Source organism: Granulicella pectinivorans (assembly GCF_900114625.1).
GTDB classification, from domain to species: Bacteria; Acidobacteriota; Terriglobia; order Terriglobales; family Acidobacteriaceae; genus Edaphobacter; species Edaphobacter pectinivorans.
In genome coordinates this window covers 3,106,415-3,337,100 of record NZ_FOZL01000001.1, presented here as the reverse complement: position 1 = coordinate 3,337,100, position 230,686 = coordinate 3,106,415, and the positions used below count along the sequence as shown (strand labels likewise).

The following is a 230,686-nucleotide window of genomic DNA, read 5'->3' as shown; positions in this document are numbered from 1 at the left end:
GCGGCTGCTGCCGTCTTTGCCGCCTGGTCGCGTTGATAAAGCGCGGCACCGCCACAGACGGTCAGTGCCGCAAGGATTGCAAGGAGAATCTTCGTGTTGATCGCGTTCAGCATTTGTTCTCCGAATCAGGGAAGGTAGGTCGTCCAGGTGCTGCCTTCATTGGCCGCGCTGGTGTCGTTGGTCGAGCGTTGCTGTTGGATAGCCGCAGCCGTGTTCAAATCCTGTGCTGCGGCGTTCCGCTGCTGCATGTTGGCGACGATCATCTGAGAGGCAAGACAGACGTGCATCGCGGCCTGTGATTGCATCTCGGTCAACTGCTGGGCTTGAGCGGCATTCAGGAGGTTCAACTGCTGGACCTCGCTGTTCGTCGCCGACGTGGTATCGAACTGCTGCTGGGTGAGAGAGTTGGTTGCGGTTCCGTTCTGGCTGCGACCGGCCCGGTACTGTCCAACTGCCGTGAGGCAGTCCGGCGACACCGAATCGGACATCTCGATCATGGCAAGCTGCGAGAGCTGCGCACTGTTGCCGACCGTCTGACCTTGCAGATATGTGGTCGTCCCGCTGGTGACCGGAAGGGTCGCCGTCTTCCAGGCAGTCAACGAAGCGCTGGGCGAATTGCTGTTGAGGGCGATGTTCACGCCCGCCGTCTCACCGAACATACTCGCCACGTTCGCGTTCTTGAGCTGGTTGAGGGTCGTCTGCCATTGCTGTTTGAACGAAAAGTGGGTGACGTTGTTCTTGAGCATGTTGTACTGCGACTCAAGGGTAGTGAGCTGGGAAACGAGACTCGCGTAGCTCGTCGGGTCGAAGACGATGTCTCCGATTCCGAAGAGAGCGAAGCTCGGCGTTGCGGTTGCCAGAAGCAGCCCGCCCGCGAGCAGGTACTTCCGGTGTTTCTTGAGGTTGAACTTCATAGAGGCTCCTGAAGGGTTGAGGGTTAGTTGCACTCAGAGCAGGTCGGGTTCATCCGCTCCGGAAGCATTTTGAAGTTGGTCACGGCATCGCTGAAGCGGTGCGGCAAGTCGCCGTAGAACAAGACCGTCTCCAGGACATCGCCCGCGCTCACTGTCCGCGCAATATGGGCGCTGGCGTACCCGACAGGCACAGCGAATGCTAGGCAGAGCGCGATTTTGGGAATACGGTACTTCACGGTGGCCTCCATTGACATAGCGATTACAGGGTCGGATCGACGCGATGCTCGGCGTAGGACGGGATGTAAATGTCCGTGCCGATGTACACGCGGGCGCGGGAGCCTTCTTTGAGCGTGATGATCGGTAGCCGGTTGAGGAAATGGTTGAGCACCTGTTCTCCCTCGGCTGCCGACTGCTCGGATATGCCGTCTCGGATCTGGGTCGAAGCCGATAGGACGCTGCCGCTGTTACCAATCTGAGCCAATCCGCCCAACCCGCCGACCGCCGCTGCCGCCGCAAACGCCTGCAAGTAGCCGTGGTCAACCTTGGTGGCGAGGCCGGTTGTGCCGAGCGGATCGAGACCAACGTACTTGTCTAGCTCCAGCGAGAAACCGTCTGGACAAATGGCGCGATGGAAGGTGACGAACATCTTCCGCTGCTGGGCATTGCCGACGCTCTGAACGGTCCCAATGAGCCTCGTACCCTGCGGCATGAGAAGCTGCTGGTGATCGTGCGAGTAGTAGTCCGTGGTAAGCATGATGAGGATCGGCCCGGTCAGTCCGCCGTCGATGTGGTTTGTGACGACGCCCTCCAGCACGGTTCCCTCAAACACCCGATAGAGCTGGCCTTGATACGAGTCGAAGTCGTAGGGTGCCATCGGATTGTTCTTCCCGCCCGCCTTTGGCTGCTGCGATGCCGCGTTGAGCAGACCGGCGGTGGCGGCGGGTTTGGCATCCTCGGTAGCCGACGCAGCTAGCGTTTCGGAAGAAGACTTCGGTGTCATCTCATCCCGTTCACCCAATACGGCTGTTTGCGGTGCCGACGAACCGGCGGGCGACGGAGCCGCTGGATGGGCGAAGTCGATGGCGACGGTGTCGCTGTTCACGGCGTCCTGATGCACCTTCTCTTTTTCCAAGGCTTTCTGCTTCGCGTCCGCTTGCACTTGCGAGACGTTGGAGGTCCTGTTCGGCGCATTCGGGCTGTCACCATACATCGCCGAACGCTGAGCGGCACTCATCGGCGGCGCACCCGCTGCCTCCGGTCCTGGAACATCCTGCGAAGCCTGAAGCTGCTGCATCTCGGCGGCAAGCTCCTGACGCCGCTGCTGGTCGTCGGCATCACGCTTCGCCTCCGTCGCTTGCTGCGTCTCGAAGCTATTTACCTGCTGCGGATTGGCCGTAGCAGGTCGCATAGGCAAGGCACTCTGCGGGGCGGCCTTCTTCTTGCCGCTGACTAAACTCGATATGTTCGCAAGCCCTATGAGGCCGACGATCACTACAAGCGCAACGATGACGGGCGTGCTCTTCTTCACCGGGCCGACAGCTTCACGCTGCGCGGGAACGGTTGCGGGCGGATTTGGATTCTGGTCGGTCATGGCTAGTTCTTCTCCTCACTGCGGTGGAAGTCCACGCGCTTCTTGCCGATCGTCAGATATCCGTTGTCCAGCTCCTTCGGCACGGTATAGAGGCCGGCGTTGAAATCGAAGTTGATGAGCGAGCCTTTACCGTCTTTCAGCTCGTAGAGTGCAGGCGTCTCCTGAAACTGGCCGCGCAAGTAGGTGAACTTGTCGTCGTGCCATATCTGCTGCAGGCCAAGCTCCTTGCCCTTCTTTTCATCCCAGGTGAAGTCGAAGTGGAGGCTGCCGGGATACTGGCTGCGATAGGTCTCGGCTTTGGCGGCTTCTGCTTTCAACTCCGCTGCCTGAGCAGCCTTGGCGGTAGTGGCTTCCTGCTTGGCCTTATCAAGCTCGGCGGCGGGAACGAAGACGGGCATATCGGTGAGCCTGTCCTTCGCAGCTTTATCGCCGGGGATGATGAATACCTTGGAATCGAAGTGCGCGTCCGCATCACCGGAGATTTCCTGGAGCTGCAAGGTGTACTCGTTGCCGTGGTCGGAGACGATGTGGATGTCGGTGGTCATGTTCGCCAACTTCGGCTTGACGCTGATAAAGCGGCTAGCGACATGCCCACCATCGAACACCCAGTCCACGGTGTCTCCACCGAAGACGGTAGCAATCTTTTCCTCGGCGGGAAGTAGGATGAGCGTCGATTGCAGCAGGCCCGCACGAATCACGGGAGGCGTCTCCGCCTCGGTGACGGTGACAGAACGGGGAGCGTTCGGCTGGAGATGGTGCGGCTCGGGCGTCGTGCTTGCGCTGGCGGAGGCGGTTGCGAGGGCGATTCCAATGGAAACGAAGACAAGGATGGGCGGCTTCACGGGATGATGTCCTTTCGGTTGGGAGGGTTTGGTTAGACAGTCTCGCCCTGGGCAAAGCGCGAGATGCCCTCGGAGAGTCCGTATTTCTCGATCAGCTTGGTGCGGCGTACCCGGTCTTTGGGCTTGGTCGAAAAGGTTGCGTAGCTGCGACTGTCGAGGTTCAGGGTGACCACCTTCGTCAACCCATCGCGCCGCATGTAAAGGCCTTCGCGGTCCTGCAAGCTCTCAAAGAGAGCGAGCTGCTGCTCGTTCATCTTGAACAGCTCGGCGTACCGCTTACGGTTGAAGGTGGCATCCTTCAAGAACAAAAAGGACGTGCAGGAGTTCACGATGCTGTCCGCGTTCGCGCCGAGGTCGTCGGCGGACTGGCCGATCATCGTGACTCCGCCAAGATTCTTGCGGACGGTTTTGATCGAAGCCAGCGCACCATCCAAGAGCTGCTTGTTCTTCATCGAAGAGAAGATCTCTTCGATGAGGATGTGCTTGGGCACTCCGAGATTAGCGGGGTTGTAGAGAACGTCATTGATCCGACGCAGCAGCCAAACCATCAACGGCTCGATTAAATCGGCGTACTGCTCGTTGTTCACACTTTGGAAGTCGAAGCATTGGAGGCGCGACAGCGACAGGCTGTCCTCGACGTTGTCAAAGACGGCGTTGTAGATGCCCTTCCCAACCCACTTCGACAGATACCGGTCGAGTTTCTTGGGCAAGAAAAGATTTGAGAGCCGGCGATTGGCGCCGTCAAGCAGGTACATATCCTGCACGGCCTTATGGATCACGTCGTCGTCTTCGGGTTCTAATTCTGCCCCGCCGTTTGTGAGGAGCAGCTTCACGAACGAATACAGGAACTTGATGTTGCTCTCCGTGGGCTCAAGCGCGAACGGGTTTACTCTAGGGCCGTCTTTGCCGACACGGTCAACGCGCCCTCCATACAGTTCGACAACGCTCTCGTAGCTGCCGCCGATGTCGAAGATGTAAGTGAAACCGCCGTATTTCTGCTCCAGCGCGATCAAGTTGTTGCCATGTACCGACTTCCCGGTCCCCGTAGGGCCGATGATGAGCATGACCCGAACGCCATCCACATACACGTCCTGGAAGAACGGCGTCCGTGTGCGTGTCTCGAAGATGTTGAGGTACTCCGAGTCGAGGTCTTCGGAGTGCGGATGCCCGATGTGCGGAGCGAACACAGAGGAAAGGCGGGCATGGTGGTCCTCGGCCAGCCACAGCGGGAAGACATTGAACTTTTGATTGCCGGGGAACATGGCATAGAAGGCGGAGAGATTGCCAAGCGTCTCCTCCATGACTTGTGCCCGCGCATCGACGAACACCCGATGCACAGTGGGAACGATGTCTCGAAGCTGCTCCGCACTGCGGGCAGCAAGAAGCAAGCGAAGCGAAAACTCGCCCTGGGCCTTCTTGTCGAGCGAACGGATGACTTCGCTGAGGTCATCGACGTTGTTGTTGGCAGCCTTCGCTCCGGCCCCAGTATCGAGCGAGGCGCTGTCGCGTCCGCTCATCACACGGGTCAAGACGCCCACCTTGAAGAAGGAGATGAACTTCTCCTGAGCGTCGATCTCACTGCGGGCTGCTGATGCGGACTTGACCCGCCACGTTGAGCACAGGACGCTATCGCAGTCTAGGGTCAGCAGGCCGGAGAATAGGCAGGGCCGTGACGCCTCTGGAGTGGTCTTAAGCGAGAACATCTGGACGTGCCGCTTACCGATCTGTACATGATCGCTATGCCATGCCACAGGACTGTTGACGATCTGGCGGTCTACGCCCGTATCACTGCGAAGTTCGTCGCGGCTCGCCCATTCCTCAAGATTGAAGAGATAGCTGAAGAACTGGAAGGCTTCAGCCTTCCCCAGCAGCTTGAGGCCGAGAGAGCTGCCGAGGTGCCCTTCCAGCAACGTCGCGGTCTTCTCCAGGTCCGACAGCATCCGGGACGTATCGACAGCGTTCTCCTGCGGCTTGCGCTCGAAGGCTTTGGCCTTCGACGGCTCCAATGTCAGGCACCAGTGGAGGTCGATACGGCGGAAGGCTGCCGTCTTGTCCAGATGGGCGAGACGGTCGCTGGCGAACGTCTCCGTCACCTCGTTCGTATATTGCTTCTGCCGTGGAAGGTCGAAGCCGGACATCACGCGGGTGTACTGGTAGAGGCACGATCCCTCCGGCAGTCCACGCAACGCGCCTTCGACCTGACGAACCCGAGACTCAAGCTCCAAGTCGGTCAACGCCTCTTCATCCAACCCGGTCAGAGAAAAGAGGCATTCGTATCCGCCGCCCTTCAAGGCGAAGGTGTTCGGCCCCACGAAGCGGGAGATCGGCACGATGCTGCAGGCCGCTCCCGCCTTCGCAAACCACGGGGTATGTTTTTGTTGTTCAGTGTTTGCGCGGGTCATAGTAGCTCTTCTGGTTGAGGCTCAAGCCCCAGAGTTGAAACATCTTTGGGTGGTTGCGGACGATCAGCCATGCGCCGCCCGCCAATGTTGGAAAACTAAGGATTGCCAGCATTCGGAACCCGACGAGGAAAACCGTCACGCAGACAAACACGATGGCCATCCATGCCGAGAGATCAAGTCCTAGCTTGGCTCTCGGTCTGTTCAATGCCTGATTGATCGGTAACGGTTCTCCCCGCTTGGTCGTATGCATGGCAGCTCCTACATCGACTGCCCGGTGAGAGACCCAATCCAGCCCGCGCCCCATCCGAGAACACCAGCGCCGAACAGCGCACCGAAGAGGCCGGGAATTGCGTCCTGGAAGCGACCGCTCATCATCCGAATGCCGGCGAAGATCAGACCGCCAAAGCAGATGACAGCGCCCGCATAGATGGCGAACGTTTTGAAGGTCCCCATGAGCGTCTGAGCGCCGGAGAAGTCCATCGTTCCTTGGGCATGGGCGGCGCTCGCGAACGTGAGCGCAACGAGGGTGGGAGCCATCACGCGGAATGCGTGGGCGAGGGATTGCTTTGAGAAAGGTGAGGCCTTGCGATTGACGAGGCGGTTTGGACGGCTTGCACGACTGCTTTGGCGGATCATTGGCTACCTCCAGCAACGGTGAATTCAGTTGCGATAGCCAAACCTTATGGGCCGCTCAAGCCCCGCGTCCAATGACTTTCCAGTGTTCTCTTATGCGCGTAGTGCATAAGGAATCGCTGCATTGCGGTGTATGTAGAGGGATCAGTGCGTCTGCTTTTGGATTGATCGGACGGGGCACGCGGCTGGGTGCGGAGAAACCGGAACTCTGGGCGATCCAAATTATCTTGTCTCTGCACGGATCGGGCCGGGCAATACTCGCGGACGCAATGTCGCTTTCATCGGACGACGATCAAATCCGACGTCAACCAGTCTCGGTGAGCGCATTGACCTGTTCTCGTCAGTTGAGAACGCCAAGGGAATTGCTTCCGAGAAGCCGCCTCATCGGTACAAACTCTCCTTCCAGCGTCCTTTTCTTGGATTATCCCTTACGAGCCTCACCATCTTTGAGGAGAAAGCCAACCTCAGATCCCAATAGCTTGTTAGTGTACCGACTGGACGGTATACTTTGATGATGAACAAACGGAATCTCATTCTCGATTGCGCTGAGCAGCTTATCCGGACAGATGGAGCCGCGCAGCTCACGCTGGAAAAAGTTGCCGAGCGGGCCAAGGTTAGCAAAGGCGGCCTTCTCTATCATTTTCCGACGAAAGAGCAACTTGTCGCTGGCATGATCGAGCGCACGATCGAGTCGTTCGAACGCGATGTCCAGTCAGCAAGAGCGTCACTACCTGAGGGACCGGGAAGAAATGCCCTTGCCTTCATGATGGCTGCACTCGACGGACAGTGGAAGTCAACAAGCGCGCGGCCGAATCCCGTCGATCTGCTCGTGTCGACTCTCACTGCATTTTCTACGGAGCCGAAAATGGTTCTGCCCATACGAAAGGCCTATGTCCGGTGGCAACAATTGCTTGAAGAAGACGGTCTCGATCCGGTGCAAGCGACCATTACTAGACTGGCCATCGACGGCTTGACCTACACGGAGATGTTCGGTTTCAACGCTTTCACCGAGAAACGTCGGCAGGAAGTTCTCGAGGCCCTCCGCAATATGTGTATGGGAACAAACTCTTCGCATCCACGTTCTCAGGGGCGCGGGCCCAAGCGCGAGAATAACGAATAATGAAAGAACATTTTCTACAGGACATTCCGGCAATCGTATGGACGCACGAAGACACACGGCAAAGCGTCACCTTAAGAACTCAGCAGAACGTTGGTTCGCACCTCACAGCTGCGACCCGAGCTCTAGCAGCTCTTCAATACAACGAAGGCTACTGGTGCGGAGATCTCACCGGGGACTCGACACTTGCCTCGGATTACATCTTGCTTCAGCTCTGGCTTCATCCGGTGGACGCGAACTCGGCGTGGAACCCTCCGCGAAAAGATCGCATTGAAAGACTGGTGAAGTATCTATGGGATTGCCAGATGCCGGACGGAGGTTGGAATCTCTACGCGAAGGGCCCGGCTGAGATCAATGCGTCCGTCAAGGCGTACACGGCCCTGCGCATTGCCGGTGCGGCACAATCGTCGCCGCGGATGCGTGCTGCTCGCGAACGGATACTGGCGTTAGGCGGCCTGCAAGCTTGCAACAGCTACACCAGGATCAACCTGAGTTTCTTCGGACTCTTTCCCAAGCAATTTGTCCCCACCGTGCCAGCGGAAATTCTGATTGTGCCCGGAAGCTTTCTCAACGAAATGTCCTCCTGGACTCGGACCATTATCGTTCCCCTTTCCATCATCCAGGGCTTGGGTGCACAGAGGCCAGTACCGTCGGGACTGACGCTTGCCGAATTGATGCTTCCCGGCACGCGCATTGCGATGCCGAGGAAAGACCTCACCTCAGAACTATTTCTGCGTGCCGACAAGCTTCTGAAGCAATGGGAGCAAAGGGGCATACAGCGGATACGTGACAAAGCAATCGCGGCAGCCGAACGCTGGATGATCGAGCATACCCATCATTCAGAAGGACTGGGAGCCATCTACCCAGCAATGATGTATGCCGTGATGGCGATGGATGCGCTCGGGTACGAGCGAGATCAGCCGGATCTCGTAAAAGCAATGCAGCATTTCGACGATCTGCTCATCGAACGCGATAATTTCTTCGACGTGCAACCATGCAAGTCCCCGGTATGGGATACGGCAATTGCGATCTTTTCCTTAGGGGAAGCGGGAGATGCTGACAAAGCAAGCATGACCCGCGCAGCAGATTGGCTGCTTTCGAAAGAGGTCCGACGTAAGGGCGACTGGTCTTCCAAGCGACCCAACCTGCGCCCAAGCGGATGGGCCTTCGAGTTCGCCAATGAGTTTTATCCGGATATCGATGATACCGCCATGGTGTTGCTCGCTCTGCAACATGCAAAGGCATCTGACCCAGAACGCCAGGCCCGCGTCGAAAGTCGTGCCGTGAACTGGCTCCTCGGAATGCAATCCGCAGATGGCGGGTGGGCTGCTTTCGATGTAGACAATGACTGGCAGCTTTTGAATAAGGTTCCTTTTGCCGACCACAACGCAATGCTCGATCCTACCTGCCCAGACATCACCGGACGCGTGATGGAAGCACTTTGCAGAAGGGGTTTGACTGCTCAACATCCTGCCATCTCACGCGGCATTGAATATTTGCTCTCGTCACAGGAAAGGAATGGAAGCTGGTATGGCCGTTGGGGCGTCAACTACGTTTACGGCACGTTTCTTTCACTGCGGGGCCTCGTAGCCACGAAGGACCGTCAAACAAGCTCGGCTATCCACCGTGGGTCGCAGTGGCTCCGAAGCGTACAGAACGACGATGGGGGATGGGGTGAAAGTTGTGCCGGATACGAGATCGACAAGTTCGTTCCGGCAGAAAGCACTCCTTCCCAAACTGCGTGGGCACTCCTGGGACTCCTGGCTACCGGCGATTTACACTCTCGTGCCGTGAAACAAGGAGTCAGCTGGCTCCTCCGAAATCAGAATGCCGACGGGAGCTGGGATGAAGAGCTAACCACGGGAACTGGGTTTCCAAACGTGTTCTATCTCAGCTATCACCTTTATCGTCTCTACTTCCCAGCGCTCGCACTCGCGTCCTACAAGCAAAGTAGCCGTAAATTAGCCACCGATTCACGACTTGAGATCGGTCTCAGCTGACACGGCTTCAGCCTAAAGATCAAGGGGTATCGAGGCGGAGTAATACGGCCACCTGCTTGGCTGAAAACCACTTGCCGACCGGAGGTTGTTAGGCCATGCCCGCCGGTGACGATCCCGATAAACGCCGTTCTCGTCTATTGTGATCTCGATAAGTGCTAAATTGCCAAATCACGTTTCGAGCCGTTCTGATCTGTAGACGTGCATCGCCTGTTCGCAACTGTTGATGTGGTAGAAAACGTTCCGAACGTGATTTCTCGAAGGCCGCGTCAATGGAACATGCATCGAAGCGGTGGAGATAAAACCGTTTCGGTTCCGGTTTGTTGGCTGCGGTCGTCGCTGCACGCAATCGCACGAGTTGCATAATCCCGATCACTAACGGGTGGATCTCTCACTCAGAGTTGCATTACGAGGAGTGTCATGTCATCGTGCTGCGGCGCGCCGTCAGCAAAGGTGTCGGCCGCATGAAACAAGCGCTGCAGGAGCTCCTCGGCGTTCAGGTGCGTGTGCGCTTGCGCCTCCGCGATCATTCGGTCTTCTCCCCACTCGTCTTCTGAGGCGTTCATGGCTTCGCTGATGCCGTCCGTAAAGGCCAGCAGAATATCGCCGGGGAGCAGCTGAAGCGTCTGCTCCCTGTAGACCGCGCCGGCAAGTAGCCCGACGACTGGGCCGCCGTCTGCCAGGCGAAATACCCGCCAGGCGCCGTCTTGCTTGCGCAGCACCGCGGGAGGATTGTGTCCCCCATTGACGTAGTGCAACATGCGCGAGGCGCATGCCAGTTCGGCGTAGAAGAATGTGGCATAGCGGTTAGATTCGGACGCGTTATAGAGGAGGCTGTTGACATTGGCCATCTTGGTGCCCAGATCGCCGGTGCCGCTCAGCACCTGACCGCGCAGGCTGGCGTGAAGGCTGGCCATCAACAGGGCGGCAGACAATCCCTTGCCGCTGATGTCGCCGATCGCGATGCCTAGGCGGTCGCAGGCGCGTGCCATAGCTCTGCCGGGGGAAGAGACGTTTTCGCCTGGCGCATGCGCTGTTTCGGCCCCCGAACCATCAAGGATATCGATGAGGTCATAGTAGTCGCCGCCGACGGCCTGGGCGGGCCTGCAGTGCGCCGCCATTTCTACGCCCCGAACTTTGGGAAGTGTCTGGGGGAATAAGCGCTCCTGCACCTCGCGGGCAATCTCGAATTCGCGTTCCAGCTTGGCGCGCGACACGGCCTCCTCGGCCAGCGTGGGAATCAACTTGTAAACGTTGGCGAGGAGGATTGGTTGATACCCCAATCGCATCGCACACTCAATTAGCCGGTGCAGAACTGCTTTGACGTTCTGCTTCGTCTTCTTCGAGCATGGGCGCGAAGGCTTTGTCTTCGTTGGCATCGTTTGAAGATCACTTAGCCAAGTCTCAATCGCAATTGGGTTCTTTAGCATCTTGGCAAGAGGTTCGTTACTCCACTTCGCCTCTAAATGCTTCAGCATGGATTTGTATGACGATGCGGTGTGTGGTTGGAAAGACGGCATCTCTTCAGCCTTATAGCGGGCTACAAGCTGGCCGAAGGTGATGACCTCGTGCGGATCGTCGTTCATGTTAGGCACGAGGTCTGCGGCCTTGCGTTGGGCAAGCTCCCTTGTAGGCACCTCGCGATCCGTGCCTAGCCTGAGAGCCTTGCGCTTCCCATCTTTGTAGTACCTAGCTATCCAGGTGAAACCCTTCGCATCTTGACGCTTGATGACTGTACAGTGGCTCATTGACAGAGACTCCCTTCCTGCTTGATGAGAGTTATAGGCGAAGATGTGGCGCATATGCGTTACGAGCCGTTCACCGAAAACCGATGTGTCGGCCAGAGTACAGAAACGCCTTGCTCTGTCGTATAGACAACATAATAAATTTCTCGAATCGATATGCAAGCTCAAGCACAATTCGCACTGAGGCAGAATCCCGATGGATCGCTCGACTCAATCTGTCTGAGTTGCGATGCGACTGCGGCGACCGCAACGACAGACGAAGCTCTGCGCGAACTTGAGAAGAAGCACGTCTGCTATGACTGGAATACGCCAGAGCGACTAGCGGAACGCATGAAGTTCTCCGCTTGACTTTGCTCAAATCCCGCTCGAACATGCGCTAATCGCAGAGTAAGCGTAGCGACCGACAAATCTCAGCAGTCGGCCTACTATGCTCGGATGAAAGCCGACAGCAGCGTACTTCGCATAGAGCAGGCGGATAGGCTGAACGACGGTGTAATCATCACGTTCAGTGATGGCAAATGCGCCGTCTACGATGCGGCTCTTCTGTACGCTAGTTTGTCGCAGGCGCAACTTATCGAGAGTGATGATGTGACGGCAATCGCGCGACCTGAAACTGTGGATCATACAGGTCGTTGATCCATTACCCGCGAGCCGGAAACCGTACGCTCGCAGGGGTCGTGTCAACACGGTGCCTTGATCCAATCGAGCGCAAAGAGGCGGAACAGACATGATCCTGTTCTTCTCTTTCCAGACCGGCTTCCAGTGGCAGTGATGAGATCGTCGAGAAGCACGCGTGACAGATCGAATCGTAAGAGCCGTCGTGTTGCCGCCTGTGCATGAACGTACATGAAGTTTGATTCGTCATTCGGCACCGCCGTAAAGCTGTGAGCCTAACGGGATCGTCGACCTGGAGTCTGTGCTCATTTGCTCACAGGGGCATACATGAAGTGGCTGACTGTCCTCCATCACCTAAACGTGTGGTGGAGGCGGTGGGGGCATGGGATCTGGCGGAGGAGGGGGCGGCGGCGGCGGACTGTCCCTATGATGACGATGATGAGGTGGAGGCGGCGGTGGAGGAGGCGGTGGCCCTTGCTGCGCTCGCGCCCGAACGGGCATAAGTGTCGCGATGCTCAGTGCGGCCACCGCCGCGAACAAAAAAACCACGAACTTACGAGCAGTTCTATTCGAACCAGAGTCAATCACTTGAACTCTCCTCATCTGACCTAAAGTTTTTAACTTGCTTCTCGCTGTATTGTTCCGTTTGCTTTGTTTCGACTAGATCATGCACAGTGCAATACAACGTGTGTGCTGACCATATCCCGCATGAGAGTAGGTCTGCTGTTTCTTTTAGCTCACTCCCAGAGTTGAGACGAGAGCACCAGATGTTCGTTCACTCCCTGGCCGCAAACCCCACGTGAGCGAAAGAGCACATCGGCGCTGCTCCAAGACGTACATACTAGACTTCCCGAAATATCGGGAAGGATGGGAAATGAACCAAGTTGAAGAATCCCCCAAAGCAACATTGGTTCTGGATGACCGGCCAAGTTCCTACCCGTCGAGTTGGAACGTCGTCTTTGCGCCAGCCGCCCCACTGCCCGCTGATTACGTCTTCGGACGTCAAACCACAATTCTCAAGCAGGGATCGGTCTTCCCGCCGGCGGCCATGCCCCTGCCCTGCGACATCCGCTGGGACCGCGATGTACCGGTCAAGTTACGCGACGGCGTTATTATCTACACGGACATCCTGCGTCCCGTTGGCGACGGCGAGGTGCCTGCGATCGTTGCCTGGAGCCCTTACGGCAAGACCATTCCGCAGGAGGACGTACAGTCTGGCGTAGACCCCAAAGAAGTGACGGGGCTGACGAAGAGTGAAGGCCCCGATGCCGGCTTCTGGGTCTCGCATGGCTATGCAGTAGTCAATCCCGATGCTCGCGGCGCTGGCAAGTCGGAGGGGGACATCTATGCCTGGGGCAGCGTCGATGGCCAGGATGGCCACGATGTTATTGAATGGATCGCGAAACAGTCGTGGAGCACCGGCAAGGTCGCTCTGCATGGGACTTCGTGGTTGGCCATAGCGCAATGGTTCATCGCAGAGACAAGCCCTCCTCATCTGTCCGCAATAGCGCCTTGGAACGGCATGAGCGATGTGTACCGGCAGAATGCGATGTTTGGCGGCATCCCAAATATGGGCTTCGACGCTCAAGTCTTCGCCCACCTTGCCGGTCCGGCCCGCGTGGAGCGAATGGACAGGATGGCAGCATCCCACCCGCTGATGGATGCCTATTGGCAAGATAAGGCGGCCAAGCTTGAGTCGATCACCGTTCCAGCCTACGTCGTCACCGACGTGGTAACCGACCTCCATCGAATGGGTACATTCGAAGGTTATCGACGCCTCGGATCAAAGGACAAATGGCTGCGAGTCGACAACCGGCAGGAGTGGACGGATCAGTACGATCCTGTGAACGAAGCGGACCTGCTCAAATTCTTCGACTACTTCCTGCGCGGCACCGACAACGGTTGGCAAAACACTCCTAAGGTTCGGATGGCCGTTCTCGACCCTGGCGGTGAAGATGGGCTAAATGTGCCCTATACGAGCTGGCCGCTGGAGCAGACGCAGTACGAGCGCCTTTACCTGAGTGCCGATCAGCATCTCCAATCAACACCGGTTGCCAAAGCCAATCAGGCGAGCTACTCCGCCATCACCGGACAGACCGTATTTACGTATCGCTTCCCAACAGACACCCAGCTAACGGGATATCTCAAGGCCCACCTCTGGGTAGAGGCAAAGGATGCTAACGAAGCGGACATCTTTGTGCTGGTGGAGAAGCTGGACAAGGACGGCAATCTTTTGGTGCCGGACGAGGTGAGCGCGCGCCAGTACATTCCCATTCCGCCTGCCGGTACTCATGGTCGCATAAGGGTCTCCTTGAGAAAACTCGATCCCGAGTTGTCCACAGCTTTCCTGCCGATCCAATCCTTCGACCAACCCCAGATGCTACATCCCGGCGAGATCGTTCCTATTGACATCGCGATCATGCCCGTTTCGGAGGTCTTCCATGCTGGCCAGCAATTGCGCCTGAAAATCGCGGGGCATGAGTTCCTCGCGCCGCCAGCCACAGAAGCTAATACGGGCGTGCTGTCGTTCATGGGTCCGATGCCGCCGCTGCCGACCAAAAACGCCGGTGTCCATATCATCCACGGAGGAGGCGATCACCAGTCCTTCCTGCAAATCCCAGTTATTCCTTTAGCTCAATAGATACGGCATTGGGATCGGTGCATGCAACAGTTGCCGGCTCTTCGTCTAGTTCTTCATCCGTCGCCTACTGCTGAGCTACATTGACCAGACCCAATCGCCCAAGCAATGGGACTCTTAAGCTGCGGCTCTATCGCTTGACCGCGAAGGGGCCCGATGCGAAGCGTCAAATGTCGAACCTGTCAGCTAATTACGGCGACTCTTTATCTCTTACTGATCGCCGGATGTCGCAAGGCTGCGCCACCCGCAACGCCTCCCTTAGCGGTCGATACGATAGCCGCAAGCGTTCAAACTGTGCCGGTGATCGGCAGTTGGGTGGCCACACTCGACGGTATGGTCAATGCCGACATCCAGCCCCAGGTGGGGGGCTATGTCATTCGCCAAGACTACAAAGAAGGCACCGTTGTCCGAAAAGGACAAGTGCTCTTTGAGATCGATCCACGTCCCTGGCAGGCTACTCAAGATCAGGCAAGCGGGTCGCTGGCTCAAGCGAAAGCGCAGTACAAGCTGGCGACTATCAACGTCCTTCGCGATACGCCTCTAGTGCAGGCGCAAGCCTACGCGCAGAGTTCCCTCGATACAGAACTTGGAACGCAGGAAGCTGATAAAGCCTCGGTAGAGAGTGCTGAGGCAACGCTGGAGTCTGCGAAGCTCAATGTGGGATTCACGAAAGTCAGGTCGCTCATTGATGGCGTAGCCGGTCAAGCCGCAATCCAGGTCGGCAATCTGGTATCCACGACTTCTCAGTTGGTAGAGGTCTCACAGCTCAATCCAATCAAGGTTTATTTCTTCATCAGCGAGCAGGAGTATATGTCGCTCTCAGCCCGCGCCCGTGGCATGGGAAAGACTGACCTCCTAAGCACAAGCGACACACTTCCACTGACATTGACTCTGGCAGACAACCAAACGTACTCGAAGACGGGTCACGTCATCTCCGTTGACCGTGCAGTGACCACGCAGACTGGGAGCATTCGTATTGCTGCAAGTTTTGCCAATCCTGGCAATGTGCTCCGGCCAAGTCAATTCGGGACGGTTTCGGCTCAAACGAACGTGCTGAAAGATGCCGTCATCATTCCGCAGCGGGCCGTGAACGAATTGCAAGGGTTGTACCAGGTCGTAGTGGTGGGAGCGGACAACATCGCCCATCTGCGGACCGTCACACTCGGCCCTTCGATTGGGACAGACTCGGTCATCTTGACGGGTTTACGGGGTGGAGATCAGGTTGTCACAGAGGGTGTGGACAAGATTAAAGAAGGCACGAAGGTGGCACCGCATCTTGCCGCTTCATCGGCTCCTCCCGCAGCGCAACCACATGCCCAGAAGCCTGAGGGGAAGTAACCATGTCCAAGTTTTTTATCGGACGGCCCATCGTTGCCATTGTTATCGCTGTCCTGATGCTGATTGGCGGCATTGTCTCTATTTTGAGCCTGCCGACGGCTCAGTTTCCCGATATTGTCCCGCCAGAAATTGTCGTCAAGGCTACCTATCCCGGGGCGGATGCTAAGACTCTGGAGCAGTCCGTCATCACGCCGATTGAGCAGCAAGTGAACGGCGTGGACAACATGAACTATATGTACTCCACGAGTGCAAGTAATGGCTCGGCACAGCTAACGGTCGACTTTGATGTGAAGACCAAGCCGGATGACGACCAGATTCTGACCCAACTACGCGTCTCGCAGGCACAAAGTCAGTTACCGTCCGAGGTTCAACTTGGCGGCGTCACTGTCCAGAAGTCGCTTTCGTCGCCGTTCATGCTGCTTTCCGTCGCTTCGCCAAAATCCACCTACGACTCCACGTTTCTGGCGAACTACGCTTATATCAACATGGTGGACCAACTCGGCCGAGTCAAAGGCGTCGCTCAGGTGCAGGTCTTTGGCGCTGGTCAGTACGCACTGCGAATCTGGCTCAAGCCGGATCAGATGGCGAAGCTCGGGATCACGGTGACACAGATAACCAATGCCCTGTCGGTGCAAAATAACGTCAACCCGGCGGGCCAGATTAATGGTGAGCCTGTCCCCGGAAATCAGGATTTTACTTATAACGTGTTGTCGCAAAGCCGTCTGGTCAGCGTCGAGGAGTTTGGCGACATCATTCTGGTCTCGAACACAACCGGTTCGGTGCTTCATTTGAGGGACGTTGCGCGCATTGAGTTGGGTTCGCAGACCTACAATCTTTCTGGTCGTTTCAATGGCAAGCCTTCAGCCGTCATGGCCATTTATCAGCTTCCGGGATCGAATGCGGTGCAATGCGCGAAGGATGTTCGTGCGGCGCTTGCACTGCTCTCGACGCAGTTTCCTGCGGACATGGAAGCCAATGTAGCATTGGACACGACTGCGGCTGTCAACGCCGGCATTCACGATATTCTGACGACTCTGGTGATCGCACTGGTGCTTGTGATCCTTGTGGTCTACATCTTTCTCCAAAGCTGGCGCGCAACTTTAATCCCGCTGCTGGCTGTTCCGGTTGCACTCATCGCTACGTTTATGGTGTTCCCCGTGTTGGGGTTCTCCATCAATACGCTCTCTTTGCTGGGTTTGGTTCTGGCGATTGGGCTTGTTGTGGATGACGCCATTATTGTCGTGGAGGTGGTTACTCGGCTGATTGAAGAGGGCATGACGCCACGCGACGCTGCCATCAAGGGCATGGAGGAGGTTTCCAGCCCCGTCATCGCAATCGCACTGATCTTGTCTGCGGTGTTTGTGCCGACAGCGTTCATTCCGGGGATCACCGGTCGCCTGTATCAGCAGTTTTCAATCACGATCGCGATTTCGGTCATCTTCTCGGCCTTCAACGCGCTTACGCTTAGCCCTGCCTTGTGTGCGATGCTGCTGAAGCCAAAGTCTGAGAGCAAGAAAAAGTCGCTTCGGACGCGTTTCTTTGACAGCTTCAATCGTGTCTTTGGGCGCGTGACGGACAAATACATCAGTACATCTGGCTGGCTGGTGAGGAAGTCTGGAGTTGCTTTCGTAGTGCTGCTCTGCATCTCCGCATTGGCGCTTTATCTTGGCATCCGGCTACCCGGAGGATTCTTGCCGACAGAAGATCAGGGTTATGTCTTTGTTGGGCTTTCGCTTCCGCAAAGCTCCTCGTTGAAGCGGACGTCAGACGCCGCAAAGGATGTCGAGACGGCACTGATGAAGGTTCCCGGTGTCGATAGCGTCACTTCGGTCATCGGTTTCAGTCTGTTGAGCGGTACGCAGAGCACCTATAACGCCTTCTTCTTCGTCAGCCTGAAGGACTGGAGCAAACGCGAGTCGCACGATGAGCAATTCGCCGCCGTACAGAGCAATCTTACGCATACTCTTGGAGGAATCAAGCAAGGGATTGCGTTCTCGTTTCCCCCGCCGGCCATTCCAGGCGTGGGGAGTTCGGGTGGTGTCACGATGGTGCTTGAAGACAGGACCGGGAAGAACGACGCCGCCTTCCTGACACAGAATGTGGACAAATTTCTGGCGGCGGCGGGCAAACGTTCAGAGATTGCGGCTGTGATCCCGACCTACTACCCAAGCGTTCCACAGATTCACGTCGAGGTGAACAAGGAGAAAGTATCGCAGCAACAGGTGGCCTTGAGCGATGTCTACACTACGCTTGGCGCGTTTCTGGGTGGAGACCTGGTGAATTACTTTAACCGCTTCGGGCGACAATGGCAGACTTACGTCGAAGCGGACGGAATATATCGACAGGACATCAAGAACATCGATCAGCTTTACGTTCAGTCCGCCAACGGTAGTCGTGTTCCACTGAGTGCGCTGGTCACCGTAAAACGCGTCACGGGGCCGGAGTTTACGACCCGCTTTAATGAATACGAGTCCGCCACGTTGACGATCAACGGCGCGCCCGGCTTCAGCTCAGGCCAGGTGATGACCGCACTCGAACAAGTGTTTAGGCAATCCATGCCGCAGGGTATGGGCTATGACTATGAGGGTCTGAGCTATCAGGAGCATCAAGCAGACCTGGGAACGCCAGCGTGGGTGGTCTATGCCATCTCGGTCTTCCTGTGCTTCCTGATACTGGCTGCTCAGTATGAGAGCTGGTCGCTGCCGTTCGGTGTTCTGCTCAGCACGCCAGTGGCTATCTTTGGAGGCTACCTCGCGCTAACCCTCCGGCATCTGGAGAACGACGTTTATGCCCAGATTGGCCTCGTGATGCTTATTGGGCTCGCCGCCAAGAACGCCATCTTGATCGTGGAGTTTGCAAAAGGAAAGTATGAAGAAGGTGAGAGCATCTATGACGCAACCCTCGCGGGTGCCAAGCTGCGCTTTCGCCCCATCCTCATGACGGCATTTGCGTTTATCTTCGGCTGCGTGCCGCTCTGGTTTGCGAGTGGGGCAGGAGGTGTTTCGCGTGAAATTCTGGGAACAATCGTCATCGGCGGGATGACTGCGGCGACACTGATCGCTGTCCTACTCGTTCCGGTCACATACTCCTTCTCAGAACGGATCTCACAGCGATTCGGCCCAACCCAGAGTGCGAGTCTCGATGAGAAGCACTCTCCTGCCGAACCCCCGCCCGTTGTGCCACCCACTGGCAATCCACCCGCAGCCGCTCCTTTGCCGGAGGCCGCATGAAACGGATTGCGCTTTCCCTTGCAGGCCTTGGCGCCATCGTTTTGGTCGTGGGGTGCAGGATGGGCCCGAATTACAAGCGCCCTGTCATTGCGAACAGTCCTGCCTCATTCCGTGGAATCACGGCCCCGGATATTCAGCAGGCACCGGGGGCTACGCCTCTGGGCGCACAGAAATGGAATACAGTCTTCACCGACCCCGTACTTCAGGAACTCATCGCCGAAGCGATCAAGAACAATTACGACGTGAAGATCGCGGCTGACCGTGTGCTTGAGCAGCAAGCTCAGTTAGGCATAACGAGAGCTGCGCAATTCCCGACGCTCAGCCTTGGGGGGACGTTCACCGCGAGCGGCGGGAACAACACGAGCGGCAGCAGCAGCACGACCAATAGCGGCACCAGCAGCAGTTCGACAACGGGCAACCATCAGTATGGAGGGATCACCGCCTCGGCGGCATGGAACCTCGACTTCTGGGGTTTGTACCGGCGACAGACAGAGGCCCAACGCGCCTACCTCCGGGCCACTGTATGGGCTCAACAAGCGACCTACAGCACTCTCGTAGAGGATGTGGCAACCGACTACTACGAACTGCGTACCCTGGATGCCGCGCTTGAAGTGACAAAGCAAACACGGGAAGCACGCCAGCGCACTCTTGACCTGACAAAGACGCTGCAACGAGGCGGGAACGATACCCTCGCCGATGTAAAGCAAGCGGAGGAATTGCTCTACGCAGCCGAGGCTAACATTCCCGACTACGAACGTCAGATTGAACAGCAGGAGAACCAGTTGGCACTCCTGCTCGGTCGCAATCCAGGAGCGGTAAAACGCGGCTGGGCCATCGCCGACACACCGCATCCGGTAGCTGTTCCCGTCGGATTGCCGTCAGAACTGCTGGAACGAAGACCGGATATTCGTCGCGCCGAGGAACTACTCGTACAGGCCAATGCGAATATCGGCGCCGCGAAAGCTCAGTTGTTCCCACAATTTTCACTCTCTGGAGAAGGCGGCACATCCAGCAGTCAGCTCAAAGCTCTCTTGGATTCGAAGAACTTTTACTATGAGGCCTACGGCAGCGTCAGCCAGCAGATCTTCGACGGCGGCAAGCTGCGAAATAATCTCCGCTACTATAGAGCGCAAGATCAGGAGTACATCGACACATATCAGCAAACCATCGCCGGCGCGCTTCGCGATGTCTCCAATGCCTTGATCGCCTATACCAAGACGAGGGAATATCGGGAAAAGCAGGAAGCCCAAGTCGCATCCGCAACCGTGGCGGTTCGACTTGCAGACGTACTTTACAGGGGTGGATCGACAAGCTACCTACAGGTACTTACCAGCGAACAGACACTCTACAGCGCGCAACTCTCGTTAGCTACAGCTCAGCAACAAGAAGCTCTCTCATTGGTGACGCTCTATAACGTCTTGGGCGGAGGGTGGTGAAATATCGCATCATTTCCCAGTTTACGAAAGCCGAGAACGAAAGAACCGAATTCGGAACACGGACATCTTGAGTAAGAGATGACTGGTCTATGAACAGCGCGACGCAACTGACATACCTAGCTATCGGGTTGGCAGTCTTTGGCCAACAGCTATGCCTTCCGCTCCCATCCATGTTGCTCTTGATGACTGCGGGCGCTTTGGCTGGTCGTGGCGGAGGGCATCTCACAATTCCACTCGTTCTCTTGACGAGTGTAGTCGCGTGCGTTGCCGCAGATAGCGTCTGGTTCTGGTTAGGAAGACGCTGGGGTAGCAGCGTAATCCGTTTGATTTGTAGCCTGACTTCCAATCCACAGGGCAGCCGTGAACGCTCAAGGCAAATATTTGATCGGTGGGGGTTGCGATTGCTGCTGGTGGCAAAGTTCGTTCCCGTGTTGGACGGCGTATCACCTCCACTGGCTGGTGCTCAGGGTGCGACAGTGCTGGGTTTCCTCGCATACGACTCCGTTGGGTCGCTCCTCTGGAGCGCGGCTTACGTCCTGGCTGGCTTTCTCTTTTCCAGTCAACTTGATCGCGTCATCCGCCTGCTTGATCGCTTCGGTACGGGACTAATCGTGCTGGTAGCCGTCCCTATGCTGCTGTGGACCGCATGGAGACTCTTTATGATCGTCACGATGATTCGTCACTTGCGGCTTCACCGCATCAGCCCAGCGATGCTACAGCGCAAGATCGACGACGGCGAAAGGATTGGGGTTGTCGATCTGTTGCGATATGAGGCCATGGACCAAGAGCTTGAGGGCATCCCGGGTTCGGTTCGGACGGACCCGGACCAGCTGAGGAAGGCCCATCACGTCGTTGTCCCCGAGGGGGTGAGCATGGTGCTCTATTGCTCCTCTAAAAACGAGTTTACCAGTGCGCGCGTTGCGGCGGCCATGAAGAAACTGGGGGTATCCAACGTGTGGATTCTGGAAGGCGGGCTCGATGCATGGGTTGCAGAGGGGCGACCGACCACAACCAATTTCAGCACTCGGGAAGAGTTGGCCGAGCGGCTTGGGGTCGTCATACTACCTCCGCGCCAAAAGCGGCGTTATGGAGGCTTCTGGTAGAAGTGTCAGGACAGCGAAGTTGATGTCGGCAGTTCAGCGGAGCCGGTTTCAATCCTTCGCGCCATATCCGTGCAGAAAGCAATCCATCGCTTCTTTCACCCTCTGCTTGATCTCGCCTGTCGTTGGCTTAGGCGCAAAGGGCACGTTCGCTTCCATCGTCATCTCCGCCGCGACGAGATCGAAGAATTGCCGCGCGGCTACGGTTGAGTTCATCTGGCGCAGCCTTCCCTTGCTGACTTGATCTTCAAGATAGTGTGCAAGCGCGGAGTTAACGCGTGCTGGCCCTCGGGCGTGGAGGGATTTTTGCAGTTCAGGAAACCGCACACTCTCCATCATCATCACCCGACGAAAGGCCATCGCTTCTGGCGCGAGCAATCGTTCTAAGACGACTTGACCGAATTTCGCTAAGGCTATTTCCGGCGGAGCTTGGGATAAAAGCACCGAACCAAACTCGGTTGCGATCTGTTCTGCTCGGCGATGCAGCGCCGCCTGAAAGAGTTCTTCCTTCGTTGGAAAGTGGCGATAAAAGGTCTCCTTCGAAGCATGAGCGTGTTTGGCGATCTCCCCCATGCTCGTTGCTTCGAAGCCCTTTTCCATAAAGAACTGAGTTGCAGCTTCCAGCAATCGGTCGATCAGGCGGTCCGTGCGTATTTGAGATTTCGACCGCTCGACAGGCTCTCTCGCTATAGCTTTCTTTGGCATCAGACTTTAAGTCACCTTTCTCTGAAACCTTCTTCCATTCATAGAGTCTACTCTACAGGCGAAACGAACGGTACGGTACGCTCTATGGACTGGGACCTCGCGCCGGGAGACCCTCTCAAATGGATGATCCGCAACGTATGCCGAATGCCACGCCACCAACAGCTACCATGCCAAGCGAAATCGCCGAGAACAGCCCGCGCCCAAAATCGCGCCGATGGCGATGGATCATCGCCATTCTGGTTGTCGCGGCTATTGCTTTAGCTGTCGTCAATGGAAGTCGCAAAAGTCAGGCAGATAAGGCCGCTCAAGTGGAACCCCCGCAAATTACCACGATCAAGGTAGCCACAGCCCACCTTGGGTCGATTGGCTACTACGTCGAAGCGCTAGGTACTGTCACACCGCAGGCGACAGTGAACCTTTACAGCCAGGTCAACGGTCGCGTTGTGGCCGTTCATTATGTAGAAGGTCAGATGGTGCATCGTGGCGACGCCCTGATCGACATCGATCCACGCCCCTACGAAGCCCAGTTGAAGCAAACCCAGGGAACGCTCCAGCATGACCGTGGGGTACTGGCACAAGCTGTAATGGATCTTGCGCGCTATAAGGATGCCTCCAGCCAACAGGCCATCATCCGGCAAACCTATGAGGATCAAGAGCAGGCTGTTGAACAGTACAAAGGGACGGTGCAGAACGATATCGGTCAAGTGGAATACGCAGAATCTCAGCTCAGTTACTGCCATCTGACCTCACCCATCAGCGGTCGTGTTGGCCTTCGGCTCATCGACCCAGGCAACACCGTCTTCTCCGGCAGCTCCAACTCCATTGTTGTCATCACCCAATTGCAGCCGATCACAATCGTCTTCAATGTGGCCGAGGATAACCTCGATCAAGTCCGGAGTGAAATCCTTCACCGTTCGTCCCTGCCGGTTGATGCCTTTGATCGGACGCGACAGACGAAGATTGCGACCGGCAAGCTGCTAACTCTCGACAACGAGATCGACTCATCTACAGGAACAGTGAGGTTCCGAGGTCAATTCGAAAATAGCGACCTCAAGCTGTATCCCAATCAGTTCGTCAATGCCCGCCTGCTCGTGAGGACGCTACAGAACGCCACTCTGATTCCGTCTGCAGCGGTGCAGCGCAATGGAACGAAGGCGTTCGTCTACGTCGTCTCTGGGGACACTGTCAAGATGCGGACCATTACGGAGTTGACGTCCGAGGCCGATCAGGCAGCGGTGGTCGGCTTGAATCCAGGCGAGGTCGTATCCCTTACTGGCTTTGACAAGTTGCAGGAAGGCTCAAAGATCACGATTCAGTCGAATCATAACACTGGCGCGCAATCCTCCATTCGGCAGGCAAACAAGAACCAGGCTGAGAGCCTTCTTTGAGCCCATCCCGTATCTTCATACTCAAGCCGATCGCCACCATACTCCTCATGGCGGCAATTCTGATCCTCGGCCTTATTGCGTACACCGAGCTTCCCATCTCTGCGCTTCCGGAAGCGGACTACCCAACCATTCAGGTGCTGACGTTCTATCCCGGTGCCAGCCCACAGGTGATGAGTTCAGCAGTGACCGCGCCGCTGGAACGTCAGTTCGGGCAGGTTGCGGGCCTGACGCAGATGACTTCGACGAGCTCGGATGGCAGCTCGGTCATTGTTCTACAGTTCTCGCTGAACCTCAATATCGACGTGGCCGAACAAGAGGTACAGGCTGCGATTAACGCGGCGAATGGATACCTGCCGACCGACCTGCCCGTGCCCCCGGTGTATAGCAAGTCCAATCCGGCGGATGCTCCTATCTTGACGCTGGCACTGACCTCCGACAGCATTCCTCTCTCGCAGGTGGAAGATCTGGTTGACTCGCGACTCGCGCCGAAGATCTCGCAGTTGAACGGTGTGGGTCTCGTAACCATCAGCGGAGGGCAGAAACCAGCAGTTCGCATTCAAGCGAACCCTGTTGCTCTTTCGTCCTATGGAATCGATATGGAGGACCTGCGTACTGCGCTGACAAACACGACGGTCAACTCGGCCAAGGGTAGCTTTGACGGGCCTGCCCAGAACTTCCAGATCAATGCCAACGACCAACTCCTTTCGAGTGCCGGGTATCGAGATGTATTGGTCGCTTACAAGAATGGCAATCCTGTGATGCTGAGCGATGTCGCCAGGATCACGGATGGCATCGAGAACAATAAGCTCGCTGCCTGGAAGAACCGAACGCCAGCAGTCATCGTAAATATCCAGCGCCAGCCAGGGGCCAATACGATTGAGGTCGTCGACTCAATCGAGAAACTTCTTCCCAAGCTGAAGAGCGGCTTGCCTGCTTCGGTGAAGCTCGAAGTCCTGACTGATCGCAGTAACACGATCCGCGCATCCGTGAAGGACGTTGAGTTCGAGTTGGCTCTCACCATTGGCCTCGTCATCCTCGTGATCTTCGTCTTTCTGAGAAGCTTCACCGCGACTATCATTCCCACGGTAGCGGTGCCACTATCGCTCATCGGTAGCTTCAGCGTCATGCACTTGCTGGGATACAGCCTCAACAATCTAACCCTCATGGCATTCACGATCTCGACTGGCTTTGTCGTCGATGATGCAATCGTGATGATTGAGAACATCTCACGCTATTTAGAAGAAGGGATGAATCCGCTGGAAGCCGCCCTCAAGGGGGCCGAACAGATCGGATTCACGATCATCTCGCTCACCGTATCTTTGATTGCGGTGCTCATTCCGCTTCTGTTTATGGGCGACATCGTGGGCCGTCTGTTCCGCGAGTTCGCGGTCACCCTCAGCATCACCATCCTGATCTCCGCAGTCGTATCGCTCACGCTTACCCCGATGATGAGTTCACGGCTGCTGCGCCATACTCCCGACTCCGAGCAAAACCGCTTCTATCGCTGGACAGAGGATCTCTTCAAGCGCATTATTGCCGCCTATGGAAGAAGCCTCAAGTGGGTTCTCCAATACGAGACCGCCACGTTGCTTGTTGCCGCCTCTCTTTTGCTGCTCACGGTCTTTCAATACATTGAAATCCCTAAGGGCTTCTTCCCAACGCAGGATACGGGGATTATCCAGGGCATTACGCAGGCTCCTGAATCGATCTCCTTTCCAGCGATGTCGCACAAGCAGCAGCAGCTCAGCGATGTCATTCTCAAGGACCCCGCCGTCGCCAGTCTGTCCTCGTTCATAGGTGCCGATGGCACGAATAGCACTCTGAACAGTGGGCGCATTCAGATCAATCTCAAGCCCCTTGCGGAACGCCACATCACGGCTTCGGAAGTGATCGCACGCCTTCAGAAGCATGTCGATCAAGTTCCCGGCATACACCTCTATCTCCAGCCGGTGCAGGACCTGACGGTGGATGATCGCGTCAGCCGCACCCAGTATCAGTACACCCTCGAAGACCCCGACAGCTCAGAGCTGAACGTGTGGACGGCGAAGATGGTAGCTGAAATTAGCAGGCTACCTCAGGTCAGGGATGTTGTCACCGACCAACAGAACAACGGCGTCAGCATGAATCTTGTCATAGACAGGGCTACAGCTTCGCGCCTGAATATCACGCCGGATCAGATCGACTCGACACTCTATGATGCGTTTGGGCAGCGGCAGATCAGCACTCTTTACACACAGTCAAATCAGTACCACGTCATCCTTGAGGCGTTACCCACCTTCCAGACAAGTCCAAACAGCCTTAGCGGCATCTATTTTCAGGGAAGCAACACTTCGAGCTCCGGCTCGTCATCGCAGAGTACCTCGGGTCGCACATCGGCCGCATCCAGCGGAACAGTCAGTACACTCAGCGCGTCTACTAGCACTGGTCTGTCTGCTTCCACTCCCAACTCGGTGCTGGCATCTTCTACCCAGAGTTCCTCCAGTACGCAAAGCGGAAGCAGCGGGTCTTCCAGTTCCTCCACTGCGTCGCCCACGCAAGCCACCCCGGTTCCACTCTCCGCCATCAGCAGCTTCACTACGGGCGCATCGCCACTGACGATCAGCCACCAAGGTCAGTTCCCCGTGGTCACGATCTCGTTCAACGTCGCACCCGGATACTCGTTGAGCCAAGCCGTTGCTGCGGTTAGCAAAACCAAAGAGGGGCTCAGTATGCCCACCAGTATCGACGGCAGCTTTCAAGGTACAGCCGCCGCGTACACAACCATTGGGCGCAACGAGGTCTTTCTCATCCTTGCCGCTCTCATGGCGGTATACATCGTGCTCGGCATCTTGTATGAGAGCTTCATCCACCCCATCACCATTCTCTCCACGTTGCCTTCGGCGGGCGTGGGCGCGCTGCTCGCATTGCGACTCTTTCATCAGGACCTCGATGTCATCGCTATCATCGGCATCATCCTTCTGATTGGCATCGTCAAGAAGAACGGCATCATGATCGTGGATTTCGCACTCGACGCAGAACGCAATCACGGCATGAACGCTGAAGAGGCAATCTTCCAGGCGTCGCTGTTGCGCTTTCGGCCCATCATGATGACGACGCTGTGCGCGCTCTTCGCCGGCCTTCCGCTGGCCTTCGGAACAGGAATCGGTTCTGAGCTTCGTCGGCCTCTTGGTATCGCGATGGTGGGTGGCCTCCTCGTGAGTCAGGTTCTAACGCTCTACACGACACCCGTCATCTATGTATTCTTCGACCGGCTCGCCCAGCGTTTCGCCCGCCAACCCAGAGTCATGCTGAGCAAGCCAGCCACGGCGGAGCAGCTATGAACATCACGGCGTTCTTCATCGAGAGACCTGTAGCTACGACGCTCATGGCCGTTGCGATTCTGATTGCCGGCGGCATGGCTTTCAGCGCTCTCCCGGTAGCTTCTCTGCCTCAGTTCGACCTGGCTACAATCACAGTCGCGAGCCAGTTACCGGGAGCAAGCCCCGAGGTGATGGCGTCCTCCGTGGCGACGCCACTGGAGCGTCAGTTTGGCCGTATTGCAGGCATCACCCAGATGACCTCTTCAAGCACGCTGGGTACGACCTCCATTACGCTCCAATTTGACTACTCCCGCGATGTGGACGGTGCGGCGCGCGATGTACAGGCCGCCATCAATGCCGCGCGCACGTATCTGCCTGCCAATCTTCCAACGAACCCGACGTACCGAAAGGTCAACTCAGCTGTGTTCCCCGTGCTGGTGCTCACCATGACCTCCGATGTCCATTCGGAGGGTGAGTTGACGGACATAGCCGAATCGGTGGTCCAGCAGAAGATCTCTCAGTTGGAAGGCGTTGGGCAGGTACAAGTGGTCGGTGGTGCCCTGCCGGCTGTGCGGGTAGACATCAATCCGCAACAACTCGCCAGCTATGGGCTAGGCGCACAAGATGTGGCACAGATACTGTCAACGCAAAACTCCAACCGCCCCAAGGGACAGATTAGCAACGACTTCACTACCGCCGACATAACAGCCAACGATCAGATCTCCAAGGCAAAGGACTACGCGCCCATCGTCCTGAAGGCAAGCGACGGCAAGGTGGTCCATCTCAGCGATGTGGCGCATGTGTTCGATTCCGTACAAACGACCCGGTCTGCCGGATATGCCAATGGAAAGCAGTGCGTTGTGCTGTTGGTATTTCGGCTTCCGAATGCGAACGTGATCGATATGGTGGACCGCATCAAGAAGACCCTACCGTCAATCAACGCTTCCATCTCTGCCGGTGACAAACTTCAGGTCGCCAGCGATTCCACCACGACGATTCGTGCGTCTGTCAGCGATGTAGAGCGCACAATGATGATTTCTATCCTTCTTGTGGTGGCCGTGGTCTTCGTCTTCCTTCGCAGTCCGCAGGCGACCTTGATTCCAGCCGTGGCGGTTTCCACTTCGCTGATCGGCACCTTCGCTTTGATGTACCTGCTCGGCTACACCGTCGATAACCTCTCGCTGATGGCGCTGACCGTTTCCACGGGCTTTGTCGTGGACGATGCCATCGTGGTCATGGAGAACATCACTCGCTATATCGAAGAAGGAATGACAGCTTGGGATGCTTCCTTGAAGGGCGCGAAAGAGGTCAGCTTTACCGTGCTTTCCATGAGCCTCTCACTCATCGCCGTCTTTGTTCCCCTGCTATTTATGGGGGGGCTGATAGGTCGCATCTTCCACGAATTTTCAGTGACGATCTGCCTCTCCATTGCTGTCTCAATGTTCGTCTCGCTCACCCTGACCCCAATGATGTGCGTCTATCTCCTGAAGCCCACGGCAAGCGAACACCATGGGCATATGTATCGCCTCAGCGAGCGCGCTTTCTCTCTGATTCATAATGCATACCGGAAGTCACTGACATGGGCTCTCAAACACCCTGTTTTGGTCATCCTCAGCATCCCAGGCACACTGGCTCTCAGTGTCCTGCTGGTCGTGCTGGTGCCCAAGGGCCTCTTCCCCACGCAAGACACCGGGCTCATCTTTGGCGGCCTGCAAGGCTCGCAGGACTCTTCCTTTCCTGCCATGAGAGATTCGCTGCTGGATGTACAGCGTGTGATTGGTCAGGACCCTGCTGTCCAAACGGTCGCTGGCTTCACCGGCGGAAACCAGGGTGCAAGCAACAGTGGCTTCATCTTTCTCTCGCTCAAGCCGTTGGCTGACCGCGACGCAAGCGCAGCTGAGGTAGTGAATCGACTCAGTACCAAGCTCGCCAAACTGCCCGGTGCCTCCACCTTCCTGCAAGCGTCGCAGGAGCTCGGTGTCGGAGGACGCCAAAGCAACGCACAGTATCAGTATCAACTCTCCGGAGATACTGTCACCGATCTGGGCACTTGGGGACCGCTGCTCTACCAGGAGATGCGCAATATGCCGCAGCTTCGGGATGTAACCACCGATCAGCAAAACGGCGGCCTGCAGATGTTGTTGAACTACGACCGTCGAACCGCCGCGCGGTTCGGAATCACACCGCAGTTGATCGACAACGCACTGAATGACCAGTTCGGCGAAGCACAGGTTTCCACCATCTACAGCTCGCTGAACCAATACTACGTGGTCATGGAAGCGGCACCTCAGTTTTATCGCGACCCCAGTACGCTCAAAGCCACCTACGTCCACGCCTCCGGAAACAAGTCCGTCCCGCTGCAAGCGTTTAGCTCGACGCAAGCAGCAACCGCGCCACTCAGTGTCAACCACTCATCCTTCTTTCCCTCGGTGACGATCGCCTTCAACCTTGCACCGGGTGTCTCTCTGGGACAAGCAACTACGGCAATCAACCAGATGCAGCAACGCATCGGCACGCCACCAACGGTACGTGGCGAGTTTGCCGGAACGGCCGCAGCCTTTCTTTCTGCTCTTTCCTCTGAGCCGATGCTCATAGCCGCTGCCCTGCTGTCGATCTACATCGTCCTGGGAGTCCTCTATGAGAGTTTCATCCATCCAATCACGATCCTTACGACGCTTCCTTCAGCGGGGGTGGGAGCCATACTGGCGCTCCTGATTTTTCACAGCGAACTCGATGTCATCTCCGTGATTGGAATCTTCCTGCTCATTGGCATCGTGAAGAAGAACGCGATCCTCATGATCGACTTCGCTCTGCTGGCGGAACGAGAGCACGGCAAGAGCACCGAGGACTCCATCTTTGAGGCTGCGATGCTCCGCTTTCGTCCGATCCTGATGACGACATTCGCTGCGCTCTTTGGAGCCCTCCCCCTGGCCCTTGGAACGGGGACTGGCTCAGAGCTGCGGCGTCCACTTGGCATCGCCATCTGCGGAGGCCTCATCTTCAGCCAGGTGCTCACTCTTTACACAACACCCGTGATCTACCTGTTTTTCGATCACCTCAGCCAACGATTGAGCCGTCATCGCGGAAACTCTTTTGCTGAAGTGAACCACATCCCTGCCGCCTAGGAACATACCCATGACGAGTCAAGATAACTTCACCAAGCCGCGCACGACGCACAGAGCCAAAGAAGCTCTCAGAATCGCGCTTGTCTTTGCCAATGGTTATTGCGTTTCACTGGCCGCCGGACAAAACACATTCGAAGCAGTCATCCGATCGGGCATACAGACCTTGGAGGCGGGTTCGCATGCTCTAGGCCGGCGCTCAAGGATGATGCATGTTGCACGCCTATTCGAAACACTCCTCCGAACGCTACGTCTGCGTTTGTATGGCTGCGGAACCGTTGTACAGATGTCATTTCGCTTCGCAGTCGTGGTCGTCCTGATTGCAGGTTTCATCTCGATTCAGGGATGTCAGGTTGGCCCTCGCTATGTCGCACCGTCGATGCCGGCTCCGCCCGCTTTCAAGGAGACCCAGCCGCAACGATCCGCCGATGGAACCGTCTGGACACCTGCGACGCCGCAAGATGCTGTCCTGAGGGGCAAGTGGTGGGAGCTCTATCAGGAGCCTGAGCTGAATGCCCTCGAAGAGAAGCTGAACGTCGCCAACCAGAACATTGCGCAGTCCTTTCAGAACTTCATGGCAGCGCGAGCTCAGGTGAAGCAGGCGCGCGCTGCCTATTACCCCACCGTCACGGTCGAGCCCTCCTATACAAGAGCACGCACTTCTGGAAACGCATCCGGCCAGTCCAGCGTATCCTCCGGCACCATCAATCAGAACAGCAATAGCTTCAGTCTGCCCTTTGATGTCTCCTGGGAGCCTGATGTCTGGGGGAAGATCCGCAACAGCGTCCGCGAGTATGCGAATGCTGCACAGGCCAGCGCGGCAGACCTTGCGAACGAACGCCTGAGTGAGCAAGCCAACCTGGCCCAATACTACTTCGAGCTTCGGGGCCAGGATGCACTGATTAATCTCTACCAGCAAAGTGTCGTGGCCTATCAGAAGAACCTCGACCTCACAAAGATACGCAGCAGCACTGGCGTCGATGACGAGCAGTCGGTCGCACAGGCGAAACTGAACCTCACCAATGCCATTGCCGCCACCACAAATCTTCGCATCGCGCGTGCTCAATATGAACATGCCATCGCGCTGCTCATTGGCGAGCCAGCGTCCTCCTTTTCCATGCCGAAGCGTGCGCTCGACACCAAAGTGCCTGCCATTCCCATCGGGGTGCCCTCTCAGATTCTGCAACGGCGCCCAGACATCGCCTCGGCGGAACGGAAGATGGCCGAGGCAAACGCCCTGATCGGTGTCGAAACGGCCGCGTACTATCCCAGTTTCAACATCGGTGGCGATCTAGGCCTACAGAGCAACAAGATCGGCAGCTTGTTCACGTGGCCAAGCCGCTTTTTCTCAGTCGGCCCTTCCGCGTCGGAGACACTCTTCGACGGCGGCCTACGTCGTGGCACTTTGAACCAATACAAGGCGCAGTACAAGGCAGATGAGGCTTCCTATCGTCAGACTGTCTTGACGGCCTTCCAGCAGGTTGAAGACTACCTCGCCTCCGATCGCTGGCTGGAGCAACAGAGAGGCGAGCAGCAAGAGTCGGTCGCAGCCGCCCGACGGTATTACGATCTGGCCAGCATTCGCTATAAGACCGGCGTCGATACGTACCTCAATGTCTTTGTCGCAGAGGCGTCCTTGCTCAGCGATCAGCAAACCGCAGTGAGCCTCCATGTTCAACAGATGACAAGCAGTGTTCAGTTGATCGAGGCTCTTGGCGGCGGTTGGGATACCACACAGCTTCCAACAGAAAAGGCCGTAGCAGCCAAGCAGTAGCAGCCAAGTATCAGCGACCAAATCGAGAGTCCCTGTGTATTGCAGCGGACACAGCATAACTGTTTTTTAACCGAGGAGTGAAGCATGAAAATTACCCTATTCGCAGTCCCATTTGCAGCATTTGCCTTGTCTTTCGTTTCGTTGGAGGCCCACTCTCAGGATGGCCCAACTCCACCCTCTGCCCAGGTCAGCTCATCATCATCATTGACGCAGGACGCCGAGCCCGTGAAGTCCGTCAAGCTGGACGATCTGCCGAATGCACCTTCCTTTCTTGAGGCCCATCTTGTGGCTCAGGCCACACCACCTCAAGAACAGGAATCCCATGCTCCGCCATCCGGTTCTCTTATGGGGCCATTGGGTCCGGTGCCTCCGCTGATGACCAATAAGCGGTTGTCATTCGACGATAAGCTCACAATCTATACGCACCAGGCGTTTGGACCGCCCGCGCTGGTGTTTCCAGCCCTCGGTGCCGGACTCAGGATGATAAATCCACCAAACCACTATCCTCATGAGTGGACGGACGGCGCGGGTGCCTTTGGAAGGCTCTACGGAAGCGCGCTCGCCACCCAGACATCCACGAGAACCGCAGAATTCCTCGCAGAGGCCGTTTTGCACGATGATCCGCGGTATCAGCCAGCCGCCCCCGGCTCCAATGTAGGTGTCAGGGTCTTCCATGCCATCTCGTACACCTTCGTCGATAAGACCGACTCGGGTCATCGCACTCTCGCGTTCTCCAACTTCGCCGGTGCGGCTGCCGGAGGCTTCGTAGGGATGAGCTATCTCCCAAATGGATTCAATGACGTTACGCACGCAGAACAACGGACTCTTACAGCGTTCATGGGGCTCGGCATCTCAAACATATTCGCAGAGTTTGCGCCTCAACTAGCTCCGATCATTCACAAGCTCCACCTACCGCAAATTCTGCCCGCTTGGTGGGTGCCGGAAAAGCCGAACCACCCGTAGTCGGCATCACATCGATAGCCTCGATTGCTATGGAATCGAGACTATCGATATAAAGCGGGTTTCACGGTCGAGCGTGCCGACGGCGGAGCTAGGGAGGAACTGACCCTGCAACGCACTCCATCGAAGTGAGCCGAAACAAGCGGGGTGTTGGTCAACTTTAAAATGTGTGCAATAGAAAGGCCTACTCATCCAACAAGAGAATGAGAAGATCCTTGATCAGCGAACGGATTTCGGAAACATCCTTCGCGATGATTTTGAAGCCACGAACAGCACCTGAAAGAACGTGCGCCGTCTTTTCAGCGGAGACTTTTGGTTTGGAGCTCTGGAATTTGGAGTGTGATTTGAGGACGGGGACGATAATCTTCTCAAACGATCGATAGCCCTGATCGACAGAATCTTGAGCGAATCCAAAGGTGCATTCCAGGAGTTCTGCCACTTCACTGGAGGTTCGCATCCGTTCAAATGGTAGAACCGTCCATAACTCAAAAGCGGCCCGAAGCTTTTCCTCGGGTGTCTTGAGTTGACCGATCCTAGCTTCAATCTCATTCAGGGTCCCCTTGACCCAATGCTCGTACACGCCCTTAAATATGTCTTCCTTACTCTCGAAGACCAGATAGAGCGCGGGCCTTGAGATACCGGCAGCTTCGGCGATGTCGTTCATCGTTACTCGCTTGTATCCGTAACGAACAAAAACATCGAGAGCGGCCGCGAGGATTTTGTCTCTCTTTGCAAGATCCATATCTTTACTATTGACAATATACGTCTCATTGTCAATAGTAGACACGTAGACTCTTTCCGTCAAGAGTCATCAGGAGGCAGGATTTGGCTAAAATCATTCTCATCACGGGCGCGTCATCGGGCATCGGCGAGGAAGCCGTCAAGCGCCTTATGACGGCGGGATACACGGTGTATGCGGGGGCGCGCCGACTTGACCGGATGAAATCCTTGGCCGATGCGGGTGCGCATGTATTGGCTTTGGATCTTACCGATGATGCCTCAATGGCCGCTGCTGTAGACACTGTCATGCAAGAAGCGGGATGCATTGATGTGTTGATTAACAACGCGGGCTACGGTTCCTATGGGGCGCTTGAAGATGTGCCGCTGGAGGAGGCCCGAAGGCAATTTGATGTCAATCTATTCGGCCTCGCCCGCCTCACCCAACTTGTACTGCCAGCGATGCGGGCGCAACGTTCCGGGCGGATCATCAATGTATCTTCCATCGGCGGGAAGTTCGGCGAACCCTTTGGCACCTGGTACCACGCTACCAAATTTGCGTTGGAAGGGCTGAGCGACTCTCTGCGGATGGAACTCTATCCGTTCGGTATCGATGTCGTCGTTATTCAGCCCGGAGCGACCCATAGCGAATGGTCCCAGATAGCACACGAGAGCCTCCTGAAGTATTCCAGTGACGGCCCCTATGCCAAGGGCGCCACCGCGCACGCGAACATGATGGAGGAAGGCCATAAAGGGTCAGTTCCTGCTCAGCCCAGTGTTGTCGCCAACACCATCGTTCAAGCGGTTCAGGCGAGCAAACCCAAGACCCGCTATGTGACCGGCGGGTTGGCACGGACAATGTTGTTCATGCGCCGCGTTCTTTCCGACCGCGGCTTCGACGCTTTGTTCCGGATGATTGGACGCCAAATGGCGAAATCCAAAGCGTAAATTTGCGATCCACACCATGAGGTGACACGGGTGCCCTTTTTCGGACAGCTCTGATGACCTTGTGGGTCAGCTCTATTTTGAAGAAAAGTCTGCGTAGCAGAGAGGATCGTCATGAAAAGATCGGTCGTTCTAAAGAGCGTGGCATTCGTAATCTCGGCCTTACTTGTGTTTCTGGTCGTTATTAAGTTCAAGTATGGAAGCGGGAAAAATTACCCAGATCTTGGAGCCAATCTACCAACAGAGTCGTTTGTCCTGGAAAAGCTGATTCAACTGGACTATCCGCCCGGAAACCTCGCCGTTGCGGCGAATGGCGATGTCTATTTCAACTACCATCCGAACGCAAAAGCAGATCGTTTTTCGCCGGCAACCGTCTTTAAGTGGTCCAACGGCAAAGCGGAGCCTTTCCCCTCGCTCGAGGCACAGAAGGACTTTCAAGGCACGTTTGGAATGACGATCGATAAGCAAAATCGAATCTGGTTTATCGAACCGGCGAGTCTTGACTTCAAACACACGCTCGTCTCGGCGTTCGCTTTGGACACCAAGAAGCGATTGGAGTTCTTTGAGTTTCCTGAAGGACAAGCGAAGTTTGCGGAAGACATCCGAGTCACGTCCGATGGCAAATACGTGGTTCTGCCCAATCCTGGGCTCTTCAGTTTCACCCCTTCAAGTCTCGTCGTCTACTCCGTCTTGAACCATACGTTTACTTCGATCCAATCGGATCATCCGTGCATGAGGCCCGAGGACTGGATCATTCAAACGCCCTATGGCCCCGACCGATTGCTTGGGGGACTTCTTAGCTTCGCCGTCGGGATCGACGGCATTGAGATCAGCGACGATCAGAAGTGGCTCTACATTGCTTCGATGACCAACTCCCGGCTTTGTCGCGTGCCGATGTCCGTCGTGTTGAACCCGGCAACGACAACCGCATCTTTCAATCAGAACATTGAAGATGTTGGGCAAAAGCCAATGAGTGATGGCATTACGATCGACCACGACGGGCGCGTCCTCATGACCGACGTGGAACACGGATCGATCATGGCGTTCAATCCGGCCACTCATGAGTTATCGAAGCTCGGAGGCTCAAAGGACATCGTTTGGCCAGACGGAATCGTCGTTGGTGCCAACGGGGATGTCTACTTCACCGATAGCTCAATCCCGTCTTACCTAGATGAGCTCGTAAGACCCCCGACTGAATCAAAGCTTGCTGAACACCGACCCTACTCTATCTATCGCTTGAAGAAGTCGGGAACTTGACCTACCCCCCGGAAATCTCTACCAATACGAAAACGCCGACTGAAGTAACCGTCAGCGGTGCTTGAGCTGCGCTTGGATTCCCGAACACCGTGTCATCAGATCGTCAAACGTCTCCGCATTGCCGGCCAATAGCCCGTCTTCGAGCATGTGCAGATAGTCCGTGCGAAGGGCATCGTATCCGCTTCCGCTGGGCACCAGTATCAGGCCTGCGTGGACGGCCTCCAGATAGTCGATCCGGTTCCCGTTGGCGTCCTTCTCAACGAAGAAAGCGTTTTTGTGAATGGCAACGGCTTCGGCGACATCTTGGGTCGCGAGAGCTTCGGCAAGATGTCCGGTCTCTTCGATACGAACCAGATCGTGGAAGTGCCGCGAAAACCGATTGCTAAGACCCTTTTCGCCCTGGACGCAATACACATGGGCGGCAGTCGCCTTCTCCCAGAAGATGCGGGTCAGATTCATGACGCGAGGGTCGGCGTTTGGAAACTCGACCCCGGATACCAGCCCCTCCATATCGCAGCGAACGGGAATGATCGTACTTGGCTCTCCGCTGCACCGCGCGCCAAACTCCAGTTTCACAGTCGGGAGTGCGTAGCCTGACGCCGGTGCCACCGGCTGGTAGTCGATGAAGATGCAATCCTCAGTGATGCGGCTGGATACATTCTCCAAACGTTCCAAGCCGGCCTGAATGATGGGGTGAGCCTGGTTCCGAATCCATGCGGGAAGGAGTTCGCGACGGATCTCGTCGGACCATTTCTTCTCCTGGCTGCGGCTCGGCGGAATCGCGTCGATGCCGCCCGCGGAACCGCGAACCAGCTCAGGGGCGAGAGCGCGGATGTCGTAGGTGAGGTCAACGTCTTCCGAAAAGCGGGTGATGACCTTGTGTGCCTTCGACAGAGCCGTGCCGCCTTTGAAGACGAGGTGCGCTCCCAAGTCGGATCGAAAGAGAGTCGCAAGCGCCCAGACGACCCAGATGTCCTTCTCCAACAAGTGAGGCGCACGACCGGAGAAATCCGAACCCGCAGCAAGGGCGCTGGCCTGGTTCTGCCTGCTCAGTTGGAAATAGCTATCAGGCATCGACGGCGCTCCGGCTGAGGGCGCTCGCCATCCAGCTCGGAAAACGGGAGACCTGCTGCGCGACCTTCCGAATCTCAGTCCGGGGAACCTTCCCCTCGATCTCCTTCAGAACCGCATGGACTCTCTCCGGGCCTGCCCACGCCAGCGCGCGGACGATCTCTCCGGCGCGTTCCTTGGCGAAGGCGAGTTGCCAGGACGGGACATGCACGAGTTCGATCGCCAGCTTTCCGAGATTCAGCTTGCGGCTCCGGCCCGATGTCCAATAGATCATCTGAGTGGGAACCTGGGTGGTGAGTCCAAGCGCGTTCGCGGACGCAGCGCCCGACGGCACAATGTCTTCGCCGCGTTGAGCGGACAGCTCCGCGATCAACCGATGGGCGGAAGGCGCATGAGTTCCGAACCGGCTCGTCACTGGAGAGATGTACATGCCCCGGCCGGCTCTCAGGAGCTTCCCGCGCCTCGCAAGGCGCGAGAGCGACTGGTCCACAGCGGGGCGTGTGCCGAGATGCAGCAGCATTTTGGCGCTCACCGGCGCTCCCTCGGGGAGTGCGCTTGTCCTCTCAAGAATGGCTTCTGTAAGGCGTTCCATAACGTCACCTTCTGTCAGGATCATACTCTAGTTTCTGACACTTTGCACAGTCGTTCGCCCGTCATGGTGCGGTGCTCCGGGGCGTCTTCACGACCTGTTGGCCCGGAACCCAAAGGTCGAAACGAACTCCCGACTGACTCCCAATAAGCTGTCCGATGCGTACTTTGCCGTACCTTTGAGTCGCCATTCGTACCGTAAAATCAACAACATACGTAAGTTAAGGGTCACTCATAACCCAAAGGTCGTAGGTTCAAATCCTACCCCCGCAACCAAACTAAAATCAGCGGTTTACGAGGAATCTTTCAAGTAGATTTATCCCGCTGCCTTTTGCCCTTCCAAGATAAAATTACTTATGAGTACTCTGAACGAAGCCGCAATTCGCGATGCGCTCCGCGACTGTTATGACCCTGAAGTTCCGTGCAACATTGTAGACCTTGGTTTGGTATACCAAGTGGCCGTTACGGACGATCCAAACGCACCTGGAGCCGGCATTCCGGGGGTTCCCCCGCGCCAGAGGGTCGATATTCAGCTCACCCTTACCTCAAAGGGCTGTCCCGCGCACACGCAGATCGTTGCCCAGATTGAGAATCGTTTGTTTGCTTTTCCTACGATTAGCAAGACGGAAGTGGAATTGGTCTGGCAACCGGCATGGACGCCCCAGCGGATCAGTCCGGAGGGCCGGACGCGGCTCGGGTTGGACTGACGTGGCGCGGAAGAGGTCGATTCCAGAGGCGGTCCATCCTTTCGACGAGGCGCATGGCGTTGAGACGAGTGGCCTCATCCCGGCGGAAAACCTGAAGACGGGGCATCCGCACGATGACGAGGTCACGGCCTACTACGGGGTTGCGCCTTCGATTCTGCGTTCGCTCATTGCGCGCTGGCTGGATTCGGGGCCGTCGCATTCAATTGAAAAGGTTACGTTTATCGACATCGGCGCAGGCAAGGGGCGAGGGCTCTTGATCGCGAGCGAATATCCTTTCAAAGAGGTGCTGGGGATTGAGCTGAATCCGGAGCTGGCGGCGCTGGCGCAGAAGAATATCTCGCATTGGGTGGCAACGCAGGAGTTTCTGGCTCCCATGACTCTGATCGAGCAGGACGCGACGGAGTTTTATTTTCCGGATGGCCCCTGTCTGCTGTTTCTCTTCCATCCCTTTGAATCGAAGGTACTTGCGAAGTTGATGCGGCGGATCGAGACGCAGTTCGCGCGGCGGCGCGGGACGGTGGATCTGTTGTATGTCAACTGCGAATGCAGGGCCCTGCTGGATGGGCATCCAGCGTTTGAACGGCTTTTTTTCGGGCCGGTCGCGATGACGCCGGAGGACCATGTTGCTGATTTGGCGGCGATTGCGCAGCAGGCGCAGTACGGATCGACGGGGGATGAAGAATGTGCCATCTACCGGTATGTGGGGCGGACCCAGGCGGCTTAGTGGTCAGACCTCCGGGTTTGAAAGTGGTATAAAGTACGCCAGTTTTGGTGCATTCTTTTGCTTGTCTGTATCGTGGCGTTCTCAAGGAGTTACGGCTCGACGATGCGAAAATCCCCATGTTTCACCAGAGGTTTTTTGGACGGTAAAACGTGGGCAAATGTATGGATTTTGTGGCCAAATGTGCGGAGAATTCGTTTTGAAGAAAGTGGTATGTCTTTGCTTCGATTACCGCACAGGCAGAGGCAACGACAAAATCAACGGCCCGGGGCGAAGCCCCTTCCTTGCCCCTGCCGTTGACGTGGGGCTGAAGCCCCACTCTCATCCCAACGGCAACAACAAAGCTACGGCGACGGCAACAGCCACGGCAAGGGGCTGTTGCGCCCTTTTTTTACTTGCCGCATATGCGCCAACCTCATCCCAACGGAAAAAGAAACAGGTTCAGGCGCGCCAGCGGATGTGGAGGAGGCGCTCGTTTTCGAGCTCTCCCTGGGTCAGGATGACCTCGGCGTCGGCGGCCTCCATCAGGCTGGGGAACTTTTCGCCCCACTCAACGATCACGAGTGCGTTGGGGTCTTCAACCATCTCCTCGATGCCGAGAGTGGCCAGTTCGCGCTCGGTTTCCAGTCGGTAGACGTCGAGGTGGTAGAGGGTAACCTTCCGGCCGGGAAAGGTATGGACGAGGGTGAAGGTCGGGCTGACGACGTCCTCCTCGGTCGCGGCTCCTAGAGCGGCGGCGATGCCTTTGACGAGGGTGGTCTTCCCTGCTCCGAGATCGCCGCGCAGGATGATGAGCTTGCCGGCACTGCGTAGAATCTCGGAGACCATTTCGCCGAGTCCGAGGGTGCCGTTGACGCTACGGGTTTTGAGGCGCTTTTCGCGCGTCCACTCTTTCATTTTTTATCTTTCCTGTTGAAGGCCTGCCAGCCAGGTGAAGGCTTGTTTGTCCTTCACGCGGTAGCGGAAGGCGGTGGTGAGGTGGGCGACGGTGTCGGTGGCCAGGACGGTGTGCTCGTCCATATCGCGGGCGGCGAAGTCTCCGGCGAGACCGTGGAGCAAGACGGCAGCCTCGACGGCTTCGGCGACATGGTTCGGGTACTGGGCGAGCATGGCGGCTACGATGCCGGTGAGGATGTCTCCGCTGCCGCCCTTGGCCATGGAGGGGTTTCCGGTGGTGTTGACGGCGATGCGCCCGTCGGGGTGAGCGATGAGGGTACGCCAGCCCTTGAGGACGAGGGTGATGTGGTGTTCGGTGGCGAAGCGGCGGGCAAGGCTGATGCGGTCGGCCTCGACCTGCTTGACGGTGAGGCCGGCCAAACGGGCCATCTCGCCGGGGTGCGGGGTGAGAACGAGGATGCGTTTGCCTCCGGCGGCGGCCTGCTTGATGAGGTCGGTCTTGCCGGCGAAGGCGTTAAGGGCGTCGGCGTCGATGACGGTGGGGACCGTGGTGCCGGCAATCAGGTCGCGGGCGAACTGGGAGGCTTCGCCCTGGGTGGAGAGGCCAGGGCCGATCGCAAGGACGGAGATCCCCTTCATGAGCGCTTCGAGGAGCTTGGGTTCGAGGTTTCCGAGGGAGGCTGCGCCGGATTCTTCCTCGAGGGCACGGACCATCAGCTCCGGCGTAATGAGGCCTACCTGATTCATGATGGTCTTGGGGACGGCGGCGGTGACGAGTCCGGCCCCGGTGCGGAGGGCGGCGAGGGAGCTCATGGACGGGGCACCGAAGGTGCCGTAGCTGCCCCCCACGAGGAGGATGTGGCCGTACTTGCCTTTGTTGGCGTTCACGTCGCGGGGGGCTTCTGCGATGGATTTCGCGGCTCCGGCCCAGGTGAGGTTGGCGGCGGACTGGACGGCTTCTTCGGGGGAGCCGATTTCGGTTACGACGACAGGGCCGAAGGAGGAGGTTTGCGTGGAGGCCAGGTGGCCGAAGACGTGAGCCAACTTGGGTGCGGTGAAGGTGACGACGGCGTCGGCGCGGAAGGCACCCTCGAAGGTCTGTTCGGTGGAATCGGCGTCCCAGCCAGAGGGCAGATCGACGGCTACGATGGGGGTTGTCATGTCCTGGAGGCGGTCGCGCAGGATGGTGGCGATACCGCGGAGGGGGGCTTTGAAGCCGGTGCCGACGATGGCGTCGAGGATGAGATCGGCACCTTCGAGCGCGGGTGCCTCTTCGAGAAGAGACTCTTCTTCCGGGGTGAAGGCAATGCGGACCGCGTGGGAGGAGTTACACTCGCGGAGCTGCCTGAGAACCTCAGTCGCTGGGCCGTTGAGGCTCTCTTCCGCTGCGAGGAGAAGGACGGAGACTATGCGGCCGGCTAGCGCCAGGTGCCGGGCTGCGACGAGGCCATCCCCGCCGTTGTTGCCCTTCCCGCACAGCACGGTGACGTGTGTGGCAGCGGGATAGTGGAGGAGGCAGAAGCGCGCTACAGCGGCTCCGGCGTTCTCCATGAGGGACGGCAACGGTATGCCATAGTCGGACTCGGTTCGTTTGTCGGTCGCGGCCATCTCGGCGGCGGTGAGCACCAGGTTCATGGGGGAAGGATACCTCTCACCCCTATGATGATCGAAGGATGGGACGGGGATGAGGAAAACGGGATGAAGGCTATTTTGATGTTTGGGATTTTGTTTGTGGTGGTGGCGGTGGCGGCGAGGAATTTTCGGCGGGGTGGGTAGCCGGGGCGGCACGTTCAAAACAAAGGTTATAGGGACCAAAGGGCTCAAAGACGGATCATTCCAGGCAACGGGAACGGATTCGCGTGCATGACGCATTCCGTTTGAATTCCTCGTCGATGAAGGAGGGTATACCCCAAGGGCTGATGCCCGATTTACTCGCGTCTTGTGAGGCCCGAGGTTAAAGCCCTGGGGTACCTCGATGTCGAGGCGAAACAAACTCTATCACTGGACGCCTGAGACTTGAGAGACTGCCGCGGGAGCAGGTTCGGCGGCTGGGGCGGCTGGCGAAGGATTGGTGAGCGGGTTGACGGTTCCGGGGGTGCGAGGGGTGAAGTACTCGCGCTCCGACAAGGCGCGGTAGAACTGTCCGGTGAGCTCGGCGGCCTTGGGGCCGAAGGTGGGGCGTCCGCCTTCGAGGAAGATGACGGTGACAATGCGGCCGGTAGGGGTGTCGGCGTAGGAGCCGAACCAGCCGTAGCGAGTACCGTTGTTGGAGCAGGTGCCGGTTTTGCCCATGACCGGGAAGGCACGGAAGTTGGCGCGGAGCGAGCGGGCGGTGCCGTACTGGACGACGGCCTGCATGCCTGGCTGCATCTCGGGGAGGATGGGCGCGATGTCGAGGATGCGCTTGACCTTGGGCTCGAACTTTACGACTTCGTCCCTGGAGGTGGGGTGCTGGAGGTAGTAAAGGGTGCCTCCGTTGGCGATGGCCGAGACGAGGGCTCCGAGCTGGAGGGGCGTCATGGAGACGCTTTCGCCGAAGGAACACATGCGGCCTACGCCGCCCATCTCCTTGGGGAGTTCGGTATCGGGGTAGCGGCCGAGTTGTTCGCCTTCGATCTTGTAACCGGCGAGTTCGCCGAGGCCGAACTGGTTGGCGTAGTGCTTGACGCGCTCGAAGCCGAGGGAACGGCCGAGGGTTTCGAAGTAGAGGTTGTTGGAGTGGGCGAGGGCCTCGGTGAGGTTGAGGTGGTAGCCACCGCCAAGGGAGACGGGGGTGTCGCGACGGACGATCCCCTCGGAGAGGGCGGCGAGGGCCACGGAGAGCTTGATGGTGGAGCAGGGCTCGGCGCCGGGGGAGAGAGCGAGCTTCTGGTTGACCATGGCAAGGATGCGGCCGCTGGAGGGATCGATGGCCACGGCGGTGCCGTTCATGTTGCCGAGCGCTTCGATGGCGGCCGCGCGGACGGTGGGGTCTTCGCCTTCGGTGATATCGCCCTGGGTGAGGCCTTCGGCGAAGGAGCTGGCGGTGAAGCGCTCACCGTAGTAACGGACGCGGCGCGCACGGACGGGAGCGGCGGCGCGGGCGCGGGTGGTGATGGTGACGCGACGGGAGCGGGTGGAGGTTCGGGCCACGGTGGTTCGGGTGGCGGATTTGGCGACGGGGTGGGCCTTGACGGCGCGGTGACGAGCTGCCTGAGCCGGCTGCGATACTGCGAGCAAAAGACCCAGGACCAAACCCAACGACCACTTCATGAGACGCACCATCAAAAAAACCTCCGCCAAACCGACCTGTACTGCAGATTAGAAGACAATTCCGGTGCCAAAGTTTCGTTCGTTTGTCCTAGAGCGATCTAAGAATTGCGATTGGCTTTAGAAGACAAGAACAACGGCAAAGCAGAACCGAGGGCGGTTTAGTTGCCGCGACGGAGGAAAGCGGGGATGTCCAGCTCGTCCGGCTCGGGTTGGGTGGTGACCGGTGGCTGAGCGCCGGCGAAGGACGGGACGCGCACGGTGGGTTCGGGAACGACGGCTCCGGGTGCGGACTCGCGGGCCTCTGCATATTGGATGCGCAGGGGCTTGGGGATGTCGTAGTCCTCGGGCGAACGAGGGGCCTGGTCGCGGTGGGTCTCGGGCCGGAAGCTCTCGACGGGACGGCCAAAGGTGGAGGAGCGGAAGAAGTCGTCGTCGAAGACGGAGGCTGGAACCGGCTTGAGCTCGGGCTCGCGCATCACGACGACCGGCTGCGTCGGGAAGGCGTCAACAAAAGGGGGCGCCACCTCGTCGTCATCGTCGGGCGCGTATTGGTGCTCGTCATCCCAATGAGCGGCCTGCTGTTCCAACTGCTCGACGGGGGCGACCTCGTAACGGTCCTGCCGGGAGTCGGGCTCCTGGCGCGGATGGAGCGGACGGGCCTCGATGACCGGCGTGGTGATGACCTCGGCCTCGCGGGGGGTCTGGCTGGCGAACGGCGGAGGCACGGGGCGGGAGGGCGGCGTGCGTGGGAGGATCGGGACGTGCGTGGGGAGGGTGGCCTCGGCGAGCATGCGCTCGCGGCGCTGCGGCTGCTGGTCCTGCTTGAAGCCGGTGGCGATGACGGTGATCTTGACCTCGTCGCCCATGCTTTCGTCGAGCACGGCACCGAAGATGATGTTGGCGTCTTCGTGGGCAGCGTTCTGGATCATGGAGGAGGCGGCGTTGACCTCGGAGAGCTTGAGGTTCGAGGAGCCGGTGATGTTGATGAGGATGCCCTTGGCCCCGTCGATGGCACCGGCTTCGAGGAGGGGTGAGGCCATGGCGGCGATGGCGGCGTCGACGGCGCGGTTTTCACCGTTGCGCTGGGCGGTGCCCATGACGGCGTACCCCATGCCGGCGATGGTGGTCTTGACGTCGGCGAAGTCGCGGTTGATGACGCCTGGGATGGTGATGATATCGGAGATGCCCTGGACGCCCTGACGGAGGACGTCGTCGGCGATGCGGAAGGACTCGAAAAAGCCTGCGTCCTTCGCGACGGCGAGGAGCTTTTCGTTGGGAATGACGATGAGGGTGTCTACGGACTCGAGGAGCTCCTTGAGGCCGCGCTCGGCCTGGAGCATGCGGCGCTTGCCTTCGAAGGCGAAGGGCTGGGTGACGACGGCTACGGTGAGGGCTCCCATTTCCGAGGCGAGGGAGGCGATGACGGGGGCGGCTCCGGTGCCGGTTCCGCCGCCGAGGCCGGTGGTGACGAAGACCATGTCGGCGCCTTCGAGGGCTTCGATGATCTTGTCGGAGTCTTCGAGGGCGGCACGGCGACCGATGTCGGGGTTGGAGCCGGCGCCGAGGCCGTTGGTGAGCTTGACACCGAGTTGGAGCTTGACGGGGGCGTTCGAGGTCTGCAGGGCCTGGACATCCGTGTTGGCGACGATGAACTCGACGCCTTCGACCTTGGCCGCGATCATGCGGTTTACGGCGTTGTTTCCACCGCCGCCGACGCCGATGACCTTGATTCGCGCGCCTTGCGAGATCTCGTCGTGGTAGTGGATACGGAGGTCATCCGGTGCATTCGACATATAAAAAGAGCCCCTCAATACAAGACTGTTGCGTGTTCTTGTATTGATTTTGTCATCTTCCGCGCGGAAACCAAACCCCGGAGCGCAAATGGGAATTGGCAATCTGGATTCCCGATGGGGATTTCGGAGGAAAACCGGACCGGAGAGGCTACGCGTTGCCGGCGAAGATGCCGCGGAGCTTCGCGCGGAGGCCCTGGGTCTCGTTGGCGCGGCGCATCTGGGTGCGGTGGGTGTAGAGGAGCATGCCGACGGCTACGGCGAACTCGGGGCCGTTGAGCTCCTCGGGCATGCGGGACATGTGGACGGGTGAGCCAATGCGGACGGGGACGCGGAGGAGGGATTCGGCGTTGTCCTGGAGGCCTACGAGGCGGGCCCCGCCGCCGGTCATGACGCATCCGGCACCGAGGGCCTCGAGGACGCCGCCCTGGCGGAGGTTGTCGCGGAGCATGGTGAAGAGCTCGCGGGCGCGGGGCTCGAGGATTTCGGCGAGGAAGCGCTGGCGGACCATGCGGGGCTGGGCACGGCCGATCTCAATCTCGTTGAGCTGGGGGACGGAGGTGACGACGCAGTTGCCGTAGACGCGTTTCAATTCCTCGGCCTCTTCGACGGTTACATGAAGACCTACCGCCAAGTCGTTGGTGAAGTGGTCTCCGCCGATGGGGAGGACGGCGGTGTGGGCGATGGAGCCCTCGAAGAAGACGGCGAGTTCGGTGGTGCTGGCGCCGATGTCGGCCACGCAGACACCCAGTTCGCGCTCGTCGGCCGAGAGGATGGACTCGGCGGCGGCGATGCCCTCGTAGATGGTGTCGGTTACCTCGAGGCCGGCGCGGTTGGCGCAGGTGATGACGGACTGGGCGACGCCGCCGGAGCAGGTGGAGAGGTGCAGGTTGACCTCAAGCTTGTTGCCGACCATGCCGACGGGATCGTGGATGCCGGCCTGGTCGTCGAGGATGAACTCCTGCGGGAGCAGATGGAGGACTTCGCGGTCGGGCGGGAGGGCGATGGAGCGGGCGCGATCGACGGCGGCGCGGACCTCTTCGCGGGTGATCTCGCGCATACGGCTGCCCATGCTGATGCCGCCACGGGAGTTGATGCCGCGGACGTGCACGCCACCGATGCCGACGACACAGGATTCAATACCAGCCTTGGCGACGCGCTCGGCGGTGAGGGCGGCGCGGTTGATGGCCTCGGCGGCAGGGCCGAGTTCCGCGATGAGGCCTTTGCGCATGCCTTTGGAGAGCTCGATGCCGTGTCCGCGATAGCGGAGGACGCCGTCGGTGACCTCCGCGACGAGTACGCACGTCTTGGCGCTCCCCGCGTCGAGCACCGTGATGAGGCTTTCAGGCTTTGGATTCATGGAGTCCCGGGGAGACAAATCGTTACCTTCGTTACCTTACTGCCTTGCTGGCTTTGAGGATATAACGTGTTTGCCAGTGGGTGCGGATTCATCCGGGAAGTGCGGCTGTCCCATTGCGGCCAGTTTTGTGTGCGGCCTTCCCCTTTCGGGGGCGGCTGTCTTCTTCGCGGCGGGCCTGGGAGCCGCGTGCTTGATGGGCGCAGGCGTGGGATCGGAGGCTTCGGCCGTCTGGGTGTTGTTGGTGGGGACGGAGGCTCCAGCCTGCATCTCGAGGACAACTTGGCGGTCGTAGCGCATGTCCGCTGAGGCGAGTTTCGGGTACTGCGTGTGCCACTGCGGAAGCTGGGCTTCGAACTTGCGGTAACGGTCCAGGTAGTCGGAGTCGCCGAAGTGGACGAGGATCTCCGTGCCATGGTCGGGGATGAGGGCTTTGACGTCCTCGGGGTTCGAGAGGTCGACCTCGGAGAGCTTCGAGGAGATGTTCTCCTTTGAGCTGTCGAGGTCGCTGGCGAATTTGAGGTAGATTTTCATCCGCGCGGAGCGAACGGAGGCGGGATCGTCCTCGGAGACGCCCGTGACGACGGGGAACGAGTATTGGACCGGCGCTCCCTTGCTGGCGGTCTCGGAGTCATCGTCCATATCGAGCAGGACGCCGGTGCGGTCGACGAGACCAATCTTGCTTCCCTGCCGGACGAAGGCTACGGGAGTGCGCTCGACGATGGAGACGCGCAGACGATCGGGCAGAAGGCGCATAACGGTGGCGTGCTCGACCCATGGGAGGCGCTCGAGTTCGGTGCGACGCTGGGCCAGCGAGACGGTGAAGATGTTGCGGTCGACATCTTCTCCGAAGACCGATAGAAGCTGGGCGCGGGTGAGGTGGCTGTTGCCCTCAATCTGAATGGCGGAGGAACCGGGGACGACGAAGCGCTCATCGTGCAGGAGGAAGTGCTGGCCTTCGTATCCGGCACCGGCGAGGAGGCCGAGGGAAGCGAAGAGAGCTACGGCTCCGGCGATGCGTCCCTTTTGGGTGCGTGGCATGACGGAGCGGCTGAAGCGCAGGCGAAACTGGGCGCCAAAGCCGGCACGACCGGTCTGGCGGTCGACGCGGCGGCTCGACGATACACCGCTGACGCGGCGTGCGCCCGAGGGCGTATCCGAGCCAAAGCCCTGCTCATCCATCTCCTGCATTGCCATTTCCGTATACCCGTACCCCACTATAGCGTTTGGAATGTAGGATTCGGACCGCTCGGCGCAGGGGGTATCCATACAGGAACCTGCGAGACAGAACCGGGTCGCATGGGCGACACTGAATGCCGAAGGAGTTTGCCCCCTATGTCTATCAGCGCCGTCCGTGAGTCTCAACTTCTCCAAGCCGTGAATCTACTGCTGGATGCACGCCGCACCTCGACCCCTATCGCCGACCTGCCGGTGGAGATTCGTCCGACGACGATCGAAGAGTCGTATTGGGTTCAGGACGCGATGGCCCAGGCTTTTGGTCCGGTGGGCGGGTACAAGATTGGCGCTCCCAACGCGGAGGCGACGCCGATGTTTGCGCCGATGCCGCTGGGCTGGATTGCGCCGGGGGGATCGCTGCTTTCGGGGGCGCAGTGGCGCTATCGCGGGCTTGAGGCCGAGATTGCGTTCCAGCTTGCGCACGACCTGCCAGCACGCGCCACGCCGTACAGCCGCGAAGAGGCTCTGGCCGCAGTTGGCAGTTGCCACCCGGTGATCGAGGTGCTGGAGGCGGGTTTGATCGATCCTACGGCGGCGGACAAGTTCTCGGGATGGGCGGACCTGCAGATGCACGGCGGCCTGATTTATGGGCCGGCCATCGAAGGATGGCAGACGATCGACTGGAATGCCGAGAAGGTCGCGCTGGCGGTCGACGGCACAATTCGGGTGGAGCGCACGGGATCGAATACTTCGGGCGATCTGCTGAAGCTGATTCCCTGGCTGGCAAATCACGGTACGGCCCGCACCGGTGGACTGAAGGCAGGACAGTGGATCACGACCGGATCGTGGACGGGGAATACGCAGGCCGAGGCTGGTTCGACGGTGGATGTCAGCTTCCAGAACGCGGGGCGGGTTACGCTGCGGTTTGCTCCGAGTGAGTTTTAGTGGGGTGGGTCAGAATGGTTCGAGCGTTGAGCCGGTGTCCTTGATCCTGGGGTTCCAAGCGTTGTTTGGCGCAAGATGGGAGCCAAACAACGTTTAGAATCACGGCTCGTCGCAGGTAACGAAGTTTAGATTTCAGGGCTCTCGCCCGCAATGCAAAAGAGGATGAATTCCATGACTGCACTTCCTGAAGGCGTGACCTTTACCGCCGCGATCACACACCCCGCTGTCCTTACGACTGACGCGATTGCGTTCCTGGCCAAGCTGCACCGCGCATTCAATGCCCGGCGGCTGGATCTGTTGAACGCACGGACGATGCGGCAGGCCCGGCTGGATGCGGGCGAAAGGCCGGACTTTCTGCCTGAGACGGCTGCGATTCGTGCTGGGGACTGGACGATCGCTTCCCTGCCCGCGGACCTGCAAGACCGGCGCGTGGAGATCACAGGGCCGGTGGATCGCAAGATGATCATCAACGCGCTGAACTCCGGCGCGAAGGTGTTCATGGCGGACTTCGAGGACTCCACCACGCCAACCTGGGCGAATGTTCTGGAGGGGCAGGCGAACCTTTACGACGCAGTGCGGCGGACGATCACGTTCGACGATCCGAAGACGGGTAAGGCCTACAAGCTAATCGAAAAGCCCGCGGTGTTGTTTGTGCGGGCGCGTGGCTGGCACCTGGAAGAGAGGCACATGCTGGTCGATGGGCAGCCGATGTCGGGCGGACTATTCGACTTTGGGCTGTATGTCTTCCACAACGCGAAGGAGCTGCTGAGCCGAGGTTCGGGGCCCTACTTCTATCTGCCGAAGATGGAGTCGCACCTTGAGGCGCGGCTGTGGAACGAGGCGTTCACACTGGCGGAGGAGACGCTGGGGATTCCGCATGGGACGATCAAGGGGACCGTGCTGATCGAGACGATTCTGGCGACGTTCGAGATGGACGAGATTCTGTATGAGCTGCGGGACCATTCAGCGGGGCTGAACTGCGGACGCTGGGACTATATTTTCTCGTTCATCAAGAAGTTTGCGGGCGACCAGACGATGCTGCTGCCGGATCGCGGACAGGTGACGATGACGACGCACTTCATGCGGAGCTACTCGAAGCTGGCGATCAAGACGTGTCATCGCAGAAACGCTCCGGCGATGGGCGGGATGAGTGCGTTTATCCCGATCAAGAGCGATCCGGTGGCGAACGAGAAGGCTCTCACCCAGGTGCGCGCCGACAAGGAGCGCGAGGCTACCGACGGGCACGACGGGACATGGGTGGCGCACCCGGGGCTGGTGCCGATTGCGCTCGAGGTCTTCGACCGCGTGATGCCGCAGCCGAACCAGATCGACAAGCAGCTTCCGGACTATCACTGCACCGCGGACGACCTGCTTCGGGTTCCCGAAGGGACGATCTCCGAGGCGGGCGTGCGGCAGAACGTGGCTGTCGGGCTGGGGTATGTGGAGGCCTGGCTGCGTGGGATCGGGTGCGTGCCGCTGTTCAACCTGATGGAGGATGCCGCCACCGCCGAGATCAGCCGGGCGCAGCTCTGGCAGTGGGTGCATCATCATGCGGTGATGGATGATGGGCTTCCAGTGACAGAGGGGCTGATCGAGCAGGTGATCCAGGATGAGCTTGCGATGACACGGCCCAAGGTGGACGACGATCGGTTCCAGGCGTATCTGCAGGCGGCGGATCTGATGCGGGACCTGGTGGCGAGCAAGAAGTTCACGACGTTCCTGACGTTGCCCGCGTATGAGCAGGTGTTTGCGGAAGGACTGTGACGACGGCCGGGGCTGCATCCGCTTGCAGCCCCGGATGATCTAATGAAAGAGCATGGTTACGACGGAACTCACTGCCGAGCAGTTTCAGCGCATCACGCGGGCTCTCTCCGACCCGACGCGCTATGAGATGCTGCGGCGGATTTACGCCTCGGAAGAGGTGATGAACTGCGGAGGATCGTGTGCCGGGCTGCCGATCTCGGCGGCGACGGCCTCGCACCACCTGCGGGAGTTGGAGATCGCGGACCTGATCCAGGTATCGAAGGATGGGCGGTTCAAGAATCTTGAGCCCCGGCGCGATGTTTGGCAGGCGTATCTGGCACAGTTGAATCAAATCTAAGATTCTGCGCGGGTGGCGGGTATCCACACGCCTCTTTCTAGCGTTTGTTGAATCCTTCTTATTTTTCGCCTCATCTATTCGATAGTTGTCGAAGTATAGAAATAAGGAGTAACACCATGAGCACTCTCGCAGACAAGATCGCACTCGTTACCGGCGCCTCGAAGGGCATCGGCGCTTCCATTGCACGCAAGCTCGCGGCGGCGGGAGCCACCGTGGTGGTGAACTACGCAAGCAGCAAGGCGGGCGCGGATAAGACGGTCGCCGACATTACGCACGCGGGTGGCAAGGCCATCGCGGTGCAGGGCGACTTCTCGAAGCCCGCAGAGATTGAGGCTACGTTTGCTGCGATCAAGAAGCAGTACGGCAGGCTGGATATCCTGGTCAACAACGCAGGCGTCTATGCCTTTGGGGCCATCGAAGCGGTTGAGCCCGAGGAGTTTCACCGGCAGTTCAACCTGAACGTGCTTGGGCTGCTGCTCTCGACGAAGGAGTTCGTGAAGCTGGCTGGGCCGGAGGGCGGATCGGTGATCAACATCGGATCGCTTGTGGCTACATCGGCGCCGGCTTACGGCTCGGTGTATTCGGCGACGAAGGGCGCGGTCGATTCGATCACCACCTCGTTGTCGAAGGAGCTTGGACCGCGCAAGATCCGCGTGAACAGCCTGAACCCGGGGCTGGTGGAGACGGAGGGCACGGCCAGCATGGGCGTTCTTGAAGGTGAGCTGAGCGAGGCCGCGAAGAAGGGTCCGCTGGGCCGCATCGGGCAGCCGGACGACATCGGCAAGGTTGCCGTCTTCCTGGCGTCCGACGATGCCGGCTGGGTGACGGGTCAGCACCTGATCGCGGCCGGCGGATTTACGATGTAAGGCACTCTCGTGCCGGACGGGTAGCCTGCGCGGGCCGTTGGCCGGCAAGGAACGATGCCCCGATCTTCGCGGAGACTTCGCGACGATTGGGGCATCTTGCTTTGGGCCCGGGGAATCACACTTGCAGCAACTTCGCGAGGGTATTGCCATGGCTTTGCGTCCTTACTGGACAGGTCAGATTCAGATTTCGCTGGTGCAGTTTGGCGTGAAGCTGTACGTCGCGACCGAGGCCAAGAGCGAGATTCACTTTCACCAGATCTCACGGGCGACCGGCGAGCGCGTTCGTCACCAGAAGGTGCTGGCTTCGGCTGCGGATACGCATGATGACCATGCGGGGCCGGATGCGGTGGTCGAGAAGGACGAGATCGTCAAGGGTTATGAGTACTCGAAGGGCGAGTATGTGACGATCGAGCCGAAGGAGCTGGAGCAGTTGCGCGTGCCTTCGAAACATACGATGGAGATCTCGCAGTTTGTGGATGCGAGCGAGATTGACCCGGAGTTTTATGAGAAGCCGTACTTCGTCGTGCCGGAGAACGATGCGCAGGCACAGGCGTTCGCCGTGGTGCGGCAGGCGCTGAAGGAGACGAAGAAGGTCGCGCTGACGAAGATTGCGTTCGCGGGTCGCGAGCATATCGTCGCGCTGACGCCGACGCAGGACGACACGCTCGGCGGCATGATGGCGTACACGATGCGGTATGCGCAGGAGCTACGGGATCCGAAGGAGTACTTTGCGGATGTGAAGAAGGCCTCGGTGGATGCGGATTCTCTGTCGCTGGCGAAGGAGCTGATCAAGCGCAAGGCGGGCCGGTTCGATCCGGAGAAGTTCGTCGATGGCTACGAGGTCGCGCTGAAGGAGCTGGTGGACGCGAAGGTGGCGCATGCACCAGTTCCCAAGGACGAGGCTCCGGCACCGGCGCGCGGCAAGGTGATCAACCTGATGGATGCACTGCGCAAGTCGGTCGCAGGGGATGAGAAGGCCACGCCGAAGAAGACTGCGACGAAGACCGCGGCCAAGGGGATTGCTTTGGTTAAGGCTTCGAAGCCTGCGGCGAAGACGGCGAAGCGTAAATCGGCATAGGGGGCTACGGCATGGCAACGAAAAAGGCTGCAAACTCCTCCGATGCTGTCGACGCGCAACTTGCGCGGTACCGCTCCATGCGCGACTTCGGCGTTACTGCCGAGCCTGCGGGCACGACGAAGGTGGGTACGAAGGCTTCTCTTCCCTTCTGCATCCAGAAGCACGCGGCGTCGCACCTGCACTATGACTTCCGGCTTGGGTGGAACGGGGTGCTGAAGTCATGGGCCTGCGCGAAGGGGCCAAGCTACCACGTCGGGGATAAGCGGCTGGCGGTGCAGGTAGAGGACCATCCGATTGAGTATGGGGGCTTTGAAGGGATCATCCCTGCAGGGCAGTACGGCGGCGGAACCGTGATGTTGTGGGACCAAGGGACGTGGGAGCCGCAGGAGGGACACACGGATGTCGACGCGGGGCTGCGGGACGGCAACCTGAAGTTTGTCATGCACGGCACCAAGATGAAGGGGAAGTGGGCGTTGATCCGGATGGGCGGAAAGGCTGCGCACGAGAAGAAGCCGAACTGGCTGCTTCTCAAGGAGCATGACGAGTTCGAGCAGCCAGCGGATGCTCCGGCGGTGACCGATGAGAAGAATCTTTCGGTGGTGACGGGACGGACGATGGAGCAGATCGCTAACTTGGAAGACCATGTGTGGAACTCAAAGGACACGCAGAAGGAGGGGCAGGCGTGGTATCGGCGGGATGCCTCAACGGGTACGCCGAAGGCGCTGGTGGAGGACGCAAAGCCGAGGGCGAAGAAGGCCGCAAAGGCTGCTGCGCCGAAGCTCGATCTGAAGGGCTTGCCGAAGGAGAAGCAGCCGGGGTTCATCCAGCCGCAGTTGGCCCAGCAGGCCGACACGGCTCCCGATGGAGAAGGCTGGCTGCATGAGTTGAAGCTCGATGGGTACAGGATGCAGGCGCGGAAGGCGGGCGGGAAGGTGCAGATGTTGACTCGCTCCGGGCTGGACTGGACGGCGCGTCTTCCATCGGTCGCCGCAGCGGTCGCCGCGTTGCCGACGGAGACCGTGACGCTCGATGGCGAGGTGGTCGTCCTTGCGGACGACGGGACGACGAACTTCGCGGATTTGCAGGCCTCGTTTCAGGATGGTGCGAAGCATCCACTGACGTATTTCGTCTTCGACCTGCTGCACCTCGATGGGCATAACCCGCGCGGGCTTGCGTTGCGCGATCGGAAGGCGATGCTGGCCGAAGTGTTGGCGACAGCCGATCCGGTGCATCTGCGTTTTTCCGAGCACCTGGAATCCGGGGGGCAGGCGATGTTTCATAAGGCCTGCGAGCTGCGGGCCGAGGGCATCCTCTCGAAGAAGGCTTCGGGCAAGTACATGGAAGGGCGCTCGGCTGACTGGCTGAAGATGAAGTGCCTGCATGAGCAGGAGTTCGTGGTGGGCGGATATACGTTGCCGTCGAATGGCTCGGCTGGGATTGGTGCCCTGCTGCTGGGCTATTACGCAGGCAAGAAGCTCATCTATGCGGGAAGAAGCGGCACGGGGTTCACGCAGAAGTCGAGCAAGACAATCCGTGTACAACTGGATGGGCTTGCGACGAAGGAGACGTCTTTCGAGAAGCCGCCGGTCGAGGCGCGGCGGGGAGCGATCTGGGTGAGGCCGGAGCTTGTGGCGCAGATTCGGTTTGCGACCTGGACGGCGGACAATCAGCTTCGTCAGGCAGCTTTTCTTGGGCTGCGCGAGGACAAGGCGGCGAGCGAGGTTGTTCGAGAGACCTCCGGGCCGAAGCCGAAACGGGCCAAGGGTTCTGCGTTGCCGAAGGCTTCGGCTTCGCATAAGGCTCCTGTCGCGAAGGCGGCGCTGGTGCTTGAAAAGGCGACCGTGCGGCTTACGCATCCGGAGAAGGTGCTCGATGCCTCGTCCGGCGTGACGAAACAGATGCTCGCGGATTATTTCTGGACGGCGGCTCCGCGGATTCTGCCGCATATCGCCAATCGGCCTCTTTCGCTGGTGCGGCTGCCGGATGGCGTGGGCGGGGAGCAGTTCTTCCAGAAGCATGTGACGAAGATGCTGCCTCAGGGCATTGGGTGCGTGGATGTGCCGAACAAGAAGACCGGAGTGATGGAACCGTACATCACAGTCGACAACCGCGAGGCGCTTGCTTCGCTGGCGCAGATGTCGACGCTAGAGATTCATCCGTGGGGGTCGAAGAACGACGACTTGGAGAGACCAGACCGATTCGTCATCGATCTCGACCCGGATGAATCGCTGGCTTGGACGACGGTTTGTGAGGCAGCCATCGAAGTGCGCGATTTCCTGTCCGGTCTTGGGCTCGCATCGTTCGTGAAGACGACTGGCGGGAAAGGATTGCATGTCGTCTTCGGAGTTGTGCCGGAGCTCGAGTGGCCCCAGGCCAAGGAGTTCGCGCATGCCCTGGTGAATAAGATCGAAGGCCAGAATCCGAAGCTCTATCTCACCAGGATGACCAAGTCGGCACGCGTGGGCAAGATCTACCTGGATTACCTGCGGAATGAGCGCGGCGCCACGGCGGTGGCACCATACAGCACGCGGGCCAGAGCGGGCGTTGGCGTGGCCGTGCCGCTCGACTGGTCCGAGCTTGCGGGTGGGGAGAGACCGGTATTCCAGCTTGCGCAGTTCGCTACGTGGAGCGTGCGTCTGGAGAGCGATCCGTGGGCTGAGCTTGGGAAGAAGAGACAGAGGATCACGGCCAAGGCTCTGGCTGCCGTGGGAGTCAGCAGGTAGAGAAGTAATCGGCCAGTGCCTGGGCGAGACTCGCGGTGGTCGCCGTTGCGGCCTCGATGGAAGGCGGTAGACCGAGGACGCGCAGGGTCTGGCTTGTGATCGGCCCGATCGAGGCTCGAACGATGGTGGGTGGGAGCGTCATTCCACCGGCTTCAAGAAGAGCCACGAGGTTCGTGGCGGTCGATGAACTGGTGAAGGTGACGGCATCGGGTGGATGCGTTGCAAACAGATGTCGCAGCGCCTCGACGGAGCCTGAGGGGATCACGGTCCGGTAGGCCTCGGCGATGGTTACCTCGGCACCCGCATGGGTGAGGGCGTTTGGCAGTTCATTGCGCGCGACCTCGGCTCGTACGAGAAGGACGCGGGTGCCAGTCTGAATGTGCGGCAACAGGGACTCCAGGAGGGACTCGGCTACCGCCTGCTTCGGAATGAGGTCCACGGGCAGTCCTGCGGCTTGGGCTACGCGAGCGGTGGACGGTCCGATGACGGCGATCCTGGGGGTGTCGCGGATGGTGGTTCGTTCACAGAAGACGTTGACCGCATTGGCGCTGGTGAAGATGAGCCAGTCGTAAAGGGAGAGTTGCAGGCTGGCTTCGTCCAAGGCGTCGTAGGAGGCGGGCGCCGCGATCTCGATGGTGGGAATGACAGAGGTGGTCGCTCCCAGAGCTTCGAGCTGAGCGGCGAGTTCGGAGGCCTGCTGACGGCTGCGGGTGACGAGGATGCGGCGTCCGGCGAGAGGGAGCATGCTTCGTTAGTTTAGTCTGATTGCCTTGGCTCTTCGGGGATTGCATCTCACGAAAGCGGGAGGTTTAGCAATGAAGCGAATCGCAATGATTGGAGTGCTGTTTGCGGGCGGTGTAGCGTGCTCCGCGCAGACGGGCGTGATGGGCAACTGGGCTACGCCGGATGGCTCGGTGGTGAAGGTCGCGTCGTGTGGGCCAGACGTTTGCCTTACGGTGGTGAAGGTGCGAGCGTCCGCCCCGGCGACGACCGACGTGCAGAATCCGGATACTGCTTTGCGTGCAAGGCCCCTTTGCGGGTTGCGGATCGGCTCCGGCTTCAAGCAGGAGGGGGCTGAGGCGGCTTCGGGCGGTAGGCTCTACGACCCGAAGAGCGGAAAGACGTACAGCGGGAAGTTCGAGGTGAAGGGGAACACGCTGCATCTGCGGGGTTATATCGGGGTGAGCCTGTTTGGCCGGTCGGAGACGTGGACACGGGCGGGTGAGGTGGAGGCTTGCCGGTAGAGGCATGTGGCGGGGTCAGGCCAGCGTGGGACCGCCCGCGCGTTTCTTCGTGCGTTTTGCCTCGTACATGACGGCGTCGGCGCGCTCGATCAGGCTGTCGAGGGTCTCGGTCGATGCAGGCGGAGAGACGACCAATCCGAGCGAGAAGCTGATGGGATAACGCTGGCCGGGGTCCGCGCGATTCAGAGCGGCGACTGTGTCCTCAAGGCGCGCCATAGCCACGTGGAGATCGAGCGCATCCGCACGGCCGGCTGCGATGAACTCATCGCCTCCGAGGCGGCCGACCACATCGGTCTCACGGAAGGTCTTCCCCAGGATCTGCGCGATCTGCTTCAGTCGCTCGGAGCCGACCTCATGGCCGAGGGCGTCGTTGATGAGCTTCAGATAGTCGAGGTCGACGAACAGGACGAAGAAGGGTGCGCCTGCCCGCTGGGCCAGGAGGTAGGCCTGTTCGGCGAGGAGATAGAAGCCGCGGCGGTTGTAGATGCCTGTGAGTTCATCGCGCAGGGAGAGCTCGCGGATGGCGTGTTCGAGGCGGTTGACCCTGCGAGACAGTACAAGGATGAGGCAGAGGCCGAAGATGGCCATGATGCTGGCCGTCAAAGCGAGGCTGTACTCCTCCGGCAGAGGCGTGTACGTCTGCAGAAGGCCACGGGCGCCGGAGAGCGTGAATGGGAGAACAAGTGCCCATGGAGCCGCGAGCCGGGCCGTTCTGCCGCCGATGCCACCGCCGACGAGGATGGAGAACACACCGTATTCCGCGCGGCGGTTGAAGATGGTGACGGCCAGCAGGAACATGCACAGGAGCGTGGGCGGGGCGACCCGGGTCTGCAGCGAGAGGCCATAGAGGCGGAGCGCTCCAAACATGAATCCGGAGAAGAAGGTGAGGACCAACAGGGACAGCAAAAGGGTGAGGCTGTCGATAAGGAGACTGAGGAGGCCTTTGCGCGCGCGGATGTTGGTCAGCACGATGCCCGCGACGACGAAGGTGATCGCGGTTTGCAGGGACGGGCGTCCGGGGATGGGGGAGAGCGCATCGGCGGCGAAGAGCGTGTCGATGTGCAGGTTGATGTGGAAGGCGAACTCCGCAAGCGTGGCAGCGGCGAGACAGACCACGACGATCGCAATGACCCGGGCGATGTGGAGCGACAGCGCCGAGCGGCGCGGCTGTGTGAGGAAGATGGCGATTGCGCTGCCCAGCACCATGAGGGTCGTATTGACCTTCATCAGGTTCCAGAAGTTGGGCATGAGGGGGGCGAACGGAGGAACGAGCCACGCGATCAGAACGAGTCCCGCGACGCCACCAGCGACCGCGAGAAAGATAGCCTGAACGACCCCTAAAAGAGACAGCACCCTCGGATCCGGTTGCTCGGACGAGAGAGGCTGTGCGGGTTGGCGCATACGATCGTTGCCTCGATTCGTTCTTAGACCACTCCAAGCGCCGGGGAGAGGTCATGGGACGTGATGTGGAGACTCCGTGGTCAGTGTACGTTGCGATCAGTCGGCTGGCAGACAGAATCGCAGAACTTTATCCGATCGTAGAAAATGTAATGCCCTGCGAACTTTCCGCCTTTTTCCCCCGAAAAGACTCGGTCCTAACGCTGTCTGCGCGGAGGAGCGAGCCCTCCGCGCACTTGCACGGCACCGATGAGGTTACGGGGTCAGTCAATGCCCAGCTTCTTCCACATCAAGTCGACGCGGGTTTTTACGTCTTCCGGCATGGTTAACATCGGTGGCCAGACTCGGTCGAAGCCTTCGGCGGCCCACTTGCGTGTGGCGTCGATGCCCATCTTGGAGCCGTAGTTGGGAAGACGCGAGGCGTGATCGAGCGAGTCGACGGGCCCCATGGTGAACTGGATATCGCGCTCCGGATCGATGTTATTCGCGGTGCGCAGCGTGACCTCGGCGACATCCTGCACGTCGCAGTCTTCGTCGACGACGATGATGCACTTGGTGAACATCGCCTGGCCCATGGCCCAGATGCCGCTCATGACCTTGCGTGCGTGTCCCGCGTACGACTTGCGGATGGCCACGATCATCAGGTTATGGAAGACACCCTCGGCGGGAAGATTGACATCGACGATCTCGGGCATGGTCAACTGCATGAGAGGCAGGAAGATGCGTTCGACCGCCTTGCCCATCCAGGCATCTTCCATGGGCGGCTTGCCCACCACTGTCGCCGCCCAGACTGGGTTTTTGCGATGGGTGATGCAGGTGACGTGGAAGACCGGGTAGTCGTCCTGCATGGTGTAGAAGCCGGTGTGATCGCCGAAGGGGCCCTCGGTGCGCAGTTCGCCGAGGTTCACGTAGCCTTCGAGGATAATCTCGGCGTGCGCGGGGACTTCGAGATCGACGGTTTCGGCCTTGACGAGTTCGACGGGCTTCTGCCGCAGGAACCCCGCGATGAGATACTCCTCGACCTCAGGGGGCGCGGGGACGATTGCGGAGAAGGTAATGGCGGGATCGGTCCCGATCGCCACGGCGACCTCCATGCGATCGCCTACGATCTTCGTGATGGTCTTGGTCGCGACGGTTCCCTGATGAGGTGCGGCGGCGGTGCCACCGGCGGTAAGCGCCATGAGATCGACGGCGGCGGCCTTATCGGTGGTCGAGGCACGGAGACGGTCACGCATATGCTCCGCGGCTACCTTCTGGCGCTGCCAGTGCATGCCTGTCGTCTGGCCATCGTAGACCTGCATGCGGTACATGCCGACGTTGCGCTTGCCGGACTTCGGATCGCGGGTGATGACGCATGGAAGGGTGATGAAGCGGCCTCCATCGTGGGGCCAGGTCTGGAGGATTGGAAACTGATTAAGGTCGACGTCCGCTCCCTTGTGAATGACCTGCTTGCAGGCGGCCTGACGCGCAGGAATCACCTTCGGGAAGAAGCTGCCGACCTCAGCGAGCTTGGGCAGCAGCTTGAGCTTGTCGATCATTGTCACGGGCGTTACGGGATGAAGGAGGACGCGAATGCGTTCGGCGATGGCATCCAGCGAATCGACGTTCAGGGCCAGCTTCATGCGGTCCAGCGAGCCGAACTGGTTCATCAGGACGGTGGCTCCGGGATATCCTACGACGTTCTCGAAAAGAAGCGCGGGACCGCCGGCTTTCGGCGTTCCCTTCCCCAGCTTGGCGGCCCGGTCGGCGATCTCGGCCATCTCCAGATGCGGCGAGACGGGTGCGGTGATGCGCTTGAGTTCGCCTGCTCGTTCGAGGGCCTGGATCCATTCGCGTAAGTCGGTGTAAGGCACGTTCGCTCCTTGATGCTGTGTAGCGTCTCTTCCAGTTTAGCGGTTTGCGCGGCAAGCAGCAGACGACGCACCCGCACCGTGAAGTGCGAGCAAAAGCCGGTCCCGTTCTGTGCGTAAGGGGATAGTTATTTCCCGATGCGATTGATATCCGCGGGCTCATAGACCGCCGTCGGCATCCCTGGTTGAACGGCAGCGAGCATCGCCCGCCCCAGCGTGCGGGTATCGGTAACCGCCCTGGGGAAGAGCTTCTTCAGCAACGGATAGAGCGGCGCAGCGACCATGTAGATCGCGTTGTACCAACCCACCTTCGACTTCACGCCACCGATGGGCTGAATGTATCCGGGGCGGAAGAGCGCGACGCCCGCGAAGCCGATCTTCGTCAACGCATTCTCGGTGGCGCCCTTGACGCGAGCCCACATGGTATTGCCCTTCTCAGTCGAGTCCGTTCCCACGCCGGAGACATAGAGGAAGTGCATCGCGGGATTCAGCCCGTAAAGCTCGCGAGCGACGGCAAGGGTCATCTCGTAGGTGTCGCGGCGGTATACCGCCTCTGTCATGCCCACGGATGAGACGCCGGCGCAGAAGAGACAGGCATCGGGCTTACCGATCTGATCGAGCACACGCACCAGCTTGAAGAGATTGAGGCATACGACCTCTTTCACCCTGGGGTGATCGATGCCGAGAGGCTTGCGAACGAGCGCGACCACCTCAGTCACAGCGGGGTCGGCGATGCAGGCTGCCAACGCTGCCTGCCCAACCATACCCGAGGCTCCAGTAAGCAGAATCTTCATACTGCGATCTTACGTGGGTGTAGCGCTCTGTTCACCAGGACTTTTCAATGTTCGGCTAGAGCTTGAGAAAGATATGTTTGCGATAGAGGATCCAGTTCGGGATAAAGCAGACCGCTACGAACACGATGGCAAAGGCGAGTGAGGTGTTGTCGGTGGAGCCGGTGCTGGCGAAGAGGTGGTGATAGATCCAACCTGAGACGGAGGTGAGTTTGTCGCCATCTTGAACCTTGAAGTAGGCCAGGGTTTTGACGATGATCGCTGACATCGCGTAGGCCGTGATGGCGTTCGATCCGAAGATCAAGGCGGGTTTCGTGAGCCAGTGGCCTATGCGGGTTTCGTGAAGGCGCTGCACGTCGATGAGCCAGAAGAAGACTCCGAGCCCGAACAGGGCCCAACCCGCAGCCATCAGTACGTAGGAGCTGGTCCAGAGATTCTTGTTGATCGGGAACCATGGATTCCAGGCGAGGCCGGCGGCGAAGCTTATGAACCCGCCAAGGATGAGTCCGTTGCGCGCCTTGCCGGGAGCGGCAAAGTGCTGCTTGAGCCAGAGGCCAGCCATCGCCCCGATCAACACCGTCGCGACCGCGGGAAGGGTGGAGAGCAGGCCTTCGGGGTCACGAGTGTGCTCATACAGGACGCCGGTATGGATGGTTCGCTGGCAGAGATCGTTGACCGCCCTGTCGAGCCAGGCTGCGAGGTTGTTGTTCATGTCGAGGAACGGGACATCGCGCATCGGACGGCCGATCCCGGGGATGGGAACGAAGCGCATCAGCGCCCAGTAGCCTGCGAGGATGGCCGCGCTGAGCGCGGCGAGGACGCGCATGTTCCGCGTCGCGAGGAGGATGAGCCCGCCGATCAGATAGCAGAGCGCAATGCGCGTGAGCACGCCATAGATGCGCAGGTGGGTCATGTGGAAGTAGGGCACGATGGTCAGGGCCATCTTGAGCGCGAAGATCTTCAACGCGCGCAGGAAGATGTGTCCGGCGAGCGTCTTGCGGCAGTTCCCTTTCGCGATGCGCGCATCGAGAGAGAAGACGGTGGATGCGCCCACCAGGAAGAGGAACGTCGGGAAGACGAGATCGGTCAGCGTCCACCCGTTCCACACAGCGTGGTCGAGTTGCGCGTACACATGCAACCAGTCGCCGGGGTCGTTGACGAGGATCATGAACGCGATGGTGACACCGCGCAGGACATCGATGGATAGGACACGTTTCATTCAGGCGCTCGGGAACACTGGAGTGGCTGCGGTGTCTAAGAGTATACGGACGCATTCTCGCTCGATGCGCACCGGAACCGGCTGATCGCTCAACCGGAACTGCGTGTTACGAGGAGATTGCCATGTTTGAAGATAGCCTTTTGGAGTCGCAGGGCCGACTTGTGTCCAAGAGCCGGCGGTGGATCACGGCAGGTTCTATCGGGCTTCAGTGCCTGATCGCGGCGGCAATCGTGATCGTCCCTATGGTGAAGCCGGAGGCGCTTCCGTTCACGACGGTCGCGCCGGCGGTGTTTGTGCCACTGAAAAAGCCTCCTGTTGTGGTGAAGGTTGCGGAGACGCACGCTGCGGCTTCTGCTGCTGCCGCGCCGATGCGGGAGATACTGCGTCCGCCCATCCTCCCTCGAGCCATGCCCAACCCCGGCCTCACCTATGGGCCGCCGCCACCGGATGGTCCTGTGATGATGACGTCCATGGTTGGTCCGGTAGGCGGAAGTCCGCTTGGCGTTCCGGGGGGAACCGGACCCAACGTTGTCGTCGCCAAGCCCGAACATACGGGTCCGGTCAAGGTGTCGTCCGGAGTCTCTTCGGGCATGCTGATCAGCCAGATTCAGCCGGTGTATCCGCGTATCGCGATTGCCAGCCGCACTGAGGGCGTCGTGGTGATCGAAGCCATCATCTCGAAGAGCGGCACCATCGAGAGCGCCCATGTCATCAGCGGTCCAGCCATGCTGGCCGGTGCGGCCATCGACGCGGTCCGCTCCTTCCGGTACAGACCATACAGGTTGAATGGAGAGGTGACGGAGGTGCAAACCACGGTGACGGTAAACTTCAAGCTGGGGAGCTAGTCCGGTGCCCCGCGTCTAGGTCGTCGGGACGACGTGGGGCATATCGGATTCCGTCTCGGGTGCATCATGCTGCGGCTCCGCGTAGTCATGCAGCGGGTAGCCAGCCTCTTTCCAGCCGTCGAACCCACCCCGCAGAGGACGCACGCGGCTGATGCCCAGTTTGTGCAGTTGCAGCGCCACCTTGCCGCTCGTCTCTTCCGACGGGCAGGTGCAATAGAGCACAACATCGCGGTCCCGGGGGATGGTGTCCGCATGGGCCTCAAGGTCGGAGGGGAGAATGCGCACCGCGCCGGGGAGAACGCGGGGATCGGGCAGATAGTCCAGAGGGTGACGTAGGTCGACGACAAACGGGAGCGGATGACCCGAGGCCTCGGCTTCCCGGTAAAGATTCATCAGTTCAGCGGGTTCAAGGCGCAGCGAACGGACGCCGGCGAGGAAGCGTCGCTGCTTCAGGACGCGGTACCCAAAGAAGCCGATGACCATGAGGAAAAAGGCGACCACGGCGAAGTGCCCGAGCATGCCGAGAAACATCTGGCTGCGTTTGGCGATGTCGCCGAAGAAGCGACCGGCGAGCAGGAAGGTGAGTGCCCAGATGGCGGATCCGCCCAGGTCGTAGGCCAGAAACTTCTGGAAGGGCATCCCGGTCTGCCCGGCGATGGGAGCCGCCACGGTCGAAAGACCGGGGACGAACTTCGAAAACAGCAGTGTTACCGGGCCACGACGCGTGAAGTAATTCTCCGTCTTGGAGACGCAGGTGGACGCTTCAAAGGAAAAACGACACAGGAGACGCAGCACTGCACCGCCGTACCGCAGGCCAAGGAAGTACCAAAGCGAATCAGAGATGGCACAGGAAAACAGCACAATCAGCAGCGAAACCCCTAATTGGAGATGCTGCGTGGCCGTTAGGGTTCCTACCGTCAGCAGGACGGGGATAGACGGAATGGGTATGCCAAGCTGCTCGATCAGAACCCACGTGAAGAGGATTAGATACGCATGCAGGATCACGAATTCGAGAGCGAATGGCATAGGGTTACTTCAGTGTAGATGCCCGGACGGTGGGTTTTGGTTCGGTTTTTCCAAAAAGGAACGGCCCGGACCGAAGCCCGGACCGTTCCTTGGGGTGACGGGAACGTTACTTCGTGTGGACGAGTGGCGCGTCGACCAGGTGCTGGCCGATAAACCAGCTCTGCAACTCGTTTGGGCGCAATACATCGGAGACGACCAAGTCGTTGGTGCCCTGATCGCCGGCGTCGTCGGCAGCTTCCGAGATCTTGGCGCACTCCTGCATCACGATCTTATGCGCCTGCAGCAGGCGCGAGATCATCACCGGAACCTCCTCGCGTCCGACGGGAGGAGCGGGAATCTTCGTCAGCTTCGAGACGTCGCCGCCCATGGCAATCGTCACACCGCCCAGCAACTGGATTCGCTCGGCGATCGTGTCCACCACCTCGAGCTGTTCGCCAAAGTGCTTATCGAACAGCAGGTGAAGCTGATAGAAAGTCGGCCCCGAAACCTGCCAGTGGCTTTTCTTATAGAGATCGCGCAGGACGATGGAGTCGGCCAGCAACTGGTTCAAATGCCCGACCATTTTGGCCCGCACCTTGGCATCGAGATAGTGCGGCATGTCCTCGATGACGGAGCCGTACGCCTGTGCTTCCTTGGCCTTGGCGTGCCAGTTCGGGGTGGGGTTTTCCTGCGACGTCTGCTTTTTCTGCTTTGCTGCCATGATTCACCTCTGGGGAGTTGGATGCGGATTCACGGAAGGAAGCTTCGCGCAGAGTGGGGCGCTACGCGAACAAAAGAGCCCCGGATCGCATGTTCCGATCCGGGGCTTCTCTAACGAGCAAGGTTACTTGACTTCGACGTCCGGTGTGACCGAGAAACCGGGACGCAGAGCAAAGTCCTTGTTTTCCTTGTCCAGATTGGTGAAGTTGATGCGAACCGGGATGCGCTGCACCACCTTGACGTAGTTGCCCGTCGCATTCTCAGGCGGGAAGAGCGACAGGCGAGAGCCCGTGGCACCGCCAACCTGTGCGACCGTACCGGTGAAGTGACGTCCGCCGAGAGCATCGACCTTGATATCGACCTTCTGCCCCGGACGGATCTTGTCGAGCTGCGTCTCCTTGAAGTTCGCCGTGACCCAGAGATCGGTGACCGGGATGATGGTGAGGAGATCCTGCCCGATGGCAAGGTTCGCGCCAACCTGCACGTTCTTCTTGTTCACGATGCCGGCCGTCGGAGCGGTGATCTTGGTGTAGCTCAGGTTCAGCTCGGCCTGCTGGACCTTCGCCTCAGCCTGCTTCACATCGGCGAGCGCGGCCTGTGCCCTGGCCTGCTGCGCCTTCACCTGCTGCGGGCCGTTCTTCGCGGACTCGTTGGCCTGCGAACGGGACTGCGCAAGCTTCTGCTGGGCTTGACGGGTCTGGTCCTGCTGCGCGATCAGGGCAGCCTGCGCTTCGAGGACCGCTGCTCTGGTCGCGGCGGCCGTGGCCAGAGCAGCGTCGTACTGCTGCTTGGAGATCACGTCCTTCTGCACGAGAGGGGTGTAACGGTCGACGTCGAGGGCAGCCTTGGCGGCGTTCGCCTTGGCCTGCTCGATGCGCTGCTGCGCCGCGGCGGCCTGGTTCTGGGACTGCGCAATCTGTGCTTCCACGGAACGGACATCCGAGGACGACGTGCTGACCTGCGTGCTGGTGGTCGTCGCGGTGATCGGCACATTGACCTGAGCCTGGATCGCGGCAGCCTGCGCGCTGGCGAGGTTCGCCTTCGCCTGGTTCAGCGCGACTTCATAGTCGGTGGGATCGACCTCGGCCAGCAACTGCCCGGCCTGCACGGTCTGGTTGTCTTCGACGTACACCTTGGTGACCTGGCCGGTCACGCGCGAGCTCACCTGATAAAGGTCGCCGTCGACCTGCGCATCGTCGGTATCTTCGGTAAAGGTCGAGCGCCAGTAGTAGAAGCCGGCTCCGAGGATCAGGAGAAGAATGACGCCGAAGATGATGGCCTTCTTCGCCGGGTTCGACTTCTCTGGCTCGGACGCGGGTGCGGTCTGGTCGCCGCTCTGGTTGTTCTTGACTTCTTCTTGTGTAGCCACGGTTACTTTCCTCCGAGATAGTTCTTATAGCTGGTCTGGGCTACGCCGAGAGCGCGGGCGAGCGAGAGCTTGGCGACGTTGTGTTGATACAGGGCGCTGATGTACTGGTCGTTCGCCTGTTCGGTCTGGGACTGGGCCTGCGAGACGGGCAACGAATCCGCCACGCCCGCATGGAAGCGCTGCTGTGCCTCCGAGAGAGCCTCGGCTGCGAGTTCCACATTCGAATGAGCCGCTTCGACCAGCTTGGCTGCGGACTGGACGTCGAGGATTGAGTTGCGGATATCGGCGTTTACCTGCTGCACCTGATCCGAAAGCTTGGCCTGCGCGTCGTCGTACTTGGCTGCGGCCACCTCCTCCGCACCACGCGTTTTGGCGATCTGCAGGATCGGAGCCTCCACCTTGCCGGTGGCCGAGTAGGTCGAGTGCGAATGACCCACCGTCGTGCCAAGGTCGCCGAAGTCGCCGGAGAACGATGCGACCGGATACTGTGTGGCCCGGGCAGACGCTTTTCCGTCCTTCGCGGCCTTCAACTGCTCTTCGGCCGCGGCCAGATCCTTGCGGGTCTTTACGGCCTGGGCGAAGGCTGCATCGGGATCGAGGTTGTCGAGGGCCTGGTAGGGTGCCGTATCGGTGAGGCTAAACGGCTGATCGAGCGGAAGACCGATCGTACGGGCGAGCGCCAGCTTGTCCTTCGCCAGTTGGTTGGTGGTCGAGATCAGCGACTGCTGTTCGTTCTGGTAGTCCACCTGGGCGCGCAGTACGTCGAGCTTGGGGCTCGTACCGGCGTCGTGCGCGGCCGTGGCCTGATCGAGCGAGACCTTGGACGTCGCCATCTCGGCCTTCACCGCGTCGATGCGAGCCTGATCCGCGATGCAGAGGAGATACGCGTTGCCGACCGTGAGCACGACCATGTCCCGAGCGTCCTCCGCGGTCAGCTTGGAGGCCGCAAAGTTGTGCTTGGACTGCATATAGTCGCGCAGCGCCTGAACATTCACAAGGTTCTGCGTGAGATAAGCGCGGAAATCTTCCGTCTGAAAGGGTCCGATGATGGGGGCAAGCCCAGGAAACTTCAGACCGAAGGCCGCCAGTGAAATCTGCTGCACCTCGATGGCCGCGGCGCCGGATACCGTGGGCAAGAGAGCCTGCAACTGTTCAAGACGCTGTCCATTGGCGTTCTTGATGGCAGACGACTGGAGGATGATGCCCAGGTTCTGCTTCAGGCCGCGCTGGATGGCGTCGTCCAGAGTGATGTCGATGTTTGCGCCGGTCGACTTGCCGGCGACGATGGATCCCTTGTAGGAGTCCTGCGTCGCGCCGGGGGATCCGGCTACGGACTGAACCTGCGCCTCGGCAGCCTGAACTGCGGACTGCGCGACGGCGGCTGGAGCCATCGACAAGGCAAACGCGGCGATGGCGATGGGCAATCGACCAGGAGTGACAGATTTGCTTTGATTCATTGTCTCTATGGTACCTGTACCTCTGCGGGCTATCGGCCTTGCGAATTCGGAACCCTCTGGGGCTTTACGGCGTGCAGTTGATGGAGTCAATTGGGTCTTCCTATACCGTTTCATCATCCAGATGCTTAAACCGGGTCGAGTTGTTCAAAAAAAGTGCAAAAAAACGTTGCTGAGGCGCGTCCCCGCCCTCAGCGGATACACTCGTGAGCAGCAGACCGCATGAATCGATCTAGTTCGTGATATCTGGAGGATGGATGTTTGTTGGCGTGGACGTAGGAACAGGCGGAACAAGAGCGATCGTGATCGATCGCGCGGGACGCGTGGTGGCGTCGGAGGCGGCTGAACATGCGCCGATCCACTCCGAACACATCGGCTGGGCCGAGCAGGACCCCGAAAACTGGTGGCAGGCCGCTTCAACCGCCATCGCCGGAGCCGTCAAGGCAGCGGGCGTGACGATCGAGGCCATCGGCCTTACCGGGCAGATGCATGGATGCGTCATGCTCGATGCGTCCGGCAACGTGTTGCGTCCGGCGCTCATCTGGGCGGACCAGCGCACCCAGCCGGAGTGCGACTGGTTGACCGAAACCATCGGGCGCGAGCGGCTGATCGAACTCACCTGCAACCCTGCGCTCCCCAACTTTACCCTGACCAAACTGCTCTGGGTCAAGACGCACCAGCCCGATATCTTTGCGAAGATTGCCCAAGTCCTCTGCCCCAAGGACTACGTCCGCTATCGTCTCACGGGTGAGTTCGCCATGGACATGCAGGAGGCGAGCGGTACCCTGCTGCTGGACGTCGCCAACCGCCGCTGGTCGGAGGAGGTCGCCGGCATCGCGGGGATTCCCCTGTCGTGGCTGCCGAATCTCTATGAGGGATCGGAGATCTGTGCCTACATCTCGGAGACAGGGGCTGCGGCGACCGGACTTCCCGTTGGTCTGCCCGTCGCGGCGGGAGCCGGCGATCAGGGTGCCGGGGCCGTTGGAATGGGCATCCTTGCGTCGGGGTCCGTTTCAGCGACCATCGGCACGAGCGGTGTGGTCTTCGCCGCTACCGACAAGCCGACGATGGACCGTCTTGGACGCCTGCACACCTTCTGCCACGCCGCGCCGGATACCTGGCACGTCATGGGCGTCACGAACGGCGCGGGCCTCTCGCTGCGCTACTTCCGCGACACCTTCGCACCCATCAACAGCTATGACGAGCTGGCGATCCTGGCCGCCGACGCTCCTGCCGGGAGCGCGGGTCTGCTCTGGGCACCGTATCTGTTCGGCGAGCGGACACCTCATCTCGATGCTGAGGCCCGCGCTGCGTTTGTTGGGATTACGGCTTCGCATACCCGCGCCCACTTCATCCGTTCGGTCATGGAGGGGGTCGCGTACAGCCTGAAGGACACGTTCACTTTGTTTGAAGAGCTTGGCATCCCCGTGCAATCGATCCGCCTGGGCGGCGGCGGAGCCCGTGGACCACTGTGGCGGCAGATCCAGGCCGACGTCTACGGCCAGCCCGTCGAGCGCCTCGAAGCCGAGGAGGGTGGTGCCTTCGGTGCCGCTCTGCTGGCCGGAACCGGGGTTGGAGCGTGGCCCAGCGTTGCTGCAGCCTGCGAAGCCACTGTGCGAGCCGCCGAGGTCATCGAGCCGAAGGACAAGGACGCGATGGCAAAGGGTTACACCATGTACCGCCGGGTGTATCCGGCGCTCAGAGAGATTGGGAGAGCGTAATGGCTGATATCGATGTCGTCGTGGTTGGATTTGGTTTGGCGGGCAAGGTCTTTCACTGCCCGTTTGTCAGTGCTGTTCCCGGTCTGCGTCTTGCCGGAATCGTCCAGCGTAAGGGTGATGAGGCCGCTGCAGCCTACCCGGATGCGAAGATCCTGCGGTCATTCGATGAGGCGCTCGCCTCGGATGCGAAGCTGATCGTCGTCGGAACACCCAACGCGACTCACTTCGCGCTGGCGAAACAGGCGCTCACCGCCGGGAAGCACGTCGTGATCGACAAGCCGTTTGCCGGGACCAGCGAAGAGGCGCGCGAGCTGATCGATTTGGCCGCGGCCAAAGGCGTCCTCGTCGCTCCGTTCCACAACCGCCGCTGGGACGGAGACTTTCTGACGCTCAAGAAGGTTCTCGACTCCGGTGAGATCGGCCGCCTCGTCACCCTCGAGTCGCACTTCGACCGCTTCCGTCCCCTGCCGCGCGAGGGTACCTGGAAGGAAGACTCGGCGCCGATGAATGGCCTGCTCTTCGACCTCGGCCCCCATCTCGTCGACCAGGGGCTGGCACTGTTCGGCAAGCCGAAGGCAGTGACCGCCAGCGTGCGTTCCGACCGTGACACCACCGCGATTGAAGATGCCTTCGACATTACGCTGCACTTCGACAAGCTGCTGATGCATTGCCGGTCCAGCATGGTCGCCGCCGATCCGGCTCCGCGCTATCTGGCGCATGGGACCAGGGGCAGCTTCCGGAAGATGGGCGTCGACCCCCAGGAGCCGGCACTGATCGGGGGAGCGAAGGTTCCACGCATCGGCACCCCAGGCGTGTGGCTACAGGAAGAGGAGTCGGCGTGGGGCACGCTGACGATCGCCCCCAATCCAGCCGATCCAGGCAATCTCCTCAAGCGCACCGTCAAGACGGAGCTCGGCGATTACCGTGGCTTCTACGCCAGCGTTCGGGACGCGATCCAAGGGGTCGCTCCGCTCGCGGTCAGCTCCGAGGACGGCTTCCGGGTGATCCGCCTCCTCGAACTGGCCCGAATCAGTTCGTCCGAAGGTCGCACGGTTCCCGTCGACTTCTAGAACGCTCGACTACTTCTAGAACGCTCGACTACGCCTCGGCCGACACACTGGCCGGGGCTCGCCGCTTCAGATAGCGATCCAGAAGACTGACGCTGTGCAGCAAAAGCACCGCATCGAGCGGCGAGCGAAACCGCGGATCCGAGTTCGTGATCAGGAACGGCACCACATACAGAGTCTCGACCAGGATCAAAAGCCAGTCGACAGGCAACAGCGCCCGGCGCCCCGTAAGCAGAAGCATGGCCAGAAAGATCGGCACGGGAAGTGCAAGGACAGCCTTCGCCATACCGCCGCCCGAATGAAGCGGCTGTACCTTGGTGTCCGGCCGCAGCAGGGTAAAGAGCTTGACTCCAAGCAGCTTGATCTCCGTCCCCGGGTTGTGGACGATGAAGTGCTCTGCCTGCTGCATGTAGAACGGCTCAAGGCTGTGCGCGTACATGTCGTCCGAGCTCAGTCCGGAATAAGTTGGTGTGATCGCCGGACGAATCGATGGCTCGCCATTTTCATACTGGATCATCTCTTCGATCGTGTAGGGATTGTGTCCGGCATAAAGGTTGTAGGGCCCATTGCGCGGGATAAAGACCGAGCCATGACTCGCAATCCCGACCATCGCAAATCCGGAAAATGCGACGACTAGGAATACTGCTGCACCGGTCGCCACGATCGACTTTGCAGCCGATCGGCCAATGACAAAAAAGAGTACGACAGCAACTGGCAGAAGGATAATGAGATTGGCCCGGCTGGCCATGGCAAAGCCGAAGGCAGCTCCCGATGCGATGGTTAGACCCCACCCCGCAAATCCCCTGCGGTTCGCGATCTTCAGGAAGCAGAGGACAAGCAAAAGCATCACAAAGGTGCTCAACGCAAAGTCCCACACCTTCGTGACGGCCAGGAGAAGGTCCGGCGACAGGGCAATGGGCAGCGATCCCAATGCGCTGCGGAGGGGAGAGACACGCAGTTCACGCAGGATCAGGTAGGCCATCAGGACCATAGCCAGATGGAGCAGAATTTGTGCCGCGAGGATACCGTGATTGTGCCCGAGGCGATATGCAGAGCCGGCAAACAAGGGGTAGGCAAGCGGGGTGAAGGTATCGGCGATCCTCCCGGTCCTGATCCACTCCTCGATATCCAACTGGTAGCCGGGCATGGCGCTGACCGGCACACGCGCAGCCACGCCGACGCACAACACCGTAGTGGCCACCAGGAGAGCGGCTAAGGGCTTGAAAGATCGCATACGGCCACCGTCGCACAGTCAGGATTGATCGTCAACTAGCTCTTCTGCCCATACGTCGCATTCGCGCCATGCTTGCGGAAGTAGTGCCGATCAAGCAGCGACTGCGAGACACCGGCGAGCGAGTTGAGCTGCACGGTGCGAATCGCCATGCGTGCCACCGCCTCCAACACGACGGCGTTGTGCGCCGCGTCATCCGGCGTCTTGCCCCAGACAAACGGAGCATGCCCCGCCACCAGGCAGGCAGGAACCGCCATCGGGTCGATCCCGGCGAAGCGCTTCACAATCGCCACGCCGGTCTCGTGAACGTAGCGGCCGCCAATGGCTTCGTCGGTCAGCGGCTCGGTGCATGGAATTGGACCGTAGAAGTAGTCCGCGTGCGTGGTGCCCAGCGCCGGAATATCGAGGCCTGCCTGGGCCCAACTTGTGGCGTACTCCGAGTGCGTGTGAACCACGGCGCCGATGGCAGGAAACTCGCGATACAGCAGCGTATGCGTGTCGAGATCGCTCGAAGGGTTGAGGTTGCCCTCGACGATCTTCCCGTTGAGATCGGTGACCACCATGTGCTCCGGACGCAGGTCGTCGTAATCGACGCCGGAGGGCTTGATGACTACCAACCCCTGTTCCCTGTCCACGCCGGAGGCATTCCCGAACGTATACAGAACCAGGCCGCGGCGGACCAGTTCCAGGTTGGCTTCAAGGACTTCGGCGCGGAGCTTCTCAAGCAGCATGTCTTCTCTCCAGAAAAGGCTTTCTCAAACAGGATACTTGGCCTCTGCGATAAAGTGTGAAGATGGCGTATAGCGGGCAGGATGGGCAGAGCGGTTTGCCACAGGGATTTCTCTGGGGCGCAGTCAAGGCTGGGATTAAGGCAAGCGGAAATCCCGATGTAGCAGTAGCGGTGGCACCGCGCGGAGCCTCCGCGGCGGCCATGTATACGAAGAATCGCGTGGTTGCGGCACCGGTTACCGTAGGGCGCAGGCACCTCGCCGCAACCGGAGGGCGGGTTTCGGCCGTGGTGGTCAACGCGGGCAATGCCAACTGCGCTACGGGCGAGGCAGGCATCCAGGGTTGCGTCGAGACGTGCGTTGCCGCCGCCGAGACCTTCGGTTGCATCTTCGATGAGGTCTTTCCGTCATCGACCGGCATCATCGGTGTTCCTTTTCCGGCAGGCAAGGTGGTAGCGGCCATGCCGGCGATCGCAGCCGTCCTCGGCGACGGAGCGGAGCAGGCGGAGGCATTCGCCACGGCCATCCTCACCACCGATACCAAGAAGAAGGTGGCGCGCGCCACCATTGATGTCGACGGCGTGGAAGTGCGCATCTTTGGCGTCTGCAAGGGTGCGGGCATGATTCATCCGCAGCTTGGGCCCCCGGTTCCCCCGCACGCCACGATGCTCGTCTATCTCTTCACCGACATTGCAGCGGATGCCGCGCAGCTTCGCGAGGTGATGCCGCGTGCCGTCGAGGACAGCTTCAACTCCATCTCGATCGACGGCGACACGTCGACCAACGATACGGTTCTCCTGCTCGCCAGCGGCGTGAGCGGCGTCAGGCTCGACGACCGAACCGCCGAGGCCTTCGAGAGCGCCCTGAAGCTGGTCTGCGGCTCACTGGCGCACCAGATCGTCGACGATGGCGAAGGCGTCGGCCATGTGGTCACCCTCGCGATCTCAGGCGCCGCCACCGAAGCGGATGCGAAGACCGTGGCGCGCTCGATCGCGCACTCTCCTCTCTGCAAGACCGCCTGGTCCAGCGCCGACCCGAACTGGGGACGCCTGATGGCCGCAACCGGTTACAGCGGCGTCTCCTTCGATCCGGCGAACGTCAGCATTCGGATTGGGGGGCTGCCTGTGTTTGAAGGCGGTATGCGCTCTCCGGCATTCGACGAGGCAGCGGCTCACGAGGCAATGACGGCCCGGGAGTACACCATCGAGATCGATCTCGGCGAGGGAGAGGCGAGTTGCCGCTTTCTGACCTGCGACCTCACCGAAGAGTATGTCAAGATCAACGCGGACTACTCCACCTAAGGGAGGGAACGATGGCCTTCTGGCGTGGCTTGGCAGTGCTTCTCATCATCGCATTCGGAACCGTCTACGTCATGGGACGACGGCTCCCCCGGGAGCACCACGCCGTCGCTCAGGGGATCGTTCAAGCCTCGCAGGACAGGGTATGGCAGTTGGTCGATGACACCTCGACGCAATCTCAGTGGCGGGCAACCCTGGATAAAGTCGTCCCTGTACAGGACACTGTCGATGGTCGCTGCTGGGTCGAGTTCCATAGTAAAACCGCCATCACGCTCTGCCAGGTGGAAGAGGCTCCAAAGAGCCGCCTTGTTGTGCGGAGCCTGGGCAACCCGTCCTTCGACGGAACGTGGACGTACACGTCCCGCCCCGCGGGTGAGAACGCCACCGAGGTAACCATGGTTGAAGACAGTTTGATCAAGAGTCCCTTCAACCGGTTTCTCGGCCACTACATTCTTGGCGAACACACGAACGTCAAGCAGTTCCTGGACGACCTCCAGGCCGAAGCGATCCGGAGGCGGTAGAGCGGTCAGGGCAACCGCGCTAGTCGAAGGGATGCTCCAGGCTGCTGCTGGTCGGCGTAAACATCACTCCGCCCTGCGCGGCCATGTGCCAATCGTCTTCCAGCCTGACCCCGAACTCGCCCGGTAGATAGATCCCGGGCTCGTCGGAGAAGCACATCCCCACTTCAAGCGGCTGGTTGTTTCCGCGGACCAGATACGGCCACTCATGGCCGTCCATGCCGATTCCATGGCCCAGCCGATGGGAAAACGTCTTGTAGTCCGGGCCGAATCCGGCATCCGTCACGATCTTCCGTGCGGCGTCATCGACCACATGGCAGGGTGCACCCACCTTTGCTGCCGACAGAGCCGCGGCCTGCGCCGCATGAACGACATCGAAAATCTTCTTCTGACGATCGCTGGCCTTGCCGTAGACGAAGGTGCGCGAGATATCCGAGACGTACCCTTCGAGCACGCAGCCATCGTCGATGAGTACGATCTGGTTCTCGCGAATGACCTGCGGCTTGATCGACCCATGCGGAAGCGCAGACCACTCGCCGGTCTGGCAGGAGATCGCACCGGAGACGCCACACTGAGCAAACCCCTTCGACACGAGCGCCGTGAACTCGGCCGTCGTCATCCCCGGATGGCCCGATTCGTAGGCTGCTTTATAGCAGGAGAGCGTGATGTTGTTGGCAAGCTGCATGATCGCCAGTTCGGCGGACGATTTGATGGCGCGGCAGCCGGCAGTGACCGGAATGCCAGACACAATCGTGCGGGATGGCGCTGCCTTGGCCAGGCGGTCCGCATAGACGAAGGGCACACGCTCATCGAGAGCGAGCGGGCCCGGGCCGGGAATGTGGGCGACGAGAAGCGCATACGGGTCTTCATCTTCGTTCCAGGTGTAGATGCGGGTGTGCGCGCCATCCGGCATCTGCGAGAGCTGCTCGGTCATTCGCGCCTCTTCAAACGCCGGGCAGACGATGTATGGTGCGCCCGAGGCGGGGAGGATCCATGCGAACATGCGCTCCGACACCCCGGAGCGGATGCCGGTGAAGTAGACGAGCGAGGTTCCGCCGGTGATCGCGATCGCTGCTATCTTCTGCTGCTTCATCAGCTCACGGGCCCGGTCTACGCGCCTTTGCCGCTCAGCGAGCGTGATGGGCACAGCTTCATGGCTGCGGTTGCTGAGCGCGGCGATGGGAGCGGGAAGCACCGGGGCGGACTGGGCAGCAAGAGGCAGAGCCGCAGTAGCGGCAGCGGACGAGAGCAGGAAAGAGCGTCGTGTGGGCATGGATGCGGTTAGTGTAGTACACGCCGCACGATGTGCCGAGATCCGGGAGTGCTAGAGTTTCGTTCTGCGTCGCCACACATGCCTGCGGGTTGCCCTTGAGCGGGCGAGATGGCGTTCGCTTATGCGGGAGGCCAAGACTCTTGGGCTAGGGTGGCGTAGGGTCGGTGACCGGTACAATCCGGGCGGTGCCGGCGAAGAGGCGGTACTTCGAATAGTGGTGGGTCTCGCTGTCGTCCTGCACGCCCTGCTTCCAACTGATGCTGACATCGGTGGGAAGCCAAAGCGAGAGAGCCCGCTCAGGGATCCTGACCTCGGAGTACTTGAGGATGGAGCGTATCTTCTCGATCTGGAGACCGGGGATCGGTGCCAAAAGGTCGGTTTGCATGCGGATGAGATGGAAGCTGGCCTGATCGATCCAGACGACACCCTGGATGAAGGTGTTGCAACGCGCGTTGACCGGTCCAACCACGGTACCGAGCCGCGCCTTGTCAGTCCGCTGAACGAAGGAGAGCACGAAGGTCTCGTGACCGGCGATCTTCTGCCGGCCGAGAGAGCGGAAGTGCGCTTCTTCGAGATTGGCCGGGGCGAAGAGGAGCCACAGTGCGCCGAATCCGACGTTCTGCGCATCGTCGGTGGCAGCGAGCGGGCGGTTCTTCGCGTCGGTACGAAGCTCTTCTACGTCCTGGGCGTCCATGTCCTGAGCGTCCAAGGGTTCATGCCGCCGGACGATGCGGTAGGTGTAGACGGTGGTCACTTCGTGCGACGAGGGCTCATTGCCCCCCTCATTCATATCGGCCCGACCAAGGCGTCCTCCCCGGCCTCCCCCTGAAGGGACCTGCACGGCCTTCGCTGCGGTCTCTGTCCGTACGTTGCGCCGGACCTCCTCGCGTGCAATGAGATTAGGAATCCTGGGGAGCATCGCCGCGATGGCCGCCGAGGTTTGCGCGATGATCGAGGCAGTTTGAGTGCTATCGGCGGGTTCAGGCCAGAGGCTGCGCAGCTCCGGGATGCTCTTGCGGAGATGATCGACGGCATCGTCAACGTACGACGGCTGGGCCTGCGGTGAGCTGCGGGGCAGAGCGACACAGACGGGGAGAGAAGGCTGAGGGCCTTCAGGCGGGGCCAGGAGCCCGGCACGTTGCGCGGTCCTCTTTCGTGCTTCGGCGACGCCAGGGAGCCCCGGGTGCAGGGCGAGCGCCCTCTCGTAGTCTTCGAGCGCACGGGCTAGGTCTCCGGAGCTGACGCGGGCGTTGGCTCGGTTGAAGAAAGCTTCCGCATCGGTGGGCCTGCGCTGGATGACCTGCGTGAAGTCCTCGATGGCGTGCTCGGAGTCACCCTGGAGGGCGTACACCGCGCCACGGCTGGCCAGGGTGCTGGCGGGATCGAAGCCGGGGGCGTGCGTGGTGTCGACGCGGAGTGCCTCGGTGAAGTCGGCGATCGCAAGATCATAGGCGTGGCGGTTTGCGTAGACAGTGCCCCGGTTGTTCAGGGCGACGGCATATCCGGGACGGAGGCGGATTGCCTGGAAGAGGTCGGCGAGCGCGAGATCGGACTCTCCTCGGGTAAAGTGCGCTACGCCCCGGCTGTTGAAGGCGACGGCGAGTTGCGCGGGCGGATCGATACGGGCATCGAGGATGGAGGTGCAGGCTTCGATGGCTGCGCGGACATCCGAATCGGTGCACTGCTCCCACTCCTGCAGGTGCCGCGTATCGTCGATCTGCGCGAGTGCAGGGCCACGCAGCACGAGGAAGACCGCGATGGCGGCCGCGCATAGACGACACCGAAAGGGCATGGCGGAACTATAACAAGCTTGTGCGTTTAGCGGGCAAGATGACGTTTTCGCGTAAGCCTTATATCGTTATAAGCGGTGACGTTGACCGGGGCAGGGTTGGCGCGATGTGTTCTCGAACAGAATTGGAGCCTCACACAGATATGGATAGCGCCGCGAAGCAGGATTTTGCCGCACAGGTTGCGGAGTGGATGGAAGCGTTTGACGATGTAGTCGCCGAAGGCCGGGAGCTTGGGACGGAGCTTCTGGAGGCTCTGAAGAAAAGGGCGCTTGAAAAGGGCGTAGCCACACCCGCAGGCGTTTCGACGCCGTACAAGAACACAATTCCGGTGGAAGACCAGGTTGCCTATCCGGGTGATCTCGCCATGGAAAAGAAGGTTGAGAGCCTGATTCGCTGGAACGCGATGTCGATGGTTCACCTGCAGAACAAGAAGGACGCGGGTATCGGCGGCCATATCTCGACGTACCAGTCGCAGGCCACGCTGCTGGAGGTGGGGTTCAACCACTTCTTCCATGCCTCCTACGGCGACCAGCCGGGCGACTTCATCTACTTCCAGGGGCACGCCTCGCCGGGTCTTTATGCGCGTGCGTTCCTCGAAGGGCGCCTCACCGAACAGCATCTGAAAAACTTCCGCCACGAACTGCGCGATACCCCTGGCCTTTCGAGCTATCCGCACCCGTGGCTGATGAAGGATTTCTGGAACTTCCCCACTGTTTCGATGGGCATCGGGCCCCTGAATGCGCTTTATCAGGCTCGGTTCATGAAGTACCTGGAGAACCGCGGCCTGATCGAGAAGACCGACCGCAAGGTCTGGGCGTTCCTGGGCGACGGCGAGACGGATGAGGTCGACACGCTGGGTGCAATCTCGCTGGGTACACGGGAGAAGCTCGACAACCTGATCTTCGTCGTGAACTGTAACCTGCAGAGGCTGGACGGACCAGTTCGCGGCAATAGCCGCATCATCGATGAACTGGAAGGGATGTTCCGCGGAGCAGGCTGGAACGTGATCAAGGTGATCTGGGGGTCGGACTGGGATGAGCTGTTCGCCAGGGACAAGTCCGGCCTGCTGCTGAAGCGCATGGAAGAGTGCGTGGATGGCGAGTACCAGGCGTTCAAGGCGAAGGACGGCGCGTATCTGCGCAAGGAGTTCTTCGGCAAGTATCCGGAGCTCATCGAGCTGGTGAAGGATAAGACGGATGCGGAGTTGCAGCTTCTGACGCGCGGCGGACATGATCCATTGAAGGTCTACAACGCCTACAAGCAGGCGACAGAGCATAAGGGCGGCCCGACCGTGGTGCTGGCCAAGACAGTGAAAGGCTACGGTATCGCGGCCGACCAGGCGAGAAACCCGACGCACTCTTCGAAGAAACTGACGGACGACGGTCTCGATGCGTTCCAGAAGTTCTTCAACATTCCCGTTCCCGAGCAGACGGTGAAGGATGCCAGCCCCTTCCGGCCGGCGGACGATACCCCCGAGATGCAGTACATGCATGCTCGCCGCAAGGAGATGGGCGGCTACCTGCCCTCTCGCACCGTGCCGAAGATCGAGTTCAAGGCACCCGAGCTGGACTTTTACAAGGACTGGCTGAGCGGATCGAAGGGTCGGGCCGTTTCGACGACGATGAGCTTTGTGAATTTGATGAACGGCCTGCTGAAGAATCCGGTCGTGGGCAAGCTCGTGGTTCCCATCATTCCGGACGAGGGCCGCACCTTCGGTTTTGAATCGGTGATGAAAGCAGTCTCGATCTACGCGCCGGAGGGGCAGAAGTATGTGCCGCACGACGCGGCGATGTTGCTCTCGTACAGCGAAAAGAAGACTGGGCAGATTTTGGAGGAAGGCATCACGGAAGCCGGGTCGATGGCCTCGTTTACCGCTGCGGGAACGGCGTATTCGAACTACGGCGTGCCGATGATTCCCTTCTACATGTACTACTCGATGTTCGGCTTCCAGCGCATTGGCGATATGGCCTGGGCGTTCGCGGACTCGCGGGGCAAGGGATTCATGATGGGTGGCACGGCTGGCCGTACGACGATGCTCGGCGAAGGGCTGCAACATCAGGACGGCCACAGCCATGTGCTTTCGGCGACGATTCCGACCTGCGTGTCGTACGATCCTGCCTACGCGTTTGAGCTTGCAGTCGTGGTGCAGGACGGCATCAAGCGCATGTACGAGAAGATGGAGGATGTCTTCTACTACGTGACCATGTACAACGAAGATTACCCCATGCCGGCGATGCCGGAGGGTGTTGCCGAGGGCATTCTCAAGGGTCTTTACAAGTTCCAGGCCGGCGAGGGCAAGGCCACGGTGCAGTTGTTTGGCTCCGGACCGATCCTGAACGAGGTGCTGAAGGCGCAGGCGATGCTGGCCGAGAAGTACAAGATCGTCGCCGATGTGTGGAGCGTTCCCAGCTACACCCAGGTACGTCGCGACGCGCTGGCGACCGAGCGCTGGAATCGTCTGCATCCGGCGGAGAAGGCGAAGAAGAACTATCTGGAGACAGTCCTCGAAGGTGCTGAAGGGCCGATCATTGCAGCCAGCGACTATATGAAGGTCATCCCGGATGCGCTGTCTCCCTGGCTTCCGGGCCGCCTGGTGACACTGGGCACGGATGGTTTCGGACGCAGCGACAACCGCGAGTACCTGCGAGCGCACTTCGAGGTGAATGCAGCGTCGATCGTGGGTGCCACGCTCTCGAAACTCGCTCGCGACGGGAAGTTCGACGCGAAGAAAGCCCAGAAGGCGCTCACGGACCTCGGGCTGAATGTGGATGCAAACGATCCGGCCAGGACTTAGGCAGGGCTTAGCAGGCAATTCTCAGGGGAGCGGATGTTCGTCCGCTTCCCTGTTTTGACTTTCGCAGGGTAGTGCGGGGTGGGGTGAGTATGGCGGATGTCAGGCCGGGGGAACATCCCCTGATGAGTCACAAATCGTTGCGCACGATGTTCACCTTCATGGTGAAGGCTCGTGTGTTGCTGGGGCGCATGAAAGCGGGGCGCGGGCAGAGGGCGGCGTTGGCGGACGTTGCCTGCTGGGCCAGCACCGTGGTAGGGCTCGAGGACGGCGACGTCGCTCTGGGATGCCGGGAAGACGGCGTTCTTGAAGGCATGCGAGGCGTTTCCGTCGTTGCGATCGCCGGAGGCGTCGAGAGGCTTTATGCCGGGATTGGCGCGGCACTTGGGCTGAAGAAGGGCCGCGTGGTCATGGTGTTTGTCGAACGCCATGAGGCTGGCGGCAGGGGCTGGGATGAGGCTCTCCGCGTTGCGGCCGAGTTGCCCATCATCATCGTGGTGCTGCCCCGCTGGAAGGGTGTGGAGACGGATGCCGACCTGTGCAAAGAGGCTCGTTTGGCGGGTGTTCCTGGGATTCCCGTCGATGGACAGGACGCCAAGGCGCTCTACCGTGTGGCGCAGGAGTCGCTGGGGCGTGCACGCGCCGATGGCGGATGCGCTCTGATCGAAACAGTCATGCTGCCGGATGCGAGCGACGCGATTGCGGGTCTGGCCGAGTACCTCCTGGCGCGCAAAGTGGCGAACAAGGCGTGGGTGGATGGGGTGGAGAAGAAGTTCGTTGCACTGTTGGGTCAACGGATCGGCTAACGAGTGCAAAGCACCTTGCAACGAGAGGTTACACTAGGTCTGGGCTCGCTAAGTCCTTCCAACGAGGTTTGAGTGCGCAAGGGATTTTTTCTAACATGGGCTGGGCTGGCCGTGTGCGGGTTTTACCCTGCGCTGGCGCAGACGACACCCGCGCAGGAGCCGGCAAAGACTCCGGCCCCGTCGGTTGCGGTGCCGTCGACGACACCTGCTTCGGATCTTCCTTCCCTGCCCGGCTACGAAATGCAAAAGGGGAAGCCAAACGACCCCATGCCGCAGGATCCTCCGGCCAAGACGGTTCCCCCACCTCAGCCGCCACCTAACCTCACGCCATCGGTCGAGCCAACGCCATTCAGTGCGTATGTACCCTACGGAGTTCCCGATGAGTATCTGCCCAAGGGCGATCCAGACCTGAGCGACACCAACGGATCCGCGTATATTCCGCTCGATAGCTGGGTGTATCCGGCGCTGGAGCGTTTGTACGGCATGGGGTTCATCGACACGATGTACCTGAGCCTGCGACCCTATACGCGCCGCAGCGTCATGCATATGCTCCGCTACTCGGGCGAGAGCATTATGCAGAGCGACAACGAGCAGGCGCAGGATATCCTCGCACAGTTGCTGGCTGAGCTGAGCGCGGAGAAACCGGCCAACCTCACGGATCGCGGCCTCGTCTTCGGCGTGCACCAGGTGTACGACAGGGCCATGTACATCAACGGCCAGACGCTGCGCGACAGCTACCACCTTGGTCAGACGATCTCCAACGACTACGGGCGCCCGTATGAACCAGGCTTCAACAACATCGCCGGAGCAAGCTACCTGGCGGAGCTGGGTCGTTTCTCGTTCTATGCCCGCGCGGAGTATCAGCATGCGCCCTCGTCGGCAAACGGCTATCAACAGCCGCTGGTCGATACGCTGAACTACATCGACCAGATGCCAACGCCCGTCCCGGGCCGGGCAAACGCGACTATTCCCGCCGGCACCATCGCGGCGGCCAATCCATTCCGCATCGTCGAGGCTGCCCTGTCGTTTCACCTGCTGTCTCATGAGTTCTCGATCGGCAAGTCGGACGCGTGGCTCGGGCCCGCCCACGGAGCCGCTTTCGCATGGACAAACAACGCGGAGAATATCTACTCCTTCCGCATCAATCGAGTCGAGCCACTGCGGATTCCCCTTCTCTCGCGTGTCCTCGGTCCAGTGCGGTACGACTTCTTTTACGGGAGTCTGAAGGGACACACCGCCCCGAATAGCCCATACGTCCACTCGGAGCAGTTCTCCTTCAGCCCAACGGTCAACTTCCAGTTTGGCTTTCAGAGAACCATCATCTTCGGCGGTGCGGGTCACTCCCCGGTAACCGTCTCAAAGTTCTTCAAGAGCTTCTTCGACTTCGCAGATACCACCGCCGAGGAGAAATACTCGCGCGACGACCCCGGAGCCCGGTTCACCACGTTCACCGCATCGTACCGTCTGCCGTTTGTGCGGAAGTATGCGACCTTCTACGTCGACTCGATGTCGCATGATGACGTAACGCCGATCAGCGCACCGCGCCGCGCCGACATTCGAACGGGACTCTACCTCTCGCAGATCCCCGGTCTTCGCAGGCTGGATATCCGGGCGGAAGGCGTGCTGACCGATCCTCGCGTCAGCCGCAGCCAGGGAGGACAGTTCGCCTACTTCGAGACAATCCAGAAGCAGGGCTACACGAACAAGGGATACATTATGGGCGACTGGATTGGGCGCGAGGCCAAAGGCGGTCAGGCATGGTTCACGTATCATCTCGCCCCGAACGAGTACGTCGAGCTGCAGTATCTAAGGAAGAAAAACGCGAAGGACTTTATCTACCAGGGAACGACCCAGGACCAGGTGAAGATCACTGCCGTAAAGCGCTTTGCCCGGAAGTACGAGCTGAATGCCTGGGTGCAGTACGAGAAGTGGGAGGCGCCAATCTACATGCCCGGCAAACAGAGCGATACAACGGCAGCGGTGCAATTCAGCTACTATCCGAGACTGCACACGAACGACCGCTAGATCACGAGAAACCAACGAAGAGGCCGCCCCGATCGGGGCGGCCTCTTCACGCATTAGCGATGCGGTTATTGCGCGTCAATGCACGCCTTGAAATGAGCGAGCGAACGCTCGAGGCCTTCGCGCAACTTGATCTTCGGCTCCCAGCCAAGGAGGTTTTGGGCCTTGGTGATGTCTGGCCGGCGGCGTGTGGGATCATCCTGCGGAAGAGGCTTGAAGATGATCTCGGAGCTCGATCCGGTGACGGCGAGAATCTCCTGGGCGCACTCAAGAATCGTCCACTCAATGGGATTGCCGATGTTGACCGGAGTATGTTCATCAGACCGCGAAAGCAGAACGATGCCCTCAATGAGATCGGTGCAGAAGCAGAAGCTGCGGGTCTGCGAGCCGTCACCGTAGATGGTCAACGGAAGGTTCTGCAGCGCCTGCATCATGAGATTCGAGATGACCCGACCATCGTTGGCCTGCAAACGAGGCCCATAGGTATTGAAGATGCGAACGAGGTGAGTGTTCACGCCATGATAGCGGTTATACGCCGTGACGACGGCCTCCGAGAAGCGCTTGGCCTCGTCGTACACGGAGCGCGGGCCTACTGGATTCACATTGCCCCAGTAGGTCTCCACCTGAGGATGCACCTCGGGATCGCCGTAGCACTCCGACGTTGAAGCATGGAGATACCCAGCGGAGTACTTCTTCGCAATATCAAGAGTATTTACCGTACCGACTGAGCCGACCAGCAGGGTCTCGATGCCGATGCGGTGGTAGTCCTCGGGGCTGGCCGGGCTGGCGAAGTTGAAGACATAATCAACTGGTCCCACATCAAAGGGCTGGCAGATATCGAGCTCGGTGAAACGGAAGCGCGGCTCCTCGGCTAAATGTGCCAGGTTCGCAAGGCTTCCGGTGCAGAGGTTATCGACGCCGATAACGCTGTGGCCCTCATTCAGCAGATGATCGCAGAGATGCGAGCCGAGAAAGCCGGCAGCTCCGGTGACGAGAATCGTTTGCGAGCTCAATTTTTTTCCTTGGCGGCTAAGGGGGTAGGGGCCTGTCCGGCGGGTGACGAGCCGGACAGGCAGGAAGAGGGCTAGTGCTCGCGTGGAGGAATCGCCGAAGGACGACCGACGCTGATATAGGTCAGACCATTTTCCAGCATGACGTGGGGATCGTACAAGTTGCGTCCGTCGATCACGATGGGGTAACGAAGGGTGGTGTTGAGGCGCTTGAGGTCGAGCGTGGCAAATTCCGCCCAGTCGGTGAGGATGAGGAGAGCGTCGGCATCATCCGCAGCAGCGTAGGCAGACTCGACATAGCTCAGCTTCGGACCGGCGGGCAGGCGCTCCGCGGTCCTCTCCATCGCGGCGGGATCGAACGCCTTGATGGAGCAACCCTCGGCGAGGAACATCTCGACGAGGTCGATGGCCGGAGACTCGCGGATATCATCGGTTTCACCCTTGAATGCGAGCCCGAGAACGCCGAGTTTCTTGCCGCGCAACGTCCAGAGGGCGGTGCGGACCTTGCTGAGGAAGCGCTTCTTTTGGTTCTCGTTGATCTTTTCGACTTCGGAGAGCATGGAGAAGTCGAGACCAAGCTGCTCCGCCACGGAGCGGAAGGCGGCGACGTCCTTGGGGAAGCAGGATCCGCCGTACCCGATCCCGGGACGGAGGAACTTAGGTCCGATACGAGCATCCATCCCCATGCCGATGGCAACCTGCTCCACGTTGGCGTCGGTTGCTTCGCAGAGATTGGCGACTGCGTTGATGAATGAGATCTTGACGGCAAGGAAGGCGTTCGAGGCGTGCTTGATGATCTCGGCGCTCTTGGTGGACGTGTTGAGCAGAGGTGGTTTCGCGGTGGGGCCGCAGGAACCGGGGATTGCGTCCGCACGCTGGTAGTACGTGCCTTCCGTCAGAGGGGCGTAGATCCCGCCAAGGACGGCAGCGGCACGCTCAGAGTCGGCACCGACCACGATGCGATCCGGATGCAGGAAGTCGGCGACAGCCGTTCCTTCGCGGAGAAACTCGGGGTTCGAAACCACGTCGAAGAGATCGCGGGCGACACCGTTGCGCTCAATGGCGCGACGGATCCACTCGTTGGTATAGACGGGAACGGTGCTCTTTTCCACGATCACCTTATAACTGGTGATGGAGCGGGCAATCTCGCATGCAACCGCCTCGACGTAGGAAAGATCGGCGTCGCCGGTCTCCGATTGAGGTGTTCCGACGGCAATGAAGATAGCCTCGCACTCCCGTGTGGCCTCGGCGAGGTCCGACATAAAGCGAACTTTGGTATTCCTGTATCGCTGGAGAAGTTCGGGGAGGTAGTTCTCATGGATAAGGGTGTCGCCACCCTGAAGGGCCTTGACCTTCCGCTCGTCATTGTCGACGCAAATCACATCGTGACCCATCTCAGCGAAACAGACAGCAGCGACGAGACCGACGTATCCTGATCCCACTACGGCGATTTGAATATTCTTTGGCATGGGTGATTGAACGCTCTATCCTTTTAGGCTTTCGTTGTTTGAGAGGCTTTCGTTATGGGCGCTTTGATTGAGTCTAAAGTATTTTCCATAATCGCGGCGAAAATGACGCCGCGGTTTGAGGTGACTTCCTGCGATTGGCTCGCGCAGGGTAGACTATGACAAATGGACCGACAGACGACAGAAACCACCTCCCCAACAGGTGTCCCTCATACACCGGGCGGGGGATTCGCCGCTGCCACTGCCGCAACCGAGACAACTCTGTCCGATGCCTTGATGACGCTGCGCAAGCGCAAATGGGTTCTCGTCGCATGCGTGCTTCTCGGAATGGTATACGGGTCCTACGACGCGATTACGCAGCCACGCCTCTACGAGTCACACTCGCGCATTCAGGTTCGAAGTGGCGCGTCCAATGAATATCGTGTGAGCGCGGTACCTGGCATGGGTCAGGACACGCAGACAAAGATGAACACCGAGATCGCGATCATGCAGAGCGATACGCTTCTGCTGACCGTCGCTCGTGAGCTGAATCTTCCCAATAATTCGGATTTTCTGGAGATCAAGGGCAAGGCACCGCACGCGTCCTTGGACAGCCCGGCTGTCCAGGCGGGTACGATCCGCAGGTTGAACGGCCACTTGAAGGTCAGCCTGATCCCCAAAACTGAAATCATCGCCATCAGCTACACCAGTCTGAACGCCAAGCTTTCGGCGGACATCGCGAACAAGGTGGTCTCGGACTACATCCAGAGGAGCTTTGAGACGAGGTTTCAGTCCCAACAGCGAGTGTCTGCATGGCTACAGAATCAATTGGATGGCTTGAAGCAGGAAGTCGAAACGTCTCAGGAGCAGATGATGGATCTGCAGAAGCGTCTTGGCACTCTGGGATTTGACCCCAAGGATAACCAGACGACTTCCACACTTGAGGATCTTTCGAAGGCATCCGGCGCGGCCCACATTGCGCGTATCCTCGCTGAGTCGAGATACAGGATGCTGAGCGGCATGGATCCAGGAACGATCGACGGGACGATCGACATGAATCCCGGCACAATGCCTGTCCAGTTCGCCCAGTTGCGCAGCCAGATTGCGTTGGCAAAAGCGAACTATGCGCAACTGATGACCACGCTCGGTCCCAACAATCCAAAGGCTTTGGAGCTCTCCAACGAGATTAAAGAGCTGGACGCACAGCTTGCCGCAGAGCAAAAGCGACTTCTCATCCAGACACGTGAGGCGTATCTCGCGACCAAGGCCAACGAACAACAGACGAGCGCAGCTCTGGAACAACAGAAGACTGACGCCTACAAGTTGCGCGACGACCTGGTGGAATACACCCTGAAGGCTCGCGAATACGAAACAACCCGCACGTTGTATGACGGACTGGTGAGTCGGCTGCGGACAGCCAGCGTCCAGGCCGGACTGGAGTCCACCGAGATCGACGTCGTCGATCTTGCGATGATTCCTGCCAGCCCCCGCCTTCAACCGTATTCTTCCGTCGTTTTGACCGCATGTATCTTCGCCCTTCTCGTGGGCATCATTCTCGCTTTCACCCTCGAGAGCCTGGACACAGGGTTACGCAGCATCGCCGAGATCGAAAGCGTTATCGAGCTTCCTTCACTCGCAATCATCCCGAAGGCACGTCGGACGGCAGCGGAACAGGTTGGCAGCCTGACCACCGCCCAGCGAAATATCAACGTGCTGACTCAGCCAAAGTCGCAGTTCTCCGAATCATTCCGTGCGCTGCGCACCTCTCTGCTGCTTTCGTCCACGGGCCATCCTCCTAAGTTTGTTCTGTTTACCTCCGCGACGCCTTCTGAAGGCAAAACGACGACCGCCTGCAATCTGGCCTGCATTCTGGCACAGCGCGATACGCGCGTGCTGCTGATCGACGCCGATCTTCGTCGTCCAAACGTTCACCATCGCTTCGGTCTATCTGGCAAGGTTGGCTTGTCCACCCTGCTGACAGGTACCACGGGCCTGGAAGAATCTCTGCAACGCGTGCCCGAGGTTCCGAACCTCGATATCATGGCCAGCGGCCCGGTCCCTCCCTTCCCGACCGAGATGCTAAGCTCCGCGGCGATGACTTCCCTGCTGGAACGCTGCGCAACGCTCTACACCCACGTTGTGATCGACTCGCCACCCATCCTGTCCGTGACAGATGGCGTCATTCTGGCACGTCAGGCCGATGCTGTTGTCCTTGTCGTCCGGCATGGTAAGTCGAGCAAGCAGATCGTTCGTCGCGCTCGCGATCTTCTCATCCGTTCCGGCGCACCGATTACCGGTCTGGTGCTGAACGCGGTCGACCTCAATTCGCCCGAGTATTACGGCTACTACGGTTACTCCGGGTACTCGTATACAAGCATCGATTCCGATAGCTGGGAGTCTCAGAAACGGGCCGGCGAGAACCCGGTCGAAGGGAAGAACGGACAATGAGAACGAGCATGGAGAAGAACGCGATGGCGGCAGCCAGGGCAATTCTGCTCGCCGGTATGATTTCGTGCACCTTCGCCGCGGCTTGGGCGCAGGGAGGCCAGTCGTCCTCTTCGGGGCAAGGTCCTGGTCAGGGGTCGAGCCAGGGCTCCGGCCAGGGAGTCATGTCGGCGCCCAATCCCTATATTCAAAGCGCCCCCATGGTGTCGGCTGGACAGGCGACCGCTCTTCCCAGCACGATTCAGTCATCGGCTGATCAGGGGACAGGAGGCATGAGTGTCTTCTATCCCGATATCAAGACCTACACGCTGGGTCCTGAAGACCTGATCAATGTCCGTCTCTTCGAATCGCCTGACTTCACTACGACTCTGCGATTGAGCAGTGACGGCACCGCGCGGCTTCCCTTGATCGGGAGCGTTCTTCTGGGTGGGCTCACCGTCGAAACAGCTCAGCATACGATTGAAGAGCGTCTGAAATCCGCGGGCATGTACCGCGATCCACACATTTCTCTGACCCTCGGCGAATTCGACACGACGCAGTCTTCGGTCACGCTGGCCGGCGAGTTGCACGGTCCAGTGTCGATCCGGCGGTTGCATACTTTGGGTGAGGTTCTGGCGGCGGCGGGGGGGTTGCCGGCGACGGCGAGCTCCATCGTGTCGATCATTCGTCCGGGAGTGGCCGAACCAATTCTTGTCGACCTGGGGACAAACGCGAAGGATCTGGCGAAGGCCGATGTGCCGGTGATGGCGCATGACACCATTTTCATTCAGCGGCTCGGTGTGGTGTATGCCGTAGGCGCCTTCAAAACCACCGGCTTGGTTCCCATGCAGCCTGGCCGGACCACCCTGCTTGAGGTTGCGGCACTGACCGGAGGGCCGCTCTACGCGGCCAAGTACTCCGACATGCGCATCATCCGGACGGTTGGTACCGAACGTACTGAGGTCAAAGTCGACATCGACAAGGTTCTGCACGGGAAGGCTCCGGATCCGATCATGCAGGCTGGCGATATCGTTTTCCTCCCATCCTCAACGGTTAAGACTGCGATCTCATCGGGTGGGTTGAACCTTCTGCTGACGCTTGCGAACCTTGCCGTCATTGTTGCGACCCGCAACTAGGTCTTTCGCTTGGGTCTACGTCTTGCGCATTGAGTGAGGGTCATGGAAGCGACGAGTCCGAAGGCTGTCCGGCTGGCTTATCTGGTCAGTATTCCGATCCAGTACCAGGCCCCGCTGCTGCGCCGGATCGCGCAGGAACCGGGTATCGAGTTGACGGTCTTTTACGGATCCGACTACTCGGTGAGGAAGTTCCAGGATGAAGGGTTCGGGGTGGACGTGACGTGGGACGTCCCCTTGCTCGATGGGTACCGGTACGAGTTTCTGCCCGCGCTGTATGACAACGGGACCTGGAGTGTGATGAGCCCGTTGAGCCGTGGGCTGTTTCGCCGGCTGCAGGGGCGGAATGGCGAACCGGGATTCGACCTTCTCTGGGTTCACGGGTACGCTACGGCAAACTCGCTGGTGGCGATGGTGGCCGCGAAGGCACTGGGAATTCCGGTGCTGGTGCGCGCGGAGTCCTGGCTTCGGGACCGGCAGCGGTCGGGGCTGAAACTGGCTGCCAAGCGGGTGTTTTTCGGCATCCTTCGCGAGATGGTGGACGTTGTGTTGCCGATCGGCACGCTGAACGAGCAGTATTGGCGGCGCTATCTCGGGGACGATATGCCCATGGCGAGGATGCCGTATGCCGTCGACAACCAGTACTTCCAGGACCGGAGCACGGCCGCGGCTGCGGGACGGAGCGCTCTGCAGGCAGAGCTCGGGCTTGATCCGGCGCGGCCGGTAATCCTGTTCGCCTCGAAGCTGACGGAGAGAAAACGTTGCGAAGACCTGGTGGCGGCCTATGCAATGTTGTCCCCTGCTCCTGGAATCGAGCCGCACCCTTACCTGGTGATTGTGGGGGATGGGGAGTTGCGTAGGGCGCTCGAATCGCAAGCGGAGCAGACGGGGCTCAGCGATTCAATTCGTTTCTGTGGATTCAAGAACCAGTCCGAACTGCCCCGTTATTTCGAGCTTTCGACGGTGTTCGTGCTCCCTTCCCGGCATGAGCCGTGGGGTCTGATTGTGAATGAGGCCATGAACGCGGGGCGGCCCTGCATTGTTTCGGACGAGGTCGGTTGCCAGCCGGACCTGATTACGGATGGGGTGGAAGGTTGCGTCTTTCCGGCGGGCGACATCCCTGCGTTAGCGCTTGCCTTGCGAAAAGTTCTCCAGAACGAAGAAAGCGCGGCAAGAATGGGCAGGAATGCGCTGACGCGCATCGTAGGATGGAGTTTTGAGCAGGATGTTCAGGGTCTGCGGAGCGCGATTGCGCAGGCGACCGGCAGGTTCGTTGCGTAACGGGCGTTTTTTCAATGCGCCTTATCATGTTTAGATTGAGGAAGTTGCTGGTGGAGCCAGCCTGAGTCTTTATGCGGATTTTGCACATTATCAGCACGTTGAACCCAGAATCGGGCGGACCGACCGAGTCCGTGCGCATTCTGCTGAGCTTTGGCCCGATCGGGTACACGGGCGAGGTTGTGACGCTCGATAGCCCCGATGCACCCTATCTGAAGGACCTGAAGTACCCGGTTCATGCGCTGGGCCCGCAGACCTCGACCTACGGATACAACGCGAAGCTGGTGCCGTGGCTGCGTGCGAACCGCGACCGTTTTGACGGAATCGTCGTCAATGGTCTCTGGCAGTATTGCGGGCTGTCGGCGTGGCGGGCGATCCGCGGGCATAAGCCGTATGTTGTGTTTACGCATGGCATGCTGGACCCGTATTTCAAACACGCGTTCCCGATCAAGCACCTGAAGAAGTGGTTCTACTGGCTGCCCGCGGAGTATTGGGTGCTGCGCGGCGCCTATCGCGTGCTGTTTACGTGCCAGGCTGAGAAGGAGCTTGCGGAGAAGAGCTTCTGGCTGCACCGCTGGAGGCCGCATGTGGTTCCGTACGGAGCGCAGTCGCCTCTGGGTGATCCCGAAGGGATGAAGGAAGCGTTCTTTACCAAGTGTCCCGCGGTGCGGGGCAAGCGCTATCTGTTGTATCTGGGACGGATCCACCGGAAGAAGGGATGCGATCTTTTGATCGATGCCTTCGTGAAGTTCGCCGCGAAGGACCCGGATCTTTCCCTGGTGATGGCGGGTCCGGACCAGCAGGGGTGGGCGGATGAGTTGAAGAGGCCTTTGATTGCAGCAGGTTTGACCGACCGGGTGCTTTGGCCGGGTCTGATCCGCGGAGACGACAAGTGGGGTGCTTTCTATGGATGCGAGGCGTTCATCCTGCCGTCGCACCAGGAGAACTTCGGCATTGCCGTCGCGGAAGCGTTGGCCTGCGGCAAGCCGGCGCTGCTGGCGGATAAGGTGAATATCGCTCCGGAGATCCAGTCGGACGGGGCGGGCTATATGGAGTCCGATACTCTGGCCGGCACCGAGGCGCTGCTGCAACGCTGGCTGGAGACCACGCCCGAGAAGCGGGCCGCGATGAGCAAACAGGCCCTCGTGAGCTTCAAGACACGGTACGACATGCGCGAGAATGCCAAGACGATTATCCGGCTGTTTGAGCAGTTTTCGAAGGAAAACCCCGAAGAGAAGACTCTCCAGGGAGCGAGGTAGATCGTGGCGAGACAGGTGGCCTACAACGCAGCGGATCACATCTCGGCGGATACGGCGGAAGATCCGTATCTGCGTCCGGCGTTCAACTCGAAGGAACGGGTCAAGAGGCTGGTCTGGAACGTCGTCCATGCCTTGTTGTACCGGACCTCGCCGCGCCCCTTTCATGCCTGGCGTGCGATGCTGCTGCGTCTGTTTGGCGCGCAGATGGGGCCGAACTGCCACTTCTACCCGAAGTCGAAGGTGTGGGCTCCGTGGAATCTGATCTGCGCCGACCAGGTGACGGCGGGCGACGGGGCAGAGATCTATAACGCTGCATCGATGCGGTTTGGATCGCACTTCATCCTCTCGCAGGACGGTTATCTGTGCGGAGCGACGCATGATTACGACGATCCGGCGTTTCCGCTGATGGCGTATGAGATGGAGTTCGGGGCGTATGCGTGGGTGTGCGCGAAGGCCTCTGTCGCGCCGGGCGTGTCGATGGGCGAGGGCGCCGTGCTCGGACTGGGGTCGGTGGCTACCCAGAAGATGGAGCCCTGGACGATCTACGCGGGAGCACCGGCTGTGAGGATCAAGGGGCGGAAACAAAACGGTCTCCAGGCGGGGTCTCAAGACCTAAGATGACAAGGATCACGGACGGATCAGAACCGGCAACGGCCTGATCTTCGTTGTGGCTCTCGATCCTTTGAGTCGGGCATGGCTGGGATGGGTTCGTTTCGGGGCTGCAGGAACGACCACTTCCCCTGATGCTTATTTTTTGGTCTGACCAATAGTGTTTACTTATTAGTAATATGTGTCGATCTCACCACACTTTTTCTGACTTTAGACACACCTCTAAGCGATTGAAAAGAATCAACTTTTGGTTTTGTGGGACTTTGTGGGGCTTTTTCGGGTTTTTGTAGGGTTTTCTTCGGGTTTCTCTGGGTTTTACCTGCGATTTTCGGGATGGTAAAACGTGGTGTTTTGTATGGATATTGTGGCCCGTTGAGTGGGGGAAATCGGTTTCGGTTTTGCGAAGGTGGATCTCTCAGAAGCAAGAGCGAAAAACAAGACAAAGGAAGAAAGAAGCAAATCCCCTTCGGGGATGACAAGCAAAAGGGCAACGGCAAGGGCGGAGGCAACAGCAACAGCAACGGCAACGACAACGACAAAAGGACCCTCGGTGATGAGGATCCTATTGGCGATGTGGCTACTTGCGGGTTTAGGAGCGGAGCTTGGCCAACAGGTCGGTGGGGTGCACGGGTTTGGCGAGAATCTCGAACTCGTGGCCCAGGGCGCGGGCCTTCTCGAGGAGATCCGCGGTGGCGGCCTGTCCGGAGAAGAGGAGAATCTTGCAGTTGGGCATCTTGGCGCGGGTCGCGATGGCGGCCTCGATGCCGGTCATTCCGGTCATGATGACGTCGGAGATGAGCATGTTGGGCTGGAAGCTGTCGAGGCACTCGATGGCCTTCTCGCCACTGTAGACGGCGCGGGCTTCGAAGCCGGCCTGGTTGAGAATGATGGCGAGAGTGTTGGCGATCACCTGTTCATCGTCGGCGACGAGTACGCGTGGCTTGGACGGTGCGGTGGCTGCGATTTCTGACATGCTATTAGGTCCCCAATTACTGTGTACGATGCTGTTTCGGTTGTCGTTGTTGTCTCGGCGGAGGCGCTGCCTTTTACTGCAACTTCTGGCGTTACTCGACGTTCATCAGACACCCGCTCAGTAATGATACGCTGACCGCATAGCCGTAGTCAGGCGGTGGATAAAAATTCGCCTCCGGCACTGCTTTTATCTCTTTTGGAATGAGAACGTGATGCCGTCCCAGATCATACGCGCCGAGCGCGTCGAGAAGTATTATGCGCAGCCGAGCGAGAACCGGATTCAGGTTATTTCGCCGACGGACCTTGCGATTGAAGCAGGTGAGATTGTTGCGCTTTTGGGACCTTCGGGCTCGGGGAAGTCGACGCTGATGCGGATGCTGACGGGTTTGTCGGTTCCGTCGGCGGGTGAAGTGTATTGGCACGAGAAGCCGATTGCGACGGCCGAGGTGAATGTCTCGATCGTGTTCCAGAGTTTTGCGCTATTTCCGTGGCTGACGGTGCTGGAGAATGTGGAGGCTCCGCTGAAGGCGCGGGGGATGGAGGCCGGCGAGCGGCGCAAGAGGAGCATGAAGATTCTGGATACGGTGGGTCTGGACGGGTTCCAGGCGGCGTATCCGAAGGAGCTGTCGGGTGGGATGCGGCAGAGGGTCGGGTTTGCGCGTGCGCTGGTGGTGGAGCCCGAGGTGCTGTTCATGGACGAGCCGTTCTCGGCGCTGGATGTGCTGACGGCGGAGAACCTGAGGAGCGAGTTGCTGGAGCTTTGGCAGAAGAAGACCATTCCGACGCAGTCGATCTTCATCGTGACGCACAACATTGAAGAGGCCGTGCTGCTGGCGGACCGGATTATCGTGCTGGGGAGGAATCCTGGACATATCCGGACGGACTTCAAGGTGACGCTGTCGCATCCGCGGGACAGGAAGACGGCGGCGTTCACGCAGTTGGTCGATTACATCTACAAGGTGCTGACGCAGCCGGACGCGAAGCCCCCTGCCCTGCCCACCACGCCCTCGGGCAAGGCCGCCAGCGGTTCGAGGACGCCGCACTACCAGATGCTGCCGCATGCGCGTCCTGGAGGCATTGCAGGGCTTCTGGAGCTGCTGCTGGACCACAATGGCAAGGACGATATCTACCGGCTGGCAGATGACCTAGCGTTCGAGATCGACGACCTGCTGCCGATTGTGGATGCGGCGCAGTTGCTGGGGTTCCTGACGGTGACCGAAGGCGACGCGGCAATTACGGCGACGGGCGCGGAGTATGCGAACAGCGAGATTCTGCGGCAGAAGGAGCTTTTCCGGACGGCTGCGGTGGAGCATGTGCTGCTGTTGCGGCAGATTGTGAGAGCGATCGAGGCGAAGAGCGATCGGACGGTTTCGGAGGAGTTCTTCCACGACATGCTGGATGAGCAGTTCAGCGAGGAAGAGACGATTCGGCAGTTGGAGACGGCCATCAACTGGGGACGGTATGCGGAGCTGTTCGACTTCGATGCTTCGCGGCGGCGTTTTATCCGGTCGGCGAAGATGCGGGCCGAAGAAGACGAAGCGTTCCAGGAGGCGGAGTAAGTGATTCATCTGCCGGGAAACTTCAGCTATGGACGTGGACGGGAGACGCTGGCGCGGGCACAGGTGCTCAGGCGGAGCTGGCCGTTCTTTCTGGATTTGTGCGTCGCGGGGATGGGGCTCGCGTGTTTTTACGGCGTGGTGAAGATTGCGACGTACTGGTTTGGGGGGGCGCAGCCGGAGATTACGATCTCGCAGAGTCCGCGGGCACTGCCGCTGTATGCGTTTTATTCGATTGTGCGGATTGGGCTGGCGTATGTGCTGAGCCTGGTGTTCGCGATCGGATATGGGTATATCGCGGCGTATAACCGGCGGGTGGAGGCGCTGATGCTGGCGGCGCTGGATATTCTGCAGTCGATTCCGGTACTGAGCTTTTTGCCAGGCGTGATGCTGGCGATGGTGGCGCTGTTTCCGCACCGGCAGATTGGCGTGGAGATGGGGGCGATCCTGCTGATCTTTACGGGGCAGGTTTGGAATATGGCGTTCAGCTTCTACTCGTCGATCAAGAGCATTCCGCGGGAACTGAGCGAGGCGGCAAATGTGTACCGGTTTTCGCGGTGGCAGAAGCTGGTTCAGTTGGAGCTGCCGTATGCGGCGATCGGGCTGGTTTGGAACTCGATGGTGTCGGTGGCGGGCGGGTGGTTCTTTTTGATGGCATGCGAGATGTTCGTGCTGGGGCCGAGGGACTTTCGGCTGCCGGGGCTGGGGTCGTTTCTGCAGACGGCGGCGGGGACCGGGAATGGGGTGGCGATTGCGTGGGGACTGGCGGTGATGATCGCGATCATCATTGCGACGGACCAGCTTGTGTGGCGGCCGGTGATCGCGTGGTGCGACAAGTTCAAGTTCGAGCAGGTGGAGGGCAAGGCGCGGGTGAAGTCTCCGCTGCTGATGCTGCTGCAGCACTCGGCGGCGGTGAAGGGGATTTCGGAGCATGTGTTTGGACCGCTGAATGAGGCGGTTTACAAGCGGCTGGCGGAGCGGCGCAAGGAGAGGTTTGCCAAGGGGCTGTCAGAGGGCGTTGTTCCGGAGGAGAAGGAGAGGACGCTGCGGACTGAGTTCACGCTGGTGCGGTCGGTAGCGGTGCTGGTGGTGGGGTCGGCGGTGCTTTACTCGGCATGGCGGGCCCTGATGCTGCTGCGGACGGTCGAGGGTGGGCAGGCGTTACTGATCTTCGAGGGTGCGGGCGCTACGTTTTTGCGGGTGAATGTTTCGCTGCTGCTGGCGGCGGCGTGGACGATTCCGGCGGGGGTGGCGATTGGGTTCAACCCGCGGCTGGCGCGAATTGCGCAGCCGGTGGCGCAGGTGGTGGCTTCGGTTCCGGCTACGGCGCTGTTTCCGGTTCTGCTGCTGGCCCTGGTGCGGATGGGCGGCGGGCTGGGGATCGGGTCGATTGCGCTGATGATGCTGGGGACCCAGTGGTACATTCTGTTCAACGTGATCGCGGGGGCAATGGCGATTCCCTCGGACCTGCGTGAGGTCGCTACGCTGTTCCGGTTTACGCGGGTGCAGCGATGGAAGACGGTGATTCTGCCGGGGATCTTTCCCTATCTGATTACGGGGATGGTGACGGCTTCGGGTGGGGCCTGGAACGCGAGTATCGTGGCGGAGTACTTCCGGTTGAAGAACCAGACGTTGCAGACGCTAGGGCTGGGGGCGCAGATCAGCGCGGCTACGGATGCGGGGCAGTTTCAGCTCTTGTTGCTGGCGACGATGGTAATGGCGTTGATGGTGGTGACGATCAATCGGCTGGTATGGCGGCCTTTGTATCGGCTGGGGGAGACTCGGTACAAGCTGGAAGGGTAGGCGGGAGCTGGAACGATTCTCTTCGGGAGTGGTTTTTGTGGCCTGGCTGAAGCCAGGCCCTTCCGTTTTTTGGGGCTCGCTTTAGCGTCCGGGGGGATATGTCAAAGACAAAGGCAAAAGCAGATCCCCTTCGGGGATGAGAACCAAAAGGACAACGACAACGGCAGAACCGCAACGACAAGAGCGCAACGGCGAAAGCGATCTCGGTGTTGGCTTATGGAGTCGGTGCGGGGCGGCGGAAGGCGTAGATGATGGCCAGGAGCGGGGGGGCCAGCAGGACTCCCCAGAACGGGATGACGATGCCCAAGACGATGGGGCCCAAGAAGGCGGCCCACCAAGGGACGCGGGTGGTGCGGTGCAGGACATAGGGGCCAATGACGAGGCCTTCGAGGACGGCGATGACGCCGTAGAGGCCGAGGACGAACCATAGCGTGGACATGTCGCCGGACTCCCGAAAGAGAACGGAGAGCGCTGGGCCGATGAGGGCGAGCATGGGGCCGAAGTTGGGGATGAACTGGAAGAGCGCGCCGAGGATGGCCCAGAGGGGAGCGAGGGGGACGTGCAGGATCTCCAGGCCTACGAACCAAAGTATGCCAACGATGAGTGCGTCCAGAGTCGCGGCGCGCCACCAGTTGAGGAGTGCACTGCCGGCCGTGCGTAAGGGATTGTCCAGCGGATGCGGCCTTGCGGAGGAGAAGACATCCGTACGCGGCGGGGGCGGCGCTGCGGTCGTTCGTAGATTCGTTTGGTCCATACCAACTCGCCTTTCGTCTCCGGCATCAGACGCCAAAGAAGTTCATCCGTAAAAAGATGCACACGCTGTAGGATGCAGAAACTCTGCCTCTGGCTACGGTGATGCAAAGGGGTAAAGACGATGGCTGTCATGATGCAGGCGTTTTATTGGGATTGTCCGCGAGAGGACCAGCAGGAGCATAACTGGTGGAACTTTGTGAGCGAGCATGTGGAGGCGTTGGGTGCGTCGGGGTTCAATGCGCTTTGGCTGCCTCCGGTTTCAAAGGGCGCGAGCAACACTTCGATGGGGTATGACCCGTACGACTACTTCGACCTGGGGGACTTCGACCAGAAGGGTGGGACGAAGACGTGGTTTGGCAACAAGGCGGAGTTGAAGGCGTTGATCGACAAGGCGCATGAGCATGGGATCGGATGCTATGCGGATATGGTGCTTAACCATAACTCGGGTGCGGATGAGGAAGAGAAGAATCCGCTGGACGGGCAGATGCGGTGGACGAAGTTCAATCCGAAGAGCGGTGAGTTCCCGCGGGACTGGAACCACTTTCATCCGAGCCGGTATGAGCAGGTGATGATGGAGGGCGAGCACTTCGCGGGGTTTCCGCACCTGTGCCATCGCAACCCCGAGGTGTATGCGGCGATGTACAAGTATGCGCGCCTGCTGATTGAAGAGCTCGGCTTCGAGGGCTTTCGATTCGATTTCGTGAAGGGCTTTGGCGCCTTTATGATCGGGCAGCTTGCGAAGTACCGGTATGTGAAGGATGGCAACGAGTTTCAGCCGTATGTGGTGGGAGAGTACTGGTCGGGGTCGGAGGATATCGATGGCTGGCTGGATCGCGTGAATGCGGTGACGGACAACCAGATTGCGGCGTTCGACTTTCCGCTGCGGTACAAGCTGAAGGACCTTTGCGACCAGCCGCACTACGATATGCGCAACCTGACCGATGGCGGATGCGTATTGACGAAGAGGCCACAGCATGCGGCTACGTTCGTCGAGAACCATGACATGGGCGATAACGCCATTGTGAACGACAAGCTGATGGCTTACTCGTACATCATGGTGCATGAAGGGTATCCGTGCGTGTTCTGGCACGATTACTTCAACTACGGGCTGGGCCGTCCGAACTCGCCGAATGGGATTGACGCCTTGATCGCGGCGCACCAGAAGTATGCCGGAGGAGCTTCGGATGTGCTGCATGTGGACCCTGACCTTTACATCATGCAGAGGGTGGGTTGGCATGACGACAACACGGATCAGCCGGGGCTGGTGTACGTGCTGAACAACCTGGGAAACCAGTGGTCGGGCACCATGGTGAAGACGAAGTGGGCGAACCAGCGGTTCGTTCCGATTGCGTGGGATGGGCACGACGAAGCGCATCCGGATGAGAGGACGACGGATGCAGAAGGCAGGGCTGAGTTCCCTGCTCCTCCGCGTGGGTACTGCATTTATGTGCCTGCGTAACAAGGGGGTGCGTTGTGTTTGACGGCGAGTCGGGGTCCCAACGCAACGCCTCACCGGGACAAGAGGGATGAGGGCGGAGAGTAACCAACCAAGGCGCCGGCGACGCGTGCCGCGTTGGTTTCTTCGTCCTCATCCCTTTCTTCTGTGCAGTCCTTAGAGGGACATCTCCATGAAGACGTCGGCGCGGGAGTATGCGGAGGGTGGCCGACGCTCCGGTGGGATGTGCTGAAAGCCGAGCGACTCGTATAAATGGACTGCGTTCCTGAGCCGGGTGCTGCTCCCCAGGAAGAGTTCTTTGATTCCCTGCCTGCGGGCTTCCGCGATCGTGTGCTCGAGCAGACGACGGCCTAGGCCATGGCCGCGCAGGGTGGGTGAGACGGCCATCTTGGAGAGTTCGTAGACGCCGTTCTCCATGGGGATGAGGGCTACGCAGCCTACGGGGATGTTGTCCGCTTCGACGAAGAAGATGCTGCCGCCTTTGCGGAGGATCGCTTCTTCGGGATTGTTGAGGGTCTTGCGATCGGTCTCTTCGAGCTGGAAGAAGTGCGTGATCCACTCCTCGTTCAGGGTTCGGAAGGGCGTGAGGTCGTCGCCGATGTGCATGGTGCGGATCTCGATGCGGGTTGCAGTCCTGGAATCATCGGTCAGGGTAGGCATGTCTTGCTCCTTGAGGATGATTTTCGCGTGGCGCGGGCGATACGTCCAATATCTTGTTTAACTGGATTATGATCTCAAGGATATGGATCAGGATATCGAGCTTCGGCATCTTCGGTACTTCGTCGCGGTGGCGGAGGAGCTTCACTTCGGGCGCGCGGCGGAGAGGCTGCATGTGTCGCAGCCGCCTTTGTCGCAGCAGATTATGAAGCTGGAAGAGATGCTGGGGTATCCGCTGTTTGTGAGGACGTCGCGTTCGGTGAGTTTGACGGCGGCGGGTGAGGCGTTTCTGGAGAGGGCGCAGAGGACGCTGCGGATCATGCAGCGGGATATCGATGAGACGCGCAGCATTGGGCGGGGCGAGGTGGGGTCGCTGCACCTGGGATTTATCGGGTCGGGGATGCTGACGACGCTGCCGCGGATCTTTCGGGCGTATGGCGAGGCGTATCCGAAGGTGAGTCTGCATCTTTATGAGTCGTTCACGTCGCGGGTGGTGGAGGGGATGGAGAATGGGACGCTGGACGCGGGGGTTCTGCGGGATGGGGATCCCTCGGACAAGCTGGAGGTGACGACGATCTATTCGGAGCCGTTTATGGCGGTGCTGCCGGCGACGCATGGGCGGGCCGGGCAGAAGACGATCTCGCTGGGGTCGCTGCGGGATGAGCCTTTCGTGTATTACCCGCGGAGCGCTGGGTTGCGGGCGTTCGAGAAGCCGCTGGCGCTGTGCGAGGAGTATGGGTTTCGGCCGCAGATTGTGCAGGAGGCTTCGCACTGGCTGACGATTCTGCGGCTGATCGGCGCGGGGATGGGGGTGTCGCTGGCACCGGCCTGCGTGCGGCAGATCGCTTCGCCGGACGTGGTCTGTCTGCCGCTACGGGATGTGACGCTGAAGAGCCATATCGAGCTGGCTTGCCTGAAGGGGGAGACGAGGCCGATTGTGGCGCAGTTCCGGAATATTGCTTTGGGGGCGGCGACAGGGTGAGGTTGTCCCGGGCCTGGAGCAAACGGTGGCACACGCAGACACGATTCCCTTCGGGAATCTGACTACAGGATTGGAAAGGCGGGTTTTCTGGCATCGCTGACGCCATGCCCTTCCGTTCGTAGCCGCTCCTTCTCTACGGTTTGTCGCTCTCCGCGGATGATATTCTGGAGGCATGAAATTCGGCGTCTTGGTGTTCCCTGGATCGAACTGCGATCACGATACTTATCACGTTGTCGAGACGCTGGTGGGCGCTCCGGTGACCTATCTGTGGCATGCCTCGGAAGATCTGCAGGGGTGCGATGCGATCCTGGTGCCGGGTGGGTTTGCCTATGGCGACTACCTGCGGACGGGCGCAATCGCGAAGTTTGCGCCGGTAATGCAGTCGGTGGCGAAGTTTGCCAAGGGCGGCGGGCTGGTGATGGGAATTTGTAACGGATTCCAGATCCTGTGCGAGGCGGGGCTGCTGCCGGGCGTGCTGATGCGGAACAAGGGACAGCAGTACATCTGCAAGCAGGTGCATCTGCGGACCGAGACGACCGACTCTCCGTTTACGCGGGGGCTGGGCGCGGAGCAGGTGCTGAAGATGCCGATTGGGCATATGGAAGGCAACTACTTCTGCGATGAGGCCACGCTGGCCGAGCTGAATGGGCAGAATCGTGTGGCGTTCCGGTACGCAGATGCGAGCGGCGCGGTGACGGCAGGGGCGAATCCGAATGGGTCGCTGGAGAACATTGCCGGCGTGCTGAGCGAGGGACGCAATGTGCTGGGGTTGATGCCGCATCCGGACCGGTCGAGCGAGGCTCTGCTGGGGTCGAGCGACGGGCTGGTGCTGTTCAAGGCGATGGCTGAGGCGCTCTCGGTCGGGGTCTAAGACCTGTCCTGCCGAACGGGCCCGCTCCGCGCGGGGCGGTCACTTCGTGACTCATCCTGGGGCTTCGCCGTTCCGGCAATGGGATTTGTGTCAAGACGTGCAGTTGCCTCAAAGTGATAGTCTTGCGTTGCCATGATTGATATTCATCACCACCTGCTTCCGGGCGTCGACGACGGATCCAAAGACTTTGAAACCTCTGTCGCGATGGCGAGGATGGCAGTTGAAGACGGCATCACGCATGTCTCCTGCTCTCCGCACGCCAACAGCCAGTACAACTTCGACCGCGAGCGCTACGAAGGGATCGCGCAGGAGCTGCGGGAGAGGCTGGCCAAGGAAGGCGTGCCGCTGACGGTTGGTCTGGGATGCGACTTTCACATGTCGTACGACAATGTGCAGGCGGCGCTGGCGGACCATGTGCCGTTTACGATCAACGGCAAGGGGTATCTGCTGGTGGAGCTGCCGGACTACGGCGTGCCGCGCGGGCTGACGGAGACCTTCTACAACATGCAGGTGGCGGGCATTACGCCGATTCTGACGCATCCGGAGAGAAATCCTACGCTGCAGGCAGATCCATCGAGGCTAGTGAGCTGGCTGCGGGGTGGGCTGCTGATCCAGGTGACGGCGGGCTCGGTGATAGGCAAGATGGGCAAGTCGGCGGAGAAGATGGCGCACCAACTGCTGGCGAACCGCTGGGTTCATTTTCTGGCGACGGATGCGCACAATACCTCGTCGCGGCCTCCGCGGATGAGCGATGCGCGTAAGGTGGTTGAGAAGAAGTATGGGCGGGAGTATGCGCATGCGTTGTGCGTGGACAATCCGCTGGCAGCTTACACGGGTGCGGCGCTCCCTCCGCAGATGGAACCGCTGAAGCTGTACGAGAACCTGGAAGAAGAGAATTGGCTGAAGCGGCTGTGGGGGACGTTGACGCGCGCGAATTAGGGTCTGGTGCCCTGCTCCCACAGCGAGTCTTCGCAAGGAAGAAAGGCGAATACGTCCCGGCAAAAGCCTTTCCGTATCCGCCTTTCTTCGTGTGTTGCGTTCAAGGCGGTGTCGCCAGGACGGCTAGAGGCCGAGGCCGCCATCTACGCCGAGCATCTGGCCGGTGATGAAGTGGGGGCCGGTGGCGAAGAAGAGGGCGGCGGCGGCGATGTCGGCGGAGGTGCCGTTGCGCTGCATGGGGGTCTTGTGGGCGAAGTGCTCGTAGGCGGGGCCTACTTCGCCCTGCACGATCATGCCGGGAGCGATGCAGTTGACGCTGACCTCGGGAGCCCAGGCCTTGGCCATGGTCTGCGAGAGCATGTGCAGAGCGGCCTTGGAGGTGCAGTAATGGCCGTGGGTGGGCCAGGGGTGGGTTCCGCCGAGAGAGCCGATGTTCAGGATGCGGCCGCGGGTAGCGCGGAGGTGCGGCAGGGCGGCTTTCGCCATCAGAAAGGGGCCGCGGGTGTTGGCGGCGAACATGCCGTCCCAGTCGGCGGCGGTGATGTCCTCGAGGGGCGCGGAGGCGAAGAGACCGGCGTTGTTGACCAGGAGATCCAGGCCGCCGAGATGCGCCACGGACTCCGCGACCGCAGCGGTTACGCTGGCCTCTGCGGTGAGATCGCAGAAGATCGCGGCTGCCTTGACGCCGTGGGCTTCGAGGTCGCGGACGGTCTGAGCCGCGTCATCTTTGGAGCCGCGGTAGGTGATGGCTACGGCGGCGCCCTGCTCGGCGTAGGCGAGAGCGATGGCGCGACCGATGCGGCGGGCCGCGCCGGTGACGAGTGCGGTCCGGCCTTCGAGGAGTCGAGTCAATCGGGGCTCTTGCATCACTGGTTCGGTGGGGTCGCGGGTGGGGTTGTCGATGCGGGAGCAGGGGCGGGTGCGGGTGCCGCAGCTGGCGCGGGGGCCGGCGGGGCAACGGTCGGTCCGGCGGGCCGGGGTGCCTGCACCGCGGGCTTCATGAGCTTCGAGGTGTGATCGACGGCGGTGGGGCGGATGGGCTCCTGGACGCCGGCCTTGCGGCTGGAGGCCTTGCCGTCGTTGTCGACGTAGGTGGAGATCTGCTCCTTGGGACGGAGCATGGTGACGGGAATCTGGCGGCTGGACTCGGTGACGAGGTAGTCCTCGGCGTAGGTCGCGAAGCCGTTGGCGAGTACCTGCACGCGGACGTTGGATCCGGTGGGGATGACGTCGATGACGGCCTTGCCGTCGGGATCGGTCTTGACCTCGAGGTTGCCCTCGTCGCCGCCGTCGGCGCGCAGCTCATGGAAGATGACCGCGGCGTTCTCGATGGGCTTGTGGTTGTAGCCCTTGGTCACGATCACCTCGATGTGCGAGGTCTCCGGTGGCGGTTTGTACTTGCGGCCACGGCTGTGATTGTCTTGCGCCGGGAGAGCGGGCACGACGGCGAGGAGGAGACCAGAGGCGATAGCGAGAGTGCGGGTCCTGTGATGCATGGATTGACCTTTATTTGCTGCGGAGAATCGTTAGGGTTCATTCTACGGGTTTTGTGTCGGGCGTGTGAAGGAACGGATGCTGGATAGACGGATGGAGGGCTGCTTGGGGTATCTGAGGGGCTTCAAATTGTTTGTGCCATTGGGGTTAGGGGTGCCTGTTGTCTCTGACGCGTCCGGAAGGAAGCGAAGCGCCAAGGCGCATTTGATCGACGGGTCACGGGAAACCCAAGGCTGAATCGCTGGGGTATCTGGATGGCGAGACGACAACTTTTCGCCCGGAGGCCGGAAGAGGAATGAAAGGTTGCGTGAAGTTCACTCAGATTTCACGCGAGGTGGGTTGACAGGGTGCGGTGGGAGCGCCTATTGTTAGCAATCGAAGGGTGCGACTGCTAACCGCAGGCATACCCATGCAGCCGGTTCCATCCTGCCGGTCTATATCTTGAAGCGATAAACCAAACTGTTCCAAGGAGATGCAAGACAATGTCAAAGTCATTCACACCGCTGCACGACCGTATCCTCGTTCGTCGTATTGAAGAGGGCGAGAGCATCCGCGGCGGAATCATCATCCCGGATTCGGCCAAAGAGAAGCCCCAGCAGGGCGAAGTGATCTCCGTGGGCAAGGGCAAGTCCAACGACGAAGGCAAGGTCTTCCCTCTCGATGTGAAGGCTGGCGACAGCATCCTGTTCGGCAAGTACTCGGGCACCGAGATCAAGCTGGATGGCGAAGAGTTGCTGATCATGCGTGAGGAAGAAGTCCTCGGAATTCTGAGCAAGTAACTGTTGTCTGCGAACAACAACCGCAGATCCCTTCGGGGATGACAACCAAAGAGACACATTAGGAGATACACCGTGGCAAAGCAGATTCTGCATGGAGAAGATTCGCGTCAGGCTATCCTGCGCGGCGTCAACATTTTGGCCGATGCTGTTAAAGTAACGCTCGGACCCAAGGGACGTAACGTTGTCATTGAAAAGAAGTTCGGTTCGCCGACGATTACCAAGGACGGTGTGACCGTTGCCAAGGAGATCGAGCTCCCGAACGCGCTGGAGAACATGGGCGCGCAGATGGTGCGCGAAGTGGCCTCGAAGACTTCGGACATCGCCGGCGACGGTACGACGACCGCGACGGTTCTGGCCCAGGCCATCTACCGCGAGGGTGTGAAGACGGTTGCGGCCGGCGCGAACCCGATGGCGCTGAAGCGCGGTATCGACAAGGCTGTCACCGCGATCATCGGCAAGCGCGATGAGAACGGCGTCATCCAGGGCGGCGCTCTCTCCGACTTCTCGAAGCCGGTTTCGGGCGACATGATTGCCCAGGTCGGAACGATCTCGGCGAACTCGGATTCGCAGATCGGCTTCATCATTGCGGAAGCGATGAAGAAGGTTGGCAAGGACGGCGTCATCACCGTTGAAGAGTCTCGCACGATGGAGACGCAGCTTGAGGTTGTGGAGGGCATGCAGTTCGATCGCGGCTATCTCTCGCCTTACTTCGTGACCGATGCCGAGCGCATGGAAGTTGCCGTTGAGAATCCTTACATCCTGATCTACGAGAAGAAGATCTCGTCGATGAAGGACCTGCTTCCCCTGCTGGAGCAGATTGCCCGCACCGCCAAGCCCCTCATCATCATTGCCGAGGATGTGGACGGCGAGGCGCTTGCGACGCTGGTGGTCAACAAGCTGCGTGGCACGCTGAACGTGGCTGCCGTGAAGGCTCCTGGCTTCGGCGATCGTCGCAAGGCGATGCTGCAGGATATCGCTATCCTGACCGGCGGCAAGGCGATCACGGAAGACCTTGGCATCAAGCTCGAGGGTGTGAAGATCGAAGATCTCGGAACTGCGAAGCGCGTGACGATCGACAAGGACAACACCACCATCGTCGACGGCGGCGGAGCGGATGACGATATCGCAGGCCGCGTGAAGGAGATCCGTGCGCAGGTCGAGAAGACCACGTCGGACTACGATCGTGAGAAGCTGCAGGAGCGTTTGGCCAAGCTGGTTGGCGGCGTGGCAGTGATCAAGGTCGGTGCGGCTACTGAGACCGAGATGAAGGAAAAGAAGGCCCGCGTGGAAGATGCGATGCATGCAACGCGCGCGGCTGTCGAGGAAGGGATCGTCCCGGGCGGCGGCGTTGCGCTGGTTCGTTGCACTCCCGTGGTCGATGCTCTGATCAAGACGCTGGAAGGCGATGAAAAGATCGGTGCTTCGATCATCCGTCGCGCGATCGAAGAGCCGCTTCGCATGATCGTCTCGAACGCCGGCGAAGAGGGTGCAGTTGTGATCGGCAAGATCCACGACTCCAAGGAAGCGAACTTCGGCTACAACGCCGGAACGGGCGCTTACGAGGATCTGGTTGCTGCCGGTGTCATCGATCCGACGAAGGTGACGCGCACTGCCCTGCAGAACGCGGCTTCCATCGCAGGCCTGATGCTGACCACCGAAGCCATGATCTCCGAGATTCCGGAGAAGAAGGAAGCAGCCGGCGGTGGACACAACCACGGCGGCGGCGGCATGGACGGCATGTACTAAAGTTCCGGGTAAGACTGGAAAAGCGAAAGGCCCCGAAATACTCGGGGCCTTTCGCTTTTGCATGCCCTGCGCGGGCGGCGGTCACGGTGCCTGCGGCAGAGCCTTCGTGACTTTTATACCGGTGTTGCTGACTCAACCTGTGCTGGGCGTCGCGTTGAGCCGCGAGGACGTTTGTCCTCGACCAAGCCGAGAGCCACGCGCAGCAGTCACATGTCGCGAAGTGACCAGCCGCGCGTAGAGGGCTCGTTCGGCAGAACTACGCCTTAGTCGGCGAGTTGGGTTCCGGGACGGACGAGCTGGGCGGTGCGGAGTTTGGTTTTCGGCAGGTCGGTGGAGGCCTTGATCCGGACGAGATCGCGACCGGCAGCGTCGAAGGTCGCGACGTAGGTCTCGGAGATCGACTTCTCAAACTGCTCGAAGAAGGGGATAAGCGAGACGGGGTTGGATGTGCCCTGGAAGTAAGCGGTGCCGCCGGTTCCCTCGGCGACCTCTGCGAGGTAGCTCTGTCCGCTGAAGTTGGCGCGCCCGCCGCGGAAGCCGGCGTCGGAGAAGAAGATGGAGTAGACGGCGACGCCGGCGCGCTGGGCGTCACGCACGGCCGTGTCGACGTAGGGGCTGTTCTGGTTCATGAGGCTGGTCGAGCCGTTGTAGGGGTCGACGCCGTTGGTGATCATGAGGACGAAGCGGGCTTTGCGGGCACCGGCGGAGGCGGGTCCGAGGGGGGCGAGCGCTTCGGGATTGCGGGGACCTTCGGGCGCTGCTCCGGGCCAGCGTTTGGCGAATTCGGAGAGGCAGAAGTAAGGGCTGGCGCTCATGCCGGCCTGGCCGAAGGGGATGCGGAGCTTCGCGGCGGCGGCGGCGTGATCGGTGGTGAAGGGCTGCGCGACGACGACGCCTCCGTTCTGCATGTAGCCGATGAGGACCTCGATGCCGGCGGGCAGACCGTTGACGAAGGTGGTGAGGTCTTCGAGGTTCCGCCCGAAGGAGGTGCGGAGTCCGTCGTCGATGAGGAGCGCGACCTGGGCGCGGGCGGGGAGGACCTGGACGACAGCCTGGACCTGCGTGGGATGGTTGTCGATCTTGAGGGTCATGTTGCTGACGCCGAGGGGCTGGGGATTCTTGGAGTCGAGCTGGACGAGTGCCTGGGTAGGCACACTGCCCTCCTGCGCCCGAAGAACCGGGGCGGCGGTGAGGGCGAAGAGAGCGATGGGGAGAACGATATTCTTCATGGCAGTCTGTTAGACACCGTTTCTTCGTGGAAGATTCGCTCCGCATGAAAAGCCCCGGCTTGTGGGCCGGGGCTTTGGGTTTCAAAACAGGACAAGACTAACCGCGGTAGAGTTCCGAAGGAACATGATACTGCTCGGGCATGTAGAGCGACGCGCCCATGGTGGTGTGGGTCTGGTCCATGCACTTGACGAAGGCGGTCTGGAACTTCTTCATCTCGTCAGGGGTACCGACGGTGACGCGGACGTAGTTGGGCATGGCCGGCCAGGAACGACCGATGGCGACGTTCTCCTTGAGCATGCTGTTCTTGAAGTCCGTGCCGGGGCGCTGCACGTCCACCATGAACATGTTGGCCTGCGAACCGGGGACGATCTTGTAGCCCTTCTTGGTGAGGAACTCCAAGGTGTCGTTGCGGGTGTCGGTGTTGATCTTGCGACGGAGGGCGACGAGATCCTTGTCCTGGAGGCTGGCGCGGGCGCCGGCGGACGAGGTGATGGAGATGCTGGCGAGCGAACGGGCCGGAGCGGCGACGCTCGAGAACTTCATGAGCAGGTCGGGACGAGCGACGGCGAAGCCAGCGCGGATGCCTGCCATGCCGTAGATCTTCGAGAACGTGCGGAGGACGATGACATCCTGATCCGCGGCGACCTGGTCGATGACCGACTCGTCGTTCGAGAAGTGGTGATAGGCCTCGTCGACGATGACCACCGAACCCTTGGGCTTGTTCTTGATGAGCCAGAGGATGTCGGCCTTGGGGGTCATGGTGCCGGTGGGATTGTTGGGGTTGACGATGTAGTAGGCGCCGGGCGACGGGTGCGCCGCAAGCATGGCCTTGACGTCATGCTTGTAGTCCGCGGTGAGCTTGACGGGGAACTTGGGGGCGTTCATGGTGTCGGCAGCGCGGGGGCCCTGCTCGTAGCTGGGGTCAGCATAGACGAGGGGCTTGTCGGGGCCGATGTTGGACATGAGGGCGAGATCGAGGGGACCGCCGGAGCCGGGGAAGAGTGCCGAGTAGCCGCGCTTGAGGCCGAACTGCTCGTTGAAGACGGCGATGGTCTTCATCGTCTCTTCCTGGTGGTAACGGCCGCCCAGGGCCGCAGTCGTACAGATGGCGGAGAGTGCCGACTGCGCGGGTCCGAGGGGATTCTCGTTGGAGCTGATGATGACGGCATCCGAGGGGAGGGGCTGACGCTCACCCATGTCCGCGCCGCCGCCGAAACCACGGCGACCGGCAGGACGGGCCGCAGGAGTCGCGGTCTGCTGGGTGGCGGCGAGAGCTGCCGCGGGAAGCGATGCCACAGCCACGCCGGCTGCACTGAGGTTGCGCAGGAACAAGCGGCGCGATACCCCATCAAGGTTATGCTGCGAGTCAAATCTCATGGTGGTTCTCCTTCGGATACACGACGACGGTCGACGGGCTTTCGCACATCAATTCCGTCCGGGGGATACGGTGGTGCCAACGTCTCTTAAGGGCCGATGGACCAGAACGGGAACGGGTGGAGATATATCAACAGCGTGTGACGGATGTCTCCCCAACTGTAATCTGAAACCGCACAAAATGTCGAGAATTTATGGGATTTTTCATGACCCTGTGGGAAATGTGTGGCAGGGACGCGGGATTCACACGGCGGAAGAGCTTTGCTTTTGCGGATTTAGGCCGTTTGTGCGGGATTGTTCGCCGGTTCGGAGAAAAGCCGGATTCGCGACGGAATGCGATGGCGTCCTGGGTTGGCGCAGGTTTCGCCGGGGTCCTTCGAGTCCGGTGGGCGCAAGGTGCGCCAACCGGAGTTCGGAATGACGGTGCTTTTTCTCGCAAGAACGTACCTGAGGCTATTCACCGCCGATGCGAAATTTGAATCCGGCGCGGATGGTGAACGGGAGGCCGGGGTATCCGATGGGGCCGATGTGCTGCTGGGAGAGCAGATTGTCGAGCTGGGTGAAGGCCGCGAGGTGCTGGGTCCACTGGTATCCGAGGCCGAGGTCAAGCTTCGCGTAGCCGTGGTCGAGGTTGCGGTTGGGCAAGAGGAGCGGCGTGGCGAGGAAGGTGGAGTCGTCGGACTTGCCGCTCATCGCGCCCTTGAAGGCGGTGGTCCAGCGCTTGCCGGTGTACTGGACGGCGAAGAAGCCGGTGTTGGGCGGGCGGCGGAAGGGGCGCTGGCCGACGAGGGGGCTGGAGCCACCGATGGTGATGCTGGGGAAGAGCGGGTTGGTGGTTGCGCCGTGGACCTGGAGGGCGTCGGTGGAGAAGGAGCGCTCGACCAGAGGGGCGAGATAGGTGTAGCCGAAGTGGAGGAAGAGGCGGGAGCGAGGCTGGTACTGGAGCTCTGTTTCGGCACCCTGGGCGCGGAAGGTGAGCGAGTTGGTGTAGGCACCGTAGAGGCCGGGGATGGTGGAAGCGGTGGTAATGCCGAAGTACTGCTGGAGCGCGCTGGAGTCGACGTACTCGTACTGGTGATCGAATTGATTGTGGAAGTAGCCGGCTTTGAGGATGAGGGCGGTGGAGAAGATGTTCTGGTCGATGCCGACGTCGTAGGTGCGGGACTCCTCGGCGTTGGGGGGCCTGACATGGTAGGCGGCGATGTCGGCGGTGTCGTTGGCCGCGAGGAGGGTGCCGTAGAGGGAGCTGAACTGAACGGCGAGGGATGGCTCCTGCACGCCACGGGAGAAGTTGGCGCGGAGGCGGGTGCCGTGGAAGGGGCGCGGGCCGGGCCGGACGGGGACGAAGGCGAGGCCCAGCCGGGGGGTTCCGCGCAGGCCGTAGAGGTGATTCTTCTCGATGGCTCCGCCAAGGGAGAAGAAGAGGCGGGCGAGGAGGTCGCCCTGGATCTGGCCGGTGAACTGAAAATTAGTGCGCTGGAGGCTCTGGTCGGTGGCGTAGAGAGGATAGCGGTAGGCCCCGCGCTCGTTCTCGTAGCGGAAACCGAAGAGGGTTGAGACGTGCCGGCCAAAGCTGTAGTCGGACTGGTAGTAGAGCTCGTCGCGGTTGGAGACCTGGTCGTAACGCGATGGGGCCGAACCAGCGTAAGTGATGGGCGAGGAGCCGGTGACTTTGTAGCCATTGGCTCCGGTGATAGTGAGCGAGGGGCCGACGTAGGCGAATTGCGTGGGATCGTAGGTGCCGGCGTTCGAGAAGATGTTGAACTGCTCGCGTTTGCGGGCGATGCCATAGCGGACGAGGTTGTGCCAGTTCCCTGCGGTGCGATTCTCGAGGGTCGCCCCGGAGTAGAGGTTCTGGTCGGCCTGCTTCTGGTCGGCGGACAGGCCGAGGAAGTCGTGCGCGCCGGGGACGCCCTGGACGGAGGTGGTGTTGCGGATGGTGAAGCGGGCCTGCGTGCTCGCGGTGAGGGATGCCCCGAGGTTGGCGGCTTCGGTAACGGCGTGGAAGCGGTCGAGCGGAAGGGCGTTGGAGGAGTCCAGGCGCGAGAGGGCCGTGAAGTAGTCGTAACGGCTGCGGGTGCCGCTGAGCGTGACCTCGTTGCGGTAGGTGTGGAAGTTGCCGCCGTCGCCGGAGTAGGTGAAGACGGGGCTGGTAGCAGTGCCGCGGGGCGTGGAGAGATTGAGGACGGAGGCGAGGGCGTCGGAGCCGAAGAGGGCCGAGTTGGGGCCGCGATAGAGCTCGGCGGAAGGACCATTGTTGCCTACGTTGGAGAGGCCGGTGGAAGAGACGAGGCCGAGGTCGAAACGACCGCCTACGTCCTCGGCGGGGATGCCGTCGATCAGGACCTTGTTGGAGTCGGAGTTGCCGCCGCGCACGAAGAGCGAGGCTACGCCACCCATCTGGCCGGACTGGACGATGGCGACGCCTGGGGACTGGCGGAGTTCGTCGAGAAGGCCGGTACGGTAGGCGAGGTCGTCGCGGGAGACGAAGGAGACGGGCGCGGTAAGTTGCTGGATGGGCGTCGGAAGTCCAGTGGCGGTGACGGTGACGGTCTCGTTGAGGGTAGTGGCCTCGAGGGTGACGTCGCGGAGGACGACGTCGGTGGCTCCGCCGTAGAAGTCGTGGGAGATGTTGGGCTGGAGCTGGGTCTTCGAGACTCCGCCAGCGGTGAAGAGGACGAATCGGCCGCTTTGCGCGCTGCGGATCTCGAACGAGCCATCCGGGCGAGTGATGCCGACGGCCATGGTCTGATGGTTCTGGATGAGTTGGATGCGGGCCCCGGGGATAGGGGTACCGAGTGGACTACGGACGGTACCGCGAACGACGACGGCGTGGGCGGTTGCGGCGACGGTGGCGAGCGTCGCGACAGAGAGAAGCTTCTGGATTGCGGTGGACAGAGTGTTGCTCCTGAAATGTGCTGCTCTGGATGAGACGGGCGTGAGCCGGCGAGGGGGGTACGGACGACCTCCTTCATTCTAATTTGACGCCTCTGAAAAAATGTTTGGACAGAGGTTGCAGCGGTGGTCTATAGTCCTTCAAAGCATGAAGGCTGCACACCGCGTTAGGGGTAACCGGGGGGTAGCTGACACAAAAAGAAAGGGCACCCTCTCGACAGGGTGCCCTTCTTTCATTTGGTGCAGAGAAGCAATGGATCGCGCCGCGTTTAGCGAACGGGGCGAACGGTAATCTCGAGGTTGACGGGAACCGCAACGGGCTGGTGGGAGAGCATTCCAGGCTGGAAGCGGTACTGGGCGACCGCGGCGAGGACGTTCTGGTTGCTGGAGGGGTCCTGAGCCTGGACGATCTTGAGATCGGTGGGGGTACCGTTCTCATCGACGATCATGGAGACGACTACCTTGCGCTCGAGTCCGGAGATGGCATAGATGCTGCGCTCGTCGGTCTGGATATCGACGGTGTGGATGAGCTTGGGGGCGACGACACCGGTGGAGACGCGCACCGGAGCGGTGGGCTTGGCATCGTTGGTTGCGGCGGCGAGAGCGGGCGTAGCCAGACGGGCTTCGAGCTTGTTGGTCTGGGCGGCGAGGGCGAGGGGGGAGAGGAGAAGGGCGGCGGCAATCAGATTACGCATCGTTGTAGCTCCTATGGTTAGGGGTAACCATCACCACCATATCTCTCACGATGTACGATTGTCAACGTATTTCGCGAATGAAATATTTCTGGGCGATTTTCGATGTATTTCTGGCGCGGGGAGGGATGCGCCTGGAATTTCTTTCTGGGATGGGCGGATTGATCAAGCAAAGCGTAACTAGGAATCGAAAGGATGAAAGACGGATCGGGACAGACAACGGCAAGAGCAACCGCGGATTTCCTTCGGGGATGACAACCAACGAAGGCAACTGCATACCCCAGGGGCTAAAGCCCGGATGATTGGCGGTCCTGTGAGACCCAAGGCTGAAGCCTTGGGGTACCTAGAAGCAACGGTTAGGCTTGGCGGCCTGCACCCCAGACGGCGGCTCCGGCCTCGAGGACGGGCATGACGAGGCGGACCATCGTGCCTCGGCCCGGACGGCTTACGATCTCGACTTCGGCCTCTATGCCGTAGAGAACAGCCATGCGCTCGCGGACGTTCTTCATGCCGATGCCGGTACCCGGGCGGACCAGGGGGCTGCCGGCGGAGGGTTGCTGGTTGCGCTCGGGAGCCATGCCTACGCCGTCGTCTTCGACCTCGAGGACGAGGCGTTGGCCATCGAGTCGGCTGCGCAGCGTAACGGTCCCCCCGTTGATGCGCGGCTCGAGGCCGTGCTTGATGCTGTTTTCGATGAGCGGCTGGAGGATCATGCTCGGCACGACGATATGGAGGGTCTCGTCGGCGATCTCCTTGACGACGCGAAGCTTCTCGCCGAAGCGGACGACTTCAATGTCGAGGTAGTCGTCGGTGAAGGAGAGTTCTTCGGAGAACGGCACGAAGGCTTCGCGGTCTTTGAGGAGGGCGCGGAGGATGTTGGCGAGTTTGACGATCATCTCGCGGGCAAGCTCGGGTTTGACGCGGACAAGCGAGGTAATGCTGTTCAGGGTGTTGAAGAGGAAGTGGGGGTTGATCTGGCGGGTGAGGGCGTCGAGGCGGGCTTCGAGGAGGAGTCTTCCCTGCTCTTCGAGGGCGCGTTCGATGCGGATGGCGTTCCAGATTTTGAGGGGGATGCCGACGACGATCGGTGCGCAGAAGCAGATGGATGCCTCCACGAGCCAATTGCCGGAGTAGAGCTCGAAGAAGCGTTTCGGGAAGGCGTGGCTTAGCACGCTGGAGACGAACTGCACCGCGGTGATGAGCATGAGGAAGAGGATCTGCCGGTCGAGGTGCGGACGGCGCAGGTTGCGCGTAACCCAGCGGTAGATGCTGAGGTCGATCATCGGCGAGAAGGACCAGATGTCTTCCATGTTGGCGAACTTGCCGCTGACGCCGAAGAGGGTAGCGACGAGCAGGTTGACGGGGAGGGAGAGGTACTCGTGGTGGAGGACGGCAGGGATGGAGAGAATGGCTCCGCCGATGATGGCGGCGGCGGGGCCGAGGAGGACGGCCATGAGAATGGTGGCCTCGTAGCTGATGTCGGCGGCGAGGAAGTTCTGGACGGAGACACGGATCCAGACGCCAAGGGTGAGCGGGATGGAGATCATCGCAACCAGCTTGAGGGAGTCGCGGAAGCTGCGATGGGGATTGAGGAGGATGTTCTTGAAGGCCCTGGAGCGTGCGAGCGAACTGGAGAAGGCAGCGGCGACGCCGAGTTCGACGAGGAGGGTGATGAGGATCAGTTTGGGATCTTCGTGCACGTTCCTACTCTACCCTTGTCGTGAGACCATACGGTGGGACAGGAGTTGGCGATGAATTTAGAGGGTTTTGCGATTGCGATTATGGCGGCGGGCAAAGGCACGAGGCTGAAGAGCCGCAGGCCGAAGGTGTTGCATGAGATCGGCGGGCAGTCCCTGCTTCTGCATGTGATCGCGGCGGCCAGAACAGTAGTGCCGGCGGAGCGGATCTACTGCATCATCGGCCATGAGGCGGAGCGGGTGCAGAAGGCGGTCGAGCACTCGGGCGTGGGATTTGTGATGCAGGCCGAGCAGCGCGGTACGGGGCATGCGCTGCAGATGGTGAAGGCCTGGTTCGCACTGAAGGGCGGACCGGTGCCGGAGCATCTGCTGGTGCTGAGCGGGGATGTTCCACTGATTCGTCCGGAGACGATTCGTATGTTGTGCGAGGCTCATCTTGCGGACCGCGCGGCGATGACGATTCTGACGGCTGTGCCGGCGAATCCGCATGGGTATGGGCGGGTGATGCGGAGCGATGGATCGCGGGTGGCGGGGATCGTGGAGCAGAAGGACCTGAAGCCGGAACAGATGACGGTCGCTGAGATCAACTCGGGGATCTATTGTTTCGAGACGGCGAAGCTGTTTGAGAAGCTGGATCTGCTTTCGGATGGGAACGCGAATGGGGAGTACTACCTGACGGATGTGGCGCACATGCTGGTCGCGGCCGGAGAGCGCGTGGCGGCGGTCCAGGCGGAGAGCGTGGACGAGGTGCTGGGCGCGAATACGATCGCAGAGATGATGCATCTGGATGCGGCGATGCGGATGGCTACGGCCAAGAAGCTGATGGCGCAGGGCGTGACGATCTTTCGGCCGGAGACATGCGTGATCGACGCCCAGGTGGAGGTGGGGGCGGATACGGTGATCGAACCGTATGTGCAGTTGCTGGGCGCGACGAAGATTGGAGTGGAGAGCCGGGTGAGATCGTACTCGGTGGTGCAGCACTCGTTGATTGGAGATAGTGTGCTGATTCGGAATGGCTGCATTCTGGATGGGGCTGAGGTGGGGGATGGCGCGATTCTGGGGCCGTACGCGCATCTGCGGCCGGAGAGCCGGATCGGCGAGCAGGCGCATGTCGGAAACTTCTGCGAGACGAAGAAGGTGACGATGGGCAAGGGCTCGAAGGCCAACCATCTGACGTATCTCGGCGATGCCGTCATCGGCGCGGGCGTGAACGTGGGCGCGGGCGTGATTACGTGCAACTACGACGGCGTGAAGAAGCACACAACGGTGATTGGCGATGGGGTATTTGTGGGGTCGGATTCGACGCTGGTGGCTCCGATCTCGGTGGGCAATGGGGCTTATATTGCGGCGGGGTCTTCGATTACCGAGGATGTTCCGGATGGGGCGCTGGCGTTTGGAAGGGCGCGACAGGTGACCAAGACGGGCTGGGTCGCGGCGCGGAAGGCGAAGGCAGCGGAGAAGACTCCCTAGCCCGCTGTTCATGGCATCGCTCCGGGTGCCGATAGAGCGGAGTATGGCGCAGGTGAGCATACTGGTGGTGGATGACGAGGAGCCGGTACGGCGCGTCGTGGCTAGCCTGCTGGATCGGGCGGGGTATCAGGTTACGACGGCGGGTTCGGCGGCGCAGGCGCTGGAGGCTCTGCGCGAGGCGGGCGGATTCGACCTGTTGCTCTCGGACGTGATGATGCCGGGGACGGATGGGCTGAGCCTGCTGGATCGCGTGGCCGAGGACTTCCCTACCACTCCGGTGGTGATGTTTACGGCGGTGCATGATATTCATGTGGCCACGAATGCATTTCGGCGAGGCGCTATCGATTATCTGCTGAAGCCTTTTGTGCGGGCGCAGTTGGAGGCGGTGGTCGAGCGGGGGCTGGAACATGGGCGGCTGCGGCGGCAGACGGCGCTCTATCGGCAGAATCTGGAGGAGGCGGTCCAGGAGAGGACGGCCCGGTTGCGGCAGACGATGGTGGAGCTGGAACGCAGCTATGACATCACGATCGAGGCGATGGGCGGGGCGCTCGATCTGCGCGACGAGGAGACCGAAGGGCACTCGCGGAGGGTGACGGCATACACCGTGGCCATGGCGCGGGAGGTTGGGATGCAGGCCGAGGAGCTGAAGACGATCTCGCGTGGCGCGTTTCTGCATGACATCGGCAAGATTGCGACGCCGGACGCGATTCTGCTGAAGCCGGGACGTCTCGATGCCGATGAGACGGTGATTATGCGCCAGCATTGCGCGCAGGGGTATGAGATGGTGCGGAAGATTCCGTTCCTGGAGGAGGCGGCGGAGATTGTGCTGGCGCACCAGGAGTGCTATGACGGTTCGGGCTATCCGCGCGGGCTGAAAGGCGAGGAGATTCCGCTGGGAGCGCGCATCTTTGCGATTGCAGATACGCTGGATGCGATTACGTCCGACCGGCCGTATCGCAAGGGTGCCAGCTTCGAGGCCGCGCGGGAGGAGATTGCGCGGTGGTCGGGGCGGCAGTTCGATCCGGCGCTGGTCACGGTGTTTCTCGCCATGCCGCTGAAGAGATGGGCCGACCTGCGGGCTTCGATTGAAAAGCGAGCCGATGCGCCGCTCTCGCTGGCTGCGCTGCACCTTGACTTCGGACCGATGGCATCCAATGGTTAGGAGATACCCATGAAGACGATGACACCGGACGAGATTGCTGCGCTGACCGAGACCCATCCGAGCTGGAAGATGGTGGGAGGCAAGTTGGTGCGGGACTGGGCGTTTGCCGACTTTGCCGAAGCGATGGGTTTTGTGAATCGCGTTGCCTTTATGGCAGAGGAGGCCGACCATCATCCGGATATTGATATCCGCTACAACAAGGTAAGGCTTGGTTTGGTCAGCCACGACGCCGGAGGGGTTACGCATCGCGACGCGGCGATGGTGGCGAAGCTGGATGAGGCATTTCCGCTTCTCTAAGGTCGACCGAAACGTGGTGGCGGCGTAATCGACGGCGGGTTGCGTCGGTGGTACCAGGCCGCGACCTGATCGGAGAGGGCCACGATAAGGGCGAAGAGGACTGCGTAAAGGCCGAGGTGGACGAGCACGCCCGGAATGGGCGATCCCTTGTCGAACGAGCCTTCATCGGAGATGCGGAGCCAGAGGTAAAGACTGGCGAGAGCGTCGATAACGAGGCCCAGAACTCCGATGCGTGCCAGGAGGGAGAGTTTGCTGGTGCGATTCTGCCGGCGGCGCCAGAGCTTGGGGGCAAGGACGAGCGTAAGCACTATCAGGATCGCCCAGACGCTGAGCGCCGGGAGAGCATGGGCGAACGCGTAGACGAGCGTGTCCTGAAAGCCGCCTGTGAGCAGCAACTGGGGAAGCAGAAGGAAGAAGACTGCGGACGCACCAAACTCGGCCAGAGAGATAGACAACAGAAAGACAAGACGTTCATTCACGATAGGGATCCCTGCACAACTCGGAGATCACTATAGAACAGACATCTGTGTGTGGGAGATGACCGCGTTCGCTCGATGTTGGTGGCACGCAAGTGGCGTTTTGTGACGGTACACGCGGCTCGTCACCTGCCGTTTTGTAGTGGAAATGGAAATTCTGATATTGGAATCAAGCGGCGTTCCAGTTTCTGTAAATAATATTTACGAATAAAACGATTGATTCTAAATGGCTTAATTGCATCTTGAAGCTTTTCGCAACTTTTTCGGCAGGCTGTGTTCTATGAGATAGAGGATATGTGCTATTCTCTTTCTACAGGAACACATAGAGTGTGTTCCGAAAGTTTCTCGATCTGGCACTTGAGTCTGGCAGTCCCGATCGAAGCGAGTTGCGTCACTGGCCTCCCGGCATGAACAAAACACCGTTCATGCCGCCTTTTTTTTGTGTCGGAGACGGTCCGCTTTGCTGTTGAGCGTGTGGGCTCGACAACATTTATGATGGAGAGCATGATGGCGACGACCTCGACCCCCTCTCCGCGTAAGAACTCTTTCTGGAAGAATCCTCTGTTGAAGCGCATTGCGGGCTGCCTGGTGGTGGGTCTGGTGACGCTGGCCGCTGCGGCACAGTGGTCGAATCCGCAGGACGATATTCCGGCTTACAACGCGCTGTCTCCGTCGAAGCCGCTGCCTCCAGTGATGAGTGGGAACCAGTTGACGGGTCCGTACTTCTCGCATCCGTACCAGGTGATCGCATACAAGATGGCGGCGAAGATTCCGAATGTGCTGCATCAGCAGCCGTGCTACTGCCGCTGCGACCGTGAGATGGGCCACAACAGTCTGCATAGCTGCTTTGAGGGCACGCATGGGGCGGCGTGCTCGACCTGCATGAAAGAGGCTGTCTACAGCTACCAGCAGACGAAGCTGCATAAGACTCCGGCGCAGATTCGCGCTGGGATCGAGAAGGGCTTGTGGATGAATGTCGATCTGGAAAAGGCTGCTCTGTAACGAGGTGCGACTATGGCTACGACGACCGCGGTCGGAACAGCAGAAGGGTTGGCTATCACACCGGATGGGATGGAACGCTTTGCATTGCGGCCCGGTGACACAGTGACAGTGGCGATCGACTCGCTTGCTGTTCGTCCGCATCTTGCGGAGATCGAGCGTCTTATCAGAGAGACTCCGGGCATGCTGGGCGGCCCGTATGAACCGGCGGAAGCGCTGATGCAGGAACGCCGCGAAGAAGACGAGAACTCTCCATGGTGATCTACGTGCGCGATGCGAGCCCGGTTCTCCGGTATCTGGACAATAAACCGGTAAGGGTCCGCATCGAAAAGATCCTCCACGAGACGATCAAGCCGTACGTGCTGGCGTCTTGAAGGGGAATTTGAAGATTCCATATGCGGACGCCTTTGGAGTCGCCTTGGCCGAAGAACATCCGCAGAGCACCTTGATTACCGCCAACTTCGATTTCAAACCCGCCGGACATCTAGTCTCGATCGAGTTTCTGCCACAAAAAACATCAAAGCCCTGAGCATCCATGACCCAGCCCAATCCCCTCATCGTTCTGGTGGAAGACGAAGAACACCTGGCACACGGCCTGCTGTTCAACCTGCGCGCGGAGGGATATCGCACGCATCATGAGGCGGACGGCGATGCTGCGCTGACGTATCTGCTTGGCTGTCCATCGAACGGTCCGGAGAGCCCGGCCGCAGTGGTGCTGGATTGCATGCTGCCCGGGGCCGATGGATTTACGATCGTACGTGCACTGCGGGAGGCGGGACGGTACTTCCCTGTCCTCATGCTGACGGCGCGATCGCGGCCGGAAGATGTGCTGGAGGGCCTGGAGGCGGGTGCGGACGACTATCTGCCGAAGCCGTTCGACCTGAACATCATGCTGGTGCGGGTAAAGAGCCTTTTGCGGCGTACGGCGTGGCAGTCCAATGCATCCCGACCGAGCGCGCAGGAGGCTCCGGATGCATACAGCTTCAGTGACCGGACGATTCGCTTCGATGCGCTTGAGATTGTGGCTCCCGGCAAGACGACGCATTTGACGGTGATGGAGGCGGATCTTCTGCGGTATCTGACCGACCGCGAAGGACAAGTCGTGCCGCGGAAGGACATTCTCGAGCAGGTTTGGCGGGTGCATGAGGACACGGATACGCGTGCCATCGACAACTTTATCGTTCGCCTGCGCCGTTATCTGGAGGACGACCCGGCCAACCCCGTTCATCTGTTGACGGTGCGTGGGGTTGGATATCGTTTTCTGGCCAAGCCGGCCTAGACAGGGCTAATCCCGGGCGACGAAGAAGGGCTTACGGCAGAAGACGCACTCCCAGGGCACATAGCCCAGCTTGTACATCACAACCCTTTGAAAGAATCCCTGGCGATTGATGCGTCGCGTCTCCGAACGTCCACACTGCTTGCATAGAGGCTTGCCTGTCATGAGTCTCACACCCTTTTCTGTACCCAACGGATGAGAACGTATCTTCCGCATCGGCGGATGGTCGCGAAAGTTGACCTATTTGTTAAAAATTCATAAAACCCACAAATTTTCGGGGATGGATGCCTGGCATCACAATCGTCTTCCGGTGCGCTAACCTAGGGTTCAGACATGAAAGCAAACGCTATCGTTGCAACCGGCGATCTTCGCATCGCCAACTCCCTTCCCCTCACTATCATTGCCGGACCCTGTGTGCTGGAGTCGCGTGCGCAGGCACTGGAAGTGGCTGGTTTTCTGAAGGAGATCGCTACCCGGCTGGGCTTCGGGCTGGTGTACAAGTCGTCGTTCGACAAGGCCAACCGCACCAGCACGCAGTCCGAGCGGGGCTTGGGGCTCCACGAAGCGCTGCCGATTCTGGCGGAGGTGCGCGAGGTGCATGGCGTGCCTGTGACCACAGACGTTCACCTCCCGGAGCAGTGCGCGTTGTTAGCGGAGTCGGTGGACATTTTGCAGATTCCCGCGTTTCTCTGCCGTCAGACTGACCTGCTGGTGGCAGCGGCGGAGACGGGGCGCATCGTCAATGTGAAGAAGGGTCAGTTTCTCGCGCCATGGGACATGCGGAATGTCGTGGCGAAGATTACGTCGGTGGGCAATCCGAACGTGATGGTGACGGAACGGGGCACGAGCTTCGGGTACAACACGCTGGTGTCGGACCTGCGGGGACTGCCGATCATGGTCCGCGAGACGGGCGCGCCCGTGGTGTTCGATGCCACGCACTCGGTGCAGCAGCCCGGCGGGCAGGGGACGACCTCCGGCGGGCAGCGGGAGTTCGTTCCGACGCTGGCGCGGGCCGCGGTGACTACGGGGATTGCGGCGGTTTTTATCGAGACGCATCCCGATCCCGATCATGCACCATCGGACGGTCCCAATATGGTCCCGCTCGCGGAGTTCGAAAAGCTGATCAAGTCGTTGCTTGCACTGGACCGGCTGGTAAAATCCGAAGGCTTCGGTCAATAACCATGACGACCCACATCAAGCCCGTAAACCGCACTCCCGCAGTCAGGCCGTACAGTCATAACCCGGGAGGGCCGGTTCCCTATCCTGTTCCGCTCGCGCCGTCGTTTGCGCCAATCGGCGAATCGGGATTGGTCGATCCTGAGATGGACGAACGTCCCCTGCTCTCGCGCTCGCCGCTGCGCACCCTGGATATCGAGATTGCCGGGCTGCAGTCGCTGCGGCGTGCTCTGGAAGGAGTTCTGGGGGAGCGCCTGGCCCAGGCGGTTGAGATGACGGTGCTTCTGAGCGGACGCCTGCATGTGACGGGGATCGGCAAATCGGGCCATATCGCGCGCAAGCTGGCCGCGATGCTGACGAGCACAGGGACGCCGGCTCACTTTCTGCACCCGACGGAGGCCAGCCATGGCGATCTGGGTGCGTTGCGCACCGGCGACATGCTGCTCGCGCTCTCGTGGTCGGGGGACACACCTGAGCTTGCCGCGCTGACCGAGTATGCGCGCAAGCGGCAGATTCCGATTGTGGCGATGACGGCGTTTCCGCGGTCTCCGCTGGCGCTGGCTGCGAACGTGATTCTGAAGCTACCACTGGCGATTGAGGCATGTCCGGACAACCTGACTCCCAGCACCTCCACGACGATGCAGCTTGCGCTGAGCGACGCCTTTGCGCTGGCTGTGCTGGAGGCGCGAGGGTTGGAGGAGGGGGAATATCCGGCCAGCTTCCGTGCGCTGCATCCGGGGGGAAATCTCGGCGCCCGACTGACTCCGGCACATGCTCTGATGCATACGGGCGAGCGACTTCCTCTGGTGCGTCCGGATACGTCGCTCTCGGCAGCGATCGTCGAGATGACGAGCAAGGGTTTCGGGGTGACGGGTGTGCTTTCGCGGACAGGTTCGCTGGTGGGGGTGGTGACCGACGGCGATCTGCGACGGGCCTTTGCAAAGACGACGTTGCGGAGCCTGGATACGATGAGCCAGCCGGTGGAGCAGATCATGACGCCGGAGCCATGGACGATCGATGCGGATGCACTGGCGCCGGATATTCTGCATGCGATGAACAAGCGGCGCGTGACGAGCGTGTTTGTGCTGCCAATGCAGGAAAGGGACACGACCCCGATCGGGATCGTGCATATTCACGATCTACTGCGGATCGGGCTTTAGGGGGACCATCGGTTTTTCAGCGATGGGTGAGGTCTAAGTGGGCGTCCGCAGCAGCAGATAGGCGCCGGCGAAGCCGAAGAGGATGTCCGGCGTCCATGCGGCCAGCATCGGCGGCAGGGTGTTGACGTTGCCCATGGCTTCGAAGGTGCTCGATATGACCCAGTAGCCGATAGCGATACCGATGGCGGCACCCATGCCGGCCAAGCCACCGCGTTTACCCATGGAGAGCGCGAACGGAATGGCCAGCACCGCCATGATGAAGGTGATGAGCGGGTAGGCCAGCTTGCGGTTGAGCTGCACGCGAAGCCGCATGGTGTCGAAGCCGGAGAGCTTGAGGTCTCCGATGTAGTGCTCCAGCTCACCGTAGCTCATCTCCTGCGATTGCAGGTCTTCCTTTTTGAAGTAGTAGGGCTGTTCCTTGATCTCGGGGAAGGTGGCGACGGTGAAGGGCTGATAGCTTCCGATGGTGTCCCCGGCGAAGGTGCGCTGCCAACCGTTATCGAAGACCCAGCGGCCCACCTGCGGATCCCAGCGTACCGACGCCGCGAAGATGCGACGCTGGAGGTTGAAGGTGGACGGGTTGAACTCGAAGATGGTTAGGTTGGCGAAGACGTTCTTGTCGGGATCGAAGAACTGGTAGTAGAAGATACGCGCGGGATCGGGGCTGAGCTTGACGGAGGCGGGCAGCGCGAGGGCGTTGGGCGAGGTTTGCGAACTTTCCGCCGACTGGGGCAGAGTCTGCATCACCTCACTGGTGGTAATGGGAAGGTCCTGCCCGGTCATCCCGGAGATCCACTTGCGCTCCGGGCGCAGGAAGGTCTGGGCCGGCTTTCCCTTGATGACGGAGCGAAGAGCCTCCTGACGGCGATTGGCGGCGGGCAGAAGGTTCTCGTCGAAGGCGAAGAGGCCAGCCGCGATGACCAGGGTGAGCACAAGCACAGGCGCGACGATGCGATAGATGCTGATGCCGGTCGCCTTCATGGCGGTGAGTTCGGAGGTGCGGCTGAGGGAGCCGAAGGTGAGCAGCGCGGCAACCAGCGAGCAGATAGGCACGACGCTGTTGAAGATGAAGGGGAGAAGGTTCAGGAGATAGCCGCCGACCGTGACCACCGCGGTCTTGTTGCGGATGATATCGCCGACGAGGTCGAAGAAGGTGAAGATGACCAGGATGGCCGAGAAGCCGAAGAGGCCGATGATGAAGTTCTTGCCGAACTCCCGCATGACGTACTCATCGAGCAGAAGCGGGAAGCGGATGTGCAGCATGCTGCGCAGGCGGCGCGCGCGGGTGACGATGATCTTTTCGAGCGAGGGAACGTCGCTCTCCTGCTCCTCCCGGACGGGATGGCCGCCGAGCTTGCTGGGCAGCATGCCGGCGATGCGCGCCCCAAAGCTCGAGAGAGCGGCGATGATGGCGCCGCCGCGGGTGAGCTCCTGCAGGAGCACGAGGCCAACGATGGAGAAGAGGAGGTTCGCGCCCCATACGCCCAGGAACGGGGAGATCTTCTGCTGTTTGGCCAGCGCCACGCCGACCGACGACAGGAAGTAGTAGATCAGGACCACGATAATGGCGACGACGAAGCCCGTCGATTTGCCACCGCGCTTCGACGACAGGCCAAGAGGCACGCCAACCAGCATGAGGACCAGGCAGGCGAAGGGGTAGGAGAGCCGGCGATTCAGTTCGATGCGATAGAGCCTGGCCGGAACGCCACCGGGGACGTTGTCCTGCGCTCGCCGGTAGAGCTCGCGAAATGGCAGGGCCAGCAAGGGAGCATCCATGCGCGAGACGTGCGTGTCGTCCTGCGCGCCGGGCTGCAGGGGCATGTCGGAGTCGGAGAAGGTCGAGATGTCGTACTGGTCAGGATTGGTTGGGGAGAGCTTGTGCTCGCCACCGTTCATCAAGTGCATCCGCACCGAGGAGGATGTATCGCCGGGTGCTGCGGCGCCGCTGACGACGATAGCAGAGTCCGCCGTCACGATGTTCGGATTGGCAGGCTGCGTGAGGTCGGCGACGAAGACATGCTTCCACAACGCCGCGCCGGCCGCAGGCTTCACATCCTGCACGTAAAGGACGATGTTCTTGAAGTCCTCGTAGAAGACGCGCGGCTGCACCTCGAAGGAGGCCTGTGTCGTCTTCAACTCGTTCTCGAGCGCGAGCAAGGCTGTCGCGGCCCGGGGCGCGAGATACATGGAGTTCACGAGGCCGATGCTGAGCGCCACGACCGAGACGATGGAGACGATGCGCACGAAGTCCATGGCCGACATGCCGCAGGCGCGCATGGCCGTGATCTCGCTGTCGGAGGCAAGCCGCGAAAGGCCGAGGAGGATACCGACCAGGACCGCCATGGGGATTGCCACGGTCATCGCATCCGGCAGGAGATAGGCCACGATGCGGACGACCTCACGCACGGAGGCGGAGTCACGCACGACCAGATCCACGATCTTCCCCAGCCTGCCCACGAAGAGCACAAACGTAAACAGTGCCCCGCCCAGCATGGCATGGGAGACGACTTCGCGAAGAATGTAACGGGTAAAGATGCGCATGACAGAATCTGCTTCTGTCAGTGTATCGCGGCGACGGGGCGCCTATGCGATTGGGCGTTTGCGGGGCACCTGCGAGGCACGCTGCGGAAGACGCTTGCGATCTGCGGGCGGCGTGGATGTGGCCGCTCTGACCTGGTTACGGCCGGCCTGTTTGGCGGCATACATGGCCTCGTCAGTGCTGCGGAGCATCGTGTCGAGCAGGTCGTCCTGCTCCGGAATCCAGCTTGTGACGCCAGCGCTGATGGTGGCGCAACCGAGCGGGCTGGCGTCATGGACGATCTTCGCGTTGAGAATTCCCTGCCGAATTCCCTCCGCGATGGCCACCGCCCCCGGCAAGGCACAGCCAGGGAGAAGCACGACAAACTCCTCACCGCCGAAGCGCGCGACGAGATCCTCCCCGCGGGCCGACTGCTCGGTGAGGACACGGGCGACCTCGCGCAGACACTCATCGCCATACTGGTGTCCGTGGCGATCGTTGAGGAGTTTGAAGCGGTCGACGTCGAGCATGATGAGCGCGATGGGCTGATGGTTGCGGACGGCGCGGCTCCACTCGACCTGGAAGCGCTCGTCGAAGTGACGTCGGTTGTAGAGGCCGGTGAGCCCGTCTCGGACGGAGAGTTCACGCAGCATGGCATTCGCATCCTTGAGCGCACGCTGGCTGAGCACCAGGGCGCTTTGCGATTTGGCGAGTTCGGCATGGGCCTTGCGCAGGCGATAGTACAGCCGCCTATCCAGGTTCGCCGAGAAGAGAGCGACAAACAGCACGAGCGCAGCCGTGACGGAGACGCCGATCTGTCCCAGTTCGTCGATATGAACCGTGTGCGCCGGCGAATATCCCAGAGAGCCCGGCATGAAGTGGACCGCCGACATCGCGATGTAGTGCATGGACGCGATGGCGAGGCCCATGAGCGCACCCGCACCGACACGTACGGTTTCCACCCGCTCCCCCGCGCCACGGACGAGGGTTGCCATGTGGAGGGCAAGCGCGGAGAACACAACGGCCACTCCGATCGAGAGGACGACGACGGGCGTGGAATACATCGGCATGGCGCTCGAGCGCATCGCGGCCATGCCGATGTAGTGCATGCCGCCGATGCCGGCGCCCATGAGGAGACCACCGATCCCCTGCTGCTTCCAGCCCACGTCTTCCGCGCTGACCACGGTGAGCGTTACGGCCGAGGCGGCGATCGCAAGGACAAGAGACAGAACCACCGTGGGGATGTAGTAATCGACCTGGACGGGAAGTTTGACGGCGAGCATGCCGAGGTAGTGCATGGACCAGATGCCGATGCCCATCGCCATGGACCCACCGGAGAGCCAGAAAAACCGGTGCATCCGCGTCTTCGCGACGCGCATCCTGTCGGCAAGGCCAAACGCAGCATAAGACGCCGTCATCGAGAGGACGACGGAGATAGCCACCAGGCGGTACGAATAGGAGAGGGGTAAAGCGTTCACCGGATCATCTCAGGCAAAGCAGTGGATGAAATCGTTTGCAATCAGTTGTCTATACAATGAGCGTACGCTACGTCAGTCCTCCGGGCAAACCCCACGCGAAAAGCCGCATCGTATTTGGTGAGGTATTGTCATGAGCACAGTCGATATCAGCACGAATCCGCAGATTACGCAGGACGACGAAATCAACCCCAAGCAGACCGAGCAGCAGAAGATCGATGAGGTTGCCGGCCAGATGGCACAGAAGGCAGGCAAGGTGGAACATCACTCCGAGACATCGGACAATGTCGGCGGCGTTCGGTCCACAAGCGGCGGCATCTTCACGAAGTAAGCGTCTCTCCCAGGCTGTACCTGAAAAAGCCCTGCCACGCTGGCAGGGCTTTTTCGTGGGCGAAGGGTTAGCTGACGAAGAAGTCTTTGACCTGCTGGATCATCACATCGCGGCCCACATCGGAGATGGCCTCGGTGAGCGGAAGCTGCTTGGGGCAGGCGGCGACACAGTTCATGGCGTAGCCGCACTCCTGGATACCGCCGTCACCGGCGAGGGCGCGGAGACGCTCCTCCTTGAGCACAGAGCCGGCGGGGTCCATGTTGAAGAGGCGGACCTGCGCGATGGTCGCTGCACCGACGAAGCCGGTGGCGTCGTTGAACTGCGGGCAGACCTCCATGCAGATGGTGCAGGAGATGCAGTTCGAGAGAGGGTAACGCTCTTCCTGAATCTGCGGGAACTGGCGCGGTGCGGGGCCGAGGTCGTAGGTTCCGTCGATGGGAACCCAAGCCTTCACCGTCTTCAGGTTCTCGAAGAGCACGGAGCGGTCGACGGAGAGATCGCGGACCACGGGGAACTTCGAAAGCGGTGCGAGGGTGATGGGCTGCTCGAGTTTGTCGACCAGCGCGGAGCAGGCCATGCGGGCCTTGCCGTTGATCAGCATCGCGCAGGAGCCGCAGATCTCTTCGAGGCAGTTCGAATCGTAGGTCACGGGTGAGGTTGCCTGCCCGGTGATGGTGGTCGGATTCAGCGCGATCTCGCCGAGCAGCGAGGTGATGTTCATGTTCGGGCGGTAGGGGATCTCGAACTTCTCGGTTACCGCTGGGCCGTCGGGGGTCGACTGGCGCTTGATCTCGACTTGAATGGTGGTCTGGGTTGCGGCCATGATGATTGCCCTCAGAGGCTGAAGCCCCAATTCTTCTGCGATGCTTGCGGCACGACGAAAAGCCGTGCCCTTCCGTTTTCAGTCGACTGCTTAGCTGGATGAGTAGACGCGCGGACGAGGCGTAATCCACGACGTGTCGACATCCTCGTAGGTGATCTTCGGAGCTCCGTCGACAAAGGAAGCCTTGGTGGTCTTCAGGAATTTCTCGTCGTCGCGGTTCGGGAAATCAGGCTTGTAGTGGGCACCGCGGCTCTCATCGCGAAGACGCGCGCCCTGCACGATGACGCGGGCGAGCTCCAGCATGTTGCCGAGATTGCGGGTGAAGGCGAACGAGGTGTTGGCCCACTGGGATTTGTCGGAGAGATTGATGTTCCTGTAGCGAGCGAGCAACTCGACCAGCTTGGCGTCGGCCTCGTCGAGACCGGCGTTGTACCGCACGATGGTGCAGTGCTTGGTCATGGTGTCGCCAAGCTCGCGCCAGAGCTTGAAGGGGTTCTCCGAGCCGGTGGACGAAAGAAGGACGTTGTTCTTCTCTTTCTGACGCTTCAACTCGGCCGCGTGGCCGCCATCGCCAACCTGCGGCTTGAGCGATTTGGCGTACGCGACCGCGTTGGGGCCGGAGAGGAGACCGGCGTAGATGCAAGAGAGCAGCGAGTTGGCACCGAGGCGGTTGGCTCCGTGGATGGAGTAATCGGCCTCACCCGCGGCGAAGACACCGGGGATGTTTGTCTGCTGCTCGAAGTCGACCCAGAGACCGCCCATGGTGTAGTGGACGCCGGGGAAGATTTTCATGGGCACTTCGCGGGGATCGTCGCCGACGAACTTCTCGTAGATCTCGAGGATGCCTTCGAGCTTATGCAAGCGCTCCTTGGGCAGATGCGTGAGGTCGAGATAGACCATGGGCTGGCCGTCGATGCCCATGTTGTCTTCGTAGACGATCTTGAAGATCTCGCGCGTGGCGATGTCGCGGGGAACGAGGTTGCCGTACTTGGGGTAGCGCTCCTCGAGGAAGTAGTAGCGGTCGGCCTCGGGGATGGACTTCGCGACGCGCTTGTCGTTGCGGTCACGCGGCACCCAGACGCGGCCACCTTCACCACGGGCGGATTCGGACATGAGGCGCAGCTTGTCTTCGCCGGGAATGGCGGTCGGGTGGACCTGGATGAACTCACCGTTGGCGTAGAAGGCTCCCTGCTGATAGAGCGCGGACTGCGCGGAGCCGGTGCAGACGACGGAGTTGGTGCTCTTGCCGAAGATGGCTCCGTTGCCGCCGGTGCAGATGATGATGGCGTCGGCGGGGAACGTTTTGACTTCCATGGTGCGGAGGTCCATCGCGGAGATGCCGCGGCAGACGCCGTTGTCGTCGAGCACGGCGGAGAGGAACTCCCAGCCCTCGTACTTGGTGACCTTACCCTCGGACTCGTGGCGGCGAACCTGCTCATCGAGTGCGTACAGGAGCTGCTGGCCGGTGGTTGCGCCGGCGAAGGCGGTGCGCTGATAGAGCGTGCCCCCGAAGCGGCGGAAGTCGAGCAGGCCCTCGGGGGTGCGGTTGAAGGGCACGCCCATGCGGTCGAGGAGGTCGATGATCGCCGGTCCCTGCGCGGTCATGTTCTTGACCGGGGTCTGGTTGGCGAGGAAGTCGCCGCCGTAGACGGTGTCGTCGAAATGTTTGAGGACCGAGTCGCCCTCGCCCTTGAGGTCCTTGGCCGCGTTGATGCCTCCCTGCGCGCAGACCGAGTGCGAACGCTTGACCGGCACGATCGAAAAAAGGTCGACCTTGCCTCCGGCTTCGGCGATCTTGATGACGGCCGAGAGGCCTGCGAGGCCGCCGCCGACTACGATAATCCTGGGTGCTGCTGCCATAATCGTCTCTCTCGCTTGCTTCTTAGTTCGTTGCCGGTGCGGTGCTGGATTCACCCGCGGTCTGCGATCCCAGCACGGGGATCGGCGCGTCCTTATACTTCGGATTGAAGGCGACCGACCAGATGCTGAGCAGGCCCATGACGCACATGATGGTGCCAAAGGCAGCGCAGGCGTAGCCGGAACGCTTGCGGGCTACGTTGCCCGGGGTGATGCCCCATTTCGCGGCGAAGAGCCAGATACCGTAGGCGAAGTGCCAGCAGGTCGCGATCATCGCGATGACGTAGATGGCGAGCATCCAGGGGTTCGAAAGCTCGACCTGGACCTTGTGGAAGGCCATCGCCGGGTTCTCCGGAAGGCTGACGCCCATGAAGCGCTGGCGGGCCACGTGCTGGATGATGTAGGCGAAGGCGATCAGGCCGGTGACGCGCTGCATGACGTAGCCGAAGTTCCCTGCCCACGGATAGACATTGACGCTGACGCGTCCACGGAAGGCGATGAAGACGCCGTAGAGCGCGTGGAAGGTGAGCGGGATGAAGATGAAGCAGATCTCGAGGACGCGCACGAGAGGCAGCGAGTTGAGGAACTGGACCTGCTTGGCGTAGGCGAGCGGACCGTTCATTGTCTCGTAGTTGGAGACGATGTGCTCGACGAGGAAGGCACCGATGGGCACGATGCCGGAGAGCGAGTGCAGCTTGTGCCAGAGGTACGAGTTGCCCTTCCCGGCGCGCAAGGGTTGCACCCCGCGAAGGGGCGTGGCGGCGGGGGTGGGGCTGGCGGCGGTAGCCATGGGCGGACTCCTGATCTTGAAAGCTTCCGCACGAAGCGGAAACAGCGTGGCAAGAGGATTATTCCGTCCGCCGAGAACGCCCGTCAAGGCGAACGAGCCGATCCGTGCGCTTATCGGACATTCTGTGCGAAAATCACGACTTCCGGTGCTCAGGCTTCCATCGCATCCAATAAAGCCGCCAAAGCTTTACCACGATGGCTCAGGCCGATTCGCTCCTCGGGGGTGAGTTCGGCCATGGTGCGGTCGAGCTCCGCGAGGAGAAAGAGGGGGTCGTAGCCAAAGCCGCCGGTGCCGCGCGGAGCCTCGAGGAGCGAGCCCTCGAGGCTGCCGTCAGCGCTCCAGAGGACCACGCCGTCGCGGGCCGCGGCGAGGGCGCAGCGGTAGCGTCCCTGGCGATGGGGTTTGCCGGCGAGCGCCGCGAGGAGGCAGAGGTTGTTGCGGGCGTCGAGCGTATCGCCCTCGGTGAAGCCCATGTCCTCGGCGTAGCGAGCCGACCGCACGCCTGGGGCTCCGTGGAGCGCATCGATTTCGAGGCCGGAGTCGTCCGCGACGACGAGTTCACCGGGGGCGAGCAGCGAGTAATACTTTGCCTTTACCGCGGCATTGCCTTCGAAGGTCAGCTCATCCTCCGCGGGCGCGGGGATCTCTTTCAGGCCGGGGAGAGGATGAAGCCTGACCCGGCCGCCGGAGGCTACCTCAAAGTCGCGAAGCTTTCCAGCGTTCGTCGTTGCGACGTAGAGCCTCTCGATCGCCTTCGCGGCGAATGGATCTGTTCCCTGTTCCCTGCTCCCTGTTCCCTGCAGTTGCATCTTCCAGTCGAGGAGCTTCGCGTCGAGCGCGGCCTTCTCAGCCTCGGGCACCATGCCCATGTGCTGGTAGATCATCGACAGGCTGGTGCGTGCGAGGATGTCGTTCGGCGCCTCCGCGATGAGAGCCTGGGCGACAGGGAGGGCCTCGTCGTAGCGTGCGGCGACGTCGAGGGCGCGGATCAAGCCGTGCGTGGCATCGCGATGTCCGGCGGCTGAGGCGGTGCGCAGATCCGAGATGGCGGACTCGGTATCGCCGGCGGCCAGGGCGTCGAGTCCCGCGTAGAACAACTTATCCGCATCGAAATCGGGCATGCTGTCAGTATAGGAGACCGCGATGCCCGAGATGAAGGCCCACACCGAGTACCTCACGTTCACCACCCACGACCGTTACGAGATGGTTCACATTACCCCGCAGGTCGAACAGATCGTGCGCCGTTCCGGCGTAGACGATGGACTGTGCTTCGTCTCGCCGATGCACATTACGGCGGCGATCTATGTGAACGACCATGAGGATGGGCTGATCGAAGATATCTCCACATGGCTTGAAAAGCTGGCTCCGTCGTGGCCGGGGTACAAGCATCATCATACGGGCGAGGACAACGCCGACGCCCACTTGAAGGCGCTCCTGCTGCACCACGAGACGACGCTGCCAATCACGAAGGGCACGCTCGATCTCGGGCGCTGGCAGAGGATCTTCTACGCGGAGTTCGATGGACAGCGATCGAAGCGAGTCATCGTGAAGATCCTTGGGGTAACGAAGTAGCACGCAGGATGATCACGTCTACACGGCGGTTCGACATGCGGTTGACCTCGTTGTCGTTGGTGGCGACGGGATGAAACTCGGCGAGTCCCTCGACCGCCATCTGGGCGGGAGGGACGTGTCCGTTGTCGAGGAGGATTCTGCCGATCGCGGCAGCACGCGCACTGGAAAGCTCCCAGTTGCTTGGGAACTGGATGGTGTGGATCGGCACGCCGTCGGTGTGGCCTTCCACGCGCACGGGGCCTTCGGGCATAGCGCGGGCGAGCTCGATCAACATGGGCATCGAAGCCTCACGCACGATGGCCGAGCCTGAGCCGAAGAAGCCATATTCGCGGAGGGAGACGACGAGGCCTTCGGGGGTGGTGCGCAGGACGACGGCGTCAGGACGCATGCCGATGGCGATGGCCTTGGCGACGAGGCGTTCACGCAGTCTTTGTTCCTTGCGCAGCTCGGCCTTCGCCAGCGCGTCCAGGGCTTCCTCTGGGGTCATCGGGGCGGCTGCAACTGCCTTGAGTCCGCCTTCCTTGGTGAAGGCGGTCTGCATCGCTTCGGCGAGTTGTTTCTGCTTCTTCTTGTCGGCCTGACTGGAGGCGAAGAGCACCACGAAGAAGGCGAAGAGAAGCGTCATGAAGTCGGCATAGGAGACCAGCCAGCGCTCATGGTTTGCGTGGTGCTTCTTCTTGCGGATCACGCAGCCACCTCATCGCTGATGGCCTCGGCGGGGCGTATTGCTGCGCGGCGGCCGCCGGCCTTCTTCGGCGACACTAGATATGTCTCCAGCTTTGTCTCGATCATGCGGGGGGTCATGCCTTCGAGAATCGAGATCACCCCGTCGAGCACCATCTCCTGGTTTCGCTGCTCGTCGCGATGCAGGATCTTCAGCTTTCCGGCGGCGGGCAGACAGATGAGATTCGCGAGGCCGACACCGTAGATGGTTGCTACGAACGCCGTCGCAATGCCCTTCCCGACCTCGTCGATGTGATCGAGATGCTGCATCACCTGGATGAGTCCGAGGACCGCTCCGATGATGCCAACCGTGGGGGCGTAGCCTCCGGCTGCCTCGAAGACTGCGGGGATGCACTCGTCAATCTCGGCGCGATTCTCCAGTGACAGACGCATGATGGTGCGGAGCACTTCGGGTTCGGTGCCATCGACGGCCAGCATCAACGTTTGCTTAAGAAAGGGGTTCTTGACCTTGTCGAGTTCGCCGTCCAACGCGAGGATTCCTCCCTTGCGGGCGATGTAGGCAAAGGCGACGATCTGCTCGAGTGTTGCCTCGGCCTTCAGTCCACGCGCGAAGAAGACGCGCATGCCCTGCCCGATGGCGGCCAGCATGACGCGCAACGGAAACTGCAGCATGACCGCGCCGAGGGTACCGCCTAGAACGATCAACGCCGCGGTCGGCTGCACGATCTGCTTCAGGCTTCCGCCTTCGAGCGTCATGCCAAGCAGGATTCCTGCGCACGCCAGAAGAATGCCCAGAAAGCTTCCAATGTCCATCGCGTCTACCCTGCCTTCTGCGCATACCGCGCAGGCCATGCCATGCGCAGTACCTGCGCGTGATAGTGCAGCACAATCTCTGCGATCGCCTCGCATGGCTCCAGCACCACGAGCTTCTCGCCGCCGATCATGGTGAGGACCGTATCGGGCGACGCCTCCATATAGCGAATCAGGTCGCAATTCACCGTCAGGTGAGTTCCGTTCAACCGGGTCAGTTGGATCATGGATGCTCCTCGCTCCGTTCATCGGCGCGAACGCTGCCATCGATAGCGCGCCGGAATCGCGGGGATTGGCGCGGTCCACACGGGAACTAATGCTCTGGAAATGCCCGCCGATGAGGTGTGGGAATGCGGAGCCTTCCGCACGACGGCAAAGGCGAGAGACGGTGCACCGTGCGCCTCCTCTTCCTTCAACATTCCCTGGGGACAGGCGGTCCGCAGTCACCCATACCCCCCAACATCGATCGATACAGGAGCGCATCCCATGTCCTTGGGCGTACTGAATAACATCGCAGCCATCTACGCGCAGAACAACCTCAACAACACGCAGAACAGCCTGCAGAACACCCTGACGCAACTGTCCTCGGGTTCGCGCATCAACTCCGGCGCCGACGACGCAGCCGGTCTGGCCGTGGCGGACGGGCTGCACGCGAACGTCGCCGCTCTCACGCAGTCCTCGCAGAATGCGTCCGACGGCATCGGCCTGTTGCAGACCGCCGATGGCGCGCTCTCGCAGGTCACCAACCTGCTGAACCGCGCCGTGACGCTGGCCACCGAAGCCGCCAACGGCACGCTGACCACCAGCCAGGCTGGATCCGCCAACCAGGAGTACCAGAACATCCTCTCCGAGATCGGGAACATCGGCTCGACGACGAACTTCAACTCGAACTCCGTCTTCTCGAACACCGCGAAGACGGTCTTCGTCTCGGACGGCACGGCAAGCGGCTCGACCTCGTTCTCCGCCGTGGTGGGCGCGCTCTCGGCTTCGAGCGTCGGTGTGACCGCGGGTGGTGCGGCGACTGCGCTCACGGGCTCCGCACCCACGACTTCCGGATCGCCCACGCAGTCAACCAGCACCCTGACCTTCACGTCGGGCCTCTCGACCGCGTCCGGCACGCTCTCGCTCGGCCTGGGTTCGGGCGCGCAACACTCCATCACCATCTCACCGCTGACTTCGCTCTCGGCCCTGGCGACGCAGATCAACTCCGACAGCACCTTCTCGGCGGAGGGCATCAGCGCTTCGGTGTCGGGCGGTGTCGTCACGTTGAAAGGCCCCTCGAGCGGCGCGTCTACCCTGACCGTCGGCACCGGTACGGTCACCGACTCGCTGGCGACGACCGTAACCCCGAGCGTTCCGTCGGCTGGCTCGACCGGCGCATCGACCTCGACGTTCACTCTCACGGGCGCGAACGACACGTTCTCCGGCCAGATCGGCATCGCGGTCGGCACGGGCTCTTCGCATCTGCTGACGGTCTCGTCCGGCACCACGGGCTCCGCGCTGGCGACGGCCATCAACGCGGACACGACCTACGCGGCCGCGGGCGTTTCAGCATCGTTCAACTCGGGGACGGGCGTGCTTACGGTCTCTGGCCCCACGGGCGCGGGCAACACGCTCAATGTGAGTTCCAGCAACCTGAAGGACACACCCGCGCTCGGTGCCGGCGTCGACTTTACCGCTGCCGGTCTGTCATCGCTGAACTCCACCACGGCCAGCTCCGTGCTGACCTCGGTGACCTCCGCGATCTCCGACGTTGCCTATCAGCGCGGCATCATCGGGGCCGACATCAATCAACTCACCGCCGCGTCGCAGGTTGCGTCGTCGGAGTCTGAAAACCTGACCTCGGCCGAGAGCTCCATTCGCTCGACGAACTACGGTCAGGCCACCAGCGATCTCGCCAAGTACAAGGTGCTCTCGGAGACCGGTATCAGCGCGCTCGCCCAGGCCAACAGCGTGCAGCAGGAAGTCACCAAGCTGCTCCAATAAAAAGCATCGTGTTTCCGTGGGCGGATCCGGCCGAAGGGATCCGCCCCGCTTTTTTAGAAGCGGCTAATCCCGGTCTGAAAACCCTGGCCCAGCGATTGCATCTGCCTACCTCGCAACCACCCAAATGCAAGGGAGAACCCGATGGGAACCGTCGGACTCAGCTTCGGAAATCTCGCCACCGGCTCAGGCTTCGACGTCGCCGGCACCGTGACCTCGATCCTTGCGATCGAATCCGGGATCGAGACGCCGTGGAAGAATCAACTCACCGCACTGCAGGCGCAGGACACGGCCTTCAGCACACTCGGTAGCGATCTTTCCTCGCTCTCGACAGCGCTGGGTGCATTGACCAACTTCGATGGCGTGATGTTCTCGAAGCTTGGGTCGAGCTCCGATACCAACGTCCTGTCGCTTTCCTCTGCCAGTGCGTCGTCGATTGCGGGCAGCCACACGGTCACGGTGACCTCGCTGGCCTCCACCTCTTCGATGTATTCGGATCGCGTGAGCAACCTCTCCGACACGCTGAGCGGAAGCCTGGAGATCCAGGTTGGATCGAGCGATCAGACGATCACGCTCGACAGTTCCAACAACACACTGAAGACGCTCGCCGCATCGATCAACTCAGGCTCCTACGGTGTAACCGCGAGCGTGGTGCAGGATACGACGGGCTACCGTCTTTCGCTGGTGAGCAACCAGTCAGGAGCAGCCGGACAGATCACCCTGACGCCCGCGCTGACCGACACGACCAACAGCAATACCACGATCAACTTCGCCACCGGACAGACCGGTGCGGATGCCGTGCTGAACGTCGATGGACTCGACACGACCAGCGCTTCAAACACGGTGACCACGGCTATTCCCGGTGTCACTTTTCAGCTTCTCGCTGCGGCGCCGAACACGCCGGTCCAGGTGCAGATCACCAACGATAACTCGAGTGTCGAAAGCGCGTTCGCCACCTTCGTCACGGCATACAACCAGCTCGTCTCGGACATGGCGACGCAGGAGGGCAAGGACTCCAGCGGCAATGCCGAGCCGCTCTACGGCAATCCCACGCTGCAGAGCATCCAGACGCAGCTCTCGCAGGCGCTCAACGGTGGATCGAAGGTGGGGGGCATCGCGAACATGCAGCAGCTTGGCCTAAGCGTCGGACAGGATGGCAAGCTCACGCTCGACAACAGTACGCTCGACGCGGCGCTGAACTCCAACTTCGCCGACATCACCGGCTTCCTGCAAAACAGCGGCAGCTTCGGGCAGAGCCTGACCACGACGCTGAACTCACTGGGAAGCGTCTCGACGACCGGTGCGATCTATCTGGCCAAGCAGGAGAACACGGCCAAGGAGACTGCGCTCAACCAGAGCATCGCCGATGAAGACGCGCGGCTTGCTACGCAGAAGACCAACCTGACCAACGAACTGAACGCCGCCAACCAGATTCTGCAATCCATTCCCGATCAGCTCTCCGAGATCGACCAGATCTACTCCGCCGTGACGGGATACAACACGGGCAACGGCAACTAACGCAACGCAAGAGGAGACCCATGAACCAGAGCAGCTATCGCAACCAGACCCTGATCGGCGCAACCGGCGTCGAGTTGATCGTCGCGCTCTACGATGCGTCGATCCGCTTTCTGTATCGCGCGATCACGGCGGTCGAAGACGGCGACGTGACCGCGCGGCGCGACGCGGTGAAGCGCTTCCTCGACATCGTGATGTACCTGCAGGCGCGTCTGCGGATGGATCTTGGCGGCGACACCGCGACCACGCTCTCCGACTTCTACTCGGCGATGTTTACGATGTCGCTCGAGGCCTCGCACGCGGCTTCCGTTGCGCAGTTCCAGGAGGTCATCGCCTGCGTGAAGAATGTGCGGGACGCGTGGGTGATCGTTGCGCGTGACCCGGCTGCGGGGCGTGTTCTGCCGCGCGAACTGCGCACGCGAGAGGAACGGTTTCTGCCGCCGGCGGAAGCTGCTCCGAGTCAGACTGCATCGGTCGCGAGCCGTTGGTCCGCCTAGAAGCCATGTCGTGCCGGAAGCGTCCGCTGCGCGAGGGACGGTCAATTGCTTAGCGTGTGACGGCCAACTCTTCTTCCAGCCTCTGCTTTTCGAAGAGTTCGGCATAGGGGCCATTCATCGCGAGCAACTGGTCGTGCGTTCCCAGCTCGACGACACGACCGGCGTCGAGCACCGCAATCTGGTCGGCGTTGCGCGCGGTCGAGATGCGATGCGAGATCAGCACCGTCGTCCGGCCCTGCATCACGTGGCGCAGACCGCCCAGAATCTGCTCTTCCGTGTAGGTGTCCACGCTGGCAAGGGCGTCGTCGAGGATCAGGATGCTGGGATCGCGCAGCACCGCACGCGCGATGGAGGTTCGCTGCTTCTGTCCCCCCGAGAGCGTCACGCCGCGCTCACCGACCATCGTCTCGAAGCCCTTGGGGAACTCTTCGATCTCAGTGCGGATATGCGCGATGCCTGCCGCAACCTTTACCTGCTCCACGGTTGCGTCGGGAACACCGAAGGCAATGTTCTGATGGATCGTCGTGGAAAACAGGAAGGTCTCCTGCGGGACGAACCCGATGCCCTCGCGCAGCGTTGCCAGCGGATACTCGCGAATGGGTGCGTCGTCGATCAGAACCATACCGGGCTTCGCGTCGTGCAGCCTCGCGATCAGACCGACGAGCGTGGACTTGCCTGATCCCGTCGGCCCGACAACGGCCAGACTGGTTCCTGCGGGTACCGTGAGGTCGACATCCTTCAGCACGTCAGGTCCGTCGCCGTAGGCAAAGGTGAGTCCGCGGAACTCGATGCCGCCCTTTACTGGGCCGGCGGAGGCGACGGCCTCCGGACCATCCTGGATGGCCGGAACCTGCTTCAGCAGCTCGTCGATACGCACGATCGAAGCGGTGCCGCGCTGAAAGAGATTGACGACCCAGCCGACCGCGATCATGGGGAAGGTAAGCTGCACCATGTACACGTTGAACGAGGTGAACTGGCCGACCGAGATCTGGTGCGAGACGACCTCGTGCCCACCAACCAGAAGCGTGATCATGAGCGAGATGCCGAGCATAAACTCGAGCGTCGGCCAGAGCATGGCCATCAGCCGCACGAGATGCAGGCTGCGCCCGATGTATTCCCTGTTGGCAATCTCAAACTTCTCGATCTCCGCCTCTTCCTGCGCGAAGGCGCGGATGAGACGGGCGCCGGCGAAGTTCTCCTGCGCCTTGGCGGAGATGTCGGAGAACATGGCCTGGATGCGTTCGAAGCGGCGATGAATCCGGTTACCGAAGACCTGCACGATGACCGAGGCCATAGGCAGAGGCACAAAGGCAATGAACGTGAGACGCGGGCTGATGCGGTACATGAACGGCAGCGCCGCCACCGTAAAGACGATGGTGTTGGCCGAGTACATGATGGCCGGTCCAAGCAACTGTCGCACCGCCGACAGATCGTTCGTGGTGCGGGCCATGATGTCGCCCGTGCGATGCGTGTGATAGAAGCTTGCGGGTTGCCGTTCCAGGTTGGCAAAGAGGTCGTTGCGAAGATCGAATTCGATCTCACGCGAGGCGCCGATGGTGACCTGGCGCGTGGTGTAGAGAAACACCGCCGAGAGCACCGCAATGCCCAGCAGACGCAGCCCGTGGTGCATCACCTTGGATTCAGTCAGACCATGCTGCATGTCGTCGATGGCGTGACCGATCACCAGCGGGATCATGACTTTGATGACGTTGTACAGAATCGTCGAGACGCTGCCCCAGGCGAGGCTCGGCCAGTAACGTTTCAGATAAGGCGCAAGCGGTCGCAGACGATCGAACATGGAATTCCCCCGGCAGGCTATCAGATGAAGCAAGGGCGGCCTCGGTCGCTAAGAATCAGCCGATCCCGGGACCGCCCTGGAGATTACTGCTTGGTTGGAGGAGGCGTTGCGGTTCCTGTGGGCGCTGGCGTCGTCGTTGCCGGGGCCGGGGTAGCAGGAGCCGTGGTGCCGGTGGCTGCCGGAGCTCCCGCGGGAGGTGGCGTGGCCGGCTTGGCCGGGGGAGGCGTCGCACCCGCCGGAGGAGCCGGGGGCGCGGGAGGCGTATCCGACATGGCCAGAAGCTCCACGTCGAAGATCAGGTTCGACTTGGCCGGAATGACCGGGTTGCCCTGCTCGCCGTAGGCAAGCTCATACGGGATAAACAGACGGCGCTTTCCGCCGATGTGCATGCCCTCGAAACCCGTGTCCCAGCCGGCAATGACGCGCTTGGCCCCGTACGGAAAGGTGATGGGCTGGTTGCGGTCGAACGACGAATCGAACTTCTTGCCGGTCGTCAGGTAGCCGGTGTAGTTCACGGTGTACCACTTGCGCGGCACGGCCAGCTCTCCTTTACCCACGACGGTGTCGATGTAGCGCAGCGCGTAGAGCACCTTGGGCACGCCAACCACCTTGGGTACGCCCGGAGGCGCATCGAGGGAGGCAGACGTGGGCTTCTTCGCGGCAGGCTTGGCGGTCGTGGAGGCTGTATGGGGCTTGGGAGCGGCCGTCTGGGCGAAGACGGAGGTCGTGGCGAGGAGAAGGAGAACCGCAGGCTTCATAGGTGGGACCATGATAACCGCTCACCCTCCGCTTGTTACAATCGAGGCAAGGCCGAACCCCAAGCCGGCCAGGAAAGACGGTCACCTTGAGCCAGGGTCTCACCTCAGAAGAAGTCCACCGCAGCGCCATCGTCCTCGACACCCACGCCGATACACCACAACGCTTTGTGGACGAGCGGTGGGACTTTACCGGGCCGCTCGCCGGCGGCATGCTCTCGCTCGAGACAGCCCGCAACGGCAACCTTGCAGGGGAGCTCTTCGCCCTCTGGGTCGAGCCCACGCAGTGGCAGGGACGCTTCGCCCACCGCGCTTTTTCGCTGCTCGACGGCCTGCTGGAGCAGATTCGCCTCCACCCCGAGGCTATGGTCCTCTGCACTACCGCGGACGACGTTCTGGCCGCACACGCCTCCGGGCGCTTCGCCGCCATGGTCTCCATTGAGGGAGGCCACGCCATTGAGGCCGATCTTGGGCTCCTGCGACTGTTTTATCGCCTCGGCGTCCGGGCCATGACGCTGACCTGGTCCAACACCAACGAATGGGCGGACTCCTCCGGGGATATCGACGACCCTGCCGTCGTCCACCACAATGGACTGACCGACTTCGGCCGCGAGGTGATCGCGGAGATGAACCGCCTCGGCATGATCGTCGATATCTCTCACGTCTCCGACAAGACTTTCTGGGACGTCCTCGAGGTCTCGAAGGCACCGGTCATCGCGTCGCACTCCTCCGCACGGGCACTGACGAACTCCGCCCGCAACCTGACCGACGAGATGCTCGTCGCGATCGCCAAGACGGACGGCGTCGCCATGGTGAACTTCTACCCCGCCTTCATCGACGAGGACTACCGCCTTGCCTGGAGCGCACAGCGCCCCGAACGACAGCGTGCCCACGCGGCGTTGGAGGAGGAGTACGCCGGCCGGCCTGTTCCCTTCGCGGCCTCTACCCTGATCGACCGCGAGCACACCGCGCGGCTTCCGCGGGCTCCCTTTTCGTCGCTGATCGACCACTTCATGCATATGATCCAGGTGGCAGGCGTGGACCACGTCGGCATCGGCACCGACTTCGACGGTATTCCGCAGCCCCCGGACGGCATCGACTCTGCCGCCGATCTGCCGCGCATCACCGCAGCCCTCCTGGAGCGCGGCGTCAGCGCCGAGGACGTCCACAAGATCCTCGGAGGCAATTTCCTCCGCGTATTTCGGGCCGTCCAGGCGGTCGCCCAGCCATAACCAACTTTGCTCCCCGCAGTCCAATGGAGTAGCCTTGTGGTTGGTTTGAGGATATTGATGACTGTTCGCGCTTCGATGACGTTCCGCCTGCTGGCTGCCCTCTCCCTCGCCAGCGCCGTTTCCGCCTTTTCACAGGAAAAACCGGCTCCGGCACCTGCCAACGATCTTCCCGACGCACCGTCTCCTACCGAGCACGTTGGACCGCCTGTCGTGCCCAATGGCCCAACCGTCGTCTTCGACACCACCATGGGCCGGATGACGTGCAAGTTCTATGCCAGGGAGGCGCCACTGACGGTTTCCAACTTCATCGGCCTTGCAACAGGCACCAAGGAGTGGATCGAAGAGGAGACCGAGCAGAAGAAGCACACGAAGTTCTTCGACGGCACCACCTTCCATCGCGTGATCCCCGATTTCATGATCCAGGGTGGCGATCCGCAGGCGACCGGTATGGGCGGCCCCGGCTACTACTTTCGCGACGAGATCGATCCGGGCCTCAACTTCGACGTGCCTGGACGCCTGGCGATGGCCAACGCGGGCCCGGGCACCAATGGTTCGCAGTTTTTCATCACCGAAGTTCCTACGCCGCAACTCAACGGCAAGCACACCATCTTCGGCCAGTGCGACGATGATGCCGTCCAGGTGGAGAAGGCCATTGCGCGCGTGGAGCGCAATGCAGACGATAAGCCGCGCGTGCCGGTCGTAATCAACAAGGTGACGATCGTCGGCGAAGGCCAGCCACTGCCTCCCCTGCCCCCGCAACCGGCAGCACCGCCGCAGAAGCCGGCGATGCCGCCTCCTTTGCCACACTAAGTTTTCGCACAAGTTCCTGAATCTTTGCATCGAACGGCAAAGATTCCTTGATCACTCACCGCGCTCGTCTATTGCGCGCCAACCAGGAGAAGAACAATGCCTACCAAGCCCGGCACTTACGCCACCTTCAAAACCAGCGAAGGCACTATCGTCTGCGAACTCTTCGAGGCCGACGCCCCTCTTACCGTTGCCAACTTCATCGGCCTGGCCGAGGGCACCAAGGAGTGGACGAGCCGCTCGAAGAAGGGCGACAAGCTCTATGACGGAACCATCTTCCATCGCGTGATCCCCCAGTTCATGATCCAGGGCGGCGATCCGGAAGGCACCGGCATGGGCGGCCCCGGCTACAAGTTCGCGGACGAGACCAAGGGCTCGAAGCACGGCTTCCAGCAGCCCGGCAAGCTGGCCATGGCGAACGCCGGCCCGAATACCAACGGCTCGCAGTTCTTCATCACCGTCACCGACACGAGCTGGCTGACGGGCAAGCACACCATCTTCGGTGAGGTTGTCGAAGGCTACGACATCGTCGAGAAGATCTCGAAGGTGAGCCGCGACGGTATGGACCGCCCCAAGACCCCGGTGGTGCTTGAGTCGGTCACGATCGATCGCATCGCGTAAGCTTTTGCTTTCAGCATAAGAGGACCCGTCCAGAGAAGCTTCGGATGGGTCCTCTTATGCGTGGGCTACAGCCGTCTTTTTGCCCTTCATCCGGTGTGTGATCGGTAGCTCGACCCAGCGATAGACCAGCTCTCCCACCAGCAGGCACAGCGCCGCTGCAAAAACCCACTCCACGGCATAGCCAGAGCGGTCCAGTCCGCGAAAATGGGACAAGAGGGACCCGATGCCTGCCAGTGTCATCGTGTGGGTGAGGTAGAGAGAGTACGAAGAGTCGCCAAGCTCAAGCATCCATCGTGGAATCCAGCGCCGAAGGTCAGCCTCAAGAGCGATGGCAGCAGTCACCATCGCCAAAGCAGCCAGCCCCCAGACCAGGATCCGCGTCCTCAGGACATTCTCATCCGGGGAGAGTTCGATTACCGCGAAGGCCAATACGATCGCAGCATAACAGAAGATCTTCTGACTGCTGCGACGGGCATGCAGTCTCGCAGTAAGCTGTGCTATAAGCACACCGTACAGAAACTCCATCAGGATGGGACTGACGAGTGAGAGAGCAACCGGCAGACGGTCGGCAAAGACAAACCCAATCAGACTCAACAATAGAATTACGGCGGAAACAAAAGGCACCATGCGGAGGCGCATTCCAAGTGCGGTCGCCACGATGAGGTAAAACAGCATCTCGTAGTTGAGGGTCCAGCCAACAATCAGAATCGGCAACACCTCGCCCTTTGCCCCGATACTCGGGATAAAGAGATACGACGCAGCGACGTGCCATGCTCCTTGCGCAAGCAGCCCGCCGGCAGCCGGAACCACCATAAGCAGTCCAAGTTTGACCGTGGTGGCCAGCCAGTACATCGGCACCACACGCCTGATCCTTTTCCAGAGGAAAGTGCGCATCGGATGCATCGAGCGCAGAAGCGTGCGCGACGACATCGTCATCACAAATCCGCTGATGACGAAGAAGATATCGACTCCCGCGCCACCGCTAAATCCCGGCCCTGAGATACCGGGAAAGTGATGGTTCATCGTCTGGGTCGTGTGCAGCGCGACCACAAGAACTGCAGCGACGCCACGCAGCGCCTGTATCGAGAAAAAGGTCCCCTCGCCGGACACGGTAGGGAGTTCCAATCCCTTCGTGTCCGGCAAGAGGACCTCATGGTTCGCAGCTTCTTCCAATGAGCCTCCGGGGCTACGCGACACCAATCACGGTGCAGAGTTCCTTGACCGAGTCGGCCGACTTCTGCAGAGCAGCCTGCTCGTCCGCCGTGAGCTTGATCTCGATGATCTTCTCGAGGCCCTTCGCGCCCAGCTTACAGGGCACGCCGACGTACAGACCGGAGATGCCGTACTCGCCCTGAAGATACGCGGCGCAAGGAAGAATCTTCTTCTTGTCCTTAAGGATCGCCTCGACCATCTCCACCGCGGCGGCGGACGGAGCATAGTAGGCCGAACCGGTCTTAAGATGCTTCACGATCTCCGCGCCGCCGTTGGCTGTGCGGGTCTCGAGCTCCTTCAGACGATCGGGGGCGATCAGCTCCGTGATGGGGATGCCGGCCATCGTCGAGTAGCGCGACAGGGGAACCATCGTGTCGCCGTGTCCGCCGAGGACGAACGCCGTGACGTTCTCGACCGACACCTGCAGCTCGTCCGCGATGAAGGTGCGGAAACGCGCCGAATCCAGCACGCCGGCCATGCCGATCACGCGCTCACGCGGAATGCCGAGCTTCTTGAACGCCGTCTGCGCCATCGCGTCCAGCGGATTCGAGACGATGATGAAGATGGCGTTCGGCGAGGCCGCCAGCGCCTTCTCGGCAACCTGACTCATGATGCCAAAGTTCGTATTCAACAGGTCGTCGCGGCTCATGCCCGGCTTGCGTGCGATACCAGCGGTAATCACCACGATGTCCGAGTTCGCCGTATCCGCATAGTCGTTCGTGCCGACGATCGTGACATCGCGCTTCTCGATCGGCATGGCCTGCAGCAGATCAAGTGCCTTGCCCTGGGGCACGCCCTCCACAACGTCGATCAGGACCACATCCGCAAGCTCCTTGGCCGCGATCCAGTGTGCTGCCGTAGCCCCTACATTTCCTGCTCCAACGATCGTGACCTTCTTGCGCATTGCGTTCCGTCTCCTGTTTGGTGAATCAATTTCGTTGCAACCAGTTTAGACCTCTCAGACGTCACTTCGCTCGTTCACAAGCCCTAACCGCAGCAACCGTGCGGTGATCGCACCGCGGGTGCGTCCAAGCTCCGCCGCGATAGCCTGTACCGGGCGGCGCTGCGTGAAGAGAAAGCGGAGTTCGTCGTCCTGTGCCCGGTCCCAGCCCTCACCCATCCGCTCCGGGCGCTTCCCTTTCGCGGGCTTCTGCGGCTTGCTGTTCGTCTGGATCTTCGGTGCCGGGGTCTTTCCACCCAGCGCCTCCAGCGCTACCTGGAAGGCACGAATCACCTCGGGACGATGCACGACCTCGCCGCGGTGCAGAGGTTTCCCCGACTCTGGATCCGCCCCCTGGAGGAGCGCCTTCAAAATGAACTGTGCCGCTACCTTATCTCCACCCATACTGCCTCCAAAGCGAAAGGGCCCCGACCAGAGTCGAAGCCCTTTCAATCTACAGCGTAGAACGGACCACTTAGAACTGGCCCCAGAGGAGCTGGTTGTAGACCTCGTGATGGAACTGAACTTCGCAGGCCTTCACGACGGTGCCAAGCAGACGCGGGCAGCGATCCGCCGAAGCCTGCTTCAGATCCGCGTAGCGAGCCTTCACATCTTCGCCGAGCAGCGCGGTCGTCCAGGTCGCACTCCGGAAATCCTCGAGCGCCGTGTAGATGTTGTCCGGCAGGTACCGCTCTGCCTGGCGCAGATTCTTCATCTTCGAGATCTCGCCGTCGAGGCCGGTCTTGAAGACCGTGTAGAGCACCATGTACGGGTTCGCATCCGGTCCAACCGAACGAACCTCGACGCGCGCCGACTTCTCGTTGCCGATGGGAATACGAACCATCGAACCGCGATCGGTGGCCGAAGCCTTGATCTGGTTCGGCGCCTCGAAGTGCGGATCGAGACGGCGGTAGGAGTTCACGCTGGCATTCAGCAGCAGGCAGATGTCGTTGCCATGCGTCAGGATGCGGTCGATGAACGTCCAGCCGAGCTTGGAGGTCGTCTCCTGGCCCTTTGCATCGTAGAAGAGGTTCTTGCCGTTCTTGGTGATCGACACGTTGGTGTGCATGCCCGAACCGTTGACGCCGGTCACCGGCTTCGGCAGGAAGCTGGCCGTCATGCCCATCTGGGTTGCGACCTGGCGACAGATCAGCTTGTAGAGCTGAATCTGGTCGGCAGCCGTCACCACATCGCCGTAGGTGTAGTTGATCTCGAACTGCGAGGGAGCGACTTCCGGGTGATCCTTCTCGTTTTCGAAACCCATCGCGCGCTGAATCTCCGAGCACGTATCGATGAACTCGCGGAGCGGGTCGCCAGGCAGCGAGTGGTAGTAGCCACCCTTGTTCACGTACTCGAACACGCCCGTTTCGTGGAAGGTGCGTTCGGCTTCGACGCCGTCGAACAGGAAGCCTTCGATCTCGTTGGCGGCGTTCAGCGTGTAGCCGTTCTTCTCGAACTGCTCCTTTGCGAAGTTCTTCAGCACGCCGCGCAGATCGCCGATGTAGAAGTCGCCGTTCTTGTCGATGACCTCAGCGAACACCAGTACCTTGCCAGGGCCGAAGACATCCGCCGGAACCCAGTAGAACGCGGTCCAGTCGATCCCGAGGCGGAGATCGCTCTCCTTCTGCGCCGTAAAGCCGCGGATGGACGAGCCGTCGAAGGTCAGATTGTCATAGCTCTTGACGAAGAACTTCTTGTCGTAGTCGAGCATGTGCAGACGGCCTTCGAGGTCCGAGAACACCAGCGTCACGGCCTTGATCCGCTTCTCCTCGATCAGGTACGCCAGACGCTCTTCCTTGATCACCTCGGGGTCAACGCGCTTCTTGCGCTGTTCCTTGGCCGCCAGGTTCAAAGTTTCCAGTTCTTCGTAGGACAACTCAAGAAAATCGCGAAATTCGCTCGACATGATGCTCCTTTAAAAGTGAATCCAGAGGAATTGTTAAGACCGATAGCCGTACGAGAAACCCACTGCAAGACAGAATGTTCCCGAGAGATAAATTTATCAGATTGTCGCGTCAAGAAGCTGCAAAGACGCAGCCAATTGCCCTAAGCCAGTGCAGCCGGCTCCAGCACCTGGTGGATCCGCTTGCGTCCCATCGCCTTTGCCTCGTACAACGCCGCGTCGGCCCGCATCGCCAGATTCTCTGCAGCGGAGGCCAGTTCAAACAAGCTCACCGGGTGGTGCAAACGCAAGCCGGAAGAGCCTCGTCCCTCGCCCGCAGGAAGAGTGTGGACGGCTTCCCCGCGCGCTCGTTGCGCTCTCAGGAGCCCGGGGACCAAAACTCACTCTCCAAGCATCGAATAGTGGAATAATGAAGATTGGCGCTTTGCCCCGAAAACCGCGCCGTGGAGATTCGTTTCATGCCAGCAGAAAAGAAAGTCATCGGCCTCATCCAGATGTCCATGTCGGCTGATCCAGCCGCAAACCTCGACAAGGCCGCCGACCGCGTCCGCGAAGCCGCTCGCCAGGGCGCGAACCTGATCTGCCTCCCCGAACTCTTCAACGCGCAGTACTTCTGCCAGCGCGAAGATCACGACCTGTTTGAACTCACCGAGTCCATCCCCGGCCCCTCGACGGAGCGTCTCTCAGCCGTCGTGCGCGAAGAGAAGATCGTCCTCGTCGCCAGCCTCTTCGAGCGCCGCGCACCCGGGCTCTACCACAACACCGCGGCCATCCTCGACCACACGATTGGAGCCAAAGACAACATCGCCGGAAAATATCGCAAGATGCATATCCCCGACGATCCGCTCTACTACGAGAAGTTCTACTTCACCCCCGGCGACATCGGCTTCCAGTCGCTCGCAACCAGCCAGGGCGAAGTCGGCACGCTCATCTGCTGGGACCAGTGGTATCCGGAGGGCGCACGCATCACAGCGCTCAAGGGGGCGGAGGTCCTCTTCTTCCCCACCGCCATCGGCTGGCACCCGTCTGAGAAGGAAGAGTACGGAGCTCCCCAGTACGACGCCTGGCGCACCATGCAGCGCGCTCACGCCATCGCCAACGGAGTATTCGTCGGCGCGGTCAATCGTGTCGGCCATGAGCAGGGCGATGTCCTGCTCGCCGATGGCCTCCACAAGGGGCCATCGGGTGCCGGTCTAGAGTTCTGGGGTGGAAGCTTCATCGCCGACCCCTTCGGCCGCATCCTCGCCGAGGCCTCGCACACCGAAGAGACGATCCTCCTCGCCGAGGTCGATCCGAAGCTCTCCGAGATCACGCGCCAGCACTGGCCGTTTCTGCGCGACCGCCGTATCGATGCCTACGGCGGTATCACCAGCCGCTTCCTCGATTGAAGATGCCGTTGCACCTGCGAAGGGCCTGCGCCCAGGCCCTTCGCAACCGGAACCGAGAGTCTTTTCCCGCAACATGGGGTTACTGCTTCGTAGGCTCCCACAAACTCAGAATTATTCCGTTGTTCAGTAAACCCGATTCGGACCATTGCCCGTCAGAAGAGGCGTCATGAAACTCGGCATTATCTTCTCCCTCGCCCTTGCCGTCAGCGTTCCCGCCTTCGCGCAGGAGCTCGACCCGTCGCCCCACAGCGCCGCCGACATCCAGAAGCGCTCCGCCGTCCTCATCGACAAGGCCAAGACGTCGACCACCGGACTCGCCCTCGATGTGCTCGATGAGCTCACCACCGCGCGCACCCTTCTGGTAGTCCGCGTCAAGACCGGTCAGGCTGAGCGGCATCTCCTCTGGGCCGACCAGATGGTCATTCTCTCCGGCACCGTCACGCTTGTGACCGGAGGCGTGATGGAAGCGGAGAAGCCGAACGGGACCCTGCAGGGCGAGAGCCTCGGTGCCAGCCTCACCGGCGGCAAGGAGATTACGCTTCATGCGGGCGACATCGTTCACGTGCCGCCCAGCGTCCCCCACTGGGTCAAGCTAGCGCCCGGCACGACCGCCACATACCTCGTCTTCAAGGAAAAGTAGCGGCCGGAGCCTCAAATCAGGCACTAGCACCCTTACGCGTGAGAGGCTACGCTCGAACGGTGCCGTCGATCGGCGCGCCGGAGCTCACGATGAACCGCCTCTCCCAAATCCTCCGCACCTTCATCCCTCTTGTGATCCTCGCCGCTGCCACACGCGGGCACGCCCAGGTCGGCATCTATGGCACCCTAAACGCCTCGCACGTCGACAATCCTTCCACGGCACAGTCCATCAGCTTCGGCGGCAAGACCACGGACTATTGGAGCACAGGCTTCGGCGTAGGCATCTACTACGACGCGTACCACCTCGGCCCCATCTCGCTGGGGCTCGATCTCCGCGGTTCCGACGCCAAGCAGGTCAAGACCGGCCTGGGCGGTGTCCGCCTCGCTATCCACCCGCCCATCCTTCCACTGAAGCCGTACGTCGAAGGCCTCGTCGGAGGCACCAACTCGACCAACATCTACAACACGGCCAACACCAACTTCGTGTATCAGGTTGTCGGCGGACTCGACTACACCATCATCCCCCACTTCGACTTCCGCGCTATCGAGATCGGCTACGGCAAAATCTCCAGCGGCATCACGACCGCCTCTACGCCGCGCAGCACCCTCATCAATGTGTCGAGCGGCATTGCCATCCACTTCTAGCTTTCACAGAACTCTCGTAAACTAACCAGATGACCGACGCCCGCCCCACCCCACGCCAGAGCCACTACCGCATGCCGGCCGAGTGGGCCCCGCACGCCGCCACCTGGATCGCCTGGCCCCACAACGCCGAGGACTGGCCCAACAAGTTCCAGCCCATCCCGTGGGTCTACTGCGAGATCGTCCGTCACCTCTCCCGCGTGGAAGACGTCCATATCCTCGTCAACGACGTCTTCGCCGAACGCCGCGCCGCCACCATGCTCAAACGCAACGGAGCTAACCTCGCGCGCCTGCACTTTCACCACTGGGCCACCGACCGTGTCTGGCTCCGCGACTCCGGCCCCATCTTCGTCAAGAACCCCGATGGCGACCTCGCGATCACCAACTGGAAGTTCAACGGCTGGGCCAAGTACGAGAACCACCGCCGCGACAACCTCATCCCGAATCACGTCGCCAAGCTCTACGACATGCGCGAGTTCTGCGCCTTCGCACCGCTCCCCACAGGTGGCGAACACCGCCTTGTGCTCGAAGGTGGCTCCATTGACACCAACGGCGCAGGCATCCTGCTCACCACCGAAGAGTGCCTGCTCTCGAAGATCCAGGAGCGCAACCCCGGCCTCGGCGACGAGTCCCGGACCCGCGCCACCATCGAACAGGCCTTCGCCGACTACCTCGGCATCGAGAAGACCATCTGGCTGAACCGCGGAACTGCCGGCGACGACACCCACGGTCACATCGACGACATCACCCGCTTCGTCGGCGAAAACACCATCCTCACCTGCGTCGAGCCCAACACCAAGGACGAGAACCACCTCCCGCTTGCCGAGAACCTCGACCGCCTCCGCACCGCCCGCAATCTCGCCGGCAAACCCTTCCAGATCCTCGAGCTCCCCATGCCCGAGCCTGTCATCTTCGAGTCCCAGCGCCTCCCCGCCAGCTACGCGAACTTCTACATCGCCAACGAGATCGTCCTCGTCCCCACCTTCAACGACGCCAACGATCGCGTCGCCATGAATCTCATCGCCGACTGCTTCCCTACCCGCAAAATCATCGGCATCCACTGCGTCGATCTCATCTGGGGTCTCGGTGCCCTGCACTGCATGACCCAGCAGGAGCCCGCTTAGCCCAGCCGGGAGAAAAGAAGGCAAGCCTTCGGAAGCGCTGAGATCGCTGCTACGATACACCGACAACACCACGTCATTCCTAAGCAGCACAAAGGTCCCCAATGATGCAGCGCCTGCGCCTGAGCCTCCCCGTTTTCTTTACTCTCGCCTGCCTTGCGGGATGCAGCAATGCGACACGCGTCGCAACAACCGCTGTGCCAGCTTCAAGCACAAGCCTCCACGGCTCCCTCCACGGCGGGCAGCAGCCCATCGTCGGTGCCACGATCAACATCTACGCGGTAGGAACCACAGGGGACGGCTCCACGGCCTCCTCCGTCCTCGCTTCACCCCTTACCACCGACAGCAACGGCTTCTTCGACCTCTCCAACAAGGTCACCTGCCCCTCGCCCACGTCCCTGCTCTATCTTGTCGCCACCGGCGGCAACCCAGGCGTCGCCCCACCCTTCTCCGGCGCCCAGATCTCGCTCATCACAGCCCTCGGCCAGTGCGGCAACCCCAGCAACATTCAATTCATCAACGTCAACGAAGTCACGACGGTCGCCGCCATCTTCGCGCTCTCTCCCTACATGAGCGGCCTCACGGCCATCGGCTCCGGCCCCGCCGATGCCTCCACACTCGCTGACGCCTTCACCCTCGCCTGGCAGTACGCCGATATCACCACCGGCAGTTCGCCCGGCACCGGCGTTTCCAGCGATACGGTCATACCAACCGCCCAGATCAACACCCTCGCCAATCTCCTCTCCGCCTGCGTCAACTCCGCGGGCGGCACGGCAGGCGACACTTCCTTCTGCGGCCAGCTCTTCACCCTGCTCACCCCTGCAAGCACAGCCCCCACCGACACCGCGATGGCTCTGCTCAACCTCGCCCAGAACCCGGGCATCAACACGAACGCTCTCTACACCCTCAGCCCCCCAACCGCTCCCTTTCAGCCCAGCCTCACCGCACGCCCTGCCGACTTCAGCCTCTCCGTCACATCCCCCTTCGGCATCCAGGCCTCGGCCTCCGCGATGTCCTTCGGCCCTATCTTTGTCGGTGGAACCACGCCGGTTCAATTCCTCGATTTCACCCCCAATCAATATGCCTACTTCAGCAATTTGAATTTGTCCCTCGTCGGCCCAAATGCCAGCGACTTCGCCTTGTCCGGCCCGCCGGACGTCTCCTGTATCAGCGACAACTCGCTCTTCGAAGGCTACCCGTGCGTCCTCAACGTAACCTTCACCCCATCTGCCGCCGGGGTCCGGCGTGCCTACCTCATTGCCAGGTACAGCACCGAATTCTTGACGAACGGCTTGATCGTCATTCCTTTCGTCGGAACCGGCACCGTCTCCGCCCCAGGTCCTCTCACCATCTCGCCCAGCACGTTGAATATGAGCATCTACAACGACCCGCAGACGGTCTTCGTGACAAACTCCAACACCATCCCCGTCACGATCACGTCCATTACCGCCGGTGGCAGCGACTACACCCAGACCAACAACTGCGGAAGCGTCCTTCCGGCCAACTCCACCTGCGGCATCTTTGTGTCCATGCATCCCGACCAGTTTCCAGCCAATGGTGAATTGGACATTGCCAGCAGCGCCTCCTCGACTCCTCAAACTGTAGGACTCGCCTATCAGGCTGGTGCCTCCTTCATCCCGCCAGACTCCATCGACGTCGGCGCCCACACCGTCGGGACGGAAGGCGTTTACACCTATTACGGCCCCGCCGACCGCACCGGCGGATCCGCGTCGCTCAGCATCTCCGGCCCCAACGCCTCCGACTTCTCCTTCGATGCGGTGAATCAGCAGAGCACCCTCGATTGCCGCTGGGGGCCGTTTGATGCCTGCACCTTCACCGTCTACTTCACACCCTCCGCAACCGGGCTTCGGACGGCCACCATCGCCGTGTCAGGTGTGGGCAACATCCCCATCTCAGGAACCGGCCAATAGCGATTCCCAGGATGACGCTTCGACACGTCCACCTTCGGCAAGGAGTGCTTAAAAAAACAGATAAGGTCTGGCCCCCGCTACCATGGGCGCGAGCTCGTTCCTCTATTTTCTTGGGCACTCCAGGGACTCTCATGTCCCGGAGCCATGTACGCCTCTTGCTTCCCGTTCTTACCATTCCCCAGGCCACCAACGTCACGAATATCAATGCAAACAACGTCCTCTCCTTCTCTGGGAGCCAACCCCACCGACTACATCGTCACGAACAACTCCACCGCCAACGTCGTCCATGGCAGTGCCTGCACCCCAACGTCCAACGTCTCCTTCGCGCCGACCACACCCGGCACCCCCACCGCCTCCCTCCAGATCCTCTCCAGCTCCTCCTCCTCTCCCCCGACATCGTTCCGCTCAGCGGCACAGCTATGGATCCGCCGTAAAAGGATCCGCCGTAAAATCGAACCATGATCGTTGACGAAGAATCCGTAGAAGAGTTGTTCACCACCCACGACCTGGAGGGTCTCATCGCCGAGGGCGCGCCCGCCGACGAGTACGAGCCCGAGATGGAGCAGCTCATCGAAGCCCTCGCCCAGATCCCCACCGGCGAAGCCAGCCAATCGAAGATCGTCGCCATCCTCACCGACATCTGGCGCAAGGACTTCTCCGCCACCGAAGACCACCTCGAAGCCCTCCGCCCCGGCTTCGAGGCCCTCGCCGATACCCTTCTCGAGCACTACGACTGACCATGGAGACCGACGAGCACTATCTCCGCGCCGCCATCGCCGCAGCTCGCGCCGCTGAGGCGGACGGCGAAGTCCCCGTAGGAGCCGTGGTCGTTCACGCGGGAAAGATTATCGCCACCGGACAGAACCGCGTTATCCGCGACGCCGACCCCACCGCCCATGCGGAGATCGTCGCCCTCCGCGCCGCGGGCAGGGTGCTCGACAACTACCGGCTCGAAAACTGCGACCTCTACGTCACGCTCGAGCCCTGCGCCATGTGCGCCGGGGCCATCCTGCATGCGCGCATCCGCCGCCTCGTCTACGCCGCCTCCGACCCCAAGGCCGGGGCCTGCGGATCGGCGCTCGCCGTCATGAACCACCCACTCCTCAATCATCGCGTCGAGGTCGCCTCAGGCCTTCTCGCGGACGAGTGCGGAGCCTTCCTCACCGCCTTCTTTCGCGCACGCCGCAACGCCGTCAAGGCCTCCCGCATCCAACCCGCGCAGGAGGCCGTGCTCATGCCCACCAAGAAATGGTCAGCCAAGGTCACCACCGACTCCACCCATCCCCACCAGGGCCTCTTTAACGAGGATGCCGAGAGTATCGCCAAGTCCCTCGCGACGAAGGAAGTGTCTCCAAAAGGGCCCGCGTCCGGCATGCGCATGTTGAACTTTTATATCAACCGTGCCGGCAAGAACCTGCCTGAGGCCCGCGTCCAGGAGCTCGAGAAGGCCAAGACCATCCTTTCGGCCATGATCGCGACGAGAAAACCCGCGGCGAAGAGTGCAAAGAAGGCTGCGGCAAAGAAGACACCGAAAAAGACTGCGAAGAAATCCTCAACAAAATGAGCTTCCCGCTGCGCGCGAAGCCAAATTCTGCATCCATTCCTGTAGCCACGCCATTCTGCAGCACAGGAGTGTACCCATGCCCCACGGCATCATCATGACCATCATCATCGGCTTCATCATTGGCGTTATCGCAAAGATGATCATGCCCGGCCGCGACCCATCCGGCTTCATCGCCACCGTCCTCATCGGCATCGCCGGCAGCTTCCTCGGCACCTTCATCGGCCGCTCCATTGGGCACTACGACCGCACCGAGAGTGCCGGCTGGCTCATGTCGATCCTCGGCGCGCTCATCCTCCTCGCCCTCTATCACCTCATCAACCGCAGCCGATCGCGTTTCTAGGGCATCTTGTTATAAGGAGTTTTCTTTATGTCCGACCGTCTCAAGGGTAAAGTAGCCATCATCACCGGATCCTCCTCGGGCATCGGCCAGGCTATCGCCGTCCGTTTTGCCCAGGAGGGTGCCACCGTCGTCATCGACTACCGCAACCATCCCGAAGGTGCCGACGCCACCAAAGCCCAGGTCGAGGCGGCCGGAGGCAAAGCGATCACCGTCCAGGCAGACGTCTCCAAACTCGCCGATACCCAGAACCTCGTCGACCAGGCGTGGTCCCAGCTCGGCGGCTGCGACATCCTCGTCAACAACGCTGGCGTCGAGAAGAATGCGCCCTTCCTGGAGGTCACCGAAGCCGACTACGACATGGTCCTCGACGTGAACCTCAAGGGCGCCTTCTTCCTCACGCAGGCCTTCGTCAAGCGCCTCGCCGCAGCGAAGCTCCCAGGCCGCGTCATCAATATCTCGTCCGTCCATGAAGACATGGTCTTCCCCAACTTCACCAGCTACTGCTGCTCCAAGGGCGGCATGCGCATGATGATGCGCAACCTCGCTGTCGAACTCGGCCCGCTCAACATCACCGTGAACAACATCGCCCCGGGAGCCATCAACACTCCCATCAACGCCTCTCTGCTGGCCGACAAGCCGAAGCTCAACGCCCTGCTGGCCAACATTCCGCTCGGACGCCTCGGCAAACCCGAAGAGGTCGCCGGTCTGGCCCTCCTGCTGGCATCCGAAGACGGCGGCTACACCACCGGTTCAACCTTCGTCGTCGATGGCGGTCTCATGCGCAACTATCACGAACAGTAGGTGGAAAGGTAAACTAGGGCCATGGAACTGACCGTATACTCCGCCTCCTGGTGCCGCGACTGCCGCGAGGCCAAGAAGTTTCTCACCAGGCACAATATCCCCTTCACCGAGGTCGACATCGAGCTTGTCCCCGGTGCCGCCGACGAGGTACTCGAAAACGTGGGCAAGCGCGCTATCCCGCAGTTCGTCCTCGACGGCAAATGGATCCAGCCCTACAAGCCCGGACGAGGATTCCTCCATGCAGAGATGGCCGAGCTCTTCAACGTAAAGGAATAGCCTTCCAACGGAAAAGCCCCGGCTCTCATTAAGAGAGCCGGGGCTTTTCATTGGGCCTTACTCATTCCCAGCAAATGTATTGCACGAATCGATCGTCCCCCCGCTCAACCCGCGGTTGAACCACTTCTCCCGGTCCGCCGAGCTGCCGTGCGTAAACGTATCCGGCCTCACCGTGCCGCCCTGCATGCCCTGAAGATGGTCGTCACCCACTGCAGCCGCTGCCTTCAGACCACCGGCAATATCGTCCGTGTGAATAAACCCGCGGCTCTCTCCACTCTTCGCCCATACCCCTGCAAAGCAATCCGCCTGCAATTCCACCTTCACCGAGAGCCGGTTCCGGCCAGAGGGATTCTGCTGGTTCGCCCGCTCGACCTTCTGCTCCGTTCCCAGCAGATTCTGGATGTGATGCCCAAGCTCATGCGCGACGACATAGGCCTGTGCAAACTCCGCACGGCCACCCCCAAGCTGAGCCAACTGATCCCAGAAGCTCAGGTCCATATAGATCTTCTGATCCGCGGGGCAGTAAAACGGCCCTACCTGTGACTGCGCCGTGCCGCATCCTGAATAGGTCGCATTCCGGTAGAGAACGACCTTGGCCCGACGGTACTGCACACCCTGCTCCTGCAACGTCTGCGCCCAGAACTTCTGTGCATCGCCCAGCACGAACGAGACCAGTTGCGCCGACCGGTCTTCCGTCGGGGAAGCATTCACGCGTCCGGAGGAGCCCTGCGTCGATCCATACTGCGACCTCGGACCACCCGGCCCGTACTGCGAAGAAGGAGGGGGCGCACTCTGCGTCGAGCCCGAAGAGCCCCCGCCCAGATAGCTCCCGATATAGTTATGTCCCGTTACCAGGCTGACGATCACCAACACGACCACGCCGATGATTCCTAAGCCACCCCCACCGCCGCCGCCAAACCCGCCGAATCCTCCACCACCACCCGAATCCCCACGTCGATCCTCAACATCGTCACTCAACCCGCCAGGCGTCCAATCCATCGTTCCCGTCCTCCGAAAATTCGTACGTTCCTACTCTACCGCTTGGATGCAGCAAACAAGCCAACCGCCAATCCAGCCGCGACGGAACTCACGCCGCTTCCCTCCCGTATTCTTATCCACACATGGCCACCACCATCGTCCGACCCACCGACCGCACGCTCGCTCCGGCCCTCCGCCTCGCAGCCTTCTTCGCGATCATCAAGCTCGCCCTCCACGTCGCGGCCAATCTCTACCAGTCCCACACAGGCTGGGGATACTTCCGCGACGAGATGTACTACATCGAATGCGGCCGCCATCTCGCCTGGGGTTACGTCGATCACGGCCCCATCGTCGCCGTGCAGGCCAAGCTGGCCCTCGCTCTCTTCGGCAAATCCCTCGCCGGCATTCGCTTCTTCGCCGCCCTCGCCGGGGCAGCGCGCGTCTTCCTCACAGGGATACTCGCCTGGGCGCTCGGCGGACGCCGCTCCGCGCAGGGCCTGGCGATGACCGCCTGCCTCGTTGTGCCCATGTACCTCGGCCTCGACTCCTTCCTCTCCATGAACTCCTTCGAGTCCATGTTCTGGATGACCGCACTCCTCGCCCTCATCCTGCAGCTTCGGCAAGAGCCGGCCTCCCCGAAACTCTGGATCCTGTGGGGCGTCGCCTCCGGAATCGGGCTCCTCAACAAGCCCTCGATGACCTTCTTTCTCATCGCCCTGCTGATCGGTCTTCTCGCGGCCCCAGCCCGCCGCGTCCTCGCCACCCGCTGGGCCGTCATGGGCATCGCCCTCATGATCCTCATCGCCCTGCCCAATCTCCTGTGGCAGATTCACAATCACTGGCCGACGCTCGAATTCCTCCACAACGGCCGGGTCGGCGGCAAAAATATCGCGCTGAACCCAGTCGCCCTCATGGGTCAGCAGATCCTCGTTCTCCAACCCGCAAACCTCCTCGTCTGGGGCGCTGGCCTCATCTTCCTGCTGCGTCGTAAGCCCTGGCGCTGGATCGGCATCACCTATCTCGTCTTCCTTGGCCTCTGCATGGCGCTCCACGCCAAGGACTATTACATCGCACCCATCTATCCGGTGCTGTTTGCCGCCGGGGGCATCGCGTGGGAGACGAAGGACTCCCACAACCTCCGCGTGCAGCAGGGTCGAGCCTTCGCCTTCCCCATCCTGCAGACCGTGCTCCTCTTCTTCTGCGCGGTTCTGCTTCCCCTCTCCCTGCCGATCCTGCGTCCCGCTGCCTTCATCGCCTACGGACACGCAACGCACCTCGCCAACACCGGCAACAGTGAGACCGACTCATCCGGCGAACTCCCCCAGTTCTACGCGGACCGTTTCGGCTGGCAGGAAGAGGTCGACCAGGTCACCCGTGTCTACAATGCTCTCCCACCCGAGGAGAAGGCCAAGGTCGCCATCTTCGGCTCCAACTACGGCGAAGCCGCTGCCATCAACTTCCTCGGACATGGCCTGCCCACCGCCATCAGCGGGCACAACAACTACTTTCTCTGGGGGCCGCGCGGGGCCACCGGCGAGGTCGTGATCTCTCTCGTCGGTTCCAAGCCCGAGGAACTCGCAGAGTACTACGACAAGGTCGAGATCGTGGGCCGTATGGACACCCCGTATTCCATGCCCTTCGAGCACCGCAACATCTACCTCCTCCACGGCCGAAAAAAGAATCTTTCAGGCGATTGGCCCGACTTCAAAAACTACTTCTAATCCTGGGTCAGACCCCGGCCTCCGGTACCATGGGAGGTCATGGCAATCATCGAACGCTTGGATAACTGGACGCTCTTTCTCTGCATAGCGCTCTCGACCTCCATGTCGGCCTTTGCGTTCGCCCGGATATGGCGCACCAACCGCACCGTGCGCGGCGCCGGCCATTTCGCACTCGCCTTCCTGTTCGGTACCGCCGGCTGCTTCTTCATCGCCTTCCTCCCGGACAACACGCCGCTCTTTCACCTCGCCGGCAACGTCATCGAAGACACCCTCGTCCGCGCCGTCTATGCCCTTCTGCTCATCGGGGTCGATCGCTTCTTCGGCGTTCGCCGTGCCAGCCGCTTCGCGTGGCCCATCGTCGCCATCGCCCTCGTCCTCACGGTCTTTTTCACCCTCATCATCGATTCCAACCGCGTCAACCTCATCATCACCGACCTCGTCACCTTCTTCTTCCGGATCTCCATCGCCATCGAACTCCTCCGTCACACCGGACGCCGCCATCTTCGCCCTCTCAGCGCCCTCATGTTCGTCTTTGCACTGCTCAGCCTCGAAGCCACCTGGGACTCCATCGCACACCCCGTCTCCACGATCGTCCTCGACACCAAAGGCCAACAGTCGCTCGCCCTGTTCACCACCCTCTTCTTCTTCATCGCCACCGGCCAGCTTCTCTTGCTCATCCTCAACGGAGACCTCGTCCGCCAGCTTCAGGACGAAGCCACCCGCGACTTTCTCACCTCGGCCCTCAACCGCAGGGGAGCCGAGCGCATCCTCGCCGCCGAGATCGACCGCGCCCACCGCTTCCGCATCCCTCTCGCCGTAGCCCTCGTCGACATCGACCGTTTCAAGGAGATCAACGACACCCTCGGCCACGCTGAAGGCGACAAAACCATCGTTGCCGTAGCCCGCACCATCGACCGTAACCTTCGCACCTATGATTCCGTCGGCCGCTTCGGTGGAGACGAGTTCCTCGTCGTGCTTCCCAACACCCCCACCCAGGAAGGCCTGCAGGTCCTCGAGCGCCTCCGCAGGGAAGTTGAGGAGACAACCCCACCCGCCACGACCCTCAGCATCGGCCTCACTACCCTCTCCCACGCCGACACCCTTCTCTCCCTGCTCGCCCGCGCCGACGAAGCTCTCTACAAAGCCAAAGCCGAGGGCCGCAACCGCATCACCGTCCGCCCCTCCGCCGAAATCGAGGCCGCCGTCCTCGACCCAAGCCACACCATTTAAGCAAAAGACCATACGATCTGAAATACGCAGGAATGCTTGCAGAATCGCGCAAGTCTACCGCGATGATGGACGAATCTGTCATTCAGAAAAGGGAAGATTCGACGTGGTTTTGCGCCAGTCTCAGGCGCTCCTCGAGTGTCTTCCGGTCGACCTTGCGGAGTCCAGAGAGACCGAAGGCCTCCACGCAGCATGCAGCGGCAATCGTTCCCTGCAAGAGGGCCTGGAGAGGATCGGCGTGCGAGGCGAAGCCGGCAAGGACTGCGCCGCAGAATGCATCGCCGGCACCCGTTGTGTCGGCTACCGACCTGGCTGCGCTGGGGAGACTGAGTATCTGTTGAGATCCGGCAATGTGAGCGACCACGCCGGCGGCGCCACACTTGATTGCAATCAGCGCGACCGCTGGAGCACATTCACGAAGTTGGCGCAGCGCAAGCGCGACAGGAAGACCGGGAAAAATGCGCTGCATATCCTGCTTGCTGGGCAGGAAAAGATCGACGGCGCGGATCTGTTCCAGTTGCTCGTCCCGCGTAACCGGCTCGGAGACATCATGATTGTCGAGATCCAGCGAGATGATCCTTGCTTCACAGCGACGCAGCTCGTCGATCAGTTCCGAAGCCCGAGCGAAAGGCATTGGAGCCAGATGCGCGGCGGTCTGCCTGCCGGTATGCACATCCGAGATGGACGGGCAAAACAGGCTCCAGTCACGATCTCGGCTGCGACTCACGAAGCACCGTGAGCCATCCTCTTCGTAGAGCCCCCAGTTCCGCATGGTGTGCGGGATTTGTCGGCAGCGCGTGGTATCGATCGCGCTGAGCAGCGCCAGCGGATAGTCATCACCCAGCGGAGCGACTGCGCTTGCACTGCCGGCCCATAGCGCTGCCCCAAGGGCTGCATAGGCTGCGGATCCACCAGGGACCGCCCACCGCGTTGTTCCGTCGGGAAAGACGAGGTCGTCGATCGCGAAATTGCCAAAGATCGCCGGAAGCATCATCGCTGGTTGCCGGGTCGTACCAGGGTGAAGCTCATGCGCGAGGAGTTGTGAAAGACCGTGCTGTAGAGCCCCGGCTTCTGCTTGCTATCCAGGTGAATCTCCCGAACGAGCAAAAGCGGAGAGCCCGGCTTGACGCACAGCAGTTCCGCATGACGTTTATTGGCTGCGACCGCGGTAAGGGAAGCCTCACTGCACGCCAGAGGCACGTTCAGCTTGCTGCCGATGAACTCATAGATGGATGCGCCGTCAAACGTGCGGAGAAGTGGCAGCATCCAGTCCGCATCGTTGCGAAGTGCAAGGTAATCGTATGCGACGGCAAGAGGTTTACCGTCGATCAGCCGGACGCGCAGAACCTCCGCCACCGCATCGCCCTGGGCGATGTCGAGCGCCGCAGCGATCTCTTCGCTTGCAGCGATGCGTCGCACTTTGAGTTCGCCAACGCTGGGTTCCCCTCCACTGGCACGGATCAACCCGGACATGGACTGCATCGAGTTAAGCGGACTACTCAGCGCGACCGGCGCCTCTGCGACAAACGTACCGACACCATGCCGAATCGCCAGCAGACCCTCCAGCGTGAGCAGACGGGTGGCTTCGCGCAGGGTTTGCCTGCTCACACCAAGCTCCTTCGCAAACTCGATCTCTCCACGCAGTTGCGCACCGCGTTTGAGCGTCCCATTGCGGACCTGCTCCCGGATGGCATTCGCGACACGAACGGTGAGGTTTTCGCGAGGTGCGCTCTTCCATATCTGTCGATTCAGCGCACTGGTATCGAGGTCGTCTACGGGGTCAATGGACGGCATGGTTGGACCATGCTATCAAGCTTTCGCGATTCGATCCAAAGAAAGAGGTCAGAGGTCGGACGTCTGACCAAATTAACGGTCCGATGACCTCTTTGTGACATTTTGTTCATCTTGCCTCCGTAGTTTCCAGCTATAGCGACTCAGCCGACAGGCAACCGCTCTCTGCCCACAGCTCAGGGATCAGTGCTCGGTCTATCGAGTCATCTCTCGCCAATCAACCGGTGCAGAGATCGGATACGTGCGCGTGCTGTGACGCTATGTTGGGCAAACTTTGCCCTTCACCGATCAGTGAAACAAAGCAGGAGGTTTGAATGAAGAAGCAGTCTTCCTTCCGGGTCATGTCGCGCGTGGTATCGCTACGCTGCGGCCTGTTTGCGGGAATGTGTCTCGCCGTCACCTACGGCGCCTTATCGTCACCCAGGCTGTTCGCCCAAAGTCAGGCGATCGATGGAAACATCGAAGGGTACGTGCGTGCTCTGGACGGCAGCAATCTCAGTAGCGCGCAGATCCGCGTGACGAACACGCAGACAGGGCTCAAGCGTGAGGCTATCTCCGATGACGAGGGATACTTCCGGGTACAGATTCTTCCCCCGGGAACGTACTCGGTGTCGATCTCGAAGGATGGTTTTGCTTCCCAGCAGCAGGACGGCATCATGCTTGCCGCAGGGCAGGCACAGACGCTGCGCATTGCGTTAGCGGTCGGTTCAGTTGCAACGAGCGTCGAGGTCACAGCCGAGATGCCGGTCATCGAGACAGCACGAACCAACGCCTACAACAACATCTACGGCAGCCGCGAAGTTCCGAACATTCCTGTCCCCGGGCGCAGCTTTCTGGATCTGTTCGTCGTGAACCCGATCGTAAATGCTCCTCCGTTGTCGACCGGCGGGTCGGGCACCGGAACGCCTTCGGTGTCCTTTGGCGGACTTGGCTTTCGTCAAATGAACGTCGACGGTGTCAGCAATAACGTGCAAGGCGGCGCACGCAACCTGGTGATCAGCGAGGACGCGCTGAGCGAAGTACAGGTAGTCACCAACTACTCGGCAGAGTTCGGCCGGCAGGCTGCGCTCATGCTGAATGCGCTCTCCAAGTCGGGATCGAACGACCTCCATATGAGTGGATTCCTGTTCGCCCGCAATAAGGCCCTGTCGGAGCGTCCCTTCCTCTTGAGCAGCACGACCCCGACACCCCAGTTCTCACGCTACAACTACGGTGGCACCGCGAGCGGACCGCTGCGCAGGAACAAGGCGTTCCTGTTCGGCAGCTATGAGCGTTGGCAGCAGGATGCTCCCCAGGTTTCTACCTTTGGTGGCGCGACGCAAAGCGCGGTGGCGGCACAATTGGGCATCGCGCCCGCCGACATTGCCTCCTTCAATGGAAGCTTTCGCGCCCACACGCTCACCCTGAAGGGCGACGTGCAGTTGAACGAGTCCAACCGCCTGACGTTGCGTTACAACTACTATCGCGATCGCGAAAGCCCCCTGGGCAGTGGTCAGATTACCCGCCAGGTTGCGAGCCGCTTCGACGAGAATCCGCAGTCGGGAACCTTGCAGCTTGTCACAACACTCGGAGCAAACAAACTCAACGAGTTCCGCTTTCTCGGCATCAAGCGAGACATCTCGAACGGCGTCATCAGCCCGCTGACGCCGCAGATCACGATCTCCGGCATCGGCAGCTATAACGGCAACCAGGACGGCACGTTCTCTTCATACGAGTCCGGTTACCAGTTCGTAGACAACTTCACATGGAACCTTGGCAATCACTCGCTCAAGGCCGGTGTGGAGCTTCTGCCGAACTCCTTCCGCGAGCGTACGCGCAACCTGAACGGAACGTTTACCTTCACCGGTCTGAGCGCAAGCGGCACCCGCGGAAGCGTGACCCCGCTGCAGCAGGCAGTGAATGCTCTCAACAATGTGGTCGATCCTTCGACAGGCCTTCCGTACACCTACACGCAGTACACCCGGGCGACAGGCAACGAATTCACCACCTCTCAAGTATTGGCGCAGGGCTACTTTGTGCAGGACGACTGGCGCGTGAACAGCCGTCTGAAGCTGACCTATGGATTGCGCTATGAGCTGTTCCTTCGGCCCTCGGGTGCTCTCAACCCGGCCTACCCGGCCACGGGAACGATTCCGCAGGACATGAATAACTTTGCCCCGCGAGTCGCGCTTGCGTTTGACCCGTTCGGCGATGGCAAGACCGTGCTGCGCGGCGGTTACGGCATTTACTACAACACGACGGTCGCGCAGACCTTCAACACATTCCGCAGAGGGAATGGCCTGGCGGTTCGGAACCTGACGGTTACGCCCACGCAAACGGGCGCGCCGGCCTTCACCACGGGCCCGGTATCGACCAGCGGGGCCGCGGCGCTGTTGCCTTCAGATCTGTATGTGTACGCCTCGGAGTTCCAGGACCCCATGGTGCATAGCTACTTCGCGACGGTCGAGCATCAGCTTATGTCGGGACAGTCCCTGTCGCTGTCGTACTTCGGCAACCGCGCCAAGAATCTGCCATACACCATTCCATCGAACCTGGCCGTGGTCGGTACAGCTCCGAACGGTGGCCCGCTCTACGGCGGAACCAAGAACCGCCCGAACGCGGCGTTTGGCAATATCTACACGGCCAATTCGAACGGGTATCAGAACTACAACGGCTTCGTTGCGATGCTGACTCAGCGGGCCCGCTGGGGTCTGAGCTTCCAGGCGGCATACAACTACCAGAACGTGCGCGGCCTGTCTTACCTGAATGGTTCCAGCGCATTCACAAACTTCGGCGTCCTCAACACGCCGTCGAACCCTGCCAATCCGTCGCAGGATGCAGGCCCAGGAGACTTCAGCCAGCCCCATCGGGTTACGTTCACTGCGGTCTATGACACCCACTACAGCCTCGCCAGCCGCCGCATGCAAGAGCTCGTGAACGGATGGACGATCAGCTCGCGGATTGTTGGGCAGTCGGGACTTCCCTTCAATCCTTTGACCGGATCGGACAACAACGGCGACCTGATCTTCAACGATCGGCCAGTCGGGTACGGCTACAACTCCTTCCGGCTTCCTTCTTACATCGAAGCCGACTTCCGGATCGCGAGAGACTTCCACATTCACGACCGCAACACCATTCAACTGATTGGTGAGGTCTTCAATGCACCCAATCGACTCAATGTGACCGGCGTAAACCGCACCTTCGGGTCTGGCCCCACCGCCAATGCCACCTTCAACACGCCAACCTCGGCAGAGACTGCACGCCAGTTTCAGTTGGGCATCCGCTTCAACCGCTAGTCCTGATCCGGACCGGCTTCACCGAAGAAAGAGAAAAATGCAACCGTTTCGTTCTGCACGCTTGTTTGCTCTTGCCTCTGTTCTGGGCAGCGGATTCACCGCTGCCCAGCTCCTTCCTGCCCAGACCCGTCCTGCGCCGGTCGTGATGATCTCCGTGGACGGGATGAAGCCGGAATATGTAACTCATGCCGATACATATCATCTCCGCATCCCGGTCTTGCGAAGTTTTATCGCGAAGGGCGCCTATGCAACAGGAGTCGTTGGCGTCATCCCAACCGTGACGTATCCGAGTCATACCACGCTCGTCACCGGAGTATGGCCCAGCGAACATGGCGTTCTCAACAACACCATCTTCGACCCGCTGCAGCAGCATCCGAACACCTGGTATTGGGACTTCGCCGATATCAAGGTCCCAACTCTCTACACGGCTGCCGACGCTGCGGGCTTGACGACCGCCAACGTGGGATGGCCGGTCACGGTGGGCGCTCCCATCGACTACAACATCGCCGAGGGCACACAGTCCGAGCACACGGATAAGCCGTCCGGCTCCCCCTACCACCCCGAGAACATTCTCAATCAGATTGGCATTCATCCAGCCAGGGATATCGACCAGGACGTGACCAAGACTCAGGAGACCGTGGCGATCCTGACCAGGTTCCATCCGTCCCTGACGCTTGTGCACTTGACCGATCTGGATCATCAGGAGCATGAGCATAGTCCCTTCAGCCCGGAAGCAAACGCTACGCTCGAGACCATCGATGGCCAGATTGGCCAGATTCGTGACGCCGCACTCGCAGTCGATCCGCGTACCCGAATCGTCGTTGTCTCGGACCACGGCTTCTTGCGCGTCGATCACCGGGTCAATCTGAACGTGCTCCTTACCCGCGCGGGACTTATCGAGATTGAAGCCACAAAAAGTGCTGGCAAGAAGGAGAAGGTGGTTGACTGGACGGCAGAGGCGTGGCCAGCCGGCGGATCCAATGCCATCATGCTCAAGCAGCCGGACAACCCAGAACTCGTAGCTCGGGTGCGCCAGGTTCTCGACGCCGCAAAGACCGACCCGGCCAATGGGATCTCCGCCATTCTGGAGCATGATGAGATCGTGGCGCGCGGGGGCTTTCCAAATGCAAGCTTCCTTGTCGACTACAAGGATGGCTACACGCCTGGAAACGCGTTGGCCGGGGCCGTGGTCGTCGACGCTCCCTCAACAGGAATGCACGGCTATCTGCCATCTCGACCTGCGATGCGTTCCTCCTTCTTCGTGGAAGGACAAGGGATCGCAGTTGGCCGCAATCTCGGAGTCATCGATATGCGCCAGATCGCTCCAACACTCGCCTATCTGCTCGGTCTCTCGCTGCCAACCGCCAAACAGCCCGCCGTGGACGTCACAGCGCACGCTCAACACGATCAGTAGTCACTTCCGAGCACCGTTGCACAGCAGCAAGCGCCCAAGAATCGATCGCTTGCAAACGTGAGGCCTGGAGCCGGGCGGTATGCCCCGCCCCAGGCCTCAACCTACTGGGCGACAGTACGTTGAGTCTGCGCCAATTCCGCCTGTCAACCCCCGCAACCCATCAACCCTAGCCCCATCAACGACTTACCCGTGATCCATAAACCCTCATCCGTGTGAAACAATAGAGTCGGACGTAGAGACAGGCCCGGCCCACTCCGCCGGGTCTTTCCATGTAAGACGGATGACCGCTCGAGACTGACGTTAAAAGAAGTCCGGACCTAACTCGATTGACAAGAATACTTTAGCACTCAACCCAGGGGGAGAGGGGGCATCGCGATGGGCAACAAACACAAGCCGAAACTCGGCCAGAACTTCCTCATCGACGACCGCGCCCGCCACGCCATCGCCGACGCGCTCGGCGATCTCTCCACTCGCACCGTCGTCGAGATTGGCCCGGGCCACGGAGCCATCACCGAGATCCTCGCCACCAGAGCCAAAAAGCTCATCCTCATCGAACTCGACCGTGCCCTCGCCGCCGAACTTCGGTTTCGCTTCCGCGAAAACCCAGCCGTCGAGATCCTGGAAGGCGACGTCCTCGAAGTCGATCTGGCCCCCTTGGGCCAGGATCTGGATGTCATCGGCAACCTGCCCTACTACATCACCTCGGACATCCTGCTCAAACTCTTCGCGGCCTCCCGAACCGGCCTTATCCGCCGCGCCGTCCTCATGATGCAGCGCGAGGTCGCCGACCGCGTCTCCGCCGCCCCCGGCATCAAGGACTACGGTCTCCTCTCCGCAACCGCCCAGATGCACGCTCGCGTCGACCACCTCTTTACCCTGCCGCCCGAGGCCTTCAACCCGCCCCCCGACGTCTTCTCGACCGTCATCCGCCTTGAGTTCGCCCCGCGATTCGCGGAACTCGGCGTGGAACCAGCCCCGTTCGACGCGTTCCTCCGCCAGATCTACGCCCAGAAGCGCAAGACCCTGCGCAACAACCTACGCACCGCCGGACACACCCCCGCTGCCATCGACGCCGCCTGGCCCGCCGGTCTCCCCCCCGAGATCCGCGCCGAAGCCCTCAGTCTTGAAGACACCGCAGCACTCTACTGCAACCTCGTCTGAACCCTACTTGTGGCTTGCCGCCGCAGGAGCCGGGGCTGGTGACGAGGCGGCCGGCGCGGAGGGTGCCGGCGCGCTGTAATGCGGGGCCGGTGCCGAGGCCGCCGGGGCGGAATGCACATTGTTCTCCATACGCGGAGCCTGATACGAGTTCGAGTGATTCTCAATCCGCTGCTGTGCAGGCGCCGAATTCGCAGTGGACCGCACCATCCCTGAGCCCTGCACGCCCGGCGGAGCGGCATTGTTCCTCTGCTCGTTACGGAACTCGGCCTGACGGTTCTGCTCTTTGCGCACCTCGGGAACCACGGGATTCCCACGCCGGTCCATCACCACCGGAGTCTCCCCCGCCGGCTTCGAGCTATGGAACAGCCCACGGAATCCGCCGCCACCGGAAGGCTGCGGCTCAGGACGAGTCGACACCGCATGCCACCCCGGCCCGGTGCTCAGCGTCATCCCCGGAACCGGCGTGCTGACCGTCCCGACATCCGGCGTCTTCGTCTTCGTATCGACCGCATAGTCTCTCTTCAGCGCCGACCCAACCGCGCTCCCTCCACGCGGCGTATAAGGGTGTCCACTCGGTACAACCGGCTTCAGCACGACACCTGCAATCTGCCGCTCGCTCAGTTCACGCCTCGGTCCTGTCGGCCTCTCATACGGGGGATGCCGCCCGTCAAACGGACCCTTCACAATAATCGGATGCACTGGCCCCGGACGCTTGATCGGCGGGAGCGGCTTGATATAGTCCCTGGGCGCTCGTGCCACATACGCCCCATAGTGGCCACCATACCCCCAACGCGTCCGGCAGAAGTTATCCGGCTCCCAAACCCAGCCGAATCCGTCGTAGAACCACCACCGCCCACACCGGAACGGCGTCCATCCCCACCGGTAACCCGAAGCCCAGCCGTACCCAATGCCGGCCACATATGTCCAGTTCCCCGCTCCATACGGATCGAAACCAGCCTGAAGCGCCTCCACCGGCTGCCACAGTTGCGTCCCATCGTTCTGGGTATACCAGGAGCCGTTCGCGTCCAGATCCGCCCAACCGTACCCCTCACTGCCCGCATAGCCACCGCGCACCGATGTCGCGTTCGCCAACTGGTCCAACGCTGCCTGATCCCGCCCCTCGTTCCAGTTATCCCAGCTCTCGGGCGGAATCCGGTCGCTCAGGAAGTATCGCGTCCCGTCCGATACATCGCTCCGCAGACTCTCGCCCGCGTGCACGCTGGCCAGATAGCCGTTGATCGACTCCGCGTTTGGGTCCGGCACGCTCGCCTGGATCGCGACATGCTCCACCCGTATCTTTCCATCCAGCACCGACAGGACGGCCGGAGGATCGTCCATATTGACCCGGACCGTTGCGTTCTCAAGCGGCCAGAAGCCGTCCGCCCCCGCCTGCACCCGAAACCGTCCCGACGTTGAAGCCCTCATCTCGACGTACACCAGACCACCCAGCACCCTCACCCGCGTCGTCACCTTGCCATTCGCGTCCGTACCCAAGGCATCCAGCCGGATCGCCGAGTTCGGAGTCAGCCGCACCAGGCTTCCATCCTCGAACTCCACCTCAGCCTGACCGTTCTGGGTCGACGTCAGCCGCATTCCCTCCGTCAGGGGCATATTCTCGACCGCCGGCACGCTTGCCGTGTTGTCCGCAGGCGCCACCATCACAACGCCTTCCGCAACATACGTCAGACGGGCCATCCTCGGCGGAGCCCCCGTCGGCTCATCCGCCATCACGGCGCCCTGCGCCTCATCCGCCTGGACCGTGACACCCTGGGGGGCCAGGTTCTGAGCCCTGGCCACACTGCCCAAAACCACCATTGCCCCGAAAAGGACTACTCGTCCCAACATTGCCCGTCCCGACATAAAGTCCAGCCTCCTCCGCTCTCCGTCAGGTCGCATGCCCGAGCATCCGGCTTCACGCCTAAACCAGCGGATTTACTCGGGTTAGCGGCTGGCAGCCGCCTGCTCGAGCATCTTTGCTGCGCGTAATCGTACGCGCTGCATCAGTTCCGTGTCACTAGCAATCGCACGCAGCGTCGGCGCAATCGTTCCCACTTCGGTAGCCTGGTGCGTGTCCAGCATGTTACTCAGCGAGATCATCACCGCGTCCAGTCCAAGCCGGTCGAAGCGATGCTTGAAGTCCATCTGACGACCCATCTCGAGGGTCGCCTGCACCGCCTGGAACGTATCCGTCAGTTCCGTTAACTGCCTTAGGTCGGAGTAATTGTAGGTACAGCTTCCGCTGCCGTCCGGTCCGGCATAGGTCAGCGTCTTCTTGCCCATGTCCGCTACGTTCTTCGCCCTGGACTCGCACGCCGTATGGAAGCGGTCCAGTCCCCGCGCCTGCGCAAAGATACTGGCCGTCGTCGCCGCCGAGAGGACGATCTTCCGGTCGATCGCCGGTGAAGGAGCGGACGGCTCCGCCGGCTCACCCGGAAGCGTCGTCGGCTGTGACTTCGGTGCAGCGAGTTCCGCGTGATATGTCGCGTTCCCCTGCTCGTCCAGCGAGATCGTGTAGCGCGGAACATCCAACCCGGCCCGCTCCAACTGGAACGTCACCCGCGCAGGTTCCTGCGCCAACCCGGCCCCCAACCCACACAGCAATGCGAGCGCCAGCGCCTTCAACGCGCCCCCTGCATCATCAACGTCTGCGCTGTGTGCAGATGACAGATCGCGATCGCCAGCGCATCTGCCGCATCGGGCGATTCAGGAGCACACTCAAGTTCCAGCAGACGCGTCACCATAAACTGTACCTGCTCCTTCGCCGCCAGCCCGTACCCAACGACCGCACTCTTAATGGAAAGCGGCGCATACTCCGCCACCTCCAACCCGCAGGTCGCCGCCGCCAGCATCGCAACGCCACGCACCTGACCCAGCTTCAACGCGCTCTTGGCATTGGACGAGAAGAAGACCTCCTCGATAGCGACCACTGTCGGCTCATGCAGCGTCATCAGCGACACCAACTCGCGATAGACCTGCGCCAGCCGCACCGGCGTCTTGTCTTTCTTGCTTAGGCGAATCGTTCCCGCCGCGCAGTGCACCAGCTTCGGCCTTTGCGCGACCGAATCCATCTCGACCACGCCGTATCCGGTAAACTCCGTGCCGCAATCGATCCCGAAGACGCGCATGCGTCGAGTCTATCGCAACAGCCGAGCCTTACTCATCCACCTGGGACCGGCGTATCCAAACAAAAAGCCCGATGGCGGCAAAGAGAAGAAGCACAGCCGCAACGCACCAATGATCGCCGCGCGAGGCATACGCCCGCCACGCCGCCCGGCAATTTTCATCGCACACCGCCGCCGCTTCGAAGGAAGCCTCGCGGGCCGTCAGGTAAAAGCCCAACCCGCGGACTCCCGCACAGAAGGCCAGCAAAACCACGAAGGCCGCGGAACGGTACCCGCCCATCACCTGCCCTCGCCGACTCATCGTGAGATACCGTCCAGCGGCGAGCTCGCCGTCGCGTAGAGCTTGCGCGGCATCCGGCCGGCCACCTTCGCCTTATATCCAGCCAGCACTGCGTCCCGCATGGCTTCTGCCATCAGCACCGGATCGTTCGCCCCGGCGATCGCCGTATTCAGCAACACTCCATCGAAGCCCATCTCCATCGCCAGCGCAGCATCGGAGGCCGTTCCCAGACCCGCGTCCACGATCAGCGGAACCTCCGTCACCAGCTCCCGCAGCATACGAAGCCCATACGTGTCAGTCAGGCCTAGACCGGTGCCGATCGGCGCACCCAGAGGCATCACCGCCGCCGCACCCACATCGATCAGACGCTTCGCAAACACAATGTCGTTCGAGGTATATGGCAGCACGGTGAAACCCTCCTTCACCAGCACCTTTGTGGCCTCAACCGTAGCCGCGATGTCCGGGAACAGCGTTGCCATATCCCCGATCACCTCGATCTTCACCCAGTCCGAAAGCCCCACCTCGCGCCCCAGCCGAGCCGCCCGGATCGCCTCCTCGGCGCTGTAGCAGCCCGCCGTATTCGGCAGGAGGAACATCTTCGCCGGGTCCAGGTAGTCGAGCAGCGACTCCTTGGTCCGGTCCAGGTTCACGCGCCTCACCGCGACCGTTACCATCTCCGCGCCCGAGGCCTCCACCGCAGCCTTCGTCTCCGGTCCATCCTTGTACTTTCCCGTTCCTACAATCAGCCTGGAGCTGAAGCTCCGTCCCGCAATCACCAGAGATTCCATAGACCCATTCTAAAGAAGCCGACGCAAAAAGAAGAAGGCCCGGTTCCAGAGGATTCTGGATATCCGGGCCTTTCTGTCGGTGAGCTGTTGAGATTGACTTGAGGCGTCCCTAACTCGGACTTTGGGCCTCGGCGGAACTGCTTGGTCTGCAAACGCCAGGTCTAGAGCAGGAACGCTCTAAGCCTCAGTCACCTCACGTACTGTTGAACTACATTTACCGTCAATTTTCATAGGCTGGACCATCCTCCTTTCCCGTGTAAGACAGAGAGTACGCCGGAGGAATTTCCACGTCAAGCTGGCAAATCAAGGCATCCAAACCCAAGAACGGAATGGACTTCCGATTTATATCCTAGGGGGGTATACTATCCCTACTTCAGAGAGATAAGAGCCCCACCCCATGCTCCGGACCAAATTTGATCTTTACCAGCCGTTCACAGCCTTCGCGCATCATGGCTCGAAGTCCATGACTCGCCTTTTCTCCTTTCTGCTCGCCGCAGCGCTCCTCCCAGCGCACGCCTGCGCGCAAACGCCCCAGCAGGAAGCCGTGCCCGACGCACCCATTCCGGCAACGCTCTTCCCTCACTCCGACACCTCGCGCTTCTACGCGCAGGGTCAGGCCAACATCATCTTCCAGGCGCATGGTCCCTTCCACAGCCCTTATGAAAGCGATAACAGCCTGCTCAGCCGCGGCGAGTACAAGACGTCCCTGATTGGGACGCTCTACCTCGGCGCGCAACTCGTCCGGACCCCGCGCTACGAGACCGAGTTCCTGCTCGACTTCGAGTCGGCCGGCGGTCGCGGCATCTCCGAGGCGCTCGGCCTCGCCGGCTTCACTAACCTCGACGTGGTCCGCAACCCGAACCTCGGTTCCAAACCATACATCGCCCGCATCCAGATGCACGGCACGATCGGCCTCGGCGGAGGCACCACGGAAGCGGAACGCACCCCGTTCTCACTCGCCACCAAGGTCCCGACGCGCCGTATCGACCTCCGTATCGGCAAGCTGAGCCTCCCTGACGTTCTCGATCTCAACTCCATCGGCACCGACTCCCACCTCCAGTTCCTCAACTGGACCGTCGACAACAACGGCGCATGGGACTACGCCGCCGACACCCGCGGGTACACCTATGCCGCCATCGCCGAGTACGACGACAAAATCTGGTCCGCCCGCTATGCCTTCGCGCTCATGCCTACCCAGCCCAACGGAATCGACATCGACTGGAACGCCCGTCGCGCCCGTGGCGAAAACACTGAGTTCGAGCTCCGCAAAGGTCTCCTGAGCGCTTTCCTGCCGTCCGAGCGCAAAGGAACGATTCGCCTGCTAGGCTTCGTCAACCACGCCAACATGGGCCTCTACCGCGACGCGATCAAGAATTATCTCGCCGGTCTCACCCCGACGCCCGACATCGACGTCCACGCCGAGCGCCCCACGGTGAAGTACGGCTTCGGCGGCAACTTCGAGCAGGAACTCACCTCCAACCTCCGCGCCTATGGACGCTTCGGCTGGAACGAAGGCCAGCACGAGTCCTACGCCTACACCGAGGTCGACCAGACCATCGCCCTCGGCGCCGACTACAACATGCAGTCCCACGGCCGCCCCCTCGACAAGATCGGCCTTACCTACGTCACCAACGCCATCAAACGCGACCATCAGAACTACCTGAAACTCGGCGGCAAAGGTTTCCTCCTCGGAGACGGCAACCTGAACTACGCCCGCGAGGACATCGTCGAGGCCTACTACAACGTCCACACCTGGCGCGGCGTCTTCTACGCCCTGGACATGCAGTACATCACTCACCCCGGCTACAACGCCGACCGAGGCCCAGTGCTGGTCGAATCCGTCCGCATGCACGTCGACTTTTAACCCGCCTCTGAATCAAAAATAATGGGTGCCCCATCCTCTTCGCGGTCTCATCGCGAATAGGGTGGGGTATGGATCTTCATGGAAGCGGAGAATGACCGAAGCACGGTATCCGTCAGGGGTATCGTGCAAAGCGAGACCGCATCTTCAGGGCGCGCACTCAAAGCTGCAACGACTGCATCCAAAGCGCGAACCGGTGCCACGGCGCTGTATGCCCAATCGGAGCAGCCAGATTCATGTACGCCACGATCAGCGCAGAGCCCAATACCGTCGCCAGATGGATCGTGCGAAGAGCCCACAGATCGTACGCCATCATTACCACCAAAAGACCGTACATCCCGTATTCTGCAAGGGTCCCGTTGTGATTCTGCCCCGGAAAACGGGACAGGGCCGCCCCCATCATCGCAATCGTCGCCAGCAGAATAAGTCTCTTGTGCGCGGCGGCCTTCCTGCGCAAGGCGAAGGCGAAGCCGGCGAGTACGGCGAAGCAGACCTCTTCGATGAACGGAATCGTCTCGAAACTGAGCACGTCGAAGTGCGGATCGTGCTGATAGCGATGCACCTGGTTCGCCGAGACGATGAACCCTACCACCACCATCGTCAGCGCAAGGCAGAACCCGAAGATGCCAAGCGTCATGTGCCACCGGATCCTCTTCGCCGAGACCAGCCCCGCCTGCACCACAAGCAGGATCATCCAAAGCGTGTTCAAAGCCCCATGCACATGCAGAATCGGAGCTGGCAGCGGAGCGTGAAAGACCCCCGCAAGGTAGTAGCTGCGGCCAAATCCGATCAAGGCGATGACCAGAAGAAGCAAGGTCATCACGAGGAAGAAAACCTTGTCATAACGACGTCCGGGACGTTTCACAGGGGCGAGAACAGGCGCGTTCGCGACGATCTCCATGAAGCCTCTTTCTGCGTACTAAGAGATGGGTGAATCAACTAGACGCAACAGGGGGGATGGCGGAAGTATATCCCGCCTATACTGAAGTTGTGCTCGAACTTTGGCTCATCACCGGCTGTGCCTTCGTCATAGGCCTACTCCTCGGCAGCTTCCTCAACGTGTGCATCGCCCGCCTGCCCTACGGCGAGAGCATCGTCACACCCCGCTCCCACTGCCCGGCCTGCCACCACGCCATTCGCTGGTACGACAACATACCCATCCTGAGCTGGCTCCTCCTCCGCGCCCGCTGCCGCGACTGCGGACAGAAGATCTCCTGGCAATATCCTGCGGTTGAAATCGCCACGGGACTTTGGTTCATGACGGCATTCGCTCACGCCTGGGATGCGTGGGGGATGGATCAAACCGGCCAGGTTGGGCCGTGGATGGCAGAACGGCTCACGATCGATGTAATTGCCGGTATCGCCACGCTCATCCTCGGCTTCCTCCTCATAGGCCTCCTCGTCATGGACTGGCAGACCCACCGCCTCCCCGACGCCTTCACCCTCTCGGGCATCGCCATCGGTTTCTTCCTCGTCTGCACCCAGGCCATCTTCCTCGGCCCGACGGAAGACCAGGTTCTCCTCCATCACAAGGCACCGATCACCGCCGCCATGTCGGTCGAAAAGGGAAATGTCTTCCTCACCGGCCCGGAAGCGCTCCTCGGAGGCCGTCTCGTCGCCATCGTGGGAGCCGCTCTTCTCCTTCTGGCCATCCGCCAGGCGTATAAACTTCTCCGCAAACGGGACGGAATGGGCCTCGGCGATATCAAACTCCTCGCGATGATCGCGGCCTTCCTCGGATTCTGGCCCGCTATCCTCGCTCTGTTCGCTGGCGTACTGACGGCGTCGCTCTATGCGGCCCTTTTGCTGGTACGGGGCCGCGCCAACCGCCTCACCCGTCTCCCTTTCGGCAGTTTTCTCGCTGCGGGAGGCCTGTTTTCCTCCCTCTTCGGCCCTGCCCTCCTCGACTGGTACACCTCACTTTTCCGCTAGCCCCATTCACTGTTCGAACATCGCCGTCCGATGCTTGACACTTGCCAGACACACTTCTAGAGTCGAAGATGGCCATGCAAAGTTACCCCTACATTTGGAACTATCTTCCGCTCGTGCTTCAGGTTCTCGTCGCTCTCGGCATGGCCGGGGGCATGGTCGGAGCCTCATACCTCGTCGGCAGGCATAAGAACTCCCGCACCAAGCTCGGACCCTACGAGTGCGGCATGGACCCCATCGGCGACGCCCGCGGACGTTTTTCGGTCCGCTTCTACCTCGTTGCGATGCTCTTCATCCTCTTCGACGTGGAAGCTGTCTTCATGCTTCCCTGGGCCGTCATCTTCAAAAAGCTCCCCGCCATCACCGGCCAGGCCATGTTCGGCTTCTGGGAGATGTTCGTCTACATCGCGTTCGTCGCGGTCGGTCTCTTCTATGTCTGGAAGAAGGGCGTCTTCGATTGGTCGAACGATAAGGGGGATCTGTAAATGGAAGCCGCACCCGACCCAAAGAAGCTCCTCGGCACCGAAGCCGTCTTCGCCGCCTTCCCTGAGAACGCCGCCTGTATCGCGCTCAAGGATCTCGCCACCGACGCCAAGTTCGACCGCAACGAGTTCACCCTCACCGTCCCCGCCGAGAGCATCATCGAGGCCTGTAAGGCCGTACAGGCTGCCGGCTACAACTTCTTCGAAGACTGTACCGCCGTCGACTGGTACCCCTCCGAACCCCGCTTTCAGATCAGCTACCACATCGTCTCGCATCGCCTGAAGCAGCGCATCCGTCTCGCGGTCCGTCTCGAAGGCGCTGTTCCGTCGGTTCCCACCATTACCGGCGTATGGCCCTCCGCCAACTTTTACGAGCGCGAAGTCTTCGACCTCTTCGGCATCGACTTCCCCGGCCATCCCAACCTCAAGCGCATCATGATGCCCGACGACTGGAACGGCAACCCGCTCCGCAAGGACTATCCCGTGGAGGGCTACCGCTAATGCCGCCAACCTACGCACCCGACATGATCAACCCCGGCGTCGACGACGTCCTCGCCGACGCCAAGCGCCACCACGACACCGAAGCGCCCAAAGACCACACCATGGTCATCAACATGGGTCCGCAGCACCCGTCCACCCACGGCGTTCTCCGTCTCGTGCTCGAAATCGACGGTGAAGCCGTCGTCTCCCTCGCCCCCGATATCGGCTACCTCCACACCGGCATCGAGAAAACCTGCGAGGCCAAGTTCTATCAGCAGGTCGTTCCCCTCACCGATCGCATCGACTACCTCTGTCCGATGACGAACAACCTCGCCTACTGTCTCGCCGTCGAGAAGCTCCTCGCCCTTGAGATCCCCGAGCGCGCCCAGTATCTCCGCGTCCTGCTCAACGAGCTCACCCGCATCCAGTCGCACCTCGTCTGGCTCGGCACGCACGCCATGGACATCGGCGCACTCACCGTCTTCCTCTATTGCTTCCGCGAGCGCGAAGACATCCTCCGCATCTTCGAATCCGTAGCCGGTCAGCGCATGATGACCAGCTACTTCCGCATCGGTGGCCTTTCGCTGGAGCCCCCCCTCGACTTCTACGAGAAGGTCAAAGACTTCCTGGCCATCATGCCGGACCGCATCCAGCAGTACGAGAACCTCCTCACCGGCAACCCCATCTGGATCGGCCGTCTCAAGGGCGTGGGTCACCTCTCGCCCGAGGACGCCATCGCCCTCGGCGTCACCGGCCCCCCACTCCGCGCCTCCGGCGTTGACTGGGATGCACGCCGCGACATGCCCTACTCCAGCTACGAGAAGTTCACCTTCAACGTGCCCGTCTCGCAGGTCGGAGACGTCTGGGCCCGGTACGAAGTCCGCATGCTCGAGATGCATGAGTCGGTCAAGATCTGCAAGCAGGCCATGGAGTTCCTCGCCGCCCTGCCCGCCGACGCGCCGATCACCGCCGACGCCCCCAAAATCGTTCTGCCCAACCGCGAGCAGATGAAGACCCAGATGGAGTCGCTCATCCATCACTTCAAGATCGTCACCGAAGGCTTTGCCGTCCCCGCCGGAGAGGTCTTCCAGGCCGTCGAAAGCCCACGCGGCCTCATGGGCTACTACGTCGTCTCGGACGGCACCGCCAAGCCTTACCGCGTCCACATGCGCAACCCGTCCTTCGCCACCCTGCAAGCCCTCGAAACGATGTGCAAGGGCCGCATGCTGGCCGACGTCGTTGCCGTTATCGGCTCCATCGACATTGTCCTCGGGGAAATTGACCGCTAACCGTTTACGTTTTGCTTAAGGGTGCGGCTTCGGCCGTGCCAAAACCTGGCAAGGAAGTGGGCTTCAGCCCTGAGGTATTCCTGGAAGCTAAACTTCACACCGAACTCTGGACCTCCTGGGCTTCCCTGCTCCGCTCTTACGCAGCCGCCCACGGTCTCAACACTACGCACCACGCCGTAGTCGAAGTTGGCCCTGATGAGATCACCCTCCGGGTCAACAGCAAGTGGCTCAAGTTCCACCATCGCACCATGCAGTACAGCGACGGACGCAAATGCGCCTTCGCCCTCACCGAACACGGAACCGTCCTGACCGCAGCCGGTAAGGACAAGCAGGAAGAAGAGATGGACATCGCAGCCGAGCGGCTGGCACGGGAGATGATGCAGTGAGTCAAGTCGCCAACACAATATTCTCGCCGGAGCTCGCAGCCCGCTTCGACCACCTCGTCACCATCTATCCGCTGAAGCGGTCAGCGCTCATCCCTATGCTGCTCTACGCGCAGGATGAGATCGGCTACGTCTCCGACGCCGTCGTCACCGAGATCGCCCAGCGCATCGGCATCTTCGAGCTCGACGTGCGCAACGTCCTCAGCTACTACTCCATGCTCCGCACCAAGCCCGCGGGCAAGTACAACGTGCAGGTCTGCACGAATATTAGTTGTATGCTTCGCGGTGGATACGAGCTCCTCGACCACTGCAAGCACAAGCTCGGCATCGGTCACAAGGAAGTCACCCCCGATGGCCTCTTCTCGCTCGAAGAAGTCGAGTGCATCGGCGCCTGCTGCTGGGCCCCCGCCGTGCAGGTCAACTACGACTTCCACGACGATCTCACCCCCGCCAAGATGGACGAGGTCTTCCAGATGTATCGCGAAGGCCGTGGAAAGGATGTGAAGTAATGCCCACACTCGTCTCTCACCCCGAAGAAACCATCGTCCTGAAGAAGCGCTTCGGCCAGGGCGCAGCCGACATCGACAAGTACATCGAGCTCGATGGCTACAAGGCCGTGCAGCTCGCCATCTCGCAAGGCCCGGAGATGTCGAACTGGATCATCAACACCATGAAGGCATCCGGCCTTCGCGGCCGCGGTGGCGCAGGCTTCCCCACCGGCCTCAAGTGGTCCTTCGTCCCCAAGAACGACAAGGACAAGTACGTCCTGGTCAACGGCGACGAGTCCGAACCCGGCACCTGCAAGGATCACGTCATCTTCCTGCACGACCCGCACGCGGTCATCGAAGGCACCATGATCGCCGGCCTCGCCATCGGCGCGAAGATGGGCTTCATCTACCTGCGCGGCGAGTATCGTTACCTCCTCAAGATCATGGAAAAGGCCGTCGCCGACGCCTACGCCAAGGGCTATCTCGGCAAGAACATCTTCGGCTCCGGCATCGACTTCGACATCGTCACCCAGACCGGCGCAGGCGCCTATGAAGTCGGCGAAGAGTCCGCCCTCATGGAGTCGCTCGAAGGCAAGCGCGGCGTTCCCCGCATCAAGCCCCCCTTCCCCGCCGTCGTCGGCCTCTACGGCGGACCCACCGTCATCAACAACGCCGAGACCATCGCCAGCGCCCCGCACATCCTGCTCATGGGCGGCGAGGCCTACGCCAAGCTCGGCTCCGAGCGCAACGGCGGCACGCGCCTCTTCGGCATCTCCGGACACGTCGAAAAGCCCGGCATCTACGAGCTCCCCATGGGCTACAACCTCAAGAAAGCCATCTATGAAGTCGCTGGCGGCATCAAGGGCGGCAAGCAGCTCAAGGCCGTCGTCCCCGGCGGCTCGTCCTGCCCGGTCCTTCTGCCCGATGAGATCGACGTAGGCCTCGACTTCGACCAGATGGGCAAAGCGGGCACCATGCTCGGCTCCGGCGGCATCGTCGTCCTCGATGAAACCGTCTCCATCGTCGAGTTCGCCCTCCGCACCATCGCCTTCTACCAGCATGAATCCTGCGGTTGGTGCATCCCCTGCCGCGAGGGCACGGACTGGATCAAGAAGACCCTCACCCGCGTTCACGCCGGGGGAGGCAACAAGAAGGACATCGACAACGTCCAGTACCTCGCCGAAAACATGCTCGGCCGCACCTTCTGCCCACTCGGCGACGCCGCCGCGATGCCGACATTAGGCTTCGTCAAGAAGTTCCGCAAGGAGTTCGAGGAGTACGTCGAGGGCAAGCGTGTCGAACACCCGCTCATCGCCATCAAGCCCGTGGGCGAGTTGGCCGGGGCAGCACACTGATCCGACTCGTCTGGGCGCTTGTCGCGGTCGTCCTCGCCATCGCCCTGGTACGAGTCATCATCGTCACCACGCACCATCGCAGCGCCGATCAAAGGCTACTGATCGAGAAGTCAAAGTAGCAGAGGAACTCAGATGCCAGACGTAACCTTCACCGTCGACGGAACCAAGCTTACCGCCCCCGCGGGCACCCTCCTCATCGAGGCCTGCAAGTCCGCCGGCATCGAGATCCCAGCCTTCTGCTACTACCCCGGCCTCTCGCTCCAGGCCGCATGCCGCATGTGCGTCGTGCGCATCGAGAAGATGCCCAAGCTCCAGACCGCATGCACCACGCCGGTCGCCGAGGGCATGGTCGTCCAGACCGAGACCCCCGAGATCGCCCAGGCCCGCAAGGCCACCCTGCAACTCCTGCTCGGCAACCACCCCCTCGACTGCCCCGTCTGCGACGCCGGCGGCGAGTGCGAGCTGCAGGACATGACCTTCAAGTACGGCGCCGCAGAATCCTTCTACGCCGAGCCCAAGAACCACCGCGAAGAGCAGAAGTGGTCGCCCGTAGTCTACTTCGACCGCCCGCGCTGCATCCTCTGCTACCGCTGCGTCCGCATGTGCGGCGAAGGCATGGACGTCTTCGCCCTCGGTATCCAGAACCGCGGCTCCTCGTCCGTCATCGCCCCCAACATCCCCGCCCTCCAGTCCCCCGACGACCTCGCCCACGTCGACTGCGAGCAGTGCGGCATGTGCATCGACGCCTGCCCCGTCGGCGCCCTCACCTCCGGCACCTACCGCTACAAGACCCGGCCCTGGGAGATGAACCACGTCCCCACTGTCTGCACGCACTGCGGCGACGGATGCAAGACCACACTAGGCGTCCGCTCCACGACAGATGGAAGCGAGATCGTCCGTGGCGACAACCGCGACAAGTCCGGCATCAACGGCGACTTCCTCTGCAACAAGGGCCGCTACGCCTTCGACTTCGCCAACTCCGAGCAGCGCATCACCACTCCCATGATCCGCCAGAACGGCACCCTCACCCCCGTCTCCTGGGAAGCCGCACTCGACTTCGCCGGCAAGAAGCTCCGTGAACTCCGCGACACCCGCGGCGGCAAGAGCATCGGCGTCATCGGCTCCAACCGCCTCACCAACGAGGAGAACTACCTCCTCCAGAAGTTCGCGCGCACCGTCCTTCAGACTAGCAACATCGACCATCACCGCACTGCCGATTACGTGTCGTTTGCCCAGGCCCTCAGCGGCACCACCGGTCGCGTAGCCTCGCAGCACGACACTGCAAACGCCAAGGCCGTCCTCATCGTCGGCGGCGATCCCACCAACGAGAACCCGCTCACCGCCTGGAACCTCCGCTCCGATGTCCGCCAGAACGCAGCCCGCCTGCACATCGCGAACCATCAGCAGATCAAGCTCACCCGCCAGGCCAAGACCTTCGTGCAGGTGTCGGACCTCGGCTACGGAGCCTTCGCCGCCTACCTCGCCGGCGACGACGCCTCCGCCGCCAACGCCGCAGCGGACGCCGCTTCCCTGTCGAAGTTTCGCGACGCCGTCAAGGCCGAGGAATCCCTCCTCATCCTCATCGGCTCCGAGCTGCGCGGCGCGGATCTCAAGCGCCTCATCGACTTCGGCCTCACCATCCCCGGCGCGAAGTTCGCCCTGCTCTCCGACTACGTCAACTCGCGCGGCGCAGCCGACATGGGCGTCCTTCCCGACATGCTCCCCGGCTACGTTCCCGCACCTACCGCAGGCCTCGACCTCCTAGAGATCTTCGACGCCGCCGCCAAGGGCGATCTCTCCGCCCTCTACGTCGTCGGAGCCAACCCGGTCCTGCGCTACGACATCGACCCCGCCACGCTCAAGAACACCTTCCTCGTCGTCCAGGAGATGTTCCTCACCGAGACCGCGGCCATCGCGGACGTCGTCCTGCCCGCCGCCAACCTCTACGAGAAGTCCGGTTCCGTCACCAACAGCTACGGCGACCTGCAAGCCGTCAAGAAGGCTGCCGACCGCGCAGGTGTCCGCACCGACTTCGAGATGATCGTCCGCATCGCCGACAAGATGGGTGCCGCCGTCAAGGATCTCGTGCCCTTCGGCAAAGGCACCCGCGCAGACATGGGCCAGACCCGCGGCGCACAGTCCGGCGAGGCCGATCGCCACGCCATCTGGCTCACCGCCAACAACCTCGAGCCGCGCCTCAGCCCGTTCGATCCCGCCGCCATCCTCGACGAGATCCAGCGCACCGTCCCCGGTTACGACAAGCTCCTTCGCCTCCAGTTCTTGAGCGGAAACGACCAGAACATCGCCCCCAACGCGCCCGCTCCGCTCGTCCAGATCGGCACCCGCCGCGACCTCGTCCTTCCTGCGAAGGACAAGCTCTTCACCTCCGGAACCCTCGGCCGCTACTCGCCCATGCTCGACGACCTCCAGGTCAACGACGCACGCCTTGCCGCCCAGAAACTCGTTCAGATCGACAACCAGACCGCAGCCGATTAAGAGAGATACCGTTGACTCCACAAGTACCTTTTCTCACGTTCCTCATCATCACCGTAGTCAAGCTCCTCGTGGTCTTCGTCATCACGTTGACTGCGGTTGCCTATACGGTGCTGCTTGAGCGCAAGATCATCGGCCGCATGCAGAACCGCTGGGGCCCCTCCCGTACCGGCCCCTTCGGCCTCCTGCAGCCCCTCGCCGACGGCATCAAGCTCTTCCTCAAGGAAGACATGATGCCCCTCGCCGTTGCGCGGCCCCTCTTCATCATCGCCCCCATGATCGCGCTCGTCTGCGCCATGGTCTCGATCTCTGTCGTTCCCTTCGGTGCCCTGACCCTCGTCAAGGGCGTCGATATCTTCCAGGTCGCGAACGTCAACATCGCTCTTCTCGTCATCCTCGGCATCACGAGCATTGGCGTCTACGGCATTGCGCTCTCCGGCTGGAGTTCGAACAATAAGTTCGCCCTGCTCGGCTCGCTCCGCGCCACCTCGCAGATGATCTCCTACGAACTCGCCCTGGGCCTCTCGCTCGTCGGCGTCGTCCTCCGGTCCGGTTCGCTCAACCTTCGCGACATCGTCGACTCCCAGGCCGCTCACGGCGCTCTATCCTGGAACGTCTTCGGCGGCTTCCAGATCGTCGCCTTCTTCATCTACCTCATCAGCGCCTATGCCGAAGCCAATCGCTCTCCCTTCGATCTTCCCGAGGCCGAATCCGAGTTGGTCGCCGGTTACCACACTGAGTACTCGTCGATGAAGTTCGCCATGTTCTTCATGGCCGAATACGCCAACATGATCACCATCAGCTGCGTCGCTACGCTGCTCTTCTTTGGCGGAGCCTCCAGCCCTTTCGGTCATCTTTTCCCGGCTTTCGGCGGCATCTACGTCCAGGCTGCGCTCTCGGTCTTCTGGTTCGTCTTCAAGATCTTCTCGTTCCTCTTCCTCTTCATCTGGGTCCGCTCCACGCTTCCCCGCTTCCGTTACGACCAGCTCATGAGCTTCGGCTGGAAGTTCCTGATGCCGGTCGCGATGGCCAACATCATCGTCACCTCGCTCGTCATGGCTCTCAAGGCGCGCTAACGCTTTACAATCGCAGTACGCACACGAATTAAACGTATTCGAACCAAGGGAAGGACCACGCGGCACCCATGCAACTCGCACTCTTCCTCATCTTCGGCCTGCTCGCCATCGCGGCTGCCCTCAACCTGCTGCTGCAGCGCCACCCCATCAATTCGGCGCTCTCGCTGGTCGTGGTCATGATGTCGCTTGCCGTCCTCTACTGGTCGCTCGGCGCGGAGTTCCTCGCCGCCGCGCAGGTCATCGTCTATTCCGGTGCCATTATGGTGCTGTTCGTCTTCGTCATCATGCTGTTGAACGCGGGTGAAGAAGAAAAAACCGACGGATCGAAGATCGCCTACATTGCCGGATTCCCCGGTGCCGCCGCCATCTTCTGCCTGCTCTCCTTCGTCTTCCTCTCGGAGCGCAAGGCACTCGGTACCTCCTACGTGGGCGAGTACCTCACCGGAGCCGTCTCGAACATCCAGGAGATCTCCACCGTTCTCTTCACCCGGCTCCTTCTTCCCTTCGAAGTCACCAGCGTGCTCATCCTGGTAGCCATTCTGGGCGCGGTCGTCCTCGCGCGGAAGGAACAGTAATTATGCACCCGACCATGGACTCCGTTCTCGGACTCATCGCCGGCATCCTCGTCGGACTCGGAATCGTCGCCTACTCCAGGCGCAAGAGGAATCAGTAAATGGCTCCCGTACCCATCGCTTACTATCTCGTCCTCGCCGCCATCCTCTTCTCCATCGGGGCGTGCTCGTTCCTCATCAAGCGCAACATCGTCACCATCTTCATGTCGATCGAGCTGATGCTCAACGCCGTCAACCTCACCTTCGTCGCCTTCGCCCACATGTGGCACCAAGTCCAGGGACAGATCTTCGTCTTCTTCGTCATGGTCGTAGCCGCCGCCGAAGCCGCCGTCGGACTCGCGATCATTATCGCCATCTTCCGCACGCGCCAGACCCTCAACGTTGACCAGATCAACCTCATGAAGAATTAGCGGACACCAAAACGATGCCCTCTCAGTACCTCTGGCTCATCCCGATCCTTCCCTTCACGGGCTTCCTGCTCAACGGAACCCTGGGCCGCCGCCTGCCCCGCGCCGCCGTCACCGCAATCGCGCTCCTCTTCACCGCGATCCCCGCGATCATTGTTGCCATGCTCTGGCAGGGTGCCCTCTCCACCGGGCAGGAGGCCATCTCGAAGACCTACGGTACCTGGATCCAGGCCGGCGCCTTCCACGTCGACTTCACCCTCGCCGTCGACCATCTGACGCTGATCATGCTCGGTGTCGTCACCGGCGTCGGCTTCCTCATCCATCTCTACTCCGCCGGCTACATGGCTCACGAAGAGGGATACTGGCGCTTCTTCGCCTACCTCAACCTCTTCATGTTCTTCATGTCGGTCCTGGTCCTGGCTGAGTCCTTCCTGCTCCTCTTCGTCGGCTGGGAGGGCGTCGGCCTCGCCTCCTACCTTCTCATCGGCTTCTACTTCAAGAAGGATTCCGCCGCCAACGCCGGCAAGAAGGCCTTTATCGTGAACCGCATCGGCGACTTCGGCTTCCTGCTCGCCATGTTCCTGCTGATCGCCCACTTCGGCACCCTGAGCTTCAACGGCGTCTTCGCCGCCATTGCCGCGCAGCCCGCCCTCCAGGGTGGCTTCCTCACCGCCATCGCCCTCTGCCTAGTTCTGGGAGCCGCCGGTAAATCCGCCCAGATTCCCCTCTACGTCTGGCTGCCTGACGCCATGGAAGGTCCCACGCCCGTCTCGGCCCTCATCCACGCGGCCACCATGGTCACGGCAGGCATTTACATGATCGCCCGCTGCCACACGCTCTTTGACCGCAGCCCGCTCGCGCTGACCGTCGTCGCCTGCATTGGAGCCGCCACGGCCCTCTTCGCCGCCATCATCGGTATGGTGCAGCACGACATCAAGCGCGTTCTCGCCTACTCCACCGTCTCCCAGCTCGGCTACATGTTCCTCGCCTGCGGCGTCGGAGCCTACGGCGCAGGTGTCTTCCACCTCATGACCCACGCCTTCTTCAAGGCGCTCCTCTTCCTTTCCGCAGGCTCCGTCATCCACGCCCTCTCCGGGGAGCAGGACATGCGCAAGATGGGCGGCCTCTGGAAGAAGATCCCCTGGACCTTCGGCGTCATGACCGTTGGCGTCATCGCCATCGCCGGCATCCCGCCCTTCGCCGGCTTCTTTTCCAAAGACGAGATCCTCTACCGGGCCTTCGCACTCCAATCGAACCCCGCCCTGGGCCACGTCCTCTGGGCCATCGGCCTCCTCACCGCCGGCATGACCAGCTTCTACATGTTCCGCCTCTGGTTCAAGACCTTCTTCGGCAAGCAGTCCGTCGAAGAGCATGCCTCCCACGGACACAGTCACGACGCCCACCATACCCACGGCGTCCATGAGTCGCCCTGGATCATGCTCTTTCCTCTCGTCGTCCTGGCCATCCTTTCGGTGATTGGCGGCTTTGTCGGCGTCCCCGCGGCCCTCGGCGGCCATAACGAGCTGGAGCGCTTCCTCGAGCCCGTCTTCTCCAGCGCTGCTCCCGTAGCCACCGAAGTTGCGAGCCACGGCCTCGAGATCGGTCTCGCCGCCGTCTCCGTCGCCACCGCAGCACTCGGCTTCGTCATCGCTCTCTTCTTCTACTGGATGCGCCCCGGCACCATCGGCCGCGCCGTCGGCGGCACCTGGGCCTACGAGCTCGTCAAGAACAAGTTCTACATCGACGAGATCTACAACCTCGCCATCGTCACGCCTCTGCTCGCCATCACCCGCCTTGTCCTCGACCTCATCGTCGATCGCGGCGTTGTCAACGGCTCCGGCCAGGCCGCCGGCCTGGCCACCGAGGGTCTCGGTTCCCTCACCCGCCGCATGCAGTCCGGCAACATTCGTTCCTATGCTGGCTGGCTCGCTCTTGGTGCCGCCGCCGTCATCGCGGTCATGGTCTTCGGCCGTTTCTGGATCTTCTAAGCTTTCCTGTCGATATTGGTCTTCGCGTCACGCAGCACAAAGGATTGGACTAAATGAACCTCGATTCCCATATCCTCACCATCATCACCTTCATCCCGCTCGCGGGCGCGATCCTCCTCGCGCTTCTGCCTGACCGCGGCAAGCTGATGCAGTGGGGCGCCCTCGCCGTTACGTTGATCACCTTCGTGGCGACCCTTCACCTCCCGGCACACTTCGTGTACGGCATCTCCGGCTACCAGTTCGACCAGAACCTCCAGTGGATCGCCAGCCCTAACATCCACTACCACCTCGGCGTCGACGGCCTCTCCATGTGGCTCGTCGTGCTTACCGGTTTCCTCGCACCCCTCGGTGTGCTCATTAGCTGGAACACCATCAGTGCCCGCAAGAAGACCTTCTATGTTCTCTTCCTGCTGCAGCAGGTCGCCATGGTCGGCGTCTTCACGTCGCTCGATCTCTTCCAGTACTACGCGTACTGGGAGCTGTCGCTCGTCCCGATGACCATCCTCATCGCCACCTTCGGGCGCACCTCCAACCGCCGCTGGGCCGCTCTCAAGTACTTCCTCTACGCCTTTATCCCTTCGGCCATCCTGCTCGTCGGCGTCCTCTGGGTCTACGCGCAGACCGGTACCTTCGACCTGCCCACCATCCAGTCGATCGTCGCCACTCACACGCTCTCGAACAACCCCCACGCCCTCTGGCTGGCATCGCTCGCCTTCCTGCTCGCCTTCGCCGTCAAGGTACCCGTCTTCCCGCTGCACGGCTGGCTGGCTGACGCGATCTCCGAAGCCCCCACCGCAGCCGTTATGGTCCTCACCGGTAAGCTGGGCCTTTACTCCATCCTGCGCTTTAGCTTCGGCATCTTCCCTGACCAGGCCCACTGCATCGCCCCCTGGATGATCGCGCTCGGCGCCATCGGCATCGTGTACGGCGGCCTCCTGGCCATCACCCAGAACGACCTCAAGCGCCTCGCCGCCTTCGCAACCCTCTCGGCGCTGTCGTTCATCACCCTCGGCATATTCACCTTCACGGTCTCCGGCCTCGACGGCGGTATCTTCCACATCCTCTCCGAGTCCATCTCCGGAGCCGCCCTCTTCATGCTCATGGGCCTGCTTTACGAGCGCTACGGCACCTACGACATCCGTGAGCTCGGCGGCCTCGCTCAGAAGCTCCCCTGGATCGTGACGATGTTCGTCATCACCGGACTGTCCGTCGTCGGCCTGCCCATGCTCAACAACTTCGTCGGCGAGTTCCTCATCCTCTCCGGCACCATGCAGTCCGCCATCGCGCACCACGTCGGCTTCGCCGTCCTCGCCACCACCGGCGTCATCCTCTCGGCCTCCTACATGCTCTGGATGATCCAGCGCGTATTCTACGGTAACCTCGGCACCAAGTCGGCCAGCACCAAGACCTGGGATCTCGACCTCCGCGAGCACATCGCTCTCTGGCCGACCGTGGCCCTCTTCCTCGCTATGGGCGTAGCCTCTCCCTTTTGGATCAAAGCCATCGACCAGGCCGGCACCGCACTCGCCGACAAGCCCGCCGCTGCACCCAGCCCCATCAAAAAAGTTGAAACCGAGACCTACACACCCGTAGCTGCAACGACGGAGGCCCGCTAAATGTCCCCCAACCTCCTCGCTCTTCTGCCCGAGATCATCCTCACCGCAACCGGCGTCGTTGTCATGCTCGCTGAGCCTTGCATCGCTCCCGGCAAAACGCGCAAGCCGCTCGGGTGGCTCGCCATTCTCGGCACTCTCGCTGCTGGCGCCGCAAGCTGGTATCAGCTCCAGTTCGGCACCATCTCGGCCTTCTCCGGCACCGTCCAGGTCGACGCCTTCTCGATCTTCTTCCAGCTCCTCATCGCCGCCATCATCCTCGTCACGCTGCTCGGCTCCCTCGACTTCTTCGACGGTCCCACCACGCACGCCGGCGAGTACTTCGCGCTCTCGCTCTTCGCTGGCGTCGGCATGATGTTCATGGCCTGCTCCGTCGAGCTCCTCATGGTCTTCGTCGGCCTCGAGATCTCCTCCATCTCCACCTACATCATGGCCGGCTTCCGCAAGGGACAGGCCACCGGCTCCGAGTCGTCACTCAAATACTTCCTGCTCGGCTCCTTCGCCACCGCCTTCTTCCTGTATGGCGTAGCGCTCGCCTACGGATCCACCGGATCGACCACCATCGCGGCCATTGCAGCCGGCCTCGGTGCAACGACCACGCCACGCATCGCATTCCTAGCCCTCGCCATGATCATCATAGGCCTCGGCTTCAAGGTCTCCGCTGCCCCCTTCCACGTCTGGACGCCTGACGTCTACCAGGGAGCTCCCTCCCCCGTCGTGGGCATGATGTCCACCGCCCCCAAGGCCGCAGCCTTCGCCGTCCTTCTCCGCATCACCTTCATCGGATTCCCCCTCATGCAGCGCCGCTGGGTGGTCCTCATGTGGGCGATCGCCGTGCTCTCGATGTGCATCGGCAACCTCGGGGCCCTCCTTCAGCGCGACGTCAAACGCATGCTGGCCTACTCCTCCATCGCGCACGCCGGCTACCTCCTCGTCGCCTTTACCGCCTTCCCCCGCGAGGGCATCGCCGCCGCTTGCTTCTACACCGCAGCCTACGCCGCGATGAACGTCGGCGCCTTTGCCGTCATCACCCAGGTCGCCGGCTACAACGAACAGGCCCGCTCCATCGACGACTTCACCGGCCTCGCCCTCAAGCGACCCCTCCTCGCCGGAACCCTCTCCTTCTTCCTTCTCTCGCTCATCGGAATCCCCTTCACCGGTGGTTTCTTCGGTAAGTTCTACGTCTTCTCTGCCGCCGCCCACGCCGGCCACTACTGGCTCATGGTCATTGGCCTGCTGAACTCCGGCGTCGCCTGCTACTACTACCTCCGCCTCCTGGTCGCCCTCTACACCCGCCCCACGACGGACACGGCCCGAATCCTTACCCACAAGCATGTGTCGTTTGCGGCCGAGGCTGGCCTCACGATCGCCGTCCTCGCCACCCTGGGCCTCGGCATCTTCCCCACCCCCATCCTCGCCCTCGCTCAGCGTGCCGGACTGGCTCAGATCCCCGCTCCACATCTCGTGGCACCCATAGCCCGGGAGGACGCGGCAGCCGCATGGTGTACTCAGCACCAGGATGAATGCACCACCCACGTCGACAGCGCCTCACACTAACCTCTTCTTATGAGCGGCCCGCTTTTCACTCCCGACGACCTTCCCTGGACCGTCGGAATCGACTTGCCGCTCACCATTCTCCTCATACTCGTTACGGGCGGCACCTTCATCATACTTCCGGGCGTATATCTGGCCTTATGGCTGTATATCGTCCACCGGCGACCGCTGGCTCTCTATCTGTATATGCCTTTGGCCGTCCTCTCCGGACTGGATCTCATCCCTGATCGCTTGCTTCCCGGAAATCTCTCGGAACTCATAGGCTTGCTGTTGGGGCTTTGGCTGGCAGCGGAGTGCTCCGAAGCGAGCTGATTGAGACCTTCCTGCAAAACGAGAGCTACGAGATCACCATCAGCCCATTCTGGACGTTTTGCTTTGGCTCCATCCATCTGAACTACTGTATTCCCCCGTACACGCCCACTCCACGGCCCCTTCCACCACGATACCCACGGTAGTCGTGACGCAAAAGAAGAGGCATCCGTTCTACGGAGGCCTCTTCCCTGCAACCAACCCGGTCTCTAAACTCGTGCCGCCTGAATCTCATTGGCAAACGACCCAACCGGATTCAAAATCGTATTCTTCGCAATCTGCCCAAACGTCTCGCCGCGCTTGTGCATCATGTAAGCCGCTGCCGCTCCGGCGATGATCGTTCCCCAATAAATAGCCTTTTTCATATCCATCTCCTTATGCAGCCGATCCATTCGGCCTGCAAAATAAGATGCCCACCCCATCCCGCACGCTGCCTGCCAACGCGGAAAAGCCCCCGCACATCGCGGAGGCTTTTCACAAATCCCACAAAAGGAAAAGCTTAGCTAGCCTTGACCTTGAGGAAGATGATGACGAACGTGAACAGCGCGAGGGACTCGATGAACGCGAGGCCGAGAATCAGGAACACGAAGATTCCAGGGCGAGCACCCGGGTTGCGTGCCAGCGCTTCGGTCGCCGAAGCGGTCGCCTTACCCTGGCCAAGTCCGCAAAGGCCGGCTGCGAGAGCCATGCCGAGACCGGCAGCAAGGGGAACCCACTGGCCCGAACCATCGCCGGCAGCGGTCTGCGCAAAGGCGGGCGATGCAACGAGCATCACAGCCAGCGTCATAAATACGTACTGCATAACCTTCAACATCTTCATGTGAAACTCCATGCCCCCGAGATTCGCCGCCAGTGGGTGGTTGATGTTCACCGTGCTGACACCCTCACGCTGAACGGCGCCGTACTGACACAAGGCGGGAGACAACTCCCTGTGTCCAAACTTGAACTCTAGTGATCGTGCGCAACAGCCAGCGACAGGTAAATCATAGCCAGCAGCGTAAACACATACGCTTGAATCGCAGCCACACCAAGATGCAGCCCGAGGAACACCAGCGGAATGCCAACCGGCACCAGCGAGAAGAACGCCAGCGTCAAAAGGTCGCCGGCGAACATATTCGCGTACAGACGAACCGTGAGCGAAAGCACGCGAGCGCAGTGCGAGATGATCTCGATCGGCAGAAGCAGTGGGTAGAGCCACCAAACCGGCCCCAGGAACTGCTTGATATAGCTGAAGCCGTTCGCACGAACGCCATGGTAGTGGTAGTAAAGGAACGTAACGAGTGCAAATCCCAGCGGCACTGTGACGTTCGCGGTCGGGGACTCAAGCCCCGGGACCAGGCCCATCAGGTTCGCGATCAGGATAAACAGGAACAGTGCCGTCAGGTAGCTGGTGAACTTCTCCCAGCCATGCCCGATGATCGATTCGCTCTGCTCGGAGACGAACTCCTGCGTCATCTCGGCGAGATGCTGCACTCCACCCGGCGTCTCCACCGAAAGGGTCGAGCGCACGATCGCGAAGTAGCCCACAAGCAGCAAGAAGACCAGCAGCTCCATCGAAACAGCGTTCGAGATTGGAGCGCTGGCATTGACCGGCTGCACATGAACAGCCCTCAACAGCGCGGTCGTAGGCGCGGCGAGGTGATTGTTCAGAAACTGGGTAAAAAGAAGCTGAGGAGTCATAAATTTGAGCCGAATGGGGCGCGTCTACCAGCTAAACCGTCCAGGCCTTCATCAATCGAAGACCCTCGACTGAGAGTGCGAACACCCCCAGCGCAAGGCCGCCTGCCAGAGCAAACACAGAGCCATCCAGAGTCTTAAGACTAACATAGAGCACCACCACGGTCAGCCCCAGCCGCAGGAAGAAACCGACAAGAATCATGCCCATCGGCCTGGCCGTTCCGCCCATGTCCATGCGAGCCATCACGGCGGTCATCAGCCGCAGCCACTCCCAAAGCCCCGACCCCGAAATCAGCGCGCCCACCAGGAAAAGCAATGCACTCTGCCAGCCTAGCTTCCACCACAGAAGCGGCGACACCACGATCGCCGCGACGCCCATCAGGCGGATCGCACCCACCATCGTCCGCTTGAAATCCTCGTCGGTAAACTGCTCCATCAGCTTCACTTGGCGTCCCTCTTCAAATACCCCGAAGCCGTCCGGAAGATCTGAATGAAGCCGCCCAGCGCGCCCAGCAGAATCCCAACCACGCCCATCCAGGCCTGGTGAAAATGCCGGTCTCCCCAGCTTCCCAGCAGCCACCCGATCACGCACCCGGCCGGCAACGCAATGGCGAACTGAATCATCGATTCAGCCTTCACCAGATCTCCCAGCGCGCCTTTTCCTTTTTTCGACGGTTCGTCAGCCATCCGCCGATTATATGCGGTTTCTGATGGTCAACTTGCGGGCCGATGTATGGATAACGTGGGCAGCGGACGGTGTCTGCGCGTGGTGGGGACCTCGTCCTTACTGGCGATTCCTGCTTTCGCGTCGTATTTTTCTTGGCGTGCGGCAGTTGCACCATTTTTGGGCAGTGGGTTTTGTGGGGAGGAGTCGGATATCCTTACCAAAGCCTCACACAAGAAGGATCCACGTGTCTCAATCCGAATTCGAAATCGCCCAGTACGCCCTCCGCCGCCAGAAGCTCGAACAGATCGGTCGCCTCGCCGTCGACAATGGCTTCGCCAAAACGGAGGCCGAGGCCACCTATCCCAACGCCTACGCCGCCACCGCGACCATCCCGGAGCTTCGCCGCAACTACGATCCCCTCACCGCCGAGACCCTCGATGCCCATCCCATCGAAGTCTCCGTCGCCGGCCGCATCATGGCTATCCGCGTCCAGGGCAAGGCCGGCTTCGCACAGCTCCAGCAAGGCGGCCAGCGCTTCCAGATCTACGTCCGGAAAGACGACGTCGGCGAGAGCCTCTTCGCGCTCTACAAGCTCCTCGACCTCGGCGACCACATCGGCGTCCGCGGCCACCTCTTCCGCACCCGCACCGGCGAACTGACCATCCACGTCCGGCCCGTAGCCACGCCCGACGGCGCACTCCTGCCCGCCATCACCTTCCTCGCCAAGTCCATGCTCGCCCTCCCCGACAAGTACCACGGCCTCGAGGACACCGAGCTCCGCTACCGCCAGCGCTACGTTGACCTCATCATGAACTCCGGCGCGACCAAGCCGCCCGCCCCTGCGCCAGCCGCACCCGCGCCAACAGAGACCGCCACCGACCCCACCGAAGCCCGCGCCTCCATCCAGGCCACCGAACTCTCGACCCCGCCAGCGCCCGTCGAAGAAGAGACTGCTCCCAACGTCCGCGCCGTCTTCGTCAAGCGCGCAGCCGTCCTCCGCGCCCTGCGCTCCTTCTTCGACCAGCGCGGCTACATCGAAGTCGAAACCCCCATGCTGGTCGGCATCGCCGGCGGCGCCGCGGCCCGCCCCTTCGTCACCCACCACAACGCCCTCGACCTCGACCTGAGCCTTCGCATCGCCCCCGAGCTCTACCTCAAGCGCCTCGTCGTCGGCGGCTTCGACCGTGTCTACGAGATCAACCGCAACTTCCGCAACGAGGGCATCGACACCAGCCACAACCCCGAGTTCACCATGCTCGAGTTCTACCAGGCCTACGCCAACTACCACGACCTGATGGACCTCACCCAGGAGATCGTCCAGCACGTAGCCATGGAGGTGAACGGAACCACCATCACAAACTTCGACGGCAACGAGATCGACCTGAGCAACTGGACCAAGCTCTCCATGCGTGAAGCCATCATCAAGTGGTGGCCAAACATGCTTGATCGCCCGAATCATGAGGTTTTTTCATCATTGGAATCTTTCTGCAAATGGTGGGAACCATGGGAAATTCGCACCGTCGTTATGGAGCATGTGCCCGATGACGGTATCGGTTTAGCGCGACACCTTCAGTTCAGAGAGTTTGTCAGTAAGTTGAGCAGAGGTCTGCGGGACGGAGCCATCTCGTTCGGAAAAGCTATTACGGAAATATTCGAGTACCTCGCTGAGCCGGAACTCATCCAGCCCACCATCATCTACGACTTCCCCCTAGCCGTAAGCCCCTTATCCAAGCAAAAGCCCGACGAACCCGACTGGGTCGAGCGTTTCGAGTTCTACATCGGCGGCTTCGAGGTAGGCAACGCCTTCTCCGAGCTCAACGACCCCGACGAGCAGCGCAAGCGGTTCGAGGACCAGCTCAAGGAACGCGATCGCGGCGACGACGAAGCCCACCACATGGACGAGGACTACGTACGGGCTCTCGGCTACGGCCTGCCCCCCACCGGAGGCGAAGGCATCGGCATCGACCGCCTCACCATGCTCCTCACCGGATCGAAGTCCATCCGCGACGTCATCCTCTTCCCCCTCATGCGCCCCATCAAGCCCCAAGCCGCTCCGGAAGAATAATCAGCCACCCAACCGGGTGCCCCACATCTCGATTCCGAGATGTGGGTTTCCGCCTCACAACTCCCCGCCGCACCAACGCAAACAAAAAGGCCGCGCCTAATCCAGAGGCGCGGCCGTTGTCTGTTCTTATCCCGCTTTTATCCTGGTTACGCCTTGCTTTAGACCTTCTTCATCTTCTTCACCACGGCTGCCAGCGAGGTCTCATTCATCGCCTCAACCGCCGCTCCGCGCACCTTCTTCATCGCCGAATCCACCGCCGGATCCCCCAGCACCAGCCACCCCGGCGTTACCGCCGAGTACACTGCGCCCAGCCCAATCTGCTTGGCCGGCACCGACAGACGCGCCCCACCATTCGGGCCTTTTTTCTGCTCGATCAGCCCGGCCTGGTGCAGCAGCAGAAACATCCTTCGCACCACCACCGCGCTCTCACCCAGCTCTTCCGCGATTGCGCCGGATGTATGCATCGTACCCGGACCCTGTGCCAGCACCGCCAGCAACCTCAAACCCAACCGAAACTGACCGCTCATTGCCATGCCAAGCAAGCTATCACAGCGGCCCCATGTGTGGGGAATCACACAGAAAGATTCTGCGGCAGAATCAAAACCATCTCGTTCGTGTCGGTCCACCCCATCTTCTCGTACACCGGTCGCCCCATCTCGCTCGCATGCAGCACCAGGTACTGAATCCCCAGCTCCCGCGCGCCGTCGTACGTCGCCTCCACCAGCTTCCGCGCCAATCCATGCCCCCTGTGCCCGTCCTCGACGTACACATTCAGCAAATACCCGCGCCGTGCATCGGTAGGGTGCAGATAGTGCGGTGGCCAGTCCAGCACCATCAACCCCGCCCCGCCCACGACCCGCCCATCCAGCTCCACCGCCCAACCCAGGTAGCTTCCATCCACCAGCTTAGGCGCAACCCACGCCAGAAACGGCTCCCGCATCGCATCCAGCGCCGCCTGCGGCTTCCCGACAGCCTGAAACATAGCTTCCCGCTGCGCCCCGATCAAAGCAGCCTCATCCACCCGCATCCGCCGAAACAAATAATCAGACATCCGATTAATGTATCAATAGCAGGCCTTCTGAGCCCTGGGCCCTAAGCCCTGTACCCTGCTTTTCTGATACCCTCCTCAAGTGAATATCCTCTTTGTAGGCGACGTCTTCGGCTCTGCCGGTCGCCATATCGTCCGCGAGCACCTCCCACACGTCGTCGAATCGAACGCCGTAGACCTTCTCATCATCAACGGCGAAAACGCTGCCGGTGGCTTCGGCCTCACGCCCTCCCTCGCCGAAGACCTCTTCGACCTCGGCGCCCACGTCATCACCACCGGAAACCACATCTGGGACAAGCGCGAGATCTTCGACTACATGTCCGTCCCCGCCGACTCCCATGACCGCCCCCGCCGCGTCCTGCGCCCCGCCAACTACGCCCACGGCACCCCCGGCTTCGGCTTCTACCAGGGGGCGTTGGCCGATGGAACGGAGTATGCGGTGATGAACATGCAGGGCCGCGTCTTCATGTCTGCCTGCGACGACCCGTTCCGCAAAGCGGACGAGCTTCTCAGCAAGATCACCGCCAAGGTCATCCTCCTCGACATCCACGCCGAGGCCTCGTCGGAGAAGGTCGCCCTCGGCTGGTACCTTGACGGCCGCGTCACCGCCGTCCTCGGAACCCACACTCACATCCCCACGGCCGACGAGCGCATCCTCCCCATGGGCACCGCCTACCAGACCGACGTAGGCATGTCTGGCCCCTACGACTCCGTCATCGGCGTCGAAAAGGAGTTGGTCCTCCAGCGCTTCCTCACCGGCATGCCCGGCAAGTTCGAGGCAGCCAAGGGCAACCCCAAGATGTGCGCCGCGTTGATCCACTGCGACCCCACCACAGGCCGCGCCCACCACATTCAGCGCATCATGTTGGGCGAGTAATGCCCTTCCCCACCCAACCCGCCTTCTTCACACCTCAATCCGAGAAGAACTTCTTCGCCGCTCAATCCGCCCTCTTTCTCATCGATCCCGCCCGCCTCCTTGACGAGGCGGGCACCTTCCTCCTCGGCAAGGATCTTCTACCCCGCATCCACCAGAAGCCCCTTGGCGACCGCCTCTACGCCGCCGGAACGATGGTTCCCGCCCTCGGCCTTGAGACCGGCTTCTACACGGTAGACATTCGCTCCACGGCGACCGAATCCGCCCCCATTCCCCTTACGCATATCGTCTTCTCAGCGGGCTTCGTCCTCGGCACGGAGACCGGACTCCTCATGCTCGCCAATGGAGACCGCCTCACCCCCTGGAACCCCGGCACGCCGCCACCCAGCCGCACTCCGATGCCCCTCACGAACTTCGAGCGTTCCATCCAGGTAAGCCCAGGCTGGTACGCCGTCACTGTCGTGGCAGGTCTGCTCGAATCCCCCGAAGCTGAAGAGCCCATCGCGCAATCCCGCGACGAAGAGTACGAGTTCAATCAGGACACCTGGGACGAAGACACTCAAACTCATCGCCCCAAGCGCCGACCTTTCCGCCCCAGGCAAGTCGAGCAGGAAGAGCAATGGATCTGCTCCTTCCTGCTCGACCCACAACCCGAAAAACCAGCCTTCACCGCCGACCTGACAAAGAGCCTGAATCTGTTCGGCCACTAAACCGGGTTGCCTACATCCCTCACTGCTGCGGCGTAACCTTCACGGCATTCGCCCGGCAGGCCCGTATCCCCACCGGACAAGCCATCGGCACTAACCCCTTCGTCATGCAAACCTCAATCGCCGTCAGACGGTTGTTGCCGCAGCTCAGCACCATGCTCCCCGCCGGAAACGAAGGATTCGCCTTCGCGAACATCTCCAGAAGCCCCGAAGGCGGCAACATGATCTCGTGATCCAGCCCCTTCAACTCCGGCGGAATCGCGACCGTCTGAAACGCCTTCCGTGCGAGCGAGAAATAAGCATCCGGGGCCATCCCGGAGCACGTTCCATGCGCATCCCACTCATGCCCGATCAGGCTCGCATCCGGCGTCACGTCCGCATATGCCTCGGGGTGTGCCGGCCCCGGCGCACTCGAGCAGTGGTACGGAAAACTGCCATCCAGATTCTCGCCCCAAAGCCCATGCAGAATAAAGCCAGGCTTCGCCGCACACTGGCCATTCGTCGGATGCGTCACGCAGAACTCAGGCGACCACGAAAGGTTGAGTAGAAAGAAATCGAACTTCCCTGGCTCAGCCGGAGCCTGCGCCTTACCCTGCCCAACGCCCATGACCAACATCGCCAACGCGATGAGCAACACTTTCATCTTCATCAGATCCCTTTCCGTGCGGTAATCGAAGCGGAAACATACCACTTTTGCATAAGTTGCTTTTATGGTGGTTTGTCCACGTTTCATGGACATTGGCCCACGCGATACGGACCAGACGGCCTTGGCGAAACCTTGAGAAATTTCTGAAGTGGCACTCTAAACCCTTTAGAAGACCATTCTTAGAAGGATGCACTGAGAGAGGTGCATTTCATACCACTTTCGAAGCAAGAGGTCTGACCTCCGGACAGAAAAGAGGCAGCCCGAAGGCTGCCTCTTTCTTCCGCAAAACATCTGCTTACTTGTGTGTCGTCCTGCGTGCCGGAGTTGCCTTCTTCACAGGAGCCTTCTTCACTTCTTCGCCGTCGACCATGGTGATCATGGCTGGGCTCTGCGTGTACGAATCGTACGTACCGGAGATGTCCATCTTCGTGCCGACTGCGGGCGCTTCCTTGAGCGGCTCCTTCATCGTCACCGTGAAGTCAGCCGTCTTGCTCTGGACCGCATCGTCCGAGACCGCAATCTTCAGCGAGCTTGCTGTGCTCCCGTCGACGATCAAAACACCCGGAATCTGCACCGACTTGCCCTTGATCGCGGCGAAGACCTTATCCGCATCCTCAGGCGTGCCGTTCTGGAGGATGAACTCCTTGTCAGCCAAAGCCAGCGTCGCCGGATCGGCGGTTCCGGCAAGAGCCTGGTGAGCGATATCCGAGGCCTTGGGAGCCGGGACGATCGAGAAGTCCGCAGGCGGGAAGAGATTCGCCTTGGCAGCCGTCACGACAGCGTCATAGCCATCTGCGTTGCCGTGGTACTTCTTGTAGCAATAGCTGGCCAGCGGCTGGAGCTGCGCCTTGAAGTTGTCAGGAGCGTAGGAAGCCGCACGCGTCGCGAAGAAGGTGCAGTTCACATAATCAGGAGGGGTCGAGCCGTAGTAGGCCTGACCGAGATAGAAGGTGTCCTGAAGGATCGGTCCGGGGGTGGTCGTATCGGCCAGCGGAGCGGACTTCAGCTCAGCCGTGAACGCCGTAATCGCGCCGGGATAATCCTTCTTGTTGAGAGCCGCGGAACCGATGGCGCTGTAGAAGCGCGGCGTTCCAATGCCCTTCAACTGCGTGTAGTCGGCATCCGACATCGCTGCCGGCTTGGTCGACAGGGCGTCGAGACCCTTCTGTCCATAGCTCGCCGCCGAATCCAGCGCCGTCTGGCGGGCTGCCGGATCGGTCGCCTGGCCGGCCTGCGCGCCGCGCATGGCAACCTCGGAGATCAGGGCGCGAATATTGTGCGGATCGAGCTGCAGAATACGGTCGGCGGCATCGATCGTCTTGGCCGCATCGATCGTGCTGTAGGCGAACATCAGCTGCTGCAGCACATCCAGCTTCACCGCGGACTGCGGATACGAGACCAGATAGGCCTCGAGCGCGGCAGCCTTCGCCTTCGCGTCCGTCTGAGACGTCGCGTTCGTGTAAGCGGCGTACTCAGCCGGGGAAAGTTGAACCTGGCCAGCCGCAGCGGGAGCAGCAGCCTGAGCAAACGCGACATTCGCCATCGGCGCCACAGACGCGAACGCGACAGCCGACAGGAGAGACGCAACCATTACCTTCTTCATGCAAAGCTCCTCGAGATCTCTTCTTCCTTACGATGCTGCCGCCGGTGTACGGGTCATCTCGCAACGCCCGAAGTTCCCGCGGTCAGGAAAATTGAAATTGACACAGGGGAACACCTCTCGGTCGCCCCCAGGACCCCGCTGGCACGGACCGAAAGGTTAGACCTTTCGACCGGAGACCAATGAAGCGGATTATAGAAAGCGGTAACCCCTCTGGCAAGTAAGCATCTGCAATCGAGTATGCCACGACCGCGCTTTCTTTCCACCAATTGACCCCGCCGGTCCTGTCAAACTGTTGCCACCAGCGTTCCGGGTGCCGGAATTTCGCCCCTTTATTCCACATTTCCGCGTTTTTTCGGCCTTTGCCGCATCCCGCCCCGCGGCTACAGTTAATCCATACCCCGGCCCAGCGGCCATCGCTCCCCTCGACCGCTGGCCCTACGAGGAACGATGCTTAAGCTCAAAAAGGTCCAGATCCTCGGCTTCAAGTCTTTCTGCGACCGCACTGAAGTCCAGCTCTCCGGCTCCGGCATCGCGGCCATCGTCGGCCCCAACGGCTGCGGCAAGTCCAATATCTCCGACGCCATCACCTGGGTTCTCGGGGAACAGAGCGCAAAATCGCTGCGCGGCATCAAGATGGAAGACGTCATCTTCGCCGGCACGCGCGACCGGAAACCCACCGGCATGGCCGAGGTCTCGCTGACCCTCGTCGATCCCGAGGTTTATGACAACAACGCCCTGGATGACGAGGAGGAGGCTGACCCCAACGCCGCCATCACACCCATCTCCGGCGACTGGGACGAGACAGAACTGCGTAAGCAGCGCGCCCAGGAGACCGAGGACGCCGTCGCCGAGGCCCAGCCCGGTACCATTCTGGAAGGCGAGTTCAAATCCACCGCTGCCGTTCCCGTTCCCGACCCCAATATCCCCGAGCCAAACGTTGAGCTGAACGCCGCCGGCATCCCAAACCAGCAGGTCGTCCTCAAGATCCGCCGCCGCAAGTTCGGGCGCACGCCCATTCGCGCCGGCGAGCTCACCATCACGCGGCGCCTCTTCCGCTCCGGCGACTCCGAGTATCTGCTCAACGGCAAAATCTGCCGTCTCCGCGACATCCAGGACATCTTCATGGGCACCGGTCTGGGTGGCGAAAGCTACGCCATCATCGGCCAGGAACGCATCGGGCAGCTCCTCTCCTCGAAGCCTGCCGACCGCCGCGGCATCATCGAAGAGGCTGCCGGCATCACCCGCTTCAAGACCAAGAAGCGCCTTGCCGAGCTGCGGCTCGAATCAGCCAAACAAAACCTCTCGCGCGTCAACGACATCTTCGAAGAAGTGACCAAACAGATGGGCACGCTGAAGCGCCAGGCCGCCAAGGCTGAGCGCTACGGTGCCCTCCGCGACGAACTTCGTACCCGCCTGCGTGTCGTTCTCGCCAGCCGTATCGCCCAGTTCGACGCCGACCAGACAGCAACTAATAGCCGCATCGCGAGCCTCGCGACACAGATCGATGCGCAGGCCGCCGACCTGGAAACGATGGATGCGGAGCACACCGAGGGCGTGCGCCACGGCTACGCGCTCGACCAGCAGATTCGCGAGACCAACACCGCCGCCAACCAAACCGCCGTGGAGCTCGAGCGCGTCACCGCACGTGCCGCCGGCAACAAAGACCGCGTTGCAGAGCTCACCAGCCGCATCGCCCAGGGGCAGGACGACCTCGCCGCCGCCCGCGCCCAGCTTGCCGCGCTGGCCGGCGATCTGGAAAAGCACAAGTCGTTCGCAGAGACCGCCAGCGCGGAGTCCGCGCAGTCCCGTGCCGAAGCTCAGAAGCAGCAGCAGCTCGCGCAGGAGGGCGTCCGCGCTCTGCAATCGGCGGAGCAGCAGGCCGAGCAGAACCGCCGTCAGATCCTCCAACTCGTCCAGCGCGTCTCGCAGACACGCAATGAAGAGACGCAGGCCGCAGCCGCCCTCGCCGGTCTCGAACGTGAGTCCGAGCGGCTTGAGTCAGAGTCCGAGCACGCCCGTCAGGAACTGGGCACGCTTGGCCTGCAGCGCGGCCAGGTACGCCTGTCGCACGAGGATGTCACTGCACGCCTCAAGCGCCTGGAAGCCGAGATCGCCACGCACCGCGCGGAGCTCGATAAGGCTCGCCAGGAAGAGACTGCCAGCAAGCGACGTGGCGACCAACTGCGCGGCGAACAGGCGACACTCAACGGCCGCCGTAACGCGCTCGAAGCCCTCATCCGCGAGCACAGCTACTCCACCGACACGGTGCGTAATATCTTCCGCGCCCACACCAACCGCGCCAAGCAGAACCCCGGTGCACCCACTTCTGCGCCCATCGGCACACTCGCCGACTTCCTCGAAGTGGATGGCCAGTACGAGTCCGTCGTCGACGAGTTCCTCCGCGAAGAGTTGAATTACATCGTCGTCCGCAACTGGCAAGACGCCGATAACTCGGTTCAGCTTCTTCAGAAAGAAGTCGCCGGTCGCGCGACCTTCCTGGTCGCCAACCAGAACGCTCACATCGGCGACATTGCCCCGCTCAACTTCTCTGCCCCCGAGGGTGTCGTCTCGCTTCGCGATTCCATCCGCATCAAGGGTCCCGAAGGCGTGGACAACTTCCCTGCCCTTGTCGAATCCCTGCTGCCACGTCTTCGCAATGGGTACATCACGCCGGACTCCGAGACCGCCCGCTCGCTCGCCGCGCAGTATCCGCAGGCTTTCTTCCTCGCTCCCTCCGGCGAGAGCTTCCAAAGCCTTACTGTGACGGGTGGGCGCCCTTCGTCGCAGGGGCCGCTGGCCCTCAAGCGTGAGCTCAACGACGTCCAGAATAAGGTCAACACGGCCCAGACCGCTCTTGCCGCGACCGACAAGGCCACCGCCGAGTTCCAGCATCAGATCGCGGACCTTAACGCGCAGATCGAGAACCTCACCCACGAGCGCCGCGACGCCGAGCGCGAATCCGCCAACTCCGGCGCAGCCCTGCGCCAGATGGAGCAGGAGGTCGCTCGTCTCGAGCGGCGGCTGGAAGAGTGGACGCTCTCGGCCTCGCGCAACAAAGACGCACGCAACCAGAAGTCCGACCTCATTGCGCGTCGCCAGGGCGAAGCTGAAGCACTCGAAGCGGAGCGCACGGCACTCGACGTCAAGCTGGGCGATCTGCAGGCGCAGTTGGAAGAGCTGCGCTCCGAACGTGAACATCTGCAGCAGGCCGCCGCAGCCGCGTCGTCGGCTCTTGCCGCACTTGAGGAGCGCCGTCGCAACGCTGCCGCGAACCTCGAACAAACCGCACGCCTCTACGCCAATCAGGAGCAGCGCATCAATCAGCTCTCCGGACAGCTTGAGGCCGCAGCGAACGAGAAACAGCGCCGCGAAGAGGAGACCGGAGCGCTCGCCGTGCAGCAGGAAGAACTCTTCGAGGCGCGCGCCACTGCGGTCGCCAATGCGCAGCGCCTCACCGCCGAAGCGGCCCAGTTGCGCACTGCGATGAACGCACTGGATGCGAAGTTGCGCACGCTGCGTACCGAGACCGAAGCACTGCGGGAATCGCGAGCCACGCTGACAGCGCGAGCGGCGCGTCTGGCCGCGGACATCGAGCACCTGGAAGCGACCAGTCTTAACGACCTGGCTGTCCCCGCTGCCGATCTTCGCGCCGATGAGACCATCGTCCGCATCGAAGGCGAGACCCTCACCTTCGAAGAGACCGAGTCGCGTGAATTGAAGAAGCGCCTGGAAGCGATGGGCCCGGTCAACATGATGGCGCTCGAGGAGTACAACGAGACCGCTGAGCGTCACGGATTCCTCGAGACACAGCGAAAGGATCTGCTCGACGCGATCGCCAATACGCAGGAGTCCATCAAGGAGATTGACGATGTGTCGCGCGTGAAGTTCGAAGATGCATTCAAGATCATCAACGATAACTTCTCCGTGACCTTCACGAAGCTCTTTGGTGGTGGCGCAGCCTTCATGAAGCTGACCGAGCCCGAGAACACAAGTGAGTCCGGCATCGACATCGTGGCCTCGCCTCCAGGCAAGAAGATGCAGAACATTCTTCTGCTTTCGGGCGGCGAGAAGGCTCTGACCGCTCTCTCGCTGCTGGTGGGTATCTTCCAGTTCCAGCCCGCACCCTTCTGCGTACTGGACGAGGTCGACGCTCCGCTGGACGAGACCAATGTGGGCCGCTTCGCCAAGCTGATTGCCGAAATGTCCGCGACGACGCAGTTCGTGGTCATCACTCACTCCAAGCGCACCATGAGCCAGGCGGATGTCATCTATGGCGTGACGATGCAGGAGCCTGGTGTGTCGAAGGTCGTCAGTGTCAACCTGGGTGCGGGCAATCGCAGCCGCGACAATGAGCCGCGACGCGTTGCGTAAACGGCCATGGGGCGGTGGATGACTCCACCGCCCCAATTCTTTTTACGGCACGAACCTGGCCCAGGCGATCCAGAGCAGAACTGCTCCGATCGCTCCGACGATCAGCCCGGCTGTGCGTCGCTTGTAGACAAAGAAGAGTAGAAGAAGCCCGGTCAGAGACACCAGCGTCAGCAACACGGCGGAGACGTCGATCACCCATCCCCACGCCTTGCCTGCATCGCGTCCCTTGTGGAGATCGTTCATCACCGCGACGAAGCCGTTGCTGGTGATGGTCAGGTCGTAGTGATTGCTGTCGCGGTCGATGAATGCGTCTGCCGCATAACCCGGGGCCTTGAAGCTGACCGCGACCTGCTGGTCGTCCACACGGAAGTCGGACACCTCCCCGTGCAGCTTTTCGCTGGAACGAAGTCGCTCCGCGATCTCAAGCTTGCCGACTTCCCCGGTTGTTGGTCGGAGCCAGTCGTGCGGGAGCGAGCCCGTGCGCTGGACCGTGCGTTGCTGATTGGCAAACCACTCCGCGTGATTCAGCGTGAGGCCCGTGACCGCGAAGAAAAGAATGACGGCGAACGAGACCATCGAGAGATAGATATGCAGCCAGCGCGAGACGATCGCGGTCTGCTTGCGCACACGCACCGAGAGTGGAATCGGTGCGCGTGGCCTGGTCGCTGGGGTAACAGCAGGTTCGCTCGTATTACTTGGCATGGGCACCGTAGTCCAGGGTGACGCCGCCTATCTCGGTGCCGCCCGGCAGGGTCACCTGCCTCGCTGTCCGGCCGTCGAAGTCGATCTCCTGCCGGATGATCTGATAGGAACCATGCTCGCGAGCGGCCTCGATGCAGATCGTGTAGTGACCGGGTTTCACGGGCTTGCCCGCGTTGTCCTTACCATCCCAGCGGAGGGTGTACTTGCCCGGGGGACGGGTCGCGGAGCTGATGGTCGTGGAAAGATCCGTTCCCTCGGCGAGGGCGCGGATCTGATCGTCGTGATACCAGCTTTTCAGGTCAGGCAACCAGCGAGCCTTCTCGAACCAGAGCGCGATAGTCTTGACCGGGAAGTGGTCCTTGTCCTCGACCCAGACCGAGACGTAAGGGCGGCGATAGCGGGGGTCGCTGATGCGCGCAAGTTCCAGCGTGATCAGGAGATCGAGTTGTGCGGGAGCGGTGGCACGCGAGATGTAAGCGGCGCGAACAATATGGGGAGCCTGCTGCAAGGACCAGCCGGGGCTTGCGACGCGGCTGCCATCAGGAAGCACAAGCATGTAGTCCACGTGGCGCATACGGGCTGCGAGCGCTGCCGTCTCCGCGGGCTGCATCACGGCAAAGGCCGTTGCGAGCGCACCTGCTTCGACGGCGTCCTGTGCAATCACCGTCGCGCTGGCGACGTGCAGGGCGGGCTCCGCGGTGCGCGGATCGAAGAGATGTGAGATATGCTGACCGTCGATCGTGACGCCACGGCGGTAGCCTCCGCTGGTGGCCACGGCTCGATTTTGAATATGCAACAGATCGAGTGGCGTATCGTTTTCGGCATCGGCAGCGGGATCGGCAATGGCGACCCGCTCCGTCAGGGCTCCGCGCGCTACGAGATCGCCGCCGAGGTTAAGCAGCACTCCGGTCGCGCCGGAAGCCAGGGCAGCATCTGCAGCGCGTCCTGCGATGTAGCTTTTGACAAAGCTGTTCAACGCGATGGGAGCGTCGTCGAGATGCACCGCTGTCCCGGCTGCGCGATCGATGCGCCAGTGCTCCGCCTGCATGGTACGGACGGCCGTTTCCCGTTCGCGGGTCGTAGGCGGACGCTGTTCGAGCGCGGCGTTCTTCCAGAGCTTCGTCGCGGTCTCTGCTGAAGCGTCCAGCGCTCCATCGGTCTGCGTGCGCCATGCGTCGAACAGCGAAAGCACTTCGATCAGTTCAGAGGAGACCTTCTCTGCCGTTCCGCGCGTTGCCAGCCAGTGCGAGAACTCGCTATCGGGACTCCAGGCGCTGAGGATGCGGTTGCAACGCTCGATCTCGACGAGCACGGCCGACTCCGCGCGCACGGCCGAAGCGGCGTCTGAAGTCTTCAGCTTCAGCCCCAGCGAGGTGCCGAGAACGTTCTCGTGATGGAACACACGCACGCCGGTGTTCTCATCTTCGGCGGTCGTGTTGCGTGGGCTCTGCGCTGCAACGCCGAAGGGGGCCATTCCCTGGGCCGACACCGCGGCAAGTGCCAGACTCCAAAATACTTTTCGCATCGTTCACTCCATCGTTCCGGTTTGGTTCTGCGGTTTAGCGCTGTGGTGTCTGTGCGGAAAAGAAAGCGATCAACTCGTCGCGATCCAGAAAACCGTCACCGTTCTTGTCCAGCGTGGCGAACTGCTCCTGCATGCGATCCGGAGCTTCTGCCTTCGCGATCTTCCCGTCTTTGTTCGTATCCCATTCGTCGAGCATGTGCGCGACGCGGTCGGCCACGGTCATCTGGCGCATCTTCGTTTCGTCTGCCGCGAGTGCTCCATCGCCATTCAAGTCAAGCATTTTCAATGCGATAGAGGCGTTAGCGAGCTCGGCGGGGGAGAGGATGCCGTCGTGGTCGGTGTCGATGGCGTTTAGGATTGGATCCATGCGAGTGGCCTGACCAGTGCGGTCGGCGCGGCCGCGTGGGCCGCTCTGCTTCCTGACCGAGGCGCGGATTTCGTCGGGGGTCAACTTGCCGTCGTGGTCGGTGTCGGCGCGGGTGAAGAGGCCTTGCATACGCTCCGGCACTTCGTTCGCGGTCAGGACGCCATCGCCGTTCGTGTCGAGGAGCATCATCTGCTGGACGAGGGCTTCGGGGTCCTGTCCCGCGGGGGCGGCCTGACTGGGGAGGTACTCGAGTGAGGTGAGTCTGCCGTCGCCGTCGGTATCCAACTTCAACAAAACACTGGGTGCGGCGGCGATCTCCGCGGGCGAGAGCACGCCGTCGTGATCGGTGTCCAACGCAAGCAGGACGGGACGCGGCGCGGCGGGGCGGACTCCGCCTCCCTGGGCATAGGCAAAGGTGCTAAACGCAACAAAACACACCAACTCGAGGCCGACTAAACGTACGGTACGCATCAACGCTCCTTGGGAAAATGGTCGTCTGACGTTCCACTCAGACTGCTTTTTCAATATACGACAGGAGTGGTCGGATATTGAACACCGGGCGGAAAAAAGTGATGCCTTCGCATGCATAGACGCGCCTTTGCGGAAGGAGTCCACACGCCGATTGGTCCGTCCAGTTTTCGCTTTTTACCTAGACCTCTTGGTATTTTGTGCCGATCTCACCACAGAATGTGCGTGTTTGACACACGCCTAAGTCGTTGAAAAGAATCGCCTTCGGCATTTGTGGGGTTTTGTGGTGAATTTCCGGGTTTTATGGGGTTTTCTTCGGGTTTCTTCGGGTTTTACCTGCAGTTTTCGGGATGGTAAAACGTGGTGACATGCATGGAAAACGTGGCCGTCGGGACCACATTTGCTGGTGCGCTTCACGCAGAGGCTGTGTGTCGTCTTTGGTACAGACGATGGACCGGCCAGCCGAGGAGGATGACGGCCATGCCGGCAAGGGACTCGCGGGGCTGGTCGTGGATGGAGAAGGCGAGGAGGACTGCCGCCGAGAGGATGAAGAGCGCCGGCACCATGGGGTATCCCCAGACGCTGAAGGGGCGGGTGTTGGCGGCGTCGCGGCGGCGGAAGACGAAGATGGTGCTGGCGGTGAGGGCGTAGAACATCCACTCCGAGAAGATGGCGAGGGAGAAGAGGGCCTGGAAGCGGCCGATCAGCAAGAGAAGCAAAGAGGCGAGAACGGCCTGGAGGATGAGGGAGTGGGACGGCGTCTTGAACCTGGGCTGGACGAAGGCGAGGGAGCGGAAGAAGAGACCGTCGCGGGCTGCGGCGAAGGGGACGCGTGCTCCTGAGAGAGCCGAGCCGACGAAGGTGGCGCAGATGCTGACGGCCATGCCCACCGAGACGAGACCGGCTCCCCAGTGTCCGGCTACGAGGCGCATGGCGTCGGCTGCAGGGCGTTCGGCTGCGGCGATGACGTGCGCAGGCAGGAGGTACTGGATGGCGGCGTTGGTGAGCATGTAGAGAGCGCCTACGATGCCTACGCCACCGATGAGGGCGAGGGGCAGACTCTTTTCGGGACGCTCGATCTCGCCGGCCATCTGGCTGACGTCGCTCCATCCGTCGTAGGCCCAGAGGGCTGCGATGAGCGCGACCATGAAGCCGGAGAAACCACCCCGCGCTCCGATGAAGACGGTGCTGAAGTTGTTCCAGTTGCCATGATGACCGGCGGCGAAGAAGCAGAAGCCAGCGATGACGAGGATGAGGAGACCCTTGAGCCAGGTGAGGACGAGTTGCACGTTGCCGGCCTTGCGGGTGCCGATGATGTTGAGCCAGGTGATGAGCCAGGTGGCGGCGATGGCGAAGAGCTGGCTCCAGAGCAGGGGGCCGATGGCCGGGGTGTTGAGGAAGGCGAAGATGTCGAAGGTGCCGAGGACACGCATGAGGCCGGCAGCGATGGTGGCGATGGAGGCGGGCTTGGCGATGGTGATCCAGGTCCACATGTAGAGAAAGGCGACGGTGTCTCCGTAGGCCTCGCGGAGGAAGGCGTATTCGCCGCCGTAGCGGGGCCGCATGGCAGCGATCTCGGCGTAGGTCATGGCGCCGAAGAGCGAGAGGAGTCCGCCGACGATCCAGACGGCGTAGACCATGCCGGAGCTTCCGACCGCGGCCATCATCTCGCGGGGCACGAGAAAGATGCCGCTGCCGATGATGATGCCAACGACGATGGACGTGGCATGGGCCACGTTCAGGACGCGTGGAAGATCTTTCTGCGTTTCCATAGGATTGCCCAAAGGCTAGCACAGCCCGTATGCTTCTCCTCTCATGAGAATTGGCCGAATCGCCCTCCCCGCCCTCTTGTTTGCTGTCACGCTGATGGCTCAGAATCGCCCTCCTGCTACACCGCTGATTACGCACGATCCGTACTTCAGCCTGTGGTCGACGACGGATCATCTGACGGACTCGCCGACGAAGCACTGGACGGGACATGCGCAGCCTTTGACCTCGCTGGTGCGGATCGATGGCAAGGCGTTCCGGGTGATGGGGACCGATCCGCGTGGCGTTCCCGCGCTGCCGCAGACGTCGATGGAGCTTACGCCGACGCATACGCGGTATACGTTTGCGGGGTCTGGCGTGGAGATCGAGCTGAGCTTCTTTACGCCGGCGTTTCTGGATGACCTGGATGTGCTGTCGCGGCCAGTGACGTACCTGACCTGGACGGCGCACGCGACCGATGGAGCGGCACACCAGGTGGACGTGATGCTGGACGCAACCGCCTCGCTGGCGACGAGCTTTGAGGGCCAGCCGGTGACGACTTCGCGGCACACGATCAAGTCGGCTGAGGTGCTTTCGGTGGGGACGCGGGACCAGAGTGTGCTGAACCGTTCGGGCGACGACCTGCTGATCGACTGGGGCTACTTCCATCTGGTGGTTCCGAAGGACGAGCGCTCGTCTTCCTCGATTGCTTCGGGGGCGATGCGGTCGTTTGCAGAGACCGGCGTGCTGGGGATGGATGACGATCTTGAGGGTGCGGTTCCGGGCACACGTTCGGCTCCGCATTTGTCGGTGGTGCTGGGGCTTGGCTCGGTGTCAGCTGCTCCGGTTTCGTCGCACCTGATGGTGGCGTATACGGAAACGTTTTCAGTGCAGTTGATGCAGCAGAATCTGCGGCCTTACTGGCAGAGGAACAGGATGCCGGTGGCGACGATGCTGGATGCCGCGACGGCGGAGTATGCGGGGCTCGACGCGCGCGGGACGAAGTTCGATGCGGAGCTTACGGCTGACCTGACGAAGTCTGCGGGAGCGCACTATGCGTGGCTCTGCACGCTGTCGTATCGGCAGGCGATTGCAGCTCACAAGCTGGTGGCGGATGGCGATGGGCATCCGATGCTGTTTGCCAAGGAGAACTTCTCGAACGGCGATATGGCGACGGTGGATGTTTTGTATCCGTCTTCCCCTTTGTTTCTTTTCTTTAATCCGAAGCTGCTGGAGGCTCAGGTGCTTCCGGTCCTGGAGTATGCGGCGATGGCGAACCGGTGGAAGTTTCCGTTTGCTCCGCATGACCTGGGGCGGTATCCGCTGGCGAATGGACAGGACTACGGCGGCGGCGAGAAGACCGAAGAGGACCAGATGCCGGTGGAGGAGAGCGGCAATCTGCTGATCCTGGTGGATGCTGTCGCGCGGACGGAGCACAACACGGAGCTTGCGGCGCGGTTCTGGCCGCAGTTGACGCAGTGGGCGGAGTATTTGAAGCAGTATGGGCTGGATCCGGACCGGCAGTTGACGACGGACGACTTTGCAGGGCATGTGGCGCATAACGCGAACCTGTCGATCAAGGCGATCGATGCGCTGGAGGCGTATGCGGATCTGGCGAAGCTGCTGCGTCATGAGGCCGAGGCCAGGAGCTACGACAAGACAGCCAAGGAGTATGCGCAGAAGTGGATTGGGATGGCGAAGGAAGGCGACCACTATAAGCTGGCGTTCAACAGTCCGGGGACGTGGAGCCAGAAGTACAACCTGGTGTGGGACAAGCTGCTGGACTACAACCTGTTCCCCAAGGAAGTGCGGGAGACGGAGATTGCGTATTACCTGACGAAGATGAATGTGTATGGGCTGCCGCTGGATAGCAGGGCGGATTATACGAAGCTGGATTGGGAGCTTTGGACGGCTACTTTGGCGGATTCCAGAGCGCCGTTCGATGCGATGGTGGATCCGCTTTTCAAGTGGTCGAATGAGACCTCTTCGCGGGTTCCGCTGACGGACTGGTATGACACGAAGACCGGGAAACAGGTTGGGTTTCAGGCTCGGTCGGTGGTGGGCGGGTTGTTTATCAAGGCGCTGGCGGATCGTCCTTTGACGGAGAAGTGGCGGGCTAAGTGATCCATAGGCCGGTGATCGCTGTTCTGTGGGACGGGTGCCCTTCGCGGGCGGTCACGGGGCCTGCGGCACGGTCTTCGTGACTTGTATGCCGGTCGTGGCGCGATGATGTGGTGCGGGCCTTCCGCTGGCCGGCAAGGAATTCCAGAGGGCGTGAATTACCCTTAGCGTGCATGAGGGTGATACCGTTTTTGTAATGGCTGACGCTCTGCTTACGACCGACCTCTCCCCGCTTCCTTTGATTGCACGTGGCAAGGTGCGCGATATCTACGCGCTTGGCCCTGAACCTACGTCCGACCTGCTGTTTATTGCGACCGACCGGCTCTCGGCGTTCGATCATGTGCTGGCTACCGGGATTCCGGGGAAGGGACGGATTCTTACGCAGATCTCGGACTTCTGGTTCGAGTTTCTGGCGGATACGGTGGCGAATCATCTGCAGCCTCATCCTTCGGTGGAGACGCTGGCTCGTTTGAAGCCGTTTGAGGAGCAGGTGGCGGAGCGTTCGATGATCGTGCGGCGGGCGGAGATGTTCCCTGTCGAGTGCGTGGTGCGGGCTTATATCTCGGGGTCGGGGTGGAAGGATTACCAGACGACCGGGGGGATCTGCGGGATTCCGCTGCCGAAGGGGTTGAAGGAGTCGGACCGGCTGCCGGAGCCGATCTTTACGCCGGCGGCGAAGATCAATACGGGCGGGCATGACGAGAACATCTCGTATGACGCGGTTGTGCGTGCGGTGGGCCCTGAGATCGCGGGCAAGCTGCGGGACCTGACCCTCGCCATCTTCAGGAAGGCGAGCGCGCATGCGGCGTCGAAGGGCCTGATTCTGGCCGACACCAAGTTCGAGTTTGGCCTGATCGATGGCCAGATCGCGCTGTGCGACGAGGTGCTGACGCCGGATTCGAGCCGGTTCTGGCCGGCGGATCAGTATGCTCCGGGCGGGCCGCAGCCCTCGTTCGACAAGCAGTATGTGCGGGATTACCTGGAGTCGATTCACTGGAACAAGCAGGCTCCGGCGCCGGCGCTGCCACCGCTGGTGGTGGAACGGACGCTGGCGAAGTACATGGAGGCTTTTCACCTGCTGACAGGCCGGGCGGAGCTGTAATGCAACTGCCTGCTCCACAGACCTTCAATGCCTTCGACTGGCTGCTGGTGATTGTGCTGGTGTGGTCGACGGTGGCGGCGCTGCTGCGTGGGATTATCCGCGTGCTTTTTTCGTTTGCGGGGCTGATTGCCGGGATTCTGCTCGCCGGGTGGTTCTATGGGAACCTGGCGCTCTGGATGCATCCGTGGATTACGTCCAGGACGGCGGACGACATGATCGCGTTTGGGCTGATCGTGGTGGCGAGCATGGTGGTGTTCCATCTTGCGGGGGTGATTGCACGGCGAGGGGCGCGCATGGTGGGTCTGGGTCTGCCGGACAGGCTGCTGGGAGGGCTGTTCGGGTTCGCCCGGGGGTGCCTGCTGGGAGTCGCGGTGATGATGGCGGTGAGCGCCTTTGTACCGGGAACGACACTCGTGGCAAAAAGTAGGCTAACTCCCTATTTCCTAGATGGCGCACATGCGGTATCCTTCGTGGTACCGCACGACCTGCAAGAAAAGATCCTGCGAGGCGCCGAAGAGCTCAAGCACAACGCACCCCATTGGATCAAACAGCCCCAGACGTCGCACAATAGAATCTCGCATCGAATAAATCCGCACCCCGAGTCGTAGGCAGCGTTGGGTTGATGCATCGAAAAAAGAACGAATAGAAGGAATCCAGTGAAGCGCGAACTCGACGGTCTTATTACGCAGATGCACAATACCGGGGTCTCCTACAACGAGGCTGTCCGCCAGTTCAAGAAGCGGTACCTGCTGATGGTGCTCGCCAATCACAAGGGCAACCAGTGCAAGGCGGCCGAGGAGCTTGGCATGCATCGGAACACGCTGAGCCGCACGCTGGCGGAGCTGGATATGGACACGGCACAGATCCGCAGTGGGATGCGGCGGCCGGTGGCAAGCGAACGGCCCGCGCTGCGTAAGGTCGTCAACGAGCGGTAGATTGCGTTTGCGATTCCAGAGACATCGATTCCAGGGATAAAAAAGACGGATAAGGACAAGTGAAGGCTTGTTCTTATCCGTCTTTTTGTTTTTTGCTTCTTAGCGCACGTTGTTGAGGAGGGAGCCTACGATGCCGCCTACGACGCCGCCTTGGATGTTCTCGCGGCGGACTTCGCCGGGCATGTACTCCTGGAGCTCGTGGGCGAGGCGGGAGAGGGGGAGGGTCTGGAGCCAGACGCGGCCGGGGCCGGTGAGCGCGGCTAGGAAGATTCCGTCGCCGCCGAAGATCATGTTCTTGATGCCGGGGACGGTGGTGATCTGGAAAGAGACGGAGGCCTGGAAGGCACCGACGTGGCCGGGATGAACGCGGAGGGTTTCGCCGGGGCGGAGGTCCTTGACGATGAGCTCGCCGGAGAGCTCGAGCCAGGCGGTGCCGTAGCCGTGGATCTTCTGGAGGAGGAAGCCGTCGCCGCCGAAGATGCCGGCGCCGAGGGACTGCTGAAAGCCGACGCCGATCTGGATCTGCGAGGTGGCGCAGAGGAAGCCATGGCGGTGGACGAGGTACTCGTGGCCGGGGTTGACCTCAATGGGCACGATGTGGCCGGGGACCTTGGTGGCGAAGGCGACTTCGCCGGGTCCGCCGACGGCGCGGTACTCGGTCATGAAGAGGGTACCGCCGCCGGCGACGCGCTTGAGGACGCCGAAGAAGCCTCCACCACCGCCGAGCTGGGTGTGGGTGGTCATCTGGATGGTCTGGGTCATCCAGGAGAGCTCACCGGCCTCGGAGATGAGGGCGTCATTGCCCGATAGTGCGACTTCCAGGACTGGCATGGTGGTGCCGATAATACGACTCTGCATTGCATCTCCTCCGGCGTCGAAGCGCCTGTCGAACCTGTACGCAAGCAGGGTATCGCAAGTTCAACGGTCATGCCTTGCGGTTGAAGGTGACGCGGAAGAGGACTTCCATGATGCGGACGGCGGCTTTGGCGGAGGCCCGGAGGTCTCCGGAGACCTTGCTGATGCCGCCGATGCGCTTGCGGTAGTCGACGGGGATTTCGCGGATGCGGAGCTTCTTCTGGACGGCGCGGATCTGCATCTCGAGGTTCCAGCCGTAGGTGAGTTCGCTCATGCCGAGCTGGTCGAAGGACGAGCGGCGGATGGCTCGGAAGGGGCCCATGTCGGTGTAGCGGAAGCCCGAGGTGAGTTTGACGAGGGTGCCTACGAGATGGCCGGCGAAGACCTGCGAGCCGAGCATGGAGCCTTCTTCGCGCGTGCCCAGGAGGCGGGAGCCGAGGACGAAGTCAGCTTCGTTACGCTCGATGGGACCGATGAGCGCGGGGAGACCGGCGATGACGTCGGAGCCGTCTCCGTCCATGTAGACGAGGATGTCTGAGGTGGGGAGGGCGGCGAGTGAGCCGGCGAGGCAGGCGGCACCGTAGCCACGTTGGGATTGGATGACGCGGGCACCGGCGGCAGCGGCGATTGCAGCGGTGGCGTCGGTGGAGCCGTTGTCGACGACGATGCACTCGGCGATGAGGTTCCAGGGCATCTCGGAGACGACCTGGCCGATGGACTCATGCTCATTCAGAGCCGGGATGACGATGGAGATTTTCGAGGTACTCACGGGCTAAACACTATCAGATGCGTCGCGACGACTCACCCCGCGACGACTCACCCCGCGACGACTCACCCCGCGACGACGGGGTGAGTTGCCAGAGCTGCCTGCAGCTTCGCTTCGGTCTCCCGGAGCGCGTCCTCAAGCTGCTTGCGCTCGTCGATGTCTTCCACGCTGCCATACCAGCAGACGATCTGCCCGGCCGCGTCGAAGCGTGGGGCTCCGCGGGAGCGCATCCACTTCCAGCCGCCCTCACGATTCCGTACGCGGTACTCCACGCTGATGGGCAGTCCTGCCGCGATGAACTCGGCGATGGTGCGCTCGGTTGCGACGACGTCGTCCGGATGCAGGGCATCGAGCCAACCGTGATCGCGGGACTCCTCCTTGGTGAGGCCCGTGGTGCTCTCCCACTCGGGACTGACCTCGAGGGTCTTGCCCTCCGGGTCCATAATCCAGGGCGTCTGCGGATTGAACTCGACCATGTGCCGGTAGTGGTCTTCGCTCTCGCGGAGAGCCCGCACGGCGCGCTTGCGCTCCGTGACGTCGACCACCGCCATGGACACGCCGATGATCTCACCCTCTTCGTCGATCGCCGGCTGGTTGGAGAGAAGGAGTGCTCGCACGCCTTTGACTCCCGGGATTTCGGTCGTCACTTCGACCGCGGTTGCCCCTTCTCCATCGAGCACCTGGCGGATATAGGTTTCGACCTGCGCGAACTGTTCGGGCAGGACGTCTGCGACCGAGCGGGCGAGGTGGTCTTCGACGGGCAGGCCGTTCATCACGGCGAGCCTCTGGTTGAGGCTGACATAGCGCAGTTCCCTATCCAGGAAGGCCAGGCCTACCGGCGCTCCGTCGTAGACGGCCTGCAACTGGGCGAGACGCTGGGCGGGCAGACCATCGAAGTTCCGCATGGAGTTGCTGGCGAGCAGGGTCGAGAGGCCAAGGGAGATCTTTGGGCGCAGGATCGCCATGACGTCGGGCAGCTTCGCCGCTGGTACCGGCCTTCCAAAGAGCCAGCCCTGGCCGATCTCGCAGCCCATCCAGAGGAGCATCTCGGCCTGCTCCTGGGTCTCCACGCCCTCACCGACGGTGGTTAGCCCGAGGCTCTGCCCCAGGCCGATGACGGCGGCCACGATCTTGCGGCTTTCGCGCCTGTCCTTCATAGAGCTGACGAAGCTCTGGTCCACCTTGAGGTCGTCGAATGGGAGCGAATGAAGATGCAGAAGGCTGGAGTAGCCGGTGCCGAAGTCGTCGAGCGCCACCTTACAGCCCATGGCCTTGAGGTCGCTGACGATGGACTGTGCGGATTCGAGGTGCCCCATGAGTCCGCTCTCGGTGATCTCGACGATGATGCGATCCATCGCGAAGCCGGTCTGCTGCGACACACTGAGAATCTTCCCGGGCAGGGCCATGTCGTTCATCTGCACGGGCGAGATGTTCACCGAGAGGGTCAGGTGTTCGGGGATCGACGCGCCGATCATAAACGCTTTCTGGAGAATGCCGTCCATGAGTTCATCGATCCATCCCTCTTTCTCTGCGGAAGGGATGAAATCGTTGGGCGGGATCAGGCCCCTGGTGTGATGCTGCCATCGGGCCAGCACCTCGAATCCGGCCAACTGCCCCGTCCGCAATACGACCAACGGCTGGAAGAACGGAATGAACTCGTTCGCGTCCAATGCTCTGCGAATTTCGACGGCATCCATGTGCATGGAGGGATTGTAGCCGAAATCTTGAGCGTATTCGGGTCGCCTGTTTTCGTGGAGCGCGGTATTCGCGGGAAACTTTGCTCTGTGTGACGAGGGAGAACATTCCGGGAAACGTTTCGACGTTTCGAAGATCTTCAGTTGCCCGTCGATCGTGGGTTTACAGCCTTACGCATGCATCGATGAGAAACACTTTTGTTTCGGATCACGCGGGAGACACGGGTCGCATCGGAGTCCGAGAAGCACGGTTTGAGCGGGATGGGAAAAGAAAGACGGATAAGGACAGGCAACGGCCCCGGGCTGAAGCCCCCTTCTGTTGGTGGGCGGGGCGTGGGGCTAAAGCCCCACTCTCATTCCAAGGGCAAGGGCAGAAGCAAAGGCAAAAGCAAAAGCAGATCCCCTTCGGGAATGACAACCAAAGGGGCAATGGCAACAGGGATGGTCAGTGGACGAGGTGGGTTGAGAGTTCGTTAAAGGCTCCAGCGGAGGCCGCAGTTGGTGCAGGCGGGGGGTGGGGCGCTGGTCAGGAGGCCTTCGCGGAAGCGGACGTATTCGCCTCCGTTCCAGATATCGCGGAGCGAGGACTGGGTGGCGTCGCCGAGCGTGAAGGCTCCGTAGCCTTTCATGCTGAACGGGGCGATGCAACAGGGGAGGACGCGGCCGTTGGCGGTGATGTACATGAGCGACCAGGGGCGGCGGCAGAGGCTCCAGGGGGCGTCCGACTGCTGCATGCGGATGGACTCGCCGGGGTCGACGGCACCGGAGGCTGAGAACATGACGCCGAGTTCTTTGGCTACGTCTTCGGCTTCTTTGATGAGCGCCTCTTCGTCAGCGGTGGTGTGTTCGAAGAGTGCGGATTCGGCGCGGGCCATGGAGCCCTCGTTGGCCTCGCCGGAGTCGAAGAAGACGAGGCGTTGGAGGTAGACCTCGGTGACGCCGCACTCGTGGGCGAGGCGGACGAAGCTGGGGAGCTGGTCGACGGTTTCGCGGAGGCCGGTGAGCCACAGGGAGACGCGGGGCTTGGGGGCGTTGAGTTCGCGCTGGAGGCGGGTGAAGTTCTTGACGTTCTGAACGATCTTGGCGAAGAAGTCCTTGCCGCGCACCATCTGGTAGACCTCGGACTCGGCGGCGTCGAGGGAGACGCGGAGCTCGTCGAGGCCGGCTTCGATGAGGGCTCGACCGTTGGTGTCGTTGAGGAGGGTGCCGTTGGTGTTGAAGAGGACGTAGATGTTGCGGTCCTTGAGGTACTTGACGCGCTGGGCGATGTCCTTGACGAGCATGGGCTCGCCGATGCCGTGGAGGACGACGCGGGCGATGTTGGGGTACTGGTCGATGAGGGAGGTGAAGAGCTCCCAGGGCATGTCGGCTTCGGGCTCAAGCTGCTCGTAGGTGCGGGGGCAGGTGACGCAGAGGAGGTTGCAGCGGTTGGTGGTCTCGAGATAGAGGCAGACGGGCTCGGCGCTGGCGTGGCCGGTGAGTTCGGACTGGGAGCCGGGCTTCTGGAAGTACTTTCGCATCGCGTTCTTCTCTTCCTCGGCCTTCTGGGCGGCGGGAGAGAGGACTTCGGGCTCGGCGAGAAGATCGGACGGCGGAAGGATCGGGAGGAGGCTGCTCATACGTTGATCTCCTTGGATGCAGGAAAGGCCGGACGTGCGAAGAGGGCTGGGCGGAAGGGCTTGAGGGCGTTCCACGCCAGATGGAGCAGGACTGCCATCAGGGTAACGCCGTAGAGCCACTTGTTGAGATAGAACATTTTGGGACCGGGGTCGGCCCACCAGGTGGTGTAGCCATAGAAGAAGGCCATGAGGTAGGTCGCGAGGGGAAGGTTGGGGATGAGGCAGAAGAACGGGATGAGCCAGGCGATGTACCAGCCGTAGTGCGGCGAGAAGAGGATCATGAGGGCGAAGGCCAGGGCGAAGGCTGGGCGGAGGAAGGCACCGCCGCGTTCGAGGCTGATGCTGAAGGCCCAGAGGGAGATGCCGGCGAAGATGAGTGCGCAGAGGGCGAGGAAGATGCCGTTCGAGAGCCAGTGGAAACCGGCGGTCTTCTGGGCGAGTTCGAGGAGGAAGTAGCGGGTGCCGGTGTCGAGGCCCTCCTCTTTGGCGTAGCCGTTGAAGAAGCTGAAGATGAGCATGCCGGCGGAGGAGTAGCAGGCGTATCCGGCGGCGATGGTGGCGGTCATGGCGGCGGGCATCTTCCAGTCGCCCTTGCGGTAGAGGGCTGGGAAGAGGACGAGGGGGTAGATCTTGGTGATGACGGCGAGGCCGAGGAAGACGCCGGTGAGGACGCGGGAGTCTCGGAAGCGGTAGAGGAGGGCGAGGGCGATGAAGGTGATGGCAATGGCATCGAGGTGGCCTCCGCCGCCGAACTCCCAGGTGAGGAGTGGGCACCAGGCGAAGAGGAGGACCTGTTCGCGGGGGCGGCCAAGGGCGGTGAGGAGACGGATGAGCGCCCAGCAGGTGAGGCCTTCGAAGAGGACCATGAAGAATTTGAAGCAGGTGACGGTGGGGCTGACCGCGGTGATGAGGTAATCGACCCACTGGGCGGCGGGCGGGTAGATGGTGCGGGCGTACTCCTTGCGGTTGATGTTCTCGTAGATGTCGCTGTAGTTCTTCTGGAGGTTGGCGAGGGCGTGGTCGGCCGGGAGGTAGCGGTAGGGGTTGATGCCGGCGTGCTGTACGATGCCGTCCCAGACGTAGCGGTAGATGTCGGTGGAGGAGAAGGGTGGGGCGAAGATGGTGACGAGATTGCACGCGATGGCCACGGTCCAGAGGATACGCATGGTCCACCTGTCGGCGGGCTGGGTGAGGACGAGGAAGCAACTGGCGAGGTAGAGGACGGCCATGGAGCTGGAGGTGCCGGAGAAGCCGATCCAGAACGCGTGCGACTCGCGGACGTACTGGCCGGAGAACCAGAAGAGAGCCGCGCCCAGGAGGGCGAGGGCGATGTTGGTGTGCCAGGGTTTTGCGTCTGCCCAGTGGGGTGTGGTGGTGCTCAACGTGCTTGCTCCATGTCTTCGAGGAATGTGTGGGTGTGCGGGGCGGCGTAGCCGGGGAGGGTGGTGAAGGGGGGCGGGGTGGCTTCGAGGAGCTCCGCGCGGAGGACGGCGAGGGTGGCACCGTCGTCGACGTCGTACCAGGTGGGCAGGAGGACGAGCTCGATGCCGGCGGCTGCGATGCGTTCGATGGTTTCGGCGCAGACGACGGAGGTGGACCAGGTGATGTTTTGGAAGGGCTCGGGGTGTGCCTGCTTGAGGCCGATGAGGTAGTAGCCGCCGTCGTCGGAGGGGCCGAGGACGATGCGGTCGCCGGGTTGGGCGAGGGCTTCGGCGGCCTGGGCGAAGGCCGCGGCGGGGACTGTGGGGGAATCGGAGTCGATGAGGCAGACGGAGCCGAAACCGGTGCTGAGGATGTCCTGGGCGGCGGCGAGGAGGCGTTCTCCGAAGGTGCCTTCTCGCTGCGGGATAAGGGCGAAGGAGGGCGGCAGGAGGGTGTCGAAGAGGCTTTCATCGCCCACGGGGGTGTAGCAGACGAGGCCGGCGGCGGCTTCGATGGAGTCGATGTTCTGGGTGGTGTCCTTGAGGAAGCAGATGTTGAGGGCCGCGGACTGATCGAGGGTGAGCGGGGGCGCGAGGCGGGTTTTGACCTTGCCGGGGCGGGGTGCCTTGGCCATGACGGCAAGGGCACAGAGGCCGGAGCGTGACTGGTCCGGCTGGCCTGCTTTTAGAACGGGGTAACTCATTCCTTCAGGCTACCTCAGCGGCCGGGTCGGATGCCTTGCGCTTCTGGCAGACGGCGTACTGGTACCAGCCGTCGTACTGGAGGTCGACCGACTCCCAGGGCTGGGAGTGAATGAGGGTGGAGAAGTCGGGTCGGGTCATGACGTGGGCTTGCAGGGGTTCCCGGTAGCTGCCACCGGGACTGGAGGTGAGTTTCGAAAGGATCCACATGCAACTGAGGGGGATGCGGGTGCGGAAGCCGGAGGTGGGTTCGGCGATAAAACATCGGCCACCGGGGCGGAGGACGCGGTGGATCTCGGAGAGGACGGCTTCGCGGCCAGGGACGATGAGGAAGAGGCGCGAGACGACGATGGCGTCGACGTTGGCGATCCACGGCGGAAGAGAGCAGGCGTCGCCGAGACTGAAGTCGCAGTTGACGAGGCGGCGGCGGGCGGCGCGGAGTTTGGCGCGAAGGAGAAGCTTTTCGGAGAGGTCGATGCCGGTGGTCTGGATGCCGGGGAACTCGGTGGCGAGGCGGCAGGAGTAAAAGCCGGGGCCGCAGCCGAGTTCGACGACATGGGTGCCGGGGCGGGGGCCTTCGGAGGGAAAGAGCGAGCCGGCGATCTCGTCGGTGTGGTCGCGGAAGAGGTATTCCCGGCAGAGCGCGTAGAACCACGACCAACGCTCGAAGAGACTTTCGCGCTCGGTGACGGCAGCGGCGGATATCTCGGAGTCAACAGAACTCATTGGAACCTTTGCATCGCTCACGATCGTGTCGGCGAAGGGATTTGCCGTTCGTTCCTGATGATAGCGGATTCTCTTGAGGAGGCTTGGCGGGATCACAAAAGCGTTTGCAGGGCGAAACTGCGGGGGCATTGCCGGACCGGACTGGTCCGCTCGCGCGCGGGGCGGTTACTTGTAACTGGTGATCGCGTCGAGGATGCACGAGGCTATGGCGGTGGAAGGGATGCGGTAGGTGCCGGAGTCGATGCGGGCGCGGAGGTCGCGGATCTTGTTCCAGCGGACGTCGGCGGGGCCGTCGATCTCGATGGGTAGGGGCTCCTCGGCGGGGCTGAGAGTGGGCGGCAGGGTGGGGATTTTCATGGTCTTCCTCCTCTGGATGGGTTATCGGCGGAGGATTAGAGAACTTTAATGGTCCGTGTTTTTTGTGCGGGACCAGGGAGGCCGGGGACGGACAGCCGGAGGGTCCCTTGCCACCCGGAGGCGATACCCCCTACCCTAAGCGGTATGCTTCGAGTCCCTTACGACGACCTTTACGCCGCACTTCTGAAGACGATCCTCCACCTTGGCGTTCCCAGCGAAACCGCCCCCCTTTGCGCGCGGCTGTTTGCCGAGACGGACCGCGACGGCGTCCGGACGCATGGGCTTGCGCGCTTTCCTCGCTTCTCGGCGATGATCCGGACGGGGCATATCGTGCCGGATGCTGTTCCCACCAAGACCTCGGGCTTCGGGGCGATCGAGCGCTGGAACGGCAACCTCGGACCGGGCAATCTGAACGCGTATGCCGCGATGGGGCGCGCGATGCAGCTTGCCCGTGAACATGGCATGGGAGCGGTGGCGCTCTCGAACACCAACCACTGGATGCGTGGCGGCTCCTATGGCTGGCAGGCGGCGACGGAGGGGATGTTCGGGATCTGCTGGACCAATACGCTGGCCAATACGCCGGCCTGGGGCACTGCCAAACCGACGATTGGGAACAATCCCCTTATCCTGGCGGTTCCACGCGCCGCGTCGCCGGTGGTGCTCGATATGGCCACGACCCAGTTTTCGATGGGGTCGCTGGCGGCCTACGCGCAGCGGGGGGCGCAGCTTCCGGTTCCTGGCGGGTATGACAGCGAAGGCGAGCTGACTACGGATCCGAAGGCCATCGAGACGTCGCTGCGTACGCTTCCGATCGGCTTCTGGAAGGGCTCCGGTCTGTCGCTTTCGCTGGACCTGTTCGCCGCGATGCTCTCGGGCGGGCTGTCCACGCATCAGCTTCCGCTGGATCCGCTGAAGGAGTCAGGACTGTCGCAGTTCTTTCTGGCGATCGACCCGACGAACTTCACCGATCCGGCACAGCTCTCACAGATTGCCGAGTCGATTCTCGACGACCTGCATGCCGCGCCTCCGATCGAGGGCACGCGACCGCCGCGCTATCCCGGCGAAGAGACGCTGCGGCTGCGCGACGAGAATCTGGCCAAGGGTATTCCGATCGACGAGACGCTGTGGCAGAGGCTGAACGACTTCACGATCTAGGGCGTCTCGACCCGTTGGCGGAGTAGGCCAGCACCCCGCTGGCCCAGACGAAGATAAGCGGGAAGAGTTCCAGCGTGTAGCGCGGCTCCGAGTTATCGATCGTGGCCAGCAGGGCGCAGCGCAGGACGCAGAAGGCCAGCATGCCCCAACCTGCGGCCCCTCCGATTCCTGCCTTGCCGATGCCCCAGCCGGCGAGGCCGAAGTAGAGCAGGTTGATGATCCCGAGGCCTACGGAGATCCAGGCCCACCTGCCCCACTTCCACCAGTCCAGAGGCACATTCATCAGCTCCGTGCGGGGGCGGAAGAGCATGTTCGTGAGCCTTCCGAGAGGCATCTCCACGTAGTAGCGCAGCGGCGATGCCTTGACCCGTTCGTCCGCAATCGCCTTGAAACGCATGTCGAATGCGGCCGTTGCGGTGGTCGTCTGGTTGTACTCGTCGAGGAGCTGGGCGGTGGTCTTTCGCTGCTGCGCGGTATCGAACGCGCGGTCCGGCAGATCCTTCATGAGGATGGGATCGGTGTCGTAGTGCCAGTACACGGAGTCGGTGGTGATGAAGTCCAGGCCCCAGGTTCGGTACCACTTTTGAAAGCCTACCGGGATGAGTTCGCCCGGGTCGGTGGCGTTACGCGGAGCAAGCGGCTGGAGGACATGGAAGGTGATCCAGTTGCGTACGGCCCAGGGGCCGAGAGGCAGCACGATCAGGAGAGCTGTGGCAGCGACCGCCGCGAGCCTTCCCTTCCCTCGCCAGGCCATCCAGGCCATCGCGGGGACCACCGCCGCCGCCAGTAAGCCCTGCTCCGGCCGCAGGAGCACCGCATAGGCCATTGCGGCCCCGGCACCGACCACCCAGCGGTTCATGCCGAGGCCGGCATCCCGCCAACGCAGCACTGCGTAAAAGGCTGCGGCGATACAGAGCAGGCTGAGCGTCTCGGTGAGGGCTGCGCCGGTATAGTTCGCGGTGAAGGGGCACAGCACACCCAGCCAGAGCGCCAGCCACCAGGCTCTTTCGCCATAGAGCCGCCGCGCGATGCCGGCCACCAGCAGACAGGTCCAGAGATCGGCGACGGCCTGCACAAACATGGGCGCGCCGTAGTGATCGACGCCGAAGACCGCGAAACATGCGGTGAGAAAGATGGGGTAGCCGGGAAGACGCAGGAGGGTCGGCCTGGCACCGAGACCTCTGGTGAACCCGTAGACGCCATGCCGCAGCCAGTTCTTGGCGATATCGCCGTAGACGAGGCTGTCCCCGGTGACCCTGGGGCCATGGGTGATGAACCAAGCCCGCAGGCCAAATCCGATGGCAAGCGCGAGAGCTACCACAAGCACCTCGCGACCTTTCGTCCGCATCATAGCCATAGTCCCATTTTGCTGCTTATGATAACGCGGACGACGACCGCCGGCCTCACAGCCCTCTACCTGCTACGATGAGCCTACAGCGACCATGAGCAAGCCAGGCAAGCCAGTTTTTTACGATCCGCAACGCAAACGCTGGAAGCGTCTGCGCCGCATCTTCGATGTTCTCGCCCTCATCGGTCTTGTCCTCGGTGTGCTGTTCGTTATTGGCCTGGCGCGCATGAAGCCTTTGCCGACCCTTCTGCTGCAGAGCCAGAAGCGCAACTACCGTGCGCTGCAGAATGAGCCAGTGCCCGCGCTGAAGCCGGGACAGAAGCTGTCGCCGACTGCCCATCGCCACTCGAACCTTTCGCCCGCCGACATTCCGCTGAACAGCGGCGAAGGCCTGCGCGCTGCCTACTATGTCGACTGGGACGCGGCCAGCTACTCCTCGCTGAAGGAGCATATCAAGCAGATCGATCTTCTTTTTCCGGAGTGGCTGCATGTGGTGACGCCGGACGGATCGCTGACCGCTTTCAACTCCTCCGACAACACGCCGTTCGCCGTCGTGGACAATGCCGGCGTCCACTCCGTCGATGCGGAAGACAAGGTCGCGCACGTCCTCGCGGAGGCCCGCGTCGACACCGCTATTTTCCCGCTGGTGAACAACACCAACCCGCTGACTGGCGCGTATCTTCCCGGTATTGGCGACTTTCTGGGTAACCCCGATGCGCGCGCCAACTTCATTCACCAGGTCGACACCTTTCTGGCGGCGAACCCCAAGTATCGCGGACTGACGATCGACTTCGAAGATATCCCGACTGCGGACCAGGTTGGCTATCAGGCTCTTGTCGCCGCGCTGTATCTCGACTTCCATCCACGCCACCTGCGGCTGTACCTGAAGACCCCGATCGGCGACACGGACTACGACCTCAAGTTCCTGGCCGAGAATTCCGACGGGCTGCTGATCATGAACTACGATCAGCACCAGAGCGCTACCGGCTCCGGCCCCGTCGCCGCACAGGATTGGTTTCTGGACAACCTGGCTACGGTCATCAAGACAGTTCCCAAAGAGAAGATTATCTGCGACCTTGGCAGCTATGGCTACGACTGGACCATCCAGGTGCCGCCACCCGCACCGCCGGTGAAGAAGGGCCACAAGCCGCCACCTGCTCCGCCGGAGAAGGTTCTCTCCGCCCGGTATATTTCGACGCAGAACGCGTGGCAGGCCGCGTTCGATTCGGAGGCCGCGGTGACGCTGGACCCGGACTCGCTGAATGCGCACTTTGCGTATGACGACATGGACGGCCATGTGCGGCACCAGGTGTGGTTCCTCGACGCGGTGACGGTGCTGAATCAGATGCGCGCGGCGCGTGCCCTGGGGATTCAGACCTTCGCGTTGTGGCATCTTGGCTCGGAGGACAACTCGCTTTGGAAGGTCTGGGATTCTCCCGGGAAGACCGATCCCTCCAAGGCACTCGCGGACGTCGCCCCCGGCTACGAGATCGATACGGAAGGGGAGGGGGATATCCTCCGCGTGACGCGCCGCCCGCAGAACGGCAAGCGCACCATCACACTCGACGATGACGACAGCGTGCCCGCCGAGAAGAAGATGATCACCGCCGAGACGATGACGGCGTACCCGCTCTCGTACACGGTGGAGCAGTATGGGTATCAGCCGAAGAAGGTCGCGATCACCTTCGACGACGGACCCGATCCTGTGTGGACTCCGAAGATTCTCGACATTTTGAAGCGGTACAACGTCAAGGCCACGTTCTTTATGATCGGCGAGGTGGCCGGCAACTACGTGAGCACGATGCAGCGGGTGTACCGCGAAGGCCACGAGATCGGCAACCACACCTTTACGCACCCGGATATCAGCGAAATCTCGCACAGCCAGGTGGACCTGCAACTGAACCTGACGGAGCGCTTGTTCGCCTCGAAGCTGGGGGTGCAGCCTCTTTATTTCCGGCCTCCTTACTCCATCGACCAGGAGCCCGACACGAACGATCAGGCTGCTCCGGTGGACCGCATTCAGGGGCTGGGGTACGTCATTATCGGCAACAAGATCGACACGAACGACTGGGACGAGCATCCGCGCAAGACGCCCAAGGAGATCTCCGACTCGGTCTTCGAACAGATTGCCGATATGGATGCGCATCCGTGGACGAGGGGCTCCATCATCCTGATGCATGACGGCGGCGGAGACCGGAAGCCGACGGTCGACGCGCTGCCGGTGCTGATCCAGACGCTGCGGGATCGCGGATACGAGATTGTTCCGGTCTCGGAGCTGGTTGGGAAGACGCGCGAAGAGGTGATGCCGCCGCTGAACAAGCATCAGTTGTGGCAGGCGCGTGTGGACTCCATCGCGTTCTTCTTCTATGCGTTCTTCAATTACGTGGTGGTGTGGATCTTCTTCGTCGGCGATGTGCTGATGTCCGGACGGCTGATCATCATCGGCCTGTGCGCTCTTATCGATCGGCTGCGCACGCGCAAGAACTTCGCCACGCCGGACTATAACCCGCGCGTCGCGGTGCTGATTCCGGCCTATAACGAAGAGACGGTGATCGTGCGCACCATTCGTTCGGTGATGATGTCGAACTATAAGAACATTCGCATCATCGTCATCGACGACGGCTCCACCGACGACACGTTCAAGGTGGCGACGGAGGCCTATCCGAACGATATCGCGTCGGGCCGGCTTACCGTGATTACGAAGCCCAATGGGGGCAAAGCGGAAGCACTGAACTTCGCGCTGGAGACGACCGACGAAGAGATTTATGTCGGCATCGATGCGGATGGTGTGATCGCGCACGATGCGATCACGCGGCTGGTGCCGCACTTCGCGGATCCGCGGATCGGAGCGGTCGCCGGCAACGCGAAGGTGGGCAATCGCGTGAACCTGTGGACGCGCTGGCAGGCGCTCGAATACATCACGAGCCAGAACTTCGAGCGGCGGGCGCTGGACCTGTTCAATGTCGTCATGGTGGTTCCGGGAGCGATTGGCGCGTGGCGCACCGCAGCGGTGAAGAAGGGCGGGTGCTACGCGGTCGATACCGTGGCGGAAGACGCCGATCTGACAATGAACCTGCTGGAGCAGGGCTTGTTTGTGGTGTATGAAGACCAGGCGCTGGCGTTTACCGAGGCTCCGATCAATGCCAATGGACTCATGCGCCAGCGGTTCCGGTGGTCGTTCGGGATTTTGCAGGCGATCTTCAAGCACAAGGGCGCCATTCGGAACCGTCCCGCGATGGGTCTGTTTGCGCTGCCGAATATCCTTATCTTTCAGATTCTTCTGCCGTTAGTCTCGCCGTTTATCGATCTGGCCTTCGTCTTCGGCTGCATCCATTACGCGCTCGACCGGTACTTTCATCCCGAGACGGCGTCCACATCGAGCTTTTACAAGCTGCTGACGTTCTTCCTGGCGTTCCTGATCATCGACTTTGCGGCGAGTGCTCTGGCTTTTACGCTCGAGCGGAAACACCCCGCGAGCAAAGGGGATGTCTGGCTGTTGGTGCATATCTGGATCCAGCGGTTTACGTACCGTCAGGTGTTCTCGGTGGTACTGTTCAAGACGGTCAAGCGAGCCATCGACGGCAAACCGTTTGCGTGGGACAAGCTGGCACGCACCGCGCAGATGTCCAAAGCGACGGAAGCCATTACTACGGGGGAATAGCCGGGTTGGGCGGCTTTCGTGGTGGGCCTACAGAGGAAGATGCTGCTGGACACGCTGGTGCGCTTCGATTCGGTCGTCGCGTGGCGTGGCGGGGCCGTCGGGAGTACTGAAAGCGGCGACGGCAGGAATTGAAGCGGCGGATCGGTACCGCCCGGAACAAGCGCAGGATCGCTGCGGGGATGGACGGCGAATTTCAGGGACCAAGTTCAGAAACGGTTACGTTCCCGAGTCGGTGACTCCCTTGCCTTCTTGCGTTGTTCGAGCCCTGGAGGCTGTGGCTCCCTCCGAAGTAGCCATGTGCGGCAGAAGTTCTCCAGGTTTCCGAGACAAAGCGAGAGGGCCGTCAGCGAAGTTTGCTGACGGCCCTTTCGCTTCCCATCCGAACTAAGACAATTTAGCGACGACCGCCGCCACCGTGCGATCCACCACCACCGCCGTGGAATCCACCGCCGCCACCGACGTTGCCATGGAATCCGCCACCACCGCCCACGAAGCCACGTCCGCCGCCAGCGTAACCACCACGGTAGCCGCCACGATATCCGCCGTAGCCACCACGGTAGCCGTATCCGTATCCACCACGATAGCCGTAGCCGCCACGGTAGCCGATGCCGCGATAGCCATACCCGCGGTACCAGGGGCCTACGCCGATGAACAGGCCGCCATCAAACCACTCGGGACCGTAGTAGCCGTAGGGAGCGCAGGCATAAGGAGGAGCGTTGTAGTAACCCCACTGGCAGACTGGCGCCGGGCCATAGTAGCCTCCGCCATAGACCGGTCCGCCGATCCCCACGCCTACTGAGATCTGGGCATGAGCAAACGCCGCCGGAACCATCAAGATACCGAGAATTGCAACCAACCTGAGATAACGCATAAGTCATTCTCCTCTAAGAGCACCGGCGTCGTACCCGGAGCTCCATGCCGTTCTGAAAACCAGCTAACTGTTCAAACGCGAAGTAAATTCGAAAGTTGCGAATCTCGCATTCACTCCGCCGTGGCTCGAAATCTCTCACAGCCACACTTGATTGGATGCAGACCACGGGAAAAGGTACTCAATCTCGCTTCACCATCTTTACGACGGCAATGGTCTGGCCGTCTGCTACCGGCACCTCGATCCTCTCCATTTCGACGTAACCCCGGAGACGGTAGAGCCCCACTCCGCTCAAGGTACTGCCCATTTCGAAGCGGCGAAACCCGGCTTCTCTCGCTCCGTCCTCCGCTGCCTGGAGGAGCCTTCCTCCGATTCCCTGCCGCGCAAACTCCGGGTCGACGAAGATCGCTCTGACCTTGGCAGCGTCGACGGCGGGGTCCAGCCGTTCCGGCTCGATGGCCTCCACCTGCGCATCTCCGCCGTAAAGGGTCTTGCGGCCGCTCCATCCGCCGCACCCTACGAGACGATCCCCGGCGAAGGCTCCGTAGTAGCCGCCGTCCGCCACGAGGCGCGAATCGACGGTAAAGACGGTCTTGAGTGCGGCCTCACGCTGCGCCTCGGTGTACTCCACCTGTAAACCGCGTACCGAGGCCTGAATCAGCGCTGTTACCGCCGGCACGTCCTCTAAACCAATCACTCTTATCAGGATTTGCATCTTCGGATTTTACTCAGAGGCGACGTGGGCGCGAGGCGGGCGGGGTGTAGCTCCGTTCCCGGCGCGATGGGTCCGGCGCAGCGGGGGAGAAACGGGCGACCGCCCCCTTTACACCGTCCCGATCTCCCCACTACACTCGGCCCATGCGACTCTCCGCCCAGACCCTCCTCGCTGCCGCCCTGCTGCTTCCCGCAGCCGTCTCCGCTCACGCGCAGGACTGGGCGAAGACCCGTCTCAATGCGTCGCCGCGCCACACCGAGATCGTGACGCTGACGCACGGCGACCGATCGCTCAAGGCCTTCGTCGTCTACCCGGAGGTGAAGAACAAGGCCACCGTCGTGGTCCTGATCCACGAGATCTTCGGTTTGTCCGACTGGGCGAAGGAGATGGCGGATGAACTGGCTGCGGCAGGCTACATTGTGGTGGCACCGGATCTGCTCTCCGGTGCGGGGCCGAACGGAGCGGGCTCCGAAGCTTTTCCCACGCCGCAGCAGGCCATGCCGGCCGTCTCCGCGCTGAATGCCGACCAGGTGACTGCGGACCTGGACGCCGCGGCGGACTATGGCAAGACCATCCCCTCCTCGAACGGCAAGACGGTTGTTGCCGGTTTCTGCTGGGGTGGAGGTAAGTCCTTCGCGTTCGCGACGCATCGTAAGGACCTCTCCGCGGCCTTCGTCTTCTATGGTCCCGGACCAGCCGATGTTTCGACCATCTCGGCCCCGGTTTACGGTTTCTACGCGGGGAACGATGCTCGCATTGGAGCGACCGTTCCCGCGACCACCGAGGCGATGAAGGCCGCGCACAAGAAGTTCGAGCCCGTGACCTACGATGGAGCAGGCCATGGATTTATGCGCGCCGGCGAAGACCCCACCAACACGGTGGAGGCCAACAAGACGGCACGCACCGAAGCGTTTGCCCGGTTGACCAAGCTGCTGAAAGAGATCGATACGACGAAGCATACCGCTGCGGTGACGCACCACAGGTCCAAGAACCGCACCCATAACGCCAAGACACCCGAGATCGACTGCCACGACCTGCCCGCCATGCACGCCAGCATGTAGAGTGAACGGCGTCGCCCCTCACGAGGATGCTCGTGAGGGGCGACGCTTTGTCCGGGGGCTTTCGATGACGGCAGAACAGATCCGTCAGGAGGGATCGGCCCACTTGAGGATGACCTTGCCGGAGTTGCCGGAGCGCATGGCGGCGAAGCCCTGCTCGAAGTCCTGCCAGTCGAGGCGGTGGGTGATGACGCCGGAGATGTCGAGGCCGGATTCGAGCATGACGGTCATCTTGTACCAGGTCTCGTACATCTCTCGGCCATAGATGCCACGGAGGGTGAGCTGGTTGAAGATGACCTGATTCCAGTCGATGGCGATGGGCTCTGAAGGGATGCCGAGCATGGCGATTTTGGCTCCGTGGCTCATGTTGACGAGCATGTCGCGGAAGGCCTGGGGGTTACCGGACATCTCGAGGCCGACGTCGAAGCCCTCGTGCATGGTGAGTTCTTTTTGCACAGCGGCGAGGGTGGTTTCGAGGGGGTTGACAGCTTTGGTGACGCCTACCTTCTCGGCGAGGGCGCGGCGGTAGGGATTGGGGTCGGAGATGACGACGTGGCGTGCTCCGGCGTGCTTGGCGACGGCCGCGGCCATGATGCCGATGGGACCGGCTCCGGTGACGAGAACGTCTTCTCCGAGGACCGGGAAGGCGAGCGCGGTGTGGACGGCGTTGCCGAAGGGATCGAAGATGGAGGCGACGTCGAGGGGGACGCCGGGGGCGTGCTGCCAGATGTTGGACACGGGCAGAACAACGTACTCGGCGAAGGCTCCGTTGCGGTTGACGCCGACGCCTGCGGTGAAGGCGCAGAGGTGGCGGCGTCCGGCGAGGCAGTTGCGGCAGCGCCCGCAGACGACGTGACCTTCTCCGGAGACGATCTGGCCGACGTGCAGGTCGGGGACGTTCGAGCCGAAGGCGACGACTTCGCCGACGAACTCATGGCCGATGGTGAGGCCGACGGGGATGGTCTTCGAGGCCCATGCGTCCCACTCGTAGATGTGGAGGTCGGTGCCGCAGATGCCGGTCTGGAGGACGCGAATCTTGACGTCGTTGATGCCCATCTCGGGCTCGGGAACATCCTCCAGCCAGAGGCCACGCTCTGCCTTGCTCTTTACCAATGCTTTCATTGCCATCATCCTTCTTGCGCTACCTGGGGATCGGGTGCGCCTTGGTGATTTTACGCCTATGGCCGGTTGGGATTGGACTTTACAATGAGCGAATGCATGACTCCGTGGCTTCCCTCTTTCTCGACTTCTCCGATCGCAAGCTGGTAACGATGCAGGACAATCTGGCTTCGTGCTGCGCACGGCTGACGGAGGCCCAGATCTGGGCGAAGGGCGGGGAGCATGAGAACTCCATCGCAAACTTGATCCTGCACCTGTGCGGGAATATGCGGCAGTGGATTCTGCATGGGATTCGCGGAGATGAAGATGTTCGGACGCGGGATGCGGAGTTTGAGGCGGCCGGGACGATGTCTACCGAGGAGCTGCTGGGGCTCTTCGCCGGGGTGACGGCGGAGTGCCGGGCTACGATTGCCGGGGTTTCGGCGGATCGTCTGGTGGAGACCATTCATCCGCAGGACCGGACGGTTTCGGTGCTGGAGGCGATCGCCCAGGTGACCGGTCACGTGCAGCAGCATGTGGGGCAGATCATTCTGCTGACCAAGCAGATGGCAGGTACGGATCTGGATTTGACGATGCCTCGGAGACGTTAGGAACTGCCTATCCTGCCGGACGGGCCCGCTGCGCGCGGGGCGGTCACTTCGTGACGTGTGTATCGGTGTTGGCGACTCAAGATGTGCTGGCCCTCGCGTTGCTCGGGATTCAGCTTCCGATCAATGGGAGGGCCGGCGCGGCTATTCGACAGTCCGTTTGGCGTTGTAACCATCGCGGGCGACGATGGAGTACTTGAGAGGCTTGCCCTTCTCATCGGCCATCTTCAGCGGCTTGCCTTCGCGGTCCACCAGGATGACCTTGATCTTGCGATAGGTTCCGTCGTTCTTGGGGTTCGTCGGTTTGTAGGTGAGCAGGTACTGGTTGCGGACAGAGTCGTTGATCTGGGCAAAGATGTCCGGCAAGGCACCTTGAAAGAGCGGGTTGAAGTAGAGGCCGCCGGTCATGCTGGCGAAGGTCTTGAGCTGGTTCTCGGCCTGGAGGGTGTCGAGGCGCTGGATGCCGCCCATGCGGCCCGAGGCATCGCGGAGCTCGTTGATGAGGGCACCGGTGCCGATGGAGAAGATGGTGACGTTGGGGGTCGCCTTGACCTTGGCGAGGATCTTGTCGAGGGTGAGTCTGGAGAAGGTGTCACGTCCGCTGCCGATGAGGATGATGTACTTGCGGCCCTCGATGCGGGAGACGCGGTCGAGCGTCTCGTAGAGGGCGTCGAACATGTTGGTGTCGGAGAAGCCGGGGATGGTGAGGGTCTGGAGGGCCTGACCGACGGTCTCCTTGTTGTTGGTGAAGTCGGTGAGGATGTGGGTCTTGAGGTCGTAGGTGATGACGGCGATGTAGTCGTCGGGGCGGAGGGAGCGGTAGAAGACCTGCGAGGCGTTCTGCATGTCGCGGATGAGGTAGTAGGAGTTGGCCGCGAACTCGAGAAGCATGACGGCGGTGATGGGGGTCTGGACGGTGCGGACGCTGGTGACCTGCTGCTCAACGCCATCTTCGAGGACGAGGAAGTTACCGGCCTTGAGGCCGGGTACGAACTGGTGGGTCTTGTCGAGCATGACGTTGACGCCGAGGTTGACGATGGGGACGTCGACGCGGAGGGAGTAGGTCGCGTTGTCGGGGTTCTTGATCTTCTCCTGCGCGGGAGCGGGCGGAGCCTCGGGCTCGGTGGGCTCCTTTTTCTTTTTGATGATGAGTCCGCCGTTGTCGGTTGCGGGGCCCTCGTCGGGGGTGGATGCCGGGGGCGCGGGCTTCTGCTGATCCTGTGCGTGTGCCGACGGTGCGAGGATCACGGCGCAGAGGAGAAGGGCGAGCACGCGGGTCATGCGGCGAAGGCGGGTCGAGAGG

Annotated in this window: 202 protein-coding genes and 1 pseudogene (2 of these 203 cut by a window edge); 107 read left to right on the top strand and 96 right to left on the bottom strand. The window is 61.1% G+C overall.

The window, feature by feature from the left end; genetic code table 11:
* The 8 genes in view from BM400_RS13230 to BM400_RS13195 are tightly spaced (at most 32 nt apart) and all read right to left on the bottom strand, a layout consistent with a single transcriptional unit that may run on beyond the window.
* Window positions 1–113, bottom strand: the 5' portion of a protein-coding gene (locus BM400_RS13230; protein ID WP_089839597.1) for a hypothetical protein. It extends 157 nt beyond the left edge of the window; 113 of the gene's 270 nt are visible here — the first part of the coding sequence; it begins with the start codon at window positions 111–113; its stop codon lies beyond the left edge, outside the window.
* 12 nt (window positions 114–125) lie between these two features.
* Window positions 126–914, bottom strand: coding sequence for a hypothetical protein (locus BM400_RS13225; RefSeq protein ID WP_089839596.1), 789 nt, complete (start codon window positions 912–914; stop codon window positions 126–128).
* A 23-nt stretch (window positions 915–937) separates the two neighbouring features.
* Window positions 938–1,150 carry a hypothetical protein gene (locus tag BM400_RS13220; RefSeq protein ID WP_141223920.1) on the bottom strand — a complete coding sequence of 71 codons (213 nt, stop codon included), beginning with the start codon at window positions 1,148–1,150 and terminating at the stop codon, window positions 938–940.
* Between the two features lie 23 nt (window positions 1,151–1,173).
* Window positions 1,174–2,505, bottom strand: coding sequence for a TrbI/VirB10 family protein (locus BM400_RS13215; protein ID WP_089839594.1), 1,332 nt, complete (start codon window positions 2,503–2,505; stop codon window positions 1,174–1,176).
* A gap of 2 nt (window positions 2,506–2,507) precedes the next feature.
* On the bottom strand, window positions 2,508–3,347 hold the full coding sequence (locus tag BM400_RS13210) for a TrbG/VirB9 family P-type conjugative transfer protein (protein ID WP_089839593.1): 840 nt from the start codon (window positions 3,345–3,347) through the stop codon (window positions 2,508–2,510).
* Between the two features lie 32 nt (window positions 3,348–3,379).
* The gene (locus BM400_RS13205; protein WP_089839592.1) at window positions 3,380–5,749 is read right to left on the bottom strand and encodes a VirB4 family type IV secretion system protein; all 2,370 of its coding nucleotides are present in this window, start codon (window positions 5,747–5,749) and stop codon (window positions 3,380–3,382) included.
* Window positions 5,730–5,999: a VirB3 family type IV secretion system protein gene (locus BM400_RS13200; protein WP_089839591.1), complete on the bottom strand. Its 270-nt coding sequence runs from the start codon at window positions 5,997–5,999 to the stop codon at window positions 5,730–5,732. Before BM400_RS13200 ends, BM400_RS13205 begins: the two co-directional genes overlap by 20 nt.
* 8 nt (window positions 6,000–6,007) lie before the next feature.
* Complete coding sequence (locus BM400_RS13195; RefSeq protein WP_425432407.1) at window positions 6,008–6,286, bottom strand: hypothetical protein; 279 nt, start codon at window positions 6,284–6,286, stop codon at window positions 6,008–6,010.
* A gap of 607 nt (window positions 6,287–6,893) precedes the next feature.
* Here BM400_RS13195 and BM400_RS13190 point away from each other — a divergent pair.
* Both BM400_RS13190 and shc read left to right on the top strand, forming a co-directional pair.
* The gene (locus tag BM400_RS13190) at window positions 6,894–7,502 is read left to right on the top strand and encodes a TetR/AcrR family transcriptional regulator (protein ID WP_089839589.1); all 609 of its coding nucleotides are present in this window, start codon (window positions 6,894–6,896) and stop codon (window positions 7,500–7,502) included.
* Window positions 7,502–9,499, top strand: a complete 1,998-nt coding sequence (gene shc / locus BM400_RS13185; protein ID WP_089839588.1) for a squalene--hopene cyclase — start codon at window positions 7,502–7,504, stop codon at window positions 9,497–9,499. Before BM400_RS13190 ends, shc begins: the two co-directional genes overlap by 1 nt.
* Window positions 9,500–9,891: 392 nt before the next feature.
* Here the strand turns inward: shc and BM400_RS13180 are convergent, their stop codons facing one another.
* Window positions 9,892–11,082: a PP2C family protein-serine/threonine phosphatase gene (locus tag BM400_RS13180; protein ID WP_175529021.1), complete on the bottom strand. Its 1,191-nt coding sequence runs from the start codon at window positions 11,080–11,082 to the stop codon at window positions 9,892–9,894.
* A gap of 594 nt (window positions 11,083–11,676) precedes the next feature.
* On the opposite strand from BM400_RS13180, the gene BM400_RS22080 reads away from it, so the two are divergent.
* The 6 genes from BM400_RS22080 (at window position 11,677) to BM400_RS13145 (ending at window position 21,601) form a co-directional block, all read left to right on the top strand.
* Window positions 11,677–11,877: a hypothetical protein gene (locus tag BM400_RS22080; RefSeq protein WP_089839586.1), complete on the top strand. Its 201-nt coding sequence runs from the start codon at window positions 11,677–11,679 to the stop codon at window positions 11,875–11,877.
* A gap of 853 nt (window positions 11,878–12,730) precedes the next feature.
* Window positions 12,731–14,497: a CocE/NonD family hydrolase gene (locus tag BM400_RS13165; protein WP_089839584.1), complete on the top strand. Its 1,767-nt coding sequence runs from the start codon at window positions 12,731–12,733 to the stop codon at window positions 14,495–14,497.
* 153 nt (window positions 14,498–14,650) lie between these two features.
* Entirely contained in the window at window positions 14,651–15,832 is a 1,182-nt protein-coding gene (locus tag BM400_RS13160; RefSeq protein ID WP_089839583.1) for an efflux RND transporter periplasmic adaptor subunit, read from the top strand.
* Window positions 15,833–15,834: 2 nt separating this feature from the next.
* On the top strand, window positions 15,835–19,062 hold the full coding sequence (locus BM400_RS13155; protein ID WP_089839582.1) for an efflux RND transporter permease subunit: 3,228 nt from the start codon (window positions 15,835–15,837) through the stop codon (window positions 19,060–19,062).
* The gene (locus tag BM400_RS13150) at window positions 19,059–20,498 is read left to right on the top strand and encodes an efflux transporter outer membrane subunit (protein WP_089839581.1); all 1,440 of its coding nucleotides are present in this window, start codon (window positions 19,059–19,061) and stop codon (window positions 20,496–20,498) included. Before BM400_RS13155 ends, BM400_RS13150 begins: the two co-directional genes overlap by 4 nt.
* An 89-nt stretch (window positions 20,499–20,587) precedes the next feature.
* A complete protein-coding gene (locus tag BM400_RS13145; RefSeq protein ID WP_089839580.1) occupies window positions 20,588–21,601 on the top strand; it encodes a VTT domain-containing protein in 1,014 nt (337 codons plus the stop codon).
* Window positions 21,602–21,649: 48 nt separating this feature from the next.
* Here BM400_RS13145 and BM400_RS13140 read toward each other — a convergent pair whose 3' ends face one another.
* Window positions 21,650–22,303: a TetR/AcrR family transcriptional regulator gene (locus BM400_RS13140; RefSeq protein ID WP_089839579.1), complete on the bottom strand. Its 654-nt coding sequence runs from the start codon at window positions 22,301–22,303 to the stop codon at window positions 21,650–21,652.
* Between the two features lie 119 nt (window positions 22,304–22,422).
* Between BM400_RS13140 and BM400_RS13135 the strand changes: the two genes are divergently transcribed.
* From BM400_RS13135 to BM400_RS13115, 5 genes are all read left to right on the top strand, one after another.
* Window positions 22,423–23,691, top strand: a complete 1,269-nt coding sequence (locus BM400_RS13135; RefSeq protein WP_089839578.1) for an efflux RND transporter periplasmic adaptor subunit — start codon at window positions 22,423–22,425, stop codon at window positions 23,689–23,691.
* The gene (locus tag BM400_RS13130) at window positions 23,688–27,011 is read left to right on the top strand and encodes an efflux RND transporter permease subunit (protein ID WP_089839577.1); all 3,324 of its coding nucleotides are present in this window, start codon (window positions 23,688–23,690) and stop codon (window positions 27,009–27,011) included. The genes BM400_RS13135 and BM400_RS13130 overlap by 4 nt, the downstream gene beginning before the upstream one ends.
* Window positions 27,008–30,115 carry an efflux RND transporter permease subunit gene (locus tag BM400_RS13125; RefSeq protein ID WP_089839576.1) on the top strand — a complete coding sequence of 1,036 codons (3,108 nt, stop codon included), beginning with the start codon at window positions 27,008–27,010 and terminating at the stop codon, window positions 30,113–30,115. Before BM400_RS13130 ends, BM400_RS13125 begins: the two co-directional genes overlap by 4 nt.
* Before the next feature lie 10 nt (window positions 30,116–30,125).
* Complete coding sequence (locus tag BM400_RS13120; RefSeq protein WP_245781861.1) at window positions 30,126–31,886, top strand: efflux transporter outer membrane subunit; 1,761 nt, start codon at window positions 30,126–30,128, stop codon at window positions 31,884–31,886.
* A 225-nt stretch (window positions 31,887–32,111) separates the two neighbouring features.
* Window positions 32,112–32,849: a hypothetical protein gene (locus tag BM400_RS13115; protein WP_141223918.1), complete on the top strand. Its 738-nt coding sequence runs from the start codon at window positions 32,112–32,114 to the stop codon at window positions 32,847–32,849.
* A gap of 181 nt (window positions 32,850–33,030) precedes the next feature.
* Here the strand turns inward: BM400_RS13115 and BM400_RS13110 are convergent, their stop codons facing one another.
* Window positions 33,031–33,588 carry a TetR/AcrR family transcriptional regulator gene (locus BM400_RS13110; RefSeq protein WP_141223917.1) on the bottom strand — a complete coding sequence of 186 codons (558 nt, stop codon included), beginning with the start codon at window positions 33,586–33,588 and terminating at the stop codon, window positions 33,031–33,033.
* 83 nt (window positions 33,589–33,671) lie between these two features.
* Between BM400_RS13110 and BM400_RS13105 the strand changes: the two genes are divergently transcribed.
* Together BM400_RS13105 and BM400_RS13100 are read left to right on the top strand one after the other, a co-directional pair.
* Window positions 33,672–34,511 carry an oxidoreductase gene (locus BM400_RS13105; protein ID WP_089839572.1) on the top strand — a complete coding sequence of 280 codons (840 nt, stop codon included), beginning with the start codon at window positions 33,672–33,674 and terminating at the stop codon, window positions 34,509–34,511.
* Window positions 34,512–34,622: 111 nt separating this feature from the next.
* Window positions 34,623–35,765: an L-dopachrome tautomerase-related protein gene (locus tag BM400_RS13100; RefSeq protein WP_089839571.1), complete on the top strand. Its 1,143-nt coding sequence runs from the start codon at window positions 34,623–34,625 to the stop codon at window positions 35,763–35,765.
* Between the two features lie 51 nt (window positions 35,766–35,816).
* Here BM400_RS13100 and BM400_RS13095 read toward each other — a convergent pair whose 3' ends face one another.
* Window positions 35,817–36,839, bottom strand: coding sequence for a nucleotidyl transferase AbiEii/AbiGii toxin family protein (locus BM400_RS13095; RefSeq protein WP_089839570.1), 1,023 nt, complete (start codon window positions 36,837–36,839; stop codon window positions 35,817–35,819).
* A complete protein-coding gene (locus tag BM400_RS13090) occupies window positions 36,832–37,428 on the bottom strand; it encodes a DUF6088 family protein (RefSeq protein WP_089841906.1) in 597 nt (198 codons plus the stop codon). The genes BM400_RS13095 and BM400_RS13090 overlap by 8 nt, the downstream gene beginning before the upstream one ends.
* A gap of 352 nt (window positions 37,429–37,780) precedes the next feature.
* Between BM400_RS13090 and BM400_RS13085 the strand changes: the two genes are divergently transcribed.
* Both BM400_RS13085 and BM400_RS13080 read left to right on the top strand, forming a co-directional pair.
* On the top strand, window positions 37,781–38,131 hold the full coding sequence (locus BM400_RS13085; protein WP_089839569.1) for a metal-sulfur cluster assembly factor: 351 nt from the start codon (window positions 37,781–37,783) through the stop codon (window positions 38,129–38,131).
* A gap of 1 nt (window position 38,132) precedes the next feature.
* Window positions 38,133–38,855 carry a class I SAM-dependent methyltransferase gene (locus BM400_RS13080; RefSeq protein WP_089839568.1) on the top strand — a complete coding sequence of 241 codons (723 nt, stop codon included), beginning with the start codon at window positions 38,133–38,135 and terminating at the stop codon, window positions 38,853–38,855.
* 438 nt (window positions 38,856–39,293) lie between these two features.
* Here the strand turns inward: BM400_RS13080 and tsaE are convergent, their stop codons facing one another.
* The 6 genes from tsaE to BM400_RS13050 form a co-directional block, all read right to left on the bottom strand.
* Window positions 39,294–39,749, bottom strand: a complete 456-nt coding sequence (gene tsaE / locus BM400_RS13075; protein WP_089839567.1) for a tRNA (adenosine(37)-N6)-threonylcarbamoyltransferase complex ATPase subunit type 1 TsaE — start codon at window positions 39,747–39,749, stop codon at window positions 39,294–39,296.
* 3 nt (window positions 39,750–39,752) lie between these two features.
* Window positions 39,753–41,384: an NAD(P)H-hydrate dehydratase gene (locus tag BM400_RS13070; protein WP_089839566.1), complete on the bottom strand. Its 1,632-nt coding sequence runs from the start codon at window positions 41,382–41,384 to the stop codon at window positions 39,753–39,755.
* A gap of 363 nt (window positions 41,385–41,747) precedes the next feature.
* Window positions 41,748–43,013: a penicillin-binding transpeptidase domain-containing protein gene (locus BM400_RS13065; RefSeq protein WP_089839565.1), complete on the bottom strand. Its 1,266-nt coding sequence runs from the start codon at window positions 43,011–43,013 to the stop codon at window positions 41,748–41,750.
* A 146-nt stretch (window positions 43,014–43,159) separates the two neighbouring features.
* The gene (ftsZ, locus tag BM400_RS13060) at window positions 43,160–44,794 is read right to left on the bottom strand and encodes a cell division protein FtsZ (protein WP_089839564.1); all 1,635 of its coding nucleotides are present in this window, start codon (window positions 44,792–44,794) and stop codon (window positions 43,160–43,162) included.
* Between the two features lie 148 nt (window positions 44,795–44,942).
* Window positions 44,943–46,151 carry a cell division protein FtsA gene (gene ftsA, locus BM400_RS13055; protein WP_089839563.1) on the bottom strand — a complete coding sequence of 403 codons (1,209 nt, stop codon included), beginning with the start codon at window positions 46,149–46,151 and terminating at the stop codon, window positions 44,943–44,945.
* A gap of 36 nt (window positions 46,152–46,187) precedes the next feature.
* Window positions 46,188–47,345: a cell division protein FtsQ/DivIB gene (locus BM400_RS13050; RefSeq protein WP_089839562.1), complete on the bottom strand. Its 1,158-nt coding sequence runs from the start codon at window positions 47,343–47,345 to the stop codon at window positions 46,188–46,190.
* 138 nt (window positions 47,346–47,483) lie between these two features.
* Between BM400_RS13050 and BM400_RS13045 the strand changes: the two genes are divergently transcribed.
* From BM400_RS13045 to ligD, 6 genes are all read left to right on the top strand, one after another.
* Entirely contained in the window at window positions 47,484–48,269 is a 786-nt protein-coding gene (locus BM400_RS13045) for a 2-keto-4-pentenoate hydratase (protein ID WP_175529019.1), read from the top strand.
* A gap of 171 nt (window positions 48,270–48,440) precedes the next feature.
* Window positions 48,441–50,033 (top strand): malate synthase A, encoded by a 1,593-nt coding sequence (gene aceB / locus BM400_RS13040; RefSeq protein ID WP_089841900.1) that lies wholly within the window; start codon window positions 48,441–48,443, stop codon window positions 50,031–50,033.
* 52 nt (window positions 50,034–50,085) lie between these two features.
* Complete coding sequence (locus BM400_RS13035) at window positions 50,086–50,370, top strand: ArsR/SmtB family transcription factor (RefSeq protein WP_089839561.1); 285 nt, start codon at window positions 50,086–50,088, stop codon at window positions 50,368–50,370.
* Window positions 50,371–50,486: 116 nt separating this feature from the next.
* Window positions 50,487–51,236, top strand: a complete 750-nt coding sequence (locus BM400_RS13030; RefSeq protein ID WP_089839560.1) for an SDR family NAD(P)-dependent oxidoreductase — start codon at window positions 50,487–50,489, stop codon at window positions 51,234–51,236.
* A gap of 148 nt (window positions 51,237–51,384) precedes the next feature.
* Window positions 51,385–52,314: a non-homologous end joining protein Ku gene (gene ku, locus BM400_RS13025; RefSeq protein ID WP_089839559.1), complete on the top strand. Its 930-nt coding sequence runs from the start codon at window positions 51,385–51,387 to the stop codon at window positions 52,312–52,314.
* Between the two features lie 11 nt (window positions 52,315–52,325).
* Window positions 52,326–55,037 carry a DNA ligase D gene (ligD, locus tag BM400_RS13020; protein ID WP_089839558.1) on the top strand — a complete coding sequence of 904 codons (2,712 nt, stop codon included), beginning with the start codon at window positions 52,326–52,328 and terminating at the stop codon, window positions 55,035–55,037.
* Here the strand turns inward: ligD and BM400_RS13015 are convergent.
* Window positions 55,027–55,782, bottom strand: a complete 756-nt coding sequence (locus BM400_RS13015) for a uroporphyrinogen-III synthase (RefSeq protein WP_089839557.1) — start codon at window positions 55,780–55,782, stop codon at window positions 55,027–55,029. The two genes, ligD and BM400_RS13015, sit on opposite strands and share 11 nt — an antisense overlap.
* Before the next feature lie 70 nt (window positions 55,783–55,852).
* On the opposite strand from BM400_RS13015, the gene BM400_RS13010 reads away from it, so the two are divergent.
* Window positions 55,853–56,281 (top strand): DUF2147 domain-containing protein, encoded by a 429-nt coding sequence (locus BM400_RS13010; protein WP_089839556.1) that lies wholly within the window; start codon window positions 55,853–55,855, stop codon window positions 56,279–56,281.
* A 15-nt stretch (window positions 56,282–56,296) separates the two neighbouring features.
* On the opposite strand, the gene BM400_RS13005 is transcribed toward BM400_RS13010, so the two are convergent.
* From BM400_RS13005 to BM400_RS12990, 4 genes are all read right to left on the bottom strand, one after another.
* On the bottom strand, window positions 56,297–57,682 hold the full coding sequence (locus BM400_RS13005) for a GGDEF domain-containing protein (protein ID WP_089839555.1): 1,386 nt from the start codon (window positions 57,680–57,682) through the stop codon (window positions 56,297–56,299).
* Window positions 57,683–57,942: 260 nt separating this feature from the next.
* Window positions 57,943–59,532, bottom strand: coding sequence for a UbiD family decarboxylase (locus BM400_RS13000; protein WP_089839554.1), 1,590 nt, complete (start codon window positions 59,530–59,532; stop codon window positions 57,943–57,945).
* 125 nt (window positions 59,533–59,657) lie between these two features.
* Window positions 59,658–60,323 (bottom strand): NAD-dependent epimerase/dehydratase family protein, encoded by a 666-nt coding sequence (locus tag BM400_RS12995; protein WP_089839553.1) that lies wholly within the window; start codon window positions 60,321–60,323, stop codon window positions 59,658–59,660.
* Between the two features lie 55 nt (window positions 60,324–60,378).
* On the bottom strand, window positions 60,379–61,539 hold the full coding sequence (locus BM400_RS12990; RefSeq protein ID WP_089839552.1) for an acyltransferase family protein: 1,161 nt from the start codon (window positions 61,537–61,539) through the stop codon (window positions 60,379–60,381).
* A 122-nt stretch (window positions 61,540–61,661) separates the two neighbouring features.
* Here BM400_RS12990 and BM400_RS12985 point away from each other — a divergent pair, with 122 nt between their 5' ends.
* Window positions 61,662–62,384, top strand: a complete 723-nt coding sequence (locus BM400_RS12985; protein WP_089839551.1) for an energy transducer TonB — start codon at window positions 61,662–61,664, stop codon at window positions 62,382–62,384.
* Between the two features lie 15 nt (window positions 62,385–62,399).
* Here BM400_RS12985 and BM400_RS12980 read toward each other — a convergent pair whose 3' ends face one another.
* The 4 genes from BM400_RS12980 to BM400_RS12965 all read right to left on the bottom strand — a co-directional run bounded on the left by BM400_RS12980 (window position 62,400) and on the right by BM400_RS12965 (window position 66,935).
* Window positions 62,400–63,410, bottom strand: a complete 1,011-nt coding sequence (locus tag BM400_RS12980; protein ID WP_089839550.1) for a VTT domain-containing protein — start codon at window positions 63,408–63,410, stop codon at window positions 62,400–62,402.
* Between the two features lie 106 nt (window positions 63,411–63,516).
* On the bottom strand, window positions 63,517–64,110 hold the full coding sequence (locus tag BM400_RS12975; protein WP_089839549.1) for a Dps family protein: 594 nt from the start codon (window positions 64,108–64,110) through the stop codon (window positions 63,517–63,519).
* 123 nt (window positions 64,111–64,233) lie between these two features.
* Window positions 64,234–65,478, bottom strand: coding sequence for an HlyD family secretion protein (locus tag BM400_RS12970; protein ID WP_089839548.1), 1,245 nt, complete (start codon window positions 65,476–65,478; stop codon window positions 64,234–64,236).
* Window positions 65,479–65,480: 2 nt separating this feature from the next.
* Window positions 65,481–66,935, bottom strand: coding sequence for a TolC family protein (locus tag BM400_RS12965; RefSeq protein ID WP_089839547.1), 1,455 nt, complete (start codon window positions 66,933–66,935; stop codon window positions 65,481–65,483).
* Between the two features lie 254 nt (window positions 66,936–67,189).
* On the opposite strand from BM400_RS12965, the gene xylB reads away from it, so the two are divergent.
* Both xylB and BM400_RS12955 read left to right on the top strand, forming a co-directional pair.
* Window positions 67,190–68,653 (top strand): xylulokinase, encoded by a 1,464-nt coding sequence (xylB, locus tag BM400_RS12960; RefSeq protein ID WP_089839546.1) that lies wholly within the window; start codon window positions 67,190–67,192, stop codon window positions 68,651–68,653.
* The gene (locus tag BM400_RS12955) at window positions 68,653–69,723 is read left to right on the top strand and encodes a Gfo/Idh/MocA family protein (RefSeq protein ID WP_089839545.1); all 1,071 of its coding nucleotides are present in this window, start codon (window positions 68,653–68,655) and stop codon (window positions 69,721–69,723) included. Before xylB ends, BM400_RS12955 begins: the two co-directional genes overlap by 1 nt.
* Window positions 69,724–69,751: 28 nt before the next feature.
* Here the strand turns inward: BM400_RS12955 and BM400_RS12950 are convergent, their stop codons facing one another.
* On the bottom strand, window positions 69,752–70,954 hold the full coding sequence (locus tag BM400_RS12950) for a glycosyltransferase family protein (RefSeq protein WP_089839544.1): 1,203 nt from the start codon (window positions 70,952–70,954) through the stop codon (window positions 69,752–69,754).
* Between the two features lie 35 nt (window positions 70,955–70,989).
* A complete protein-coding gene (locus BM400_RS12945; RefSeq protein WP_089839543.1) occupies window positions 70,990–71,682 on the bottom strand; it encodes an L-ribulose-5-phosphate 4-epimerase in 693 nt (230 codons plus the stop codon).
* A 62-nt stretch (window positions 71,683–71,744) separates the two neighbouring features.
* On the opposite strand from BM400_RS12945, the gene argJ reads away from it, so the two are divergent.
* Together argJ and BM400_RS12935 are read left to right on the top strand one after the other, a co-directional pair.
* On the top strand, window positions 71,745–72,980 hold the full coding sequence (argJ, locus tag BM400_RS12940) for a bifunctional glutamate N-acetyltransferase/amino-acid acetyltransferase ArgJ (protein ID WP_089839542.1): 1,236 nt from the start codon (window positions 71,745–71,747) through the stop codon (window positions 72,978–72,980).
* 11 nt (window positions 72,981–72,991) lie between these two features.
* A complete protein-coding gene (locus BM400_RS12935; protein ID WP_089839541.1) occupies window positions 72,992–73,498 on the top strand; it encodes an SRPBCC family protein in 507 nt (168 codons plus the stop codon).
* Between the two features lie 19 nt (window positions 73,499–73,517).
* Here the strand turns inward: BM400_RS12935 and BM400_RS12930 are convergent, their stop codons facing one another.
* Window positions 73,518–74,768, bottom strand: a complete 1,251-nt coding sequence (locus tag BM400_RS12930) for a M24 family metallopeptidase (protein ID WP_089839540.1) — start codon at window positions 74,766–74,768, stop codon at window positions 73,518–73,520.
* Between the two features lie 145 nt (window positions 74,769–74,913).
* A complete protein-coding gene (locus BM400_RS12925) occupies window positions 74,914–76,560 on the bottom strand; it encodes a tetratricopeptide repeat protein (protein WP_089839539.1) in 1,647 nt (548 codons plus the stop codon).
* 140 nt (window positions 76,561–76,700) lie between these two features.
* On the opposite strand from BM400_RS12925, the gene aceE reads away from it, so the two are divergent.
* From aceE to BM400_RS12910, 3 genes are all read left to right on the top strand, one after another.
* Window positions 76,701–79,352, top strand: coding sequence for a pyruvate dehydrogenase (acetyl-transferring), homodimeric type (gene aceE / locus BM400_RS12920; protein ID WP_089839538.1), 2,652 nt, complete (start codon window positions 76,701–76,703; stop codon window positions 79,350–79,352).
* 122 nt (window positions 79,353–79,474) lie between these two features.
* Complete coding sequence (locus tag BM400_RS12915) at window positions 79,475–80,155, top strand: thiamine pyrophosphate-dependent enzyme (protein ID WP_175529017.1); 681 nt, start codon at window positions 79,475–79,477, stop codon at window positions 80,153–80,155.
* Between the two features lie 72 nt (window positions 80,156–80,227).
* Window positions 80,228–82,180 carry a capsule assembly Wzi family protein gene (locus tag BM400_RS12910; RefSeq protein ID WP_245781860.1) on the top strand — a complete coding sequence of 651 codons (1,953 nt, stop codon included), beginning with the start codon at window positions 80,228–80,230 and terminating at the stop codon, window positions 82,178–82,180.
* 65 nt (window positions 82,181–82,245) lie between these two features.
* Here the strand turns inward: BM400_RS12910 and BM400_RS12905 are convergent, their stop codons facing one another.
* Together BM400_RS12905 and BM400_RS12900 are read right to left on the bottom strand one after the other, a co-directional pair.
* Complete coding sequence (locus BM400_RS12905) at window positions 82,246–83,190, bottom strand: UDP-glucuronic acid decarboxylase family protein (protein ID WP_089839536.1); 945 nt, start codon at window positions 83,188–83,190, stop codon at window positions 82,246–82,248.
* A 71-nt stretch (window positions 83,191–83,261) separates the two neighbouring features.
* Window positions 83,262–84,656: a UDP-glucose dehydrogenase family protein gene (locus tag BM400_RS12900; RefSeq protein WP_089839535.1), complete on the bottom strand. Its 1,395-nt coding sequence runs from the start codon at window positions 84,654–84,656 to the stop codon at window positions 83,262–83,264.
* Between the two features lie 162 nt (window positions 84,657–84,818).
* Here BM400_RS12900 and BM400_RS12895 point away from each other — a divergent pair, with 162 nt between their 5' ends.
* The 5 genes from BM400_RS12895 to BM400_RS12875 all read left to right on the top strand — a co-directional run bounded on the left by BM400_RS12895 (window position 84,819) and on the right by BM400_RS12875 (window position 91,347).
* Window positions 84,819–87,080: a GumC family protein gene (locus tag BM400_RS12895; protein WP_089839534.1), complete on the top strand. Its 2,262-nt coding sequence runs from the start codon at window positions 84,819–84,821 to the stop codon at window positions 87,078–87,080.
* Window positions 87,081–87,088: 8 nt separating this feature from the next.
* Complete coding sequence (locus BM400_RS12890; protein ID WP_175529016.1) at window positions 87,089–88,192, top strand: polysaccharide biosynthesis/export family protein; 1,104 nt, start codon at window positions 87,089–87,091, stop codon at window positions 88,190–88,192.
* Between the two features lie 42 nt (window positions 88,193–88,234).
* Window positions 88,235–89,470, top strand: a complete 1,236-nt coding sequence (locus tag BM400_RS12885) for a glycosyltransferase family 4 protein (protein WP_089839532.1) — start codon at window positions 88,235–88,237, stop codon at window positions 89,468–89,470.
* Window positions 89,471–89,541: 71 nt separating this feature from the next.
* Entirely contained in the window at window positions 89,542–90,726 is a 1,185-nt protein-coding gene (locus BM400_RS12880; RefSeq protein WP_089839531.1) for a glycosyltransferase, read from the top strand.
* A gap of 3 nt (window positions 90,727–90,729) precedes the next feature.
* Entirely contained in the window at window positions 90,730–91,347 is a 618-nt protein-coding gene (locus tag BM400_RS12875) for an LbetaH domain-containing protein (RefSeq protein WP_089839530.1), read from the top strand.
* A 577-nt stretch (window positions 91,348–91,924) separates the two neighbouring features.
* On the opposite strand, the gene BM400_RS12870 is transcribed toward BM400_RS12875, so the two are convergent.
* On the bottom strand, window positions 91,925–92,308 hold the full coding sequence (locus tag BM400_RS12870; protein ID WP_089839529.1) for a response regulator: 384 nt from the start codon (window positions 92,306–92,308) through the stop codon (window positions 91,925–91,927).
* 211 nt (window positions 92,309–92,519) lie between these two features.
* Here BM400_RS12870 and BM400_RS12865 point away from each other — a divergent pair, with 211 nt between their 5' ends.
* Window positions 92,520–93,866, top strand: a complete 1,347-nt coding sequence (locus tag BM400_RS12865) for an ABC transporter ATP-binding protein (protein ID WP_089839528.1) — start codon at window positions 92,520–92,522, stop codon at window positions 93,864–93,866.
* A complete protein-coding gene (locus BM400_RS12860; protein ID WP_089839527.1) occupies window positions 93,867–95,666 on the top strand; it encodes an ABC transporter permease in 1,800 nt (599 codons plus the stop codon).
* Between the two features lie 214 nt (window positions 95,667–95,880).
* Here the strand turns inward: BM400_RS12860 and BM400_RS12855 are convergent, their stop codons facing one another.
* Window positions 95,881–96,420 (bottom strand): AI-2E family transporter, encoded by a 540-nt coding sequence (locus tag BM400_RS12855; protein WP_089839526.1) that lies wholly within the window; start codon window positions 96,418–96,420, stop codon window positions 95,881–95,883.
* Window positions 96,421–96,540: 120 nt separating this feature from the next.
* Here BM400_RS12855 and BM400_RS12850 point away from each other — a divergent pair, with 120 nt between their 5' ends.
* On the top strand, window positions 96,541–97,878 hold the full coding sequence (locus BM400_RS12850; RefSeq protein WP_089839525.1) for an alpha-amylase domain-containing protein: 1,338 nt from the start codon (window positions 96,541–96,543) through the stop codon (window positions 97,876–97,878).
* Between the two features lie 153 nt (window positions 97,879–98,031).
* Here the strand turns inward: BM400_RS12850 and BM400_RS12845 are convergent, their stop codons facing one another.
* Window positions 98,032–98,535: a GNAT family N-acetyltransferase gene (locus BM400_RS12845; protein ID WP_089839524.1), complete on the bottom strand. Its 504-nt coding sequence runs from the start codon at window positions 98,533–98,535 to the stop codon at window positions 98,032–98,034.
* Between the two features lie 82 nt (window positions 98,536–98,617).
* Between BM400_RS12845 and BM400_RS12840 the strand changes: the two genes are divergently transcribed.
* The 3 genes from BM400_RS12840 (at window position 98,618) to BM400_RS12830 (ending at window position 101,324) form a co-directional block, all read left to right on the top strand.
* Window positions 98,618–99,514, top strand: a complete 897-nt coding sequence (locus BM400_RS12840) for a LysR substrate-binding domain-containing protein (RefSeq protein ID WP_089839523.1) — start codon at window positions 98,618–98,620, stop codon at window positions 99,512–99,514.
* Window positions 99,515–99,686: 172 nt separating this feature from the next.
* On the top strand, window positions 99,687–100,385 hold the full coding sequence (gene purQ / locus BM400_RS12835; protein ID WP_089839522.1) for a phosphoribosylformylglycinamidine synthase subunit PurQ: 699 nt from the start codon (window positions 99,687–99,689) through the stop codon (window positions 100,383–100,385).
* Window positions 100,386–100,517: 132 nt separating this feature from the next.
* Entirely contained in the window at window positions 100,518–101,324 is an 807-nt protein-coding gene (locus BM400_RS12830) for a tyrosine-protein phosphatase (RefSeq protein WP_089839521.1), read from the top strand.
* Between the two features lie 123 nt (window positions 101,325–101,447).
* Here the strand turns inward: BM400_RS12830 and BM400_RS12825 are convergent, their stop codons facing one another.
* Window positions 101,448–102,176, bottom strand: a complete 729-nt coding sequence (locus tag BM400_RS12825; RefSeq protein ID WP_245781859.1) for an SDR family NAD(P)-dependent oxidoreductase — start codon at window positions 102,174–102,176, stop codon at window positions 101,448–101,450.
* A gap of 14 nt (window positions 102,177–102,190) precedes the next feature.
* A complete protein-coding gene (locus tag BM400_RS12820) occupies window positions 102,191–102,820 on the bottom strand; it encodes a carboxypeptidase regulatory-like domain-containing protein (RefSeq protein ID WP_089839519.1) in 630 nt (209 codons plus the stop codon).
* A gap of 480 nt (window positions 102,821–103,300) precedes the next feature.
* Here BM400_RS12820 and BM400_RS12815 point away from each other — a divergent pair, with 480 nt between their 5' ends.
* Complete coding sequence (locus BM400_RS12815) at window positions 103,301–103,597, top strand: co-chaperone GroES (protein WP_089839518.1); 297 nt, start codon at window positions 103,301–103,303, stop codon at window positions 103,595–103,597.
* Between the two features lie 72 nt (window positions 103,598–103,669).
* Window positions 103,670–105,343, top strand: coding sequence for a chaperonin GroEL (gene groL, locus BM400_RS12810; RefSeq protein WP_089839517.1), 1,674 nt, complete (start codon window positions 103,670–103,672; stop codon window positions 105,341–105,343).
* Window positions 105,344–105,606: 263 nt separating this feature from the next.
* On the opposite strand, the gene BM400_RS12805 is transcribed toward groL, so the two are convergent.
* The 5 genes from BM400_RS12805 to BM400_RS12785 all read right to left on the bottom strand — a co-directional run bounded on the left by BM400_RS12805 (window position 105,607) and on the right by BM400_RS12785 (window position 113,234).
* The gene (locus BM400_RS12805; RefSeq protein ID WP_089839516.1) at window positions 105,607–106,572 is read right to left on the bottom strand and encodes a hypothetical protein; all 966 of its coding nucleotides are present in this window, start codon (window positions 106,570–106,572) and stop codon (window positions 105,607–105,609) included.
* A 97-nt stretch (window positions 106,573–106,669) separates the two neighbouring features.
* Window positions 106,670–107,950 (bottom strand): pyridoxal phosphate-dependent aminotransferase, encoded by a 1,281-nt coding sequence (locus tag BM400_RS12800; protein ID WP_089839515.1) that lies wholly within the window; start codon window positions 107,948–107,950, stop codon window positions 106,670–106,672.
* Window positions 107,951–108,400: 450 nt separating this feature from the next.
* Window positions 108,401–110,692, bottom strand: coding sequence for a TonB-dependent receptor plug domain-containing protein (locus BM400_RS12795; RefSeq protein WP_245781858.1), 2,292 nt, complete (start codon window positions 110,690–110,692; stop codon window positions 108,401–108,403).
* Window positions 110,693–111,111: 419 nt separating this feature from the next.
* Complete coding sequence (locus BM400_RS12790; RefSeq protein ID WP_089839513.1) at window positions 111,112–111,537, bottom strand: TonB family protein; 426 nt, start codon at window positions 111,535–111,537, stop codon at window positions 111,112–111,114.
* A gap of 353 nt (window positions 111,538–111,890) precedes the next feature.
* Window positions 111,891–113,234, bottom strand: coding sequence for a sensor histidine kinase (locus BM400_RS12785; RefSeq protein WP_089839512.1), 1,344 nt, complete (start codon window positions 113,232–113,234; stop codon window positions 111,891–111,893).
* 51 nt (window positions 113,235–113,285) lie between these two features.
* Here BM400_RS12785 and glmU point away from each other — a divergent pair, with 51 nt between their 5' ends.
* The 3 genes from glmU to BM400_RS12770 are packed head-to-tail and all read left to right on the top strand — an operon-like array spanning window position 113,286 to window position 116,160.
* Window positions 113,286–114,701 (top strand): bifunctional UDP-N-acetylglucosamine diphosphorylase/glucosamine-1-phosphate N-acetyltransferase GlmU, encoded by a 1,416-nt coding sequence (gene glmU / locus BM400_RS12780; RefSeq protein WP_089841895.1) that lies wholly within the window; start codon window positions 113,286–113,288, stop codon window positions 114,699–114,701.
* Between the two features lie 10 nt (window positions 114,702–114,711).
* A complete protein-coding gene (locus tag BM400_RS12775) occupies window positions 114,712–115,863 on the top strand; it encodes a response regulator (RefSeq protein ID WP_245781857.1) in 1,152 nt (383 codons plus the stop codon).
* Between the two features lie 9 nt (window positions 115,864–115,872).
* Window positions 115,873–116,160, top strand: a complete 288-nt coding sequence (locus BM400_RS12770) for a 4a-hydroxytetrahydrobiopterin dehydratase (protein ID WP_089839510.1) — start codon at window positions 115,873–115,875, stop codon at window positions 116,158–116,160.
* Here BM400_RS12770 and BM400_RS12765 read toward each other — a convergent pair.
* Window positions 116,157–116,639, bottom strand: a complete 483-nt coding sequence (locus BM400_RS12765) for a hypothetical protein (RefSeq protein WP_089839509.1) — start codon at window positions 116,637–116,639, stop codon at window positions 116,157–116,159. The two genes, BM400_RS12770 and BM400_RS12765, sit on opposite strands and share 4 nt — an antisense overlap.
* A gap of 62 nt (window positions 116,640–116,701) precedes the next feature.
* Here BM400_RS12765 and BM400_RS22985 point away from each other — a divergent pair.
* From BM400_RS22985 to BM400_RS12740, 6 genes and pseudogenes are all read left to right on the top strand, one after another.
* Window positions 116,702–116,779, top strand: a pseudogene (locus BM400_RS22985) (H-X9-DG-CTERM domain-containing protein); the annotation flags it as partial.
* 361 nt (window positions 116,780–117,140) lie between these two features.
* The gene (locus BM400_RS12760) at window positions 117,141–117,638 is read left to right on the top strand and encodes a CYCXC family (seleno)protein (RefSeq protein ID WP_245781856.1); all 498 of its coding nucleotides are present in this window, start codon (window positions 117,141–117,143) and stop codon (window positions 117,636–117,638) included.
* 12 nt (window positions 117,639–117,650) lie between these two features.
* Window positions 117,651–117,896 carry a hypothetical protein gene (locus tag BM400_RS12755; protein ID WP_089839508.1) on the top strand — a complete coding sequence of 82 codons (246 nt, stop codon included), beginning with the start codon at window positions 117,651–117,653 and terminating at the stop codon, window positions 117,894–117,896.
* A 274-nt stretch (window positions 117,897–118,170) separates the two neighbouring features.
* Entirely contained in the window at window positions 118,171–118,914 is a 744-nt protein-coding gene (locus tag BM400_RS12750) for a response regulator transcription factor (RefSeq protein ID WP_089839507.1), read from the top strand.
* Window positions 118,915–119,244: 330 nt separating this feature from the next.
* Window positions 119,245–120,090 carry a 3-deoxy-8-phosphooctulonate synthase gene (gene kdsA / locus BM400_RS12745; protein WP_089839506.1) on the top strand — a complete coding sequence of 282 codons (846 nt, stop codon included), beginning with the start codon at window positions 119,245–119,247 and terminating at the stop codon, window positions 120,088–120,090.
* 2 nt (window positions 120,091–120,092) lie between these two features.
* Window positions 120,093–121,247: a KpsF/GutQ family sugar-phosphate isomerase gene (locus tag BM400_RS12740; RefSeq protein WP_245781855.1), complete on the top strand. Its 1,155-nt coding sequence runs from the start codon at window positions 120,093–120,095 to the stop codon at window positions 121,245–121,247.
* Window positions 121,248–121,280: 33 nt separating this feature from the next.
* Here BM400_RS12740 and BM400_RS12735 read toward each other — a convergent pair whose 3' ends face one another.
* Complete coding sequence (locus BM400_RS12735) at window positions 121,281–123,788, bottom strand: LptF/LptG family permease (protein WP_089839505.1); 2,508 nt, start codon at window positions 123,786–123,788, stop codon at window positions 121,281–121,283.
* A 42-nt stretch (window positions 123,789–123,830) separates the two neighbouring features.
* Window positions 123,831–125,243: an MHYT domain-containing protein gene (locus BM400_RS12730; RefSeq protein ID WP_089839504.1), complete on the bottom strand. Its 1,413-nt coding sequence runs from the start codon at window positions 125,241–125,243 to the stop codon at window positions 123,831–123,833.
* Between the two features lie 130 nt (window positions 125,244–125,373).
* Here BM400_RS12730 and BM400_RS12725 point away from each other — a divergent pair, with 130 nt between their 5' ends.
* Window positions 125,374–125,571: a hypothetical protein gene (locus BM400_RS12725; protein ID WP_089839503.1), complete on the top strand. Its 198-nt coding sequence runs from the start codon at window positions 125,374–125,376 to the stop codon at window positions 125,569–125,571.
* Window positions 125,572–125,638: 67 nt separating this feature from the next.
* Here the strand turns inward: BM400_RS12725 and sdhB are convergent, their stop codons facing one another.
* The 4 genes from sdhB to BM400_RS22920 all read right to left on the bottom strand — a co-directional run bounded on the left by sdhB (window position 125,639) and on the right by BM400_RS22920 (window position 130,162).
* Window positions 125,639–126,394: a succinate dehydrogenase iron-sulfur subunit gene (gene sdhB / locus BM400_RS12720; RefSeq protein WP_089839502.1), complete on the bottom strand. Its 756-nt coding sequence runs from the start codon at window positions 126,392–126,394 to the stop codon at window positions 125,639–125,641.
* Between the two features lie 90 nt (window positions 126,395–126,484).
* The gene (gene sdhA, locus BM400_RS12715; RefSeq protein WP_089839501.1) at window positions 126,485–128,254 is read right to left on the bottom strand and encodes a succinate dehydrogenase flavoprotein subunit; all 1,770 of its coding nucleotides are present in this window, start codon (window positions 128,252–128,254) and stop codon (window positions 126,485–126,487) included.
* A gap of 22 nt (window positions 128,255–128,276) precedes the next feature.
* Window positions 128,277–129,041, bottom strand: coding sequence for a succinate dehydrogenase/fumarate reductase transmembrane subunit (locus BM400_RS12710; protein WP_089841887.1), 765 nt, complete (start codon window positions 129,039–129,041; stop codon window positions 128,277–128,279).
* A 149-nt stretch (window positions 129,042–129,190) separates the two neighbouring features.
* Window positions 129,191–130,162 carry a non-canonical purine NTP pyrophosphatase gene (locus BM400_RS22920; protein WP_342714587.1) on the bottom strand — a complete coding sequence of 324 codons (972 nt, stop codon included), beginning with the start codon at window positions 130,160–130,162 and terminating at the stop codon, window positions 129,191–129,193.
* A 22-nt stretch (window positions 130,163–130,184) separates the two neighbouring features.
* Between BM400_RS22920 and BM400_RS12700 the strand changes: the two genes are divergently transcribed.
* The gene (locus BM400_RS12700) at window positions 130,185–130,613 is read left to right on the top strand and encodes a secondary thiamine-phosphate synthase enzyme YjbQ (protein ID WP_089839500.1); all 429 of its coding nucleotides are present in this window, start codon (window positions 130,185–130,187) and stop codon (window positions 130,611–130,613) included.
* Here the strand turns inward: BM400_RS12700 and BM400_RS12695 are convergent.
* The 3 genes from BM400_RS12695 to BM400_RS12685 are packed head-to-tail and all read right to left on the bottom strand — an operon-like array spanning window position 130,582 to window position 132,334.
* Window positions 130,582–131,301: an OmpA/MotB family protein gene (locus BM400_RS12695; RefSeq protein ID WP_245781854.1), complete on the bottom strand. Its 720-nt coding sequence runs from the start codon at window positions 131,299–131,301 to the stop codon at window positions 130,582–130,584. The two genes, BM400_RS12700 and BM400_RS12695, sit on opposite strands and share 32 nt — an antisense overlap.
* Window positions 131,298–132,110, bottom strand: a complete 813-nt coding sequence (locus tag BM400_RS12690) for a flagellar motor protein (protein WP_089839499.1) — start codon at window positions 132,108–132,110, stop codon at window positions 131,298–131,300. The genes BM400_RS12695 and BM400_RS12690 overlap by 4 nt, the downstream gene beginning before the upstream one ends.
* Before the next feature lie 5 nt (window positions 132,111–132,115).
* Window positions 132,116–132,334 carry a flagellar FlbD family protein gene (locus tag BM400_RS12685; protein ID WP_089839498.1) on the bottom strand — a complete coding sequence of 73 codons (219 nt, stop codon included), beginning with the start codon at window positions 132,332–132,334 and terminating at the stop codon, window positions 132,116–132,118.
* Between the two features lie 259 nt (window positions 132,335–132,593).
* Here BM400_RS12685 and BM400_RS12680 point away from each other — a divergent pair, with 259 nt between their 5' ends.
* The 3 genes from BM400_RS12680 (at window position 132,594) to BM400_RS12670 (ending at window position 136,102) form a co-directional block, all read left to right on the top strand.
* Window positions 132,594–134,093 carry a flagellin N-terminal helical domain-containing protein gene (locus BM400_RS12680; protein WP_089839497.1) on the top strand — a complete coding sequence of 500 codons (1,500 nt, stop codon included), beginning with the start codon at window positions 132,594–132,596 and terminating at the stop codon, window positions 134,091–134,093.
* 141 nt (window positions 134,094–134,234) lie between these two features.
* Window positions 134,235–135,608, top strand: coding sequence for a flagellar filament capping protein FliD (gene fliD / locus BM400_RS12675; protein WP_089839496.1), 1,374 nt, complete (start codon window positions 134,235–134,237; stop codon window positions 135,606–135,608).
* 20 nt (window positions 135,609–135,628) lie between these two features.
* On the top strand, window positions 135,629–136,102 hold the full coding sequence (locus BM400_RS12670) for a flagellar export chaperone FliS (protein ID WP_089839495.1): 474 nt from the start codon (window positions 135,629–135,631) through the stop codon (window positions 136,100–136,102).
* Between the two features lie 49 nt (window positions 136,103–136,151).
* On the opposite strand, the gene BM400_RS12665 is transcribed toward BM400_RS12670, so the two are convergent.
* Together BM400_RS12665 and BM400_RS12660 are read right to left on the bottom strand one after the other, a co-directional pair.
* Window positions 136,152–137,900 carry an ABC transporter ATP-binding protein gene (locus BM400_RS12665; protein WP_089839494.1) on the bottom strand — a complete coding sequence of 583 codons (1,749 nt, stop codon included), beginning with the start codon at window positions 137,898–137,900 and terminating at the stop codon, window positions 136,152–136,154.
* Window positions 137,901–137,983: 83 nt separating this feature from the next.
* Window positions 137,984–138,658: an FKBP-type peptidyl-prolyl cis-trans isomerase gene (locus tag BM400_RS12660; protein WP_175529015.1), complete on the bottom strand. Its 675-nt coding sequence runs from the start codon at window positions 138,656–138,658 to the stop codon at window positions 137,984–137,986.
* An 86-nt stretch (window positions 138,659–138,744) separates the two neighbouring features.
* On the opposite strand from BM400_RS12660, the gene BM400_RS12655 reads away from it, so the two are divergent.
* The 3 genes from BM400_RS12655 (at window position 138,745) to BM400_RS12645 (ending at window position 141,315) form a co-directional block, all read left to right on the top strand.
* Window positions 138,745–139,887 carry a dipeptidase gene (locus BM400_RS12655; RefSeq protein ID WP_089839493.1) on the top strand — a complete coding sequence of 381 codons (1,143 nt, stop codon included), beginning with the start codon at window positions 138,745–138,747 and terminating at the stop codon, window positions 139,885–139,887.
* Window positions 139,888–139,944: 57 nt separating this feature from the next.
* On the top strand, window positions 139,945–140,697 hold the full coding sequence (locus tag BM400_RS12650; RefSeq protein ID WP_245781853.1) for a peptidylprolyl isomerase: 753 nt from the start codon (window positions 139,945–139,947) through the stop codon (window positions 140,695–140,697).
* Window positions 140,698–140,793: 96 nt separating this feature from the next.
* Window positions 140,794–141,315, top strand: a complete 522-nt coding sequence (locus BM400_RS12645; protein ID WP_089839492.1) for a peptidylprolyl isomerase — start codon at window positions 140,794–140,796, stop codon at window positions 141,313–141,315.
* 54 nt (window positions 141,316–141,369) lie between these two features.
* Here BM400_RS12645 and BM400_RS12640 read toward each other — a convergent pair whose 3' ends face one another.
* From BM400_RS12640 to BM400_RS22075, 5 genes are all read right to left on the bottom strand, one after another.
* Entirely contained in the window at window positions 141,370–142,488 is a 1,119-nt protein-coding gene (locus BM400_RS12640; RefSeq protein ID WP_175529014.1) for an acyltransferase family protein, read from the bottom strand.
* 13 nt (window positions 142,489–142,501) lie between these two features.
* Window positions 142,502–143,431 carry a malate dehydrogenase gene (gene mdh, locus BM400_RS12635; RefSeq protein ID WP_089839490.1) on the bottom strand — a complete coding sequence of 310 codons (930 nt, stop codon included), beginning with the start codon at window positions 143,429–143,431 and terminating at the stop codon, window positions 142,502–142,504.
* 54 nt (window positions 143,432–143,485) lie between these two features.
* Window positions 143,486–143,872, bottom strand: a complete 387-nt coding sequence (locus BM400_RS12630) for a hypothetical protein (RefSeq protein ID WP_089839489.1) — start codon at window positions 143,870–143,872, stop codon at window positions 143,486–143,488.
* 70 nt (window positions 143,873–143,942) lie between these two features.
* Window positions 143,943–145,373, bottom strand: a complete 1,431-nt coding sequence (locus tag BM400_RS12625; protein ID WP_089839488.1) for a glutamine synthetase family protein — start codon at window positions 145,371–145,373, stop codon at window positions 143,943–143,945.
* A gap of 140 nt (window positions 145,374–145,513) precedes the next feature.
* Window positions 145,514–145,660, bottom strand: coding sequence for a hypothetical protein (locus BM400_RS22075; protein WP_175529013.1), 147 nt, complete (start codon window positions 145,658–145,660; stop codon window positions 145,514–145,516).
* A gap of 168 nt (window positions 145,661–145,828) precedes the next feature.
* Here BM400_RS22075 and BM400_RS12615 point away from each other — a divergent pair, with 168 nt between their 5' ends.
* From BM400_RS12615 to BM400_RS12565, 11 genes are all read left to right on the top strand, one after another.
* Window positions 145,829–146,758 carry a carbon-nitrogen hydrolase gene (locus BM400_RS12615; RefSeq protein ID WP_089841875.1) on the top strand — a complete coding sequence of 310 codons (930 nt, stop codon included), beginning with the start codon at window positions 145,829–145,831 and terminating at the stop codon, window positions 146,756–146,758.
* Window positions 146,759–146,924: 166 nt separating this feature from the next.
* Window positions 146,925–147,398, top strand: coding sequence for a cupin domain-containing protein (locus BM400_RS12610; protein WP_089839486.1), 474 nt, complete (start codon window positions 146,925–146,927; stop codon window positions 147,396–147,398).
* A gap of 59 nt (window positions 147,399–147,457) precedes the next feature.
* A complete protein-coding gene (locus tag BM400_RS12605; protein ID WP_089839485.1) occupies window positions 147,458–148,042 on the top strand; it encodes an outer membrane beta-barrel protein in 585 nt (194 codons plus the stop codon).
* A gap of 29 nt (window positions 148,043–148,071) precedes the next feature.
* A complete protein-coding gene (locus BM400_RS12600) occupies window positions 148,072–149,163 on the top strand; it encodes an agmatine deiminase family protein (protein WP_089839484.1) in 1,092 nt (363 codons plus the stop codon).
* 101 nt (window positions 149,164–149,264) lie between these two features.
* Window positions 149,265–151,091, top strand: coding sequence for a choice-of-anchor D domain-containing protein (locus BM400_RS12595; RefSeq protein WP_089839483.1), 1,827 nt, complete (start codon window positions 149,265–149,267; stop codon window positions 151,089–151,091).
* Between the two features lie 204 nt (window positions 151,092–151,295).
* Window positions 151,296–151,553, top strand: coding sequence for a hypothetical protein (locus tag BM400_RS21710; protein WP_141223914.1), 258 nt, complete (start codon window positions 151,296–151,298; stop codon window positions 151,551–151,553).
* A complete protein-coding gene (locus BM400_RS12585; protein WP_141223913.1) occupies window positions 151,550–151,828 on the top strand; it encodes a hypothetical protein in 279 nt (92 codons plus the stop codon). The genes BM400_RS21710 and BM400_RS12585 overlap by 4 nt, the downstream gene beginning before the upstream one ends.
* Window positions 151,829–151,830: 2 nt before the next feature.
* Entirely contained in the window at window positions 151,831–152,655 is an 825-nt protein-coding gene (tadA, locus tag BM400_RS12580; protein ID WP_175529012.1) for a tRNA adenosine(34) deaminase TadA, read from the top strand.
* 76 nt (window positions 152,656–152,731) lie between these two features.
* Complete coding sequence (locus tag BM400_RS12575; protein WP_089839479.1) at window positions 152,732–152,995, top strand: GlsB/YeaQ/YmgE family stress response membrane protein; 264 nt, start codon at window positions 152,732–152,734, stop codon at window positions 152,993–152,995.
* A gap of 27 nt (window positions 152,996–153,022) precedes the next feature.
* Window positions 153,023–153,796, top strand: a complete 774-nt coding sequence (locus BM400_RS12570; protein ID WP_089839478.1) for an SDR family NAD(P)-dependent oxidoreductase — start codon at window positions 153,023–153,025, stop codon at window positions 153,794–153,796.
* A gap of 21 nt (window positions 153,797–153,817) precedes the next feature.
* A complete protein-coding gene (locus BM400_RS12565; RefSeq protein ID WP_089839477.1) occupies window positions 153,818–154,072 on the top strand; it encodes a glutaredoxin family protein in 255 nt (84 codons plus the stop codon).
* A 57-nt stretch (window positions 154,073–154,129) separates the two neighbouring features.
* On the opposite strand, the gene ypfJ is transcribed toward BM400_RS12565, so the two are convergent.
* Entirely contained in the window at window positions 154,130–155,071 is a 942-nt protein-coding gene (ypfJ, locus tag BM400_RS12560) for a KPN_02809 family neutral zinc metallopeptidase (protein WP_089839476.1), read from the bottom strand.
* 122 nt (window positions 155,072–155,193) lie between these two features.
* Between ypfJ and BM400_RS12555 the strand changes: the two genes are divergently transcribed.
* Together BM400_RS12555 and BM400_RS12550 are read left to right on the top strand one after the other, a co-directional pair.
* Window positions 155,194–156,771, top strand: coding sequence for an ArnT family glycosyltransferase (locus tag BM400_RS12555; protein ID WP_089839475.1), 1,578 nt, complete (start codon window positions 155,194–155,196; stop codon window positions 156,769–156,771).
* Between the two features lie 39 nt (window positions 156,772–156,810).
* Window positions 156,811–158,001 carry a GGDEF domain-containing protein gene (locus BM400_RS12550; RefSeq protein WP_089839474.1) on the top strand — a complete coding sequence of 397 codons (1,191 nt, stop codon included), beginning with the start codon at window positions 156,811–156,813 and terminating at the stop codon, window positions 157,999–158,001.
* An 82-nt stretch (window positions 158,002–158,083) separates the two neighbouring features.
* Here the strand turns inward: BM400_RS12550 and BM400_RS12545 are convergent, their stop codons facing one another.
* Complete coding sequence (locus BM400_RS12545) at window positions 158,084–158,992, bottom strand: carbohydrate kinase family protein (protein ID WP_089839473.1); 909 nt, start codon at window positions 158,990–158,992, stop codon at window positions 158,084–158,086.
* Window positions 158,989–159,792, bottom strand: a complete 804-nt coding sequence (locus tag BM400_RS12540) for a GntR family transcriptional regulator (RefSeq protein WP_089839472.1) — start codon at window positions 159,790–159,792, stop codon at window positions 158,989–158,991. The genes BM400_RS12545 and BM400_RS12540 overlap by 4 nt, the downstream gene beginning before the upstream one ends.
* Before the next feature lie 311 nt (window positions 159,793–160,103).
* Between BM400_RS12540 and BM400_RS12535 the strand changes: the two genes are divergently transcribed.
* The 3 genes from BM400_RS12535 (at window position 160,104) to rsmA (ending at window position 165,639) form a co-directional block, all read left to right on the top strand.
* A complete protein-coding gene (locus BM400_RS12535; RefSeq protein ID WP_089839471.1) occupies window positions 160,104–163,064 on the top strand; it encodes a TonB-dependent receptor in 2,961 nt (986 codons plus the stop codon).
* Between the two features lie 37 nt (window positions 163,065–163,101).
* The gene (locus tag BM400_RS12530) at window positions 163,102–164,478 is read left to right on the top strand and encodes an alkaline phosphatase family protein (protein ID WP_089839470.1); all 1,377 of its coding nucleotides are present in this window, start codon (window positions 163,102–163,104) and stop codon (window positions 164,476–164,478) included.
* A gap of 375 nt (window positions 164,479–164,853) precedes the next feature.
* A complete protein-coding gene (rsmA, locus tag BM400_RS12525; protein WP_089839469.1) occupies window positions 164,854–165,639 on the top strand; it encodes a 16S rRNA (adenine(1518)-N(6)/adenine(1519)-N(6))-dimethyltransferase RsmA in 786 nt (261 codons plus the stop codon).
* A 3-nt stretch (window positions 165,640–165,642) separates the two neighbouring features.
* Here rsmA and BM400_RS12520 read toward each other — a convergent pair whose 3' ends face one another.
* The 5 genes from BM400_RS12520 to BM400_RS12500 all read right to left on the bottom strand — a co-directional run bounded on the left by BM400_RS12520 (window position 165,643) and on the right by BM400_RS12500 (window position 169,829).
* A complete protein-coding gene (locus tag BM400_RS12520; protein WP_175529011.1) occupies window positions 165,643–167,436 on the bottom strand; it encodes a FecR family protein in 1,794 nt (597 codons plus the stop codon).
* Window positions 167,437–167,580: 144 nt separating this feature from the next.
* Complete coding sequence (locus tag BM400_RS12515; RefSeq protein ID WP_089839467.1) at window positions 167,581–168,261, bottom strand: hypothetical protein; 681 nt, start codon at window positions 168,259–168,261, stop codon at window positions 167,581–167,583.
* Window positions 168,258–168,764 (bottom strand): crossover junction endodeoxyribonuclease RuvC, encoded by a 507-nt coding sequence (ruvC, locus tag BM400_RS12510; protein WP_089839466.1) that lies wholly within the window; start codon window positions 168,762–168,764, stop codon window positions 168,258–168,260. Before ruvC ends, BM400_RS12515 begins: the two co-directional genes overlap by 4 nt.
* Window positions 168,765–168,792: 28 nt before the next feature.
* Entirely contained in the window at window positions 168,793–169,062 is a 270-nt protein-coding gene (locus BM400_RS12505) for a hypothetical protein (protein WP_141223912.1), read from the bottom strand.
* On the bottom strand, window positions 169,059–169,829 hold the full coding sequence (locus tag BM400_RS12500; protein ID WP_089839464.1) for a thiazole synthase: 771 nt from the start codon (window positions 169,827–169,829) through the stop codon (window positions 169,059–169,061). Before BM400_RS12500 ends, BM400_RS12505 begins: the two co-directional genes overlap by 4 nt.
* A gap of 397 nt (window positions 169,830–170,226) precedes the next feature.
* Here BM400_RS12500 and BM400_RS12495 point away from each other — a divergent pair, with 397 nt between their 5' ends.
* Window positions 170,227–171,693 (top strand): carbohydrate porin, encoded by a 1,467-nt coding sequence (locus BM400_RS12495; protein WP_245781852.1) that lies wholly within the window; start codon window positions 170,227–170,229, stop codon window positions 171,691–171,693.
* A gap of 157 nt (window positions 171,694–171,850) precedes the next feature.
* Here the strand turns inward: BM400_RS12495 and BM400_RS12490 are convergent, their stop codons facing one another.
* Entirely contained in the window at window positions 171,851–172,591 is a 741-nt protein-coding gene (locus tag BM400_RS12490) for a hypothetical protein (protein ID WP_089839463.1), read from the bottom strand.
* An 89-nt stretch (window positions 172,592–172,680) separates the two neighbouring features.
* Between BM400_RS12490 and BM400_RS12485 the strand changes: the two genes are divergently transcribed.
* The 16 genes from BM400_RS12485 (at window position 172,681) to BM400_RS12415 (ending at window position 188,111) form a co-directional block, all read left to right on the top strand.
* Complete coding sequence (locus BM400_RS12485) at window positions 172,681–173,622, top strand: prepilin peptidase (protein WP_245781851.1); 942 nt, start codon at window positions 172,681–172,683, stop codon at window positions 173,620–173,622.
* Window positions 173,623–173,696: 74 nt separating this feature from the next.
* Entirely contained in the window at window positions 173,697–174,104 is a 408-nt protein-coding gene (locus BM400_RS12480) for an NADH-quinone oxidoreductase subunit A (protein ID WP_089839461.1), read from the top strand.
* Complete coding sequence (locus tag BM400_RS12475; protein WP_089839460.1) at window positions 174,105–174,602, top strand: NADH-quinone oxidoreductase subunit C; 498 nt, start codon at window positions 174,105–174,107, stop codon at window positions 174,600–174,602.
* Window positions 174,602–175,870, top strand: coding sequence for an NADH dehydrogenase (quinone) subunit D (gene nuoD, locus BM400_RS12470; protein ID WP_089839459.1), 1,269 nt, complete (start codon window positions 174,602–174,604; stop codon window positions 175,868–175,870). Before BM400_RS12475 ends, nuoD begins: the two co-directional genes overlap by 1 nt.
* Window positions 175,871–175,905: 35 nt before the next feature.
* Window positions 175,906–176,256: a transcriptional regulator gene (locus BM400_RS12465; RefSeq protein ID WP_245781850.1), complete on the top strand. Its 351-nt coding sequence runs from the start codon at window positions 175,906–175,908 to the stop codon at window positions 176,254–176,256.
* Window positions 176,253–176,762 (top strand): NADH-quinone oxidoreductase subunit NuoE family protein, encoded by a 510-nt coding sequence (locus BM400_RS12460; protein WP_089839458.1) that lies wholly within the window; start codon window positions 176,253–176,255, stop codon window positions 176,760–176,762. The genes BM400_RS12465 and BM400_RS12460 overlap by 4 nt, the downstream gene beginning before the upstream one ends.
* Window positions 176,762–178,096: an NADH-quinone oxidoreductase subunit NuoF gene (gene nuoF / locus BM400_RS12455; RefSeq protein WP_089839457.1), complete on the top strand. Its 1,335-nt coding sequence runs from the start codon at window positions 176,762–176,764 to the stop codon at window positions 178,094–178,096. The genes BM400_RS12460 and nuoF overlap by 1 nt, the downstream gene beginning before the upstream one ends.
* 132 nt (window positions 178,097–178,228) lie before the next feature.
* Window positions 178,229–180,592, top strand: a complete 2,364-nt coding sequence (locus BM400_RS12450) for an NADH-quinone oxidoreductase subunit G (RefSeq protein WP_089839456.1) — start codon at window positions 178,229–178,231, stop codon at window positions 180,590–180,592.
* 11 nt (window positions 180,593–180,603) lie between these two features.
* Window positions 180,604–181,665: an NADH-quinone oxidoreductase subunit NuoH gene (nuoH, locus tag BM400_RS12445; protein ID WP_089839455.1), complete on the top strand. Its 1,062-nt coding sequence runs from the start codon at window positions 180,604–180,606 to the stop codon at window positions 181,663–181,665.
* 68 nt (window positions 181,666–181,733) lie between these two features.
* Window positions 181,734–182,240 carry an NADH-quinone oxidoreductase subunit J family protein gene (locus tag BM400_RS12440; RefSeq protein ID WP_089839454.1) on the top strand — a complete coding sequence of 169 codons (507 nt, stop codon included), beginning with the start codon at window positions 181,734–181,736 and terminating at the stop codon, window positions 182,238–182,240.
* Between the two features lie 2 nt (window positions 182,241–182,242).
* Complete coding sequence (locus BM400_RS21705; RefSeq protein ID WP_141223911.1) at window positions 182,243–182,338, top strand: LPXTG cell wall anchor domain-containing protein; 96 nt, start codon at window positions 182,243–182,245, stop codon at window positions 182,336–182,338.
* Entirely contained in the window at window positions 182,339–182,647 is a 309-nt protein-coding gene (gene nuoK, locus BM400_RS12435; protein ID WP_089839453.1) for an NADH-quinone oxidoreductase subunit NuoK, read from the top strand.
* Window positions 182,648–182,661: 14 nt separating this feature from the next.
* Window positions 182,662–184,632, top strand: coding sequence for an NADH-quinone oxidoreductase subunit L (gene nuoL / locus BM400_RS12430; RefSeq protein WP_089839452.1), 1,971 nt, complete (start codon window positions 182,662–182,664; stop codon window positions 184,630–184,632).
* A gap of 53 nt (window positions 184,633–184,685) precedes the next feature.
* Window positions 184,686–186,248 (top strand): complex I subunit 4 family protein, encoded by a 1,563-nt coding sequence (locus BM400_RS12425; protein ID WP_089839451.1) that lies wholly within the window; start codon window positions 184,686–184,688, stop codon window positions 186,246–186,248.
* Window positions 186,249–187,802, top strand: a complete 1,554-nt coding sequence (locus BM400_RS12420) for an NADH-quinone oxidoreductase subunit N (RefSeq protein WP_089839450.1) — start codon at window positions 186,249–186,251, stop codon at window positions 187,800–187,802. It abuts the gene before it with no gap.
* Window positions 187,803–187,811: 9 nt separating this feature from the next.
* Complete coding sequence (locus BM400_RS12415; protein WP_089839449.1) at window positions 187,812–188,111, top strand: hypothetical protein; 300 nt, start codon at window positions 187,812–187,814, stop codon at window positions 188,109–188,111.
* A 206-nt stretch (window positions 188,112–188,317) separates the two neighbouring features.
* Here the strand turns inward: BM400_RS12415 and BM400_RS22070 are convergent, their stop codons facing one another.
* From BM400_RS22070 to BM400_RS12390, 5 genes are all read right to left on the bottom strand, one after another.
* Window positions 188,318–188,473 (bottom strand): hypothetical protein, encoded by a 156-nt coding sequence (locus BM400_RS22070; protein WP_175529010.1) that lies wholly within the window; start codon window positions 188,471–188,473, stop codon window positions 188,318–188,320.
* Window positions 188,474–188,607: 134 nt separating this feature from the next.
* Window positions 188,608–188,919: an ATP synthase F0 subunit C gene (locus BM400_RS12405; RefSeq protein ID WP_089841867.1), complete on the bottom strand. Its 312-nt coding sequence runs from the start codon at window positions 188,917–188,919 to the stop codon at window positions 188,608–188,610.
* 137 nt (window positions 188,920–189,056) lie between these two features.
* Entirely contained in the window at window positions 189,057–189,788 is a 732-nt protein-coding gene (gene atpB / locus BM400_RS12400) for a F0F1 ATP synthase subunit A (RefSeq protein ID WP_089839447.1), read from the bottom strand.
* Between the two features lie 31 nt (window positions 189,789–189,819).
* Window positions 189,820–190,221, bottom strand: a complete 402-nt coding sequence (locus BM400_RS12395; protein ID WP_089841865.1) for an ATP synthase subunit I — start codon at window positions 190,219–190,221, stop codon at window positions 189,820–189,822.
* 5 nt (window positions 190,222–190,226) lie between these two features.
* Complete coding sequence (locus BM400_RS12390; protein ID WP_089839446.1) at window positions 190,227–190,472, bottom strand: AtpZ/AtpI family protein; 246 nt, start codon at window positions 190,470–190,472, stop codon at window positions 190,227–190,229.
* A gap of 224 nt (window positions 190,473–190,696) precedes the next feature.
* On the opposite strand from BM400_RS12390, the gene BM400_RS12385 reads away from it, so the two are divergent.
* Entirely contained in the window at window positions 190,697–192,517 is a 1,821-nt protein-coding gene (locus tag BM400_RS12385) for a lysine--tRNA ligase (protein ID WP_245781849.1), read from the top strand.
* A gap of 158 nt (window positions 192,518–192,675) precedes the next feature.
* On the opposite strand, the gene BM400_RS12380 is transcribed toward BM400_RS12385, so the two are convergent.
* Complete coding sequence (locus tag BM400_RS12380) at window positions 192,676–193,050, bottom strand: RrF2 family transcriptional regulator (RefSeq protein WP_089839445.1); 375 nt, start codon at window positions 193,048–193,050, stop codon at window positions 192,676–192,678.
* A 38-nt stretch (window positions 193,051–193,088) separates the two neighbouring features.
* Entirely contained in the window at window positions 193,089–193,568 is a 480-nt protein-coding gene (locus tag BM400_RS12375; protein ID WP_217644112.1) for a GNAT family N-acetyltransferase, read from the bottom strand.
* 79 nt (window positions 193,569–193,647) lie between these two features.
* Here BM400_RS12375 and BM400_RS12370 point away from each other — a divergent pair, with 79 nt between their 5' ends.
* Window positions 193,648–194,442, top strand: coding sequence for a TIGR00282 family metallophosphoesterase (locus BM400_RS12370; protein WP_089839444.1), 795 nt, complete (start codon window positions 193,648–193,650; stop codon window positions 194,440–194,442).
* Window positions 194,442–195,149, top strand: coding sequence for a hypothetical protein (locus BM400_RS12365; RefSeq protein WP_089839443.1), 708 nt, complete (start codon window positions 194,442–194,444; stop codon window positions 195,147–195,149). Before BM400_RS12370 ends, BM400_RS12365 begins: the two co-directional genes overlap by 1 nt.
* A 19-nt stretch (window positions 195,150–195,168) precedes the next feature.
* On the opposite strand, the gene BM400_RS12360 is transcribed toward BM400_RS12365, so the two are convergent.
* Window positions 195,169–195,795, bottom strand: coding sequence for a ribonuclease T2 family protein (locus tag BM400_RS12360; RefSeq protein WP_175529009.1), 627 nt, complete (start codon window positions 195,793–195,795; stop codon window positions 195,169–195,171).
* A gap of 292 nt (window positions 195,796–196,087) precedes the next feature.
* The gene (locus BM400_RS12355; protein ID WP_089839441.1) at window positions 196,088–197,395 is read right to left on the bottom strand and encodes a hypothetical protein; all 1,308 of its coding nucleotides are present in this window, start codon (window positions 197,393–197,395) and stop codon (window positions 196,088–196,090) included.
* Between the two features lie 447 nt (window positions 197,396–197,842).
* On the opposite strand from BM400_RS12355, the gene smc reads away from it, so the two are divergent.
* On the top strand, window positions 197,843–201,766 hold the full coding sequence (gene smc / locus BM400_RS12350; protein ID WP_089839440.1) for a chromosome segregation protein SMC: 3,924 nt from the start codon (window positions 197,843–197,845) through the stop codon (window positions 201,764–201,766).
* Between the two features lie 42 nt (window positions 201,767–201,808).
* Here smc and BM400_RS12345 read toward each other — a convergent pair whose 3' ends face one another.
* The 4 genes from BM400_RS12345 to BM400_RS12330 form a co-directional block, all read right to left on the bottom strand.
* Entirely contained in the window at window positions 201,809–202,393 is a 585-nt protein-coding gene (locus BM400_RS12345; protein ID WP_217644111.1) for a PepSY-associated TM helix domain-containing protein, read from the bottom strand.
* 64 nt (window positions 202,394–202,457) lie between these two features.
* Window positions 202,458–203,993 (bottom strand): DUF2271 domain-containing protein, encoded by a 1,536-nt coding sequence (locus tag BM400_RS12340; protein ID WP_089839438.1) that lies wholly within the window; start codon window positions 203,991–203,993, stop codon window positions 202,458–202,460.
* A gap of 34 nt (window positions 203,994–204,027) precedes the next feature.
* On the bottom strand, window positions 204,028–204,831 hold the full coding sequence (locus BM400_RS12335) for an EF-hand domain-containing protein (protein WP_175529008.1): 804 nt from the start codon (window positions 204,829–204,831) through the stop codon (window positions 204,028–204,030).
* Window positions 204,832–205,241: 410 nt separating this feature from the next.
* Window positions 205,242–206,600: an APC family permease gene (locus tag BM400_RS12330; protein WP_089839436.1), complete on the bottom strand. Its 1,359-nt coding sequence runs from the start codon at window positions 206,598–206,600 to the stop codon at window positions 205,242–205,244.
* A gap of 43 nt (window positions 206,601–206,643) precedes the next feature.
* Here BM400_RS12330 and BM400_RS12325 point away from each other — a divergent pair, with 43 nt between their 5' ends.
* The 4 genes from BM400_RS12325 (at window position 206,644) to BM400_RS12310 (ending at window position 210,732) form a co-directional block, all read left to right on the top strand.
* A complete protein-coding gene (locus tag BM400_RS12325; protein WP_089839435.1) occupies window positions 206,644–208,698 on the top strand; it encodes a glutaminase family protein in 2,055 nt (684 codons plus the stop codon).
* Between the two features lie 193 nt (window positions 208,699–208,891).
* Window positions 208,892–209,797 (top strand): phosphoribosylaminoimidazolesuccinocarboxamide synthase, encoded by a 906-nt coding sequence (locus BM400_RS12320; RefSeq protein WP_089839434.1) that lies wholly within the window; start codon window positions 208,892–208,894, stop codon window positions 209,795–209,797.
* Complete coding sequence (locus BM400_RS12315) at window positions 209,797–210,405, top strand: CvpA family protein (RefSeq protein WP_089839433.1); 609 nt, start codon at window positions 209,797–209,799, stop codon at window positions 210,403–210,405. The genes BM400_RS12320 and BM400_RS12315 overlap by 1 nt, the downstream gene beginning before the upstream one ends.
* 48 nt (window positions 210,406–210,453) lie before the next feature.
* A complete protein-coding gene (locus BM400_RS12310) occupies window positions 210,454–210,732 on the top strand; it encodes a helix-turn-helix domain-containing protein (RefSeq protein WP_089839432.1) in 279 nt (92 codons plus the stop codon).
* Window positions 210,733–210,831: 99 nt separating this feature from the next.
* On the opposite strand, the gene BM400_RS12305 is transcribed toward BM400_RS12310, so the two are convergent.
* From BM400_RS12305 to BM400_RS12270, 8 genes are all read right to left on the bottom strand, one after another.
* Complete coding sequence (locus BM400_RS12305) at window positions 210,832–211,590, bottom strand: TIGR00266 family protein (RefSeq protein ID WP_089839431.1); 759 nt, start codon at window positions 211,588–211,590, stop codon at window positions 210,832–210,834.
* 67 nt (window positions 211,591–211,657) lie between these two features.
* The gene (locus BM400_RS12300) at window positions 211,658–212,356 is read right to left on the bottom strand and encodes a glycosyltransferase family 2 protein (RefSeq protein ID WP_089839430.1); all 699 of its coding nucleotides are present in this window, start codon (window positions 212,354–212,356) and stop codon (window positions 211,658–211,660) included.
* Window positions 212,357–212,418: 62 nt separating this feature from the next.
* Window positions 212,419–214,056, bottom strand: coding sequence for a sensor domain-containing phosphodiesterase (locus BM400_RS12295; RefSeq protein WP_089839429.1), 1,638 nt, complete (start codon window positions 214,054–214,056; stop codon window positions 212,419–212,421).
* Between the two features lie 464 nt (window positions 214,057–214,520).
* Window positions 214,521–215,666 carry a radical SAM protein gene (locus tag BM400_RS12290; RefSeq protein ID WP_089839428.1) on the bottom strand — a complete coding sequence of 382 codons (1,146 nt, stop codon included), beginning with the start codon at window positions 215,664–215,666 and terminating at the stop codon, window positions 214,521–214,523.
* Window positions 215,663–217,048: a glycosyltransferase family 87 protein gene (locus BM400_RS12285; RefSeq protein WP_089839427.1), complete on the bottom strand. Its 1,386-nt coding sequence runs from the start codon at window positions 217,046–217,048 to the stop codon at window positions 215,663–215,665. Before BM400_RS12285 ends, BM400_RS12290 begins: the two co-directional genes overlap by 4 nt.
* Window positions 217,045–217,791 (bottom strand): TIGR04282 family arsenosugar biosynthesis glycosyltransferase, encoded by a 747-nt coding sequence (locus BM400_RS12280; RefSeq protein ID WP_089839426.1) that lies wholly within the window; start codon window positions 217,789–217,791, stop codon window positions 217,045–217,047. Before BM400_RS12280 ends, BM400_RS12285 begins: the two co-directional genes overlap by 4 nt.
* 4 nt (window positions 217,792–217,795) lie before the next feature.
* Window positions 217,796–218,515 carry a class I SAM-dependent methyltransferase gene (locus tag BM400_RS12275; protein WP_089841857.1) on the bottom strand — a complete coding sequence of 240 codons (720 nt, stop codon included), beginning with the start codon at window positions 218,513–218,515 and terminating at the stop codon, window positions 217,796–217,798.
* 165 nt (window positions 218,516–218,680) lie between these two features.
* Window positions 218,681–218,872, bottom strand: a complete 192-nt coding sequence (locus tag BM400_RS12270) for a flagellar biosynthesis anti-sigma factor FlgM (RefSeq protein ID WP_089839425.1) — start codon at window positions 218,870–218,872, stop codon at window positions 218,681–218,683.
* A 144-nt stretch (window positions 218,873–219,016) separates the two neighbouring features.
* On the opposite strand from BM400_RS12270, the gene yiaK reads away from it, so the two are divergent.
* On the top strand, window positions 219,017–220,027 hold the full coding sequence (gene yiaK / locus BM400_RS12265) for a 3-dehydro-L-gulonate 2-dehydrogenase (protein ID WP_089839424.1): 1,011 nt from the start codon (window positions 219,017–219,019) through the stop codon (window positions 220,025–220,027).
* Here yiaK and BM400_RS12260 read toward each other — a convergent pair.
* Entirely contained in the window at window positions 220,017–221,378 is a 1,362-nt protein-coding gene (locus BM400_RS12260; protein ID WP_245781848.1) for an ArnT family glycosyltransferase, read from the bottom strand. The two genes, yiaK and BM400_RS12260, sit on opposite strands and share 11 nt — an antisense overlap.
* 91 nt (window positions 221,379–221,469) lie before the next feature.
* On the opposite strand from BM400_RS12260, the gene BM400_RS12255 reads away from it, so the two are divergent.
* Window positions 221,470–225,036 carry a trifunctional glycoside hydrolase family 18/polysaccharide deacetylase/glycosyltransferase family 2 protein gene (locus BM400_RS12255; RefSeq protein ID WP_089839423.1) on the top strand — a complete coding sequence of 1,189 codons (3,567 nt, stop codon included), beginning with the start codon at window positions 221,470–221,472 and terminating at the stop codon, window positions 225,034–225,036.
* Between the two features lie 394 nt (window positions 225,037–225,430).
* Here BM400_RS12255 and BM400_RS12250 read toward each other — a convergent pair whose 3' ends face one another.
* Both BM400_RS12250 and BM400_RS12245 read right to left on the bottom strand, forming a co-directional pair.
* Window positions 225,431–225,907, bottom strand: a complete 477-nt coding sequence (locus BM400_RS12250; protein WP_089839422.1) for a hypothetical protein — start codon at window positions 225,905–225,907, stop codon at window positions 225,431–225,433.
* Window positions 225,908–226,085: 178 nt separating this feature from the next.
* The gene (locus BM400_RS12245; RefSeq protein ID WP_089839421.1) at window positions 226,086–226,619 is read right to left on the bottom strand and encodes a GNAT family N-acetyltransferase; all 534 of its coding nucleotides are present in this window, start codon (window positions 226,617–226,619) and stop codon (window positions 226,086–226,088) included.
* A 143-nt stretch (window positions 226,620–226,762) separates the two neighbouring features.
* Here BM400_RS12245 and BM400_RS12240 point away from each other — a divergent pair, with 143 nt between their 5' ends.
* Window positions 226,763–227,680, top strand: a complete 918-nt coding sequence (locus tag BM400_RS12240; protein ID WP_089839420.1) for a dienelactone hydrolase family protein — start codon at window positions 226,763–226,765, stop codon at window positions 227,678–227,680.
* An 84-nt stretch (window positions 227,681–227,764) separates the two neighbouring features.
* Here the strand turns inward: BM400_RS12240 and tdh are convergent, their stop codons facing one another.
* Complete coding sequence (tdh, locus tag BM400_RS12235) at window positions 227,765–228,799, bottom strand: L-threonine 3-dehydrogenase (RefSeq protein WP_089839419.1); 1,035 nt, start codon at window positions 228,797–228,799, stop codon at window positions 227,765–227,767.
* A gap of 92 nt (window positions 228,800–228,891) precedes the next feature.
* Here tdh and BM400_RS12230 point away from each other — a divergent pair, with 92 nt between their 5' ends.
* Window positions 228,892–229,386: a DinB family protein gene (locus BM400_RS12230; RefSeq protein WP_175529007.1), complete on the top strand. Its 495-nt coding sequence runs from the start codon at window positions 228,892–228,894 to the stop codon at window positions 229,384–229,386.
* Between the two features lie 141 nt (window positions 229,387–229,527).
* Here BM400_RS12230 and BM400_RS12225 read toward each other — a convergent pair whose 3' ends face one another.
* Window positions 229,528–230,686, bottom strand: the 3' portion of a protein-coding gene (locus tag BM400_RS12225; RefSeq protein ID WP_245781847.1) for a VWA domain-containing protein. It continues 38 nt past the right edge of the window; 1,159 of the gene's 1,197 nt are visible here — the last part of the coding sequence; its start codon lies beyond the right edge, outside the window; it ends in the stop codon at window positions 229,528–229,530.

Coding starts and splice junctions, on each gene's coding strand:
- BM400_RS13225 (WP_089839596.1), bottom strand. CDS start 914: ATGAAGTTCAACCTCAAGAAACACCGGAAGTACCTGCTCGCGGGCGGG.
- BM400_RS13215 (WP_089839594.1), bottom strand. CDS start 2,505: ATGACCGACCAGAATCCAAATCCGCCCGCAACCGTTCCCGCGCAGCGT.
- BM400_RS13205 (WP_089839592.1), bottom strand. CDS start 5,749: ATGACCCGCGCAAACACTGAACAACAAAAACATACCCCGTGGTTTGCG.
- BM400_RS13200 (WP_089839591.1), bottom strand. CDS start 5,999: ATGCATACGACCAAGCGGGGAGAACCGTTACCGATCAATCAGGCATTG.
- BM400_RS13195 (WP_425432407.1), bottom strand. CDS start 6,286: ATGGCTCCCACCCTCGTTGCGCTCACGTTCGCGAGCGCCGCCCATGCC.
- BM400_RS13190 (WP_089839589.1), top strand. CDS start 6,894: ATGATGAACAAACGGAATCTCATTCTCGATTGCGCTGAGCAGCTTATC.
- shc (WP_089839588.1), top strand. CDS start 7,502: ATGAAAGAACATTTTCTACAGGACATTCCGGCAATCGTATGGACGCAC.
- BM400_RS13180 (WP_175529021.1), bottom strand. CDS start 11,082: ATGAACGACGATCCGCACGAGGTCATCACCTTCGGCCAGCTTGTAGCC.
- BM400_RS22080 (WP_089839586.1), top strand. CDS start 11,677: ATGAAAGCCGACAGCAGCGTACTTCGCATAGAGCAGGCGGATAGGCTG.
- BM400_RS13165 (WP_089839584.1), top strand. CDS start 12,731: ATGAACCAAGTTGAAGAATCCCCCAAAGCAACATTGGTTCTGGATGAC.
- BM400_RS13160 (WP_089839583.1), top strand. CDS start 14,651: ATGCGAAGCGTCAAATGTCGAACCTGTCAGCTAATTACGGCGACTCTT.
- BM400_RS13155 (WP_089839582.1), top strand. CDS start 15,835: ATGTCCAAGTTTTTTATCGGACGGCCCATCGTTGCCATTGTTATCGCT.
- BM400_RS13150 (WP_089839581.1), top strand. CDS start 19,059: ATGAAACGGATTGCGCTTTCCCTTGCAGGCCTTGGCGCCATCGTTTTG.
- BM400_RS13145 (WP_089839580.1), top strand. CDS start 20,588: ATGAACAGCGCGACGCAACTGACATACCTAGCTATCGGGTTGGCAGTC.
- BM400_RS13140 (WP_089839579.1), bottom strand. CDS start 22,303: ATGCCAAAGAAAGCTATAGCGAGAGAGCCTGTCGAGCGGTCGAAATCT.
- BM400_RS13135 (WP_089839578.1), top strand. CDS start 22,423: ATGGATGATCCGCAACGTATGCCGAATGCCACGCCACCAACAGCTACC.
- BM400_RS13125 (WP_089839576.1), top strand. CDS start 27,008: ATGAACATCACGGCGTTCTTCATCGAGAGACCTGTAGCTACGACGCTC.
- BM400_RS13120 (WP_245781861.1), top strand. CDS start 30,126: ATGACGAGTCAAGATAACTTCACCAAGCCGCGCACGACGCACAGAGCC.
- BM400_RS13110 (WP_141223917.1), bottom strand. CDS start 33,588: ATGGATCTTGCAAAGAGAGACAAAATCCTCGCGGCCGCTCTCGATGTT.
- BM400_RS13100 (WP_089839571.1), top strand. CDS start 34,623: ATGAAAAGATCGGTCGTTCTAAAGAGCGTGGCATTCGTAATCTCGGCC.
- BM400_RS13095 (WP_089839570.1), bottom strand. CDS start 36,839: ATGCCTGATAGCTATTTCCAACTGAGCAGGCAGAACCAGGCCAGCGCC.
- BM400_RS13090 (WP_089841906.1), bottom strand. CDS start 37,428: ATGGAACGCCTTACAGAAGCCATTCTTGAGAGGACAAGCGCACTCCCC.
- BM400_RS13085 (WP_089839569.1), top strand. CDS start 37,781: ATGAGTACTCTGAACGAAGCCGCAATTCGCGATGCGCTCCGCGACTGT.
- tsaE (WP_089839567.1), bottom strand. CDS start 39,749: ATGAAAGAGTGGACGCGCGAAAAGCGCCTCAAAACCCGTAGCGTCAAC.
- BM400_RS13070 (WP_089839566.1), bottom strand. CDS start 41,384: ATGAACCTGGTGCTCACCGCCGCCGAGATGGCCGCGACCGACAAACGA.
- BM400_RS13065 (WP_089839565.1), bottom strand. CDS start 43,013: ATGGTGCGTCTCATGAAGTGGTCGTTGGGTTTGGTCCTGGGTCTTTTG.
- ftsZ (WP_089839564.1), bottom strand. CDS start 44,794: ATGTCGAATGCACCGGATGACCTCCGTATCCACTACCACGACGAGATC.
- ftsA (WP_089839563.1), bottom strand. CDS start 46,151: ATGAATCCAAAGCCTGAAAGCCTCATCACGGTGCTCGACGCGGGGAGC.
- BM400_RS13050 (WP_089839562.1), bottom strand. CDS start 47,345: ATGGCAATGCAGGAGATGGATGAGCAGGGCTTTGGCTCGGATACGCCC.
- BM400_RS13045 (WP_175529019.1), top strand. CDS start 47,484: ATGTCTATCAGCGCCGTCCGTGAGTCTCAACTTCTCCAAGCCGTGAAT.
- aceB (WP_089841900.1), top strand. CDS start 48,441: ATGACTGCACTTCCTGAAGGCGTGACCTTTACCGCCGCGATCACACAC.
- BM400_RS13035 (WP_089839561.1), top strand. CDS start 50,086: ATGGTTACGACGGAACTCACTGCCGAGCAGTTTCAGCGCATCACGCGG.
- BM400_RS13030 (WP_089839560.1), top strand. CDS start 50,487: ATGAGCACTCTCGCAGACAAGATCGCACTCGTTACCGGCGCCTCGAAG.
- ku (WP_089839559.1), top strand. CDS start 51,385: ATGGCTTTGCGTCCTTACTGGACAGGTCAGATTCAGATTTCGCTGGTG.
- ligD (WP_089839558.1), top strand. CDS start 52,326: ATGGCAACGAAAAAGGCTGCAAACTCCTCCGATGCTGTCGACGCGCAA.
- BM400_RS13015 (WP_089839557.1), bottom strand. CDS start 55,782: ATGCTCCCTCTCGCCGGACGCCGCATCCTCGTCACCCGCAGCCGTCAG.
- BM400_RS13010 (WP_089839556.1), top strand. CDS start 55,853: ATGAAGCGAATCGCAATGATTGGAGTGCTGTTTGCGGGCGGTGTAGCG.
- BM400_RS13005 (WP_089839555.1), bottom strand. CDS start 57,682: ATGCGCCAACCCGCACAGCCTCTCTCGTCCGAGCAACCGGATCCGAGG.
- BM400_RS12995 (WP_089839553.1), bottom strand. CDS start 60,323: ATGAAGATTCTGCTTACTGGAGCCTCGGGTATGGTTGGGCAGGCAGCG.
- BM400_RS12990 (WP_089839552.1), bottom strand. CDS start 61,539: ATGAAACGTGTCCTATCCATCGATGTCCTGCGCGGTGTCACCATCGCG.
- BM400_RS12985 (WP_089839551.1), top strand. CDS start 61,662: ATGTTTGAAGATAGCCTTTTGGAGTCGCAGGGCCGACTTGTGTCCAAG.
- BM400_RS12980 (WP_089839550.1), bottom strand. CDS start 63,410: ATGCCATTCGCTCTCGAATTCGTGATCCTGCATGCGTATCTAATCCTC.
- BM400_RS12975 (WP_089839549.1), bottom strand. CDS start 64,110: ATGGCAGCAAAGCAGAAAAAGCAGACGTCGCAGGAAAACCCCACCCCG.
- BM400_RS12965 (WP_089839547.1), bottom strand. CDS start 66,935: ATGAATCAAAGCAAATCTGTCACTCCTGGTCGATTGCCCATCGCCATC.
- xylB (WP_089839546.1), top strand. CDS start 67,190: ATGTTTGTTGGCGTGGACGTAGGAACAGGCGGAACAAGAGCGATCGTG.
- BM400_RS12955 (WP_089839545.1), top strand. CDS start 68,653: ATGGCTGATATCGATGTCGTCGTGGTTGGATTTGGTTTGGCGGGCAAG.
- BM400_RS12950 (WP_089839544.1), bottom strand. CDS start 70,954: ATGCGATCTTTCAAGCCCTTAGCCGCTCTCCTGGTGGCCACTACGGTG.
- BM400_RS12945 (WP_089839543.1), bottom strand. CDS start 71,682: ATGCTGCTTGAGAAGCTCCGCGCCGAAGTCCTTGAAGCCAACCTGGAA.
- argJ (WP_089839542.1), top strand. CDS start 71,745: ATGGCGTATAGCGGGCAGGATGGGCAGAGCGGTTTGCCACAGGGATTT.
- BM400_RS12935 (WP_089839541.1), top strand. CDS start 72,992: ATGGCCTTCTGGCGTGGCTTGGCAGTGCTTCTCATCATCGCATTCGGA.
- BM400_RS12930 (WP_089839540.1), bottom strand. CDS start 74,768: ATGCCCACACGACGCTCTTTCCTGCTCTCGTCCGCTGCCGCTACTGCG.
- BM400_RS12925 (WP_089839539.1), bottom strand. CDS start 76,560: ATGCCCTTTCGGTGTCGTCTATGCGCGGCCGCCATCGCGGTCTTCCTC.
- aceE (WP_089839538.1), top strand. CDS start 76,701: ATGGATAGCGCCGCGAAGCAGGATTTTGCCGCACAGGTTGCGGAGTGG.
- BM400_RS12915 (WP_175529017.1), top strand. CDS start 79,475: ATGAGTCACAAATCGTTGCGCACGATGTTCACCTTCATGGTGAAGGCT.
- BM400_RS12900 (WP_089839535.1), bottom strand. CDS start 84,656: ATGCCAAAGAATATTCAAATCGCCGTAGTGGGATCAGGATACGTCGGT.
- BM400_RS12895 (WP_089839534.1), top strand. CDS start 84,819: ATGGACCGACAGACGACAGAAACCACCTCCCCAACAGGTGTCCCTCAT.
- BM400_RS12890 (WP_175529016.1), top strand. CDS start 87,089: ATGGAGAAGAACGCGATGGCGGCAGCCAGGGCAATTCTGCTCGCCGGT.
- BM400_RS12885 (WP_089839532.1), top strand. CDS start 88,235: ATGGAAGCGACGAGTCCGAAGGCTGTCCGGCTGGCTTATCTGGTCAGT.
- BM400_RS12880 (WP_089839531.1), top strand. CDS start 89,542: ATGCGGATTTTGCACATTATCAGCACGTTGAACCCAGAATCGGGCGGA.
- BM400_RS12870 (WP_089839529.1), bottom strand. CDS start 92,308: ATGTCAGAAATCGCAGCCACCGCACCGTCCAAGCCACGCGTACTCGTC.
- BM400_RS12865 (WP_089839528.1), top strand. CDS start 92,520: ATGCCGTCCCAGATCATACGCGCCGAGCGCGTCGAGAAGTATTATGCG.
- BM400_RS12855 (WP_089839526.1), bottom strand. CDS start 96,420: ATGGACCAAACGAATCTACGAACGACCGCAGCGCCGCCCCCGCCGCGT.
- BM400_RS12850 (WP_089839525.1), top strand. CDS start 96,541: ATGGCTGTCATGATGCAGGCGTTTTATTGGGATTGTCCGCGAGAGGAC.
- BM400_RS12845 (WP_089839524.1), bottom strand. CDS start 98,535: ATGCCTACCCTGACCGATGATTCCAGGACTGCAACCCGCATCGAGATC.
- BM400_RS12840 (WP_089839523.1), top strand. CDS start 98,618: ATGGATCAGGATATCGAGCTTCGGCATCTTCGGTACTTCGTCGCGGTG.
- purQ (WP_089839522.1), top strand. CDS start 99,687: ATGAAATTCGGCGTCTTGGTGTTCCCTGGATCGAACTGCGATCACGAT.
- BM400_RS12830 (WP_089839521.1), top strand. CDS start 100,518: ATGATTGATATTCATCACCACCTGCTTCCGGGCGTCGACGACGGATCC.
- BM400_RS12820 (WP_089839519.1), bottom strand. CDS start 102,820: ATGCATCACAGGACCCGCACTCTCGCTATCGCCTCTGGTCTCCTCCTC.
- BM400_RS12815 (WP_089839518.1), top strand. CDS start 103,301: ATGTCAAAGTCATTCACACCGCTGCACGACCGTATCCTCGTTCGTCGT.
- BM400_RS12805 (WP_089839516.1), bottom strand. CDS start 106,572: ATGAAGAATATCGTTCTCCCCATCGCTCTCTTCGCCCTCACCGCCGCC.
- BM400_RS12800 (WP_089839515.1), bottom strand. CDS start 107,950: ATGAGATTTGACTCGCAGCATAACCTTGATGGGGTATCGCGCCGCTTG.
- BM400_RS12795 (WP_245781858.1), bottom strand. CDS start 110,692: ATGGCCGTCGGCATCACTCGCCCGGATGGCTCGTTCGAGATCCGCAGC.
- BM400_RS12790 (WP_089839513.1), bottom strand. CDS start 111,537: ATGCGTAATCTGATTGCCGCCGCCCTTCTCCTCTCCCCCCTCGCCCTC.
- glmU (WP_089841895.1), top strand. CDS start 113,286: ATGAATTTAGAGGGTTTTGCGATTGCGATTATGGCGGCGGGCAAAGGC.
- BM400_RS12775 (WP_245781857.1), top strand. CDS start 114,712: ATGGCATCGCTCCGGGTGCCGATAGAGCGGAGTATGGCGCAGGTGAGC.
- BM400_RS12770 (WP_089839510.1), top strand. CDS start 115,873: ATGAAGACGATGACACCGGACGAGATTGCTGCGCTGACCGAGACCCAT.
- BM400_RS12760 (WP_245781856.1), top strand. CDS start 117,141: ATGATGGCGACGACCTCGACCCCCTCTCCGCGTAAGAACTCTTTCTGG.
- BM400_RS12755 (WP_089839508.1), top strand. CDS start 117,651: ATGGCTACGACGACCGCGGTCGGAACAGCAGAAGGGTTGGCTATCACA.
- BM400_RS12750 (WP_089839507.1), top strand. CDS start 118,171: ATGACCCAGCCCAATCCCCTCATCGTTCTGGTGGAAGACGAAGAACAC.
- kdsA (WP_089839506.1), top strand. CDS start 119,245: ATGAAAGCAAACGCTATCGTTGCAACCGGCGATCTTCGCATCGCCAAC.
- BM400_RS12740 (WP_245781855.1), top strand. CDS start 120,093: ATGACGACCCACATCAAGCCCGTAAACCGCACTCCCGCAGTCAGGCCG.
- BM400_RS12735 (WP_089839505.1), bottom strand. CDS start 123,788: ATGCGCATCTTTACCCGTTACATTCTTCGCGAAGTCGTCTCCCATGCC.
- BM400_RS12725 (WP_089839503.1), top strand. CDS start 125,374: ATGAGCACAGTCGATATCAGCACGAATCCGCAGATTACGCAGGACGAC.
- sdhB (WP_089839502.1), bottom strand. CDS start 126,394: ATGGCCGCAACCCAGACCACCATTCAAGTCGAGATCAAGCGCCAGTCG.
- sdhA (WP_089839501.1), bottom strand. CDS start 128,254: ATGGCAGCAGCACCCAGGATTATCGTAGTCGGCGGCGGCCTCGCAGGC.
- BM400_RS12710 (WP_089841887.1), bottom strand. CDS start 129,041: ATGGCTACCGCCGCCAGCCCCACCCCCGCCGCCACGCCCCTTCGCGGG.
- BM400_RS22920 (WP_342714587.1), bottom strand. CDS start 130,162: ATGCCCGATTTCGATGCGGATAAGTTGTTCTACGCGGGACTCGACGCC.
- BM400_RS12700 (WP_089839500.1), top strand. CDS start 130,185: ATGCCCGAGATGAAGGCCCACACCGAGTACCTCACGTTCACCACCCAC.
- BM400_RS12690 (WP_089839499.1), bottom strand. CDS start 132,110: ATGGACATTGGAAGCTTTCTGGGCATTCTTCTGGCGTGCGCAGGAATC.
- BM400_RS12685 (WP_089839498.1), bottom strand. CDS start 132,334: ATGATCCAACTGACCCGGTTGAACGGAACTCACCTGACGGTGAATTGC.
- BM400_RS12680 (WP_089839497.1), top strand. CDS start 132,594: ATGTCCTTGGGCGTACTGAATAACATCGCAGCCATCTACGCGCAGAAC.
- fliD (WP_089839496.1), top strand. CDS start 134,235: ATGGGAACCGTCGGACTCAGCTTCGGAAATCTCGCCACCGGCTCAGGC.
- BM400_RS12670 (WP_089839495.1), top strand. CDS start 135,629: ATGAACCAGAGCAGCTATCGCAACCAGACCCTGATCGGCGCAACCGGC.
- BM400_RS12665 (WP_089839494.1), bottom strand. CDS start 137,900: ATGTTCGATCGTCTGCGACCGCTTGCGCCTTATCTGAAACGTTACTGG.
- BM400_RS12660 (WP_175529015.1), bottom strand. CDS start 138,658: ATGAAGCCTGCGGTTCTCCTTCTCCTCGCCACGACCTCCGTCTTCGCC.
- BM400_RS12650 (WP_245781853.1), top strand. CDS start 139,945: ATGACTGTTCGCGCTTCGATGACGTTCCGCCTGCTGGCTGCCCTCTCC.
- BM400_RS12645 (WP_089839492.1), top strand. CDS start 140,794: ATGCCTACCAAGCCCGGCACTTACGCCACCTTCAAAACCAGCGAAGGC.
- mdh (WP_089839490.1), bottom strand. CDS start 143,431: ATGCGCAAGAAGGTCACGATCGTTGGAGCAGGAAATGTAGGGGCTACG.
- BM400_RS12630 (WP_089839489.1), bottom strand. CDS start 143,872: ATGGGTGGAGATAAGGTAGCGGCACAGTTCATTTTGAAGGCGCTCCTC.
- BM400_RS12625 (WP_089839488.1), bottom strand. CDS start 145,373: ATGTCGAGCGAATTTCGCGATTTTCTTGAGTTGTCCTACGAAGAACTG.
- BM400_RS12615 (WP_089841875.1), top strand. CDS start 145,829: ATGCCAGCAGAAAAGAAAGTCATCGGCCTCATCCAGATGTCCATGTCG.
- BM400_RS12610 (WP_089839486.1), top strand. CDS start 146,925: ATGAAACTCGGCATTATCTTCTCCCTCGCCCTTGCCGTCAGCGTTCCC.
- BM400_RS12600 (WP_089839484.1), top strand. CDS start 148,072: ATGACCGACGCCCGCCCCACCCCACGCCAGAGCCACTACCGCATGCCG.
- BM400_RS12595 (WP_089839483.1), top strand. CDS start 149,265: ATGATGCAGCGCCTGCGCCTGAGCCTCCCCGTTTTCTTTACTCTCGCC.
- BM400_RS21710 (WP_141223914.1), top strand. CDS start 151,296: ATGCAAACAACGTCCTCTCCTTCTCTGGGAGCCAACCCCACCGACTAC.
- BM400_RS12585 (WP_141223913.1), top strand. CDS start 151,550: ATGATCGTTGACGAAGAATCCGTAGAAGAGTTGTTCACCACCCACGAC.
- tadA (WP_175529012.1), top strand. CDS start 151,831: ATGGAGACCGACGAGCACTATCTCCGCGCCGCCATCGCCGCAGCTCGC.
- BM400_RS12575 (WP_089839479.1), top strand. CDS start 152,732: ATGCCCCACGGCATCATCATGACCATCATCATCGGCTTCATCATTGGC.
- BM400_RS12570 (WP_089839478.1), top strand. CDS start 153,023: ATGTCCGACCGTCTCAAGGGTAAAGTAGCCATCATCACCGGATCCTCC.
- BM400_RS12565 (WP_089839477.1), top strand. CDS start 153,818: ATGGAACTGACCGTATACTCCGCCTCCTGGTGCCGCGACTGCCGCGAG.
- ypfJ (WP_089839476.1), bottom strand. CDS start 155,071: ATGGATTGGACGCCTGGCGGGTTGAGTGACGATGTTGAGGATCGACGT.
- BM400_RS12555 (WP_089839475.1), top strand. CDS start 155,194: ATGGCCACCACCATCGTCCGACCCACCGACCGCACGCTCGCTCCGGCC.
- BM400_RS12550 (WP_089839474.1), top strand. CDS start 156,811: ATGGCAATCATCGAACGCTTGGATAACTGGACGCTCTTTCTCTGCATA.
- BM400_RS12545 (WP_089839473.1), bottom strand. CDS start 158,992: ATGATGCTTCCGGCGATCTTTGGCAATTTCGCGATCGACGACCTCGTC.
- BM400_RS12540 (WP_089839472.1), bottom strand. CDS start 159,792: ATGCCGTCCATTGACCCCGTAGACGACCTCGATACCAGTGCGCTGAAT.
- BM400_RS12535 (WP_089839471.1), top strand. CDS start 160,104: ATGAAGAAGCAGTCTTCCTTCCGGGTCATGTCGCGCGTGGTATCGCTA.
- BM400_RS12530 (WP_089839470.1), top strand. CDS start 163,102: ATGCAACCGTTTCGTTCTGCACGCTTGTTTGCTCTTGCCTCTGTTCTG.
- rsmA (WP_089839469.1), top strand. CDS start 164,854: ATGGGCAACAAACACAAGCCGAAACTCGGCCAGAACTTCCTCATCGAC.
- ruvC (WP_089839466.1), bottom strand. CDS start 168,764: ATGCGCGTCTTCGGGATCGATTGCGGCACGGAGTTTACCGGATACGGC.
- BM400_RS12505 (WP_141223912.1), bottom strand. CDS start 169,062: ATGAGTCGGCGAGGGCAGGTGATGGGCGGGTACCGTTCCGCGGCCTTC.
- BM400_RS12500 (WP_089839464.1), bottom strand. CDS start 169,829: ATGGAATCTCTGGTGATTGCGGGACGGAGCTTCAGCTCCAGGCTGATT.
- BM400_RS12495 (WP_245781852.1), top strand. CDS start 170,227: ATGCTCCGGACCAAATTTGATCTTTACCAGCCGTTCACAGCCTTCGCG.
- BM400_RS12490 (WP_089839463.1), bottom strand. CDS start 172,591: ATGGAGATCGTCGCGAACGCGCCTGTTCTCGCCCCTGTGAAACGTCCC.
- BM400_RS12480 (WP_089839461.1), top strand. CDS start 173,697: ATGCAAAGTTACCCCTACATTTGGAACTATCTTCCGCTCGTGCTTCAG.
- BM400_RS12475 (WP_089839460.1), top strand. CDS start 174,105: ATGGAAGCCGCACCCGACCCAAAGAAGCTCCTCGGCACCGAAGCCGTC.
- nuoD (WP_089839459.1), top strand. CDS start 174,602: ATGCCGCCAACCTACGCACCCGACATGATCAACCCCGGCGTCGACGAC.
- nuoF (WP_089839457.1), top strand. CDS start 176,762: ATGCCCACACTCGTCTCTCACCCCGAAGAAACCATCGTCCTGAAGAAG.
- BM400_RS12450 (WP_089839456.1), top strand. CDS start 178,229: ATGCCAGACGTAACCTTCACCGTCGACGGAACCAAGCTTACCGCCCCC.
- BM400_RS12440 (WP_089839454.1), top strand. CDS start 181,734: ATGCAACTCGCACTCTTCCTCATCTTCGGCCTGCTCGCCATCGCGGCT.
- BM400_RS21705 (WP_141223911.1), top strand. CDS start 182,243: ATGCACCCGACCATGGACTCCGTTCTCGGACTCATCGCCGGCATCCTC.
- nuoK (WP_089839453.1), top strand. CDS start 182,339: ATGGCTCCCGTACCCATCGCTTACTATCTCGTCCTCGCCGCCATCCTC.
- nuoL (WP_089839452.1), top strand. CDS start 182,662: ATGCCCTCTCAGTACCTCTGGCTCATCCCGATCCTTCCCTTCACGGGC.
- BM400_RS12425 (WP_089839451.1), top strand. CDS start 184,686: ATGAACCTCGATTCCCATATCCTCACCATCATCACCTTCATCCCGCTC.
- BM400_RS12420 (WP_089839450.1), top strand. CDS start 186,249: ATGTCCCCCAACCTCCTCGCTCTTCTGCCCGAGATCATCCTCACCGCA.
- BM400_RS12415 (WP_089839449.1), top strand. CDS start 187,812: ATGAGCGGCCCGCTTTTCACTCCCGACGACCTTCCCTGGACCGTCGGA.
- BM400_RS22070 (WP_175529010.1), bottom strand. CDS start 188,473: ATGAAAAAGGCTATTTATTGGGGAACGATCATCGCCGGAGCGGCAGCG.
- atpB (WP_089839447.1), bottom strand. CDS start 189,788: ATGACTCCTCAGCTTCTTTTTACCCAGTTTCTGAACAATCACCTCGCC.
- BM400_RS12395 (WP_089841865.1), bottom strand. CDS start 190,221: ATGGAGCAGTTTACCGACGAGGATTTCAAGCGGACGATGGTGGGTGCG.
- BM400_RS12390 (WP_089839446.1), bottom strand. CDS start 190,472: ATGGCTGACGAACCGTCGAAAAAAGGAAAAGGCGCGCTGGGAGATCTG.
- BM400_RS12380 (WP_089839445.1), bottom strand. CDS start 193,050: ATGGCAATGAGCGGTCAGTTTCGGTTGGGTTTGAGGTTGCTGGCGGTG.
- BM400_RS12375 (WP_217644112.1), bottom strand. CDS start 193,568: ATGTCTGATTATTTGTTTCGGCGGATGCGGGTGGATGAGGCTGCTTTG.
- BM400_RS12365 (WP_089839443.1), top strand. CDS start 194,442: ATGCCCTTCCCCACCCAACCCGCCTTCTTCACACCTCAATCCGAGAAG.
- BM400_RS12360 (WP_175529009.1), bottom strand. CDS start 195,795: ATGAAGATGAAAGTGTTGCTCATCGCGTTGGCGATGTTGGTCATGGGC.
- BM400_RS12355 (WP_089839441.1), bottom strand. CDS start 197,395: ATGAAGAAGGTAATGGTTGCGTCTCTCCTGTCGGCTGTCGCGTTCGCG.
- smc (WP_089839440.1), top strand. CDS start 197,843: ATGCTTAAGCTCAAAAAGGTCCAGATCCTCGGCTTCAAGTCTTTCTGC.
- BM400_RS12340 (WP_089839438.1), bottom strand. CDS start 203,993: ATGCGAAAAGTATTTTGGAGTCTGGCACTTGCCGCGGTGTCGGCCCAG.
- BM400_RS12335 (WP_175529008.1), bottom strand. CDS start 204,831: ATGCGTACCGTACGTTTAGTCGGCCTCGAGTTGGTGTGTTTTGTTGCG.
- BM400_RS12330 (WP_089839436.1), bottom strand. CDS start 206,600: ATGGAAACGCAGAAAGATCTTCCACGCGTCCTGAACGTGGCCCATGCC.
- BM400_RS12325 (WP_089839435.1), top strand. CDS start 206,644: ATGAGAATTGGCCGAATCGCCCTCCCCGCCCTCTTGTTTGCTGTCACG.
- BM400_RS12320 (WP_089839434.1), top strand. CDS start 208,892: ATGGCTGACGCTCTGCTTACGACCGACCTCTCCCCGCTTCCTTTGATT.
- BM400_RS12315 (WP_089839433.1), top strand. CDS start 209,797: ATGCAACTGCCTGCTCCACAGACCTTCAATGCCTTCGACTGGCTGCTG.
- BM400_RS12305 (WP_089839431.1), bottom strand. CDS start 211,590: ATGCAGAGTCGTATTATCGGCACCACCATGCCAGTCCTGGAAGTCGCA.
- BM400_RS12295 (WP_089839429.1), bottom strand. CDS start 214,056: ATGCACATGGATGCCGTCGAAATTCGCAGAGCATTGGACGCGAACGAG.
- BM400_RS12290 (WP_089839428.1), bottom strand. CDS start 215,666: ATGAGCAGCCTCCTCCCGATCCTTCCGCCGTCCGATCTTCTCGCCGAG.
- BM400_RS12280 (WP_089839426.1), bottom strand. CDS start 217,791: ATGAGTTACCCCGTTCTAAAAGCAGGCCAGCCGGACCAGTCACGCTCC.
- BM400_RS12275 (WP_089841857.1), bottom strand. CDS start 218,515: ATGAGTTCTGTTGACTCCGAGATATCCGCCGCTGCCGTCACCGAGCGC.
- BM400_RS12270 (WP_089839425.1), bottom strand. CDS start 218,872: ATGAAAATCCCCACCCTGCCGCCCACTCTCAGCCCCGCCGAGGAGCCC.
- yiaK (WP_089839424.1), top strand. CDS start 219,017: ATGCTTCGAGTCCCTTACGACGACCTTTACGCCGCACTTCTGAAGACG.
- BM400_RS12260 (WP_245781848.1), bottom strand. CDS start 221,378: ATGATGCGGACGAAAGGTCGCGAGGTGCTTGTGGTAGCTCTCGCGCTT.
- BM400_RS12255 (WP_089839423.1), top strand. CDS start 221,470: ATGAGCAAGCCAGGCAAGCCAGTTTTTTACGATCCGCAACGCAAACGC.
- BM400_RS12250 (WP_089839422.1), bottom strand. CDS start 225,907: ATGCGTTATCTCAGGTTGGTTGCAATTCTCGGTATCTTGATGGTTCCG.
- BM400_RS12245 (WP_089839421.1), bottom strand. CDS start 226,619: ATGCAAATCCTGATAAGAGTGATTGGTTTAGAGGACGTGCCGGCGGTA.
- BM400_RS12240 (WP_089839420.1), top strand. CDS start 226,763: ATGCGACTCTCCGCCCAGACCCTCCTCGCTGCCGCCCTGCTGCTTCCC.
- tdh (WP_089839419.1), bottom strand. CDS start 228,799: ATGAAAGCATTGGTAAAGAGCAAGGCAGAGCGTGGCCTCTGGCTGGAG.
- BM400_RS12230 (WP_175529007.1), top strand. CDS start 228,892: ATGCATGACTCCGTGGCTTCCCTCTTTCTCGACTTCTCCGATCGCAAG.